Below are 230,686 nucleotides of genomic sequence, written 5' to 3'. Positions count from 1 at the left end.
TTTGCTTATTGCTTTTTTTATATTTTTCTTATTTAAGAAGTTGGTTTTTTATTCAAAAAAAAGCAAATATGAACAAAATTCTGATTTAATTAAGGAGCTTGTTTTTTACGAGATAGATGTCAAAAATTCAATAAGAATTATAAATATATTAGACAATGTTTACATATTTTTAGTTTCTAGCAATTCTTTTATTTTGCTTAAAGAAGTTAAATCTGAAGAAGAGCTAGAAGATTTAAAATTTAGGCTTAGCAAAACTAATAATTCTACTAAGAAAGATTCTTTTAAATCAATCTTTAAGAAAATGTTGCTCAAAAAAGAAGAGATTCCTTTTTCTGGGAATGATTATATTAAACTTGAGAAGAAAATTGAGACTTCGCTTAAGGATAAACAAGATAGATTAAAAAAATTTTAGAGGGTTTATTTTGAGAAAGTGTTTTAATTTTTTTTTATTTTTTAGTGTAACAAGTTTGTCTTTTGCTCAAACAAAATCTTTGCAAGCTACTAAAGGTCTTAGTTTCCCGTTTTTAAATTTTGAAAATATTGGCAATTCAGAGATAGCTTTTTCTTTACAACTTTTGATTCTGTTAACCATTATTACTCTTTCTCCAGCATTTTTAGTTTTAATGACTTCGTTTTTGCGAATATCCATAGTTTTGGATTTTATTAGGCGTGCCTTATCTCTTCAACAATCTCCTCCTACTCAGATAGTAATGGGATTAGCTTTATTTTTAACTATTTTTACTATGTGGCCAACTTTTAATGTTATATATAAGCAAGCTTATTTGCCCTTTAAAGAGTCAAAAATAAATTTTGATGAATTTTATAATAAAGGAATTGCTCCTCTTAGAATTTTTATGTACAAACAGATGTCTGATGGGCGTCATGAAGAGATTAGATTATTTATGAGTATTAGCAGTTATGATCGACCAAAAAATTTTAGCGAAGTGCCAACGCACGTATTAATTGCGGCTTTTATTTTGCACGAGCTTAAAGTGGCTTTTAAGATGGGAATTTTAATATTTTTACCTTTTATAGTTTTAGACATCATTGTTGCTTCTGTTTTAATGGCTATGGGTATGATAATGTTACCCCCTGTAATGATATCTTTGCCTTTTAAGTTGATTCTTTTTGTAATGGTAGATGGCTGGACTTTAATTACTAGTGGTCTTATTAAAAGTTTTATGTAAGGGGATGTAATGACTGCAGGACACATTCTTTATTTAATTAGAATTTCTATTGAAAACATTATTATTTTATCAGCTCCGATGTTGATTATAGCTCTTATAGTTGGTCTTTTGATTTCAATTTTTCAAGCCATTACTTCAATTCAAGATCAAACTTTAAGTTTTATTCCAAAAATTATTGTTATACTTTTAACTATTGTGATTTTTGGTCCTTGGATTTTGAATAAGCTTATGCAGTTTACTTATATGATTTTTAATCAATTGCAAAGTGTTTAATTTATGACTTAAAATGCATTATTTGGATGAAATTTTGAATTTGAATTTTTTAGTTTTAAAATCTTTTACAATTTTACCAGTGTTGGTTAGAATTTTTATGTTTTTAAAATTTTCTCCATTTTTTTCAACAATAAAAATTGGATATTTTAATTTTTTCTTTTCCTTAATTCTTTCTATAATTGTTGTTGAAAAGATTAAAATTATTTATCCTTTAGACAATATGTTTTCTTTTTCTCTGATTTTATTAGGGGAGGCTATTTTGGGTCTTATTCAGGCATTTTTTGTTAGTATAATTTTCAATGTTTTTCATTTAGTTGGATTTTTCTTTTCTAATCAAATTGGGCTTGCTTATGCAAATATTTTTGATGTTTTCTCAGAAGAAGATAGCATGATTATTTCGCAAATTTTTGCTTATTTATTTTTACTTTTGTTCTTATCAAGCGATTTTTTACTTCGTTTTTTTGTGATTGGTATATATGATTCTGTTTTGAATATTAGGGTTGAACATTTGGTTAATATTAGAAATTCAGAATTTATCAAGCTTTTGCTTATGTCTTTTGGATTTCTTTTTGAAAAAGCTTTATTAATTTCGTTTCCAATATTGGCGTTGCTTTTACTTTTTTATCTGGTATTAGGAATACTCTCAAAATCATCACCCCAGATTAATTTATTAATAATTAGCTTTTCAACTTCGCTATTTTTAGGGTTGTTAATTTTATATATTGGATTTTCAAGTTTAGCAATATCTTCAAAAAAAGTGATTGAACTTTCCTTAGATTCTCTTGCCGGTTTTTTAAAATTGTTTTCTAGAGTTTTAAAATAATGATAAAAGATGAGCTTTTAATTAAAAGTTGGTACATTCCTCTTGATTTTTTTTCTGCAGATGATGAGGGAAGAACCGAATTACCTACTGATCAGAAAAAGCAAAAAGCAAGAGAAGAAGGGCAGGTATTAAAGTCCACTGAAATTAATACTGCTGTTAGTCTTTTGTTATTATTGTCATTGTTTTTTTTTATGCTTTCTTATTTTGCTTTAGATTTAGTAGCTGTTTTTAAAGAGCAGGTTAGCAAGCTTCCTGAAGTTATGAGTATTAGTGTTTATGCTATGGGTTTTGCATATATTAGATCCGTTATGGGGTATGTCGTTTTATTTTTTATTGCATCCTTAGCTGTTAATTTTTTTGTTAATATTATTCAAGTAGGCTTTTTTATTACTTTTAAATCTTTGGAGCCAAGGTGGGATAAAATTAGTTTTAATTTTTCCAGATGGGCAAAAAATTCTTTTTTTTCATCAGGAGCTTTTTTCAATTTGTTTAAAAGTTTGTTAAAAGTTGTTATAATATGCTTGATATATTATTTTATTATAGAAAACAATATAGGCAAAATTTCTAAGCTTTCAGAGTATACTCTCCAGTCTGGGATTTCTATTGTGTTGGTGCTTGCCTATAAGATGTGTTTTTTCTCAGCGATGTTTTTGGCAATTGTCGGAGTGTTTGATTATTTGTTTCAAAGGTCTCAGTATATCGAGAGCCTTAAAATGACAAAAGAAGAGGTAAAGCAGGAAAGAAAGGAAATGGAAGGTGATCCTTTACTTCGATCTAGAATAAAAGAGAGAATGAGGGTTGTTTTAAACACTAATTTAAGAGTAGCCATTCCTCAAGCAGATGTGGTAATTACAAATCCAGAACATTTTGCAGTTGCTATTAAGTGGGATAGCGAAACGATGTTAGCTCCAAAGGTACTTGCAAAAGGCCAAGATGAAATAGCTCTTACAATTAAAAAAATTGCAAGAGAAAATAATATTCCTTTAATGGAAAATAAGCTGCTTGCAAGAGCGCTTTATGCTAATGTTAATGTTAACGAAGAGATTCCAAGAGAATATTGGGAGGTTGTTTCAAAAATTCTTGTGAGAGTATATTCTATTACTAAAAAGTTTAATTAGAGGTTCTATTTTTGGATGCTACAAAAAATTCTATATTAGGATATTTAGGACTTAATAATAAGTCTGATTTAATAATTTCGATTGGTTTAATATTTATTGTTGCTGGATTTATCTTACCCCTTCCAGCGGTTATTTTAGATGTTTTGATTACGATTAATTTAGTAATAAGTCTTTTAATTATTTTAATTGTTCTTTATTCTAAGAGATCTCTAGATTTTTCTGTTTTTCCCACCTTATTGCTTGTGATGACTATTTTTGGTCTTGTTCTTAATATTTCTTCTACGAGATTAATTTTAACTAAAGGTATAAATTTTGATGGGCAAATGATAAGAACATTTGGTACATTTGTTGTAGGTAGTTCTGGAATTCAAGGACTTGTTGTTGGATTTATAATATTTATAATAATTATTGCTGTTCAATTTATTGTAATTACCAAGGGAGCGACAAGGGTAGCTGAAGTTGCAGCTCGATTTGCTCTTGATGCGCTTCCCGGAAAGCAAATGGCTATTGATTCTGCTTATAGCTCTGGAAATTTGACAGAAGAAGAGGCTACAAGGCAAAAAAACGATTTACAATCTGAAGTCAATTTTTATGGCGCAATGGATGGAGCTTCTAAATTTGTATCAGGAAACGTTAAGGTTGGATTTTTAATAACTCTTATAAATATTCTTGGTGGTTTATTGGTAGGAATAACTTTACAAGGTCTTAACTTTAATGAAGCTCTTAATAATTATGTTTCATTAACAGTTGGCGATGGTCTTGTGTCTCAATTGCCGGCGCTTTTAATTTCAACGGCTACAGGCTTGATTGTTACCAGGTCAATTTCAAAAAATAGTTTTGGTGGCGAGATTTTTGAGCAATTCACAAATCATTTAGGAATTTATTGGATTGTTTCTGGGTTTTTGTTTTTTTTAGCTTTTCTTCCTGGATTTCCAACCTTAATTCTTATTTTTTTAAGTTTGCTGATTGCATTTTTAGCTTATTCTCTTTCAGGAATGAGGCGTAAAGAAGAAATTGCTGAAAAAATAAAACTAGAAGAAGAGCAAGCAGCAATTTATTCAGATAAAGATGTTGCGCCTGTTGTTCCTCTTGATCCATTGGCTCTTGAGATTGGGTATAATCTTGTTCCAATAGTTGATGATACAAAAACCTCTGAACTACTCGATCGCATTGTTAAGATAAGGCGCGAGATTGCATTTGAATTTGGAATAGTTGTTCCTAAGATTAGGATAGTTGACAATATGCGACTTCAGCCCAATGCTTATTCTTTCAAACTAAGAGGAGTTGAAGTTGGGCGGGGCGAGATTAAACTTGGTAAATTTTTAGTGATAAATGTTGGAATTGATTCTGGAATAGATGGGGATCTTGTTAAAGATCCTTCATTTGGACTTCCTTCTCTTTGGGTAAATGATGATGGGCGAGAAACCGCTGAAAAATTGGGATATACTGTTGTAGATCCCCCCTCGATTATTGCTACCCATATGACAGAGCTTATTAAAAGACATTCTTACGAAATTTTGACTCGCCAAGATGTTCAAAATACTCTTGATGTTTTTAAAAAAGATTATGGAGCTATTGTTGAAGAGGTTCTTAAGAATTTTTCAGTTGGCGAGATTCAAAGGGTTTTACAGGGACTTTTAAAAGAGCAGGTTTCAATTCGAAATTTGGTTACAATTTTTGAAACAATTGCAGATTTTACAAGTATCACTAAGGATATATTTTTCTTAATTGAAAAATGTAGACAATCAGTTGGAAGGCAAATAACTAGCGGGTATTTAGACTTAAATTCTGAGCTTAATGTAATAACTTTAAACCCTAGTTTTGAACAAATAATAATTGATTCTCGTGTAGAATCTAATCATGATCTTATAAGTTCAATTGATCCTAATTTAAAAGCTAAATTTATTTATGAACTTTTCAAAATTGTAAACGAGGTTCAAGCAGAAGGATTTTATCCAGTTGTTCTCTCAAGCGAATCGTCAAGACCTATAATAAAGGTGATAACAAGCAGGGAGATTCCAGAGCTTGTTGTTATGTCTGTTTTAGAGGTTCCCCAAAATATTAAAGTTAATGTTCTTAAAACAGTAGAGGTTGAAGAGTAGGATTATGGTTCAGTATTTTACAGAGAAAGGTCCAACTTATAATGAAGTTATAGAAATAATTAAGAAAAAATATGGTAAGAATGCTAGGGTTATGACCTATAAAACTATTCCTCATGGAGGGATTTTAGGTTTATTTAGCAAAGATTGGGTTGAAGTTTCAGGTTATGTTAGGTATGACATTGGTAATCAACAGATTAATGTTGAAGATGAAAAGCGGAAGATTCTTCAAAGCATTAAAAGAGAAGAAAATTCTTCAATTGAAGATGTTTTAAAAGAAGTTAAATCTCTTAAAACAGAACTTGCTAATAAAAAAGAAAATATTAATCATCCAACAATTACAAAAATTGAAGATATTTTAAGAGAAAATGATTTTTCTGAAAACTATATTAAAGACATTAATGAATTTATTAAGAGAGAATTCAGCTTGTCAGATCTTGATGATTATGAGAGAGTTAGAGAGGACGTTGTTTTATATATTGCAAAAACAATTAAATGTTCTGGATCTATTATCGATGATCTTAAAAAAAGGGTTTTTATTTTAGTTGGTCCAACAGGTGTTGGAAAAACTACCACAATTGCAAAACTTGCAGCAATTTATGGTATTAATGGAGAATCTAAGAGTTTGAATATTAAGATTATTACTATTGATAATTATCGTATTGGGGCTAAAAAACAAATTCAAACGTATGGTGATATTATGGGGATTCCAGTTAGAGCAATTGAGTCTTTTAAGGATTTAAAAGATGAAATTACCGATTCAAAGGATTTTGATCTTATACTTGTTGATACAATTGGTAAAAGTCCTAAAGATTTTATGAAGCTTGCTGAGATGAAAGAGCTTCTTAATGCTTGTGGAAGAGATGCTGAATTTCATTTGGCTGTGAGCTCTACTACAAAAACATCAGATGTTAAAGAAATATTTCATCAATTCTCTCCTTTTAATTATAAAACTGTGATTTTTACCAAAGTGGATGAAACCACTTGTGTTGGAAATTTGATAAGTTTGATTTATGAAACTAAGAAAGTAGTTTCTTATGTTACAGATGGGCAAATTGTTCCTCATAATATTAGCGTTGCAGAACCACTTACTTTTATTAGAAGAATAAATGGTTACAGAATAAGCGATGATGCAGAGTTTATTAAGAAGATAAAAAGTAAATCTTATTATTAAGGAAAGTTATAATGGAAGATCAAGCTCAAAGTTTAAGAGATATGATGAGATTAAATGGTAAATTTAATTTCTCAGTTGATGAGAAAGTTCAAAACAGTAAAACAAGATTTATTGCTGTTAGTAGCGGTAAAGGCGGTGTTGGAAAAAGCAATATTGCAATTGGACTTGCTCTTAAATATTCTGAGCTTGGCAAAAAGGTATTAATACTTGATGCTGACATTGGAATGGCCAATGTTAATATTTTACTTGGAGTTATTCCTAAGTATAGTATATATCATATGATTGCTCAAAGTCGTGACATTAGAGAAGTTATAACAAAGACAGAGTACAATATTGATCTTTTAGCTGGCGCTTCTGGTACGATGGAGCTTTTAGATCTTTCTGATGTTGATGTTAATAAATTTATAAAAGAATTATTAAAAATATATGAATATGATATAGTTGTAATAGACACTAGTGCTGGGATTTCAAGGCAAGTTATTTCATTTTTGCTTTCTAGTGACGATGTTGTTATTGTTACTACTCCAGAGCCCACTTCTATTACCGATGCTTATGGAATAATAAAGGTTTTGTCTTATAAAATGGAAAATTTAAAAAATTTAAGACTTATTGTCAATAGAGTATCCAATGTTAGCGAGGCTAAGGGAGTTGCCAAAAAGGTTATAGATATTTCAGGACAATTTTTAAATTTAAATATTGATTATTTGGGGTATATTTACGAGGATCAAAACATTAGAAGTTCTGTTTTCAAGCAAAAGCCTTTTGTTTTAGTAAACCCAAACAGTAAAGCTAGTTATTGTCTTGATTCTATTGTTGCCACTCTTGAGGAGGTTTCTCTAGATGGTAGAAAAAGAAGGGGTGTTATAGGCTTTATATTAAGATTTTTTGGTGTGGAATAGGGCGGCATTATGTTTGTAAATAGGGAATTAAAGTATATTTTATTGGCTAGTGTTTCAGCATTTTTTATTTCAGTAGTTTTGGGTTTATTTTGTAGCTTGCCATTTTTTACAATCCTGGTGAGATCTTTTTTTCAGTTTGCATTTTTTTTTGTTATTGGACTTTTAATTGAGTTTATCTATAAAAAATATTTATCGAATCTTTTTTATACAGAATTGTCTAATGATATGGAAAATAAATCTCAAGATGATAAGAGGGTTTATAATAATTTTAACGAAAATCTTGATTTTCAAAATAAAAATTCTTTTTATGAGAACTCCCAAAATAACAGTAGTAGTATGGATTTTATAGAAGAGGTCAAAAAGTATAAATTTGAGATTGAAGACATGAGCGAGAATAGTGGTAACATTAAAAAAATGTCATTTATTGAAGATAATGATCCAAAAGTTGTTGCAGATGCTATTAAAACTTTAATGAGCAAGAAGGAATGAATATGGATGACAGGGCTATAAATTTTTCTGAACTTTGTGATAAGATGCGATCTTATTTAGAAAGAGAAAGTTATGTTGATTTGATGGAAATAGAAGCAGATACTCTTGAAGAAGCTTTAAATAATGCTTCTTTAGAGCTTTCAGTGCCTTATAAAGAATTAGACTATGAGATTTTATTAAAAGGTAGCAATGGTATATTAGGATATGGAAGAAAAAAATGGAAAATAGTTGCCTATAGGAATTCTTCTAGCAAGCCGAAAGTCTCTTTTGATTCGAAAAATGATTTAGGAGAAGAAAAAACGATTTCATCTGATGGTGAATTTTTTATAAGAAAATCTTCTAAAGGCGTATTTCTAAAGGTGATATCATCCAAGGGACAAGGAGTTCCTATTAAGTATCAAGATGTTCTTTCTAAATTAGAATTACATGGCAATATTGAAAAGTTCAATAAAGACATTGTAAAAGGTATAGTTGAGAATGCTAGTGGATATTATGAAAAAATTGCTGATTTTGAATCAGACCCTTCTGAAAATGTCACTATGATGGTTCAAATATCAGAAAATTCAATGTCAGTTACTATTGAATTTACCGCGCCTGGAATTAATGGTGCTGAAATTTTTGCACAAGATATTTTTAATATTCTTAAAAAATATGGAGTAATAGATATTGCAATACTTAAGGATAAAGTGGCAAAATTTGTGGATTATCCTGTATATGGTGAGCCTATTGAACTTGCAAGGGGTCTAGAGCCAGTAAAGGGCAGGGATTCTTATATTGATTTTATTGTTGATGAAAACAATAGATTTGGTGAATATGAAGTTTCAAGCATAGGATTTAGGAATGTTATTGAAGGTGAGGAGTTGGCTAGAATTATCCCTTTTGGGAAAGGTGTAGATGGTTATACCGTTTTTGGTAAAGTGTTAAAATCAGAGAGCGGACAGGACATTAATTTTATTTTAGGTGAAAATACTTTTAGAGATGGTTATAAAATTCGTGCAAAATGCAATGGGTATATGTCTGTTTCAGATGGTGTGATATCTGTTCATAATATTTATTTAGTAAAGGGTGATGTTGGACCTGCTACTGGAGATATAGTAAATAATGGAATGGTTCTTGTTCAAGGTAGTGTTTTAGATGGATACAATATTATGGCTAAAAGTGGAATAGAAGTGAAAGGATTAGTAGGTCGGTGCAACTTAAAAACAGATGGGTCTATTATTTTCCATAGCGGTGTGAATGGTAAGGGTGATTCTAAGATTTATGCACGGGGCAATATTAGGGCTAAGTTTTTAGAAAATGTTACTTTAAATTGTGGTGGGGAAGTTGAGGTTTTAAGAGGCATTGTAAATTCTTCAGTTTTTTCTAAAAAGAGAGTTCTTTGCGTCGGTAAAAAATCAAAAATAGTTGGGTCTAATGTTTATGCTAAAGAAGAGGTTAGAGCTTATTCTATAGGCTCTGATAGAAGTTGTGAAACTTGCATTGATGTTGGCTATGATCCTGAAATTAAAAATTTACTAACTAGGTTTACTAGCCATCTTGAAAAGATTGAAAAGCGATTAGAGGTTTTAACCAAAGATATTGTTGCTTTAAAAAAGAGCATTGTGCTCATTACAGATAAGTCAGAGAAATCCTTAAAGATTGATAATTACAATGAATTTGTTAATGAGAGCAAAATTCTTAGAATGGAAATAAAAATGATAGAGGCTAAGCGAATTGATTTGCAAAATGAGCTTGAAAATACTAAGATAGAGGGGAAAGTTTCTGTTGAAAATATAGCTTGCTCAGGTGTTAAGCTTTATATTAAGAATGCTTTTTATGAGCTTTCAAAAGATTACAGCAATGTTACTTTTGTGGAAGATGATAATTATATTAAAGTTATGACCTATATTCCTTTTAAGTCTAGGTGAATGGTCTTTAATATAAGGATTTGAATATGGATACATTTGAAGTTTTTAAAATGTCTGTTGTTAGTTCTTTTAAGGCTAATCAACTTTTAAGCGAAGATAAAAAGCGCAAAAGATTACAAATTAATCAAAATGCTAGATTTAAATTTTTAAGAGATTATCATACTGATTCTGAGGTTAGTAATGTATGTTCAGTTAGTAAAGTTGAGGATAATTTTTTGCTTTCATTTCCAGTTAAAAAAAACAAGAATGAAGAGCAGGTAATGCTTGGTTTATATTCTGGTAAATTTGAAGATCCTAAAATTGGTAAAAATGTTAATATTAAGAGATAAAATTTTTTAGGACTTTTATATGTTTATTGTTTTTTATCTTATTTTAATTATATTTATTTTTATATATTTTCATGTGTATATTAATTTGAAAATAAAATCTAATATCATACTTAAGAAGTTTAAAAGTGAAGTGGATAAAACAATTGTTGAAATTAATCAAGCTACTGATAGAAATATAAATATTATTGAAATAAAAATTGAAAGTTTAAATAGAATTATTAAAGAGGTTGATGAGCGAATTGAAATTCTTGATCAGAGATTATTAGGGTTTAACAGCAGTTCTATTCCTGGGAGTAGTTCTTCTAATTTTGGATCTAAGAATGATGGAATTTATAAAAGCAATTTGGATTATTCTATGCCTACTATTGAAAAGAATATAATAAAAGAAAGTTATAATGTTCGCAATCAGATTATTTTACTTCATGAACAAGGTATGTCTTTTGAAGCTATTGCTAAAAAGTTCAAGTTAGATCTAGGTGAGGTTGAGTTAATTATTTCAATACATAGGGGAGGCATTCATGAAAAAATGGATAGGTATTGATCTTGGAACCACAAATACTGTAGCATCATATTTTGATGTTAGTTCTAAGATAATATTAAATGAAAGGGGTGAGCGAATGACCCCTTCTATTGTTTCTTTCTTAGATAAGGATGTTCTTGTTGGAAGTTCTGCTAAAAATCAAATATTAGTTAATCCTCAAAAAACATTCTATAATTTTAAGATCAATATAGGTTCTAATACTTTTTATAAAGTAGACGGTGAATTTTATAGAGCAGAATATATTTCAGCACATTTGCTTTCTAGTGTTAAAAAGAATGCTGAAAAATTTTTAGATGAAGAGATTGAAAATGCTGTAATAACAGTTCCTGCATATTTTTCTGAGATTCAAAGGAGAGGTGTTGTTGAAGCTGCAAATGTTGCTGGTTTGAATTGCAAAGCTATACTTAATGAACCAACTGCAGCTGCTATTGCTTATGCTTTTGAAAGACAGATTGATGGAATTTTTCTTATTTATGATCTTGGAGGCGGGACTTTTGATGTAACTCTTATGGAAAAACAAGGCGATACTTATACTGTTCTTTCAGTTAGAGGACAAAGCCGACTTGGGGGTAATGATTTTAATAAAGTCATCGAAAGTCATATTTTAAATAGCTTTAAAAATGAATATCCTGATTTTAATTTAGAAGATATTTTTCTTCTTGAACAGCTAAGAGAACGAATTGAAGAGGGTAAAAAAAATTTATCTGTTATGGAAGAGGTTGACATTGCTTTGCTTTTCATTGATGGCAATCATTTAAATTATAAACTTAAAAGGAATGAATTTAATTTAATGATAAGAGAATATGTTGATAAAACTATTCAATTGTCTATGGAATGTATTGCTGATTCTGGAGTTGATATTAATAGTGTTTCGAAGATCATACTTTCTGGCGGTTCAACAAGAATTCCTCTGATTCAAAAAGTTTTAAAGGAATCCTTTCCTTCTGTTTCGATTTTAGATGCCTTAAATCAAGATGAAGTTGTAGCTATTGGTGCGGGTATTCATGCTTTTAGCCTTTCTAGAAATGCTTCTGTTATTAAGTTTAAAGATGTGACTCCTTATTCTCTTGGGCTTGAGATAAGGGATAATGAATTTTTTACTTTAATAGAGAGAAATACTCCATTGCCGATTTCTAGGAGTAAGCTATTTACAACCACCAATGATTATCAAGATGAAATTGAGATACATATACTTCAAGGCGAATATAAAAAAGCTTCTTTGAATTACTCTATAGGTAGGTTTTCCTTTGGCAATATTCAAAAAGCTTTAAAAGGAATTCCTAAAATAGAGGTACTCTTTACTTTAAATGAAAGTGGTATTCTGAGTGTTAATGCTAAAGATTTGGAGACAAATTCTTCTAATTTTATTGAAATAAAAATTACAAGCTCATCTGAGGATGTAGCAAAAGAAAGCCTTTCAAATACTTTTACAAGCATTATTGATTAAGGGTTTAAGGGGATACTTTTTTTAAAAGTAATAAATTATTTTCCCCAATATGTTGTCAATTTTTATGAATCCGTAATCTCTTGAGTCTAATGAAGTCTTTTTATTTTCTCCTATAACTAAATAGTGATTATCAGGAATTTTTTCAGTATTTTTTTTTAAAATGTTTTCATCTATTTTAAAGTTTAAGGAATTTATGCATATTTTATTTTTTTCTATTTGTTTAAATTTTTCTCCTGGAATTGCAAAAATTTTTTTGATAGCAATTTTGTTAGTTATGGGGTCTTTAATGAGTACCATTTCATTTTTTTTAGGGTTTTTCCATAATAAAAGGTATTTTTGGTGATTTTGGATTCTAAGTCCATATGCAAATTTATGACTTACAATCCAATTTTTTTCAAATATTGTTGGGATCATTGATTCTCCTTTTACTATATAAAATGACAAGAACAACTTTACTAAGCTTATTAAAAATAAAGAAGCGGCTAAAATTGATGCTAATTCGCACTTGTAAGCTTTAAATATTCTCATAACTTTTAAACTATGCTTGCATTAAAATGCAATTTTTTATTGTATAATGAAATAGCATATTATGATTATACCAAAAAAAAAACAAAGGGTAGGAAAACGTAAAAAAAATTTTTTATTCAATAGTAAAAAAAATGTTAATTTTGAATTAAAAGATTTTGCCAATATTAGAAATATTGGCAAAAGAAAAAAAAAAGTTTTTAAATTTGAAAATTTTTTTAAAAAAGTTTCTTTTTTTTTCCATAAGCTTAAAATACAAAATATTAATCATTATGAATATAAATATTATTATCAGAGCTTGAGAGGGAAAGTTTTTGACATTTTTAGCGTAAAATTTGATTATAAGCTTGCATTTAAGCTTAATGCAATAATCTTTATTTTTATATTAATATTTTATATTAATATTTTTTCTTACTACGGCTCATATATTTTTTTAAATAGACTTACCTTTCCCAAGGATTATTTTATTGATACATTTTTATATTATGGTGATCAAGATATAGCTCAAATTAGCAGTTATTTACTTGAATCTAATGTTTCTGCAAATACTCCTGAATTTAAAAAAAATTTTGTATTAAAGGTATTTGAACATAAAATTAAGCCTGGAGAAACGCTTTCTCATATTGCAGCTAGATATCAAATAACTAGTGAAACTTTAATTTCTTTTAATGAAATTAAAGATGTAAGAAGTATTAAGCCAAATTCAGTTATTAAAGTTCCTAATATGAAAGGAATTGTTTATGTTGTTAAAAAAAATGACTCTATTTCGTCTATAGCTAGTGCTTATAATGTTCCCAAGGTGGATATTTTAGATTCTAATAATCTTGATAATGAAGTTTTGTTTTTAGGACAAAAATTGTTTATTCCTGGAGGAAGATTGCCCAAAGATTTTTTAAAAGAGGTATTAGGAGAAACTTTTATTTATCCCGTACAAGGCGTTATTACTTCAGGGTATGGTTATCGACCAGATCCGTTTACAAGAGTTATTAGTTTTCACAATGGAATAGATATTGCAAATTTAGCCAATACTCCTATTAAAGCCTCAAGAGAAGGCATTGTAGTAACTGTTGGATTTAATGCGGGAGGGTATGGGAAATATGTTGTTATTTCTCATAGTAATGGATTTCAAACTTTATATGCGCATTTGAATTCTTTTGCTGTTAAAGTTGGGGAAAAGGTTTCAAGGGGAGCGGTAATAGGCTATATGGGAAGTACTGGCTATAGTACAGGCAATCACTTGCATTTTACCATTTTTAAAAATGGTAAAACTGAAAATCCCATGAAATATTTAAGGTAAGTTTTTCATGTGTATTTGGATATGTTAATTTTTTTAAGTATTTGAGTTAGTTTTTTGCCTTCTACTAGATCAATAAGCCTTCCTTCAATCATTTGTTTAGCTTTTAAAGAGAATTTTGATGGAGCAATGCATAGTCCTTTTATTTTATTTTCTTTTATTTTTGAAATGAAATCTTTTAAGAATAATTCACCAAAAGTATCTTGTTCAGTTCTTACAAAGCGTACTATTAAATTTTCTTCCCATTGATTGTTAGCTAAGTGAAAGTTCATATCAATAAATTGCGATGTTATTTCGTTTATTTTAGAATCTCTTATTTGAAATTTATTTAAATATAGTTTTAAAATAATTTCATTTGCTATTTTTACAAAATTTTCTTTTGAACTGCGCAAATATATTCTTAGTGCTATGTTTTCATTTAATCTTTTACTAAATTCTAATTTTTCTTTAATTTTTTTGTAATTTGGATCAATATCTTCAACCTTGGTAAAAGCTTCTGTAGCTTTTTGATAATTTTCAACAGAGATTTGGAGTTCTCCAAGATTATAAAATAATTCAAGGAAAATTTTTTTAGGCAAGTCAGGTTTTACTTTTATTATTTCTTTAATATTTTGTTCTAATTTTTCTAAGTCTTTATTTTTTGAATGAATCTCAGATGTAATTAATAAAGCCTCATAAATCATTCCGTCTTTTTGTTTTATTTTGTTTGCAATCTCTAGTGCTAGATGATCTTGATTCATTTTTGACAAAGACTTAGCATATGCTAAAAGAGCGTCAGTGTCACCTTGTATGTGTTTTTTTATATTATTAAATATTCCAATAGCTTTTCTATAGCTTTCTAGTTTAAATAAAGTTATTCCTATGTGTTTTAGGATGTCTTTATTATTTTTATTAAATTTGTATACTTTTGTAAGATAGTATAGAGCTTCTTTGTACATTTCGTTTTTTAAGAATGCTATACCAAGATAATAATTTGCATCCTCATCTGTCTTTTTAATAAGGTAAGCTTTTTTTAAAAATTCTAAGGCTTCTCTGTTAAAATTTCTTTTAAGATTATAAAACCCATAGCTTAAAAAAGCTTTAAATGTATTTATTTCTTGGCTTATTGGGTTGTCCTCTATTAATTGGCATAATTTTTTTGCATATTTTATACCATTCTCATAGTCTTCATTTTTATAGTAGTAATTATTTAAAATTTCAAGGGCACCTATTTCGTTTGGATTTGTTTTTAATAGAGAAATTGCTCTTTCTATCAATTTTCGTGTTCTCTCGCCATCTTTTTTGATTTTTCCTTTAGTTTTGTCTATTGTAAGCTTTAATGCTATTTTAAAAAATAAAAATACTAAAATAAACACTATCAATGAAGAAATTACTATAAATAGCGACAACACTCGTATTGCTCCTAAACTCAAAATATCTCATTAATTTGCATTATCATATCTACTTTTAATAAAAGTTATTTACTTAAAATAAAAGTAATTTGTAAGTTGAACATCACATTATTTATATTATATTATAGTTATAATAATAATGATAACTATAATTATTATATAAGCTTGGTTTCAATAAAATAAAGCAAAGAGGTTGTAATTTTTGAAAGGGTTTTTAGCAATAAAATTATCCAATAATGAGTATTATTCGGTTTTAAGTTTAGATGATAGTTCTGTTAAGAGAATAATATTAGGCAAGATTGCAGGCGATACTAGTATTAAGTTGAATTTTTATGTTAGTGAATATGAAGATTTTTCAGATCCTTTTTTATTAGGTTCTTTTTTCTTGGATAATTTAAAAAAAGAAAGCTTGGGTGTAAATGTTTATTTTAAAGTTATAGATGACATACTCTATGTATATAGTGAATCTGATGGGATTCAAGATAAATCGAAGTTTGATTTAAGTCTTTTAGATTTTAACCGAACAACTTTTAAAAGATCTAATGGGGGTAGTCTTTTAAATGATTTTAAAAGCGGAATTGGTAATGATTTGTCTGTTGAAAATTTGGGTTCTGAGTTTGATTTGAATTTTGAAGAAGGAGATAATTTTGTCAAAAAAGATGTTTCTGATTCGAATACGCTCGCTATTAATTCTTTAGATCTTAAAATCGGAGAAGATCAAAAAATTGAGTCAAACGATTTAGATGAGTCAGATTTTGAAGGTTTTGATGATAATAATGAGAACTATTTTGATTCTAAAGAGCTTAGTTTGGAAAATAAAGAAGTTGAATATATTGATGAGGAGTCTTTAAATCTTGATGATAATTTTAGGTTTCAAAAATTAGAAGAATCTTCTTCAGAAGAAGATTTGCATGATTTAAGTGTTGAAGACATTATTGCAGATATTGACAAAGATTTAATAGATACTTCAGATGAAGACGTTGAGCTAGATCTTAGAGAAGATTTTGAGAATGATGCTGTGAAAAATAATTTTAAATTAAATTCAAGTGAGGGAATAGTTCATTCTCCTATGCTGTATTTGAGTCTTATTTCTCTTTTTCTTTTAATATTTTTTTCTTTGTTTTTAGTTTTTTCAAAAATTTTAAAGCCTAGAGATTTTGTCTCATATTACTTTGAATTTGGCAAAAAGAGAATTGAAAGATATGGAAAAGCTCAAGATGTTTAATAGAAATTCTTTTGTATTTCAGAATTTTATTTTTCTTTTTTTATTTTTAAGTTTATTTTCTTGCTTTGTAAAAAAGGAAATTTCAAGTAGTAATTTTATTAAGATGCATTCAAAAGAGTTTGATTTAAATAATTTGAATTGGTTATGGAATTTTGATTATTCAAAAAAAAATTTTGACAAGTATTTCAATATAGATCCAAGTTCTTATATATATATTGCTTATTTGTTTAAAAAAATAGGATTTGAAGAGAAGTTTGTAGAATATATGAAAAAGGCTATAGCTAATGGGGATAATATTGCATCCCAGTTTGCTGGAATTAAACTTATTGAATATTTTAATTCAATAAAAGATTATTTTTCTTCTGAATTGATTGGAGAGAAACTTTATAAAAAATACGAAAATAATAAATTCATTATACTGGGATATTTCAAAAGTCTTTATTGGCAAAAGAAAAACGATAAGGCACTTAGTCTTTTAAATAAGCTTGATAAGATGAAATTTTCTAATTATCAGGAAAATGAAAACATTTTATTAAAAGCAGCTCTTTATCTTAATCTTTCTAATGTAAGTGAGTCAAAAATTTATTTTAATAAACTTTTTGAGAACTTGCCTGCAAATTATTTGCATGTAAGAGCTTATGATTACTTTATTATTGAAAATAAGTCTAAGTACTTTGGTGCAAATTTTTTAAATCTTGTTAAGTTTAAGTATGAAGTGGCAAATGGCAATTTTAATAGTGCAGTAAATATATTAAATAAAAATGGTTTAAATAATTATTATGATAATATCATTGTTTTAGGAGATGTTTATAAGGCTTTTATTAATTCTGGCAAAATTTCAGATGCTTTAACATTTTTTAGTAAAATAAGGAGCAAATATAAGAATTATTATTTAGGTATTTTAAATCTTAGGCTAAAAAATAATTTGGGGCTTCTTCTTTTAAAAGAATCTCTTGAAGGTTTGAATTTTAATAATGAGATTAACAGGCTTGCTTTGCTTAATACGGCTTTTAGTAATTTAATTTTTACTAAAAATGCAAGAGATTATTTTGCTGAAAGTGTAGCCGAGTTTTATACTGAGGGCGATAAAAAAAATTCTACTTTTATTAAGATTTTAGAAGAGTATATTTTAGAATCAATTCAGCTTGAAGAGTATTGTAACCTTTACAAGCTTTATTCTAATGCTCAAAAAGTTATTTCTGATTCTGTTTTGTCTAAGCTTGCCTTTATTAATGCAAGGCTTATATATCATAAATTAATTAAACCTAATGTAAGCGGAGAATATAAGATTCTTTTGCATTCTGCTGTTAATTATGATAAATGGTCATATTCTTCATTTATGAGTAGATACTTATTAGATCAAAATATTGATGAATTTTTTACAAGTGGACATGATGTTAAATATGAGCAATCTGATTATGAGATTTTTTTGGAGGGGTTTTTAAAATTTAATCTTTGTCATTATGTTAGGGAGTTTATTTCTGAGGATTTTAGAAATGGATACAAATTTTCACTCGATTTTTATCGAAGAGTATACGATGAACTTTTAAAGAGTGAAAATTATTATGATGCAACTCTTGTGATTAATTATCTTGTAAATCAAGATGAATCTGCTTTAATGGAAAATGACTATAAAAGGCTTTATCCATATTTGTATGGATCTTTGGTAGAATATTGGGCTAAAAGGCGTGGGCTTGAAGCCAGTATTGTATTTTCTTTAATAAAAGCGGAGAGTAGTTTTGAGAAAAATGCTGTTTCAAAACCCGGCGCTGTTGGTCTTATGCAGGTTATGCCGTCAACAGCAAATGATATTTCTAAAGAACTTAAATATTTTGATTATGATTTAAAGATTCCAAAAGATAATATAATAATTGGGACATATTATTTAAAAAAAAGAATATCTACAACCGGCAGCCTTTATAAGGCTCTTGCATCTTACAATGGGGGTATTGGTAATGTTAGAAAGTGGGAAAAAAGTTATGGACATTTATCAAAAGAGCTTTTTATTGAGGCAATTCCTTTTAGTCAGACTAGAAATTATATTAAAAAAATATTAGTTTATTCGGTGTTTTATGATGCTTTGTATGAAAAGAAGGGAATAGATTCAGTAATAGTTAAAATTATGGGCGAATTTCCTAAAAATTAGTATTGGAACAGTTAATGATAAATATTTTAAGAGCAATCATTTTAGGTATTGTTCAAGGCATTGCAGAGTTTTTACCAATATCTAGCTCGGGACATTTATTGCTTTTTAGGCATTTTATGCATTTAAAGCTCCCAATAATATTTGATATTTATTTACACCTTGCAACAGTTTTAGTAATTATTATTTACTATCGTCAAAGGATTTTAGAGCTTTTTTTAACTTTTATTAGATTTTCTTTAAGAAAAACTGATAAATCTGATTTAACAAATTTAAAATTAATATTGCTATTATTAATAATAACTATTGTTACCGGAGTTGTTGGAACTTTTATTTCAAAATACGAGAGAATGCTTACATTACCTTTTATTTTAATTAATTTTATTATAACAGGGATTTTAATCTTGATGCTGGAATTTAATTTTTTCAAAATTGATTTTAAAGGCAATATTTTGTTAGTAGGAATTTTTATGGGGCTAATGCAAGGTTTAGGTGCGCTTCCAGGAATATCTCGTTCTGGAGTTACAATATTTTCTGCGGTAGCTATTGGATTTAATAGAAAAAGTGCATTTGAAATTTCATTTTTGTCTTTAATCCCAATAGTTTTTGGAGCGATTTTGCTAAAACATAAAGAATTTTATGATATTTTTATGGTTTTAAATTTTTTTGAAATAAACTTAGGAGCATTGGTTGCCTTTGTTGTTGGCATTTTTTCAATAAATTTATTTTTTAAAATGCTTAATAACAAAAAACTATATTGTTTTTCAATATATTTGTTTGTACTTTCAATTACAGTTTGTTATTTTTTATAGAATATGAAAGATTTTTACCAGTATTTTCAATTTTTGTTTTTTTTTATGCTTTCGGTTATTTCTTTTTCTCTTTTTGTAGCATTGACCCCTTTGAATAATATATTTATATTTTTTGCTTTCAATTTAATAGGACAAATACTTCTTAATGTTTTTTCATTCTTGTCATTTTATTTAGTAATTTATCCACTTGTTAATTGGTACGCTTATAAAAAACATATTTTTACTAAAAGGTTTATATTTAATTGGAATTATACCGTAATATTGTTTTTTACTTTAATATTTTTAATAAAAATTAATTCTAATGTTGAAAAATCTTATCTTATTAAGATTTTTCTTATTAATTTTGGTACGATACTTGGAAATTTTTTTATTTTTATTCTTTTGATTTTAGAATTTGTTGTTTGGATTTACTTGAATTTTGTTTTTTTCAAAAATGTTAATTTTATTTTAGATACTTTTAAATTTTTAGAGTTTAAGATCAAAATTTTGTTTGAAAATATATTAAGTTATTTCCCCTTTTCAAATTCATTAGATGTAAAAAAAGATATTAAAGTTTATGGGGATTGTGTAGAGGATTTAAAAGATTCTCAAGTTCTTGATGAGAAAAAGAATATTATTAATGATGAGGAATATCAAGCTTTATGGTCATTTAGTGCTTTTTTAAGAAATAATAAAAAACCTTCTGATGTTAATTTAGATAAAACTGTTTTTGAAAGCTCAGATTCCGAAGAAGCAAGTTTTGAAAATGAAGAGACTTTAAATGATAATGCTTTAAATGCAGATAAAATTGATGAGTCTTGTGAGTATAAATATTTTGATAATCTTGAAGATAATAAGCTAATTATTAGTGGAAAGGTTAAGGCTAGTGAAATAAGGACTAAAGGTATAATTAGTCAGGTTGCAATTCCTCATGTTTATAATGAAAATGTAGTTTTGAATAAAAAAAGTGATTCTTATGTTATTGATATTTCAGTTTTTGACCAGAAAGAAATTAAAAATGATGTAGAAGATATTGAATATGATAAAGAAATTCAAAAGCAATCAATTATTCTCCAGGAGACATTAAAAGAGTTTAATATTAATGCTAAATTAATTGATATTATTAAAGGCCCTGTTGTGACAATGTATGCTATTCGTCCAGATAAGGGAATTAAGCTTTCTAAGATTACTTCTATTTCTGATAATATTGCTTTAAGGCTTGCAGCTATTAGGGTTAGGATTATTGCTCCAATTCCCGGCAGAGAAGCTGTAGGAATTGAAATTCCTAATAAAAGACGTGAGTTTATTTTAATTTCAGAGATAATAGACAGCAAGGAATTCAGAGGTGATTTTAAAATTCCTTTTGCTCTTGGAAAGGAGATTAGTGGTGAAAATATTGTTTTTGACCTTGTTAATTCTCCACATCTATTAATAGCTGGTGCAACTGGGGCAGGTAAATCAGTTTGTGTGAATTCTTTAATTGCTTCAATTATTTTTTCAAAATCTCCAGATGATGTGAAATTAATTATGATAGATCCCAAAATAGTTGAGCTTAAGCTTTTCAATGATATTCCTCATTTATTAACTCCAGTTATTACAGATGTAAAAAGAGCTTTAGAAGCTCTTAGATGGTGTCTTGATGAAATGGAGAGAAGGTATGTGCTTCTTGATAATTTATTGGTAAGAGATATTTCTTCTTATAATAAAAAAATAAAAGATGATAATTTGAACTTAATGACCTTGCCATATCTTGTAATAATTATTGATGAATTTGCAGATCTTATTCTTTCTGCAAGAAAAGATTTGGAAAATTTAATTTCTAGGCTTGCTGCAATGGCTAGAGCTGTTGGAATTCATTTGGTTCTTGCGACCCAAAGACCCTCAGTTGACGTTATTACTGGGGTAATAAAAGCCAATTTTCCTTCAAGGATTTCTTTTATGGTAGCCAGCTCTATGGATTCAAGAATAATTCTTGGATCTTCTGGCGCTGAAAAGCTTTTAGGAAAGGGAGATATGCTTTATATTAGCTCTTTAAATCCTTTTCCTCAAAGAATTCAAGGTGGATTTTTAAAGGAAAAAGAAGTTTACAGGCTTGTTGAAGAGGTTAAAAAATTCGGTTTTCCAAATTATATTGATGATGAAATATTTATTGATAGTACAAAAGAGCCAGATTTAGTTGCTCTTGGACCTTCTGATGAGCCAATGTTTGATGAAGCTCTTGAGATTGTTAAAGCCACAAAAAAGGCATCGGCATCTTATCTTCAAAGAAGGTTAAAGATAGGCTACAATAGGGCAGCTAGAATTATTGAAATTATGGAAGATATGGGGTATGTAGGCCCTGTTAATGGATCAAAACCAAGAGAGGTATTAATTTAATTTAAAAGTAAAGAGATATCCATTTGAACATCTCTTGCTATCTATCTACTATTAGTTTTTTGTTTTAATTTTCTTACTTTTTTTGCTTGTTTTCTTTTAAAAGCTTTTTCCTTTTTTACTCGTATTGTGGATGGTTTTTCATAATATTCTCTTCTTTTCCATTCGCGAATAATTGCCTCTTTTTCAATCATTCTTTTAAAACGTTTTAATGCTTTTTCAAGATTTTCATTTTTGTCCACAGTGACTGTTACCAAAAAATTACCTCCTTTTACTCTATTCTTTTAATATTATTGATTATTTTATTTTTGTCAATAAGCATGCCATTTAAAAGAAAATCCGGGTTTATTGCTATGCCATTCATTCTTACTTCGAAATGTAAATGAGGCCCTGTTGAGAGGCCTGTATTTCCAGTATGTCCAATACATTCACCAGCATTAACTATTTTATTTTCACTTATTCCTAATTTTGAAAGGTGAAGATAAATTGTAAATATACCCGGCAGATGTTGTATTATAAGGGTATTGCCCGTTAGTTCTCTATTTTGCGCAAATACAACTTTTCCTTTCCCAGCAGCAAAAATTGGAGTATTTTCCCTTTTAAATGGTGCATAATCAATTCCATTGTGCATTGTATAATTTGAAATTTTTTTGTTACCTTGCATATAAAGCCTTAAATCTCCATATTGACTTGTTATGATGTATTGATCTTTTATTGGTTTAACTAAAGCGTCGTAGTGGTATATTGTTGTGTCTCCAATATTTCCAATAATATTCCATAATACCAAAGCTTGTTCTTGTTGTTTTATTGATTTTTTTTGGGTAATAAGTCTGGCTTTTTCTTTGTTAAAACTAATTTTTGTTCTTTTGAAGTTAAATTTTTTTATTTCTATTTCTTTGACATAGCTTTTATTTCGGAATTCTATTTTAATTTTTCTTTTTCCTTCTTTTATCATTGGTGTAATTCCTATAAATGCTATGTAGTAAGTTTTGCTTCCTACTGTAAATTTGAATGGAGAAGAACTTATTATTGGAGTTTTATTTATGCTTAAAAGTGACAACTTTTTAAAGTTATTATTACTTGCAAAGTATATGTAATCCCCTTGAAATGCCTCTTTTTTATATTGGACTTTAGGAATAGTATTTGTTATTTCTGAATTTATATTTTCTATTCCCAGAATTAAAAATATAAGTAATGTTTTTTGTATTTTATACATTGGCTTGAGCACTCTTTTTTATGTCTATGATTTTTAAAATTTTTTCTCTCGGGCAGTAGAAATCTTCAGCAACTGTAAAAATGATGTCTAAATATTGATCTTCTTTTATCTTTAATTCTTCTATTTTTTTTGTTCCGTTAAAAAAAATAGCTTTATAGTAATCTTTTTGTGATTTAATGCGCATATTTATATGTTTTGAGCTATGATTTTTGTCAATTATTTTTAGTTCTTCAAGGTAAACATTTTCCATCATTAATATTGGCTCTCTAAATTCATATCCATAAGGTTCAAGTATTTCTATTGTTTTAAAAAGAGAATCTTTTGTTAAATTCTTTGGAAGAATAGCATCTATTAATATTGATTCGTTTTTATCAGTATTTTCATATTCAACTTTTGTAGTTGCACGTTCTAATTCTTTAATAAAGTCTTCGAGTAAATTTTCATGCAATGTAAATCCAGCGGCAGCTTTATGTCCCCCTGAATTTATTACTAAATGAGAAGGTACTATTGATATTAGTTCTTTTGAATTGATTTTATTGTTTGACCTAATTGATCCTTTAATAATATTATCTTGCTTTGTTAAAAAAATAGCAACTTTTTGGTAGTAAGCAGAAAGTCTGGTTGCAATTCTGGAACTTATTCCTTTTGGGGTATTTTTATCATAGCAAACTATGAATTTATCGTTTTTTAAAATAATATTTTTATTATGCGAATTCCAAGCTTTTTCTTCTTTATATTTTCTTAGCTCGTTGATTTTTTTTATTTCTTGGAATTTATTTTCTATTTGGTTAATGTTGTTAGTTAGTAAAAAATTTATTGCAATATCTGCTTTTTCAAGTCTGCCTGTTGAGTTTAGTATTGGTGCAATTTTATATGCGATATCTATTGAAGTTATATTTGTTTTTGTTAATATGTTTGCATCTTTTAATAAATAATTAATAGACATTCTTTCTCTTAGTGCAATTTCTTTAAGACCTGCTTTTAGGATTATTCTGTTTTCATTAATAATAGGCATATTGTCTGCAATTGTTCCTATTGCAACAAAGCTAAGTTTTTTTAAACATTTTTGGAGTAAATTTTTGTTACTTTCGAAAAGTATATTGTAAAATATGTAGTAAAGTTTGTCTTTAATCTCGACTTTTTTATATTTAAAATATTTAGTTACTTGGATTATGTCTTTTAATGTTTTTTTTCTAAAATTTGGGTATTTTTTTATAAAATTTTCACTAATATCAATTGTGTTTATATTTATACTTCTTCCAAAGTATTTATTAAATAATTGCTCCTGATCTTCTTTGTTAAAGATTACTATGTATTTGTTTTGTACAAATTTTTCTAGTTTGTTTAAGTTAATTAAAGGGTCATTCTTATTATTTAATCTTAGATATTGTTTTAAAATATAGTTATTTATTTCTATTGCATGAATAATAATTTCATCTTTTGTTTTTTCTAAAAATAAAAATACAAGGTTTTTAGAATAAAGATCCGTAAAGGACATGCTAAGAGCAAGACAAGCTTTAAAACTAACACAACATCCTGCTATTTCTTTGAATGGATATTTGTCCTCTTTTAGATGAGGATTTATAACTATGCTTTCAGTTTTAAAATCTTCACTTGGAAGATGGTGGTCTGTGATTATTATTTCTATTCCTTTTGAATTTGCATAATCTATTTCTTCAATACTAGAGATGCCATTATCAACGGTTATTATTAAAGATATTTTTTGTTTTATGCTTTCGTTGATTAATTCGTTTGAAAGTCCATAAAATTCTCCATTTGAAGGTATTTTATAACTCACATTAAGTCCAAAATCTTTAAGAGTTTCATACATTATTATTGTTGCTGTAATTCCATCAGCATCTTTATCTCCAAATATTAATATGTTTTCATTTTCTTTGATTGCTTTATTAATTCTTTTTATAAATTTATCTATATTCTTTAATAAGAATGGGTTGTGTAATAAATTTACGCTGTCTTCAAGGAAAAACATGAAATCTTCTTCTTTGATTTCTCGTTTTATAAGCAAAGTCGCTTCAAAAAGATTGATATTATATTTCTTAGCAATGTGAGTTAATTCTTGGTTTTGTATATTAGTTTCTTTTTGTTTCCAAATTTTCATTTGTTTCTCTAGGATTGATTTTTTAATCGATTTTTCAAGGCTTCTTCTTTACTAGCTTTACCATAGATTAATTAATTTTAACTAATAGACATTGTGTTTGTTATTGAATGGAACAGTTTTAGTGGATTATAATTTTCACTATAATTCAAATTCATGTTCATAATTTTAACTTTACAAGTTCTCATTTCATTATTTTATAATAAAAAAAAATATTATTAAATGAATTTCCATAAAATATTTGTTTTGTTATAATTAGCCTAGGAGATTTCGAATTTTATGGATGAATTTAAAAAAGCTAAGTCAGGGGATAAAAAGAAGGAAAAAATTGTAGCTGGTATTTTGCCCCATTCTAATAAACCCGCAAGAGTGCCTTTAATAGCGGTTCCTTCCCATCCAGTTTTTCCAGGGATGTTTATTCCGATTGTTATAATTTCTGATTCTGATATGAAAGCAATCGATTATGCCATGAAAGGTAATGGAATCATTGCTTTGTTTGTTTTGAATGATAAATTTTTAGAAAAAAACAATAATAATGATCAACATAAATTAATTATTGATTATAGTAAAGATATTTATTCTGTTGGAGTTACTGGGAAGATAATAAAAAAAATTAATCTTCCAGATGGTGGTTATAACATATTTGTTTCAACTTTTGATAGGATTAAATTTGTTAAAGTTGTTCTTAACGACAAGTTTCCTATAATTGAGATTGACTATTTAAAGCAAATTCCAGTTAGAAAAGACGATATTCAATCAAAGGCAGTTTACAGTAGTATTTTGCTTAGAACTAAAGAGATATTCTCCCATAGAAAAATGCCAGAAGTTCAATTAAATATGGTTAATATTGAAGATAAAGGGAAATTATGTGATATTGTGGCTAGTACTATTTCATCTTCAAAAAGTGATCATCAAATAGTTCTTGAAACTTTAAGTGTAAAAGATAGGCTTAAAAAAGTTTTAGAGCTAATTTATGAAGAGCTTAATTTAATTGAAATTCAAAATAAAATTGCTAAAGGTATTCAGGAGAGATTAGAGAAGCAACAAAAAGAGTTCTTTTTAAAAGAGCAGCTTAAAGCTATTAAAGCTGAACTTGGCATAGGTGATAAAAAAAACAGTGATTTAGAAAAGCTTAAAACTAAGCTAAAGGCTTTAGATTTAAAAGGAGAGTCTTTGGAGGTAGTTGAAAAAGAGTTGGAAAAATTTTCACTTCTTGAAACAAGTTCGCCTGAATATATTGTTATTAGAAATTATCTTGAACTTATTACTGAGCTTCCTTGGCGAGATTTGAAAATTAACTTTGATAAATTAGATTTGCAAAAATCTAAAAAAATTTTAGATAAAACTCATTATGGGATGACCGAAGTTAAGGATAGAATTATTGAATATATTTCAATTCTTAAGTTAAGAAAGACCCAAAAAGGGGCTATTATTCTTTTGGTTGGACCCCCTGGTGTTGGTAAAACTTCTATTGGGGCAGCTATTGCAAAGGTTTTGCGAACCAAGTTTTTTAGATTTTCTGTTGGTGGAATGCGCGATGAATCAGAGATTAAGGGGCACAGAAGAACTTATGTTGGTGCTTTGCCTGGCAAAATTATTCAAGGATTAAGAATTACTAAGACAAATTCTCCTGTTTTTTTAATTGATGAGGTGGATAAAATTTCTGCTTCAAATTATGGGGATCCTTTTTCAGTTCTTCTTGAAGTTTTAGATCCCGAACAGAATGTTAAATTTAGAGATCATTATCTTGACCTTCCTTTTGATATTTCAAATGTATTTTTTATTTTAACCGCTAATTCTGTTGAAACAATACCAAGACCTTTGTTAAATAGAATGGAGGTTATTGAAATTTCTGGATATGTTGATAACGAAAAAATAGAGATTGCAAGAAAGTATTTAATTCCTAAAGTTTTAAGTGAAAATGGAGTTGATAAAGATTCTTTAAAATTTCAAAGTTCAGCTCTTGTTCAAATTGCTCAAGAGTATGCAAGAGATAATGGAGTGAGAAATTTTGAAAAATATTTGAACAAAATTGTACGAAAGGTTGCAAGAAAGCTTGTTGAAAACACTGAGGTTAAATCCTATCAAATTTCTAATGACAATCTAGAAGAATATGTTGGTGTACCTGTTTTCAGAAAGGAAAGTATGCCAAATGCTATGTATTCTGGGATGGTAATGGGTCTTGCTTGGACAAATTATGGAGGTTCGACCTTAATGATTGAAACTGTAAAGACGGAGTCCAAGGTGGGTGGGATTAAATTAACAGGCAGGCTTGGGGATATTATGAAGGAATCCGCTAATATTGCTTATACTTATGTTAATAGTATTAAAGAAGATTTAAATATTAGCAAATCTTTTTTTGAAAAAAATATTATCCATCTACATATTCCAGAAGGAGCTACCCCAAAAGATGGGCCTTCTGCAGGAATTACAATAGCTAGTGCTTTTATTTCTCTTGCTCTTAATAAGGTTGTGAGACCTCATTTGGCTATGACAGGAGAACTTTCTCTTACTGGAAATGTGATGATGATAGGGGGGCTTAGAGAAAAAATAATTGCAGCAAAGCGTAGCGGCGTGGAGCACATCATTATGCCTCAAGCAAATAGGGTCGACTTAGAAGAGATTCCTATTAACATTAAGAGTGGTATTAATTTTTATCTTGTAGATAATATGCGCGAGGTCATTAAATTATTGTTTTAATTTTTTTAAATTGCTATTTGAGGTTAGTTTTACTCTAGGTTTAAATAAATAAGTTAATAATGGAAGAAGAGTTAGTGATGCAAGAGATGTCGTTAGCATTGTAAAAGCAATTATTGCTCCAAGAGTTGATATTATTTTATAGGATGAAAATGTTAAGGTTAAAAATCCTATTCCTACAGAAATAGAATTTGCAAAGATTCCATTAAATACGCTGGGTATTGATTCAAGTAGTGCATTTTTGTAGATTTGACTTTTTCGGTATTTTAAAATAAACGTATTGAAAAAATGAATTGAATAATCTACTCCGACTCCCATGCTTACAGACGCAATTGTTGCTGTTGCAGGGTTTAAGGTTATTCCAAATAATCTCATTACGGCAAAGTTTAAAAACACGGACCATGCCACTGGGATTGCAATAATTATTCCGGTTTTTATAGATTTAAAGAAAAACATAAGCAACAGTGTTATTGATCCAAGAGTTGTTATAATGTTCGTAACCTGTTCTTTTACCATTGTTTTAGCTATTAGCACCTTATCATATACTCCTGAGAAATGATATTTATTATTTCTCATATGTTCATTAATTGTTTTAATAGCATATTTTTCAAATTTTTTTATTCCTTCGGTTGAGTTGTCTTCAATTCTTACCATGATAGATATTAATGACCAATTATCATTAATGTACATTTTTTTATTGTCTTTAGCCCAATCGCTTTTATCTACTAAATTTATTAGTTTGTTTAGTATGGTTTTATTTTCAGGCAGTTTGTACTCTAGTGGGGATTCTTTTTTAATTTTGAAATTTGTAAATTTTAAAATTCCATTAATAGAGCTGGATTGAGTTTTTGCAGAAAATGCATCAAGTTTATCTGTAATCAAATCTAAGATTTGCATTGCTTTAGCATTTTTAAATTCACCAGGATTGCCTTCAAGCTCTATTTTGAAAATCGATATTCCGCCCATTTCTTTTTGCATTAGGTTTAATGTTTTTTTTACACTTGTGCTTTCTTTAAAGTAATCTTTTTCATCAAAATTGATTTCTATTTTTAAAAGACCCGCAATCGAAATTCCCAGTATGATGACTACTATTATAGAGGATGTATATTTTCTTTTTAATATAGACTTTGTTATTTGTGTATTTATTTTGGCAAGCTTTTCAAGGAAAAATATTTTATGTGGTTTATTTTCTTTTTGTTTCGCAAGAGACTTTTTTTTTGCAAATGGGATTAATGTTATTATTCCGGGTAAAACGGTTAATGAGATTGCCATTGAGATAATTACTCCAATTGACATGAAAATACCCATTGTTTTGTAAGCATTAATTGAAGAGGTTGTAAGAGATAAGAATCCAAATGCAGTTGTAAGAGATGTTAGTAGGATGGGTGTTTTAAGCTTTTTAATTGTTGTTTTTATTGATTCTTTTGAAAGCTGTTCTTTTTTTATTAATTTAAATATTCCATTTATTATGTGCACAGCATTAGCGCATCCGATTGAAATAAGTAAAACAATCATTGAAGTTTCTGGCACTGTAATGGGGGATTGTACAAGCCCTTTAATTCCAAAAGTCCAAATCAATGATAATAATGCAATAAAAATGGGAATTAATGCACCAATTAGATTTTTTATAATAAGATAAAGTGAAATTATTACCACAAAAGTAGCAAGAGGGCCTAAGATTTTGAAGTCTTCGACCATGTAGTTTAAAATTTTTTCTCTTACTATTAAATCTCCTGTAAGATACAATTTTAGATCTTTTGTTTCATATTTTTTAATTGTTTTTTCCATCGCATCAAGTTCAGTTTTTAAATTTCTACTGAAATTAATTTTGTCACTCTCTGATGGAATTATTATAAAGTATATTAAATTTTCTGAGTTGCCTAAGAATGTATTTTTTACAAATGGAGTTGACTTTATTTTATTTTTTATTTCTTCTATGTCTTTATCCGTGTAGATTTCTTTTTTAAATTGTGGAAAATAAGAAAATATGCTTGTTACGGCATTTGGAGATACTTCCAAAATTTTGGTTATTTCATTGATTACACTGTTTATTGTTTCAAAATTTTTCTTATTGAAAATATTTTTTTTATCTTGAAATATTACTATTGTAGATAAAAGTGAATTGCTTTTATCAATGTCTATCAAGCTTTCAGTTTCTTTAGTTTTGGGGATAAGTTTTAAGATGTTCGCATCAAATTTAAGATTTTTTAAAAAAAATCCTAAAAAAGTAGTAATTAATATAAATATTGTGAATATAATTCCTTTATATTTAATGCTTAGACTTGCAAAGTCCATATAATGCCTCTTCTTTACTTTATCACTATGTTGACAAGTTTGTTTTTAATTGCAATTATTTTGACAATTTTTCTATTTAATAAGTTTGATTTTATTTTGCTATTTTTCATTGCTATTTCTTTTAGCTCTTTTTCATCTATTTCTTTGTTTAGTAATATTTTATCTTTTATTTTTCCATTTATTTGCAAGACAATTTCTTTTCTGTTTTTAATAATAAGATTTTCATCGAATTTTGGCCATTTTGAATTTTTGAATAAACTGGGTGTTTCTCCAAGATATTCCCACAGTTCTTCGGCTAAATGGGGTGCATACGGGGATAAAATAATGACAAATGGTTTAAATATATCCAAATAATTTTTTTCATACTTTAGAAGCTCATTGACAAATATCATCATGGCAGAGATTGCTGTGTTGAAGTTTAGTTTTTCTGTGTCTTCTGTGACCTTTTTTATTACTTTATGTAGTTGAGATATTATTTCTTTTGGAGGATTGTCTTTTGATAGTTCTTTTTCTCTCAAATTCCAAATTTTGTTTAAAAATCGAAAAACACCAATAATGCCTTTAGTGTTCCAAGGTTTAGAATCTGTTAGTGGCCCCATAAACATTTCATAAATTCTTATTGAATCTGCTCCAAATTCTTTAATAATATCGTCCGGATTTATTACGTTCTTTAAAGATTTTGACATTTTGGCAATTACTTGGGTTACTTCTTTATTATCTTTTTTGTCAAAAAATTTATTATCTTTTTCTATAACCTGGTCATTAGGTATTAAAATCCCAGTTTCTTTTTGATAAGAAAATGCGGTTATTATGCCTTGATTTATAAGTTTTTTAAAAGGTTCTTTGGTATTTACATATCCTAGATCATAAAGAACCTTGTGCCAAAACCTTGAGTAAAGTAGGTGTAATACTGTATGTTCAGCCCCACCTATATATAGATCAACCGGCATCCAATATTCAATTTTTTTTTTATTTGCAAACTCTTTTGGGTTTTTAGGGTCAAGGTATCTCAAATAATACCAACAAGAACCTGCCCATTGAGGCATTGTGTTTGTTTCTCTTGTAAAGCCTGTATCTTTTACGTTTACCCAATCTTTAATCCTTGATAAAGGGGATTCTCCCATTTTAGAGGGCTTATAGTTTGCAATTTCTGGAAGCTTTAAGGGAAGGTCATTTTTTTCTAAAGGTATTGCATTTCCAAGCTTATCAAACAAAATGGGTATAGGTTCTCCCCAGTATCTTTGTCTTGAAAAAATCCAATCTCTAAGCTTGTAGGTAACTTTTTCTTCCCCTTTTTTATTTTTAGTAAGCCATTCTATTACCTTATCTTTTACTTCAGAATTTTTAAGATTATTAAACCCATTAGGAGAATTTATTGAAATTCCATCATTAATAAATGCTTTTTCTAATACTTCATTTTCCCCCGATTTTGATATTACGGGCAAAATTCTTAATTTATACTTTTTAGCAAATTGAAAGTCTCTCTCATCATGTGCTGGAACACCCATTACAGCTCCAGTGCCATAAGTTCCTAATACGTAGCTTCCAACCCAAATTGGAATTTTTTCATTTGTTATTGGATGAAGTGCATAAGATCCTGTAAAAACTCCCGATTTATCTTTTTCAAGAGAGGTTCTCTTAAGATCACTTTTGAGTTCTTCTTGTCTTACATATTTTAAGACATTTTTTTTGAAGTTGTTTTTTGTTATTTTTTCTATTAGTTTGTTTTCTGGTGCGATTACTAAATATGTGATACCAAAGATTGTGTCTGGCCTTGTTGTAAAGATCTTGATTTTATCATTGTATCCTTCAATTTCAAAGTCGATTTCAACCCCTGTTGATTTGCCAATCCAATTTCGTTGCATTTCTTTTACAGATTCAGGCCATTCTAATTCTTCAAGGTCGTTTAACAATCTCTCAGCATATTTTGTAATTTTTAAAACCCATTGTCTTAAATATTTTTTTTCGACGTTGTAAAATCCCCTCTCAGATTTTGGTCCATTTGGAGTTTGAATAATCTCTTCATTTGATAATACTGTTCCAAGTTCAGAACAGTACCATACAGGCATTTCTTTTTCATAAGCTAGGCCTTTTTTATATAATTGCAGGAAAATCCACTGTGTCCATTTATAGTAATTTTCGTCATGTGTTCTAATTTCTCGATCCCAATCATAGGCGAATCCCAAAGCTTTTATTTGTTTTTTAAACTTATTAATATTTTCTTCTGTACTTTTTTTAGGATGAGTTCCTGTTTGTATTGCATAATTTTCAGCAGGAAGTCCAAAGCTATCAAATCCTATTGGGTGAAGTACGTGAAATCCATTCAAAAGCTTGTATCTTCCAAATATGTCAGTAGCTGTGTATCCTTCTGGATGGCCAACATGAAGTCCGTTAGCAGAAGGATAGGGGAACATGTCAAGTATATATAATCTTTTTTCTTTGGGAATGCTTGGATCTTCTGTTACTTTGTACGTTTTGTTATTATCCCAAAATTCTTGCCATTTTTTTTCAATTTTTATGAATTCGTATTTAGACATTTGTCCTCTTAAAAATTAATCTGTAATTTATTCTCCAGCATTCCTCTAGAGTGCATTTTAGTTAATTTTATTTAACAAGCTACTAACAATTTAATGCTGTGAACTGGACTTGAACCAGCATGGGCTTACCGCCCACTAGCCCCTCAAGCTAGCGTGTCTACCACTTTCACCACCACAGCGCTATTAACCATTATATTTTTTATTTTAAATTTTTGTCAACTTTTTTATTTTTCTTAATTACGCATATTATTATTGCTGTTGATATTATGGCAATAAATATTGCAAAGATAATTACTTTTATTTTTGCAAATATTATTTCAAATGATTGTCCTAGTTTAAAGCTGAGAGTAAAATAAACCAGTATTGAGAGTAAAGTTGCAAAAAAGTCAGAAACAATAAATAGATTGGATTTCATATTTCCCATTCCCGCTGATATAAATATTGCGTTTCTAACTCCAAAGGGTATAAACCTTCCTATAAATAAAGTTAATACCCCATATTGACCATAGTAGTAATTTATTTTGTCAAGCAGGTTATTGTCTTTTTTATTTTTAAACAATTTATTTCCCATTAATTTCCCAATGTAAAAAGATATTATGTCTCCAAGATAGGCTCCCCAAAAAATTCCTAAAAATATTAATACAGTATATCCATTTTTTCGACTAGATAGAATTCCACCCATTAATACTATTGCATCTTCAGAAATAGGAATATTAAGCCCTGCTAAGATTAACAAAGAAAAAAATACTATTGGAGAATAAGCTATGTTTGAATCAATAGATTCTATTATTGTGTTTATATACATTGTTATCATTTATTTCTTGTTTTATAGGTTAAATATATGCTTGCTAAAGTTAAATATACAAAGTAAAGGATAAGAACTATTTTTGCTATTTTTAACGCTGTTGTAGATAATTTTGAAAATATTGATACAACAAATATTAGGCAGCTTATTATTGTTATTGGTATGGTAATTTTCCTTAATTCTTTAGTTTTTGACGGGTAAATAAATTTTATCGGGATGAAGCTTATAATAATGCATATTGATATCATAATAAGATTTGTTATTTGCTCTATTTTAAAGATTATGTTTGATATTACAAAGAGATTCCATAGAGAAGGAAATCCTCTAAAGTAGTTATCACTTGTTTTTGCATCTGTTCTTGAGAATTGGTATGCTGATGAGAGTAAAATCCCAATGCAAATGGCGACTTTATATTTTTCTGAAATGAATTCTCCTAAATAAAAAAATATAACGGGTATGAAGGTATAGTTTATGTAGTCTGTAATGTTATCAAGTAGAGCACCATCAATTTCAGGTATTAACTCTTTGACCTTAAGCTTTCTTGCCATAGTTCCATCAATTCCATCTATTATAAGTCCTATTACTATTAACTTTAAAAGAAGAGAATAATCACCATTTACAATTGAAATTATTGAGTAAAGTCCTACAATCAAACCAGATGCTGTAAAAATATGTACAAGCCAAGCTAAAATCAAATTGATATTTTTCACAGTAAATCTCCTTTTATTGGAATATTTGCTTTATCTCTTCAAGCCTACATTTGAAAATGTTAATAGTGTTTTTTATTGTTGCTTTTTTTGTTAAATCTACTCCAGTAATATTTAAGGAATCTAATGGATATTTAGAACCACCTGTTTTTAAAAATTTTATATAATTTACTACTGCATCTTTTTTATTCTCTTTAATGTCTTTGTATATTGATAGAGCAGCTGCAATGCCTGTAGCATACTGATATACGTAAAAGGGTGAATAAAAGTGGGGAATCCTAAGGCATTCAAGGGGGCTTAATTTATCAAATTTTAGACTAGGTCCGAAGTATTTTTTTAGCAAATTCATATAAGTTTCTGTTAGTGTTTCTTTTACTAGAGGCTCTTCATTGCTAATCATTTCATGAATGATGTACTCAAATTCAGCAAACATTGTTTGTCGAAAAAATGTTGAAATCATGTCGTCAATTTGTGTGAGTTTTATATATTTTATTTTTTTAATATCGGTTTCGTTTTTAAGTAAATATTCTGCTAATATTTGTTCGTTAATTATTGATGCTATTTCTGCTTCAAAAATTGAATAATTATAATGCGGGAATGGATTGTTTTTTATACTAAAGTAAGAGTGCATTGAATGTCCTGCTTCGTGCGCAAGCGTAAACATATCTCTTATTGATTCGTCTTTGTAATTAAGAAGTATATAAGGCTTTCCATTATATGATCCAGCGCTAAAAGCTCCTGATCTTTTCCCAGTATTTTCATATTTATCAACCCATCTTTCTTTTAAAAGGCCATTTCTTAAGATTTCTGTATATTCATTTCCCAATATCTTTAAAGATTTTAATATTTTCTCACAAGATTCTTCAAACGAATTTTTAAATGTTATTCCTTTTGTTAATGGTACGTAAACATCGTAATGATGTAGATATTCTTGGTTTAAAACTTTTTTTCTAAAATCATAATAGTCATGAAGCGCAGATAAATTTTCGTTGACAGTTTCAATTAAATTTGTATAAACTTTTTTGTTAATATTATTTGAAAAGAGTTGCATTGAAAAAGTATTTTGGAACTTTCTTGTCTTTGCAATGAAGTGATTTTTTTTAAGGTCTGAAATAATAAGATTTGCAAGTGTATTTTCATTGTTTTTGTATTTTTGATAAAATTTCAAAAAAGCTTCTTTTCTTATTTTTTGATCTTCGTTTTGTAAAAACAGTGTGTAGGTGGAATTGGTTAAAGGGTGTCCATTAATTTCTCCAAATTCCATATCAGCATTTGTTAATGCTGAGAATATCTTTTGATAAGATGAGTAAAGAGGGGTGTAATTGGCAAGTATTTCTTCTTCTTGTTCGCTTAAAATATGATTTTTTTCTCTTAGTATTTTTTCAATTGCAATTTTTTTATCCTTAAGCTCAGGTTCATTGATCCAAGTTTGAATTTTTTTTGCATCTTCTTTTAGTATTTTGGGTATGAAGAACGAGGTGGTATTAGATACTTTTGTAGTTAAATTAAGGGACATAGAATATATTTTATTTGAATCCTTATTGGTTACATCGGTCTCTAATTGAAGCATTGCATAGTAAGAGGTCTTCTCTAGATCTTCCATAATTTCATAGTATTTGTTTAAAGAAACTTTAAACAAATCAAAATTTAATTCCAATTTTTCATATTTTTTAAATTCTTTGATTTTAATTTCAATAGCATTGATTGCCTTTTTATATTCTTCTTCACTTGCAAACAGAAAAGATAAATCCCATTTATCATTCTCATTGATTTCATTTCTATTTATCATTAAACTTCCTCCTTCCTTTTTCCATTGTTTTTAGAAATAAATAATACATTGAAATTGTATAAACGTTGTGTTTTTATTTTACAATAAAGTCTAAACTTTATATATAAAAAGCCTTTAAGTTCAACTTTTGAATAAAGATTTTAATAAAAATTTTTTAAATTTTAAAAATGCTATTCCTCGATGGGATATTTTATTTTTTTCTTCAAGTGTTAGGTCGCTAAGCTTTTTATTATTCTTAGTTAAAAATATTGAATCATAACCAAATCCATGGTTTTTATCATTATTTAAACTTAAGGCAATTTTTCCCTTAATAATTCCTTCAAAATTTGATATTTGGCTATTTTTTGATATATAGCTTATGTTGCATATAAAATATGCTTGTCTATTTTTTTCATTTTTCATTAAATCTAAAATAAGCTGATTTTTTTCATTGGTGTTTAATTTTTTACTTAGCTTGTAAGTATCATATCTTTTAGAGTAAATTCCAGGTTCCAAGTTTAGTGCATTAATGCACAATCCAGAATCTTCTCCAAAAACATTTTGATTTTTATTTAAAATTTCAAATAGTGCTTTTGCTTTAAGCAAAGAGTTCTCTTTAAATGTTTTTCCTGTTTCTTTTATGTTAAAATTTTTAGGGACTATTAATTTTAAGTTGGGTATATCTAATATATTTTTTACTTCATTTATTTTATTTTCATTTGTTGTTGCAAAAAATAGTGTTTTCATTTATATAATAATAAAGTATTTGCGAGTTTAATTGTATAATTATATTGGTTTTTAAGTATTATTCTCTTTAATTATGTGTATTTATTAAATATTTTTGTACCAGGTTTTTATCGAAAAATTTGGATTTTTGTCTAAAGTTTTAAAATAAATTTTTAATTTTTTTGTTTGAGCGTGGTAATTTTTGGTAAGGTTTGTTATGAAGAAAAGAATTAAATTTAAAATTATTTCAGGCTTTAAAGGAATTCTTAAGTTTTTTTTGGTTATTTATAATTCTTTATTTATAACCCTTAAAGTTATACATTCTTTTTTTAAGCAAAATATTAGTTTTATGATTATTCCCCATGTTAAGGGAAATGTAAAAAATATTAAAATTTCTTTTTTGACTTTATTTTTCTTTTCTACGTTTTTTTTAGGCGGGTTTATAGGATTTGTTTTGCTTGCTGTCAACTATGTCACTCTCTCTTCAATTGTGAAATCTACAGAGAAAAATTATTCTTTAGCAGAATCTGAGATTGAAGATTTTAGAAATACAGTTGTAGAAATCAATTCTGTTGCTAAAAACTTTTCCAAAATTTTAGATGAACTTAAAACCTCTTTGAAAATTAATTCTAATAATATTGATTTAAATAAAAATAAACAAGATGGAGATCTTTCCGATTTTATTGATTTGCAAATTTTAGAAGCTAATTCAATAAAAGAGCTTAGTGATCTTAAAAATATTAAAAGTAAAATAGAAAGTTCAATTCCCCCCCTTAAAAGTATAGTTAAGGTTTTGCACGCTCAGGATAAGCTTTTAAATGATATTCCTTCTCTTTGGCCTCTTGCGGGTGGATCTGGAATTATTACTTTGCATTTTGGCCCCGCTATTGAACCTTTTACTAGGCAATGGTATATTCACAAAGGCATAGATCTTGGGGGGGTTAGAATTGGAACTCCTATTGTTGCAACTGCTGATGGGGAGGTTGTTAGGGCAAGCTATCAATCAGCAGGCTATGGCAATTTTGTTCAAATTAAGCATAAGTATGGACTTACGACTCTTTATGCACATATGTCGCGTCTTAATACTTCTAAAGGGTCTTATGTTAAAAAGGGGCAAATAATTGGATTTATGGGGCAGACAGGCTATGCAACAGGTCCGCATGTTCATTATGAAGTTCGTGTAGGTTCTCAAGTTATTAATCCTGATATGTATTTAAATTTAGCAACAGGAGCTTCGAAATAGATGTTAAATTTTTTGACTGTTAAAAAAGAAAAAAAAGAATCATCTGTGTTTATTTTTGATGAAATAAAAACAATAGTGGGTGTTGGTGATTTTTTTAAAGGAGATTTGGTTTCAAATAATTTTATTCGACTTGATGGCGATTTTATGGGTACTATTAGTTCTACAAAAAGAGTAATTATTGGAGAGAGTGGAAGGGTTAAGTCTAGTATTGATGCTAATGAGCTTGTTATTTCTGGAATGGTTGTGGGCAATATTTATGCTAAAAGCAAGATTAAAATATTTGCGTCAGGGTGTGTTATTGGCAATATTTCTTGCAAGTCAATTGAGGTTGAAGAAGGCGCTATTATTGATGGATATATGGATATTGGTGCTGAGTATCTTAGAGCTCCCGAAAGAAATACATTTTTTTATACTGGTTCTTATAAAGTTAATGAAGATCTTTTAATTGAAATCAATAAGGAGTATCAAGAAGAAAAAAAATCTTCTCAACCTTTAGAAGATGAAGATAATAAATATTTTTCAAGTGTTATGAGCAAAATAGATGAAAGTAAATAATTTGATTGCCAGGGCATTAAATCTTAATTCAAAAGATTGCAAAAAAGGTGGCAAAAAAGTATCTTTTGATAAGAGCAATGCTTTTTCTTCGGTATTTCAGATTGAAAGTGTTAAAGAGGATCAGAATTTTATTTTACTTGAAAATGGCGAATTTAATCTTGATTTGATTAAGAATATGTTAGATGGAATTAACGAGATTGGTGAGAGACTTTTGAGTGAGCCTTCTAGGCAAAATGTAATTTTTTACAAAAAAGTTATTTCAGAATTTATATCTATGATTATATCATCTTCTGTTTGTTTGAAAGAACAAAAAGGGGGTAGCTTAGGAGATCCTAAGCGTCCCAAGTATAGAATTATTAAGATTATTAACGACAAGTTGGATAGACTTGCCTATTCTGTTTTACAAAATCAAATGATCCAGATTAAACTTTTAGATAGCATTGAAGAGATTCAAGGTTTGCTTGTGAATTTGCTAATGTGAATTAGATTTAAAACATTGTAAATTAAAAAGGGATTGTTTGACAATCCCTTTGTTTAATGGTTAAAATTAATTTAATTTTTAATTAAATATTTTTTACTTATTTCTAAAAAGTCTTTTATTTGTTCATTTTTCCACTCTTCAGATTTATTTAATTTTTTCATCATTATTTCAGCAACTTTTGGAGCAGCTTCAATTGTGGCTTGAGGATTTAAGGGCAACGATCTTGTTCTTCTTGCTAGAACATCGTCAATAGTTTTGGCTTGCTCAAATTCAATTGAAAAAGTTATTTGAGCTTCATTTAAATCCAAGTTTTCGTGTATCTTTTTATCAAACCCTTCCATATTTTTTAGAATTTCAAAGTCACTACCATAAGCTTTAAAAGGTTCAGGAATTTTTATTACCTCTTCTTTTTTAAGGTAGCCATGTAGCTTTAAATCTTCTGTAGTTGGTGGGTAATTTGGTATTAAATTTTTTTCTATGGCCTTGAGCAAGGTTTTTTCTGCCATTTTTCTATATGTAGTATATTTTCCCCCTGCTATTGTAATAAGATTTGAATCCGAAATAAATATTTTTTCATTTCTTGAAATTTTTGAAGTGTTTCTTTCAGCTTTTGGATCCATTATTAATGGCCTTATTCCAGTATATACGCTTTTTATATCTGATTTTTCTATTTTAATATTTAAATAGTTGTTTAAATTATTTATTATAAAGTCAATCTCCTCATCAAATCTTTTAGGTTCTTCTTCTATCTCTTGTATTGGAATGTCGGTGCTTCCACAAACAACCCCATCATACCAAGGAACAGCAAATAAAATTCTATTATCACTAGTTTTGGGTATTAATATTGCATGATTTGGAGGGAATTTGTCTTTTTTGATTACTAAATGGCTACCTTGGGAAGGCTTGATAATGTTTAAAGATTTTTCATCATCTAGTCTTCTTATTTCATCTGAAAATATTCCTGTTGCGTTTATTATACATTTGCTTTTTAATGAAATTTGTTCTTTTGATAATTTATTTTGTATTGAAATTCCTGAAAGTTTTCCATTTTCCTTATTAAATTTTTTAAGCTCTGTGTAGTTAAGGGCAATGCCCCCTTTTTCGGTGAAGGTTCTTAATAATGTTATTGCCATTCTAGCATCATCGAATGAATCATCATAATATAAGACAGAGCATTTAAGGCCTTCTGTTTTAATATTAGGGGCTTTTTCAATGGTAGATTTTTTTGATAGTAATTTAGTTTTGTATTTAGTAGATTTTTCTTTACCCATGAGATTGTGGTAATAAGTTAATCCAAAATAATAATAGGGTATTTCTAAAATATTATAAATAGGAGTAATAAATGCACATTCGTTAATTAAATGGGGTGCATTTTTTTCAAGAACGGCTTTTTCGTGTAAAGCTTCTTTAACCAAAGAAATATTCCATTGAGCTAAATATCTTACCCCACCGTGAATTAATTTACTTGATCTAGAGGAAGTTCCTTTTGCGTAATCAAATTTTTCTATAAGTATTGCTTTATATCCCCTTGTGATTGCATCTACTGCGATTCCAAGACCTGTTGCGCCTCCCCCAATGATTATAAGATCAAATTCTTGATTTTCCAAATCTTTTAATTTTGTTTCTTTGTTATTATTCATGAAATTTAAATATTCCTCCATTTTAGTTAATTTCTCTTCTTTTTTAATCAAATGCTAGATTTGAGAAATTCGCAAAGACCATTTGTTTTAATTTTATTGAATAGCGTTATAAACCAATTGCATTAGTAAACTTTTTAATTTTTTGTGATTTTTATTTAATATTTTATTAAACATTTTTTGTATTTTCTTCAATGAATTGTGCCCTTTTTGCAAAGTATAGATAGGGTATTTCTTAGATCCGTATATGTATAGCGGATATAGATGAAAAAATTTAATTAATAGTTGTTCGTATAATCGATTTATTTGCCTACCATACATTTTTATTATATGTTGTTTTAGTTTTGAAAAATCAAATAAATTATTCATAATTTTGTCTCCAATATATTTTTGTTATAATTTTCAAAGTCTTGTTTTGAAAATTTATATACTATGAGAATTATGTATCCAGGATTTTGATCTTTTAATTGCTCTATTCCAATTCTCAAGAAGTTTTTCTTTTTGATTTTTTGGCATTGAAGGTTCAAATATCTTATCTACTTGCCAAAGACTTATTATTTCTTCAGCGCTTTGCCAATAACCTGATGCAAGTCCTGCAAGATAAGCAGCCCCAAGAGCGGTTGTTTCTGTTATTTTTGGTCTTACAACTTTACATCCTAAAAGATCAGCTTGAAATTGCATTAATAGATCGTTTTGACTTGCTCCCCCGTCTACTCTTAATTCTTGAATTTCAAAATTTGGAATAGATTTTTTTATAGTATCTAGTATATCAAAACTTTGAAATGCGATGCTCTCAAGAGCGGCTCTTGCAATGTGAGCTTTTGTTGATCCCCTTGTTATTCCAATGATTGTTCCTCTTGCATAAGAATCCCAATGAGGTGCACCAAGTCCAACAAATGCTGGTACAAAATAAACTCCCCCATTATCTGAGACAGAGTTTGCTAATAGTTCTGCGTCCGAGCTTTTTCTAAAAAATTCAAGACCATCTCTTAGCCACTGGATTACGGCTCCACCAATAAAAACACTTCCTTCAAGAACATAAGTTACAGTTTTTTTTCTTCCCCATGCAATTGAAGTTAAAAGCTTACTATCATAGTTAATAATCGGTTCTTTACCTATATTTACTGTTAAAAAGCAACCAGTTCCATATGTGTTTTTAGCCATGCCTTTTTTAAGGCATGCTTGTCCAAATGTTGCTGCAAATTGATCTCCGGAAATTCCTGCAATAGGAATTTCTGATCCAAATAGCGATTTGTCTGTTTTGCCATATATTGTAGAACTTTCTTTAAGTTCGGGCAAAATTGCTTTTGGAATATTTAATATTTTTAAAAGTTCATCATCCCATTCTAATGTTTTAATATTTAACAATAATGTTCTTGAAGCATTAGAGTAATCAGTCGCATGTACTTTTTTTTGAGTCAGATTCCACAATAGCCATGTATCTATTGTTCCAAAGCATAATTCACCATTTTCAGCTTTTTGTCTTGCCCCCTCTACATTATCCAAGATCCACATTATTTTTGTTCCACTAAAATAAGAATCTAGCACTAAGCCTGTTTTTTCTAAAATGATTTTATCTTTTCCTTCTTTCGTTAATTGGTCACAAATTTTTGAAGTTCTTCTGTCTTGCCATACTATTGCGTTATAAATAGGTTTTCCTGTATTTTTTTCCCATATAACCGTAGTTTCTCTTTGATTAGTTATTCCAATAGCATCAACTTCATTTGGTAAAATTCTTGAATTTGCAAGAGCTTCTATTATAACCCCAAGTTGGGATCCCCATATTTCGGCAGGATCATGCTCTACCCAGCTTGGTTGTGGATAAATTTGAGTAAATTCTTTTTGAGCAAGCCCTTTTATGTTTGCATTTTTATCAAATACTATTGCTCTTGAGCTAGTAGTACCCTGATCAATAGATAAAATATATTTCATAATTCTTCCTTTTTATTTTAACAAAGATAAACATCTTTTAACCTTTGTTGTTTTTTAGTGTAAATTCATAAATTGAAGCGCCCAAAATTGCTCCAATTATTGGGCCAATTATTGGTACAATAAATACACTTAGGTTGTTAAAGCCATGATTTTTAAATCCAGCAAATAAGAGTAAAATTCTTGCTCCCAGATCTCTTGCAGGGTTAATAGCATAGCCATTCATTCCCCCAAAACTTATTCCTATTGCCAAAACCACTGCTCCTGTAATGAATGGGAGGAATGGATTGTCGTTGTGTTTTTTTACAAAATCTCCAATAACAGAAATTAAAAACATTAGCAAAAAGGTTCCAAAAACTTGATCAATAAATCCAGGCAAAAATCCAGGAACAGCAGGGAAAGTTGCTAATATGCCTTGAGTATTTTCTAGAACAGGATCTATTTCTATCCATTTAGGATAAAATACGACTAGTGTCATTAATGCTCCTGTAAATGCTCCTAATATTTGTGCTAGAATGTAGTGTAAAAGTTTTGAAGCGGGAAATTTTCCAATACTTACTAATCCTATGCTAACAGCTGGGTTGAGGTGTGCTCCACTAATTCTTGCTGATGTATAAATACCAAATGTTACACCCATTCCCCATCCAAATACTATATTTGTATATCCCCCTTTGATTATTTCACCCGCTATTTCAGGGCTTGAGGGAAACAATACTGTCATTGCAACAGACCCAGTTCCTAAAGCTAATAGGATAAATGTTCCCAAAAATTCCGATATAAATTCTTGAAATTTTGTATAATTCATGTTTTATCTCCTTATTTTTATAATAATTTTATTTTTTTAAAAAAGTTTTAATTTTTGATTTTTAAATTCAAATATATTAAATTTTTCAATCGAATATTAGCGTGTTTTTACAAAATGGTTAGTATTTTTATACTTTAGTCTCTTTATTTCAAAAAAATCAATATTTTTAATTATATCTTTGTAATATTTATATTTAATATATTATTTTTAATTAAGATTAATGTCAATAATTTAAAAATTTTAATTATTAAATTATTGATTTCTTTTCCAAAATTTGTTTAAGGATTTTTTATTTTATATTAAAATTTTTACATTAGATTTTTTGTTTAATTAAGATTTTATGTTTTAGTAATTCTTTTTTTAGCTTATATGTTAAGTATTTAAGTTATTTTTGGAGGTAGACTTGGTGATTGTAATAGAGGGTTTAATTGGGGTAGGAAAAACTACGCTTGGAAATATTTTAGCAGAGGAATTGAAAGTTCCTTTTTACAGTGAACTGAATAATGATTTTACTTTGGCTGTATTAGATAAATTTTATAGGGATAAATCCAGATGGGCATTCCCAGTTCAAATTAATTTTCTTAATGAGAGATTTAAGCTAATAAAAGGCGTATTTAGAACAAAAGGAGGCATACTTGACAGATCTATTTATGGTGACTGTGTGTTTGCGTCTCTTTTAAATTGTGATGGTCATATCTCCGATGAGGAATATAAAATATATATTGATCTTCTTGATAATATGCTTGAACATTCTCAAAAACCAAGTTTGCTTATTTATTTGGATTGCAGTATTGATGAGGTTGAGCGCAGAATTAAAAATAGAAATAGAAGCTTTGAAATGAATATTCCTAGAGATTATCTTGAGGGTCTTAATAGAAAATATTTGAAGTGGTATGATGAATACAGCTTGTCTTCAAAGATAAAATTTTCTTACGATGATATAAATATTTTTAACGAAGAAGATAAGAATAAAGTGATTTCTTTAATTAGAGATAAACTTGTATTATAATTACTTGTAGTAGATTGACATTCTTTTGTTTTATTTTAAAAGTTGAGTGTTAATGGAGGTTCTTATGAGAAGATTGTTTCTTCTGTGTTTTTTATGTTCTTTTGTTTTTTTGAATTTGTTTGCTCAAGATAGTTCTTCTTATGTTGATAAGCAAAAAGAGCTTGCTATTTTGTATTATGAGGTTGGTCAAAGGTATATAAATGTTGGTAAAATTAAAAAGGGAAAGCTTTTCCAATCAAGAGCTTTAAAGATTTATCCAGATTTGAAAAAGGGGGTTGATATTAAGCTTGCAGTTAAGGAGCTTGATACTAAGATTAAGGATGACAATTCTAAGGTTGTTATGCTTGAGGATGTTAAGCTTGAGGAGATACCTGGAATAGTGCACGAAAAAATAGAAATCAATGATTTTACAAATGCTCCTAAAATAGAATATATTGCTCAAAGAGAGAGAAGCAAAAATCAAGATAAAATTATTAAGTTCCAATTTGGAAAGTTTGCAAGAGCTTTAATTTCTCAGAACTTTGATTTATTTGCCTCTGTTATTGCAGATAAAGTGAATGTTATGGGCCAATTTGAATCAAAAGATGATTTTATATCGGCTGTGTCAAGGGCTTCGTCTAAGGTTGATGCAGATGAGTTAGAATATTTATCAGTTGATGATTATTACGATTTAAAATCTTTGAAAATTTCAAAATCCAACGATAATTCCTTTTCTGTTAATGTGAATACCAAAAAAAATGATGTTACTAAAAATTTTCCATTTTGGAAAGAATATCAGACTTTAGTTTTTACTAAAGAGAATAATAATAATTGGTTTTTGTCTTCCATAAAGTAAAATTTTAGTGTTGTAATTAAAAACATTATCATTAGTAGATTTATAAACGAGTCTCCAATTTTTTCATAAATAGTTGTAAATGTTGGGGACAGTTTTACAGTTGACAATAAGTAGCCTTTTTTAAAAGTTTCTAGTTTTTCAATGACTTCTCCGTATTCATTGATGGTTGCAGTAATTCCTGAGTTTGTAGCTCTAATGGTTTTGATTCCATTTTCAATACTTCTAAATTTAGCTACAACAAAGTGTTGCCATTCTGCTGAATTTGTTTTTGACCAAGAGTCGTTTGAAAAATTTAACAATGTGTTAGCGCCTTGGATTTTATAAAACCTTGAAAGTTCTGGAAATGCATCATCATAACATATTAAAGGAGCGAATTTAAATTTTTTCAATTTCAATATTTCAATTTTATTTCCTTCAATTTGTCCCAAAATTCTAAAATTTTTTAAAAAAAATTTTCTTACAAATTCATATTCATAAAATGGAATTTTTTCTGCAAAAGGGACTAAGAATATTTTAGAGTATATGTTTGCAATATTAAGATTTGGTTCTATCATGTAAATAGAATTTTGCTGAATCCCTATAGTTTTATCGACATTTGAGGGAGCTCCGATTGCAAATGGGATTTTTCGTTCTTTTATAAAATTTCTCAACTCATTATGTAGGTCATAGTTTTTAAAGTACTGGTCTTCTTTGCTAAAAGGATAGGTTAGTACTCCTTCGCTCCAAATTACAAATTCTATTTTAGGATTCTCTTTTAAGGCTTGTTCTGTTATTGCAATAGAATCCATTATTCCTTTTTTGTCATTTCCAGGCAACCATGGGTCAGTGTTAAGCTGAATAGCTGCAATGTTTAGACTATCTATTTCTTTTGCAAATAAGCTTTTTAATTCTGTTTTTTTAAGCATTCCATAAATAAAAGATGTTGTTACCAGTAATATTGAAAATATTGTGTTTAGTAAATTTGTTTTGTTTTTATTGATTAAAAAGTCTGCAATTCCTGAGTTTAAAAAGTAGACTACAAATGATACAAAAAATACACCAAAAATGTCTGCCACTTGAATTAAATCGTTGAAGTTGTTTATGGTGAAAGCTGCAAGCCCCCAGGGATATGCTAAAAATCCAATTGATCTTGAGTAATCATAAAATGTAAAAAGCATTGTTATTGTCATTGCCTTATTTTTAAAGCTTTTCAAAGAGTAATAAAGAAAATAACCCAAAGTTAATGAATATGGGATGTATCCTATTATTACTCCTAGGAATGTAATCCATCCAAATGCATGAAAAAAACCAAGCCAAAAATTTTGCAAGCTATTAGCTATTATGAAATAAAATACTGTTAATCCTATTACTGTTTTTTTTTCTTCTAGCCTTCTTAAGGCTATAAAAAGTGGCACATAAGCAACAAACCCCAGGATTGAATATCCGGTTTCTTTAATTTCATTTGGAATTGCAAGTGTTGTAAGAATTCCTGAAAATGCGGCTAGGCAAAAGCATTTAGTTTTCATTTTTCCTCTTTTTTACTATTATTATTAGTGACATAATGATGTAATATATTTAACATTATCATTAATAATTTTATATGATAGCATTAAATTTTTTGTAGTATTTTTTGGAAAATTTATGCTTATAATAGGTCTTTAAAAAAGAGTAAAGGAAGTTATGTTGATTTTTGGTTTTATTGGCTTGTTTTTTTTAAGTCTTTTTAGTTTACATGCTCAAGGAATAGTTACCAATAAAGATGCTCAAGAAGAGTTTAAATGGGCTCTTAATTCCTATAATAATGGAATTTATGATGATGCTCTTTTGTCTTTTAAAAAAATTTTAAGCTTTGATCCTAATAACCTTGATTATCATTTTTGGACTGGCAATGTTTATTATAGGCTGGGATATGTCGAAGAAGCTTTAATGGAATGGAGAAATTTAAAAGATCAAGGGTATAAGGTGCCCTATCTGAGACATTTGATTTCTACTATTGAGCAAAGGAGAGGTGTTTTTTCAAATTATGAACTTAATTTAAAAAAACTTGTAAAAGTTGTTTCTCTTGATAATTCTATTTATAAAAGGCCACATGGGTATCAAATTACATCTTTGAGGGCTGATAAGTATGGCGGATATTATGCTGCTAACTTTTTAGGTAATGAAATATTGTATTTTGATGTTAATAATAATGTTAATGCTTTAGTTAAAGATGGATTTAGTTATTTAAAATCACCTTACGATGTTATTGAAGCTAATAATTTGCTTTATGTTACTCTTTATTCAAGTGACGAAATTGGTGTTTACGATAAAGCTCTTGGAGTTAAAAAGAAATCTATTGGGAAAAAAGGCACAAAAGACGGTGAATTACTTGCTCCTCAGTATATGACTATTGATAAGAGAAACTATATTTATGTAAGCGAATGGGGAAATAAAAGGGTAAGTAAATTTGGACTTGAGGGTGATTTTATTCTGCACTTTGGTTATAGAACTTTAGGTTACAAGGGGCTTTTAGGTCCCACTGGTATTACTTATTTGAATGAAAATATTTATGTTGCAGATTCTCTAAGAAATACTATTGAAGTTTTTGATACTAGTGGTAATCATTTGTATTCAGTTTTTACTTCTATTGAAGAAATAGAAGGGCTTAGTAGTGATTCTGCTGGCAACAATGTTATAATATCTTCGAAATATGGTGTTTATAAGTACAATATTGCTAAAAAAACAATTACAAAAATTTTAAAAGCAGATAAAGTTAATTCTAAAATTTCTTCATCTATTTTAGATGCTAATAATCAAATGATTGTTTCAGATTTTAATAATGCTAAGGTTTCAGTTTACAAAACCGATTCAAGTCTTTATGATAGTTTAAATGTTGATGTTAGAAGAATAGTTAGGCCTGGAGGGTCTAAAATTTATGTTGAGGTTAATGTTAGCAGTAAGAGTGGTTTGCCGGTTGTTGGGCTTAAAAGTGAAAATTTTTCAATTGCAAATGAAAATTATTACATTGTCAATCCCAGGGTAGCTTACAATGTAAATGCTTCAAAAGACATTAATATAGCACTTGTTTTTGATAAATCTTCTTATATGAAAAATTATGATCTAGATCAAATTGTAGGTCTAAATGCTTTAATAGAATCTTCAAAAAATAAAAATTTTAGCTTTATAAATGCAACAAGTGTTCCCATTATAGATAATATTGAAAGTTTGAAAAATAGCATTAAAAATACAAGTTCTCTTGGTCCTTATAGCACAGATACTGTAAAAACAGATGTTAGTTTAAAGTTAGCAGGTTCTGGGCTTATGTCAAAAAGCTCAAGAAGAGCAGTAGTTTATTTTAGTGGTGGTGTTTTAAATCGTAAAGCTTTTGAAAAGTATTCTTTAGATACAATAGTAAGTTATTATAAAAATAATGATATAAGGTTTTACTTAATATTATTTGGCAACGATCCTGTTAATAGCAAGCTTCAGTATTTAGTTAATGAAACAGGTGGTGCTATAATTCCTTTTTCATCTTATGAAGGAGTATCTAAAGTTTATGATTTAATTTTAGAACAAAAAACAGGTACTTATTTGTTAGAATATTATTATCCAGGCCCTCAAGAGCCTAATAAGTATTTTAATTTATCTGTTGAAGCAAATGTAAATCAACAAACAGGAAGAGGAGAGTTTGCATATTTTATTAATTAGATTGCTTTTTGATTTTATTAGGGGGGGGATAGGCTATGAGACTTAATGCAGGAATTGTGGGGCTTCCCAATGTGGGTAAATCTACTTTATTTTCATCTTTGACATCATCTAAGGTTGAGATTGCTAATTATCCTTTTTGTACTATTGAGCCAAATATAGGAATAGTAGAGATTCCTGATGAAAGGCTTTTAAAAATTGCAAAGTGTATTGTTTCACAGAAAATTATTCCTGCTGTTATGGAATTTGTAGATATTGCCGGCCTTGTCAAAGGAGCATCATCAGGCGAAGGGCTTGGTAATAAATTTTTAGCTAATATTCGCGAAGTTTCTCTTATTGTTCATGTTGTAAGATGTTTTGAAGAAAAAGAGGTTATTCATATTAATGATGATATTAATCCTGAGAAAGATATAACCACAATTAATGTTGAACTTTGTTTATCAGATCTTGAAACTGTTCAAAAAAGTATTCAAAAACAAGAAAAAAATGTTAAAAGCGCTGATAAAAAAATTAGTAAATCTTCTAAAGCAATTGTTTTAATGTTAAAAAGACTTGAAGATCATTTAAGCAATATGAATCCTGTTATTGAGTTTGAATTTGATGATTTTGAATACATCTTTATTAGATCGTTAAATCTTTTGACTTTTAAAAAAGTTTTGTATGTTTGCAATGTTGATGAAAATTCACTTAGTGGTAATAAATATACAGATATTGTAAAAAATATTGCCTTGAAAGAAGGGAATGATTTTTTAATCTTATGTGCCAAAATTGAAGCTGAGCTTTCTGAAATAAAGGATGTGTCTTATAAAAATGAAATGTTAAAATTATTTGGAATTAATGATAGTGGCCTTATCAATTTAATTAAAAAAGCCTATTATACTTTGGGGCTTAGAACTTATTTTACAGCAGGTTTGCAAGAAGTTAGAGCCTGGACATTTAAACAGGGTATGAAGGCCCCAAAAGCTGCCGGAATAATTCATAGTGATTTTGAGAGGGGTTTTATTAAAGCAGAAGTTTATTCTTGTGAGGATTTGTTTGAATTTCAAAGTGTTCAAAAACTAAAAGAGAAAGGACTCATTAGAATTGAAGGTAAAGAATATTTGGTAAGAGATGGAGATGTGATTTTTTTTAAATTTAATGTTTAGATTTATTTTATATTATGGGTAATTTATTTTTCAACAATATAAATCTAGCTTGTTTGTTTATTTTTAATATTGTAATTTGCTTGCTTTATTTGGTTTTACATGATACAAGTTTTTTTTACTTTGTTCTAGCACTTCTTTTTGTAAATTTTTTTATAATTCTTTTTTATTTAAGATATTTTTGCTCCATTTCTTTTAAGGGATCTGGAATTTATTATAAGGGCATTTTTTTAAGTTATAATTTTAATTTTGATGACATTATTTCGTTTGAAAAAAGATTATCAGACAATGTTTTGATTTTGAAATTAAAAAATAAAAAAAAAATTAAGATTTGTTTTTTAATAGGCAATGGTTTGAGTGAATTGTTCAAAGAGCTTAGATTTAAAAGAAAAGATTTGTTTGTCTCAAAATTAGAAGATTTTCCAATAAGATATTATTTGTCTTATTCCTATCTTTTTATGTTTTTAGCTCGTATTATGATTAGTTTATTTGTTTATTATATTTCGTTAAGCAATATATTTATTTTTTTATTTATTTGCTTTATTGATATTAAAGTTTTGTTAGGTGACTTTTTAGTTATTAGTAATGTAGTGTTGTTTTACGAATTTAGAAAAGATTCTATTTATGAAAGGAAAATCTTTAAAAGTAAAATTTATTTTTATGAATTTTTTGAAAAAATTTTTATTGCCAGAGAATTTGAATTTAATAATAAAAATTATTTATGCTTTTCTTATAAAGGAGATCATCCAACAAAAAAAGTATATATTTTGAATAAAAAAATTTCTTATTCTATGCAAAAGGTTTTTGAGTATATTAATCAGAACTATTATGCTGAATTAATTTAAGCTTTGATTGACTATATTTAAATTAGTTGATATATTAAAGTTATTGTTTAATAATATTAAGGAGTATCACTTGAGAAAAAATGCATCTGCATTGAAGCGCTCTCGGCAAAATTTAAAAAGAAAGATTAGAAATATAAGTGTAAAAAGTGAATTAAAAACAATAGAAAAGCGCTGTATCAACATGATTAAAGCGGGCAAGAAAGACGAAGCTATTGAATTTTTTAAGTTTGTTGCAAAAAAACTAGATACTGCTGCTAGAAAGCGAATAATTCATAAAAATAAAGCTGCTAGAAAAAAATCTCGTTTAAATGTTTTGCTTTTAAAGTAAGGAAATTAGTTTATGTCTTTTTCAAGAAGACCAAAGGTTACCAAGTCAGATATTGTTGATCAAATATCTTTGAGCATTAGAAATGATGATATAAAATTAGAAAAAAAATACATAAGGATTGTAATAGATGCTTTTTTTAAAGAGCTTAAAAGCAATCTTTGTTCGAATAATGTTATTGAGTTTAGATCTTTTGGTACATTTGAGGTTAGAAAAAGAAAGGGGCGTTTAAATGCTCGCAATCCTCAAACAGGAGAATATGTTAAGGTTTTAGATCATCATGTTGCTTATTTCCGTCCAGGCAAAGAGTTAAAAGAGAGAGTGTGGGGTATTAAAGGTTAAATGCCGGTTAATATGGTAGATTCTTATAAATGGGATTGTAAGCTGGATTCTAGTTTAACTTTTAGAGGAAAATTAAAATTTGAAGGAACTTTGTATCTTGATTCTTCTTTTGAGGGTGAAATATCTTCGACAGAGGGTGTGCTTTTTATTGGTAAGAACAGTAAAGTTATTACCAATGTTGTAATTTGTGATACATTAATAGTAGAAGGAATTTTGAAGGGCAATGTAAATGCTGCTAGTAAAGTTTATTTAAACAGCGGTTGTAAAATATATGGGGATGTAAAGACAAAAAAAATATTTATTAATGATAATATAATTTTTGATGGTAAGTGTGAAATGATAAAGTCTAATGAGATTGTAGATTTATTTTCTTTCACCGTTTCACAAATAAAAGATACTTTGCAATAAGATAAGATATGTGTTTTTTATTAATTAATAATAAGTAGATTTTTATAAAATCCTTTCTCAAAAATTTAATTCGTAGAGGAAATTATGGATAAAAAGAATGGTGAATTTGCTTTAGAAAGCAGCGAAATAAGGCGGTTGGATGTTTCTAAAGAGCTTAAGATTGAAGACAATTTGAAAAAAAAAGTGATTAAAGTTGTTGCTAAAAAGGATTCTGCGTCTAGTATGGCAAAATCTTTAGATTTATTAAGTAGCGCAAAGGATTCAAATGGCTTAGTATTTTCTGAATTTGATTATGATATTCCTGTTTCAGGTTTAGAAAATAACATTAAAACTTTAGAACAAAGTAATATCATCAAGTTTTTTAATGACAAAGATTATGTAGAGATTGAAAAACTTTATGATAAGCCAATTACAGAGGTTAGAAAAATTGTTGAAGGTCTTGGGACCAATCATACTATTGCTGTAACAATGAAAAAAACCGAATTAATATTTTTATTGGTAAAAATATTAAGTGAGAATAATATTAATGTTTTATTTACAGGTGTGCTTGACGTGCTTAGTGATGGTTATGGGTTTTTAAGAACCGCATCAAATTCTTATCTTTCAGGAGGCAATGATGTTTACGTTTCTCCTTCTCAGATTAGACTTTTTAATTTAAGAACAGGCGATATTTTACATGGTCAAATTAGATCGCCTAGAGATGGTGAGAGATTTTTTGCCATGGTTAAAATTAAATATATTAATAATCAAGATCCTACTTTTGCTCAAAACAGAATACCTTTTGATAATTTAACCCCGCTTTATCCCAACATTAAATTGGATCTTGAATATGAAAATTGCAATATTTCTACAAGGCTTATTAATCTTTTTTCACCTATAGGTAAGGGGCAAAGAGCTTTGATAGTTTCCCCTCCAAAAGCGGGAAAGACTACTTTACTTCAAAAAATAGCTAACGCAATAACTACTAATTATTCAGACGTTATTTTGATGATATTACTTATTGATGAGAGACCAGAAGAAGTTACAGATATGATTCGTAGTGTTAAAGGCGAGGTTATTGCATCTAATTTTGATGAGCAGGCTAGTAGACATGTTCAGGTAGCAGAGATGGTTATTGAAAAGGCAAAAAGGCTTGTTGAAAATAAAAAAGATGTTGTCATTTTGCTTGATTCTATCACAAGACTTGCAAGGGCATATAACCAAACTATGCCAACTTCTGGTAAAATTTTATCGGGCGGGGTAGATTCTAATGCTCTTCATAAGCCAAAGAGGTTTTTTGGATCTGCTAGAAATATTGAAGAAGGTGGAAGCTTGACTATTATAGCTACCGCTTTAGTTGATACTGGCAGCAAAATGGATGAAGTTATTTTTGAAGAATTTAAAAGTACTGGTAATATGGAATTAATTCTTGATAGAAGTTTAGCAGACAGAAGACTTTTCCCCGCTATTAATATTAAAAAGTCAGGTACCAGGAAAGAGGAGTTATTGCTCAGTGAGGAGGAGCGTTCTAAGATTTTACTTATTAGAAGAATACTGGGAGGCGTTGATGATTATGAGGGAGTTGAGGTTCTGATAGAAAAGATGAAAAAAAGCAAAAATAATGAGATCTTTTTAAAGACAATGAGCAATGGTAATTAAATAAATTGACATTATTTTTAATGTCAATTAAACTTTAGTGAAGGTTAAGAGGAAGGTTTTATGAGAAGAGGTATACATCCTAAAAATAATTTAGTGGTATTTAAAGACGGATCAAATGGAGCTATGTTTTTAACCAGATCTACTTTGAATTCAAAAGAAACTATTAAATATATTGATGGAAAGGAATATCCATTGATTACTGTGGAGATTACAAGCAAATCACATCCTTTTTATACTGGTCAACAAAAGTTTGTTGATTCAGCCGGGAGAATTGATAAATTTAATAAAAGGTATAAAAAATCCTAAAAGTTGGTTTTTTATATGAAATTTTGAGAGAAAGAATATTAATAAATTTTTTTTACGTTAAATTCTTTTCCTATTAATTTTTCCAGATTGTTTTTTTCTTTTTCGTATGTTTGGTTATTTACTAAAGATGTAATGCTATTTTGTTGTCTTATTTGTGTTAGAATCTTTCCAGATATTTCTTTAATATCTGGAGGTGTAATTGTAAAGTAGGCATTTCGAATAGATTGTCTTAAACTATCGCTAATATTTAATATTTTCCTTCTATAGCTTTGTAAAGCCTCTGCAGCTTTAGTTTTTACATAGATATTGGTTCCTATTAATCCTATTAAATAGGTATAAATCTCTTCATTTGTCATTTTATTATTAGCCAATTCTTCTAAAGAGTTTTCGAAAGCTTGGTACGTTTTAATGAAATTGGGGTCTCTGTAGGATGCAAAAGAAAAAATTCCGTTAGCGATTGATGCGCTTGCTCCGTATGCACCGCCTATTACCCTTATTTTTTCCCAAAAAATTCCACTTCTTAATATATGCTCTAAAAAACTTGCTTTTGGATAATTTTCATCGTTGATTTTGTAGCTAGGAAAACATATGGCATTGAAAGCCACTTTTGATTGGATAATTATTATTTCTTTTAATGTTTTGTTGTTTGTCTCAATATTGAGTAATCCATCGTAATAATTATTCTCTTTTAAGCTTTCTTTTAGATTAAACAATTCATTTTCCAAGTTTTTAAGAATGTCATCAGTGTTCCCCATTATTAGTACAGATAGATTGTTTTTCAAAATTATTTTATTTTTTAAATTGTCCAATTTATTTGCGATTTCTTTTAAAGACTCTTTATCGGTTTTTACTTTTTGCCAAAATTCTCTACCCGTTATTCCATTTTGTAATTCTTTTAAATACCCATTTAATTTTAGCTTTGATTTTGATCTTAATATTGCCAAAAGATGTCCTTTGGGGATTAATAAGGATTTAAAATCGTTTTTTAAGCTTAGCGTTATTTCTTTTAATCTCTCATAATCATGAAAGTTAATATTAATTAAAATTTCTTTAATCAGTTCAAATGATTCTTTAACTTTATGGTTAAAAGATTTAAAGCTAATATTAAACGAATTTAAAATGTTTCCATTAATATCCTCGTCGTAGCTTTCAGATATATTTATTTGTCCTAAAGTATTTTGGATTTTATTGTTAATATCTATGTAAGAATGGTTTTTTGTAGATAAATCTTGGAGAGCTCTTTTGAATAAAGATAGGTATATATAATCTTCTTTTTCTAAAAAATTTAGTTTAAAAAATAGATTTACATTAAAAATATTATTATTTTTAAATTTAAAAGAATGTAAATTCAGTTCTTTTATTTCATTAAGATCAAAACTTTTTTCTATTTGTTTTGGCAAATCTTCTATTTTTAGTAAAGGAAGTTTTGCTATATCTGCTTTAGAGTCTTTTTTATTTTGGTATTTTTTAAATTGATTATAGTCTTTTTTAAATTGTAGAAATTCTTCTGGATTTTGTTTAATTTCAATTTCTTTGGTCATTAATTTTTTTTCAATTTCTTCTTCCATTTCTTTTTCTGTATCATGTGATGGAATAAAGCTTATTAATGTATAATGATTGTTAAATATTAGATATTTTTCGATTAAATTTTCAAAGTAATAAATTCCTTTTTTTAATTTATTTGTAATTTCATTTACATAGTAGCTTGTTTGTAATGTTTTGATTGGATGCATGCCATTTAGCCATCCTTTGAAACTTTTTATCATTAGAGCAATGGGGAAATTTTGTCCTTTTTCTTCCTTTAAAGCGAATTCGTAGCCAAAAAGGATTCCTTTTATTAGCTCTTTTGGGATCTTATTTTTTACTAAATTTTTAAGTTCACTAAAAATTAAATTTTTAAATTCTTTTTCTTTTTTTTCAACAACATTTTGAAGTCCAAATGAAAAAACGGATTCTTTTAAATCTGTATTGATTCCGCTAATGTGAGCTATATCTTCGCCAATCCCGCTTTTTAAGATATTGATTATAAATGAACAAGAATCATTTAAGAGTATTTCTGAGAGAATTTCAAGACCAATACTGTCTTCAATATTGTTAATTTCTGTGCAAAGCCAATTTATTGTGTATACCCCAAGAGTATTATCGTTTTCTTTAGGAATTTTGTATATTAACTTTTTCCCTTTTTCCCATCTTTTAACTTTTTCTATATCAATATTAACATTGCTTTTTTCTTTTTTATAAGGTCTTATTATATATTTTTCAATGAAATTTAGATTTTTTTCAGTCTGAATGTTGCCACATAAAAATATTTTACAGTTTTCAAGTGTATAATATTTTTTATAAAAATCTAAAAAACTCTCATAGGTGAGATCAATAATATTTGTTGGGATTCCACCTGAATCATATTTATATGTTCCCTCTTCAAAAAGAGAGCTAATTGCTATTTCGTTGATTAGAGAATTTTTATTTGAGTAGTTACCCTTCATTTCATTAAATACAATTCCAGATACTTTAAAATCTTTTGGATTTATATTGTATCCTTCTTGCATAAATGACTCTTTTTTAAGTAATGGATGAAATATGGAATCGGCATAGATATTAAATAAATTAAAATAGTCTTTTTCAATTGTAGATGCTGCTGGGTAGATGGTTTTGTCTGGGAATGTCATTGCATTTAAAAATGTATTTAGACTTCCCTTTAATAGATAAAGAAATGGATCTTTTATTTTATACTTGTTAGAACCACAAAAGATTGTATGTTCTAAAACATGTGCAACTCCAGTATTGTTTGAAGGTATTGTCTTGAAAGCTATGCAAAATGCATGTTCTTTAAAAGAATCACTTTTTAATTGAAATACTTCAAGTCCGCTGGAGTGTTTAAAATAAGATCCTTCTGCATCATATTCTTCTAAATAAGTTTTTGAAATTAGTTTGAAAATTTTTTTCTTTTTCATTTATGGCTTTAATCCTTATTTTACAAATTGTGCTATTTCACTTTCATTAAATTCAAATATGTTTTGGAGCTCTTCTGTATCGTCTAGTTTAAATGTGTATTCAGGGAATTTAATAATAATTTTTTTGTTTTCAAAGTAAATTATTGCTTGCTGTAAATCGAATAATAATTCGTTAGGTAAAATTTTTTCTTTAATTTTTTTTATAAAAAATGGGAATGCTTCATCTGTTTTAATTATGTCGTCAATATTATGAATATAATTTCCTTTATCTTGAATGTAATAGCTTCTATAATTTGTAATAGGACTATCATGGATTTTTTGAGTTGCAATAACTATTATTGTATAAGTATTGTATCCATGGTAAATTTCATAGTCTATTTTTAAGCTGAATTTTTTATCCTCAGGTTTAAGCTCTTTGCTAACAATGTCAAGTCTTTCTACAATTTGGCTTACATATTCATTAAGCTCAGTATTCAATTCTTCAAGATTTCCTTTTTCTTTTCCTTCAATTATTAATTTAGGTATTCTAATATTGTATTCATAAAATTTTGATTCTTCTTTTGAACTTATTGAAGTTATTATTAAAGAATTCATTTTGTTGCTATTTGATCTAATATCTTTAAAATTTATTTTGGTTAATTTTTTTGTACATCCGTTAAAAATCATTAATGTAGATATTAACACAAAAGTTAATTTTATTTTTATTGGATTTAGCATGCGATTGTTTCTCCCTGCAATATTTATTCTAATCCTACTATAAGATATTATATAATAACCTTGATATGAATTAATATTATTTGTAATTTTGTTTAAAAATTTTACTTAAGACATATCTTAGGAGATAGGATGCTTGATTTGAAATTTATTAAAGATAATCTTGATCTTGTTAAGAAAAGTATTAAAGCAAGAGGTCTTGTTTTAGATATTGATAAGTTAATTTATCTTGACGATAAGAGAAAAAAAATAATTACCAAAATTGGTGAGATTAATGCAAAAAGAAATGAAAATTCCTTCAAAATGCGAGAGAATCTTGATAAGGGGTTGAAAAACTCTTTAATAGAAACTGGAAAGATTTTAAAAAAACAGCTTTTTAATCTAGAAGAAGAGCTTGAAAGAATATCTTTTGATTTTGATCTTGAAAATAAACGAGTACCCAATATTTTGTCGCCTGATGTGCCCATTGGTAATAGCGAGGAAGATAATTTTGAGATAAAAAAAGTAGGGGTTGTTACAAAGTTTAACTTTAAGCCAAAAGATCATTTAGAGCTTGGCAGAGATTTGGATCTTCTAGATTTTGACAGAGCGCGTGAGGTTAGCGGTAGTAAATTTTATTATCTTAAAAACGAAGCAGTTTTTTTAGAAATTGCTCTGATTAATTTCTCTTTAAATAAGTTAAGAGAAAAAGGTTTTGATGTTTTTATTACCCCTGATGTTGCAAGAGAGTTTATAGTTGATGGGATTGGTTTTAATCCTCGTGGCGACGAAAGCAATATTTACAAGATTGAAAGTACAGATAAATATCTTGTAGGTACTTCTGAAATTACTCTTGGTGGTTACTATTATAATAAAATAATAGATCTCACTTTGCCAATAAGAATGGCAGGATTTTCACATTGTTTTCGAAAAGAAGCTGGAGCTTATGGACAGCTTTCAAAGGGTCTTTATAGGGTTCATCAGTTTAGCAAGGTGGAGATGTTTTGTTTTTGTAAAGCAGAAGAATCTCAGGTTATTCATGACGAATTTTTGAGCATTCAAGAGCAAATTTTTACTGAGCTTGAGATTCCTTATAGGGTTTTAAATGTTTGCTCTTTTGATCTTGGCTCTCCAGCTTATAAAAAATATGATATTGAGGCATGGATGCCTGGAAGAGATGATGAGGGTAGCTATGGAGAGGTTACTTCAACGTCAAATTGTACAGATTATCAGTCAAGAAGGCTTAAGATTAGATATAAAGATCAAGATGGGCAAAATAAATTTGTACACATGGTAAATGGAACAGCAATAGCTACAACTAGAGTTATTATTTCTATACTTGAAAACTTTCAGGATGAAAGGGGCGGAGTTAGAATTCCAAAAAGTTTAGTTAAGTATACGGGTTTTGATTATATTCCTTTTAAGAATTAGAATTTAGTATTTTTTCTGGCAATGTTTCTATAGCTTTTAGCAATATTTCATGTTTTCTCAAGTTTTTTGGAAATGGTGCTGTTAAGTTTTGTCTAAATTTTTTAGCTCCTTCTTTGGAAAAGGTTATTCCCATAAGATGTTTAAATAATATATTTATTGACAAGCAATTTTCGCATTCTTTAATATATTCTACCATTTGCATCAATATGTCTTTTCTTGTGGGAATTTTATCAGTTTCGTTTAGAAATTCTCTTGAGGCGTTTGCAATAAAGTATGGATTTTCAAACGCACTTCTTCCAATCATGACAGAATCAACAACAGATAAGTGTTTTTTAATTTGTTCTGAGTTACTGATTCCTCCGTTTGTCTCAATAAACAAATTTTTATTTTCTTTTTTTAGATTATATACAAATTCATGTCTTAATTTAGGGATATTTCTATTATTTTTAGGAGAAAATCCTTTTAATATTGCAACCCTTGCATGTATAATAAAATTTTTGATACCAAAATCTGAAATTATTTTGACAAATCTTTTTAGCTCAGAGTAACTTTCATTTCTGTAATCACTAGATAAAAGCCTTATACCCAGTCTATGTTTGATTGAAATAGGCTTATTTGTATTTTCTTTCATTGTTTTTAAAATTTCACCTACTTGATTGGCATTGCTCATTAGACAAGCTCCACAATTTGCATTTTGGATTTTTAGAGATGGACATCCAACGTTAAGGTTATATTCATCAAAATTGAAGTGTTTTTCAAGAATTTGAATGGCTTTAAGAGCATCATTTTTAGAGTTTGTTGCTATTTGAATTGCAATTGGAGATTCTAGGGGAGTTTGCTTTACAATTTTTTTTACATCTCCCATAATTATTGACTTTGCAGAAATCATTGGGGTGTATAATGCAACTTTTTTTGATAAAAGTCGTATTAAATATCTGAAATGCTCATCTGTAATGTTTACCATTGGGGCTATTGATATTTTTCGATTCATTAACATTACATAATATGTTAGAATAAATGAGCTAATTTAACAATCATTTGTTCTTATATTTAGGAGGAATTGTTATTTGGTTGGGATAAAAGATTTATTTTTTTTTACTACTTTTGCTATCATTGTCAATGATAATTTCTTATAGAATAAAAAACATTAGCACTAAGAATGGTAATTCTTAGTGAATTTAAGAGTATAGGCGGAATAGAAATCCTTTTAATATTTTTGATTTGGAATTTACAATATGATTTTAATAGTGATACGGCTAATGGCAGCATTAACATGAATAATTTAAATTTATATAAGACTAAAATTGCATAAAAAATTGCATAAGATTGAAAACTTTTTTTATTAAATATGGATTTGATGAAGATCATATAAAATAGGATTTATGAATTTAATTAAATATGGATTTGATGAAGATCATATAAAATAGGATTTATGAATTTAATGAGTGGCGTTATAAAAATGCTTCATAGATACATCGTGTATATTTCTTTGATTGTCAATACAATTGATTTTGAGAAAATGAAAGCAGTAGGGAAAAATATTGTTATTAAGCTTTATAATCAACAGTTGTTAATTAGTAATAATGTAGGCTTAAGATATTTTTTTGATAAAATTAATGATATAAAGTCCGAAATGTTAAAAATTAAAAATGCAAATCAAGAATACTTTAAATTTTTTTCAGTTGATATAAGCCTTGACAACCAAAAGCTTTATTCTCAAAAAATTATGAAGAATTGTTGCAACTATTTTTTATTATTTAGATTAATATGTATTAAGGAAAATTAAATGGAGTTTTTATATTCTGATGAAGAGAATTATTTAAAAAATAAATTTTTTGATTTTTTTGATATGAATATAGATAAAGATAAATATACAAGCATTGGAATTTGTGGTGGTCGAAGCATAGTTACTTTTTTAAGTGTTTTTCTTAAACAAAATTTTTCTTTTAAAAGATCACATTTTTTTTTAGTTGATGAACGGTGTGTTCCATTAAATAACAAAAATAGTAATTATAATCTTTTAAATAAAAATTTTTTTTCCAAAATGGTTGATAAAAATTTAATAAGCATTTCCAAATTTCATGCTTTTATTTATAACGAAATAGATGAAACCACAGCTATTCATGACTATAATGTTGAATTTAATTCAAGGTTTAATATTTTTGATTTTATTTTAGTTTCTGCTGGTGAAGATGGCCACATTGCATCGCTTTTCCCTTCAAGAAAACTGTTGTTTTCAGATGTAGAAGGTTATCAGTATGAGTACAATTCTCCCAAATTTCCTAGTAAAAGAATAAGTTTAACGCCAAAATCTTTATTTAATGCAAAAGCCATTGTTTTGTTATTTATGGGTGTTGATAAAAAGCGAGCTTTAGAAAATTTTTTAGGTTTTAATAGTTCTATCAATGAATGTCCAGCTAGACTTCTTAAAGAGCATCCCAATTTATTGGTTCTTACAAACATTAAAAGAGATGAAGGTTATGCAGGATCCTAGGCTTTCTAAATATAAAAATACTAAAAATTTAAGCAAAAAAACTGTTGAAGAAATTGATACTTTGAGTTTAAATAAAAACTTTTCTGATTCAGAAATTCAAGGTTCTATGCTTAGATCTTGGATAAGTCTTATTAAGGGTAATAAAAACAAAGCATCTGTTGAGTCTAAATCCAATAATATTAATGATTTAAAGCCAGGATTTATTCGCAAAGAGAGTAAGGTTACAAAGATTGCAAAATATTTTTTGGCTATTGGGCTTGAAAAATCTGCAAAGATTATGTCTGAGCTTGATGATTCGGATATAATCTTAATTACCAGAGAAATTTCAAAGATTAGTTATATTTCTCCAGAAGAAAAAGATCATATTATTAAAGAATTTGAAGAGTTGCTAAGAAATGAAAAAAGATATGTTAAGGTTGATGATAACTTTGCTTATGAATTATTGAATAAAACGTTAGGAAAATCTAAAGCAAAATCAATTTATAAAAAAGTTACTGGTAATGATATTTTTATTCCTTTTGATTATTTATCTCAAATCGAACATGAACAACTTTGGGCATTAATTAAAGATGAGAATATTAAAACGCTTGTCATATTATATAATTATTTAAATAAAGATCAAAAAAAGTATGTTTTTTCAATGCTAGAAGAAGAAGATAGAAGAGAATTTATAAAAGATCTTGCCAGACCAAGGCAATTGAGTATGGAGACAATAGAGGCAATTTCAAATAAACTTAAGGATAGATTTAGGATGCAGGGGACTCTTAAGACAGATAAACTTGATGGATCTAAAATACTTGTTGATATTTTAAGCTATATGGATTCTAATGAAGAGAAAAATTTGCTTAATAAAATTAATATGAAGGATTTAAATCCTGTTGTGGACAGTGAAATTCGAGAAAAAATATTTGATATCAATGTAATATTGAGAATAATGGATAATGACTTGCATAATATTTTAAGAGAGTTTACAGATAAAGAGATTGCAATTATTATTAAAGATAAAACTGATGAGGTTAGAGATAAAATGCTTTCAAATGTTTCAAAAAGGCGTAAAGAAATTATTTTAGATGAAGAAGCTTTTTTGGGGAAAATAAGTAAAAAAAATTTAAAAGCCATGACACTATTTTTTATTAATTATATTAAAAATTTAACTTTAAAAGGCGATTTAGTAATATATAGAAAAAATGAGGAATTTATTTAATGACACTTGATAAGTTGCGTAAAAAATATATTGATTTTTTTAAATCAAAAAAACATTTTGAAATAATGGGTAAATCATTGGTTCCTGAAAATGATCCTACAGTTCTTTTTAATACAGCTGGCATGCAGCCCCTTATTCCTTATCTTCTTGGAGAAGCACATCCGTCAGGAGACATGCTTGTTAATGTGCAAAAATGTTTAAGAACAGGAGACATTGGTGAGGTTGGAGATTTAAGTCATTTAACTTTTTTTGAAATGCTTGGAAATTGGTCTCTTGGAGCTTATTTTAAAGAATATTCTGTAAAATGTAGTTTTGAATTTTTAACTTCTTCTGATTATTTAAATATTCCAAAAGATAGTCTTTATGTGAGTGTCTTTGAAGGCGATCAAGAAATTCCTCGTGATACAGAGACGGCTAGGGTTTGGGAAAGTTTGGGCATTCCCAAAGATAGAATATATTATCTTTCTAGAGAGCATAATTTTTGGGGGCCTGTTGGATCTAAAGGGCCTTGTGGACCAGATACTGAAATATATGTAGATACTGGAAAGGTTAAGTGCTCTTTTGATTGTAATATTACGTGTTCTTGTGGCAAGTATTTTGAAATTTGGAATAATGTTTTTATGCAATACAATAAAGATGAAAATGGTAATTACATAGAATTGGATCGAAAATGTGTCGATACGGGAATGGGGCTTGAGAGAACAATTGCTTTTATGCAGGGTAAATCTTCAGTTTATGAGACAGATGCATTTATACCCATAATAAAGAGAATAGAATTTATTTCTGGTAAAGTTTATGGACAAAAAGAAGACGATGATAGATACATTAGAATAATTTCCGATCATGTTAAAGCTGCTTGCTTTATTCTTGCTGATAGTTCTGTTGTTTTTCCCTCCAATTTGGGTCAAGGGTATGTTCTAAGAAGACTAATAAGGCGATCGGTTAGATATGCAAAGAAGCTTGGAATAAAATCCCATTTTTTAGCTGATCTTGTTGATTCTGTAGAGACTATTTATAAATCTTTTTATAATGAGTTAACAGAAAAGAAAAATTTTATCAAAAAGGAATTGAGCACAGAAGAAGAAAAGTTTTTTAAAACTTTATTTCAAGGTGAGCAAGAATTTATTAAAATAATACGAAATTTACCCTCTAAGACTATTCCTGGTGATATTGCTTTTAAACTTTATGATACTTATGGCTTTCCATATGAGTTAACAGAAGAGCTTGCTTTTGAATGTGGCTTTAATATTGATAAGCTGGGTTTTGATGAATATTTTAAAAAGCATCAAAAGATTTCAAAGAAAGGGGGTGACAAAGTTTTTAAAGGAGGGCTTGCTGATTATACTTATGAGACCACCAAGCTGCATACAGCAACTCACTTGCTTCATAAGGCACTTCAATTAGTACTAGGTGATCATGTTAGGCAAAAAGGAAGTAATATTACTGCTGAGCGATTAAGGTTTGATTTTGTTCATTCTAAAAAGATGACAGATGATGAGATAAAAAAAGTTGAAGAGATTGTTAATTTACAGATAAAGAATTCTTTATCTGTAAAAAAATCTATAATGGAATTAAGTGAGGCTCAAGAAAAAGGAGCTATGGCTCTTTTTGGAGAAAAATATGATAATTTGGTTAGTGTTTACGAGATAGATGGATTTTCACTTGAAGTTTGTGGAGGCCCCCATGTTGAGAATACCAATGAACTTGGTACTTTTAAAATACAAAAAGAACAATCCTCATCTTCGGGCGTAAGAAGAATAAAAGCTATTTTGGTTGATGAGTAAATTTTTTTATTATTTATTGATTTTATTTTAATAGGAGGTTTTATGACAAAATCAATTTTGGATTATTTATTGACTTTACATCCTGTATTATTAGGCCTTTTAGGCTCTACTTTTACTTGGTTTACCACAGCTTTTGGAGCAGCAGCGGTTTTTTTCTTTAGAAAGGTAGATAATAAAATAATGGACGCTATGCTTGGTTTCTCAGCAGGTATTATGATAGCGGCTAGTTTTTTTTCACTTATTCAGCCTGCTATAGAAAGAGCTGAGGAGCTTGGATACATTACTTGGGTACCGGCTGTTTTTGGATTTCTTGTTGGAGCATTTTTTATATATATTGTAGATGTATTTGTTCCAGATCTTGATAAACTTACTTTTATTGATGAAGATTTAACTAAACACGGAAAAAAAGATTTTTTACTCTTTACCGCTGTTACTTTACACAATTTCCCAGAAGGATTAGCTGTTGGAGTTGCTTTTGGAGCCTTGGCGTCTAATCCAGATATTCAAACTTTAGTTGGAGCTATGCTTCTTACGCTTGGTATTGGCATTCAAAATATTCCTGAAGGAGCGGCTATTTCTTTACCCTTAAGAAGAGGTGATGTTGCTTTGGCAAAATGCTTTAATTATGGCCAAATGTCAGGATTAGTAGAAATTGTAGGTGGTCTTATGGGGGCTTATGCAGTTTATTCTTTTACTCGAATTTTACCTTTTGCTTTAGCTTTCTCAGCAGGAGCTATGATTTATGTGTCCATTGAACAATTAATACCTGAAGCTAAGAGAAAAGACATTGATAATAAAGTGCCAAGTATATTTGGTGTTATTGGTTTTACATTAATGATGTTTCTTGATGTTTCATTAGGTTAAAGTTAGCCAAATTTTCCACTGATATATTCTTCAGTTTTAGGATTTTTAGGATTAAAGAATAGTTCATCAGTTGGGCTTTCTTCTTCAATGCATCCATTAAGGAAAAATGCGGTTCTATCAGATATTCTTCCGGCTTGTTGCATGTTATGAGTCACGATAATTATTGTGTAACTTTCTTTTAAGTTTATTATTAGTTCTTCAATTTTGCCTGTTGATATTGGGTCGAGTGCAGAGGTAGGTTCATCCATTAGTATTACATTTGGTTCTATTGCAAGAGTTCTTGCAATGCAGAGTCTTTGTTGTTGCCCTCCTGACAAACTTAAGGCATTTGTATTAAGTTTGTCTTTGACTTCGTCCCAGAGTGCAGATTTTTTTAGTGATTGTTCTACTATTTCATCTAGTTTTTTTTTGTCTTTTGTTCCGTGAATTTTTGGGCCATAGCTTATATTGTCGTAGATAGACATTAAAAATGGGTTAGGAGTTTGGAACACCATTCCTATTTTTCTTCTAAGTTCTAGGATATCAAAATTATTTGAATAAATGTTTTTCCCTTCATATATTACATTGCCTTCTATTTTAATGCCTTCTACAAGGTCATTCATTCTGTTGAGAGTTCTTAAGAATGTTGATTTGCCGCAGCCAGATGGACCTATTAAAGCAGTAATACTATTTTTTAGTATTTTAATATTTATTTCGTTTAAAGCCTTAAATTCTGTATAAAATAGATTTAGGTTTTCTGTTTTTATTATAATCTCATTTTTAGGGTTATCTTTTTCTTTTACCACTTATTTAATCCTATATAGTTTGTTTATTAAAAATTTAGATGTTAAATTTATTATGAGTACCATTATTACAAGTATTGAAGCTGTTCCAAATCCTTTGTCTAGGTGTCCTTCTTGAAATAACATTAATAGGTGTACAGTTAATGTTCTTGATGGTTCATTTAAATTTGTTGCAAGCCCCAAGTTTGTTCCCATTGTAAAAAGCAATACAGCCGTTTCTCCTAAAGCTCTTCCTATTGCAAGAACTATTCCTGTTAGTATCCCAGGAATAGCTGTTGGAACCATAATTTTAATTATAGTTTCTGTTTTGTTTGCTCCCAAGGCGAATGATGCATACTTGTATGATTTTGGTATTGTTTTAAATGTTTCTTCGGTTGTTTTAACAATCATTGGTAATATCATTAGGGAGCTTGTTATTGCTCCTGAGAGTATTCCCATTCCAAAAATTGGCACAAAAAATATCAGTCCGAAAAGTCCAAAAATTATTGCAGGAATTGAAGATAGGATGTCAACACTCATAGATAGTATTTTGTAAAATATCTTGTTAGAAGTATATTCGGCAAGCATTATGCCAGTTCCTATTCCAATGCATATTGAAATAGCGGTTGTTAATAATATTACATAAAAAGTATTTAAGATTAAGTAAGAAATTCCACCATATGCACCAGAATCTCTTGGAATAGATAATATGAAATTTAAATTTAAAGGACTACTTTTATCAAAGTAATGCATTTTGATAAAGGGGGCTTTAGTACTTTGAAAATAATGCCAGGGTACAATTGCTAGTGCCCCTTCTGTTTGTTCTATAGTTTGTATTATTTTTTCTTCTTGATCAAGATATTTTATTATTTTTAATTTAATATCCTTTGATATTAAATTAATCCATTTTTCTTTACCTTTAATAAGTTTTTCAACCTCATCAACACCTAGTGTATTGATTATTTCATTTTCATTTTTTGTTAAAGTTTTTTTACTTATTAAGATAGACATAGTTTTTATTTTTAAAGCTTTAATATTGGGATATAACTTAAAATCTAGGGATTCGAATTCTTCTTTTGCTAAATAACTTATAGAGCCTATTGTGCTGTTTATGGTTTGAAGTATTTTTTTAGTAGATGGTTCGATTTTTACGTATCTTTTATTAAATATATTGTTTTTGATTAGTGTTCTTAGAATAGCTTTGCTAGATATGCTATCAAGTGAATTGGCAATAGGTATAATATCAATTCCTTGATCTGAAATGCTTCCCCAGTGTGAAATTTTATTATTATATATGTTGTAAATGTCTTCTATTGAGATTTTATTTATATTGATATTTTTATTAACAATAAAAGCAATTTGCATTTCTTTGTTTTCTTCTGTTTTGAATGGTACAAAGTGTTGAGCTTTGCTTAAAAATAAAGTTTGTTTTTTTTTAAAATAAAACAAAGAGTTATACAATATATATGCGATGATAAAAATCAATAGAGCTGTTAAAAAATATGCAATAGAATTGATTATAAAGAAATAAAACTTGTTGATTAGTTTGTTTATTTGAGTTTTGGTCACTTTTTCTTTAACCCTTTATTTGAAGATAGTATAAAATTTTTGAGTAAATTTGTAATTATTGAAAATAGCAACAATACTAGAGCTGTAGAAAAGAGAGCTTCTCTGTGGGTGCCTGAAGCGTATCCCATGTCCATAGCAATATTTACTGTTAGTGTTCTAATAGGAGAAAACATATTTTTTATAAAAAGAGGAGAGCCTCCTCCAACCATTAATACTGCCACTGTTTCCCCAATAGCTCTTCCTATTGCCAATATTGTTCCTGCTAAAATGCCTCGACTAGCTGATGGTATTATTATTTTATATATTGTTTGCCAGTCTGTTGCTGCTAATGCAAGAGATGCAAATTTATATGATTTAGGAACAGCTTTAAGTGATGAATAGCAAACGCTAATTATTGTGGGAACTATCATTATGCTTAATATGAGTGATGAGCTTATTAAATTGTATCCCAAATTGTCTTCTCTTTGAAAAATGTTTTTTATTAAAGCAGCAATAAATGTGCTTCCAAAAAATCCGTAAACTACACTAGGGATTCCCGCCAAAAGCTCTATTATTGTTTGTAAAAATTGTTGATAAAATCCTTTTGCTTTTTCAAGTAAATATATTGCAAATCCTAATCCAATTGGTAAAGCTATTAAAATAGAAAAAAGTGTAGTTAAAAAGGAGTTAATAATGAATGATAAGATACCATAAGATTTTTGTAGATTATTAGTAGGATCCCAATTTGTGCTAAATAAAAAGTTTAAAATTTTAATTTTGTTATTAATAAATGGTGTTATTCCGGTTTTTAATATAAATGCACCTAAAAACATTATTGATAGGGAGCTTATTATTGCGGATATAAGAATAAAAGATTTGAAAATAATTCCAATTATCTTTCTTTTTGTCTTTAAGCTTAGATGCATTTTTTAAAAGAATCCCTTAAAGCTCATTTCAATGCTCAATTGTATTACTTGACTTAATATTAAGTCAAGTAATATTTTATTTAATTTAATTATGTTTTTATCCCTAAAAAGCCTTGTTCTTCAACGATATCTTGTCCGTTTGAGCTTGTCATAAAATCAATAAATTGAGTTACGCTTTTATCTTCGTATTTACTATTTGTAACTATTGTTAAATTTCTTTTAATGGTATATTTATTGCTATTTATTGTTTCTTTTGTAGGATATGTGCTGTTTACAGAAAGTATATTTAAACCCTTTTCTATTGAATTTTTTGCGTATCCAAGACCTATATATCCTATTGAGTGTGGAGTAAGGCTTGTTTTTTCAATTACCTCTCCATTAGATTTTACTACTATTCCGTCTTGTCTAAATTGAGATTCTTCATGAGTTTTAAAAATTTTATTAAGAAGTAAATCTTTTATAGAAGAATAAGAACCAGAAGAGGAGTCTCGATTAATAAAGTTGATTTTAGCATCAGGGCCTCCCACTTGTTTCCAATTTTGAATTTTACCATTTAGTATTTTAGCTAGATTTTCTTCTGTAATATTTGTAATTTTTATTTCAGGGCTTGTTATGAAAATTATAGCATCATAAGCAAATACAGTTTCTTTTGCTCCTTGTTCAATTTCTTCTTTTGTTAAATCTCTTGATGATATAGCTATTTTATATATTTTGTTAAATAGCCCGTTTATGCCAACACTACTTCCTTGTGCATCGTATGTTACTTTAGTATTATTGTTTATCTTACTATATTTTAAAATCATTTCATCTAGTATTGGACTTACAGTTGTAGATCCCCCAATTGATACAATTTTTTCATTGTCTTGATTTTTACAGTTGTATAACAAACTTGTTGATAGCATAAAAATTAAGATAATAATTTTTTTCATCAAGTAAACTCCTTCGTTTAAGTATATAATAGCATTACTTTAAAATAAGTCAATTATAAATTAGCTTTATTGATCAAGTTATAATTGGGGAATAATAGTAAATATTTTAATTTTTTGGTATAAATTACTACTAGATTTGTATATTAAGTTTTGCGAGGTATTTAAATGGCGGTAGTTAAATCTAGTGAGATTGAAAAAGGTTCTTTTTTGCTTATCAAAGGGACCCCTCATATTGTTCTTGAAAGAGAATTTTCAAAAACAGGTAGAGGAGGGGCAATAGTAAGATTAAAACTTAAGAACTTAAAAAACAAATTTGTCATTAGAGAAACTTTAAAAGGGGCAGATACTGCAGAAGCAATTGAAATTTACGAGGTTAGCGCCCAGTATTTATACAAAGATAAAGACGTTTTGGTTTTTATGGATTTAGAAACTTATGATCAGGTTAGTTTAGACTTAAAGGAAAGTGCCAATTTTCAAGATAAGGTTCCTTTTTTGCAGGAGTCAGAAATCTATTCTCTTATAATGTTTGATAATGTGGTTATTGATATTAAGTTGGCTCCAAAGATTGCTTTTGAAGTTGTAGAGGTTGAAGCAGCTGTTAAAGGTGATACTGTAACAAATGCAATGAAAAATATTACTCTTAATACGGGGCTTGTAGTTAAAGCTCCGCTTTTTATTAACGTTGGAGATAAAGTTTTAGTTAATTCTGAAACTAAAGAGTATGCAGAGCGGGTTAAAAGTTAAATTAATATTGGTTTTTTGTTATATTGTTTGTTCTTGCGAAATAAATTATCCTGAGATAAAAGAACTTGATTATAAGGTAAATTATTATTTTACTGAGAATCGTTTAGACTATTTTATGAGTTTTGATTTTGCAATTAAGGTTTTAAATTCAAAGGATGTTTTTAAATTGTCAATAGAGAATAAGGACACTAGTGAGTTTATTCAAGTGGTTAATGATAAGTATAGATCTTTTTTTATAGATTCTATTCTTGGCAAGGATATTTTATATTGTAGGGATTTGAGATTTAATTTTTTTGATGAAACTTTTTCTGATTTTACTTCATGTGTTCGTCTTTTTGATAAGGGTATGAGAGTTTACAATAGAGAGCTTGTTATTTCTTTAGGTATGTCAAAGTATGATTTAGATGACGTTCATAATTATGTATATAAGTCTAAGGATATGGCAATGTTAAATAAGTTAAGCAATTCTAAAGTATTTTTTGTTAAAACTTTTAAAGACAAATTATATCCTATTTCTTCAGTTGCTAGGATTGATTCAATAGATAACTTAGAGGTTGATAAAACATTGGATAATTACATAAGTTTTTATTATGTTGAAAAAAATTCAAATCTTTTTTTTAAGGTTAATTAAAAAAAAGATTTGAATTGGGCCCACCAGGACTTGAACCTGGGACCTACCGATTATGAGTCGGGTGCTCTAACCAACTGAGCTATGGGCCCTCCTTAGCTTTAATTTATTATATTTATTTTTTATTCATTGTCAAGTTCATTTTGAATAACTTCTATTTTAGAAGTTAATGCATCTAATTTGTTATTAATTTTGTCTTTTTCTTTTGTTAGGATTTGCATTTTTTGTTGAATGGTTTTTATTTCTTCCTGTTTTGTTATTTTTGTTAAATCATTACTTAAGTTTAATATTTTTTGGTTTGTTTTTTCGATTGTTTGGATTGCTGCGCTGATTGTATTGGTTTTAGTTGTGATTTTATCTTTTTTTGTGGTTTCAATAAATTCTTCAGCAATTTTTTTTAAAATATTTTCTTTGGTTTTTACAATAACATTGATTTTGTTTTTTATTAGATTCTTTTTGTATATTTTTTCTTTTTTGCTTTTATATATTATTTGTTTTATTTCTTCTTTTATGCTTTTTATATTTGTTTTGATTTCATTTATTGTTTTAAATTCTTTAATAATTATATTGTTTAATTTTTTATTTAATGAAAATTCATTTATTATGCTTTCAAAGTTTTCAGAAAGGTAATATTTTGTTAATATTTTTTTTTCAAATTCTTTTGATATTTTACATACATTTACCATATTTATAATATTGTTTATTGCTGAGTTGACTTTAAGTATTATTTTTTGTAAAGGATTTTTTGTTTTATAATCACTTGCTAATTCTATTTTTTTATATTTTTCAAGTTTTAATTTAGAAAAATTCATGTTGTATTTTGATATTAATTCTAGATTTTGAGGATAAATTTCAATTATTGCTTTAGCAATTTCTTTAAGTTTTTTTTTGTATGATTTACTAACAGATTTATGTTCTGTTTTAAGAATATAAATTTTTTTGTTTAAATTTTTTAATATGTTTTCATTTTCTTCTGATTTGCTTAAATTGCTTTTCATTTGGTACAATTCTTTTTCTGCTAATTTTAGATTAGGATAGTGGTTTAAATTTTTTAATTCTACTATATTATTATTTTTTAATATTTTTCCAAGTTCAATTAAACTTTTTTCTTTTTCTATCTTTAATAAGCTGATTTCGGATTTGATTTTCTTTATCATGGGAACTCTGATTTCATTTTATGCTCTGTCAACTTTTTTTTCAAGCTCAAATTTAGATATTTTGTAATAAATTTTTCGTCCATGAGGACAGTGTTTTATTTCTAGTTTGAAAAATTCATTTATTAAAAATTTGCTAAATTCAAGGCTTAATATGTCATTTGTTTTAACAGCTTTTCTACAGGCAATAGTTGCATATAAATCAGATTCAAGAGAATTTATTGTTCTACTTTTTCTTGATTGAAAAAAGTGAATAAGAGTATTTTCATATTGATTGCAAATATTAGGAATAGATTCAAGTTGATATTTTTTAGGGCCTATTTTAGAGATTATAATGTCCATTTTTTTGTATTCCTCGATTTCACTATCTATAATTTCTTCTATGTTTTTATCAATTATTGTGAATTCAATTGGTATTAGAAGTTTTTGAATAGTTTTTTTTGAATTTCTAAGTTTTTCATATATTATTTTTTCATGAACTGCGTGTTGGTCTATGAAGTAAATTTCATTTATTTTTTCAACGATCAAAAATTCAGAAAATATTTGCCCTATGTAGTTAAATTTTATTTCTTCTTTTTCATCTTTGTTTATTGGTTCTTCAAATTCTAAAAAGTTGTCAGAGAAAATGTTTGTAATATTTTCCTTAAATGATGGTCTGTTTTGTATAATTGAATTATATTTTTTAAGGCCAATATCGTTTTGTATTATGTTTTTGTTTAGTTCGTTTACATTATTTTCTGTTTCTAAATTTTTATTTTGGGGTATGTAATATGTGCTAGTTTTATTAAAGTTTTCTGGTTGGTTTATCATTTCTATTAAATTATCATCATTTGTTAATTGTCTTTTTATTATTATGTCGTTGTAGCTGTTTGTGTCTTTATCGAAAAAATTATTAATGTTATCAGAAATTAGCTTAAATAAAAATGGAAGATTGAAAAATCTTACTTCTTTTTTTTGAGGATGGACATTAAAGTCAATATATTCAGGGTTTATTTCTAAAAATAAATAGCATATTGGGAAGTTGCCAGGAGAAAGTATCCTACTGTGCCCATTAGTTATTGCTTCTAAGAGATCTTTTTGATCGATAGGTCTTCTGTTTACAAATGTTTTAATATGTCTTTTGCTTTTTTTAGAAAAATTAGCTGGTGCTAAAAATATTTCTGTTTTTATATTTTCATGTTCTTTTTTTAAGACCTTAAATTTATTATTTTCTATTACACTTCCATATACATTTTGCACTCTATCAATTAACGATTCTTTAAAGTAAATTTTTCTTAGTTTTTGATTTAAATTAATTTCGAAATTGATTTCGGGATGGGTTATTATTTTTTCTTCTAAAACTTTGAGACACATTTTTGTTTCAATGGGTTCTTGCTTTAAAAATCTTTTTCTTGCTGGAAAGTTGTGAAATATTTTTGTAACATCTACTATTGTTCCGTTTATTGCGGGTTGTTTTTTAAAGCATTTTTCAATTCCATTTTCTATTTCTATTTGATAGCTTTCATTTTTAGTTGTTGAGCTTGTTATTGAAATGTTAGAGCAAATTGCAATACTGGAGAGAGCCTCGCCTCTAAATCCTAGAGTTTCTATTTTTCTTAAATCTTCTTCTGAGGATATTTTTGAAGTGGTGTGTGGTAAATAGCAGATTTTTAAGTCCTCTTTACTTATTCCGCTTCCATTATCTATTATTAAGATTTTGTGAATTCCTCCTTCTTCAAGAAAGACCTCAATTTTAGTAGCCCCAGAATCTATTGAATTGTCTAGTAATTCTCTTAATATTGAACATGGCCTGTCTATTGATTCTCCCGCTGCTATTTTTTGAACCAAGTATTTATCTAAGAATCTTATTTTATTCATTACAATTTATATTCCTATTATTTTTTTAATATTTTCATTTTTTTTGTAATTTGGAAATTTTTTGACAAGCTCTCTTAATGTTTGATCATTATTATTCTCATTATATTCTATTATTCCTAGCGCATGTAATGCTTCTGGATTGTTTGGCTTTAATTTTGTATATTCCTTTAGAAGGTCTTTAGCTCTTGTGTTGTCATTGATTTCAATTAGAGTGGTTGCAAGATTGTATTTTGCTTCAATATCGGAATTGCTTATTGCTTTTTCAAAAATTTCAATTGCTTTTTGATAATTTTTTTGTTTTTTATAAAGTATTCCAAGATTGTTTAAAGCTAATTTATTATTTTTGTTTATTATCTTTTCAAGAGTTGAGATTGCTTGAGTTTTATTTCCCGATTTTTCGTATGCTTTTGCTAGATTTATGTAGGCTGAAATATTTTCAGGGTTTTTTTCAATTACTAAGCTGTAGAGCGATATGGCATTTTGGTAATTTTCGTTTTTAAGATTTATAGATGCTTTTAAATATAAATATTCACTTTTTTCTGGATTTAAATTGATGGCCTTGTTTATTATTTCAAGAGATTCTTTAAGTTTATTGTTTTCAAATTTTGCTATTGATAGGTTATAAATAGCAATTTCGTTGGGGGTTTTTGTATTATCATAAAAAAAACCCAAATATTCTTCACTTTTTTTGAAGTTACCCAAGTTGTTTGACACTATTCCGGCTTTTAATGCATAATTTAACTTTTTGTTGAGATTGTAGGCATTTTTAAAACTTTCAAATGCTTGCTGCATATTGCCATTTTTTTCTTCAGCTATTCCTTTTTGGTAGTAGGCAGTGTCATAATTTTTATCAATTTGTATTGCTTTCTCAAAAGATTCTATTGCTTTTTTGTTTTTATTTAACACCATTAAAGCTATTCCTTTGTTATTATGTGCTTTTTTATGTTTTGGATTGAGCCTTATTGTTTGATCAAATGACGCTATTGAATGTTCATACTTTTTAAGCTTGAATCTAATGATTCCAAGTTTATAGTAATCTTCTTGGGTGTTTGTGAGCTTAGTAATTTTTTCATATACATTTTCTGCTTTTAGTAAATCTCCATTGTTTTCATAAGCTTGAGCTAAAGTTTTAGAGGCATAGCTGTCATTAGGATTTATTGTTAAGAATTCGTTTAGATCCTTAATGGCTTGTTGACGAGTTTTTGGATTTTCAAGATCAGTGGGCTTTATTGAATAAACCTTAGATTTAAGATTTTCCAATTGTTGAATTTTATTAGCTTGGGCTAAAGTGTTAGAGGCATAGCTGTCATTAGGATTTATTGTTAAGAATTCGTTTAGATTCTTAATGGCTTGTTGACGAGTTTTTGGATTTTCAAGATCAGTGGGCTTTATTGAATAAACCTTAGATTTAAGATTTTCCAATTGTTGAATTTTATTAGCTTGGGCTAAAGTGTTAGAGGCATAGCTGTCATTAGGATTTATTGTTAAGAATTCGTTTAGATCTTTAATGGCTTGTTGACGGGTTTTTGGATTTTCAAGATCAGTAGGCTTTATTGAATAAACCTTAGATTTAAGATTTTCCAATTGTTGAATTTTATTAGCTTGGGTTAAAGTGTTAGAGGCATAGCTGTCATTAGGATTTATTGTTAAGAATTCGTTTAGATCCTTAATGGCTTGTTGACGAGTTTTTGGATTTTCAAGATCAGTGGGCTTTATTGAATAAACCTTAGATTTAAGATTTTCCAATTGTTGAATTTTATTAGCTTGGGCTAAAGTGTTAGAGGCATAGCTGTCATTAGGATTTATTGTTAAGAATTCGTTTAGATCTTTAATGGCTTGTTGACGGGTTTTTGGATTTTCAAGATCAGTAGGCTTTATTGAATAAACCCTAGATTTAAGATTTTCCAATTGTTGAATTTTATTGTCTTCTTTATTTAATTGGAAAATGTCTTTTTTGTAGGGATCTTTTGGTATATTAATTAAATTTGGTTCAATATCTTTTTTTATTAAGGTTAATAGTAAATGGGAAGCTTCTTTATTTTTTAAACTTTCAATCAACCCATTTACTTTTTGAAATTTGTTGCTTAACCCTTTTTTAATTAATTCTTTTAATCTGTTTTTCCCAAGTGTGATTTTACCGGTATTAATATTGTCTAATATTTCATAAAGCTCTTTTTTTATTAAATAGCTATATGGCCTATGAATTTTCCCCATTATTGTTTGAGTTTGACTGGATAGAGAAAAATCGTCTTCTTTTTTAGAATTTGGGGGAGGAGTAGCATTATCATTGTTTGAATATTTAATATTTGCTGGGGGTTTTAAAATATTTTCTGCATTTTTTTCTTTGGAAAAATTTGTGATTTGCTTATCATTTCCTATTTTTTGAGTGTCATTTAAATAATTTTCACTATTTGATTTTTCACTTATTTTTTTTTTTAGTTTTTCCAAATTAAATAAATTTTTTTCATCATTAACGTTTAATTTGGGATTTGAAGATTGTACTGCTTGATTTTCTTCTTTTGATATTGTATTTGGGTTTATTTTTTTTGGGATTTTGCTTTTTTTAAATTCAGATATGTCTTCATCTTCAATGCCAACGTCATCGTTTCTGTCGGAGTAATTTTCTGTTATTGCGCTGTCTTTAATGTATCTATTATTAAATGCGATATCAAAATTTTCGTTTGCATTTGTTTTTGAATTGTCTTGACCTTTAATCTTGTCTAAGATTTTATTTGCAGAATCTCTTTGTAAGTCGTTTGATTCAAAAGGACTGCTGTTTGCAATTTCTGCTAGTGTATTTGCAAGCATTGTAATGTCTTCATTTTGTGGGTATTTGTCTTGCAGAAGTTTTGCAACAGAGTATGCTTTTTTATAGTTTCGATCTATTACACTATTTTTAACTTCGTTTAGCATTATTTCTCGATTTTTGTCATTTAACTTGCTTTGATATATATAGTAACCAAAGCCCCCAAATGATAAGATAAGTAAGAAAATTAAAAGCAATAATACTGAAAAATTTGTATGTTTTTTATTCATCTATGTATAACTCCTCTTGCCAATTAAGTTTTTCTAGCTCAATTAAAGAATTTGTTTCTAGATTGTCTTTAAAACCATCTTTAAGTATTTGATTTTTATCTTCTTTAGCATATACAATATGCTCAGTTCGTCCCTTTAAACTTTTGTCAATTTTTTCAAGATTAATTTTTTCATTTCTTAAATAGCTTATTATAAGCAAAATGCTGTCTTTTTTTTCTGTTTTTGATCTAAGGGTAATAAATTGTGAGTAGTCGTGGATAGCCATAGTATATGAGTCCCAAGCCTTTTGATATTCTTTTTCTTTAGATGTTATTTTGCCCTGTTGAACATAAGCATTAGCTCTATTTAGCAGCGCGCTGTCATAATTGGGCTTGCTTTTAATAGAATTAGAATAATATTTTATTGCTAAGGGATAGTAACCCTCTCCTCTGTTAAACATTATGTTACCTAATTCATAATATAGTATGTAATCGATTTCACCGCCTACTGCAATTCCATCGAGTAAGGCTCCTTCTGCTTCTGTTAGTTGGTTATTTTCTCTATATGCTATTGATAAAAAATAGTAGCCGAGCTGTACTTTTGGATATTTTTTAATAGCATCGCTTAGTGTTTCGATTGCTTGAATGTAATTTTTATTTTTCATTTCTTCTTTGCCGATTCTAATTAGCCTTTGAGAATATGCTAATTTTGAATTAAATATTAAAATTAAAAATAAAATAAAAAATTTACAATTTTTACTTAATAATAATAAATAAATTCTCATTTTTTCCCATTTTATTTAATTTAGATTATATGCCTTTAGCTTTCATAAGCTCTTTTTTAAAATTTATTTTTTGCTTCAATTTTGTTTTGAAAAAAAGAAATAAATTCCAATAAACTACTTTTTTCATTAGATTTTATCTTTCTATTGTTTTTTAATTCTACCAGATTCTCACAATATATTAAATAGCATATTGCAGGTAATAATTTTTTCTCGTTTTCATCTTCCAGCTTTTCAATAAGATTAAATTTTATATTCTTTAGAAGAATTTTTAAAATTCTTGATCTTGTTTTTAGTGATTTTATTAAAAGATATGATCTTTGGTAATCTAGTTGGTTGGGATTTATTTTTTGCATTTTTATTATTTTTTTAGGTATTGTAATTTTATTTTCGTCAAGGTAAAGTAGCATATCTGATATAAATTTGAAATGCTTATTTTCAATATTAGGATAAAAAGATAGAAAATATATAAATATTTGATTTTGTATTTCAAAGGTTTTAGTTTTAAAAAATTCTTTCATTTGCTGACAAAAAATTTTTTTATTCTTATTGTCAGCATAAATATAAAATGAAATCCACCCATAAGTTTCTATATTTTGAGAGGTTTTTTCTATATAGTTCATAATGCTTTGTATGAATGCATTTTTAATGTATTTTTCTTTAAATATGGTTGAGCTTTCATAGGGGTTGAAATTTGTTTTATCAAAAGATGTAAAAAAATCCTCTGTTTGAAATTTCGCGCTTATAATTTCTTTAATTTTTTCTTTTATGTTGATTAATTTGTGTTTTTCAATGTATTCAAGCGCATTTATGAAAGATTCCCAATTATTTGATATTTTGTCCTTGAAAAACCAAGTTAAATATTTTTTTGTTATTGTTTTTTCAACTATATATAAATAACATTTTAATGTGTTTTGAAAATCCTTTGGAGTGTATTGTGTAAAATCACTGAAAAAATAATTAAAGTTAATATTTTTGCTTGAACCTTTATAAAAAATTTCATTAAGACTTAAAGTTTTTATTGCACGTAAGTAGTTTAAAATTTCATTGTATTTTAGCGCTAAAATTTCTTCTTCTAAGTATTTGTAATGTTTTATCAAAATTTTAATAAAAATGTTTTTACTCAAACACCCAACCGGCCAATATGTAAGTATTAGCATTCTTTTTAGTTTTATTAGCCTGTTTTCTTTATTAATTAAGCTTGATTTAAAAACTTTTTGATTTTCCGATTGATTTTTTAAATTTTTATTTAATATATTTAATATTTTGATTTTATTTTTGTTTCTTACAGCTATTAGAATGTCTACTGTTTGCTCTAAGTTATTAATGTTAATGTTGCTGGAAAAATTTAATATAATTTGCTTGTAAATATCTTTTTTTTCTTGAGAATAATAAGGGTTATTTTGTATTTCAATTAGTTTTAAAAAGTTGTTGGATTTTAGTTTATATGTTATTCCTAATTTTTTGGTGTTGAAATTAGCTTCTTTGCTTATTTGAGCGAAATTTTTACTTTTTACTATTTCTAATATCCATTTTTTAATTATTTCATTTTGAGTTTTTTTGTAGTAGTATTCCTCTAGTGAAGTGTTTAATCTATTTTGTTCTTTTTCATAATCATTGCTAATTTTTATAAGCTCGAGTATTTCGGGTTTTTCTAATTTATAAAGTTGGGAAGAAATATTGTATTTTAAGACTTTTTCTTCTATATGTTTGATTATGTACTTTTTTAATGTAGCAAGGGAATTATAAAATTCTGGATCCTTTTTAATCGTTTTCATGTATTCCTTTTTTTATAATTTCTATTAAATTTTTATCTTTTTTTGCAAAATTTATTATTGCTTCTAAATATCCTTCAAGAGTTCCTGTGTCAATTCTTTTGCCCGTAATATTTTTATATAATACTTTTTTTTGATTCATCAACTTTTTTAAAGCATAAATGTGATAGTATTCACCTTTTTGATGTATTTTAAATCCTTTTTCTAAATGTTCAAAAAACTCATAATTGTATAAAAATCTTCCAATAGATGCTTTATTGCTAGGCTCACTTCCAATTTTTGGTTTTTCAACAATGTTTTTTACATGGAGCTCATCTTTGTAGAGATCTATTACTCCGTATCTGTTTATATTTTCTGGATTTTCAATGATAGATATTATATTTTTTCCAGTTTTTTCATGAAGTTTGATCAATTGTAAGCTTAATGGTGGATTTCCAATGTGAATATCATCGGGGTAAGCCACAATTACAGGCTCTCTATTTATCCAAGGTTTTGCATAAAGCAGTGCATTTCCTGTGCCTAGCATTTCTTTTTGCCTTATGAAGCTTATGTTAATTTTTTTATTTTTAATCTTTTCTAATTCATTTTTTTTATTTTCTTTTAAAAAAATATTTTCAAGTTCAATTTCTCTGTCAAAATAATCTTCAAGAACTTTTTTCCGTCTTGAGCTTATTAATAAAATGTCTTTTATTCCTGAATCTATAAATTCTTGGATAATATAATCTATAGCTGGTTTGTTTAAAATCGGTAACATTTCTTTTGGAATTGTTTTTGTTATTGGTAAAAATCTTGTTCCATACCCAGCTGCTAGAATGATGCCTTTCATACTTTTCTCTCTTGAGATAAGATTATAGCAAAAATTTAATTTTATATATTCAATGTTTTTTAAAATTATTTTAAAATTTTTACTTATGTATGTAAGTTCGGGTAAATATAAAGGTAGAAAAATTTTATTTCCCAAGACTGGCGCTGTTCGCCCTGTGATGTCTCTTGTTAGAGAAGCTTTTTTTTCTATTATATTCAAGGATATTATTAACTCAAAATTTTTGGATGTTTTTGCGGGGACCGGTATAATGTCTGTTGAAGCTCTTAGTAGGGGAGCAAGTCTTGCACATCTTGTTGAATGTAATAAAAAAACTAAGATTACATTAGTAAAAAATTTTAGTTTTGTTGGGGAATTTTATAAATTCTTTTTTCAAAGAGCAGAGGATTTTTTGGGCAAAAAAGATCTTTTCTATGATTTTATTTATCTTGATCCCCCTTTTAATTATAAAAATAAGATTAATTTACTTGAGATTATTTTAAAAGGTAAAATTTTGAATGATAAAGTTAATATCATTATGCATTGTCCTTTTAGTGAAGATTTGAACATAGATACATCAAAGTTTTCAGTTTATAATTTAAAAAGGTATGGGGGATCAAAACTTATTTTTTTGAGAATACTGTAGGATTTGGTTTTCTTTCATAGTTAAAGAGAATGAGCCGAATTTCATTTTTATTTAATTCTGGAATGTTGTTTTGTATTACAAAATCGCCCACATTTTTTAGTGGATTTTTTTTGTAATTTCCATCTGTATCTTTTATTAAAATTTCCTTGTTTTCAAAATCCATTATTATTTCTTCTAGCTTGTAAGTCTGGTCTTTTTTGTTCATTATAGATAAATTTGGGACAATGCTCATTTTGTATTCAATAATAGCGGCTTGAAAAAGATTTTCATGATTGTTTTTTTTATTTATACTTACTATTTGGCCATAATCAAAAGGCGCAAGTATTGTTAAAAAATTTTCTAGCATCTTAATGTCAAATTTTTTGTTTTTTGTTTGCTCGTTTGGTTCTTTTTTGCTCCAATAGTATTGTCCGCTATTTTCCATTAAGAATTTAACAGCCTCTAAAGGGTTGGCGCTTTCTTTTATTATTATTGGATTTACCAATTCATCGTAAGTATCTATTATACAAAAAATTCTAACAAGTTCATGAATAAATTTATTGATTTTTAATTGTGGATATCCAGTAGCATCAAGGTAGTCTTTTTGTCCATTGATTATCATTTTCGTAATAGCTGAAATGTCTTCTCTTATTCTAAACAAATTCTTAGCAATGTTAATATTTTTTTCCAAGTATTCTATTTTTAATTTGTGTTGTTCTTTTGAATTTTTATTTTTAAGGCTTATTTTATTTCCTATATCTTCTAATATTGTTATATGCATCAATCCTATTGAGTGTAGCAATGATCCAAGAGCGGCTTGTAGTATCATGTCTTCTGCGTAAAAAAATTCCGTAAATTCGGTATATTCAGTTTTATCAAGAAAAAATTTAATAGTTGAACGAGGTGCATTTTGCAAAGATCTTATTTTGTTCAAATTTGCAATTGTAATTAGAAAATAGATTGTTGTGTCGACTGAATGTAGGAGTATTGAATCGCCTTCTGTTTTGATTTTTCCTTTAAAAAATTCGTAATCTCTTCTAGCAGAATATAAATATAATTTTTTTAAAGTTTTTTTATCTTTAAGGTTTTCTTTTGTTCTAAGCTTTTGAATATCAAAATAATGATATATTTCTAATAAAATTTTTTGCAAAGATATTATTTTATGCCTTGGAAGTATTTTAAAGCTTCCTTCCAATATTTCTTTCCAATAAATTTGATTGGGTTCAGGCTCCATTAATGTATTTATTTTCATGAGTGGTTTTTTCCCCTTGGTAAAAAATATTGGGTCGTCTTCTTTAAAGGGTTTATATACGTCTCTTAGATTATCTATTAGCTTTTCTCTTAAGTAGTTAAGCTCATCATTTAAAATTTCTTCATTTATTTTTTTTATCAGGTTCTCATATGACTCATCTTCTTCTTTTTTAAGTACAGGAATGTAAGGGGTATTGCCTTTAGAAAGTATTTTAATAATTTTTTCATTTACTCTTGTGCCAAGTTTTGATAAATTTCCTATTCTTGCAAAAATTACATCTTGTTCATTTAGATCTTTTATTTGCTTTATTTCTTTAAGTATCACTTTGAGATCCTTTTAATCTTTAAATAAATGTCGCCGAGGAGAATCGAACTCCTGACACAAGGATTTTCAGTCCTATGCTCTACCAACTGAGCTACAGCGACGACTGTATTTCAATTAAGATGCTGCCGAGGAGAATCGAACTCCTGACACAAGGATTTTCAGTCCTATGCTCTACCAACTGAGCTACAGCAGCGTTTTTATTTATAATACCTTAATTTTTTCATAAGTATATATGTTTGTCAACTCTTTTTAAATTTTAGCTTTTGAATTTAATTCTAAAAAAATAATTTATAGTAACAGTACCTTGGGATTTGTATTTTACAAATTTTTAATTTCTCTTGTGAAGATATTTAAAGAAGTCCATATCCGTTGAGAAAATTTTTCTTTTATCCTTTAATACTGCTTTATAGCTTTCTAATGCTTGCCAAAATTTGTAAAATTCAATATTCTTGCCATATGTGTTTGAATAAATTTTTGCGGCTTCTCGGTCTCCTTCAGCTTTGATTTTTGCAGCAGTGGCTTTTGCTTCGCTTAATAGGCTCAACTTTTCTTTCTCTATGCTTCCAAGAATTTCTGTTTTTTCAGCTAATCCTATGCTTCTTTGTTCTTCTGCTATTTGTTGTCTTTCTGAAATCATTCTGTTGTTTACAGAATCAATAAGGCTTGGATCATAAGTAACTTTTCTTATTAATACGTCTACAATTTCAATTCCAATATCTTTGGTATTGTTGTTTGCTATACGAATTATTTCTTTTTCGATTATTTTCCGCCCTTTTGTTATTTTATAAATACTGTTAATTTTTGTTTCTTGCGGAGTAAGTACTCCATTAGACAAACGTTGAATTGGGTCGTTTGAGCTTCTTATAATTTCAAGCAAAGGATATTTTGCGATAACTCCTCTAACAGCAGGTTCAATTGCCGCATCAATTCTGACGTAAGCTCTATTCATTGTTTTTATTGTTGTATAAAATTTATTTATGTCTGCAATTTTCCATCTAGCTGTTGTATCAATCCATATTAATTGCTTTTCTTCTCCGCCTGTTGGAATTCTTTGAGGTTCTCCATCCCATCTAAGAATGATTTTGGGAAATATTTGTACACTTTCAATTAATGGAATTTTATATTTAAGCCCAGCTAAACTTTCAGTTCTTTGAATTTTTCCAAGTCGAGTGGTTATTGAAATTTCATTTTCTTTTAAAATATAAATTGGTTGGAAAATAGACAAAATAGCCAAGCAAACTATTATTGTAAAAGTTATAATTTTTATAGTAGATAATAAAATATTTATTATAAATTTCATTTATTTTACCTCTTTAAATGGTAGAAAATTTTTTAAGTTTTTGTCAATTAATTCAATATTATCTTTGTTTTCAAGTATTTCTTTCATAGTTTCATTGTAAAGTCTTTCTTTTGTAATATCAGGATTTTTTAAATAAGCGTCTAGTATGGCATTAAAAATTTCTGTGTCTGCTAATGCATTATTTATTCTGCTTTCTTTGTATCCTCTGGCTTCTTCAATAATCTTTAATGCTTCCCCTTTAATTTTGGGAACTATTTGATTAAATTCTTTTTTCCCTTCGTTTATGTATTTATTTTTGTCTTGAATGGCAATGTTTACATCTTCAAAAGCCTCGTAAACTTTTCCTTTTGGGGGTAGGGCATTTCTAATTTGTACTTGCACTACATCAATGCCTAAATTATAATTATCTATTATTTCATTCATAGAAGATTTCACACCTTCTGTAACTCCTACTCTGTTATCGTTTATTATTTCAAAAATAGTATTGTCTCCAATTAATCTATTCATTGATGACTTTGCAATATCTTTAATTGTTGTCTCGGGGTCTTCCACTTTAAATTTAAATGAGTACGGATCTCTTATTTTGTATTGCACTAACCATTCAATATTTATGATATTTAAATCTCCTGTGATAATCATACTTTCATCGCTTGCATTATCATTTTCTCTAATATCATTTGGAGATATTATAAATCCAAATTTAATTTCTTGGACTATTTTTACGGGCACTATAAATTTTTCTTCAATTAATGGAATTTTAACATGTATTCCTGAATCAAGAGTTCTGTTAAGTTTTCCAAGACGAAGTACAATTGCTTCTTCTGATGGCCCGACTATAAATATATTTGCAATAATTATTATTAATATTAGTATTAAAGTAATAATAATTATTAAATATTCGTAAGTTTTATTAAAAATTTGTCTTATGTTAAACATTTGATTCTCCTCCATTTTTATTTTATAATCGAATTTATCGTTACTTTTTAGACTTGATAAAAGTTATTGTTTTTATTTTATTATTCTGAATTTCTTTAATAAAATATTCTCCATCAGTTGTTGTTACGGTTTCGTTTTTTTGTGGTATTTTATCAAGTAGATCTGTTAAGTATCCCCCGATTGTATTTGTATACTCTTTATGTTTAATAGATATTCCAATTATCTCTTCAATCTCGTCAAAAGTAGTTTCTCCAAGTATTGAGTAAGTATTGTTGTTGATTTGTGTAATCAGAGGTTTTTCCTCTTTAATGTCGTATTCGTCAGATATCGCTCCAAAAATTTTTTCTACTATGTCTTCTATTGTAAGTATTCCTGAAAAACCGCCATACTCGTCAATTACGATTGCCATTATTTTTTGCTTTTTTCTCATAATATCTAATATGTCTTTTATTTTTTTGTTTTGTTGTACAAATACGGCGGGTTTAATAAATTGAGAAACGCTTTTATTCATATCTTTTTTATTTATCTCTATGAGGTCTTTAGCTATTAAAATTCCAATTATCTGTTCTCTGCTTTGTCTTTTGTATATAGGAATTCTAGAGTATCCTTCCTCTTTGATCAATTTAATTACATCTTTTAGCTTTGATGAGCTTGAGAGTGAGAAAACTTCTGTTCTGTGAGTCATGATCTCAGAAGCTCTTACCAGATCGATATCTAACATTTTTTGCATAAATATTCTAGAATCGTTTTTTAAAATTCCTAAATTTCCCGCTAAAGAGAGCATATTTTTTATGCTCTCTTTAGTCATTTTATAGCTTGTTTTAATTTTAAAGAGATTTAATATTTTTTTTATTATTTTATTTATTATATATATTAGTGGAGTAAATATAAAAATCAATGTTTTTAAAAAAAATGAAGTGGATAGAGCAATGACTTCATTATTTAAAATTGCAATTTGTTTTGGAAGTATTTCTGCAAAAATTAGAACGATTATTGTTATTAGGCCTGTTGATATTGCAAGTGTGCTGTTTCCGTATTTTTCAAGTACAAACTTTGTTGTAAGTGTACTTGCAATTATATTTGATATATTGTTGCCGATAAGAATAGTAGTGATTAATTTTGAAGGAGATTGAACCAAGTTGTACACTGATATTCCAGATTTCCCCTTTTTTCTTATATCTTGTATCTGAAGTATACTTAAGGAAGTGTAAGCTGTTTCAGATGCTGAGAAAATAGCAGATAATATTATAAATAGTAGTATCACAGTTAATTCTAACATATGTATTATTTTAATTTATCTTCAACAAAAATGCTTTAATTTATTATATTCTTAAGCAACAAAAATATTTTTGACTTGACTTTAAAAGGCGCTGACCGGAATCGAACCGGCGAATCAAAGTTTTGCAGACTTCTCCCTTAGCCACTTGGGTACAGCGCCTTGTAACATTGATTAGTTTATTAAAAAAATAGAAAATTGTAAATATAACTTCTATTGAAGCATAATTTTCAAATTTCTTAGCTATTTTTATTAGTTTTATGTAAAATTTTAATATATGAATAAAAAACTTAATGACGTTTTATTAAAATTGGATCAAGATTTAATAAAATATATAAAAGGCTCTCTTGATTTAGAAATATCAGGAGTTACTTACAGTTCCAAATTAGTTTTGCCCGGGTTTGTATTTTTTGCTCTTCCAGGAATCCATTTTGATGGACATGATTTTATTGAAACCGCAATTCAAAAGGGTAGCAATGTTATTGTATATTCGCGAGATTTGGATTTTTACAATCCCAATGTTACTTATATTAAGGTAGATAGCTTTAGCATAAGAAAATTTATGTCTAATTTTTCAAATATTTTTTACGATGAGCCTTCAAAAAAATTAAAAGTTATTGGAGTCACTGGCACTGATGGTAAAAGTTCTGTTTGTTATTATATCTACCTGCTTTTAAAAAGCAAAGGCGTTAAAGTTGGTTTTGTATCGACGGTATTTTTTGATGATGGGAGTGGAAGTTTGATTAAAAATCCTTACAGACAGTCAACTCCTGAATCTACAGAAATACATTCATTTTTAAGCAATATGGTTAAAAATGGGGCTCAATATGCAATTCTTGAATCTACTTCTCATGGGCTTGACCTTGAAACAGCAAGACTTATTGATGTTAATTATTTTGCTGTTGTTTTTACTAATATTGGACATGAGCATCTTGAATTTCATGGTACAATTCAAAATTATTTGAATGTAAAGCTAAGCCTTTTCCAATCTGTGAGTGATGATGCTGGTTTCGGAGTTGTTAATCTTGATGACTTTTATTCTTCTGACTTTAAGAATGCTGTTAAAAAATCTTTTACTTATAGTTTAAAAAGCAATCAAGCAGATTTTTTTGTCAGCTTTATTGATGAGAAAACAGATTCTACCAGTTTTGAATTTTATCACAAAGGAGTTAAATACATTGCTAATGTTAGTCTGTTGGGGAGTTTTAATGTTGAAAATGTAATGGCTGCTCTTATTTTAGTTTCCAAAATTTTAAATAGTGATATTCAAGACATTGTTGAGAAGCTTATTTACATTAAAAGTCTTGATGGGCGTATGGATAATATTAATTTAGGGCAAAATTTTTCTGTAATCATTGATTATGCTCATACCCCTGGTGCTTTTTCTAAACTTTTTCCTATTTTTAAAAGATTTGCTAAAAATAGATTGATTTCTGTTTTTGGTTCTGCAGGAGAAAGAGATGTTGCAAAAAGATTTTTCCAAGGGCAAATTTCAGATATTTATTCTGATTTAATCGTACTTTGTGATGAAGATCCAAGAGGCGAGAATAGTATGTGTATAATTAAAGATATTGCAAAAGGAATTGTAAATAAAGTTGTAAATCAGAATTTGTTTTTTATTCCTGATAGAAAGCAAGCTATTGAAAAAGCAATAGGTTTTGCAAGGGCAGGAGACCTAGTTGTAGTTTTAGGAAAAGGACATGAAAGTTCAATAATTTATAAAAATACAGAAGCTTTTTGGAATGAACAAGAGGTGGTTCAAAATGCTATTTTAGGTTTAAAAAAAATCAGAAAAGGAGAAGTGATGTGAAAAAAAATCTTATGTTAATATTTGGCGGTGTTTCTTTTGAACATGAAATTTCTTGCAAATCCGCTTATAGCATTTATTTAGCCCTTTTAGATTTAAATAAATATAATATTTATCCTGTTTATATTGATAAGTGCACAGGTATTTGGTACTTATTAGATTCTGTTTCTGATCCTCCAAAGCCCATTAGTGTAGATGTTTTGCCCATTGTCAGCCTATTACCAGGACTTGGAATTTTTTCAAATAACAAAAATCTTGAGATTGATGTTGTTTTTCCTGTTGTTCATGGAAGAACCGGTGAGGATGGTGCTATTCAAGGGGTTTTAAAAGTTATGGACATTCCCTGTGTTGGTGTTGGCATTATAGGTAGTGCTATTGCTAGCAATAAGTATTTTTGCAAACTTTTGCTTAAAAGCTTTAATATCCCTTTAGTTCCTTTTATTGGATTTAGACAGTATGATTATTTTTTAGATAAAGAGGAAGTAAAAAGAAATGTAAAGGAGGTTTTAGGCTATCCTGTTATTGTTAAGCCTGCAGTACTAGGGTCTTCGATTGGGATAAATGTAGCTTACACTGAAAATCAGATTGAACCTTTTATTGAGAAAGCTTTAAATTATGATCTTACCATTGTAATAGAGAAATTTATTGAAGCTAGAGAGATAGAATGTTCTATTATTGGGAATGAAAAGATGAAAATATTTTCTCCTGGGGAAGTTATTGTGCAAGATTTTATATTTTATGATTATGATGCTAAATATTCTGTTATTCCCGGGAATTCTATTGTCTTTAATATTCCTGCACATCTTGAGACAAATCAGTTGTTAAGTATTAAGGAACATGCCTTTTTTGTTTATAAGAATTTAGAACTCAGAGGTATGGCAAGAATTGATTTTTTTGTTGAAAAAAAAACAGGAACAATTTATCTTAATGAAATAAACACTATTCCAGGATTTACCGATATATCTATGTTTGCTAAAATGTGTAGTCATGACGGTCTTCAGTTTAAAGACTTAGTGGACAGTTTGATTGATTATGCTTTTCAAAGTTTCATTAATAGGAAAAAAAGGATTAATTTTGAAGATTAATTTAATTTTAAAGTTTTTAGATTTTCAATCTCTTTATCATTTTTGAGCTTGAAGTATTCGAGATGTTTATATTTTTCTGCTTTGGGCAATATTCCTGAATATTTTATCTTGTAAGAATAATTTATTTTTATATTTTTTTCTTCTTTATTATTGGCTTTATTGTAGATTTTAATTTCATTTTTTTTAACATGTAGATTTGCAAATGCTTCATATTCTATGTCATCTTGAGATTTAAGAGTAAATGCAATTGTTGTTTTTTTAGAGCTAATGTTTTTAAGTGAAAAAATAATATTATTAGACAATATTTTATAAGGAGTATTGCTTTGGTAAATTATTAGTTTAGATGCATTTTTAAAATGCAGCTCGATTTGATTTGCAATTTTTTGAGTAACCAAATCGATGCTATAAACAGCTCTTTCTGCTATATCTGTTTTTTTAAAATCAATATTCATTAGCTCATCATCAGCTTTAATGCTAGTTTTTAATGTTTTTTTATTTGCTTGTAAAGTTAGGTTAAATTCATTTGAAATTATTTGGATAGGATTTTTATTGTCCTTTATATATTCAATTTTTATTTTATTTATTTTTTCTGGAAAGCTGGCTATTTGTTCTATTCGTATTATATGCCCTTTTTTATCGATATTTTTAGATATTATGATTGTGGTTACTAAAAAAAAAGTTATAAGGCCAAGTTTTTCGACTTTCTTTAAATTTTGTTTAATTTTTGATAGCTTGGATTTTAAATGCTCTGAGATATTAATAAATATGGTAGAAAAAAGACAAATTGAGATTAGATAGCTTAATGTAAGTGTATTTGTGATTGATGTAGTATTTTGTATTAATGTTATTAACATAAAATTGATTATCCAAATAATTATTACTAATATTTTTTGAATAATAGTATTTTTATTTGGTTTTATTAATAGCAAAATGCTTTTTATGATAATTATTAAGATAAATTCTACTTTAATAAACATTAATATTATTAGTTCAATAACGGAGGTTGATATTGCCAGATATTTAAGTTGTCTGTAATTTAAGTATATTGTGAAATTATATGTAAAAAGAGACAAAAGATTATGTATGAGCAAAGTTGTAAAAAAAATTATTAGATATTTTGGATTTGTTATACTGTAAATTGCTGTGTTTTCATTACTTACAAATATTTTATTTGTAAGTAATAAGGATAGATACGTGCTTAAAAAAAAAGTAAAAAACAATCTTACTAATTTGTAGTAATTATTTTTTACTTTCTTCATGACCAATCCAGCTTCTTTGAATTTTCTAATAAATACAATGATAATCAAGTTATAACAAATGTAAATTAACGCTATTAAAGCAATTTCATTAATTATTATTTTTTTAAAGGGCGTATCAATTACAATGTAGTGTATTTCATTAGTATTTTTACTTTTGTACTGGTTGGTTAATGCTTCTTCGATTGATTTGTAAATTTCAAAAATAGTATTTTTATTTTGAGCTAATATAGGATTTAAATTGTTATTTATTATTAAAAAGGGGATAGATTCTTCCCAGTATAAATTATATAAATTGTTTAATTTTTTTTCAGTTATTTTTGTTGTATTAAAATCAAGTTTATTTTTTTCAAAGGTTTTTATAATAGCTTTTAAAAATCCCAAATTTGTTTTTGAATTTGTTATTAAAGATTCATTTTCTAGGTAAAGTTTATTTTTTATTTTATTTTCGTTTAGCATTAAGTATATTGTATTTGTATTTTTTCCTAAATAATTGTTGCTAAGTAAAATTCTGCTGCTAATTATTGTGTTTTGTTCTAAAGAATCATCTTCAACAAAAAAAAAATTTATACTCTTTTCAGGGTTAGTATTTTTAAGTTTGTTCAAAAGTTCAATAGCAATCCCAATTGCTAAATTATTTTTTAAATTATTTAGTATTTTAATTGGAATGATTATATTATAAATAGCTGAGCTTTTTCCTTTGATTTTAGAATGTATTATTTTTTGAGAATACCCAATAAAGCCAATTTCTTGTAAAGAATATTCCATATATTTAATTTCATTTGTATTGAAATATTTTTTTATATAATTAAAAGTGTTTATTATTTTTTCTTGTTTTTTGCTTGGTTGATTAATTTTTTCAATGTGCATTTTTATGTTCTTTTCAGTTGTTATGTTTGCAATTTTATTGTTTGAATTAGGTATATTTTTTCCCATTTTATTTGGCACAATAGGGGCGCTTGTCAAAGCAATTAATAACAATGATAATAATATTTTAATTGTCATAATTTTTAATGTCTTCTTCTACTTGCATTATTTGTAAGATATTTGAGTTTTCTTTTAAAGCAGAAATAATTTTTTCTATATTTTTAGCATTTGACGAGACTATTATATTTGTTATTCCATGCCCATTTCCACAGTCTTCTATTTTTTCACTAATAAGTCTTACGTCATTGATTGTGAAAATGTTTTCAAGATAGCTAAATATCCCCTTCAATTCTTTTAAAAGCAAAATAATGTGATGTACTTTTCTAGTTGGTGTTGCCTCCCACTCAACTTCAATCAATTGATTTTTTTTATAGTACTTAAGTTTTTGACAATTTTCATTGTGCACTATTATTTCGTCTTTATGTATTATTCCAATAATATCTTCACCTGTTGTAGGATTGCATTCAGAGTCTATTGCAATTCTTTTTATTTTAGTTTTAGTATAGGCTTTGAATAAACTAAAAAGCCTTCTTTGTTCTTTGTTTGCTCCAACAAGATACGCAATAATATTGTTGTCTACAAAAATTGTATTGTCATTTTTGTTAAGCCACGATCTAATTTTTGATCGGGCTTTTTTTGTTCTTACACTATTTAGCCATATTACATCTGGTTTTGAGTCTTTTGATGTGAATATTTCTACAATTTGTTCGTTTTTAAGCGGTTTTGTGATTGAACTTATTTTTCCATTTATTTTTGCATAAAGAGCTTGGTCTCCAATATCTGTGTGTATTATGTATGCAAAATCAATTGAATTTGATCCAAAAGGAAGCTCTACTACTTCTCCTTCTGGGGTGTAGACATATATGAATGTATTTAACAACTCTTTGTGGATATCATTCATTGAATATTGACTTTTGTTAGCCGATTCTTGTTGCCATTTTTTTATTCGGTTTATAAATGAAAGATCATCAGCTTTAAGTGCAATTTGTTCTTTATATATCCAATGGGCTGCAACCCCATAATTAGCAATTCTATCCATTTCTTCTGTTCTAATTTGTATTTCAATAAGCTGATTGTCCTCAGGTATTCTTACGGTGGTGTGTAGTGATTGATATTTATTTTCTTTTGGACTTGCAATATAATCTTTAAGTCTTCCTGGAATTGGTTTCCATACTCTGTGAACAATTTCTAATATCTCATAACATTCTTTTTGTTTTTTACAAATTATTCTTATTCCTAGAGTATCAAAAATTTGAGTAAGCTTATTTGTTCTTGTTTGCATTTTTCTAAATATTGAATAAAAGTGCTTTGATCTTACTGTAATTTCTGCTTCAATTCCGCTTTTTTGAAGTTCTTTTTCTATTGATAATTTACCTTTGTATAGTTTTTTTTCTCTTTCTATTTTTGTTTCAGATAAAAAATTTTTTATCTCTTTATAATCTTTAGGATAAAGATGCTTAAACGAAAGATCTTCGAGATATGTTTTAAGAGATGAGATTCCAAGGCGCTCTGCTATTGGAACATAAGTTGAAAGGCAGTCTTTTGCAATCCTATCTTGCCTGTTTTTGGGTAAATAAGAGAGAGTTGTCATATTATGTAGTTTGTCTGCCAGTTTTATTATTATTATTCTAATGTCGTGTGTCATTGCAAAAAACATTTTTGAAATAGTATTAGCTTCTTTTATGCTTCTTGTTTTATTGTGTAAATCATGAATTTTGGTTACACCATCTATTAAGCTTAAGATTTCTTCATCAAATTCTTTTACTATTTCTTCTTTTTCGATATTTGTATCTTCAAGTACGTCATGGAGCAATCCAGCAATAGTTGCTTTAAAATCTAGTTGAAATTTGGCAAGAAATAATGAAACCATTATTGGATGAATAATATAGGGCTCTCCGCTTTCTCTGTATTGGCCATGGTGGAGCTGTTCTGCTATTTCTAGAGCTTTGAATATGCTTTTCTGTTCAAATTCATCTTTATAAGTATTCTCAACAGTTTTTTTGAAAATATTTTTAGCTTTTTCAAGATCATTTATTTTTATTAAGTGCGCAATTTCATATGCTTGTATCATATTCTTGTTCCAATACCAGCGCTCTTGCTCTTTTTTCAAGATCATAAATGGTTTTTAAATGTTTAAATCCCTTTTTGATTGCAAAGTCTTTTAAACTTTTTATTTGCCAAGGAGCCGATTCTATTATTATAAGTCCATTTGGATTAAGTTTTTCTTTTGATTGGCTTAATATTTTTCTAGAAATATTAAGGCCATCTTTTCCAAATCCTAAAAGAGCTTTTGCGGGTTCTTTTTTTATTTTATTTTTTATTTCTAATTCTTCTTTGTTTAAATAAGGAGGATTTGTAATTATTATATCAAACCTTTCCTTTATACAGCTTAGCAAATTAGAGCGGATTATTTCTACAAATTTTTCAAGTTTGAGCTTTTTTGTATTTTTTGCCGCCATTTTTAAAGCTTTTATTGAAATATCTGAGAGTATTACTTTTTTTTTCATGTAATAGGCAATAGAAAGCCCTATACATCCGCTGCCACAGCATAAGTCTAATATTTTTTTAAAGTCATTTTGTTGAATTTGAATTAAGGCTTCTTCTACTAAACATTCTGTATCAAATCTTGGAATTAAGACATGTTTGTTTAGGTTAAATTCAATGCCCATGAATTCTTTTTTTTGTAGTATGTAGTGAATAGGAGTTCCTTTTTTTATTTTATCTATTTGATTTAAAAAAAGTTTTTCTTCTCTTTTTGTTAACCTTTTTTTTGTATTTGCAATTATTAACTCTTTTCTGGTTTTTAAAATTAATTCAAGGATTAGTAGTGCTTCTATTGTATCTAAATTTTTATTTTTAGCATAATTTATAACTTCGTTTACATTCATTATTGTGTATTGTTGCTTTTTAATGTTTGTTCTTGAAGTTCTATAATCAAGGGATCAAGAAGCGGATCAAGTTCTCCTTGCATAAATTCTTCTAATTTATAAAGAGTTATGTTTGCTCTGTGATCTGTTATTCTATTTTGAGGGAAATTATATGTTCTAATTCTTTCAGATCTATCCCCTGAACCCACTTGTTGTTTTCTATTGCTTGATCTTTGCTCTTGTTTTTTAGAATCTTCAAATTCATAAAGCCTTGCTCTTAATATTTTCATTGCTTGGTCTTTGTTTTTATGTTGGCTTCTTTCATTTTGGCACTGCACAACAATCCCTGTTGGCAGGTGTGTTATTCTGACTGCAGAATCGGTTGTATTAACATGTTGTCCACCAGCTCCAGATGATCTGTAAACATCAATTCTTAAATCTTTTTCATTAATGTCAATTTCAGTTTCTTCAATGTTAGGTAGCACTGCTACTGTAGCAGCCGAGGTTTGAAGTCTTCCGTTAGACTCTGTTATAGGAATTCTTTGTACTCTGTGGACACCACTTTCATATTTTAATTTTTTAAATACATCTTTTCCTTTAATTTCAAAGATTATTTCTTTAAATCCCCCAAGTTCTGTTTCATTAAAGTTTATGATTTCTGTTTTCCATTTTTTTTTCTCTGAATATTTTATATACATGGTATAAAGATTGTTTGCAAAAAGGGCAGCTTCTTCTCCTCCTGTCCCAGCTCTAATTTCGATTATTATATTTTTGCTATCATTTTCATCTTGAGGTAAAAGTAATATTTTTATTTGATGTTCAAGATCTTCCCTTTTTTTGTCCAGATCAATTAGCTCTTGTTTTATTAGTTCTTTCATTTCTTGGTGCTCTTCTTTTTCTAAGATGTTTTTGTTATCATTGATTTGACTTAGTATTTTTTCGTATTCAATTTTTTTAGTATTTATTTTTTCTAAATATGTATATTCTTTTATTATTTTTGAATATTTTTTTTGATTTTTAATTAGATTTGTATCTTGCAATTTTTCTTCTATCGACTTAATCTTACTTGTCGCTGAATTTAATTTTTCTAAAAGCATTACGATTTCTCCTGAAAGATAGTAATAGTTTATATTAATTTTAGATTTTTTTGTTAGGCTTTTTAGTAAGTTTTGTGTTAAAATTCTATTTTTATGTTTTATTTTAACATTCTTTTTAAAAAACTGCTTTTATTTAACAAATAGAATAATCTTGAGCAAAAAAATCAATTATATTTTTTTATGTTTTTTTATATAATGAATGTTATTAAGTTGGATATTAAAGTTAGATTAGGTTTTGTTATATTTGTATATAAATTGAGCTTTGCGTATTCTTATTTGTGGTATGTTCAAGATAGTTAAAAGTTATATCTTTGATAAACCGATTTAAAAGGGGTATTTATGTTGAATGAAAAAATTTTGGATGTTTTAGAGAATCTCTCAAGCATTCCTGATGGTCAACTTCTTGATGTCACCGAAAAATCAAAAAGAGGATATCAGTTGATCAAAGAAGAAAGACTTTCTGAAGCAGAAAGCTTGTTTTCTGATATCCTTGAAAAGGATAATGAGAATAATTATGCTCTTGTTGGGCTTGGAGATATTGAAAGGAAGAAGAATAATTACAATAAAGCAATAGTTTATTATCAAAGATGTCTTGCAAAGCACCCAAACAATAATTATGCTCTTTTTGGGCTTGGAGATTGTTACAGAAGTTTGGATGATTATAAAAAAGCCACAGACATATGGGAAGAGTATTTAAAATATGATCCTGAGAATATAACGGTTTTAACAAGAGTTGCTTCATCTTACAGGAAACTAAAAAATTTTCAAAAGTCTAAGCAAACGTATCTTAAGGTAATGGAATTAATCCCTGAAAATGATTATGCGCTTGTAGGGATTGGTCATTTATATTACGACTTTAAAGAATATAAAGAGGCTTTAAAGTATTGGCTTAGAATATATGAGCTAAATCAATCCAAAGTTGATGTTAGGGTATTGACTTCAATTGGTAATTGTTATCGGAAGCTAAGGGAATTTACTAGAGGAATTTATTTTTTTAAAAAGGCTTTAGAAATATCCCCTAACAATTTTTATGCTCTTTTTGGGCTTGCTGATTGTTATAGGGGAAATAAAGAATATAAAGAGGCTTTAAAATATTGGCTTGATATTATTGAAAAAGATCCAAAAAATAATTTGGTTCTTACAAGGGTAGGAGATGCTTATCGCTATTTGAATGATTATGAAAATTCTCAGATTTATTATAAAAAAGCTCTTGATGTTGATTTTGATATGTTTGCTATACTTGGACTTGCTCTTATTCAAAAAGAACAAGGTAAATATAACGAAGCATTAATAGCTATTAAAAGTTTAATTAAAAATAATCCTAAAAATTCAGTATTATATGTTAGTGCTGCTGAATGTTATGAAGCATTAGGGCAGATTGAAAGTGCTGTTGATATTTTATCAAGTTTTTTGCATCTTGGTATGAAAAATATTGTTGTTATTGACTACCTTGCGGCTCTTAGGAAAAAAATGGAATGATGGAACGTTTACTTGAAACTGAAAAATCTATTTTTTTTGATAAATTAATAGACACACATGTTCATTTTTACGAATTAAAGAAAAGATCTTTAGATGTTAATTATATTATTAATGAATGTTTTAAAAACGGCTTTTCTTATTTTCTTGATGTTGGTTTACATCCTAGTGATTTTAATGATAGAAAAAATCTTTTAAGCTGTTATTCTAATGTGTTTTTAACAGCAGGTATTCATCCTTTAAATTTAGGTGATAATTTTAAAGATGATATTAAACATCTTGAAAAAATTTTGATTAGCGAAAATGTTGTTGCCATTGGTGAGATGGGTCTTGATTATTTGAAGGCAGATAACAAGGGATTTCAAATTAAAGCTTTTGAAGAGCAATTGTATTTGGCTGGTAGATATAAAAAGCCAGTTATTTTACATATAAGAGACGCCTATGATGATGCTTATAATATTGTAAGGTCTTTAAATTTTTTAAATAGGGGTATATTACATTGTTATTCAGGAACTTATGAGCATGCTAAAAAATTTATTGATTTAGGATTCAAAGTTTCTTTTTCAGGAAATATAACTTTTAAAAATGCAGAACCTTTAAGGATTGTTGTTAGCAAGTTAAATGCTAATGATATTTTAATAGAAACGGACAGTCCTTTTTTAGCTCCAGTGCCATTAAGAGGTAAAGTAAATTCGCCCTTGTTTTTAGGATATGTATGTCTTGAGATTGCAAGGATTAAAAATTGCTCTGTTAATGATATTGCTATTGCTGTATTTAATAGTTTTAAAGATATTTTATTGTTGCATTAAATTGTTTATTTATAGCTACTTTTTTACATGTTTTATTATTATTTGCAAATTTAATCATTTTTATTGTTTATAAATGTTAAACTCGTATTGAAAATTTTTTTCAACGCCTTTTACTATTTCTATTAAATCAGATTCTTTAAGGGTGATTACATATTTTAGCTTAATAATTTTTAAGTCTTTTCTTGTATTACCAATTAATACAAATTTTATATTTTTCAAAAAAGGCGAATTCGACATCTTTTTTAAAACAATAATATTATCTCTTAAAGAGAATAATATTATTGTTTTAATTTGGGGAGTAATAAATGTTTTTACATAGGATATGTTTTGGTCGTTTATTAGGATGATATTAATATTTTTTTCTTTACCCTTTTTTTCCAAGTATTCAAGGTCTTCATTATTCAGAGATTTGTCTCTAAATAGTAATGTTTTTTGGAGATCTATTGATTTTCCATCAAGCAGGAAATCAATAGATTTTTTTAAAGAAAATTTTATTTTTGATAGATGAAAAATTTTATCTTTTAGTATTTCGTTATTTAGTATTTCGTTATTTGATTTATGGGTTAATAGTATTTTTTTTATTGTTTTAAGTTTGTCTTTTACAATTTCTAAATTTTTGTCATTTATAAATAGTATTTTATTTTTTATAAATGGAGTTTTTTGAATTTCAAAAAAATATTCGGTTGCATCCGAGAAAATTATTGCATAATTAAATTGATTTTCAACAACGGAAGATTCTTTGCACCCTTGTGTTAAGATTGCTAAGAGCGCTATTATAACGAGTTTTTTTGGGGGAGATATACTATTTTTTAGCATACTTATTATTAATTGCTATAAATATTAAAGCTGATGTAAATATTATGAAGGCATAGAGGCTCATATTGGTTAGAATTAATGTTTTTAAGGTTGTAATAAATAATCCTAAAAATAAAATAGGAGAAAGAATAATTTTGTATGCTTTTGCTGAATATTTTTGGCCTTTTTCAATTTTCTTTTCAAAGATTATGGATGAAACTATTAGTTCTATTGCATTAAGTATTGGTAATTCAATATATTCATAGATTCCAAAAATTTTGCTATTTAGGATTGCTATTTCTAGGTTTTTAGAAAATATTAGTCCGAATGTAAAATATATAAGAATTGTTGAGTTTTTTTTAAATGAAGAATTTTCATTTAGGGTGAAAAAAAACATAAATATTAATAGGGGGAATATGTAGTAGTATAAATGCTCTTTTATAAATATTGTAATTCCTAGGCTTATTCTTGATGCGTAGTTTAAATCAAATGATCTGTATAAAATAAATTCTTGAGTTAAATAAAGAAAAGAAAAAATTGTTATTGCAAAAAATATTGCTAAAACATGGGCTTGAGTATTTTTTGTTTTACTTTCTTTTAGCTGAGTATTCATATATATTGTTAATATTAGCGGTAGACTAGTTAATAAAAATAAACTCATTGTAAGTATAATTCTACTTTTAAATATTTTTTAAATCAATGTTTTTTAAATCAATCGATTGACCAAATCTTAGAATTTACTTTTTAGTGAATGTATATTAAAATTAATTATTAATTAATTAATTAATTAATTAAGGAGTACATATTTTTTAGATGATAAATAGAAATGCCAATAGAGATAGGGATAGATCCAGATCAAATGACAAGGAATTGAAAATTAATTATAGAATTAAGGCTCGTGAGGTAAGAGTTATTTTCGAAAATGGAACACAAGAGGTTTTGTTAATTGAAGATGCCATTAAAAAGGCAAAAGAAGCTGGGCTTGATTTGGTTGAAGTTTCTCCTAATGTATCTCCCCCGGTTTGCAAGATTATTGACTATGGGAAATATAAATTTCATCAAGAAAAGCGTCAAAAAGAACAAAAAAAGAATCAAAAGGTAATTAAGCTTAAAGAAGTCAGAATGCAGCCTAAGATAGATACTCATGACCTTGATTTTAAATCAAAAAACATTTTAAGTTTTCTCAAAGATGGTAATAAGGTTAAAGTTACAATAAGATTTAGAGGTCGTGAACTTGCTCATACATATTTAGGATATGGTATTTTAAATAGTATTCTTGAAAAAGTAGGTGATATGAATTATGTTTTGGAGTCTGCGGCTAAAATGGAAGGCAAGACAATGTTTTTGATTGTAGCGCCGAAGTTTAAAAAATAAATATTAAATTAAAGGGGGTAAAATGGCAAACAAAATGAAAACGCGTAAAAGTGCAAAAAAAAGATATTCTTTTACTGTAAGTGGCAAAGTTAAGTATAAAAAACAAAATTTAAGGCATATTTTGACAAAAAAATCTTCTAAACGTAAGAGAAATTTAAGGAAATTGGGCAATCTTTCTTGTTTTGAAGTTAAAAGAATTAAAACTTTATTACCTTATGGTTAAAATAATTTTGGGAGATAGATATGGCTAGGGCTAAAAACGGCACAGTTCACGTTGCAAGGCGTAAGCGAATTTTAAAAAAGACAAAAGGGTTTTGGGGGACAAAAAAGAGTAATTATAAAAAAGCTAAGGATACTCTGAGAAAGGGCATGATGTATGCTACAAGAGATAGAAAGGCTAGAAAAAGAGATTTTAGACGCTTATGGATTTCAAGAATTTCTGCCGCTTTAAGTGGTACTGGGGTTAGTTATTCAAGATTTATTGAGGGTTTATTAAAGTCTAATATAAAAATTAATAGAAAAATTTTGTCTAATTTGGCGATTGAAGATGCTGAAGCTTTTAAAAAAATTGTTTTAGAAATAAGAAGATGAAAAATCAAAGCTCCTGGAGGGTTTAATTTTAAGAATTAGAGTTATTTTTTTGCGACATCTCATCAAATTTAGGAATTTGAGGATTTTTAGTCAATGATTAGTTAAAAGCAATTCAGAGGTTAAGAATAAAAATTCCGCCTTGAAAAATAGCGCTAAATAAAAGTATTCTTATGTTGGCTTTTTGGGAGTTTACTTTATTTTAAGGATTATTATTGTGCAGCTTATTTCTCTTAGTAATATTGAAAAGCAAGAGAGTTTTATTTATTACAGAAATGTATATTTTGCCGATGTTGTTTATAAGTATAACGACACCCTAGAGATCAAAAAAGTAAAGTTTGTAATTGAAGCTACGCCCTTAGGAGAAAAGCATGTCACTATTGATTTTATAGATCTTTTGAATTATCCTGTTTTAAAGTTAATGGTTGCAATTAAAAGACGTGTAATTGATTTGGATTTTAAAGGTAAGCTTCCTTGATTTTAGAATTTAAATCAGAAAAAAAAATGATAAATTTTTCTAAATCCTTTTTTTATCCTTTGCCAATTGGTAAAGTATTTGTTTTAAATGGTGATATGGGTTCTGGAAAAACTAGTTTTTTAAAGGGACTTGCCCTTAATCTTGGAATTTCTTATTTTACAAGTCCAACTTATAATATTGTTAATGTTTATGATTTTATAGATTTTAAGTTTTATCATATTGATTTATATAGGGTGTTTTCCTTGGAAGAATTTGAACTTATTGGAGGATTGGAAATACTTTTGGATCTTAACTCAATTATTGCTATCGAATGGCCACAAATTGCTTTAAGTGTTCTTCCAAAAGACAGATTATTTTTTTTAACTTTTAAAATAGTCGGTTCAGGTAGGGTTATAGAATTTGATGATTAATACGCTTGCATTTGAATTTTCATATAAAGCATTAATAGTTTATTGCAAAATTAACAATAAGGATTTTTCATTATTTGAACTTAAATCAAATTTTAATTTTAGTATTCCAAAAATTTTCAATGATTTTGTAACTAAAAATAATATTGATCTTAATCAAATCAAATTAATTATAAATTCCTATGGACCCGGTTCTTTTACTGGGCTTAGAATTAGTTTAAGCTTTGTCAAAGGTCTTGCTTTGGGCCTTTCTATTCCTTTTGTCAATATTTCTACATTAGATGTTTTTGCAAATTTAGCTAAAAACAGTTCCAGTGTAATTGTGTTAACTTTTACTGCTGGTAAATATTTTCTTGGGCATTATAAAAATTGTGAATTGATGGGAAAGATTTTGTGTTTTTCTAAGGAAGATTTGTTTGAGTATCTAAATCAGATTGATCCAGATTCAGTGCTTATTGGGAATAATCTGGAGAATGCTTTTGAGGAATTCAATTATAAATTTAAAATCATTGAAAATTTAAGTTCGTTTGGGAGAATTTTAACAGAACTTGGAATAGCTAAATACTTAAAAAATAGCAAAAGTGATGATATTTTATCGGGACCGCTTTATATAAGGCAAAGTGATGCAGAGGTTAATTTTCATTCTTAAAATAATGATTAAATAGACTTTTAATTTTGCTTATGTTGTGCCCGCCTTTTAGTATTGATTTTTTATTTTCTTCGATAATAAATTCATAAATTTCAGATCTAAATATTTTAATGTTTTCAGGAGCCTTGATTGCTATTTTAACAGTATCTTTTTTTATTTCTAATATTAAAACTTCAATATTAGAGTTTATTTTAATACTTTCATTTACTTTTCTTGATAATACTAGCATTTTTATTCCTTGAAAACTTTATGGCGTAGTGAATATTTTTCATTTGTGCATATAGCTTGTTTTCCGATTAATTTTTTTTTGTTGATTATGATTGGTGCTTTTAGGTTAGCTGTAATGTCTTTATAATTATTAACATGCATATTGATTATACATAGTATAATTTTTTCATTTTCTGTTTTTACTTTAATGTCCAACCAATCTTTTTTCTTGATATTTGGTAAGTATTCACTTAAAAAATTAAAAGGAGATGTCACTAAAAAACTTACGTCTTTATTAATGGATTGCATAATAGAAAAAGGCTTATATTTAGAGTCCTTTATTATAAATTTTTTAATGTTTTCAAATCCAAGTATTCCTTCAGGAAAATCAAACTCTATGCTTTTTTCATTTATCATTTTACTTTATAAAATCTAATAATGTTGTTTGCATTATTTTAGCAGAGATTCCTAAAGATACTTGATAAGCTAAGCTTGCCATATTTAAATTAGTTATTGCTTTTGTTACATCAATATCGGTGTATTGGACCATATCTTCTTTCATGTCTGCAGTCTCTTTACTTATTCTTTCGTAGCTTCTGTCAAGTCTATTTTCTTTTGCTCCAAGATCCGCAATGGATATAAACAGTCTTTTTAGGCTTCCATCAATTTCTGCTAGGCTTCTGCTTCCAATAAGCTCTTCTTTATTATTGTAAAGTGTGTCTCTAAGATCAATAAGCGCATCGAAAATAGATCTACTTCTAACTTCTGTACTGCTAGAAAGGTTATAAGGAGGTAGTTTAGTATCATTGTTTTTAGTAAGTATTCCAAGCGTTTGTAAAACATTTGATTCTTTTGCTTCTGTTATCCAAATTTGGTGTGGAGTTGTAGTTTTAATAGACAATGAGTTTAAAACGGGATCAATGCTTGCTTCAACAGGTGCTGAGGATTCATTGATTTTTGCAACAATATCAAGAGCAGTATCTCCTATTGTTAATCCTATTTCAATATTGTCAATATAAATTTTTGTATTTTCTTTTACGGCAAATCCATTAGTGTTTATTGATGAGATAATATTTTGGTTTTGCAAGAAAAATATTTTATTTCCAGGGTAATTATTTGACATATGTACTTCATTATATACTTCTGTTTTCTTTTCAGCTTGATTGCCGTTGTATTCTACTTTAATTATTTGCGGGCCTTCACCATCTTTGCTTATTTTGCTTATTTTGTTCTCTCTAGTTACTTTAAATGCTTCGCTATCAATTTTGGTTCCTGAAAATATACTGTATCCATCAGGTCCTTTAGCGTTTGCTATTGCAATGGCATCTTCGAGTAGGGCATTTACTTCTTTTGATATCATTTTTTTGTCATCTGCCTCGTAAGTTCCGCTTGCTCCTTGAATGGCAATTTCTTTAGCTCGTGTTAAAATATTTGCAAGAGATTGTAAGTATCCCTCTGCATATCTAAGGTTGCTTTTAGAAGTGCCAATATTTTTTATGTATACGTTTAGCTTAAATATGTCGCTATCTAGTCTTATTGCGTGAGTAACGCCTGTTGGATCGTTTCTTAGTTTTACAATTCTTTTGCCGCCTTTGTATAAGTTTTCTAAAAGTCTTGTAATCTTAGATTCTTGTTCTGCTGCAGAGGTTTTTAAATTTTCATATGTTAATGGATGGCTTACTCTATTTATCATGCTTATACTCCCATTTTATTTATTACTGTGTCTATTAGTTCAGTAGAAACAGCAATAAATTTACTTGCTGCAATAAATGCTTGTTGAAATTCAATCATGTTTGCAAGTTCTTCATCTTTATTTACCCCAGAAATAGACATTCTTAGATCTGTTAAATCTTTTAATATTTGAGATTGGCTTTCTTTTGTAATTTCCGATATTTGTCCTTTTATTGCTATGTTTGATGCTGTATTTGCAAAGTAATCATTTAGTGTTAAATTTTTGCCAATCATAATCTGAGTATTTCCAAAAGAGGAGATTCTCAGCGCTGCTTGGTTATCCCCAATAGATATTTCATTTGTTGGATTTTTGATTCCCGCTGCTATTTTTGAAGGATCTGAGTCTATTGTGTCTGCAACTTTTATCCATGCTGCAGGATTTTTTAGAGGTGAGATTGAATAAGTAGATTTAGGTGTTAATTTGTCTGTTGTGTCAATATTCTTATAATCATAAGCTCCCTCAGGCCCAGATGCATTTAATATTCCTGTATATTTTGTTAGAAATAATCCAGAATCTTCTATATGTTTGATTCTAAATGTTATGTTCTCATTTTCTTGTTCTTTGACCGCTTTGATTTCAAGCTTACCTTCTGAGTTAATTCTTGCTGTAACTTGTGCATTGGAATTGTTTATTCTATTTAGTACATCTCGAACTGTATCTGGAGCATTGTAAGGTATTTCTATAATCTCATTACCATTGGTAGCTTCAAATTTAAGAATTCCATAAAATCCCAATTTCTCTTCTGGGAATACTTCGTTTGTGCTATTAATTTTGAAGATATGAACGGAATCAAATTGGCCATTTCCGTTAGTATCATACCTACCACGATCATCAGTTAATTTTAATTCTTGAGAAAAAAAGCTTCTTCCGCTTTTTTTGTCCATTCCATGCCCTGTTTCATGTATTTCATTAACAAGCTCTACAATGTTGGCAGCCAAATTATTCAGTTCATCAATTTCATTTTTAATCTCTTTATCTCTTATGTTAAGCAAAGATCCCAGCTTTCCCGTTTTAAGGTAAACTTTATCATTATTTGCCCATAAAATGTTCCATCTAGTTCTAGTAGGTCCGTTTGTAGCTTCTAGTTTGAATTCATTAGCAATTGAACCTTGTACAATGTGCCTTCCTTCTGAGTGAATTAAAAATTCATTGGGATCCTGTTTATTTTCAATTGATATACTCATTAAATTGCCTAATTTTTCAACCATTAAGTCCCTTGCATCCATTAAATCATTTGGATTGTCTTTCATTGCTTGAGATTTTGCAATTTGTTTATTAAGATTTGCAATGTTTTTAATATAATTATTTGCCTCATCTGTTGTAATTTTTATTTCATCGTTTGCCATTACGTAAATTCTTTCAAGAGAATGGAATCTACTTCTCATTACTTCGCAAAAAGATTTACCTCTTTCTAGAATTATCTTTCTTTCTGCTAAACCTTGTGGTTGATTTGCTAGATCTTGCCAACTTTCCCAAAAATCATTTAATCTTTTTCTTATTGATTGATCTTCAGGTTCATTATAAACATCTTCTAGCATTGATATAAACTTATCTTGCGAAGTCCAGTATCCTAGTAGGTGTGATTCTTCAATGATCCTTGTGTTAAGTAGCTCGTCTTTTACTCTGTCTATAGATTGCACTACAATTCCTTGACCTAATTGCCCTTGTTTTTTAGCTCTGTTTATTTGTGGAGCATAAAGAGGAATTTCGGCTTTCATTGTTACTCTTTGTCTTGAATATCCAGGCTTTGTAGCATTGGATAAATTGTGCCCAACTGTATTCATTGCATCTTTATTTGCAAATAAGCTTCTTTTGCCAATTTCTATTCCTGAGAATGTTGAATCCACTCTAAACTCCTTTAAAGTTTTTTATTTATTAAAATGGAAGCTTCGTTTGAGCGTCCAATTTTTGGCCCGTAAGGGTTTTTGTAAGTTACATTTTCTACACTTTCTTGGATATCTTGAAATATTATTGCTAACATGTCAAGAGATGTGTTTACATAGTTTTGTATTATGCAGTTTAAATTTTTGATATTTAGTATTCCAATTTTCAATTTGTGTATATAGTCGTATATTTCTTTTTTATGAATTGTAGTTAATTTTTCTACAGCTTCGTAAGTTGATTTAAAGTTTTCATTTTTGGTAAATTTTTTCCAAATTTCGTCTCTTTTGCTTTCAATTTTTTTAAAACTTTCAAGTGATATTTTTGTTTCGTTTACGATCTCTTTAAGTTCTATTTCATTTTTATTGTCGATATTTTCTTTTATTTTTAAGTATGACTTATATACTTCTTCTACTAAGAGAAGTTCTTTTTTCAAGACATCTCTTAGTTCAATTTCAAGTTTTGCTTTCATTTTTATAAAATTAATTATAAGCCATTATAAATATATTTACAAATCAACTTTGTTTTTTTATTGTGTTATAATACATTAAGGTATGAGTAAGTTTTTTGAAAAAGATGATGACATTGTAGCTCTTGCAACTCCCCTTTTAAGTAGTGCCTTATGTGTGATACGTAGCAGTGGATCTTTTTCTATTTCTAAATTTTCTAAAATCTTTTCAAATCATGCAGCTCTTAATTCAGCATCTGGGAATACGATTCATTATGGTTATATATTAGATAATGAGAACAATTGCAAGGTAGACGAAGTTATTGTGTGTTTGTATCGAGCACCAAAGAGCTTTACGGGGCAAGATTCTATTGAAGTTATAGCTCATGGTTCTGTGATTGGAATTAAAAAGATTATAGATTTGTTTTTAAAAAGTGGGTTTAGGATGGCTGAGCCTGGTGAATTTACTTTACGCGCATTTCTTGCTAAAAAAATTGATCTTACAAGAGCAGAAGCAATTAATGAGATTGTTTTTGCCAAGACTAATAAAACTTATTCTCTTGCAGTTAATAAACTTTCTGGAGCTTTATTTGTTAAAATAGATGCAATAAAAAAATGTATTTTAAATTTTCTCTCGGCTATTAGTGTTTATCTTGATTATGAGGTTGATGATTACGAGATTAACATCCCTTTTGACTTAATTTTAAATAGCAAGGCTGAGCTTGAAAAATTAATTAATTCTTATAGAGTTTATGAAAAAATTGATTGTGGTGTTACCTTGGTTTTAGCAGGTTCTGTTAATGCTGGCAAGTCTTCGTTATTTAATTTGTTTCTCAAAAAAGATAGATCAATTGTCTCTTCAGATCCTGGTACTACAAGAGATTATATTGAAGCAAGTTTTGAGCTTGATGGTATTTTATTTAATCTTTTTGATACAGCGGGTCTTAGAGATGCTGATAATTTTGTTGAGAGATTAGGAATTGAAAAAAGTAATTCTTTAATAAAGGAAGCATCTTTAGTAATTTATGTTATTGATGTTAGTTCAGATTTAACAAGAGATGATTTTTTATTTATTGATTCAAACAAATCTAATATTAAAGTATTATTTGTTTTAAATAAGATAGATTTAAAGATAAATAAATCTACTGAGGAATTTGTTCGTTCGAGCGTGTTAAATTCTTCAAATTTAATAATGATTAGTACTAAAAATTTAGAAGGAATAGATATTCTCTATGACAAAATAAAGGAATTAATTTCTTATGAGAGAGTAGAGCTTGGTGTTGATGATGTAATAATATCGTCAAGACGGCAGATGCAACTTTTAGAGAAAGCTTATGCTTTAATTTTAGATTTATTGAGTAAAATTGAGCGTCAAGTGAGTTATGATATGTTAGCATTTGATGCTTATGAAGTTGTCAACTGTTTGGGTGAAATAACAGGAGAAATTAGTAGTGAAGATGTTCTTGACAATATGTTTAAGAATTTTTGTTTGGGGAAATAAATATGGATTTTGACGCAATTATTATTGGAGGAGGTCATGCGGGAATTGAAGCTGCGCTTGCTCTTTCAAGATTGAATTTTAAAACTTTAATGATTACTCAAAATTTAGATACAATCGGAAAGCTTTCTTGCAATCCCGCTATTGGTGGGCTTGCTAAGGGTAATATGGTTAGAGAAATCGATGCTCTTGGCGGAGAAATGGGTCGTATTATTGATTTTAGTATGATTCAGTTTAGAGTTTTAAACAAAAGTCGTGGTCCTGCAGTTCAAGCTCCACGCGCCCAAGCTGATAAATTAATGTACCAAACCAAGGCTAAAGAAACTTTAGAGCGTCAAGATAATCTTGATCTTTTCCAAGATACAGTTGTTGATTTTCTTCTTAATTCTATGAGAAATGAAATTGAAGGTGTTGTTACAGAGAGGGGTAATAAGTTTAAATCAAGAGTGGTTGTGCTTACAACAGGGACGTTTCTTCGAGGTAAAATATTTATTGGTGAGTATAGAGCTGATATGGGTAGGCTTGCTGAATTTTCTGCTTATGGGCTTGACAAAACTTTGCTTGGCCTTGGATTTGAAATGGGTAGGCTTAAAACAGGCACTCCAGCTAGAATTCATAAAAAAAGTGTGGATTTTTCAAAGACTGAGGTTCAATTTGGAGATTCAGACATCATACCTTTCTCTTTTTCAAATGGCAAGTTAGATAAATCTCAGCTCTCATGTTATGTAACTTATACTAATAAAAGAACTCACGAAATAATTAGTGAAAATATGCATTTATCACCTCTTTATTCTGGCGAGATTGTGGGTAATGGTCCAAGATATTGTCCTTCTATTGAGGATAAGATAGTAAAATTTAAAGATAAAGACAGACATCAAATTTTTATTGAGCCTGAAGGGTTTAATACGGAAGAAATGTATCTTAATGGCCTTAGTTCTTCTTTGCCTGAGAATATTCAACAAAAATTGATTAATAGCATTGAAGGTCTTGAGCATGCTATTATTACAAGGCCTGGTTATGCTGTTGAGTATGACTATATAAATCCAATTGAACTTTATCCAAATCTTGAGAGTAAAAGAGTTAAGGGGCTTTTTATAGCAGGTCAGACCAATGGCTCTTCAGGATATGAAGAAGCAGCAGCTCAAGGTTTAATGGCTGGAATTAATGCAGCTCTTAGACTTCAAAATAAAGAGCCAATGGTTTTAACAAGAACTAGTTCTTATATTGGAGTTCTTATTGATGATCTTGTTACTAAAGGTACTAAAGAGCCTTACAGAATGTTTACTTCTAGAGCTGAGCACAGACTTAATTTAAGGCACGATACTAGTGATAAGCGCTTGATTAAGATTGGATATGATCTTGGACTTGTTGATGAGGAGAGATATTCAAAGTATCTTTTTAAGAAAAGGAGAGTTGAAGAGATAAAAGAGCTTTTAAAGCAAAGGCGTCTTAGCTTAAAAGATGTTGTTGATGAACAATTAAAAAAACATGTTAGTAAAGATTTTTACCATATTTTAAAAGATCCTTCTATTAGTTTAGATAATTTGATAAAGATTGATCCAAGTTTAAGTGATTCAAAAGTAATTTTAGAGCAAGTTGAATTAGATATTAAATATGAAGGTTATATTAATAGGCAAAAAGATTTGATTAAAAAACTTCATAATCTTGAGCTTGTTAAGCTTCCATTGGATTTTAATTACGAGATTATTGAGGGTCTCTCAAGAGAAGCTAGAGAAAAATTTTCTAAGGTTCAACCAGCTACTCTTGCTCAAGCAAGTCGAATTCCTGGAATAAGAAATACGGATATTACTGTTTTGTTTATATATTTTTCAAATCCTAAAAATAAGGTAGTTTTAAATTTTTCTTTATGATAAGTAATATTAAATTTGCCTTATTAGAACATAATTTGCAATTTGCTTATAAGGATCTTCAGAAAATAAATTTATATATAAAGAGAATTTTACTTTTAAATACTAGATTTAATTTAATTTCAAAGAGCAATAGTAACTTCAATTCTATTCTTAATCTACATGTTATAGATTCTCTTTTAGGATTGCCCACTATTAAAGCGATTAATCCTTCTGAAATTCTTGATATTGGAAGTGGTGCTGGATTTCCAGGTATTATTTTGGCTATTTTTGATACTTCTAGAAAGTATTATCTTTTAGAGAGAAGTAAAAAAAAGTCTACTTTTTTGAAAATGATAAAATTAGAACTTGATTTAGAAAATGTAAAAATTTTAGAATATGAGATTGAAAGAGAAAAAAAGAAGTATGAATTTATTACAATTCGAGCTTTTAGAAGCATGAATGAATATGCGATAGTTTTAAAGAATCTTTTAAAGAATGGGGGCTTAATTATGGCATATAAAGGTAAATTTGATAAAATTAACCTTGAAGTCAATCAAATTAAAGACTTATTTAGTAAAATAGAAGTAAAATCTTTAAATTCAAAATTAAGCTTAGACAGAAATTTGGTTTTGCTTTACAGATAAACAGATAATATTATTATCTGTTTAGGTTCAATCTATATTTTAGAGTGATTTTGACTAGGAGTATTATGAAAAGTAGTTTTCAAATAGATTCAGAAGTAGAAAATGCATTACATTTGATAAATAAATTTAGAAGAGAGGTTGCAAGTAGGGTTCTTGGTCAAAAGGAGATGATTGATGCTATTTTAATGGGGCTTTTAACAGAAGGGCATGTTTTGCTTGAAGGGGTTCCAGGTCTTGCCAAGACTCTTGCAATTCAAACTGTATCTGATGTTCTTGATCTTGAGTTTAAGCGTATACAGTTTACCCCAGATCTTTTGCCATCCGATCTTACGGGTAATATGGTTTATAAAAGTGCTACAGGGACTTTTAAAGTTAGAAAAGGCCCAGTATTTTCAAATGTTATTTTAGCAGATGAAATTAATAGGGCTCCTGCAAAAGTTCAGTCTGCTCTTCTTGAGGCTATGGGAGAAAGACAAGTAACTCTTGGGGATGAAACTCATAGACTTCCAGATCCGTTTTTTGTTCTTGCTACTCAAAATCCAATAGAACAAGAAGGGACTTATAATTTGCCAGAATCTCAACTTGATAGATTTCTATTAAAAGTTAATGTTAATTATCCATCAGTGCAAGATGAAGTAAGGCTTTTGAAAATATTCTCAGTAGATGGGCGTCTTGAAAATATTAAAGTTGCAAAGGTTATGAATGCTTATTCGTTGGCTGACATTAAGAGAACGGTCGGCAGGGTAAAAGTTGATGACAAAATAATGCTTTATATTGTTACTTTAATTTCGGCATCTCGCGAGAGAGATAAAAAAACTTATCCGTTTGCTAAATATATTGAATTTGGTGCATCTCCCAGGGCTTCTCTTAGTTTATTAAAGTGTGCTCGTGTTAATGCTCTTTATGAGGGGCGAATATTTGTTTTACCAGAAGATGTTAAAGCTGTGGCTTACAGTGTATTAAGGCACAGAATTACTCCATCTTATGAGGCAGAAGTAGAGGAAATGAGTATTGACGATATTATTAGAATGCTTCTTTCTGCTGTAGCTCTTCCTTAGGAAATAATTTTTAAATGATGCAAGATAATGAGTTAAATAGTAGTACTAAAACCAGGATAAAATCTTTAAAGTTCTTTTCAAGGAAAATGCTTTCTGAGCTTAATTTTGGTGGCTATCGTTCAATTTTTAAAGGACTTGGTCTTGAGTTTCATGAATTTAGGCCTTATGAGGATTCTGATGATGCTAGATTTATTGATTGGAATGTGAGCTCAAAAGCCGATAGTATTTTTTCAAAGGTTTTCAAAGAAGACAGAGGAATAAATCTTCATCTTCTAGTTGATAATTCTCTTTCTATGAGCTTAGGAGATAAAGTAAATAAAAAGGATGTTCAGGATTTGTTGGTTTCTATTTTTGCACATATGGCATTTTTTAATAATGATAAAATAGGTGTTACTTTTTTTTCAAGCGGAACAGACAAGTTTATACCTTCTAGCAAAGGCCATTCACACTTGGGATTGATTTTAAGTGAAACAATCAATAGAAATCTTAAGCCGGGTAGCAGCCTAGCTTATATTTTTAAAAATACAGCAGAATATTATAAAAAAAGATCTTTAGTTATAATTATTTCTGATTTTAAGGCGAATGCTTATTTTAAATCTTTAAATGTTTTGAGTAAGAGACATAATGTTGTTGCTATAAGAATTTCAGATTTTTTTGATGAAAATTTTCCTAAAATTGGAACTTTGATTTGCGAGGACATTGAAACTGGAGAAAATTTTTTAGTTTCAGGGTTTAGCAAGTTAACATTAAGTGGTTATAAAAACTATTGGACACTTGATAAAATAAAATGGAAAAAAGAGTGTATTAAAAAAAATATTAGTTTTATTGAAATTGATACTAAAGAAGATGTTTTTAAGAAACTTAAAATTCTTCTTAAAAAGGGATAATAGATTTTGAAGAAAATTATTTCAAATCTTTTTCTTTTTTTAACTTTATTTTTACATTCTTATGAAATAAAGAATGAAATATTTATGCCAACTCGTTATTATGTGGGTGATTCTGTTGATTTTAAAGTTTCATTAATTTTAAATGATGATGAAGAGTTTTTTCCTATTGATTTTAAAGAGATTAAAGATGAATTTGTTGAAGTAAATTCAATTAGCTTTAATGATGTAACAAATGAAATAATAGTTAATTTTGTTTCTTTTTATATTGGAAGTAGTTCTCTTCCTTCTCTTTATATTGGGGATGTAATTAGCAATGGTAAGAAAAAAAAGGTTGTTTTAGAGAATATAAAAATCAATACAGATAAACTAGTATCTAATAATTCTGATTTTAAAATTAAAAATATAGAAGGCGTTTTATTTATTCCTGGAACAAGTGCTTATTTGTTTTTATTCATTTTTGTGTTGTTTTTGATTCCTTATTTGATTATTAAGCTTTTAAAGCTTTTAAATAGGCTTTTAATTTACTTGATAGTTAAGCATGGACTTAGAAAGCCTTATAAAGTATTGCAGAAACAGTTTGTTATTTTATCTAAATATGTTAAAGAAGGTGGAGATCAGAGTACATTTTATAATTTAATAAATTCTTCTTTAAGAGTTTATTTGTCTAAAAAAACAGGTTTTGATTTTAATGCGATTACTACAACAGAAATTTCTGTAATTTTGCAAGATCTTAAGGTTCCTTACGAGATTCGTTCAACTTTTATTAATACTTTAAGGCTTTCTGATTTTAGTAAATTTAGTGGCGTTGATTTAGTATTTGATAGTTTGTCGTTTGTTTTAGATGATTTAAGAACTGCAGCATCGAATTTTGAAGAATTTAATAGAGGTTCTAATGCTAACATTTAATGAGCCCTTGTATTTATTTTTATTAGTAATTTTTCCTTTAATAATTTATTTTAATCATTTTTTTAAAAATAGAGGGGGTAAGATAAAGTTTCCAATATCACTTTATGGTAATTTTAATTCTTTAAAGCTTAAGGATTATAAATTAAATTTGATGTATTTTTTTACTTATTCTTTTTTGTATTTAGCCGCAATGGCTATGGTGTTTGCTTTAGCAGGTCCTTCGGTTTCAAAAAAAAAGATGATACACCTTAGCGCTGGTGCTGACATTGTCATTGTTCTTGACATATCACCTAGTATGGGAGCTGTTGAGTTTTCTTCTAAGAATAGACTTGAGTTTTCAAAAGAATTGATTAAACGTTTTGTTTCTCAACGCGAAAATGATAATATTGGCTTGGTAGCTTTTGCAAAAGATGCTTCAATAGTAGTGCCTATAACAACGGATAGGGATTTTTTTAATAAAAAGCTAGATGATATTTATATTATGGATCTTGGCAATGGATCTGCTTTAGGATTGGGTATTTCTATTGCGTTGTCTCATTTAAAGCATTCTGAAGCCTTCAAAAGATCGATAGTGGTTTTAACAGATGGGGTTGTCAATTCAGATGAGATTTATAAAGATCAAGTGATTAACCTTGCTCAAGGTTTAAATATTAAGATTTATTCTATTGGTATTGGAAGTTCTGAAGAATTTAGTGTTGAGTTTAAATTAAGATCTGGAAAATTTTATCAAGGAAGTCTTAAAGAGGTTTATGATCCTAGTATGCTTGTTGAGATTTCAAATAAAACGGGAGGTCTTTTTTATTCGGTTAATGATGATTTTTCTTTTCAATTTGCAATTCAAGATTTTTCAAAAAAAGAAAGTTTAGAGAGAAAGATTAAAATAGCCGTGGACAATAAAGATATTTATAAAGAATTTTTAGTTTTAGCGTTTTGTTTATTGCTTATTTATTTTATTTTTTCAAAAATTTTCTTAAAAGAGATACTATGAGTATAAATAATTATAGTGCTTTATACTTTTTTTTAATTTTAATGTGGATTTTTTTTATATGTGTGTTTGATTTTAAACGAAATATTCCGTTTTTTAAAACCTTAAGCTTTATGTATAGAGACAATTCTTATATGCAAAATTACTACATTAAAAAAGTTCTCATGACAATGTTTTTTATTTTTAGCTTAATTTTTTTAATTTTATCTATATTGGATATTTCTTGGGGACAAAGAGCTGTTGAGGACGAAAGGAGTAAATTGAGAATTTCTTTTATTTTTGATATTTCTCGTAGTATGTTAAGTATAGATGAAGGTAAAATTATTAATAGACTTGAGAGTGCTAAAAATATGATTAGTTTAATTTTAAGTAATTTTGAGAATGCAGAATATTCTCTTACTATTTTTAAAGGCAAGTCTTTATTGGTTTTGCCTTTTTCTAAGGATAAGGCCAGTTTAAACAAGATGTTAAATTATATAGAGCCCGATTTAATAAGTTCTCCTGGAAGTTTTTTAGGAGATGCTGTTTTTAGTGTAATTTCTAATATACAGGATGATTCTTATTATAATTTTTTAGTTATTTTAACAGATGGTGATGATTGGGGAGAAAGTAATTATTATAGGTTTTCTAAATTTGTCAATAATTTAAAGTTGGAAAGTTTTATAGTTGGAATTGGGGGGAGTAATCCGGTTTTATTTGATCAAAACTCAGTTATTAAAGATAAAAATGGGAATACTGTTAAAACTGTAATAAATGAAGGAAATTTACTTCTTCTTACCTCTTCTCTTAAAGGATCATATTATAACTTATATTTAAAAGGGATCAACTTTGTTGTCGATGATATAAGAAATGGTATAATAAGAAAAACATCAAATGATATTATACTCGTTGATGTATCAAGGTATAAAATTTTTTTAGTTATTTCGTTGTTGTTTATTTTTATGTATTTATTTGTCAGGATTATAAAGTGGGACGAAACTTTTTAGCAGTTTTATATGCTTACTTTTTGTGTTTAGGTTTTTTGTCTTGTTCGAATGTTAAGTCTATGTCTTTAATGGCTATTGGGAATTACGAATATGTTAGAGGAAATTATCAAAATGCAATTTCAAATTATTATAATCTTGTAGAGGATAAAAAATATTCTGCTTGGGGATATTACAATCTTGGTATTGTATACTATTCTTTAGGCGAATATGAAAGTTCTCTTAGGATATTATCTTATGCAAAGAAGACTAATGATATTTTTTTAAATTTTAATGTCAATTATAACGAGGGGATAATATACTATAATCAAGGGCTTTATCATAAGGCCGAGATGGCTTTTAAGGAGGCTTTAAAAATTGATCCTAGTAGTTATAATGCTAAGTATAATCTTGAACTTACAATAATAAAAAAACGAACAGTGCGTGATAGTTTTAATTCTTTAAGTGTAGAAAAAAGTAAAAATTTCGTTGAAAGTAATGAAAATTTTTTAAGGTATATTGAAAATCTTGAGAGGGTTGTATGGTTGAGAAAAATAGACGAGAGCCTAGTTGTTTCAAAAGAAGATTGGTAATATTTTTTATTTATTTTTTTTCAATCGCAAGACTTTATTCACTTACGGGTATTGATTTTATTACTAATATTAAAGTTTTAAAGGGTGACAAATTTATTCAGATTGTAAAGCTTAACAATCCTTTACAAGATATTGATATAAGTTTGCTAAAAGTTGAAATAAATAAAGAAGTTAAATCCAATTCTAATGTTTTATCAATATCCAGGATAACTGATAATAATAACCTTTCTTTTGTTGAGATTAAAGTTGAATATCTTTTTGAGAGTCTAGGATTTATTAAGATTCCACCATTAAAAGTAATTTATAAAGGTGATTTTTATTTATCCTCAGAGGTTGAAGTTAGCGTGCTAAGAGCTGATGAAATAAATTCTTTTGGGTTGCCAGTTGATTTATATTGGGATTTTGATAAAAAAGAGGTTTATGAATATCAAAGTATTGGGCTTGTTTTGCGTTCAAATTGGTTTTCAGATAGTAATTCTAATGAAATGTCTGGATTTTTGCCTGCTATTAAGGATGCAATGATTGAAAAGATGCCTATATTTGGAGATATTAAATATAGAACTTTTCATAATAAAGAAATTCTAGATGTACCTTTTTATAACTTTGTACTAACTCCTCTTAAGGGTTCAAAAAGCGTTTTGATTCCCAGTTTTTCTTTTAATATTGATTCTGGCCTTGTTAGGGAGACCCCTGAGCTTTTATTAAAAGTTAAACCGATTCCCAAAGAGGTTAAATCTTTAGCGGTGGGAACTTTTAGAATTGATTATGAGACTCCGACTTATTCAGCAATTGAGCAAGATATATTTACTATTTTAATAAAGATTACAGGTCAGGGGAATTTCCCACATTTTTACTTTCCAGAGATTGAGACTTATAATTCTAAAATTCTTAATAAAAAGAAAAATTATAATTTTAAGCCTACTAAAAGCGGGTATAAGGGCAGTATTTCTCAAATTTATACAGTTAAGCCTGGTACTGAAGGCAGTGTATTTCTGAATATTGGCGATTTTAATTATTTAAATCCCGATAATGGGACAGTTTATACTCTTAAAGGAAAAAAATTGAAGTACGAATACTCGGGGGAGTTTAATAGCGTAAACAAAATTCAAAATAATGTAGATTCTGATGTTAAGCTGTTATCTTATTCTGATATTTTGAATTACAAAAATAAAACTTTTTTATTTTTTGTTCCATACTATTATTTACTTTTGATTCCAGGATTTTTATTATCTTTAGCCATTTTGATTAACTATAAAAAATTTTTTGCAGCATCAAGTTTTGGATTGGCTATTTTAATATTGGCTGCGGGCATTAGTTTAAATGCCGTAGATGATGGTTTATTGTCAGAAAGAAATATAAATGATATGATTGAAAACTATAATACTAAAAATTATGATGCTTCACTTATCAAGATTGATAATATTCTTAAAAAATATCCAAATTATTCAGGGCTTTGGCTAAATAGAGCTCTTGTTTTAAGTAAAATGGATAGAGATTTTGATGCTATTTATTCAGCTTATAAAGCATTTTTGGCTTCTCCAAATAATGACGCCCCCTATAAGGTTATTGATTTGATTGAAACTAAAAATGGAATTACGGATAATGTTCGTAACAATAGTTTTATCTTTTCTAATATTTTTTTTATTATTAGCTTATTTTTAATAAATTTTTTAGTCGTATCTATTTCTTATAGATTTTGGGCAAAAAATTTAAAAAAAATAATTATATTTTTACTTTTTTCTGCGGTTTGTTTTACTATATTTGAAACATACTATTTTTATTCTGAGCAACAATCTGAGGTAGGAATAATTAAAGGTGATTTAGTTTCTCTTTATAAAGTTCCTGACAATTTTTCAAGAAGTTGGAGATTTTTAAAAGGAAATGCTAGTGTTTATATCCTTGACAGCAAAGACAATTTTGTTCTTATTGAAACAAGCTACGGACTTCAAGGCTGGATTCATAAAAATTTTATTGTGTCATTAAAAGATGATTTAATTTAAAAATAAATATTTACAACGATTTTAATCTTTTTAAAGGGTTTAATTTTATTTTTCCCTGTATACTATTCTACCTTTTGTAAGATCATAAGGGGAAAGTTCAACTTTTACTTTATCGCCGGGAACTATTTTTATGAAATGTTTTCGCATCTTGCCAGATAGATGGGCAAGTACAATGTGTTTGTTTTTAAGTTCTACTCTAAACATGGTATTTGGAAGGGATTCTTTTACAACTCCTTCAGTTTCAATAGCTTCTTCTTTAATATTCAAGACAACCTCCGTATTTTCTCTAATAGGATAAATTTTACATGATTAAACATATCATTTCAATTGTTCTTTTTAAGAATAAAAGCATTATTGTTTGTTTACATTATAAGAAATTGTGTATATAATTACACGAAGTTTTTTAAAAATGTAATTTATAGGGAGGTATCATGCAAAAAGCTAGTTCTGAGCATGAATTTATTGAAGAGATAAAGAAATTTCTTTCAGCAGAAAAAAGAGAGATATTAGATTCTATTAAGTCTGTAGAAAATAGCAAAAAGGAAATAATCAATAATGATATGTATCCAAAGGATGTTGTTGATATTGCTTTTGATAATATGGATGGAAATAATCTTGAAGCATTAGGCTTTATTGAAAAGAGAAAGTTGAATTTAATAAATCAAGCTCTTTATAGAATTTCTCAAAATTCTTATGGTAAGTGCTTGGCTTGTGAAAAAGAAATTGCTAGGGAGAGACTTTTGGCAATTCCTTATGCTTTTTTATGTATTAGTTGTCAGACAAAAAAAGAAAAAAAGAGCAGAAGATGAGGCATTTTAAGTTAGTTATTTAATATTGTAATTTCTACGCGTCTATTTTTAGCCTTTAATGGGGATGATTTAGGATATTTTGGTTTTTGAGATCCCCATCCTTTAAATAGTATTTGGTCTTTATTTTTTACCTTCATTTTTATTAAATAATTTCCAATTGCACGAGCTCTTTTTTCAGAGAGTTCGTGCATCTCTTCTTCCAATCCAAATTGCTCAGTATGTCCTTCTATTAGTATGTTATTTTTTTTAAATTTTTCAAGAAGTTTAGCTATAAGGTCAAGTTTTTTGTATTCTTTTTGTAGTATTTGGAATGAGTCAGGATAAAATTCAATATCTAAGCTTAAATTAATGCCTTTATTATTTTTTTCAACACTAATAGTTTTTATTTTTTTTTCTTGTATGTAATTTTCAACTTCAGTTTCAATGAAATTATCATCTGGAAGCTCAATTGAAACTACTCTGCCAAAAGAGTTTCCAATCATTTTAAAATGTTGGTTATTGTTTTGCTTTATTTCAAATGTATATTCATCATTGTATTTATACGTATTGCCAATTTCATTGTCAAAATAAATTTTTTGGGTTACTTTTTGATAAAAAGATATGTTTTTTATATTGTATTGTGATTCATAATCCGAAAGGATTATGTGGTAATTTTTTCCGTTTTGCTCTTCTTTGCCTTTATATTCATAGTTAACATTAAATTTTACAATAAAATCTTTTATACTTTTGTCTATTTTTGAAGCTTCTATGTATTCTTCTGCAGGATATGTCCATTTTTTATTTATTTTAATAGGTGTTTTTGGAAATCTTGGTATGCCTCTAACAGAGGGTCTTTTTTGATTTGCTCCTATTATATATTCTCCTTGCTTATTTATGCTGAAAATTTCTTCAAACTCTTCATTTAATAGGTAAGGATCATTAATATTTTCTCTTTTTAAGATTCTAAAGAAAGCTTTAATGTTTGCAAATTTTTCTTTTATGTTTGTTATTTCGCTTGAAATTTGAATATTGGTTGTATAATTTGAATTATAATGTCCATTTAAATATATTTTTTGATTATCTATACCTTCTAGTCTAAACTTTGCGCCTTTAATATATTTAAATTCAAAGATTTCAGAAGACAAAGCTATACTTTGAACTAAAAATAATAGCAACAATATCATGGTTGCTTTGGTATTCATTAATAAATTTTATCATAAAAGTATTTAATTTTTAAATTTGTCTTCAAATTACTATTTGATATTTTGTTATAATCTGATATTGATTATAATTTATAGCACAGTGGGTAATTTTTTAAATTATTAATTAATAGGGGTTTTGTATGAAATATAGAAAAACAAGATTTAATTTAAATTTAAAAAGAAAAAGTGGTGTTTTGCTTAACATAAGTTCTTTGCCATCTAAATATGGTATTGGAGATTTGGGTAAAGGTGCTTATAAATTTATAGATTTTTTGTTTGCATCTTCACAGAGTTATTGGCAAATGTTTTCTTATTCTCCTGTTGATTTTACAAGATCTCCTCCCTATCCAATTTTTTCGGCTTTTGCTGGCAATGTTTATTATATTGATTTAGAAGCTATTGGCAAATTTATAGATTCAGATTTGAATCTATTAAAGGAAAATGAAACCAGGTACTTTGATTTAAAAAAAATAAGTTTTAAAGATAAATTCCTTAAAGAAGCTGCTTTAAATTTTATTAATAGAGCTTCGGTTAATGAGGTTAAAAGCTTTGAAAAGTTTAAAAAAAAGTCTTCTTATTGGCTTTTGGATTTTGCAAGTTTTGTTGCATTTAAAGAATATTTTTTTAAAGAATCAAAGGATGCTTTTAACGTTCTTTTTGATAGAGGAATTCTTAAAAGAAATGAAAAAGATTTATTTAAATTAAGAAATATCCTCTCAAAAGAGATTAAAGTTCAAGAGGTATTGCAGTATTTCTTTTTTTCACAGTTTCAAGCTTTAAAGCGTTATGCAAATGACAAGGGAATTGAGTTAGTTATGAACGTGCCTCTTTTTATAGATTATGATTCTGCTGATGTTTGGGCACATCAAAAATATTTTAAGTTGAGATTTGATGCAAGCAAAGATAAGGTCGCAGGAATTTCTCCAGATTATTTTTTAGAACAAGAGCAAGCTTGGGATAGCCCAGCTTATAGCTGGAATGTTTTGAAAAAATTTAAGTATGAATGGTGGGCAAAAAGGATTGAGATTTTAAGAAAGTATGTAGATGTAATTAAAATTGATCATTTCAGAGGTTTTGTTTCTACTTGGGAAGTTAGTGTGGATGAGGCTTATGCTTTTAATGGGTTGTGGGTAAAGTCACCAGGACGAGATTTTTTTAATTTTATTTTAAATGAAATTAAAGATTTAAAAATTTGGGTTGAAGATTTTCAAAACGATCTTGAAGATGTTTCAAGGTTAAAAGATTTTTTTAATTTTCCAGGAATGAGAATAATGAATCTTGCTTTTGATTTTGATTCAGGTAATCAGAATCTTCCTCATAATCATATTAAAAATTGTATAGTTTACACAGGAGTTGGTGATAATGGTACAATACGAGAATTTATTAACTCTTTAGACAATTTACATAAAAAGTATATTTTTGATTATTTAAATACAAATGAAGATTTTGTTGTTTGGGATATGATAAGAAGTGCTATGAGCAGTGTTTCTGATAATGTAATAGTTCCAATGCAAGATTATATTAATTTAGAAGATGAATTTAGGGCAAGTATTCCAAAAAGTACTTTAGATAATTGGATTTTTAGATTATTAGAAAGTGATTTAGATGATACTTTGAGTAAAAATATAGGTTTTATTACAAGGCTTTATGGTAGGGCGTAAGATTTTTAAGAAGAAGAGGAAATTTGCTATAATGTTTTGATATTTTTGAATTTAATTGAGATTCAATGTGTCAAATAAAAATCATTGTTATTTAATATTTTTTGATTTGCAAGTATTATTTATTAATGTATATGAAGCTTTTTATCTATTGGGCATTTATTTTCTTCTTTTTTGTTTTTAAAGTTTTTAGTATATATTCATTAACTGATGAAGATTTTTTTAAAAAATATAATTTATTTTTTGTTCATAAAGGATTTTTGAGTAAAAGTGTTAATGGAAAAATAACCAAAGTTCAAGTTAGCGGGATAGATTCCAGGTGGATTTACCCTTTTGATAAGCTTGTTCCCAGTCGAATTACCTCTATTTATGAAGATGTTTATTCTTCAAGTTCATTTTTGACCACAAGTGATAATCTTTACGTTTCTTATGATTATTCAAAAAATTTTAGAAAATTAGTTGGAATTAATAAATTTAACAGTAGTGCGTATATTACATCAAGCGCCTTTTCTCAAGGAGAGTATAAGCGTATTGCTATTGGAACTGCGATTCACGGCATTTATCTGAGTGTTAATGGAGCTGTTAGTTTTAAAAATTTAAATCGTTTAATGCCACAGATTTATCTAGGTACTGGGTATTACGACATTATTAGTGCTATTGAATTTTCAAAAGAAGATATAAATAATTTATATTTTTCTTCTGGGGTTTATGGAGATATTTTTTTAATTAGTCAAGAGAGTGGATTTATTAAAAAAATTTCTTTTCCTTTTAAAAAGCAAATAATACGTATTTTAGATTTATCTAACAAGAATGTAGAAAAAATTTTAGTTAAAACATATGACAATCATTTTTATTCTTATATTAATGGGAAATGGGTATTTATTGGAAAATTATCTTTGCAAGATCAGGATTTTGTTGAAAAATCACAAAGGATGCAGCTTGCTAAAAATAAAGGGTCTATTTATTTAACAGCATATACATTGCGTAATAACAAGGCAGTTGATGAAAGATTTAAATTTATTAAAGATTTAGGCATGAATGCTGTTGTAATTGATTTTAAAGATGATAATGGCAATTTAACTTATTCTAGTAAGCTTTCTTTGCCCAATAAGTTGAGATCTATTAAAAACTTGATTGATGTTTCTTATATTCTTAAAAAAGCTAGAGAACTTGGAATTTATGTTATTGCTAGATGTGTTGTATTTAAAGATGCAAAATTGTATCATTATAATAATTTTAAACATGCTCTTTGGAACAAAAGGGTTAATAAGCCCTGGGCTCATTTTATTAAAAAAGTTGATTCTGGAGGTCTTGTTAAATATTCGCAAGTAGAGCATTGGGTAGATATTTTTTCTCCTGCTACTTGGGAGTATAATATTTCTATTGCAAAAGAAATACAATCTTTTGGAGTTGATGAGATACAGTTTGATTATATTAGATTCCCATCAGATGGCCCTGTATCTCTTGCAGGTTCAAGAATGAATAAGTATGAGATGAGGCCTGTTGATGCTCTTGAATCTTTTTTGATTATGGCAAGAGCGCAGCTTTATATTCCTATTTCTGTTGATATTTATGGATACAACGGCTGGTTTCCTACTAATAGTATTGGTCAAAATATTGCAATGTTATCAGATTATGTTGATGTTATATCTCCTATGTTTTATCCCTCACATTATACTGATGATTTTTTGTCAAGCAATTCTTATTATACAAAAAGAGCTTATAAGATTTATAAAGAGGGAAGCGATAGAGCATTTATGTTCTCTTTGGATAGGGTTGTCATTAGGCCTTATGTTCAAGCTTTTTTGTTAGGGAAAGAAAGGGTTGTGGATGACGAGATTTATTTAAAATATTTAAAGTTTCAGCTTAAAGGAGTCAAAGAGTCATTTGGTAGTGGTTTTAGCCTTTGGAATGCATCTAATGTGTATTATATGGTTAAAAGCAGCTTAAAAGAGTATTTAGATTCTTTTTAATTTTTATTTCTTACAAAGGAGATTTATTTGGAACATTTAATTCAATTTTTTTATGTAGGATTTGGTATTTTTTTATTATATCTTGGCGGTAATTTACTTTTAAAAAGTTCAGTTAGCATTGCTACTTATTTGAAAGTTCCAACACTTTTAATAGGAGTTACAATAGTATCTTTTTCAACAAGCGCCCCAGAGCTTTTTACAAGTCTATTGGCAGCTTTTAAGGGTAAAAATGAAATTGTTGTTTCTAATGTTATTGGTAGCAATATTATTAATATGTTGCTTGCGCTACCTTTAGCGGGATTCTTTTTAAGAATTAAGGCGGATTTTAAAAGACTTAAGCTTTCTTTTATGTTTCTGTTTTTATTAATGTTTCTTCTTTTACTGCTTTCATTTGATTTTAGATCTTACTCTTTTTTTACAGCACCTTATAATCGTTTTAGCTCATTGAGCATCTTAATTTTGTTTTTATCCTATCTGCTATTCTTTTACAAAGAAGAAAAAGCGCATTTTAGATTAGAAAATTCTTCTCAAGAAGGTGTAAGTAATTTAAATCAGAGTTTAAATTTCATATTTTTTAATGTGTTAAGCTTTTTTATTAGCATGTATTTTCTTTATTTGGGATCGAAATTATTGGTAGATGGGGCTCTTTATATTGCCAATAATGTTTTTAATGTTAGTGAAAAGTTGATTGGAATTATAGTTGTGGCTTTTGGGACAAGTGTTCCTGAGCTTGTTGTATCTCTTTTTGCAATAATCAGAAAAGAATCAGACATTGCATTTGGGAATATTATTGGTAGCAATATTTTTAATATTGGCTTTATTTTAGCTAGTAGTAGTTTTTTAAGACCCATTTTGTTGCAAGATATTTATATTTTAGATTTTAGTATAATGGTGTTTATAACCTTAGTTTTATTTTTAGTGGTTAAATTTAAAGGGGTTTTTAGCAGGGGCATCTCTTTAATTTTTTTGCTTTTATATATTTTGTATAATTTAATGTTATTTAACTTTTATTGATTATGTAATTTTAATTTTAGATTGTTAATATATTTTTAATGTAATATGTTTTATTATTTTAATGTAATATAAGGGACAATATGAAAAAATTACCAGAAATTTTTTATATGAGTAGCAAAGAAGTAGATATTTTGATTTCTCAGCTAGGAATATCTTCTGATGCCCAAAAATTAATTTTGAAAACCATTTTATCTTATAAAAAGGATGCTATAGATTATGCTTCTTTTATAGAAGAGCATTCTGTAAGAATACGGGGTTTAAAAGGGGAGCTTGATTTTTTATTTCGCAAACTTTATGAAGTTAAAAGAGGAATAGTCACTAATAAAATAGCAACGGATGGAGAATTTTTACCAGATAGCATAATTTTAACTGATGAGGCCAGTTATGATTTTTATTATTATTCTATTGACGATTTATTTTTAAAAACTTATATAGGAATAGATCTTTTTAGTTCTTTGCTTACTGTTAAAAATATAGAATCTAGCTTGTTGGTTTTTCAGAATGAATTTATAGCTATTACAGATTCAAATATTAACTACAAATTTTTTGAAACAAAATCACAACTCAAAGAAATATTGGTTTGGAAATCATTGATAATTCCATCGAGCAGGGCTTTATACTTTATTGAGTTTGTTAAAAAAATATTTTTTAATATTGCTTCTAATAATATTGTAAAAGATGTTTTCGTTAGAGTAAAAGGATTAAAGCTTGGTGATTATGAGAGAGCCTTAGAAGAGGGTAAGAATATGATTGGAACTGTTTTCAAGATTCTCTCCGGCATCCTTGAAATTAAGGATGAAGTTTTTGGCAAGAAAGGAATCACTTTTTCAAAAAATTATTTTGTTTTTTTAGATTTCCTTAATCTTTTTATTAAAAATGAAAAAGATTTAGAAGAGCTTAAGGCTATAGAAGCTATTAAAATTGATGAATCTTTAAAAGCAATTGAAAAAACTTTGGAGTTTAAAAAAGGTGCAATTGATACAGAAGAGTTTTCTAGTATTCTAAAAGTTTATTCAGAGGGTCTAAACGATCCTGAAAATTTTTTATTAGTTGCTAATATGTACTTTTTTGAATCTAAAATTCAGGATATTTTGCCAAAAATATTTCAAGTAAAAGAAAATTTTTATTTGTACAAACCTTTTGCATATGAGCTTTTTTTAGAAGAATACGAAAAGGTTTTGCAATTTCTCAATAGTGAGTTGAGGACTAGTATATTTAAAATTCTTAGTTTTGGGGATGATCCTTCTTCTATTTTTACAGAAGAAGGTTTAGAAGAAGTTATCAATAGATTGGTGTCCTCTAGGTATATTATGAATGAGTATTGTTTAAAAAATAAAGTTAAATTTCTTGACCTTATTGTTTCTCATTATAGAAGAATTTATAAAACACAAAGTGTTCAAGTTCATCTTAAAGATTTGATTAAAGTTGAAGCGGCAAAATATTTTAAGAATAGTAATGAACTATTGCCTTTATATAAAATATATAAACTTGATTTGTATTCGCTTTTGAATGCTGCTTATAAAGATTTAAGCTTGTTTAAAAGAATTCTTTTATTTTTGACAGGCAAGCATCAAAGCTATAAAGAGGCTTTGTCTAGATTGGATTTTAGAGCTGGCTTGAATAAAAGTGGGGGCGGTCTTTTTGATTCAAACGAAAGAGTTAAAAGACAATTGGAAAAAATTAGAAAACAAAGAGAGGAAATAAAAGCCCAAGTTAGAAAATCTTTTCCTAAAAAGGGGACAACATCTAAGCAATCGGTAAATAAGAACTACACAAAACAAGAGCAAGATGAAGCATGGGTCAAATTTAGTGATAGGATACAAAAAAAATAGCATTATAAGTGAGTGGATTTATTTGTTAAAATAAATCCCTCGGCTTTCTTGCTGTATTTTTTGAAGTTTGACATTCTGCATAATGCCTTATTTTTCCATTTTCAAATTTTGATTTCATTACAATTTTTCCTCCCCAGCGGCTTATTAGTTCTTTTGAACCTACTCTTTGAGCGTTTTTAGAAATTTTTGCCATTTTAGCTCCTTTTGACAGATTTATTGTATAATAAAATCTATCAAAATAAGGTTGATTTATCAAGGAATTTATTCATGCTATTTATAATATTTTTTATGAGCGCTTCTCTTTTTTCAAAAGAAGTTTACTATAGGTTTGCAGATTATTCTGTTAATTACAACATAGTAGGTAAATATGAGATTACAAAAGAAGAGTCTGAGGAAGAGTATGGATATAAATTTACTTATGATCGCAATAATAATCTTATTTTGGTTGATTATATTGGTAAGCTTAGTATTTTAATACCTTCTTTTTTTAGTGCAAGTCAAATTAAAATAGAAAGAACCAAGCATAGTGAAAGGCGCATATTTCTAAATAGGGGACTTGCATTTAAAAATAATAATGGCGTTTACATTGAATATATAGAGTATATGAATGATGGTAGGATTAAAAATATTTTTAATTACAATAGATCTAATGAAATGGTTAGAGATAAATATAATGTTTCTTATTATCATTTTTTATACGATAATGAGAGAGATTTTAGTGTTTACAGATTTAATGAATCAGGGATTCAAATTAAAGATGTAAATAATGTATATTTTACAAAGATTAGCTATGATCATTCTAAATTTGTTAAAACGGTTTTGTATTACGATGAGAATGGTTATATTGTAAGATCAAAAAATGGTACTTGTGGATTTAGATTAACCTATGATGCTAATAATAATCTTATTAAAGAGGAATATCTTGATAAATCAGCTCATATTGTTTCAAATCCATTTTCTGTAGCTACTAAAATATATCATTATGATGTTGATGGAAAAGTTATTGAGATTTTAAATTATGATATTAATAATAATTTGACTCCTGATGAAAATAATGTAGCAATTTATCGTTATGAATATTATTTTAAAGAGAAAGATTGTCATTACAAAGAATATAGCTATGACAATAATAATAATTTAACAATCGGTCAAAATGGTTATGCTATGAAAAAGACCATTTTTTATATTCAAAATAATGAAAAAAGAATAATAAACTATAGTAATAAAATCAATAAAAACTATAATAGAGATATTCCGACTGTTTATGAGGAAAAGTATGAAATAGTGGATGATTTTAAAGGGATTGCTATTTATAGTTATAAATATGATGACAAGTTTTATTTAATAGAAAATATTTTTTTTGATAAAAATTTTAATTTGATAGCTGATGCTAAAGGTGTGATGATTTACAGATATTCTTACGACAAAGAGGGATTTTTAATTGCTCAAGAACATTTTGGTGGAGATTTTGTTAATCCAATAGACGATTTTGAAGGAGTTTCAAAGTATAAATTTAGTTATGATTCTAATGGCAATATGATTTCAAAGAAAAATTATTCCAAGGATGGAGTTTTGGTTGCTGATTGTAATTTTGTTTTTGAATATTTATATGAATATGATAAACAAAATAGGCTTATTTCTCAAAAAAATTTTGGCAGCTTAGGACAATTGCAGGACGATATTCATGGAGTTAGTGTTTATAAATATGAATACAATAAATTTGGGAAAATATCAAAACAGTCCAATCATGGTCCAGATTTAAGATTAAGAGATGATGTTGGAGGATTTTCAATTTATAAGTGGATTTACGATGCTAGAGGTAATTTAATAGATTTTCAAAAATTTGATTCTTTGGGTAATTTAATCTAAGTATTTTCTCTTTTCATATTTTCCTATATTACATAGTAATTCATAATGACTTCTTTTAGAAAATTCACTCATTTTATCTATACTTAATTTTTCTGATACAATTTCTACTTTTGAACCCGTTTTAATCTTTAAGTCTTTAGGAATTTCTATTATTGTTATATTCATACAAACCCTTCCCCTTATTTTACATTTTTTATTTTTTATTAAAAAATAAAAATTGTTATTTATATTTTGAGGTATTCCATCAAAATATCCAATTGGAATAATTCCTATTTTCATATCTTCTTTGGCTTGAAATGTGCCTGAATATGAAATTTTTTCACCCTTTTTTACATTTTTGATAAATATTACTTTTGAGAATAAATTTAATACAGGTTTAAAATTTAGGGTAGTTTTTTTGTTTTTTAGGGGGGAATAGTAACCGTAAAGAATAAGGCCCGGTCTTACCATATTAAATTGTGGGCTTAGTTTGTAGTTCATAATGTGTCCCGAATTAGAAATATGGACAAATTTTGGATTTATATTTTTTTGTTTAAGTGTTTCTAAAAAAGATAAGAATTGTTCTATTTGTTTTTGTGTGGTTTTAAAGTTTTCTATTGTTGGAAGATGTGAGCAGACCCCTTCTAGTTCTAGAAATTTTGAACTTTGAATATATGTGGCTATTTCAAGGGCATTATCTATTTTTATTCCATATCTATTCATTCCAATATCAATTTTTAAGTGGACTTTTATTTTTTTTTTTTGTAATGCACATTCTTTTTCTATTAAAAATAGATATTCAAAATCAGCAACAAATGGTAATAAATCGAGTTTAATCAAATTTTTAATTTCTTTTTTATCTACTTTAATGTACATCAATATTTTTATATTTTTATCAATCTTTTTAAGTGTTTTAGCATCTTCAATATTAGAAAGTCCAAAGTAATTTATTTTTTTTGCTTTAAAAAATTTAAAAATATTTATAAGTCCGTGACCATATGCGTCGCCTTTTAAGGTGGCTACTATTTCTTTTTCACCAATTTTTTTTTTAATTAAATTTAAGTTATGCTCTAAATTATTTAAATTTATTATTATTGTTTTATTACTGCCCATTGTTTTATTATCATATATTTAGCTCTTTTAGAGAAGTAAGAATCTTTTTTTTATTAATTTGTGATTTATTCTATAATGGGTATTGGGAATTTTTTTAATTTGTTGCCTTTAAAATGTAATCTCAAATTTTTTTGGAAATCATTATATATTTTAGGGTTAATTCTAATTTCATATCTTTTAGTTTCTTTATTTATATTATTTTCTACTGTTATTGCTGCTAAAATATAATGCCATTTGTTATTCTTGTAATATTCCGCAATCGTTTTTGAAAGAGATTCGGTTTTTAATGTGCCAAATGAATAAGCGTCTTTTGAAAGCTCTTTTTTTGATTGCTGCTTTCCACTAGTGAGGCTGCTTAGATTATTAATAAAATTTCCTTTATCTGGACTTAAAAATTCTAATTTTGTGATTTTGTATTTCTCAGAAGCTTCGTTTGATAGGTCAAACGAAATAATAGCAGAAGATCCAATTTTTGAAAATACATTTATAAATGAATAGCTGATTTCAGCAAGTTCTTTTATTGGTTCTCCATGCAAATCTACTAATTTTATGTAAGGCTGGGTAACGGCAATATCAACAGATGCAAGTAAAAAGCTTTGCTTTAGTTTTTTAATTTTTGTTTTTATATTTTCTTTTACAATATAATTGTTATCTTCGAAGATATTAATTTCGTTTTTAGAGAAAATATTTTCAGCTAAAGAAAGAATTATTACAGTTAAAATAAATTTTTTAAGGCTCATAAAATATTTCCTTTTATTTATATTTATTATAAATCTTCAAATAGATCTCCGTTTTTGTCTTTTAAAATAGAATTTTCTTTTAGTATTTCTTTTAAAAATTCAATAACTAATTTTGAATTAAGAGAAATTTTATAAATTTTAGATTCTTGAGCAAGTTTGTTTTTGACGGTTAAATTTGCAAGCATATAATTCCAATGACCATTTTGATATGTTGTCTTAAAAGCATCTTTAAGTTCCTTACTCATTAATATTCCAAATGGGTATGCAGTAATATATCCTTTTTCTTGTGAATTTTCAACAACTAAAAAAGGATTTTTAAGCTTTAAGTTAGAACCAGCTGTTATAAATTTAATATCTTCAATTTCATATTCTTTATCTCCATTGTTAGTTGTTTCAAAAAGTATCAATAGGGATGCTAGGCTACTATATTTATCGTCTATTTTTATAGGGGATAGTATATAAGAGTACCCAAATTTGTTTTTAAATTCTGGTATTGCTTTTCCATATTCATCTAGGATTGCCATTGTTTTTGTTTTTATCCAATTTACGTTGTGATTGCTATTTATGATTGGCAATTTTTTATTCAAAATTTTTCCTGATATTAAATGTAATTTTCCATCGTTTAAAGGCAAATTTTCGTCGTCTATTTCTTCGGTATTGCTGTCTTGTTGTGCAGATTGTGCTTTTTTTAAAAAAGGTAAATTTTCATCGCTTATTGGTTTTCCAATATCTCCGTCTTGTTGTACAGATTGCGGTTTTGTAAAAAAAGCGCAAGCTAACATTAACATAGGTATCGTCATTAATTTTAAATGTTTAAATGCTCTAAACATTATATCTTCTTCCTTTGTACCATTTATGGTTTTTATTGAGTGGTAATTAAAATCATGCAACGCTAAACCCTAATAGTATAGAATACTTATGTCAAAGTCAAGTTATGTTTTAGCAGTTTTATTTTTAATTCTTACAATAAAGGTATTTCTGCTGCTAAGAAATGAATTATTCCTATAATGATTGATATAATTCCAATTAACTGCTGATTATTCTCAAGTATTGATTGGAATTTTCCATATTTGTTATTATTTTGAATCTCTGTAGGTAGCTTTTGTTTTAAAAACAAGATAAATCCAATTAAAAACAAACTTATAGCTGGAATCAAATTTCCAATTATTGGTAATTTGTAAGGCTTAATTATTTCAAAAGCACTAGTTATTAAAAATAATAATCCAAAAATGCTTTTTACCTTTTTGTTATCGTTTATTAAATTTACAAAATCTTCAAAAATTTTAAAAAATTTTATTTTTTCTATTAACATTGGGAATGCAAGTATGATTCCCCCTAAGATGTTAAACAAAACAGACATAAAGTATATTTGCATCATATTTTATCCTCTAGGTTTTATTCTTTTGTTATAAAAAATATTATTATTATCACTGCTCTTTAGTATTATACTTAATAAGCTTTCATTTTGATAGATTATATTGGCATATGATGTAAAGTTTTTGCTGCTTATATAAAGCAGATTACTTTCTATCAATCTATTATCCAGATAAATATCTAGCTTAGCTTTTCCTAGGTTAGAGATTTTTTTTGTTTTTATGTTTATTTTTAGCAATAATTTGTTTTTTTCTTGTTTATAGCTTATTATCATTTTGATATTGTTTTTATTGTTTTTGTGATTTTGAATCTTTGGAATTAGTAAAATTTTAAAAAATAAAAGAATTATAACAAAGATTGTTCCAATAATGATATGTTTTTTCAATTTTTTTTGGTATTCAATTTCTAGTTGTTGATTGTAGTTAATCTTTTTCATTATTTTTACAAATTTAACCTTTTTATAATTATTATTTTAATAATGTATTTAAATTCCACCAGTAAACACTAACACCAGTTTTTCCGCCGTAAAGTATGCTAAGTATTCCGTCTTTAGATAGGCTCTCAGAGAGGAATGTTAAATTGGGGGGCTCAATTAAGGCTATTTGTTCTTTAATTGAGCCTTTGTTGTCTAATTTCCATATTAAATTGTTAGATAAATTTTTCATGTTCGTAGATGCTATTATTTTATCTTTTTGTATTTTTATAATGTTGATAAAGCTTTCTTGTTTATCATCTAATAAGTTTTTAGGAAGAGCAATTTTACTTATTACTTCAAATTCTTTGTTTTTTTTTAAACTCATTTTATAGATATATTGATCTTTAATTTTAATTCCAAGGTCGTTTATATTTTCATTGTCTCCAATGTTTTCATAGTAAGTGGTTTTTATATAAAGAATTTTTTTGTTAACTTTAAAAAAAACCTTGTCTATTGAAATGTTGTATTTTTTCTTTTGGTTGTCTACTATTTTTAATAGGTTTTTATTGACGTAAATTTTATAAAGTGGAGAAAATTCTTTATTATAAGAATATATTATATAGCCTTCGCTATATATTGATATTATTGCAATGTTGCCATTCTCATCAACGTTAACATCGTAAATTTGTGGAAATGGTGTGCCGTTTAAACCTTCTTGCCCTAAAATTTCTACAGTCGAGTTTTTATTTAATATTAGTATTCTCATAAAGTATGCAATATTTTCTTTTTGATTGAATGTTGATTTTTTATTATTTAGTTTATCTGCAACAATAATGTAATTTTTTAGTGGATATATTGCTTGAATCCCTTCAAAATCTATTTTTTTTATTTTTAAATCGGGATTTGTTTTAAATATTCCATTTTGATAAGTTTGTATTAGTTTTCCATATGAGTTAAAAATCATTAATTTATTTGTTTTTATTTCTGCAATGTACACCAGTCCATTATACGTTTTGATATCAAATTTTGAATTTGTAAATTTGTTATCTAAGGGCATTATTGCACCAGGAAGTGTTCCAAATGGTATTTTAAATTGTTCTTCTCCTAGTTCATTTAAAGTTTTAGTATTACATGATATAATTGCAAAAAGCAAGCTTAATATAGAAGCTTTATAGTGTTTTTTCATATTTTTATATTATCATTTAAAATGAAAAATGACTTTAAGTCAATTATTTAGGAGAATTAATACCTAGCATGTTAAAAGCGGTACTTGAGGCAACTATTGGCTCAAAAAGTAAAAGAGATTTAAAAGATTATCTTCCAACTTTAAGAAATATTAATAAGCTTGAGCGTTGGGCATTATCGTTAGCAGATGAAGATTTTTCAAAAGAGACACAAAAGTTTAAAGATGAATTAAAATCGGGCAATTCTTTAGAAGGTGTTTTAGAGCGAGCTTTTACTTTATCTAGAGAAGCTGCTAGAAGGCGTCTTAAAGAAAGGCCTTATGATGTGCAAATCATTGCGGGTCTTGCTCTACATAAAGGTAAAATAATAGAGATGAAAACAGGAGAAGGAAAAACCCTCTCGTCAGTTCAAGCAGCTTATTTGAATAGTTTGACAGAGGATGGGGTTATTATTGTTACTGTTAATGACTATCTTGCGGAGCGTGATTCTAATTGGATGAAGCCAGTTTTTGATCTTTTAGGTGTTAGTGTAGGGGTTGTTTTATCTAATATGGATTATGAGTTAAGAAAAGCTCAATATGCCAAAGATATTACTTATGTTACAAATAATGAACTTGGATTTGACTACTTAAGAGATAATATGCGTTATGACTTGAATGAAAAATCTTTAAGAAAATTCAATTATTGTATTATTGATGAGATCGATTCTATTTTGATTGATGAGGCAAGAACCCCCTTGATTATTTCAGGGCCTACTGAGGGCAATACAAATGCTTATCTTGAAGTTAATTCTCTTGTCTCTTTTTTAAAAGAATGTTCCAAGGATTCTAAAACAGGTGATTATCCTTTAGAAATAGATGATCTTGATGGTGATTATACTGTTGATGAAAAAGCCAAAAGAATTTCTTTTACTGCCAAAGGGCTTAATAATCTTGAACAGCTTTTAGTTTCTAAAGGCATTATTAATGGATCTATGTATACCGATTCAAATTTTAATTATGTTCATTATATGACTCAAGCCTTGAAAGCGCATTTGCTTTTTTTAAAAAATAGAGAATATATTGTTGGCGATTCTGGAGTTGAAATTGTAGATGAATTTACTGGTCGAGTTTTAATAGGACGAAGATATTCTGATGGACTTCATCAAGCTATTGAGGCTAAAGAAGGAGTTAGAGTTGCTAATGAAAATAAGACCATGGCAACCATTACTTTTCAAAATTTATTTAGAATGTTTGATAAAATTTCTGGTATGACAGGTACAGCTGATACAGAGGCTAAGGAATTTCATAAAATATATAATCTTGATGTAGTTGTGGTTCCAACAAATAGATTGTTGGCGAGAATAGATGAGGATGATACTATTTATTATACCGAAGAATTTAAGTTTAATGCGATTACAGATGAGGTTTATAAGACTTACAAGAAAGGGCAGCCAGTTTTAGTTGGGACTGTTTCTATTGAAAAATCTGAGATTTTATCAGCTATGTTTAAAAATAGAGGGATTAAGCATGAAGTTCTTAATGCAAAAAATCATTCTAGAGAAGCATTTATTATTGCTGAAGCTGGAGCAAAGCATGCAGTTACAATAGCAACAAATATGGCTGGTCGTGGTACAGATATTAAACTTGGGGGCAATATTGAACACAGGGTTAGAAAAAAAATTGGAACTAATGTAAGCCTTGAAGAATTTCAAGAGGCTGTTAAAAATGAAAGAGAAAATTACTTAAAAGACTATAATGAAGTTAAAAGTCTTGGTGGGCTTTATGTTATTGGTAGCGAACGTCACGAATCAAGGCGAATAGATAATCAGCTTCGTGGGCGTAGCGGAAGACAAGGTGATCCTGGGCGTTCAAGATTTTATGTGTCGCTTGAGGACGATTTAATGCGCCTTTTTGCCGGAGACAACCTAAGATCATTAATGGGTAAGCTTGGAATGGCAACAGGAGAGCCTATTACACATTCTCTTTTAACCAAATCTTTGATTAATGCCCAAAAAAGAGTAGAAGACAGGAATTTTGAGATTAGAAAGCATTTGTTAGAGTATGATGATGTTATTACAAAGCAGAGAGATTTTATTTATGCTCAGAGAAATTCTATTCTTGAAGATGCAGCTATTAAGGATCGTATTCTTATTGCTTTAGAAGAATATCTTAGTTTTTTGATTGAGGGAACAAAAAGTAACACAGTTTCAAATGTTTTTTTAAATGAAGTAAATTTAATTTTTGCCTATATGCTTGAGAGTCTTGGTTCTATTGAAAACATTAATTCTCTTGATTTAAAGGCTAAGTTAATGCAAATAGCAAAGACAAATTTAGATGAGAAGGAAAATTCGATAGGTAAGGATCTTTTTAATGGATTTTTAAGGTATGAATATTTAAAAAATATTGATTTTAAATTTCAAGAGCATCTTGCAAATTTAGACTCTTTAAGAGAAGCTGTTTATCTAAGGTCTTATGCTAATAAGAATCCAATTACGGAGTACAAAGAAGAGGGGTTTTTAATATTTAGCGAACTTATTAAAGATATTAAAGTTTCTACTATAAGGCGGGTTCTTCAGTTAAAATTAGATAGTAATTCTTCTGATTTTAGGTCATTAAAGAAGTCTAAAAATGTTAATTCAATTCATAAAGAACTTTCAGGAATTTTTATTAATGAGAATAAAAGCATTTCTAATGTTCAAGTGGTTAGAAGTTCTCCTAAAATAGGCAGAAATGAGCCTTGTTATTGTGGAAGTGGGAAGAAATATAAAAATTGTCATGGCAAAAGTTAGAATAGGAGGTTTTTATGTTTAAACTACCAGAACTTGGTTACAATTATGATGCTGTTGAGCCTTATATTGATGCTAAAACTATGGAAATTCATCATAGTAAGCATCATAATGGTTTTGTGATGAATTTGAATTCTATTTTTGAAAAAATGGGAAAAAGTCATTTAAAAGATGTGTCAAGCATATTAAAAAATATTCAGGATTTTCCAGATGAATTTCAAACTTTAATAAGAAATAATGCTGGGGGTTATTCAAACCATACTTTATATTTTAGAACTTTAAAACCAGGGAACAAGAGCAATCTTTTGGAAAATTTTAAAAATGATGTCAATATAGCTTTTGGAAGCCTAGATGTTCTTAAAGCTAACTTAAAAGATACTGCAATGAAAGTTTTTGGAAGTGGTTGGGCATGGTTAGTATTGTGTCCTGATAGTAAGCTTAAAGTCATTTCAATGCCTAATCAGGATAGCCCTTTAATGAAGTCTTATAAACCAATTTTAGGCATTGACGTTTGGGAGCATGCCTATTATCTTAAATATCAAAATAGAAGAATTGAATATGTTGATGCATTTTTAAAGGCTTTAAATTGGGAAGAAGTTTCAAAAATTTACAATGAAGCTAATAATTAGCTTTTATTTTATAAAGATAAAAATTTTTAATTTTAAAGCTAGTATTTTATTCTAAAATGTTAAGTAATTTATCTTAAATCATTATTGAAGTTTTCTCTTTCTATGTCGTTAAAGTATTCTACTGTTCCAACTTTTAATTCATAAGTTGCATTTTTGTCAGATACTATGATTGCATTTTTATGTAATTGAAGTGCACTAATTGTCCACATATGATTAACGCCTTTTTCAATAGCATGCTTTAATGCTCTTGCTTTATTGTGTCCGTTTACTATTATTAAAATTTCTTGTGAATCCATAATTGTTCCAACCCCAACAGTTAGAGCGCTTTTGGGAACTTTGTTCGGATTGCCTTCAAAAAATCTTGAATTAGCAATGATTGTATTTTGAGTTAAAGTTTTGATTCTTGTTCTTGATGTTAAGGAAGAGCCTGGTTCGTTAAAAGCAATGTGACCATCAGGGCCTATTCCACCTACAAAAAGCATTATTCCCCCAAAAGATTTGATTTTTTTTTCATATTCCTCACATTCTTTTTTAAGATTTAAAGCATTTCCATTTAGTATATTTATGTTTTCTTTTTTAATATCAATGTGAGAAAAAAAATTTTTCCACATAAATGAATGGTAGCTTTCAGGATGGCTTTTTTCAATTCCTATGTATTCATCCATGTTAAAAGTTATGACATTTTGAAATGAAATTTGTTTATTTTTATTTAATTTAATTAAATTCTTGTACATGCCGATTGGAGAGCTTCCTGTTGGAAGTCCAAGGATAAATGGCTTTTCTTTTGTTGGAGAAAATTCTTTAATTTTTTGTGCTACGTGATTGGCTGCCCACTTTGATATGTCTTCGTACGTAGGTCTGATTATTAATCTCATTGCAATCTCCTTAAAATGGGTTAAAGTTAAAGATTGTTAAAAATTATTCTAGATTCTATCATTGTTAACTTTAGATTAAAATCTTTATCCAAGACATTTATGTTTGCATCATATCCATGGCATATTAACCCCTTTTTATCAATATTAAGAATTCTTGTTGGATTGTAGGAACTTGCTTGAACGGCATCGCTTAAACTGTAGCCGAATTCTACTAAATTCCTAAGTCCTTGTATCATTGTAAGTGTTGATCCAGCTATGGTGTTACTTTTTACGCTATGGAATAATCCATCTTCTGCAATATAAACTTCATCTCCGTTTGCAATTAATTTTCCAGAAGTTTGAAAATTTGGAGTAAGTCCGTCAGTTACAAGGACTATTTTACTTATATCTTTAAGCTTTCTTAGCATTAAGACTAATTTTGGGTGTATATGATGACCATCTGCAATAATTTCACAAGAAACATCGCCATGTATTAATACTGCCCCAATTGCATTTGGATTTCTGTGGTCAAGTTTTGACATTGCGTTGAAAAAATGGGTTGTGTGAAGTATTCCGACTTGAAATCCTTCTATCATATTTTCATATTTTGCGTTTGTGTGTCCTGCTTGAAGGTTTATATTGTTTTCAAGGCAAAACATTGCAAGTTCTCTCATTCCTTTAAGTTCAGGGGCAACGGTCATTGTGCTTATATTTGTTTTTTTTTTACCGTTTGAGCCTGTAAATACCCCACCAGCCGCATCTATTAGTTTTTTCATAACTTCAATGCTAGGCTCGTGAAGATAGGAGACAGGGTGTGCTCCTCTTTTTTCAGGGGAGAAAAATGGCCCTTCAAGATGAAGTCCTAAAATTTTAGCTCCCTTTTCTTTACCAATTGCTGCTGTGCAAGCTTTTATTGTTTGAATCATTTCATCTATTGGTCTTGGATAAAGAGTTGGTAAAAATCCTACTACGCCGTATTGTGCTAAATACTCTGACATTTTAAGTATTGATTCTGTCGAACACTTGTCTGTCCCATGACCGTGAAATCCATGAATATGGCTGTCGTAAAGTCCAGGAGTTATATAATTGCCTTTTGTGTCAATCATTTGGTATTCTTTGAGATCCATTTTTTTAAGCCTATCAGATGTTACAATATCAAAAATTTTGTTGTTCTTAATTAGGACTGCTGAATTATCTAGTTTGTCGTTTCCAGTTAAAACGGATTTTGAATTAAATAAGCAAAAACTTGGCATTTTTATGCTCCTTTTAATTTATTTTACTATAAAAATTTATCTTTTTTAAAGTTTTTGCGTATTTATATTTTTTTATTTTAAAGCGTTTGGATGTTTAAAAGTTTATGTTTTAAAATTTATTATATTTTATTTTCAATTTTATTAATGATATAATACACTTTGGAGGGCGTTATTATGGCATCAGGATTTTTTGTTCCTGGACTTGAGAGTAAATATAATACTAAAGAAATTCGTGAGTCCATGCTTAAGCCCGATAAAGCTAAAATTGATTCTTCTTTTAAGAAACTTGAATCTTTAGAGCAAGAGAAAAGTGCTTGGCAGTTAATTAATAGAAAAATTTCTACTTTAAATTCTCTTGCAAAAGAAATTACGTCATTTAACAGTCCTTTTAATTTAATGTCAGGAAATTCTAGTAATAGTGAAATTTTGACTTTATCTACTCGATATGGATCTAAGAATGAGACTCACAAATTAATTGTTGATCAAATAGCATCAGCTGATGTGTTTTTGTCTTCAAGCTTTGATCCTAAAAAGGTTACAATTCCAGAAGGAGATTATATATTTTTAGTCGGGAAAAAAGAAATTAATGTAAAAAGTAATGGAAATATCGATTTACTTGTTAGAGATATTAATAACAAAGGAAAGGGGTTTTTATCTGCAAAAATAGTAAAAAGTGATAAAAATGGGAATAGTCGTTTTATCTTGCAATCTTTAAAGGAAGGCAAAGAAAATAAACTTGTTATCAAGGGAGAAGGATTGTCTTTTGCCAAGCAAATTGGCATTTTAAGTGAATTGAAGACCAATTTTAATCCTATCCTTTCAGATATTGTTTTAAATCAATCTAGTAACAATAATAGCCTTGCTTTTGAAAATAAAAATCTTGTTTTAAATCCGCTTTCAGAGGTGTCTATTGAAATTCCTGAAGATATTAAAATTACATCTAGGAGTAAAATTAAATTTGAAATTAAGTATTTTGATACAGGCTTAGAAGAGTCTGATAACAAAATTATTTTTAATCCCGGAGAAGCTACATTTAAGGATGCAAAAGTTGACAGTGAAGATAGTGTAGTTGATCTTGGATCTGATTTAAAAATTCCTTTAGAAAAAAAATATATTCAAATGAATATGGTTAAAATATCTAGCAAGGAGGGATCTTTAGAGCTTCCTTTAATAAATATTTCAAATAACTTTGAAGAAGTTGAAGTTGATATTGGATCTCTTTCTAATTTAGAAGAAATAAATATTGAAAATAAGGCAAATAATAAAGTAATTGTTATTACTAATGTCGAAGTTTTTGATCCAAAAAATAGAGATGGTCATTTGCCAATAAATGCTAAAAGTTTTGCTGAGAATGCAAAAATTAATTTTGATGGAGTAGATGTTGAAAGAGATTCAAATGTTATTAACGATTTAGTTCCAAATGTGACATTAAGTTTAAAAAAAGCTTCAAGTGATATTGTTGAGGCTAAAATTGAACCCGATTATGAGGGGATTAAGAGAGTTCTTTTAGATTTTATTGGTGCTTATAATGAGGTTCTGGCTGAGATTAACATTGTAAGTTCTAATGAAGATCAGCTTGGTAATCAAAAGTCTACTATAGTTGAAGAGTTGACTTACCTTAGCGAGTCTCAAAAAGAAGAGGCTTATAAAAATTTAGGCATTCTAAGGTCTGAATTTTTATTGAAAAATCTTAAATCCAGGCTAGAATCAATAATTTTTAAGCCTTATGTTACTAGTGATCCTAATTTTTCAATAATTAATCAGATGGGGGTGTTTACCAACTCCATTTCTTCTTCTGGAGGACTTTCTAGATATTTAAGGATTGATGAGAAAAAGTTTGATGAATCAATTCGCAACAACATTGATAATGTTAGAGAACTTTTTTTATTTGATTTTAATGGCGATAGAGTATATGATAATGGGATTGCCAAAATGCTAGGAGATTGTTTGTTGCCTCTTGTGACTTCTGGAGGAGTTATTTATAATAAAATAAAAAATTACGACTTGAAAATTGCTAATCAAAAAAATAAGGTTGAAGATTATAAAAAGAAGTATGATGATAGAGAGAGGAAAATAGAAGGCGAGTTGAATACTTTGGATTTTACAGTTAAGCGCATGAAAGATCAGGAAAATACATTAAAGGCTTTTGATTTTAATCAAAGAAATAGATAATAACAATTTATTTTTAATGCTTTGCTACCTACGTTTCTTTTTTTTAAATTTTTGTGCTATTCTTTTTAACAGGTAAAAGGATTTGCCAAAAATAAATAATTAAATTTTATCATGGAGGAATGATATATGATTATAAATCATAATACATCAGCTATTAATGCTTCAAGAAATAATGGCATTAATGCTGCTAATCTTAGCAAGACTCAAGAGAAGCTTTCTAGTGGTTACAGAATTAATAGAGCTTCTGATGATGCTGCTGGTATGGGAGTTTCTGGTAAGATTAATGCTCAAATAAGAGGCTTATCACAAGCTTCTAGAAACACTTCTAAGGCTATTAATTTTATTCAGACAACAGAAGGGAATTTAAATGAAGTAGAAAAAGTTTTAGTAAGAATGAAAGAATTAGCAGTTCAATCAGGTAACGGTACATATTCAGACGCAGACAGGGGTTCTATACAAATTGAAATAGAGCAACTTACAGACGAGATTAATAGAATTGCTGATCAAGCTCAATATAACCAAATGCACATGTTGTCAAACAAATCTTCTTCTCAAAATGTAAGAACAGCTGAAGAGCTTGGAATGCAACCTGCAAAAATTAATACACCAGCATCACTTTCAGGGTCTCAGGCTTCTTGGACCTTAAGAGTTCATGTGGGAGCAAATCAAGATGAAGCTATTGCTGTAAATATTTATGCAGCTAATGTTGCAAATCTATTTTCTGGCGAGGGAGCTCAATCTGCTCAGGCTGCACCTGTTCAAGAAGGTGTTCAACAAGAAGGAGCTCAACAGCCAGCACCTGCTACAGCGCCTTCTCAAGGTGGAGTTAATTCTCCTGTTAATGTTACAACTACAGTTGACGCTAATACATCTCTTGCTAAAATAGAAAATGCTATTAGAATGATAAGTGATCAAAGAGCAAATTTGGGTGCTTTCCAAAATAGGCTTGAATCTATAAAGGATAGCACTGAGTATGCTATTGAAAATTTAAAAGCATCTTATGCGCAAATAAAAGATGCTACAATGACCGATGAGGTTGTAGCAGCTACAACTAATAGTATTTTAACACAATCTGCAATGGCAATGATTGCACAGGCTAATCAAGTTCCCCAATATGTTTTGTCACTGCTTAGATAAAATTTTAAATCAATTAGTGCGAATTATTAACAAAAGATCCTTTAAGAGGATCTTTTGTTTTTTTATTTAGGATCGGCAAAAATTTAATAATTTTAGTATAATTTATAATAATGTGTTATTAAGTATAATGCAGGCTTATTGAGGAGTTTGCCTTGAGTAGGGTTACTGTTAAAATTAGGGATTGTTATAAAGCGTTTTCTTATTATGTTGACAAAAAACAGATAAGTCAAGCTATAAAAGATTATGAAGATGGTAAAGATAGAATGCAAATTTACAAAGAATCTTCTATCTTTATTGCAAATGCCAATATTAATCTTGATGTTTATGAAAATGAAATTTTAGTTATTATGGGTATGTCAGGTTGTGGTAAGTCTACTTTAGTTAGATGCTTAAATGGTATTTACAAGATAGATTCGGGATCTATTTTAGTAAATAACATGGAAATGAATGCTATAAATCGCAAAGATCTTTCTAATTTAAGAAAAGATAAATTTGCAATGGTTTTTCAAAACTTTGGACTTTTCCCCCATATGAATGTATTGAGAAACGTTACTTATGGACTTGAAGTCAAGCATATCCCTAGGAAAGTTAGAGAAGAACGTGCTATTGAGGTATTAAATCTTGTAGGACTTGAAGATTCAAAATATAAGTATATTGATGAACTTTCTGGAGGGATGAAGCAAAGGGTTGGAATAGCAAGAGCATTGGTAGTTAATCCAGATATTCTTTTAATGGATGAAGCTTTTTCGGCGCTTGATCCATTAATTAAAGGAGAAATGCAGGAAGAACTTTTAAGATTAGTAGCTAAGCTTAAAAAAACAGTTGTGTTTATTACTCACGATTTAATTGAGGCTTTTAAATTGGGACATAGAATTGCTTTTATGAAAGATGGAAATATTATCCAAGTTGGCAAACCTTTGGAAATTTTAGCCAATCCTAGTACGGATTTTATATCTCATTTTATTAAAAATTTGCCTGTTTTAAATATTTTAAAAATAAAAGATATTATAAGAGATGATTTTGATTTAAACTCTAGTAGTGATGATGGCTTAAATGTTGTTATTAAATATCAAGGTGAAAATTTTAGTTTATACGATAAAGTGCTTAATAAAAGATATGATAATCTTGTATCTTTAAATTTAGAGTTAGATGATGAGATAAAAAAAATTGTTGAATATTTGAATAAGCAAGACTATCTAATAATAAAAGAAAGAGGAGCTATTGTCGGATATATTAATTTAAATGAAATTTCCGACTTATTGTCAAGATAGGAATTTATGAATAAAGATTTTTTTATATCAAAAATAGATAATTTTTTTGATTTTTTAGTTGATAATTTTTCAATTTCTGATGGAATAGGTTTTTCTAAAAGTATAATTTTTTTATATGAAAATTTGAAAAATTTATTTCTTTTTGTTAATCCCATTATTTTTATTTTAATTGTATGCTTTCTAAGTTTTATTTTCTTAAAAAAGAGATTGGTATTTTTGATTTTGCCTGGGTTCTTTTTTATTTTGTATTTTAATCTTTGGGAAGCTTCAATGGATACAATAGCTATTATATTTGTTTCTGTATTTGTTTCTGTTATTTTGGGAATTCCTATAGGTATTTTTGGAGGATATTTTCCAAAATTTTATGTTTTTTTAAAACCCATTTTAGATTTAATGCAAGCTATGCCCCCGTTTATTTACTTGATTCCCGCTATTCCTTTTTTTGGAATGGGTACAGCTTCAGCTATTTTTGCTACAATAGTTTTTGCTATGCCTCCTGTTATTAGATATACAAGGTTAGGAATTGTTCAAGTTTCAGATGAAGTAATAGAAGCGGCCAAGTCTTTTGGCAGTAGTAATTTGCGCATTCTTTTACAGGTTCAGCTTCCTCTTTCTCTTCAGAGTATAATTGAAGGCATTAACCAGTCAATAATGATGGCGATATCTATGATAGTGATTGCTGCAATGGTTGGATCGTCTGGTTTGGGCAGAACTGTGATTTATTCTATAGAAAGATTAAATTTTGGTGAAGGGTTAATATCTGGATTAGCAGTTGTTATTATAGCTATTATTTTAGATAGGATTATGCAGTCTATCTTTATTAAATTTAGCTATTTGAATACGGACCATTATGGAGGAAAGAGAGAAAATAAATTTAAAAGATTTTTGGAAATGTATAATAAATAAATGGAAGGTATTTTATGAATTTTATGTATAAATTATTAATTAGATTTTGTATTTTTCTTATTTTTTTATCTTGCGATGAGAAAAAGAGTTTAAATAATTTGAAATCGGTAAAAATTGCATATGTGAATTGGGGTGGAGAAACAGCAGCTACAAATGTATTAAAAGTTGTTTTTGAGAAAATAGGTTACAATGCAGAAATATTTTCAGTTACTACATCCGTAATGTATCAATACTTGGCATCTGGCAAAGTAGATGGTACTGTATCTTCTTGGCTTCCCACAGCTGATAAATTTTATTACGAAAAATTGAAAGCAAAATTTGTTGATCTTGGCGCAAATTATGAAGGAACTATTCAGGGGTTTGTGGTGCCAAGCTATGTTCCAATTTCTAGTATTAGTGAGCTTAAAGGCAAAGGGTCTAAGTTTAAGAATAAGATGATTGGCATAGATGCTGGCGCCGGGACTCAGATTGTCACAGAACAAGCGCTAGATCATTATGGATTAAGTAAAGAGTATGAGCTAGTTCCTTCAAGTGAGAGTGTTATGCTTGCAAGTTTAGATTCTTCAATAAAGAGAAACGAATGGGTTTTGGTTCCTTTGTGGAAGCCCCATTGGGCTTTTTCTAGGTACGATATTAAATTGCTTGATGATCCTGATTTAATTATGGGAGGGATTGAGAGTGTGCACACTCTTGTTAGGCTTGGTCTTGAAAATGATGATCTTGATGCATATTATGTTTTTGATCATTTTTATTGGAATGATGATTTAATATTGCCTTTGATGGATAGAAATGATAAAGAGCCAGGTAAAGAGTATCGCAATGCAGTCGAATTTGTTGAAAAGAATAAAGAAATTGTAAAGATGTGGGTTCCAGAAAAATATAAGACCTTATTTGATTAATCTTTTTTGAAATTCTTTTAAAGATGTTGAGATGGGATTGCATTTAGGAATAAAATCGCATCCCCCTTTAAATAATGCATTACATCTTATTATTCTTAATGTCATTAATGTTAAGGCCGTTGGAAGATTGTATTTTTTAAGGCATTCAATTGAATATTTTGAGCAAGTAGGGTTGTATATACATTGCAGTCCAAATACTTTAGAAAAAGTGTTTTGGTAAATTTTTATTAAAAAAATAATAATATAATTTAATATAAAGAAAATTTTGAGAATGTTCATATTTAGAATTGTATTATAATATAATGATTAATCAAGTGAATTAAAAATATTAATTAAGGTTAATAATTTTTATTAAGGGGGCTTTGAATTAAAAAAATTTTTTTAATTTTTATGACTGTCTCTTTTTCTTTTGCTGAAATTATTCAAATATCACCAAAACAAGCTGTAAATATGGCTTTAAGAAGTAGCTTAGATTCGGAAAATGCTAGGTACAAGGAAAACATAAAAAAACTTTATAAAAATAATGCATGGAATGTTTTTGTTCCAAATGTTAACCTTAGCTCTACGTTTAGTAGAAATCCTTCTGTTTCGAGTGAGCTTGAGAGAGATTATTGGGGCTTGGGGTTTGGAGTCTCTGTTAGTCTTTCTTTGTCGCCTTCTGTTTTAAAGAAGATTGAACTTATTATGTTGGAGTATGATAATGCAAAAATAGAAAGGGAGAGTGCTATTCGTAATATTAAGTTAAATGTTCTTAAGTCTTACAATCAATTAATAGCTTTAAAGAGTATTTTAAAGGTTTTTGAAAGCCAGATACAAAATAGTAAACTTAAATTTGAACAAGCTAGAATTGCTTATAATAATGGACTAATATCAGAAATAGATTTCCTTGATGCGCAGCTTAAGTATAAAAAGTCTCAACCAGATTTAGATGGTCAGATTATTAATTTTGAAAAATCAAAAGAAATTTTCAAATTATTAATAGGATTAGATCCTGATCAAGATTTTGAGATTATTGGAGAATTGCCAGATGAGACAATAGATTTTTCTTTATTTAATGAAGTGTTAAATTTTAATGAATCATTAGAGATTAAGAAATTAAATATGCGCTTAAAAATGACAGAGCAGCTTATTAGTTCGATTTGGCTAGATACTTTTTTACCAAGTCTTTTGCTCTCATTTTCTTACTCCCCTTATAGATCATTTCATGAAAATTCTAAAGGTTTTTCAAGTGGGTTTTCAGCGTCTTTTAGCTTAAATTATGGTTTAACCGAAATATTTCCATTTTCAAAGAGTTTTACAAAAATACAAGATAACAACTATCAACTAAAAATATTGCAAAACAATATTGAGGATAAAATTAGAAATTTAAAATCTAGCATTGTGCAAAAAAGAAAAGATATTAGAAGATATAAATCGATTCTTGATGCTTCTAAAATTAATGTAGAATTAGCTAATAAAAATTATCAAATGGCATTTAATGCTTTTAATTCCGGGATCATAGATCTTTCCAAGCTAAATGATATTGAATTTGTTTATAAACAGAGCGATTTAAAGCTTGTTGAAGATAAATTGAATTATTCTAATTCTATACTTGAATATAAGGATTTAATAAATTCATTAGATTAAGAGGTATTTTTATGAATTTGATTTTTAATATTAATTTATATTTTAAAAAATATTTATTAGTCTTAGTCGTCTTAGTTGGATGTGTGGGCAATAACAAGTTAGATGAAAATATTAATGAAGGAAAAGAAAGTCCTTATAGATTTCCAGTAATTGCCATAAAAGTTAAAAAGGGAATCCTGAGTGATTATTTATCTTTAAATGGAGATATAGATACAAAAGTTAAGGCAGATATTTTCCCAGATACTACAGGTAAAATAACTTCCTTGAAAATAAAGCTTGGAGCTTATGTTCAAAAGGGACAAATAGTTGCAACTCTTGATCCTTCAAAGCCTGGTTCTGTATATTTGAAAAATCCAGTAAGAGCGCCAATCTCAGGATATATTTTAAATATTAGAAAAAGAATTGGTGAGACAGTCAATCCTCAGTCTAGCATAGCAGTAGTAGGAAGAATGGATACAAAGCAAATTTTAACTTATGTGTCTGAGAAATATATTTCAAATGTTAAGGTTGGAAATGATGCTATTGTTGAGGTTAGAGCTTATCCTAATGAAAAGTTTAAAGCTAAAGTTTCAGAGATATCTCCTGTTTTAGATTCTAAAAGTCGTACTATCGAAGTATATCTTACACCTATTGGTAATAATTTAGATAAACTGATTATTGGTATGTTTTCTAAAATCAAACTTATTACTAAACGCTTTAAAGATGTAATTAAGATTCCAAGAGGGGCTATTGTTGAGAGAGAGGGTAAAAAGTTTGTATTTAAGCTTGATTTAGAGGGCAAAATTGTTCAAATGCTACCTGTTACAGTACTTTTTGAAATAGATGACATTGTGGCTCTTTCGGGAGAGGTTCAGGAGAATGATCTAGTTGTAGTAGAAGGCATGTCTACTCTTTCTAATGGAACTCCAATAAATTTGGTGGATACAAAAGAGAGTCTTTCAGCTGAAAGCAATATTTAATTTATTGGGAGATGTTTTATGTTGGTAAAGAGAATCGTTGGCAAACCAATAACAATGTTGATTTTATTTTCATTGTTAATGATGATAAGTTTATATACCTTTTCAAGATTAAAGGTAGACCTTTTGCCTGGAATTGATATCCCTCAAATAAGTATTTATACTGTTTATCCCGGTGCTTCTCCTAAGGAAGTCGAAGAGAGTGTTTCTAGAGTTCTTGAGAGTGGTTTGAGTTCTGTAAAAAATTTGAAAAATATATATAGTACTTCTTCTAAAGAAAGTAGCACTGTTTCACTTGAATTTTATCATGGGACCGATTTAGATTTGGTTTTAAATGAAATTCGAGATGCTCTTGAATTGGTAAAATCTTCATTGCCTAGTAAGTCGCAGACTCCCAGAATTTTTAGATACAATCTTAAAAATATTCCTGTAATGAAAATTCTTATTAATTCTGTAAGGCCAGTTTCTGAGCTTAAAAGATATGCCGATGAGATTATTAAACCCGGACTTGAAAGGCTTGATGGAGTTGCAATTGTTAATGTTAATGGTGGAAGTAAAAAACGTGTTTTAATTGAAGTTTCTCAAAATAGATTAGAGTCTTATGGGCTTTCTTTATCAAGAATATCTTCGATTATAGCATCTCAAAATTTGGAACTTTCAGCTGGGAATATATTGGAGAACAACTTAGAATATTTAGTTCAAGTATCTGGAAAATTTAAATCGATTGAAGAGATAGGCAATGTGGTTATAGCTTATAAGATGCCCGATATTTCTTCTGGCATAAATTCATCTGTTATTGAGATAAAACTTAAAGATATTGCTAATATTAAAACCGATTTTGAAGATTTGTTAGAATATGTTGAATATAATGGCTTGCCTTCAATCTCTTTATCGGTTCAAAAGCGTAGTGATGCCAATTCTATTGCAGTTTCTAATGTTATTAAGAGCGAAATAGAAAAATTGAAATTATCTATGCCTAAAGATATAAGATTAGAAATTGTTTCTGATAGTACCGATTTTATTAAAGCGTCCATTTCAACGGTTGTAGATTCAGCCTACTTTGGAGCTATGCTTGCAATATTTGTGATTTTTTTCTTTTTAAGAAGCTTTAGGGCTACAATAATCATTGCAATTTCTATTCCAATAGCAATTGTTTTGACCTTTTGTTTAATGTATTTTGTAAATGTTTCTCTTAATATTATGAGTCTTGCAGGTCTTGCGCTTGGGATTGGAATGGTTGTTGACTGTTCAATTGTTGTAATAGACAATATATACAAATATAGGCAAAAAGGAGCAAAGCTTATTTCATCTTCTATCCTAGGAGCCCAAGAAATGATGCTGCCTATTACATCTTCAACTCTTACTTCTATTTGCGTTTTTGGTCCATTTCTTATTTTTAAATCAGAACTTGGGATATATGGATATTTTTTTAAAGACTTTTCATTTACGATTGTTATTTCTTTAGGGGTTTCTCTTTTAGTTGCGATTTTTTTAGTTCCTGTTTTATCAAGTCATTATGTTGGTTTATACACGAGCTTTCAAAAAAATATTAAGGGTGCTTTTATTAGGAAAATTGATGCCTTTTTTTCTAGTATTTATTATTTTTTAGAATTTTTTTATATCAATTTATTAAATATAGTTTTAAATCACAAATTGATTTTTGGATTAATTGTTTTTTCTAGTTTTATTGGTAGCTTGTTTTTAGGATCATTGCTAGATGTGACAACTTTTAGCAGAGGGAAAGAGAATTCCATTATTATTAATTTAAATTTTCCTCATAAAACTAATTTAGAATATGCAAAATTTTATTCTAATAAATTTTTAGAAATTGTAAAAAGCGAGGCTAAAGGATATAAAAGCATTATTTCTACCTTGAGCGCTGACAGAATAACTTTCAATATATTGTTTCCTCTTAAAGAAGAAGTAAAAGATAATTTGATTGAAAGTATAGATTATGATGCTATTAAATATAAAATTATGAATCGCATTGGGAATCTTTATCCTGAATATAATATTGAGCCTTCTGGTGGCAATGCTTTAGGTGGCGAAGATTCTATTAAAATTAAAATTTCAGGGAATGATTTTGAATATATAAAAGATTATGGAAAAGTTTTAGTTTCTATGTTAAGAAAGGAAATTCCTGAACTTGTAAATCCAAGACTTAATATAAATGATTTTCAACTTCAAATTAGCGTTGAGATAGACAGAGCGTTAGCTTATAATTATGGCGTTGATATGAATACCATTTTAAATGAATTGAAGGCCAATATTAATGGTGTTATTGCTGGACAATATGTAGAGAATGGGCTTAATTATGATATTGTTCTTAAGCTTGATAGAATGGATGTTAAAAATTTAAAAGACTTAGAAAAAATATTTATTACAAATTCATCTGGAATTAAAATTCCTTTTTCATCAATAGCTACTTTTGAAAAAACTAATAAAGCCGAAGCCATTTATAGAGAAAATCAAGCTTTAACTATTTATCTTAGTGCATCTATTTCTCCAAATAGTAATTTAACTCAAGTAACCGCAAAAGTCATAGATTTTATTAACAATAAGGTGCCTCATAAAGAGGGCATAGTGCTTAAGGTTGAAGGAGAGTATAATGAATTTTCAAATATTATGGATCAGTTTAAAATAATTATTATGATGGCCATTATTGTTGTCTTTGGTATTATGGCTTCTCAATTTGAATCTTTTTTAAAACCCTTTATTATTATTTTTACAATTCCTTTGACGGCAATAGGAGTTGTACTCATACATTTTCTTGTAGGAGAAAAACTTTCTATTTTTGCCGCAATTGGAATGCTTATGCTTGTTGGTGTTGTGGTAAATACTGGAATTGTTCTTGTAGATTATACTGGTTTATTGATTAAGAGGGGGTTTGGTCTAAGAGAAGCAATTATTGAGTCTTGTCGTTCAAGGTTTAGACCAATTTTAATGTCTTCTTTAACTTCAATAATAGGGCTTATTCCGATGGCATTTTCTAGTGGGAGTGGGAATGAACTTTTAAAGCCAATTGCATTCACTTTTATTGGCGGAATGACAGCAAGTACATTTCTTACTCTGCTTTTTATTCCCCTGCTTTTTGATATTTTTTCTAATATTGTTTCAAGTATTAAATCTAGGTTAAAAAGAGTGGTTCTTAGTGGAGATGTTGAAAAATCATTCAAAATTAATAATTCAACTAAAAGTAGTTATGATAATTTATTTGAAGAAGATGGAGATTAATATGACTAAATTTTATAGATATAGGATTGAAATAATTTCCAATTTATCTTTAGAGCTCGATATTTTTGAATGTATAGGAAAAATAGAGCGAGAGTTTGGGGAGCCTATATATTATTCTAAGATAGAAAATGTTTATGGAAAAGGCAAGAAGGGGGAAAAGCATGGTAACGGTGTTTGGCCTGAAGAAAATTTTATTCTGATTATTTATACTTCCAACCAATCTATTGTTAATAAATTAAAGGACATTGTAGATAATTTGAATCGTTCTTACCCTACAGAGGGAGTTAATTTTTTTATTTTGAGAAATTAATGCTTGGGAGTAGGATTTTGATTGCTGCTTTGGGTAATAAATTTTTGAATAATAAGAATTATGTTTTAAAATTAGGGTTTAAAATATACCTTAAAGAAGGTTGATATTCGTTGCTAAGTTTTCAAAACTTTCACTCAATAAAATATTTTAAAAGAAACTTAGACTGTTACAGTCAGGCGATTAAATTTATGTTAATGGTCTTGCGGAGATTTTATTTTAAATGAATAAATATTTATTACAAAAAAACTATATTCCTTTTTTAAAAGAAATATAAGGATCCTTCTTAGAAAAGGTGATTGATTATTTTAAAGGTAATAAAATGGATCTTAATAATGTTGTTTTTATACTTGTGAAAGTAATTTGATGATGTTTGATGTTTTATATATTTTGAGAAAAATATTACTTGCTAAAATATTAAAACGGAAATTTATTTTTAGCTTTTAAGCTATTTTTTAAACTTAGTTTTGATTTTTTAGGTTTTTATTCTTATTAGCTTTTTGTGTATTTTTTATAATAGTGGGAAAGCTTTATAAAAATTTTTTATGAATTTATGGTTAATAATGATATAATAAACCATATTAATTTTGTTAAAAGGAGGATTATATGTCAATAGCAAAGGCATTCTTTGAAGTGGCTGATCAACAAAAGGACAAAATTGCTCAAATATATAAAATTTGCAATGGATATGCCCGCGTTACTTATGGCGACTTAAAAAACAATGTTTTAAAGCTTGCTTCCTTTTTAAAGTCAATCAATGTTAAGTATCAAGATAAAATATTTATTTGCTCTGAGAATAGGTCCGAGTGGTCTGTTATAGATTTTGCAATTTTATCTTTGGGTGCTGTTGATGTTCCAAAAGGCTCTGATATTACTCTTTTTGAAGCTGAAATTATTTTTAACTCTATTCTTCCAGGTGTAGTTATTTTAGAAAATTTAAGTCTTCTTGATATGTTTGTTCAAATTCAATTTACAATAAAGCCAATATTTATTATCATTGAAAATTTGAGCAAAGAAGATAGGCTAAAGTATAGTGATTTTGAAATTCATACTTATAGCGATTGTATTTTATTGGGAGATAGTTTAAGAAAAGATATAGAAATTATTGAGATTGCAAGTAAAGTTGATTCTAATGATATGGCAACAATAATATATACTTCTGGAACAACGGGCCATCCAAAGGGGGTTATGCTCAGTCATGCTAACCTTCTTTATCAGGTTTCTAGTTTTAGTTTAATGGTTGATACACAAGTGGGACAAATATTTATGTGTATTTTGCCAATTTGGCATTCCTTTCAAAGATCTTTTTCTTACAATATTTTTCTCAAGGGTATGGTTTGTTTATTTTCTACCATTGTTCCAAGGGCAATGCTTGATGACATTAGAAATATTAATCCCCATTATATTGCAGCTGTTCCTAGGCTTTGGATTGCAATAAGACAAAATATTTACAAAGAAGTTTCCAAAAGGTCGTTTATTTCTAGAATAATTTTTCATTTTTTTATAAAATTAGCTTTTCTTAGCGATATTTGCTATAGGATGGTAATGGGACTTTATCCGGACAATGGGTTTAATTTATTTTTCCCTATAAAGAAAATTTTAGGAATATTTGGGTTAATCTGCATATTTCCTTTTAAAGCTTTGGGAAATATTTTGATTTTTAATAAAATAAATAAAATTTTAGGCAATAATTTTGTTGTTGGAATTACTGGTGGTGGGAGTATGCCTTTGTCTGTTGTTAGATTTTTTAATTCAATTGGTATTGAATTAGCTAATGCTTATGGATTGACAGAAACTTCGCCAGGAGTAGCTTCTAATAAGCATAAAAAAGTGATCATTGGTACTTGTGGGAAAATTTTACCCGGAACTGTTGCTGAGATTAGAGATTCTGATGGGAATAAGCTTAAAAAACCCGGAAAAGGAATTTTATTTGTAAAAGGGCCTCAAGTAATGCTTGGATATTACAAGGACAGAGTAGCAACTTATAAGATTATTGGTTCTGATGGGTTTTTAAATACAGGTGATATTGTAAAATTGTCTAAAGACAATGTTGTTCAAATTATTGGTCGAGAAAAAGATACAATTGTTTTGAATAATGGAGAGAATGTTGAGCCTGCTCCAATTGAGATTAAGCTTGAAGAATCAATCTTAATAGAAAAAGCGGTTGTTGTAGGGCAGGATCAAAAATTTTTAGGCGCTCTTATTCTCCCAAATTTTGAAGAAATAAATAAATATTTAGAAAGTGTTGGGCAAAAGATTTTTGATGCTAATAATAGGCGTCAAATTATTTCAAATAATATTGTTCTTAAGGCTATAAATGATGAAATAAAAAAATTAATCAATAGAGCTAATGGATTTAAGCCTTTTGAACAGATATTGAAGTTTGCTCTTTTAGAAAAGCCATTTGAAGTTGGTAAGGAAATATCGATTAAAATGGATATTAAGCGAAGTTATATTTTAAATTTTTATAAAAATGAAATTAAAAATTTATTTGCCTGATTATTTTAAATACAGTTCAAGCTTTACTATATCTTCTAATTTTGTATTGGGGGGTATGTTTTGCTTATAAACAAATCCTTTGCCATTTATTTTTATTTTTATATTGCTTTTATAGTGTTTTAGCATGTCTATTGCTTCTCTTTTAGAAAGGTTGATAAAATTTGGCAAGTATGCTTTGTTTTTATAATTGGTAGCTATTTTAGGTATTTTGATTTTTGATGGTATTTTGATTTTGTTATATGTGCTTGTATTTTGTTGGTATTCAATAAATTCTATTATTTCTTTTGCCATTGGGGCTGCTATTCTTGTTCCATATATTATTTTTTTTGGGTATCTGTATACAATATAAATAATGTATTTTGGTTGTTCTGTAGGATATATTGCCAAGATAGAAGATGTATAGTCTTCTTCTGAGTATTTGCCGGTTTTTCTATCAATAGCTTGAGATGTTCCGCTTTTTGCAGAAATGTCAAGATTTTTAATTTTAAGATTAGGAATTCCACCTTTATTTACAACTTCTCTCATCATTTTTAAAACTTTTTGTGCTGAATTCTTAGATATTACTCTTTTTATTTCTTCTTTATCAAATTCTTTAATATTTTCTCCTTTATCGTTACTTATTTTTTTTATTATTCTGGGTTTTAACATTATTCCATTGTTGCTTAGTATGCTTGCAGCTTGTAATATTTGAACTGCTGACACCCCTATTTCTTGTCCAAATCCAATTGTAGCTTTACTTCGTCCTGACCATTTTAAATAATGATTTAGAAGACCTTTTGTCTCTCCAGGAAATGGAAATCCAACTTTTTTCCCAAATCCAAAATCTAAGAGTTTTTTATAAAAGTATTCATTGCTAACTTTCTCAGTAATATAAGCTATTCCTACATTTGATGAATAGATTAAAATCTCTGTAGAATCGATATATTTATAGGGAGGATTTAAGGTTTTGATTGTAATTTTCTCTCCTGATGGAAATTGTTTTTGATATATTCCATTGTCTAAAAATTTTTCTCCCAAATTTAATTTTCCACTTTCTAAAATTATTGCAACTGTAAAAATTTTATTAATGCTTCCAGGCTCATAGGCTAGCGATGAAGAAAGGTTTTTTCGTATTTCTTCAGGATATTCAGAATAAAAGTTCGCATCATATTGGGGGAATTGAACCATAGAGAGTATTTCTCCATTTTGGGAGTTCATTACTAAAGCAATCAAACTTTCAGGATTATTTTCTTTAAAGTATTTTTTAGCGATTTTGCTAACACCCTGTTGTATATTCATGTCTATTGTTAAGTAGATGTTATTTGTTTCTAATTCTTCGTTTAAAAATTGTTGTCTGGTTTTATCTTTTCCCAATATGCTGTTTAGAGAAAATTCAATGCCCTCAAGGCCAAGATTATCTGTTCCTACAAAGCCAGTAATATTGCTTGTGATATGTCTAAAAGGGTAAATTCTTGTGTAATCAGGATATAAAGCAATGTTTGAGAGTCTGCCTTCAGCTTGAATTCTTTTAATCAAATCCGATTCTTCTCTTTTTATTTTTCTTTTTATATATAAAAATTCTTTATTTGAAGAAAGCTTTTCCTTTAGAATTTTTGAATCAATTTGGAGTATTGCACCAAGAGTTTCAGATGTGCTGACAATGTTTTCTATTTTTTGAGGATTTGTTCCGATTGAGTATGACTTTGAAGAGAATGCTATTGGTTTTCCATTTCTATCGTAAATTGTTCCTCTTTTGACAATATCATTTGATTTTAAAGGTGTTGTGTTGTTTGGGCTGTTATTAAAGACCATTAGTATGAAGTATTTGTAAATAGTTAGCAAAGTTATTCCTAAAAATATTGTTAATACCATCTTTATTCGATACTTATTATTAAGTATTTTTTTGGTCATGAATTTTGGACCTCTTAAATTATTTTATGACTATGTGAAATAAAAAATTATTCATTTTTTTTGTATCTACATTATTATATGTTATTATATTCTGAAAAAGTAGATTACTATATATCAGAGGGTATAATATAATGGATATTAAAACTTTAAAAGGCTTTAAAGATTATTTGCCTAAGGATTCTTTGATTCGAATTCATATTGTTAGGCAGATATTTAGTATTCTTAATTCTTATAATTTTGACTTAATAGATACTCCAGTTCTTGAATATTCAGAGATGCTTTTAAAAAAGAGTGGGGATGAGACCGAAAAGCAAATTTATAGGTTTAAAGATAATGGAGGCAGAGATGTTTCCATGCGATTTGATTTGACTGTTCCTTTTGCCAGATTTGTTGCTACAAATATTTCTGATTTGAAATTTCCTTTCAGACGCTCTCAATTTGGAAAAGTTTTTAGAGGAGAAAATTCTCAAAAGGGTAGATACAGAGAATTTATGCAATTCGACTTTGATATAGTTGGGGAGGATAGTTTTAGAGGTGATGCCGAGATTCTTTCTGTTGTGTATTATGGACTTGAAGAGATTTTTTTGAATTTTATAGAAGGTATTAATAAAAAATTTATTATCCATTATTCTCATCTTGGTATATTAAATTCTTTTTTTGAAAAGTTAGGAATTAAAGAGAAATCCCTTTTTATTTTAAGGAATATTGATAAAATAGATAAAATAGGAATTGAGAAGGTTGAAGAGGCTTTGCTTCTTGAGGTCGAAAAAGAAGCAGTAGATTCAATCTTAAGTTTAGTGAGCTTGCAAGGCTCTTTTAAAGACAAAATACAAGCCTTAAAAGGTATTTTGGGCGATAATGAGTCTGTTAAGAGAGTAGAAGCCGTTTATCAGCATCTTAGTTTATTGAAAATTCAGGATTCTTTTAACTTAAATCTTAAAATATCTCGTGGGCTTGATTATTATACAGGAATTGTTTTTGAAGCTGAAGTGTTTGGTAGTAATATGGGTAGTGTTTGTAGTGGGGGAAGATATGACAATTTGGTTTCTTCGTTCTCAGGCTCTATTCAAAAAATTTCAGGAGTTGGGGGATCTTTTGGTGTTGACAGAATAAAGGATATAATTGATCTTGAAAAGTTTAGTTATATTAAAATATTTGTCACTAAAGCTAGATCTAAGGTTTTAATTGTAAACCTAGATAGTGCTTTGCAAAATTATTATTATGAACTTGCTACTAGGTTTAGAAATCACGATTATTCTAAGGTTAAAAATATTTCTTGTGAAGTCTATTTGAAAAATAAAAATGGTAAAAATATTAAAGAACAAATAGCGTATGCTTTAAGCAAAGAGATAAGATTTTTAATTTTTGTTGGTCAAGAAGAATACAAAGAAAATAAAATGAAAGTAAGAGATTTGACAAAAAAGGAGGAGTTGCTGCTTTCTTTTGAAGAATCAATAAATCTTATTAAATGCAATGAAAAGTTACTGTGCACCCCTTTTTAATCTTAAACATTGATTATTCTAAAAAGTTTTGGCACAGATATTAAGGTTGATTTGCATTTTTATCTATTTTCCTAATTGTGATTGCATTTAGGGTAAGTTTTTTATTTTTATATTCTATTTGTCCAAGTATTTCAACACTGTCTTTAAAATCAATATCAATATCAAAGGTTGTTTTTGCTGGAATAATTCCAGAGAGTACATTTTTGTTGTATCCAACATAAAAGTCAAACTGTATTATATTGTCTTTTTTTTCAATATTATTTACTACTCCTTCCCATTTTACATATACGTTTGAATAGATGAATGGATCTTTTTTAATATCTTTTAAGTTTAGATGTTCATTAAAGCTAATAAAATCTGGCCTTGAAATAAAACTTGCAAGATTTTTGGCTTTTAGCTTTATGGATTCTGATGCGTTTGAATTTAATATTTTATTTATCTCTACTCTTGCAAAATTATCTTTTCCTGTTTTTAAATAAATTTTGATTTTTTCGAAAGAATTTTTAATTTCGTCGTTGGTTAGTATTAATATAAATTGGCCTTCTTCATTTTTTATTTTTTCTTTGTTGTTTATTTTAATGTTGTCAATATAAGCAGCAATGTTGTTTAAATTTTTGTTTATTTCTGCTTTTCGATTTGTGTATATTGTTATTTTTTGTTCATAAAAAATAAAATAGATTATTAACATTAAAATAAATACAATTGTCCCAATAGTCATTATTATGACTAACTTTGTTAAATTTTTATCAGGCATTGCTTTAATTATTGGAAATAATTTCTCATATAAGTTGCTATTTTTAAAAAAAACAGATCCTTTGATAGGATTTTTTCTAATAATTTCAAGAGACAGCTCCGATCGATCTACTTCTTGATTTTCTTCTATCATTTTAAGCCATATCTGAATAGCTTTTTCTTCTTTACCCTGACTTACTAAAAGTATAGCAATAGCTTGCTTTATATTTGATTCGCCAGGATTTAAGGTATAAGCTTTTTTAAGATATGTTTGAGCATTGCCAAGGTTTCCAATGCGAAGATAAGACATTCCTAAGACATAGTGATATAAATAGTAATTTTTGTAGAAAAAAATTTCTTTTTCTAGGAGCTTTATTGCTTGTGAATATTTTTTTGAATTATAGTAATAAATAGCCTTATTAATAATTTTATTAGGTTCCATATAGCTATAATTTGACTCCACAATTTTCTTTTTAATATTATAATATAAGATTTTGTTTTAAAAGAATAATAAATAGAATATTGTTATTTTGCCTTAATTTCTTGTTTGACTAAAAATTGATAAATGATATAATTATATAAAGTTTAATGGGGGGTTTTGTATATTTTTAAAATGGTGGGGATGTGTCATCAGATAGAATCGCCGAATTGATTAAAGAAATTTATTTGGATTTTAGAAAAGGCAATTTCAAGGAAGCTTTATTAAAATCTGAAGAAGCCCATTCTCTTGATTTTGATAATATTGAAATTTTAACAGCTTTAAAAAGCGCTGTGTATTGGAATGGTCAAGTTGAAAGCCTTGATAGAATAGGGCAGGATTATGAAAAGGCAGAATTTTTAATAAGAGAGTGGAATAATTTTGCAGGACGATATTTGAAAAAGATGGGTTGTAATTTTTTGCAAGGTCGTAATTCTATAAAATATTTTGTTTTTCAGACTTGTCTTTATATATATAAAAATATATATAAACTTCATCCAGAGAATTTGGATCTTTTAATAAAAATTGCTAAGTCTTATAAAGGTATGGGGAATTACGAGAGAGCAATTAATGTCTTTTTGCAAATATTAGGAGAGGCTAAGGAAAATTCAGATGTTGTTGCAGAGCTTGCTGATTCTTATGCGTTGGTTGATGAAATTAAAGAGGCTAAGGTCTTATTCAGAGAGGCTTTTTTTATTAATCCTCAAAAGATAGATATATATTCTCTTGAGTCTGATATGATTTTAAGATTAATAGATCTTATTAGATCTGACAAAAACATTTCAGATGATCTTATAAAAGAATGGATTCCTGTTTATGGCTCTCTTAATGGTGTTTTTAACGTTAAAAGAGAATTAAGACCTATAGAGCTTGGACAGCTGAAGCAGTCTGTTTACAGTTTGCGTAATGAGCTTAAAGAAAAGTCTTATAGATCAATAAATGAAAGCATATTGCTTCCAAGGCTTATTAATAAGTATTTTTGGCTTATTGATCATTATGTAAGGATAAAAGAGGATAGAGCACGTATTGATGAGATTTTGTTATACATAAAAGAAATAGACTTGGGAATTTATCAACAGTATGTAAATTAGTTGCTTGATGCTAAAAATCGATGTTAGGAGAGTTTGATGTCTAATGTTACCATAGAAAAATTAGATAGTATTTTGCAAGAAGATAAGTGGACAAGAATAGTTGTTAATAATTATTCTCTTGCCAAAATAAAAGAATTGGATGATTTGATAGATAATATAATTGATGAGGGTTTAACAGAGGATGTGCTTGATATTTGCGGCAGGCATTTAAAAGATGTTAAAAAAAGCATAGCAGGTCTTTATATTTCTGGAATGCTTATATATAGTAGGCGGCCTTTAAATGATATGAATTTACTTGCTGTTATTGATTTATTCTCTCAAAACTTAAAATGGACCCTTGTTGAACATATTTGCAATGAAATGCTTTTTATTTCTGAGAATAAGCATGCTCTTTATACTCTTGCAAAAATATATGCCCAAAACAATGAAAATGATAAGCTTCCAGGTATTTGGACTAGAATTGTTGAAGCAGATATTGATGATACTGTGTTTGTAAGACAGCTTGCTACTTATTACGAAACTATTGATTTGCAAAAATCAATTTTTTATTTTAGAAAGGCTATTTATCGCTTTATTGATAAAAAACAAATGTCAGGAATAAGGGAAGTATGGGCAAAACTTATTCATTATGTTTCAGATGATTTTGATTCTTTTTTGCTTATTTTACAAAAAATTGAAAAAGATCTTGGATTTAAAAAGGCTATAGTTCTTTATGAAGATTTGTTTGATCATTATTCTTTGACCGATAATATTGATGAGACAATAGAAATTCTAAAAGGTATTTTAAAACTTGACAATAAAAATCATAAAGCAAGAGAAAATTTAGTTAAATTTTTAAGAGAAAGATATAAAGATGTAAAGGATATTGAGAATTATCTTACAAAGTCTGATATTGAAAACTTAGATAAAAATTTTATTGATGTATATTCAGATTTTGAAAAATATTTGTTTTTTGCAAAGGGGAATTTTGTTTATCATCAGACTTGGTCTGTTGGAATAGTAAAGGATGTAAATGATCATGGCATTACGGTTGATTTTATTGCTAAAAGAGGCCATTTTATTGGCTTTGATATGGCAATGTCGGCTCTTTCTCCTCTTAGTAGAGAGGATATTAGAGTATTAAAGGCTGTAACGCCCAAAGAAGAACTTGCAGATAGAGTAAAAAAAGATATTGAGTGGGCTATAAAAGTTATTATAAAAAGTTATAAAGCTATTGATTTAAAGGGAATAAAAAAAGAGTTAGTACCAAGTTTGATGACTCAAAGTTCATGGAATTCTTGGAGTTTGAAAGCAAAGCAAATCTTAAAGGATAATCCCCATTTTGTCATAGACTCTGGTAAGCTTGATTATTATATATATAATGAGAGATCTTCCAATTTGAATGAAAAAATGTATGATAAATTTAAAATTGAGAAAGATTTTTATAAAAGATATGAGATATTTATAAACTATTGCAATGTTAAAGGAGTTGTTAAAGATTTACATATTGAAGAAGAGATGCTCAACTATTTTTTAATTTATGTTAACAATTTTACAAAGGTTGATCATCATGTTATAAGTTCTTACGTTATTCTTAAATCTTTAGATAATTTTTCTGAAGAATTGTCATCAAAAGTTAATATAGAAAAAGATGTTAATTTAGAATCTCTTTTAAAGGAGTACTCAAAAGGAATAGTAGATCTTTTTGATTCAATTTTGAATGCAGAAATTAAAAAAGAATTGGTTGTTTTAATTAAAAGAGAACTTAGCAATTGGATTTTATACTATAAGGAGCTTTTTCCCCATTCTGTTAATAAGAAATTGATTGAATCTCTTTATAAAGAAGATCCCAAGGAAGTGGAAAAATTATTTAATTATGTTATAAAAAATTATAAGGTCTATAAAGATGCTTATATTTGGATTTTAAAGCACTGTAAAACCTACTCTATTGAACTGAGTTATTCAGATTCAGATCTTTTAGCCAATTTGATTAAAATTTTAACAGATAGTGTTATTAAAATTAATAATAAAAATAATTCTGTTGCAAGTAAAAGAATTTATAAAATGGTAATGAATCTTTTAGTTAAAGATGGATATCTTAAGTCGGTTTTAGAGTGCATGAGAGATGAAGAGCTTGCAAAGAGAGTCTATATGACTTGTTTTTATGTAAAAGATTTTCCTCCCAAAGATCTTTTAGAGATAAAATCTATAATAAGACAATTATTTGATTCGGTTGAATTTGAAGATGAAAAGATGCAACTTACAGGTGAGAGAATGGAAGTTGGATTTTTAACTATATTAAGCTCTTTAAATAAAAAGCAAAAAGAGCTTAAACATTTAAAGGAAGTTGAAATTCCAGAAAATTCAAAAGAAATTGGGAAAGCTCGTGAGCTTGGTGATTTAAAAGAAAATGCTGAATATCATTCTGCTAGGGAAAAACAACAGTTTTTGACCAAAAGATTAAATTCCTTAATGTTGGAAATAGAGAATGCAAAGGTTGTAGATACTAAAGATCTTCAAAGTTCTGTTGTTGGTTTTGGGACTAAGGTTGTCATTTTAAATGAAGTTACGGGTAAAGATGAATCTTATTTGATACTTGGACCTTGGGAATCAAACCCTGATGAAGGCATTATTTCATATAAATCACCTTTTGGAGAAAATTTGCTTAATTCTAAGGAGGGAGATAGTCTTAATTTTATTATAAATAATACTAATTTTAAATATTTTGTAAAGAAAATAGAACCCATAAAATTTAGTTAGGAAAAATTTAAGAATGTCAAAGTTAAAGGAAAAAAGAGAAAAAGTTGTTGTTAGTATGGAAAGAGCGAGCAAAGAGGAAGCTGTTGAGCTTGCAAGAGTTCAAATAGAAAAAACTTTTGGAAAAGGAAGTCTTATTAAGATGGGAGAATCTCCTGTCGGAAAGGGTGTAAAGAGCATGTCAAGCGGGTCTATTATATTAGATGAAGCTCTTGGCATTGGTGGGTATCCCAGAGGTCGAATAATAGAAATCTTTGGACCTGAATCGTCTGGCAAGACTACTTTGACTCTTCATGCAATTGCTGAGGTGCAAAAAGAAGGAGGCATAGCTGCTTTTATTGATGCTGAGCATGCTCTTGATCCTGTTTATGCAAAAGCTTTAGGAGTTAATGTTGCGGAACTTTGGCTTAGTCAACCTGATACCGGAGAGCAAGCTCTTGAGATCGCTGAGCATTTAATCAGAAGTGGTGGCATTGATTTGATTGTAGTTGATTCTGTGGCAGCTTTAACTCCTAAATTAGAGATAGATGGAGAAATGGGAGATTCTCAGATTGGTCTTCAAGCTAGACTAATGAGCAAAGCTCTTAGAAAGATTACGGGGATACTTTCTAAGTCTAATACTTGTATTATGTTTATTAATCAAATAAGAATGAGAATTGGTATTATGTTTGGCAATCCCGAGACCACTGCTGGCGGGAATGCTTTGAAGTTTTATGCATCTCTTAGGCTTGAGGTTCGAAAAATTGAACAAGTAACTAGATCGGGCTCAAGTGGTGATGTTATTGGTAATAAGATTAGAGTTAAGGTTGTGAAGAACAAGGTTGCTCCACCCTTTCGTAAAGTAGAATTGGTAATTTATTTTGGAAAAGGTATTTCCAGAGAAGCCGGTATTTTAGATGTTGCTATTAAGTATAATTTAATACAAAAAACAGGTTCTTGGTATTCATTGGGAGATAGTAAGTTAGGTCAGGGAAGAGAGACTGTTATTGAATATCTTAGTAAAGAAGTAGAACTTGCAAATGATTTGGATAAGAAGCTTAGAAAAATAATTTTTAATAATTTTGATCAAGAGGATGTTAATTTTATTGAATTTAAGGAAGATGAATGTGAATAGTGGAGAAAGCTTAAGTGTCAGAATTAGGTAGTTACTCTATCAGGCTTGATAATTTTACAGGAGGAATAGAGCTTTTTTTTGAATATGTCAGTATGAATAGGCACATTTTAAGAACTTTGAATTTAAATCAAATAATTGAAGAATTTATAGTTGTTTCAAGTGACCTTGATATAAGTATTAAGGGATTGATCGATTTTTTTTATTTTGCTAATAATTTGTTTTATTGGAAAACTCAAATTTTATTTCCATTGAGGCTTGAATACAAAGATAAAACAGATCGCAAAGTTGTGGAAAGGCTACTAGGATATAGCAAGAATAGAGAAAATGATAAATTTCAATTAAATCAAATAAAGAATTTTAAATTCTATGATCCAAAAATGATTGAAGATCTTATTTTTAGCAGTGGTGTTAATTTTATTAAAAGCATTAACACTATTACTAAAAATAACAATAGAAAGAAAAATTTAAAGAGTAAGTCTGGTATATTGAAGAAAAAAGCTGTTAATAAAGATTCTTTGTGTAATAAAAAATCCGAAGTTATTTGTAATAAGTACGAATTGAAAATTTTTGAGAAAAAGATGAAAATTATTTCTATCCTGAATAAGGAGAATAGCATAACTTTTGATTCTCTTCTAGATTTTAATGCCGATAATTATTCTTTTGAGAGATTTTCTTATTTTTTGGTATCTCTTGAGTGCAAGATGCTTAATATTGTAAATTTAGGATATCTGAATGATAAATTAGTATTATATCGAGGTTGTAAAATTAATGATTGCACTTAAGCACCCCAGAGTTCACGTGTTTTTAGCTGAAAAGGGAGTAGGGTCAAGAAGATTTTGCGAAGAATTGATAAAAAAGAAGCTTGTAAGAGTTAATGGGTCTATTGCTAAGCTTGGGGATAAGGTGGCTTTAGGGGACAGAGTAATTTATAAGAAACAGATTTATGTTTTTAAAGATTTTCAAAGTAATAACAGAATTTATCTAGCTCTTAACAAGCCTAGAAATTATTTATGTTCCAATTTTGATATTAATGGAAGAAAGTTAGCAATATCTTTGGTTCAGCCGCTATTTAAAGAGCGTGTATTTTCAATTGGTAGGCTTGATTTTAAAAGTTCTGGACTTTTATTATTTACTAATGATGGGAAATTTGCAAATGATATTATTCATCCAAGGCAAAAAGTTGAAAGAGAATATGTTATTGAATCAAAAAGAGATATTGATGAAAATTTGCTTATTTCTTTTAAATCGGGCATAAAGGTAAAAGAGGAGTTTTTTAAATTAAAATCTTATGAAATTTTAAATAAAAATTCTGCTAGATTGATTTTAGACGAAGGAAAAAATAGAGAAATAAGAAAAGTGTTTTTAAGTAAAAATGTTTTTTTAAAAAAAATTCATAGAATTAGAATTGGTAATATTAATTTGGATAGCTTAAAGGAAGGTCAAGTAAAAATTATTCCTTTGATTAAGATAAATAGGTTGAAATCTAGGCTGGAGAAGGCAAATGATAATAGCAATTGATGGCCCTTCAGCATCGGGAAAAAGTTCAATTGCAAGAGAGCTTGGTGTAAAACTGGGTTATAAATTTATTAGTTCTGGGTATCTTTATAGGATAATAACTTTAATTGCCCAAAGATCTCTTATGAGTAGTTGCAATTTTATTAGCGAGAATAGACTTTTAAATTTAATTTTTGAGAATGATATAAGTTTTAATGATTCTGGCTTTTTGCTTAATGGAGAGAATGTTGAAAGTCAAATTTTAAACGATAAGATTGATTTTCAAGTTTCTTTTTATTCTTCTTATGTTGGAGTAAGAGACATTGTGAATAAAAAATTAAGAGAAGTTGTTAAATTTAGCGATGATAATTATATAATAGAAGGTAGAGATATTACTACTATTGTTTTTCCAGAATCTGAATTCAAAATATATCTTGATGCTTCTATTAAAGTACGAGCTTTGAGGCGATATAAGCAAAGAAATGGGAATGATACTTTAGAAGAATTAGAGCGTGCTCTTAAAATAAGAGATGATGTTGACAAAAGAAAACAATATGGTAAGTTAAAATTATCAAAAGGGGTTTTTTACCTTGATACAAGCTATAAAGGATTAGACGATGTATGTAATATTATAATAGAAAAGTTTAATTTGAAAAAAGTAAGAGAGAGGTGAGAATGGAAAATCAAAAAGATTTACAAGAAAATTATTTGAAAGTGCTTGAAAGAGTAGAGCTTGGAAGTCGTGTTTCTGGTACGATTGTTAATATTATGAAGGATTATGTTTTAGTAGATATTGGTTATAAATCCGAAGGCTTTATCAAGATTGAAGAATTTGAAAATGTTCCCAAAATTGGTGATAAACTTGAAGCAATTGTTGTAAGAATAGGTGGAGAATTAGGGCTGATTTTAAGCGTTGAAAAGCTTGATTCTTTAAATTTTCAAGACAAAGTATATGAATATATTCAAAATAAAAAAGGAATTAAAGGGAAAGTGTTGGCCGAGCTTCCAAATGGCTATAAGATTCAAATTAATGAAAATGTTTCTGGCTTTATGCCTTTTTATTTAAGCGCTAAATCTAAGGATGAGAAATTAAAAAGGGGATCTATTGTTGAATTTTATATTCTTGAAGCAAGCGAAGTAGACGGTTTAAAACTTATTCTTGATAGGCGCACTTTAGAAAGAGAAAAAGATCTTGCTAAGAGAATAGAGCTAGTAAGTTCTTACAATGAAGAAGATGTGGTTGATGGTGTGGTTGATCGTATTACAGAATATGGTGCTATTGTAAAAATTAAAAATTTTGTTACAGGAATTTTGCATAAAAGAAATATTGCCTTTAGTCAGGTTGAAAATATTGAAGATTTTGTTAGAGTTGGCGATAAATTAAAGTTGAAAATCATTAAGATAAATCCGCAAACAGGCAAAATGGAATTATCCCTTAAGGCTTTAAAAGCAAATCCTTGGGATTCTGTAGATATTAAATATAAAATTGATAGCATTGTAAAAGGGAAAGTTGTAAAAATTTTGCCCTTTGGAGCTGTTATAGAGCTTGACAGTGAATTGTCGGGGTTTTTACATATAAGTAATTTTTCTTGGATAAGGGTAATAAAGAGTCCTCAAGAATTAATAAAGCTTGGTCAGATGGTAGAAGTTAAGATTTTAGAGATAGACAAAGAAAATCAAAAAATATCGCTAGGTATTAAACAGATTAATGAGAATCCTTGGGAGAAATTAACTGAAAAATATCCTATTGGAAGGGTTATTCAAGGAGTTGTTACTAATATCACAAAAACAGGTGCTTTTGTAAACATTGAAGAAGGCATAGATGCTTATGTGAGTAAGTTTGACATTTCTTGGCTTGAAGAGGTTGATCCTGAAAAATATTTCAAGATAGGCGATTTAGTGAATGGGAAAGTGCTAGAGGTTGATAAACGAAAGAGAAATGTTAGATTAGGAATTAAGCAGTTAGAAGAGAGTCCTTGGGAAGATTTTTCTAAAAGTTATAAAAAAGGTGATGCTATTGAGGTCGAGATTGTAGAGAAAAAGTCAAAAGGCTTTCAAGTAAGAGTTTATAATAAAATAATGGGATTTATTAGCAAAATTCAATTAGGAGATACAAAGGAATCTAGTTTAGAGACTTTTGAAAAATTAAACATTGGAGATAAGCTTAAGGTGGTAATAACAAGTATTGATTCTAAAGACAAATCGGTGCTACTCTCTTATAGGGAGTATGAAAATCAAAGATCAAGAGAAGAAATTTCTTCTTATTTATTTAAGGGTAATGATGAGGAATCTTATAAGCCATTTGAAAATTTACTAAAGAGGGATGAATAATGGCTAAAAATAATCTTTTAGTTTTCTTTATTGCTGTTATTTTTGTGTTTGCATCTGTTATTGTTGTTTTTTATAATTCTTTAAGTAAAGATTATGTAAAGAGTGGTGGAGAAATAGTAGAAAATCTTGAAAAGGATTTAAATGATTATTTAAAAGAAAATGATATTAAAGAGAGAGAAAAAATATCTATTAGGATAAAGGAGCTTATTTTAAGGGAAAAAGAAATTTCATCTTGCTTTATTTCAAGGTTTTATTTAGCTAGAGCTGTTTATTTGCAAAGTCAAGCGCAGTATGATGCGGCTATTAAGGATTTAGATATTGTTATTAAGGCAAAAGGTATTGAAAGCGAAATTGCTTTTATTAGTAAGGCTGCAGTTTATGAAAAAATGGGATTAAAAGAAGATGCTTTATTGGTTTATGAGAATCTTATTAAAAGTACTAGTTTAGATTTTTTAAAAGTAAGAGCCCTTTTGAGTAAAGCAATATTAATTGAGGAAAAAGATAAAGATCTTGCTGTTAAAATATATGAAGAGATTGTTAAGTTTCCATATGAAAATAATTTATATATAAATATAGCAAATAATAAAATTTTAGAACTTAAGCAAAATTAATTTGTATTTTTTGGGGGAGGTTTTATAATTTTTTTTATCTTATATTTTGTATTTTGTCTAGGAGTTTTTGGGTGTGGCCTTGACAATATTTTAATACTTCCTTCTCCAGAAAAGATTGACAATCGAATTTCAAGAGATTCTGTAGCGTTTTTTTTGCCAGCAGGTTATTTTTCTAATCAAGCAGCTGAAAAATTAAGAGGTTTTGATATATATTATAAGTTTTATCCAGAAGGTGCCAATTATCACATAAGCAGTTTCCGAAAAAGCGTGGAAAAAGATTTTGAAGCTTTAAGGGGTGTTTTTAACAATGTTGGTGAATTTAATAATAGAGGGTTTTATAAAATAAATTTGAGCGCTACTGTTTATTCAGGCAAGCCTGTTTTTAAATTAAATAAAGAATGGGTTGATAACAAATTGCCTTTATATTTTGAAATAAATTTTGGAGAATTAAGAAAAAATTTTCCCGGCGAAGCTTTTATTGTTGTAAAAAATGGAAATACTTCTTCGTCTCCTGTTATTCTTGAAAAGAAAAATATATATAGGTCCTATATTGAGAAAGGAGAATACATAGGTTTTTCAAAATCTATTAAAAAGTCCAATCTTTTAGACAAAGAAAAAAGACCAATTGATCTAAAGCATATAAATGACAATTTTTTTACAAAAGATATTGCCCCTAAATATAATTTGGCAATTTTTGTTATGGGTGTGGGCAGTATTGTTGACGATGCCTATAGTGTACTTATTAATCTTGGAGATTTGTCGGGATTTAGTTTATCTGACTAGTTGGTTTTAAGGAGAGTATGATAGTATTTTTTTATCATTTAATTTTGACAAACATTATTATTTCTTTTTTGGTAAGCTTTTTTGTTATGTTTTTGAATATATTAAATTTTAAGTTCTTAGTAGTTTATTTTATAAGTTTTTTAGGTGGCATTTTATTTTTGTTTTTTATTCCTTTTTTCTATTCTGATTATTACGAAAGGCGAATAGATCTTATTCTTTATTTATTTCCCATTTTGGGTTCAGTTATTTTCATAGGTTTGATTAAATTCTCTGAAAGAAATAAGAATGATTTATAAAAGAATAATTTTAAAAAGCTTTAGGTATCAGGTTAGCTTTTAATATTTTTTATTAACGCAATTTGTTAATAATTTTATTAAAGAGATGGTATTTATTTTTAATGTAGTGGACGTAGTGGACTTATTAATTAGATTGTTTTATTATATTCTTATAAAAGAAAGAATAATTTCCGCTATGTTTTGTCATAGTGAGTAAAAGAGAAGGACAATAGGAGGTTGATTTGGCAATTATTACGATGAAGAGCTTATTGGAGGCCGGGGTTCATTTTGGCCATCAGGTAAAAAGGCTTGATCCTAGGATGAAAAGATTTATTTTCTCTGAGAGAAATGAAATACATATTTTAGATCTTCAAAAAACTTTACAGGGTATTAAAGATTCTTATGAGCTTGTTCAAAGAGTGATAAAAGATGGTAAAAAGGTTCTTTTTGTTGGAACTAAAAAGCAAGCTAGCGAGATAATTGAACAAGAAGCAAGAAGAAGTGATATGCCGTATGTTAACAATAGATGGCTCGGGGGTATGCTTTCTAATTTTAATACGATTAGAAAATCTGTTCAAAAATTAAAAAAGCTAGAAAAGATGGAAGTTGATGGAACTTTTGATATGATAAGTAAGAAAGAGATTTCACAGCTTAATCGTGAAAAATTTAAATTGGCAAAAAATTTAACAGGTATTAAAGACATGGAAACATTTCCCGGTGCTATTTTTATTATTGATCCTAAGCGAGAGCAAATAGCTATTAATGAGGCTAGAAAATTAAAAATTCCTATTATTTCTGTAGTTGATACAAATTGTAACCCTGATGTTATTGATTGCCCAATCCCTGGTAATGATGATGCGATTCGTTCTGTTGCCTTGTTTACCAAAATAATATCTGATGCTATTTTAGAAAGCGATAAAGAGGTTGGTATTCAAATAATTGAAAATTTAAATGAAGAAGATTTGATGAAAGAAATTGAAATTAAAAATGATAAAAGTGATTCTATTGAAGAAGGAGTGAGTGATTTATGAGCATTATTAGTCCTCAAGATATAAAAAAGCTTCGGGAAGAAACTAATGCTGGTTTTGGAGATTGTAAAAAAGCTTTGTCTGCTGCTGGTGGAGACTTTGAATTGGCTAAAAAAAAACTTAGGGAAATGGGGATTGCATCTGCTGATAAAAGACTTGACCGAGATGCAAAAGAAGGTAGAGTATTCTCATATTCAAACAATATTCATGCCGGTCTTTTGCTGGTTTCTTGTGAAACAGATTTTGTTGCTTTAAATCATAGTTTTGTTGATTTAGGTAATTCTTTAATTAAGGAATTGGTAGAAAACGGAAGAAATTCTTTAACTATTTCTCAAGAATTAGAGCTTAAAAATTTAGCAGCTACTATAAAAGAAAATATTCAGATTAAAAAAATTTTTATTACCGAGATTCAAGCTAATGAATTTGTAAAAATTTATTTGCATGGTGAACAATCTAAGATAGGTGTTTTAGTTAAATTAAAAGTGGATGATTTTTCTAAAACTGAAGATAAAATGTTGCAAAATTTTGCTATGGATTTAGCTTTACATGTGGCCGCATTTGCTCCTATTTATTTGAAAAGTGATAATGTTTGTCCAAATTATATTAAAGAGCAAGAAGAGATATTTTCCAAACAATTAGAATTTAGTGGTAAGTCAGAAAGCATAATTAAAGGTATAGTTGCGGGGAAGATAAAAAAACATCTTGCTGAAATTTCTCTTCTTGAGCAAAGTTTTGTAAAAAATGATAAAATCACTGTCAGGGAAATGTTAGAAGAGATTTCAAAAGCAATTTTAAGCAAGATAGAAATAGTTGAGTTTAAGTATTTAAGAGTAGGGTAGATGGTATACTGCTTTTTATCAGCAAGGAGGAGTTTATATGGAAGATTATAAGGCTTTTCTAGATGAAAAGATGAGCAAAGTTCTTTTATCACTTGATAGTGAATATAAAACATTAAGAACAGGTAGAATTAGTAGTAATATTTTTGATAAAATTTTTATTCAATACCATGGTCAAAGAACCCCTATAACACAAGTGTCAAACATTAGAATTCCTGAAGCAAGGCTTGTTGTTATTCAACCTTGGGATAAGACCATCTTGAATAAGATAGAACAAGCCATACTTAATTCTGATCTTTCTATGAATCCTTCAAGTGATGGCTCTGTTATTAGAATTAAGGTTCCAGTTTTAACTAGTGAAAGGCGGCAAGATATCGTGAAGCATGCTAAAAAAATAGCAGAGGAGCATAAAATTTCAACTAGAAATATACGGCAGGATTTAAATAATAAGGTTAAAAAGCAAGAAAAAGAATCGGAAATCACAGAGGACAGTTTAAAAAGAATTTTAGACGATATTCAAAAATCCACAGATATTTATATTAAAAAGATAGATTCAATTTTAGAATCTAAAATTCAAGAAATAATGGAAGTTTAAAACCATGAATAAAAGTTCTCTTCCAAGTCATGTTGGAATTATCATGGATGGTAATAGAAGGTGGGCTTTAAGCAAGGGATTATCTTCTTTAGAAGGTTATAAAGAGGGTCTTAAAAGGGCAAAAGAAATAGTTAAGCATTCTTTAAAGGTAGGTATCAAATATTTATCCTTTTATGTATTTTCTACTGAGAATTGGAAAAGGGATGATTGTGAAATAGAAGAATTAATGTTTTTAATTTCTCATTATTTGAGAGCTGAATTTAATTTTTATAAAAAAAATGGAATAAAAATAATAGTTTCAGGAGATATTGAATCTTTAAGTAAAGAAGTAAGAAGTTCTATAAAAGATTCTATTAGCTTTTCTAAAAATTTTAACAACCTTATTTTAAATTTAGCAATCAATTATGGGGGTCGTAATGAAATACTTCTAGCTATTAGAAAATTTGTTTCAAGTAATTTTAATTTAGAGTTTTTAAATGAGAATACTTTTTCCAATTTTTTATACAATCCAGAGTTGCCCGATCTTGATCTTTTAATACGTACAGGTGGAAATATTAGAATAAGTAATTTTTTCTTATGGAGGATTGCTTATTCTGAATTAGTTTTTTCAAATGTTTTGTGGCCTGAATATTATGATAATAGGTATAGTAGGGATTTGGAATGTTTTCAATTTAGAAGAAGAAATTTTGGGAGATGATTTATTGAGTAAGGTTAAGAGATTCGCGTTTTTTGCAAGGTTGGGAACATTTCTATTTTTTGTTCCTTTGATTTTATTTTTAATATTTTTAGATTTTAAAAATTATTTATTTCTCAATATTTTAATTTTTATATTTAGTGGTTTTGCGGCAAAAGAAGTTAATAATTTATTAAAATTTAAATCTTCAGGCCTTTCGGGTATATTATCTTTTTTTTTAGGTTTTATTCCTCCAATTTTAACTTACATTCATTTTAATGTTTTTTATTTAGGTATGAATGTGACATATTACTTGGTTGTAGCATTAGTTTTTAGTAATTGGATTGTTAATTTAGTGTTTATTAAAGAGCATGAGATTGGAAACTTTTTATCTCAAGCAACGTCAATACTTTTTATACTTATATATCCTGGGGTATTAATGTCTTTTATAGTTTCTATTACAACTTTACCCAAGGCTCCGTTTTTAATGTTAATACTTTTTGCTATGGTAAGTGGAAACGATACTTTTGCATATCTTTTTGGTTATTTTTTAGGGAAAAACAGCTATCGTCCTACTATTATTAGTCCAAATAAAACATTAATGGGGTTTTTCGGGGGTATTTTGTTTTCTGTGTTTACTGCTATATTTGCAGTAATTTTTAGATTAATAAATTTGAGCTATGGAGAAGCTATTATTTTTGGCATTTTAATCGGAGTTTTTACTATTATTGGTGATTTGTTTGAATCTGGATTAAAACGAAGTGCTGGAGTAAAAGATTCTGGAAAAATCATTCCTGGTAGAGGTGGAGCTCTTGACTCGATTGATTCTTTTCTTTTGACAGGTCCAATATTTTATTTATATTTATCTTAGTAATTTTTGGAGGTAATTTTTATGTATATTCTTTTTAGTGTACTGGCTCTTAGTTTTATAATATTTATTCACGAGCTAGGACACTTTTTATTTGCCAAGCTTTTTAAAGTTAAGGTTGAGGTTTTTTCTGTAGGTATAGGTCCTAGCATATTAAAGTTTAAAATTAATAGTACTGAGTATAGACTTTCTCCAATCCTTCTAGGAGGATATTGTAAACTTAAAGGATTTGATCACTTGGAAAAGGAGCTTAAGGCAAATAAGGAATTAGAAGCAGATAAAGATTCTTTGTTTGGAATTTCACATTTTAAAAAAATTTTAATATATTTTGCAGGCCCTTTATTTAATTTGATTTTTTCATTTATTGTTTTTATTTTTATAAGTATGATGGGTATTATATATTTTGATTATTCTTCAAAGGTTAGTATTTTAAATAAAAATTCTTTTTTAAAAGATAAATTTAGAGATGGCGATGTTATATTAAAGGTTAATAATAAAAAAATTGAATATTTTTCTGATTTGAGAAATATTATTCCTCAAAAAAAATCCACAGTTACATTTAATATTTTAAGGGAAAAAGAAAATATTACTTTTGAAGAGGCTATTAGTTTGCAAGATTTTTTAAAAGAAATTGGCCCTTGGATTGATCTTGTGGTATCAGATGTAGTTTTAAATTCGCCTGCTAAGATTGCTGGAATTAGATCGGGTGACAAAATAATTAGCATTAATAATATTCTTTTGGAAAATAAAAGAGATTTAGATGATTTTCTTAAGAATTTAAATTCAGATATTGCAGAAATTAAGCTTGCTAGAAATGGAGAAATTTTTTCTTCAAAATTAGTATTTCAGGATAAAAAGAAAATGATTGGCGTATATTTTTCACCGCCTTTAAAAAGAATAATTAAAGTGGAAAATGTTTCAAGTGCCGTTAAAGAGTCTTTTTTTAAAGTTGTAAATGCTTTGCAAGATATTTTGCATTCTATTTTTTTATTGATAACAAATTTTTTAAATACTTCTAAGAGTGTATCAGGGCCTGTTGGAATTATAGGTATTCTCTCTTCATCTTATTCTTTGGGACTATTGTATTGGATTAATAGCATTTCTGTTTTAAGCTTAATTCTTGCTGGTATGAATTTGTTTTTTATTGTAATACCTGTTTTTGACGGAGGACAAATTTTTATTAGCTTTATTGAACTTTTGCGTGGAAAAAGATTTAAGGCTAAAACTATTTATTCTTTTTATAGCTTTGGTATTTTCTTAGCGCTATTTCTTTTTGGATTAGGACTTTTTAACGATCTAAAAGGCTTTTTGCATATATTAAATTAAAAATTAGAAATGTATTTTAGCATAAGCCAAAAGTGAGATACTGATGCGATTATTATTAATATATGAAATACATCATGCATTTTCATGTTAATTGTCGGATTGAATTTTTTACTTAATATGTACACTATTCCGCCTATTGTATATACGATTCCACCAAAAACTAGCCAAAAAAAGCCTTTTCCGCTAAGAGCTTTGTAAATGGGGTTAATTTTAAAAAGGATGATCCATCCCATAATTATAAATATAAGCCCATTAAACCAGCCAGGACTATTTGTAAATATTGCTTTGAAAATGATCCCGATTATAGCTAGGCTCCACACTATACATAAGATTATTAGTCCTGATTTGTTTGGTATAAGGATTGCACATGCAGGAGTATATGTTCCTGCTATTAGAATAAATATTGAAATGTGATCAAATTTCCTAAAGACTTTTTTTATCTTACTTCCTTTTGGAAATATGTGGTAAAGGGTACTCATTGCATATAATAGAGTCATTGAAAATCCGTAAATAAAAAATACAAGTATATGCAAATCTTTTTTCTTAAGAGCAGATATAGTAATAAGAATTGTTGTTCCAATTATAGACAAAATAATTCCAAAAAGATGCGATATAGAACTAAAGAGTTCATTTTTTGGTATTTCACTTGTATTAACATCGCTTAATGAGTACTTTTTAAGTTTGTTTTTTGTAAGCATAACTTTGCCCCCATTTGATCATTTATTTATAAAAAATATAAAATATATAATACATTACTTTAATTGTAAGTTTTTCTCAAGATTAAATTAAATCTTACTTGATTTATCTAATCTTATGGTTTATTTTGTTTTATAAAGTAAGGTGTTTTTTTGTAAAAAAAGCTTTATAATAAATAGTGTTTGTTTAAATTAGCATTGGAGAGGCTGAACATGATTAATTTTATTAAAATAATTAACTTTTCAAGTTTGCAAAAATTTTCTAAAGCACTAAGAGTGCCTATTTCTATTTTACCAGTTGCATGTTTATTGATTGGTATTGGATCTGTATTTTCAAATCCTTCTAATTTTGTTTATTTTGATAAATTCTTTTTTCAAGATGTTTTAGGTTTAATGAAAGCCATAGGCAATGCTATTCTTCTCAATATGCCTTTAATTTTTTCTATTGGAATTTCTATTGGAGTTGCAAGAATGGGACAGGGAACAGCTGCCTTAGGTGGGCTTATTGGTTATTTAACATTTAATATTGCTGAAAATTATTTTATTAAAACTTTCTCAGGACTTGTTGAAGCAGAGGCGATGTCTTCTGTGGGTCGTATAAATTTTCTTGGTGTTCAAACTTTAAATACAGGAATTGCAGGTTCTTTAGCGGTGGGGCTTTTGGTTGGCTATTTGCATAACAAATTTTATAATATGAAGTTGCCAAAGCCTTTTATTTTTTTTTCAGAGTGCCATTTTGTGCCTATAGTAATAATTTTACCTTTTTGTATTATTTTGGCAATATTTTTTTGTTTAGCTTGGTCAAGCGTTGATAAGTTAATTGCATCTTTAGGCATGTTTGTTTTTAGATTTGAATATTTTGGTAGTTTTCTTTATGGATTTTTAAATAGGCTTTTATTGCCTTTGGGATTGCATTCTATTTTATCTTTTCCTTTTGATTTTACTTCTTTAGGAGGAGTGGAGACAATTAATGGTAATATTTTTAGAGGTCTTAAGAATATATTTCATGCCCAGTTATTAGATCCATCACTTGTTAAATTTTCATCAGGTTTTGCTAAGATTAGTAGTGGATTTTATCTCTCTATTATGTTTGGACTGCCTGGAGCAGCATTAGGAGTTTATAAGGGTATTGTTCATGAGGATAAAAGCAAGGTTTCAGCTCTTCTTTTTTCTGGGGCTTTGACGGCTTTTTTGACTGGAATAACTGAACCTTTGGAATTTTTATTTATCTTTACAGCACCTTTGCTTTATTTTGTTCACACCATTTATTCAGGATTTGCATTATTGCTTGCTAATTTTTTTGATGTTACAATTGGCAATACTTTTTCTACCGGGTTTTTGGATTTTTTTATGTTTGGAATACTTCAAGGGAATTCTAAAACAAATTGGATTAGTGTAGTACCTTTAGGAGCAGTCTTTTTTGTTCTTTATTATTTTACTTTTAGTTGGCTTTATAGATATTTTGATTTTCAGATATTTGTTGTAGACGATCCATTTTTTGAAGGTCAAGAAGGCAAGCTAGAGAGTCTTGGGATTGCCCATCTTTTAATTCAAGGTCTTGGTGGATTCGATAATATTAAAAAGCTTAATGTTTGCTCTACAAGATTACATGTAGATGTTGTTAATACTGAGCTTGTTGATAATGATTTACTTAAAGAGGCTGGAGTTCTTAAGATAGGACTTGTTAATGGCAAAGTGCAGCTCTTTTATGGATCTAATGTATATTATATTAAAAAGGCTATTGACACCTATTCTCCAAGAAGTCTTTTTGAAGCTAGTGTTATGATTGCAGTTGATAATGTAAAAAAAGGTTTTAAGACTTATATTGAAATGAAAGAAGACAAAAAACTTGAAAAACAGGGTAAGTCGGGGAAAACTTATAAGCTTAGCGAATCAGAAGAAGATTGAAAGTTGAGATTATGTTTTAGTTAGCGTTTTTATGTTATAAATAAAATTTTTATTGTTGAAAAAAATCAATCTCTTTTATATACTAATTAAGTAGCCTTTGTTGCATATTTTGTAACACGATAGACCATAAGGAGTTTTAGTAATGATTAAAAGATATGAGGCGTGTTTTTTGTTTAAAAGTGAAGAAATTGAGTATAAAGGTTCTTTAGAAGAGGTTAAAAAATCTTTAGAGTTGTTTGGTGCAACTGATATTGTTAACAATTTTATTGGGGAGAGAGCCTTGGAATATCCTATCAAAAAGCAAGCTAGAGGTCGTTATGAAATAATAGAATTTAGTATGGAAGGTAGTAATTTAAAAGAACTTGAATCAAGGTTTAAGTTAATTAAAAACTTGCTTAGATATATGATTTTGGTTAAAGTAGTTAGAAAGATCAATACTAAAAAAATTAAAAGAAGAAATTTTAGAGAATTTAAAGACAGTATTGATAAAGACGGTTTTAAAGGTAGCTCTAAAATCGAAACACCAAGAGGGCCTGAAAGCACAGAGATTCAGGAAAGATAAGAGGATTTTGATGGCCGATATTAATTCATTAGTATTATCTGGTAGACTTACAAGAGATTCTGAGCTTTCTTATACAGATAGTGGTATGGCTATTCTTAGATTTTCTTTAGCTAATAATAGAAGAATGAAAAAAAATGATGAATGGATTGATTATCCACAATATTTTGATTGTGTTATTTTCTCAAAAAGAGCTGAAAGTCTCAATGAGTATCTGAAAAAGGGCAAGCAAGTTGTGGTAAGTGGATCTCTTAAATATGAAAGCTGGCAAGATAGGAATACAGGTGATAAGAAAAGTAAAGTGAATATATTTGTGGACAATTTGCAAATGTTTGGTTCAAGTTCTAATACTTTCCAAATGCAAGATTCAGATATTAATGGCTTGACAAGCCATAAAAGAGAAGATGCAATTAAGGATATTGATGCTGTTGATGATAAATTTAGCGAAGATATACCTTTTTAATGGAGTTTAAATTTATGTATAAAGATAGAGATGTAAATCAAAGAGACTCAAGATTTGAAAATCAGCAGGATGGCTTTAAAAAAAATTCAAATTTCAGATTTTTTAAGAGAAAGTCATGTAAATTTTGTGATTCTGGCAAACATCCTGATTATAAAGATTTTGATTTTCTTAAAAAGTTTATTACCGAGCAAGGTAAAATTTTACCTAAAAGAATTACGGGAACTTCTGCTAAGCATCAAAGGCGTTTGGCATTAGAAATTAAACGGGCAAGATATATGGCTTTGTTGCCTTTTGTAAAAAGATAGTTATTTTAGGGGTAATTATGAAAGTGATTTTAAGGGAAGATTTTATTAATCTCGGAAGAGAAGGGGATACCGTAGAAGTAAAAGATGGATTTGCAAGAAATTATTTGCTGCCCAAAGGTTTTGCGGTTTTTTCAAATAAACATAATATTGAGATTTTTAATCAAAAAAGAAGGTCAATATTAAAAAAGCAAGAAACAAAAAAACAGATTGCCAATGATTTGAAATCTAAGCTTGATCTTGTTAAATTAGAGTTTTTTATGAAATCCAATGATTCTGGAAAATTATTTCATAGCGTTAACAGTTTGAATATTGCTGATGAACTTTTTAAACTTGGTTTTGATATAGAGAGAAAAAAAATAGATATACATCATGGAACTTTAAAAACTTTTGGAACTTATGATGTGACAATTAAGCTTTATGAGGACATTAGTTCTATTATTAAAGTAGAGATAAAAAAAGAAGAAAAGCAAGAGGATAAAAAGTCTTTAAATAAAAATTTAAATAAAGTAAATGAGTAAACTAAGAGATGGAGTGTAGTTCGTGGCTTTAGCAGCTTTTTCAAATTCTGCACTTCTTTTTAATGATGGTGCAGAAAAAGCGGTAATTTCTAGTATATTTTATAATTCGGATAAGTTAGAGCAAATTGCTTTTCATGTAAGAGCTGATGATTTTTACAATGAAACTCACAAGTTGATTTTCAAAGCAATGGTTTCGCTTTATGAAAAAAGGGAAAATATTGATCCTATTACTGTTTTTGAAGAAGTATCTAAACATGTTTCAAAAACACAGCTTTTGATTAAAAAAGATTTAATCAATTTGCCGGACTATTTAGATTCACTGTCAGTTTATTTACCAACAGATAGAACTATAAATGTTTATGCAAAAATTGTAAAAGAACAGAGTGTTCGTAGAAGCATTTTAAATGTTTCTAAAGAACTTAATGATTATATAAATGATTCTACAAAAACTATTAATGAGGTTGTTGAAGAATCTCAGCAAAAGATTCTCTCAATTGAGTTAGATTATTCTAGTAAAAACCTCTATCATGCTAAAATTATTGCAGAACGTGTTCATAATGAGATATATGAACGTAGTATGAAGAAAAAGGAAGCAAATTTTGGCATTCCAAGTGGCTTTAGAAAAGTCGACTCTCTTATAGGGGGGTTTAGAAACAGTGATTTTATTATAGTTGGTGCTCGTCCTAGTATTGGTAAAACAGCATTTGCTTTAAATATTGCTTCTGCTATAGCTTTGAGAAAAGAAGGAAAGAAAAAAGTAGGGTTTTTTTCTCTTGAAATGACAGCGGATGCTTTAATAAAAAGAATAATATCGTCTCAATCTTGTATTGATAGCTTTAAGGTTCAAAATAGCATTTTATCTGGTCAAGAAATAAAGTTATTGAATGATATCGTAAATGAGATTAGTGATTCTGAGCTTTATATTGAAGATACTCCCAATATTAGTTTGCTAACTTTAGCAACTCAAGCTAGAAAGCTTAAGCGATTTTATGGCATAGATATAATATTTGTTGATTATATCAGTCTAATTTCTTTTGAAACAAAAAATCTTCCAAGGCACGAACAAGTTGCATCGATTAGCAAATCCCTTAAAGAGCTTGCTAGAGAGCTTGAAATTCCAATTATTGCATTATCTCAGCTTACAAGAGATACAGAAGGACGTGAACCCAATCTTGCTAGCCTAAGAGAATCAGGAGCATTAGAGCAAGACGCTGATATTGTAATTTTACTTCATAGGGATAAAGATTTTAAATTTGAGTCTTCTGCTGAGATGGAACCAATAGAAACTAAGGTTATTATAGCAAAACATAGAAATGGTCCTACAGGTAGGGCAGATATATTATTTTTACCGCACATTACCAAGTTTGTTAACAAAGATCATCATTATTAATTTAATATCCTTATTTAATGACTATTCCAATTCCTAAATAATTAAAGTTGATAGAATGTTTTTCTACTTTTTTTTCATCTATGTTATAAGCTAGAGGTACATAGCTGGCCTTTGAATATATTTTGAAAATATATTCAGTGTTGCGATATTTTAGCATTTTAAACAAAAGTCCCAATTCATTTTCAATTCCAACTTGAAGAATGTTTTTTATTCTTATTGGTCTGAAGATGCTTTTAATATTTTTGTTATTTTGATTATAGGCAAAAAATAATCCCGAAATGATGTAAGGATTGAATGTTTTTTGGGGTAAAAATTCATACATTATGCCTGATGATAATCGATTTGTAAAGCTATTATTTTCATTGTAATTGGTATAGTAATTTGTTGATATTGAGAAGTAATAGTTTATGTTTTCATTTATTTTGTAGAATATTAAATTTCTTACTTTAAGTGGGATCATAATATCAAATCCAAAATAAAAATTATTGCTTATAATATTAAATTCATTTTTCGGTTCTGATATTTTTATGCATTCTTCAGGTGTAATGATTATTCCAAATCCCCCAACGCTTAAGAAATTTTCTTTGCTTGAAAAATTTTTAATGTTTAAATTATTTGTTATGAAAAAATTGTTAGAGTAAAGTCGATAATTTATTCCAATTCCTGTTTCTGCTTCTTGTGTTTTTGAATATGTTTTAAGGCTTTTGATTTGATTTTGAGTTTGGGCGTAAAGTTTTATATTAAATCCAATATTTTCATTTTTCAAGGTGATTCCAATGCTGTTTTTGATAAAATAATCTGCAAAATAAGATAAATCTATATAATTTTCTAAATTTAAAAAATTCATGTAAGAGTAATTTAGAGCAAAGCTTAAAAATCCTCTGTAATTGTAGTTATCGTAGCTTTTTATACCCGGAATTGGACGTTTTTGATTTAAAATGAGATGAATTATGCTTTGTATTAAGTATCCCCCCCAGTCTCCAAATAATAAGTTTTTAATTCCAATGCCAAAGTCTATTTCTCCAAAATTTTTTCCATTAATTAGCAATACTATTGGAAAGTAATACATGAAACCTATCTCAATTAAGTCTGTTCTACTAATTAAAGATTTTGGTGAGTCTTCATAGCCTCTAAAAGTTAACATGTGTGCTTCTAAATTTATTATAAAATTGTATTTTGAAGTATAGGTAAAAATTAGAGATCCACTTCTCAAATCATCAAAAAAATCGCTTAATGAAAATCCAAATCCATCATTTAGTATTTCAAAATAGTATTTGTCAATACTTTCATTTTTGAATTGGATTGCATAATTGTAAGAATAAGCTTTTAGAGTAGAAATTATTAATATTATGAAAAATATTTTTTTAAAGTTCATTTTAAAATTATAGCATTTTAGCTTATTTATTAATTAATTCAGGTTAAATAGTTTATTTTTATTAAATAAACTTAGTTTTATAGTGGGCTATTTGTATTGTATAATTCAATGGAGTTGCTAAGACTTTAGGAGTAGTTTTGATGAAAAAGGTAGCTATTATTGATGGACTTAGAACGCCCAATACCAAGTTTGGAGGTTCTTTTAGGGGTTTGGATATTATTGATGAATCTTCAAAAGTTGTTAAAGCTTTACTTAAAAGAAATAAGTTGTGTGAAGTGGATGAGGTTATTATTGGAAACGTAATATCTTCAGGACTTGGTCAAAATATTGCAAGGCAAATTGCTTTGAAATCTAGTTTAGGTGACACTGTTCCCGCATTTAGTGTTAATAAAGTTTGCGGTTCTGGTCTTAAGGCTTTAGAGCTTGCATTTAATTCTATTGTTCTTGGAAATAATGATATTGTTTTAGCCGGAGGGGTAGAAGATCTAACTAATGCTCCTTATCTATTGCCCAGAAAGATTAGATTTGAAGGTCTTAAATTTGGTAATTTTGGACTTGAAGATTCAATCCAAAAAGATGCTTTGATAGATCCTCTAAATTTTATTTCCATGGGACTTACAGCAGAAAATCTTTCAGAAAAATATAAGATAACAAGAGAGATGCAAGATGAATTTGCATTTAATTCTCATTTAAAGGCGTTAAAAGCAAGAGAACTTGGATATTTTGAAAATGAAATTTATCCTTTGATTCTTTTTGATAAGAAGGCTAATTCTAGTAGGGTTGTCTCAAGTGATGAGGAAATAAGAGATAATTTAACTTTAAATAAGCTGGCATCTCTTAATCCTGTTTTTAAAGAATCAGGCACAATAACCGCTGGAAATTCTTCTAGTTTAAATGATGGGGCTTGTTTTTTAATTTTAGCAAGTGAGGAGAGAGTAAAAAGCTTAGGGATAAAACCATTAGCTTATATTGGGGGATTTAAAAGCGTGGGGCTTGATCCGCTTTATATGGGTTTTGGAGCTTATGCAGCTATTGAAGGCATTATTAGTAAATTAAGTTTAAACCCTAGAGAAATAGATTTTATTGAGGTTAATGAGGCGTTTGCTGCTCAAGCATTAAGCATTGAAAAGGCTTTGTTAAAAAAATACAATATAACTAGCGATATTATTAATGTAAATGGTGGTGCTATTGCTTTGGGACATCCATTTGCAGTTAGTGGTTCAAGAATTTTATTAACACTTTCTCGTACTATGAAAATGAAGAATAAAACAAAAGGAATAGCATCTATTTGTGTTGGCGGTGGACAGGGAATTTCTAGTTTTTTGTATAGATGAAAATATTTTATTAACTAGATTTAAATGTAAAATTTTGTTAAATTAGTGGGTAAGCGATTCTTTAATAAGAGGTTATGTTATGAAGAGTTTTTTATTTTTGGTAATATTGGGAACTGTGGGGATTAACTCTTTTGCTCAAAATACTCCTGTTGCTATTATTAATTTATATAAAAATGAAATTATTACTAAGACCAGTTTTGATTCTAAGGTTAATATATTTAAAAAGACCCAAGGCCGAGACTTAACTGATGCTGAGAAAAAGCAAGTTTTGCAAGTTTTAATAGCAGATGTTCTTTTTAGTCAAGAGGCTTCAAAACAAGGAATTAAAATTTCAGATGATGAGGTTATGCAAACAATTAGAACTCAATTTGGGCTTGTAAATCTTACTGATGAGCAAATCAAGCAGATGATAGAAAAACAAGGTACAAATTGGAGCGATCTTTTGTCTTCAATGAAAAGATCTTTATCTTCTCAAAGACTTGTCTTAAAACAAGCTCAACCTAAGTTTTCTGAAGTTAAAACTCCTAGTGAGAAAGAAATTGTTGAGTATTATGAGGCTAATAAAACTAAATTTGTAAATCCTGATATTTCAAGAGTTAGTCATGTATTTTTTTCTACTAAGGATAAAAAAAGATCAGATGTTTTAGATCAAGCAAAAAATATTTTAAGCCAAATAAGGTCAAAAAAAATTACCTTTGAAGAAGCTGTAAGAAAGTATTCAAATGATGAGTCTTCTAAAGCTAAAAATGGAGATCTTGGATTTTTGTCAAGGGATGATCAAAACGCTAAAAATCTTCTTGGAGCTGATTTTATAAAAGAGGTTTTTAATTTTAATAAGGGTGATATATCTGCGCCTATTGCTTCAAAGGAAGGGTTTCATATTGTTAAAGTTACAGAAAAATATGCCCAGAGATTTTTAGGCTTAAATGATAAAGTATCTCCTACTACAGATTTGATTGTCAAAGATGCAATAAGAAATAATATGGTTAATATTCAACAACAGCAAATTGTTGTTCAAGTGCAGCAAGATGTGTATGGTAAGCTTAACAAGTCTGCAAATATACAAATTTTGGACTCTAGTCTAAAATAAAGCATATTTTTATTTGTATAATTTTGGTATGGATTTAATGCATGAAGTTAGAATTTTGGCTTTTCAAAAGATTTATAGTATTGACATTAATCAAAGCGCAATGGACGATATTTTTGATATTTTTAATATTGAGGATAAAGGATTAGATATAGAAAATGAATCTATTAAGTCATTTTATTCTTCTTTAGTAACTGGTACTTTTAATAATTTGGAACATATTGACAGCTTGATTAGAGATATTTCCTGGAATTGGTCCTTAGATCGAATAGACAAGGTTGATCTTGCAATACTTAGAATGGGTGTTTATTCTTTGAAGTTCCAAAATTTTAGAAATTCAAAGCGCGCTGTAATTGATGAGTTGATTTTGATTGCCAAGAAATATGGTAGTAAAAACTCTTACAAATTTATAAATGGCATACTTGATGCTTTGCTTAAAAATATGGAGAATTGTATTGAAAAAAAATAAAACTTTAGTGTTCATTTTATTATTCTTATTATCGGTTTTTTCAGGAGGTTTTTATTTCTATTTCAATTTCAATCCCAATATTTTATATTTTTTAAAGGGTGAGAAAGATTTTAGCAAGCTTATTATGGGAATTGATTTTTATATCGATAAAAATCAATTTTCTGATGCAAAAAAAGCAATACGATTTTCATCATATTATGCTAATACTGAATTTAAATGGCTAGCTCTTATCAAAAGAGCTAAGGTTTGGGCTTTAAATACAGGCGACTACCATCTTATGGGAGATATTGTAAATCTTAGTGTTAAAGTTTTGCCAGGTAATTTGAAACTAAGAGCTTTAGAGGTTTATTCTAAGCTTAAAATTGGGTCTTTAAAAGATGCTTATAGAATTGCAAATCAATATCTTTTAAATAGCGAAGAGTATCAAAGTCTTTATGATGAAGTTTTTATAAAAAATTTAAGTTCAGATAATAATGTTTTAGATTTTAATAAATTTATTAATAAAATTTATAGAGAAAAGGATCCTCGTGTTTTTGAAGAGATAGGTTTAAATCTTAAAAATAATGCATTTTTAGTAAATGCAATGCTTTTGCATATAGAGAAAAAAAATATAGATGCTGCTAAGAGCATACTTTTTAAAATTAAAGAAGACAAAAATTTTTTAAAAGAGCTTGCGTATATTTCATACAATCTTAATGATTTAGATTTTACAATTTCCAATCTTAAGTTGCTTAAAAATGAAAATGACCCCACTTTACTTTTTTTGCTTGCCGATGCTTATTTTAAAAAAGGAGATATCAAGAGTGCTAAGAATGAGTATTTAAAGCTTTATACAAAATTTCCCGATTATAATGTTCTTGTTTATTTAAATCTTGCACTTATAGCTAATAATGAGAATGATTTTAAAAGAGCAATTTCTTATTTAAATAAAGCTAATGAGCTGTTTAAAGACAATAAAATAATAAATTATTATTTAGCAAACATATACTTTAAAATTAAAAATTATTTTAAAGCTAATGAAATTATAACTAATTACAAGGAAGATCCCTTATTTTTTAAAATTTATTTTGCGTTAAATTATGCAAATTCTGAGTATGAGGCAAAAAAGTCTTATTTGTGGCGATTATTTTACAAGACAGAGTACAATCCTATTATTGCTCAAGTTTTGGCTTGGAATTTGTTGATTTATTCAGATTTAAAGGATTTAGATTTATTTTTTAAAATTTATAATTTTTCTGAAAATAGACAAGATTGGTATAATTTTTATAAATTTTATTATTATTTTCTTAAAAAAGATTTTGCTGGCTCAAAAAGAGTAATTTTTGATAATAAATCTCAAAAATATATGTTTGGAATTTATTATAATCTTGGAGTTTTGAGCTTTTCTAAGAAAGATTATAAAGAAGCAGAAAGATATTTTAATAAAGGAATATCTTTATTGCCTAGTAGTTTTTATGATAAAGATGCTAGCACTCATTATGAGCGTGAGCTTGTATCAAAAATCTACTTAAAACAAGGAATTAATTATCTTTATTTGGGGAAAATGGAAAAAGGCAAAGAGTCTATTTTGGCTTCTTATTCTTTTTACAAAACTGATGAAGGAAGGCTTTATAAAAATATGATAGATACACTTAGAGAAAGGAAGTTAAATTTTGACTAAACTAAGATTAAAGTCCAAAGATGAAATTAAAAAAATAAAAGCTTCAGCGAATTTGTTAGCGCTTACTTTGTTAGAAGTAGAAAAAAATATTGCTCCTGGTATTAGCACCAAGGAACTTGATTTGATAGCCTATGATTTTATTATTAAAAATAAAGCTAAGCCCGCTTTTAAAGGATATCATGGGTTTAAGGGTACTATTTGTGCTTCTGTTAATGAAGAGGTTATTCATGGTATTCCTGGGAAAAGAAAACTAGCTGGTGGGGATATTATCAGTATTGATTGTGGGGTTATTCTTGATGGATTTTATAGTGATATGGCAAAAACTTTTAAAGTAGGAAGTGTAGACCCTAGTATCGATAAACTTTTAGAAGTTACAAATGCTTCTCTTTACAAAGGTATTGCTGAGATGAAAGTGGGAAATAGAATTTTAAATATATCAAAAGCAATAGAAGAGCATATAAAACCATTTGGTTTTGGAATAGTTAGGGAATATACGGGGCATGGTGTTGGATTCCAACTTCACGAAGAACCAAGTGTTCCAAATTATTATGCTCCTTTTTTTAAAAATATTAGAATTCAAGAAGGTATGGTTTTAGCTATTGAGCCTATGGTAAACTTAAAAGGGCATAAGATTTCAATAAAAAGTGATGGTTGGACTGTTTTTGCATCTGATCTTAGTTATTCTGCGCACTTTGAACATACTGTTGCTGTTGTTGACGGATTGCCTTTAATTTTAAGTGAAGTTTAAATTTTAAATTAATCAAATATTAAATATTTTATTTATAAAATAAAGTAATTATGTGGAGGTTGTAAAAGTGGAAAAAAAGTTTTTTTCTGGATTTATTCTAAGTTTTTTGGCCTTAGGTATTGGATTTTTTATTGGAATGCATTATCTAGATTATAATAAAAGTAATATTGTTTTTGCAGAAGAAAAGGACAATACAGTACAAGCCTTACAAGATTCTTTTAGAGAAGTTTCTAAAAAAATTTTACCATCGTCTGTAGAAGTTCATGCAACAGGGGTAATTAAGAAGAGTTTTCCTATTCCATTTTTCTTTTTCGATATGCCAGAATTTGATTCTGAGAGAAAAAGCAATTGGGCAGGGTCTGGAGTAATAATTGGTAGAGATTCTCAAAAAAAATCATTATTTTATGTGGTTACAAATAGTCACGTAGTAGATAAGGCAACTGAGCTTGAGGTTGTATCTTATGATAAAAAAAAGCATAAGGCTAAGTTAATTGGCAAAGATGAAAAAAAGGATATTGCTCTTATTAGCTTTGAAAGCAATGACGCAACTATTAAAGTAGCTGATCTTGGCGATAGCGATAAGCTTGAAATAGGTGATTGGGTTATGGCCGTGGGGAGTCCTTTTCAATTTAGTTTTACAGTTACAGCAGGTATTGTAAGTGGATTACAACGCTCTGCAAATCCTAATTTGCAATCAAGAAATTTATTTATTCAAACTGATGCTGCAATCAACAGAGGTAATTCAGGTGGCCCTCTTGTAAATATAAAAGGCGAAGTTATTGGGATTAATGCTTGGATAGCTTCAACTTCTGGTGGAAATATTGGGTTAGGTTTTGCAATTCCTGTTAACAATATTAAAAGTACTGTAGATTTTTTCCTTAAAGGTAAAAAAATTGAATCAGCATGGCTTGGAATTTCTTTTTACCCGCTAAGGACAAGAGATTCTGAAGTGCTAAAAAGCTTAGGGGTTGAGGGCAATGATGTTTCAGCAGCAATTATTGCTTCTCTTTATCCAGGTTCACCCGCTGTTAAGTCAGGGCTTAGAGCAGGAGACATTATTGCGAAGGTTAATGAGGTTCCCATGAGCGTTTTTCAAGACGTTACATCATATATTAGTGATTTTTATGCTGGTGAGAAAGTAAATGTAGAAATTTTAAGAGGTAATGTCAAAAAAAATATTGAGATTATTCTTGCTGTTAGACCTAAGGAAAAAGAACTTGCTTCTTTAAAAATGTTTCCAGGTTTTGTTGTATATCCATTAGTTGAGGATATTAAAGCTCAGCTTAATTTAAGAAATTGGATTAAAGGTGTTGTTGTTGACCATATCGATAAAAATTTAGCATCAAATATTAAGATGAAATCAGGAGATGTAATTCTTTCTGTAAATTCAAAAAGTGTTTCTAATTTAAGAGAATTTTATGATGCTCTTAAGATTGGTAAAAATACTTATAAAATTTTAAGAGGCAATGATTCTTTTAATGTTTCTTTTTAGTGAATTTTAGTTTTGGGTTAAGAGTTTATCTTAACCCTTTTTTGGTTTGCGTATAATTTGTTAAACTTCGTTTTAGATGGTGATATTTTTATTTTGAGTATCTATTTATAAGGTATTTTTACAGGCAGAATATTTTGATTAAACAAAATTTATTATTATTAAGAAGGAATAAGTTTAAATTATGAAAAAATATATTTCTTATGAAGAGATAAGAATTAATGGGTTTAAGCTTGCTTATAAAATTTATAAAGATGGATTTATTCCAGATATTATGTATGTCTCTTTGAGAGGGGGAGCCTATCTTGGTAATATTATTAGTGAATTTTTTAAATTTGTAAAAGTAGATAAACCCCTTTTATATGCCGCTGTTGTTGCTAGATCTTATGATATTTTTAATGAGCAAAAAAAGATAATGATAGATGGTTGGACTTATGATCCAAAATATTTAAGGGCAGGCGATAAAGTTTTATTTGTTGATGATATTTTTGATACGGGCCGTACTATTGTTTATTTAAGAGGTGAGGTTTTAAAAAAAGGTATAGAGAATAAAAATGTTAAAATAGCAGTTTACGATTATAAGGATCATGGATTTGTAGATTATATTCCTGATTATTATGTTAATAAATATTCTAGCCAAGAAGAATTAAATACTTGGATTCATTATGGAAATCATGAACTGACTGGATTGAATGAAAGTGAATATTTAAATAGTTTTGAATATATAGATGATGAGCTTAATGAGATTTTAAAATTTTTAGCAAAAAATAAATCTTAATTATTGTCTTCTATATATTCTATTAAAGAATATCCTTTTGTTTTTAACATTTTAATTATTATTCCTAAATTATCTTTTAATATTGGGCCGATTAAGACATGAGTTTTTTTGGTTCTAACTGGAAATTCATTAGTATTTTTAATTACTTCAAAGTTATCATTTTTATAGCTAGGGTAGACCTTAATATAATGATTTGTTGTGGAATTTCCAACATTTGCGGTGTTTTGATTGATGTTATTGCTTAAATTCCTGTTAGGATAATTAATTTTTTTTGATTTTTGTATGTATATATTGGAATTTATATTTTTTTTGCTGTTTTCATCTTTTTTTAAAATCGATTCTTTTCTAATTTTTTTGAGATTTGAGTTTGAATCGTAAGTCTTAATTTTTTTTTTTATTTTTGTTTCTATGTTTGAAAATAATTCTAATTTATTGTTTAATTTTTCATCTTTTACTGGAAATAATCTTAATACAAAAAGAAAGAGTAGCATTAATTTGTAGAGTTTTTTTAATCTCATTTCTTTGTTTCCTTTTTTTGATTAAAAATAAAGATTTTTAGGAGTCCTTGGGAATGGTATTGAATCTCTTATATTAGATACTCCCGTTGAGTATTGCACTAATCTTTCAAGTCCAAGCCCGAAACCAGAATGAGGAGTGGAGCCAAATCTTCTTAGATCAAGATACCAGTTTAGATGCTCAATGTTTAGATTTAATTCTTTTATTCTATTTTCTAATTTCTGTAAGTCATCTTCTCTTTCGCTTCCTCCTATAATCTCTCCAATTCTTGGAACAAGTATATCCATTCCTTTGACGGTTTTGTTATCTTTGTTTATTTTCATGTAAAATGCTTTAAAATTTTTTGGGTAATCAATAACCACTACTGGCTTTTTAAAAGTCTTTTCTGTTAAGAATCTCTCGTGATCTGTTTGCAAATCTATTCCCCAGTAAGGTTTTATTTCGAAATTTTTTCTTGAGCTTTCAAGAATTTCAATTGCTTTAGTATAGGTAATAACTTCAAAATTTGAGTTTATTACGTTTTCTAATTTTTTGATTAAACCTTTTTCGATGTAATTTTCTAAAAAATCCATATCTTGTGAGCATTCATTTAAAATTGAACTTAAAAGATATTTTAAGAGGTCTTCTGCTAGAGTAATGTTGTCGTTAAGTTTGTAAAAAGCCATTTCTGGTTCTATCATCCAGAATTCTGAAGCGTGGCGTGTAGTATTAGAATTTTCTGCTCGAAATGTTGGACCGAATGTGTATATTTTAGATAAAGCCATTGCATATGCTTCACCGTGCAATTGACCAGTAACAGATAGAAAAGCTTCTTTTCCAAAAAAATCATCTTTAAAATCAATATTACTAAGTGTATTGGTTGGTTTGTTGAATTTTAATGTGGAAACTCTAAATAGTTCCCCAGCGCCTTCTCCATCATTCGATGTAATTATTGGTGTATTAATATAGAAAAATCCATTTTTTTGGAAATATTCATGAATCTTGTATGAAATTTTATTTCTTACTCTAGCAATAGCTCCAAATGTGTTGGTTCTTATTCTTAAATGAGGTATTTCTCTTAAAAATTCAAAGGTATGTCTTTTTTTTTGCAGTGGGTAAGTTTTCGAATCTGTTTCTCCGATTACATTGAAACTATATGTTTTTATTTCATAATTTTGTCCTTTTGCAGGACTTTCCACTAATAGACCTGTTAACGATATGCTTGCTCCTGTTGTTAATTTTTTTAGATCTTTTTCAGCAAATTGACTTTCTTCTTCGTTTATTACAGCTTGAATTCCTTTAAGCGTTGAACCGTCATTAATTTCTATAAATCCAATCTTGCCATTACTTCTTTTGGTTCTAATCCAACCGTTTACTGTAACATTGCTGTTTAAAATTGGATTTTCTAAAATATTTTTAATGCTTGAAAACATTTTATTTATCACCTTAAAATTTATTAATATTGCTAAATCAATTTTATTATAGCTTAAAACCTTTTTTAAAAAAACATTCAAAACATTTTTTATTATTTTAATTCTTGAAATTAACTTGGTTAATATTTATACTATGATTTTTAGGAGTGATTATTATTTTGTAATGAAAAATTTCAAAGAAGTAATAATTGTTTTTGATTCAGGAGTAGGAGGGCTTTCTTATTTTAAGTATATTAAAAGTAAAATCAAGGGATGCCAATATGTTTATGTTGCCGATAATAAAAATTTTCCTTATGGAGAGAAGAGCCCAGAATATCTTTTAGAAGCAGTTTTGTGTTTAATTGAGAAATTTAAAAGAATCTATAATATTGGTGCATTAATTTTGGCTTGCAACACAATTTCTGTTAGTGTTTACAATAAATTAGATTTGGTTTTTCCAGTAGTCTATACTTTGCCAGAGATAAGTTCAGCTTCAGAGCTTGCTTTAAAAAGAGTTCTTTTGATTGCAACAAATACTACTCTTGAAAGCAAATTTGTTAAAGATCAAGTAAATATGCATTATGATTTGATTGTAAAATCTGCCGGAGAGCTTGTTAATTTTGTTGAATATGGAGAGAAGTTTAAAAAAGATGCTCGTAGCTGTTTAGAAGCTTTAAAATTTGAAGTTGCAAACACCGGTAGAGAAATTGTTTTTCTTGGATGCACGCATTATTTGCATATTAAGTCAATGATAGAAGATTTTTTAAAAATTCCTGTTTATGAGAATCGTGAATTAGTGGTACAAAATCTTATTAGGATAATGAATTTATCCGAACGTAAACGAAGCTATTATGAAAATGATATTCATTTTGTAGATGAATTTTATTTGACTAGAAACGAAAATTTGACTTTTTATCAAAATTTTTGCAAAAAATATAATCTCCACTTTAAAGGAACGATAGTTTGAATTATCTTAAATTTGAAGTTATTTGGGGAGTTAATAATATATATTCTATTTTAGAGCTTGGCAGTAAATTAATTTATGAGGGAATTTTTAAGGGCAAGGTATTAGAAACAGGTTGTAAGGAGTATAGCCCTTTAGTTCCAGGAGATGTAGTCTTGGGATATATTTATAGTTCTCGTAAGGTGTATATTGATAGGCGAATAAATAGAAAAAATATTCTTTGGCGCTATAACAGAAAAGCAGATCTCAGGCAGACAATTGTTTCTAATGTTGATAATGTTTTGATTGTAAATTCTGCTAACTTTCCTGAGATGAAAAATTTTTTTATTGACAGGGTTCTTGTTGTTGCAGAAGAGCAAAATATTGTTCCTGTTATTGTGATTAATAAAATTGATAAAGGAATAAGCCGGAAGGTTGAAGAATTTTCTGAAATTTATAAAAATCTAGGATACAAGGTTTTAAAAACTTCTGTTAAAACTTTTGAGGGCATCGAAGAAGTAAAAGAGATTTTGAGAAATTCAAGAACTTCTTTTATTGGTCAGTCTGGTGTTGGAAAATCTTCATTAATAAATTTGATTGATTCAAGAGCTTCTCAATCAGTAAATGAAATCTCACATAGGTATTCTAGAGGAAAACATACCACTGTTTATTCAATATCATTTCATTCTGAGAGCGGGATAATAGTTGATACTCCCGGAATAAAAGAGTTTGGAATTGAAACATTACCTTTTGAGAATCTTAAGTATTATTTTAAAGAGTTTGAAAATCTTGCTAGTTTTTGTAAATATAAATCCTGTTTACATGTTAGCGAACCTTGTTGTTTTGTTACAAGCTCTTTAGGTAATGGTATTTCCAAGCTTAGGTATGAAAGTTATTTAAAGATTTTATCAGAGCTTAAAAATTATAAAAATTATGCAAGATAAATATTTAAAAAATATTGATTTTTATGAAATTTTATCTTTAGTATCTAAGTATGTTTCTAGTCCAGACACTGTTAATTTACTAAATAATCAAGAAATATTAAAAACAAGAGAAAGTTTAGAGAAAATGTTTTCTTTTGTGAATCTCATTAAAATGCTTTTTGAGAGTTGTAAAGGATATCCAAACTCTTTTATAAATAGCTTAAAATATCCCATTTCATTATTAACAAAAGAAAATTCAAGAGTTTCTATTGAAAATTTGAAAGATATTATAGAGTTTTTAGATGAGGTTTTGCGAATAAATTTATTTTTACATAAAAATATCGATATCAAGCATTTTAATGTGCGGATTTTATTCGATTTATTATTTTTAAGTCCAGAGCTAAGAAATTTGCTTAGTGAATTAAAAGAATATATAGATGTTGATGCTCTTGAATTAAAAAGTGGTGTTGTAAAAGAATATGATTCGATTGAATTTGAGATTAAAAATTTGAATAGACGAGTTGAAAAACAGATAAAAAGAATAATTAGCTTGAATTTAGAATATTTGGCTTCTAATTTTGTTTATTATAAATCTAATAAATATACTCTTGCTCTTAAGTCTAATTTTAAAGGTAAAGTCAAGGGTAATGTTATTTCTGTTTCGTCATCAGGTGGAACATTTTATATTGAACCAAATGATATTGTAAATGATAACAATAGATTAAATTTTTTAAATTTAGAAAAAAAAAGAATAATTTTAAAAATTTTGCAGAACCTTTCTGATAAGGTTCATAGTAACATTGTTCTTTTAGATAATCTTTATAATAATTTTTTGTATTATGATTCTTTAAAGGCACGAGCGATTTATGGAATCAAAACTAAAGGGGTATTTCCTGAGATTTCAAATGCATTGAATATTTTTGATGCACACCATCCTTTGTTAAAGGATTCAAAGGCAATAACTTTTACTCCTGCTGAAAATCGTGTTGTAATTATTACCGGTCCTAATGCTGGTGGAAAAACGGTAACTTTAAAGACAATTGGACTGCTTAGTGCAATGTTCCAATTTGGGATCCCTATTCTTGTTAGTGAGGCTAGCACTTTTAAAATTTTTGATAACATTTTCATTGATATTGGTGATGAGCAGTCAATTTCTAATTCCCTTTCGACTTTTTCAAGCCATATGAGCAATATTTCTTATATTTTAAAACATAGTACAAAAAATAGTCTTGTAATATTTGATGAATTTTGCTCAGGAACAGACATTGATCAAGGACAGGCGCTTGCTATTTCAATTCTTGAATATCTAATTAATATTAATTCTTATGTTTTAATATCAACTCATTATAACGCTCTTAAATATTTTGCATATACTAATGAGGGGGTTATTAATGCTTCTATGCGTATGGATTTAGAGACAATGCAACCCAATTATAATTTAGTTTTTTCCATTCCTGGTGAAAGTTATGCGTTTAATGTTGCTAGTAGAGTTTTGATTGACAGTAGTATAATAATGCGTGCTAATGAGATTTATTTATCTCAAAAAACAGAAGTTAATAAAATTTTAGAAAGATTAATAGAAAAAGAGAAAGATTTGATTTTAATTAAAGAAAGCATGAATAAGAAATTAATCCAAATAGAATTACAAGAAAAAGAAGTGGAAAATATTTATCAAGATCTTTTATTAAAAGAAAAAAATATTGAGACAGAGCTTTTAAATGAGCAGAATGAATTTTTAAAAAATTCAAGAAAAGCTTTAGAAAATTTAGTTAGAGAAATAAAAGAAGGCAATGTTAATATTGCAAAAAATAAAGCTTTTATATCAGATTTAGAAAAAAATATAGACTTAAAGTTAAATAAAGTAAATTCTATTAACAATAAGGGAAATATATCAACAGATTTTAAAATAGGAGACGTGGTTAGAATAGTTAATTCTAATGCAAAAGGAAAAATAGTTGGGATTTCTAAAAAGAAGGTTACTGTTAATGTAGGTGCTTTTAATATTAGTGTTTCTAGTTCAGAGATATCTTTGGAAAACTTTATAGAGCAAAAAAAAGAAGGCAGTAAAAATTTTAGCTTTTCAATTGATTATAATAAGGAGAACTCGGTAAGTTTTACTATTGATATTAGAGGTATGAGGTCTGTTGATGCTCTAGACTTTTTGAATAAGAAAATAGATAATATTATATTAAATGGCATTAATAAATTTGAGATCATCCATGGAAAAGGGGAGGGTTATCTTATGAGGGAAGTTCATAATCTGTTAAAAGAGTTTAAGTTTGTTAAAAAATATTATTTTGCTCATCCCAGTGATGGAGGGGCTGGAAAAACTATAGTTGAGATTTAATTTAAGTGAATATAGCAAAATTTGATGAATTTGAAAATATATTGTTCCACATTTGTCTTGATGTTGATTTTGTGCTTGAAGATGAATTTGGAAATTCTTATGATATTCATCCCAATAGACCTTTTAGGGGCAAGGCTGCAAACGGTCTTTTGGATGGTCTTTTTAGCGTTACAACAACCTTTACATCAGGCTATGGATCTAGGTTTGGAAGAGGTTATTTGATTATTATTGAGATATTGACTTTAAATTTTGTTGATGGTGAGTTTTGGGATAAGATAAATAGAAGAGGTATTGAAATCTTCAGAGAAGAGCTTAAAAATAAATTTCCAAGCAAAAATCTTGAGATAGTGCTTGATGGCAATGTTTATAAAATTATTGGGCCATTTTTTTAATGGTTGTATTATTTCTAATAATTGAGAGTTAATATCTTCTTTAAAGAAGTATTTTTGTACTAATTTTAGTATGTCTTATTAATATTATAATGTTTTTAATATTAATAATTATTGTATACTTTTTAAAGTTTTATTTGCTAGTAAGCGTTGATTTGTTATTAAGTTGTTATTTTTATGTTTACGATATATAAGGAGTTTTAATGCAATTTGAAGTAAAGGATCTGATAAATAAAATTAAAAAAGATGGACTTGAAGAGGCTGAGAGGGTGTCTAACAATATTATTTCTAAAGCTAAAAAAGAAGCAAAAGAAATAGTTTCTAGAGCAGAAGAATCTGCTAGAGTATTAAAGGTAAAATTAGAAAAAGAAGTTGATGATTATAAACGTCATGCCCTTGAAGCTTCTCGTCAAGCAATCAGAGATTTAATTATTGGCGTTGAAAAGAATCTTAAATCTCTTTTTGAAAATACTTTAAAAGATAATGTGGCAGAAGTTTTTAGTGATAATAATTTCTTAGCAGAGCTTATAATTAAAATAACGGATTATTGGATTAAAGAAGAAAAATTAGTTGTTCAATTAAATGAATCTGATTTTTCTAACTTAGAGCAGATATTAAGATTAAAACTTGAAAATAAGCTTAAAGAAGGGATAGAGATTAAGCCTTTCAAAGGTATAAGCAAAGGTTTTAAGATTCAAAAGAAGAACGTTGGTTTGCAGTATGATTTTTCAGTGGAAACTATTGCAGACATTCTTTTTGATTATCTTAATCCAAGATTTAAGGAAGTTATAAAGGTGATCTAGGAGACTTTTGTGTTAAATTCATATTATTATGTTTTATCTTCTTTGCCTTTTATTGATTTAAAATCTTTAAAAAATTATAGTGTTTCAGATTTTTTAAATAATGTCGAAATTTCTTTAAGCAAAAAGGACTTTAATTTTTTAAAAGATTTGTTAGAATTTAAGGTAGATAGGGGTAAATCAAGAGTTGTTGATCTTTTTCTTGATTTTGAAGATACAATAAGGTATACACTTGCAGTTTTAAGAGCAGAAAAATTGGGATTGCCTAGGGATTTTTATTTGGAATCTGCTTATTTTTCTAGTTATTATTTAAATGTTTTGAGAAATATTTGTTTAAAAGAAAATTCTTTCGAAATAGAGTTAAGTTTTGACCTTCTTAAGTGGCAATTTTTGAATGATCTTGAGGTTGGATATGAATTTGATTTTGAGAAAGTAATAATTTACTTTTTAAAGCTAAGGTTATTTTTAAAACATAATTCATTTAAAGAAGAATTGGGTATTCAAAATTTTGACAATATTTGTCAAAATTTAATTGATAAAAGTAATGAAAAGGTTTAGAAAGGGAATTTTAATGAAGACAAAAGGAAAAGTTGTTGGAGTGAATGGAAATTTAGTTACTATTGAGGTAGAAGGTTCAGTTTCTATGAATGAAGTTTTATTTGTAAAAACAGGTGGTAGAAATTTAAAAGCGGAAGTGATTCGTGTTAGAGGCAATGAAGTTGATGCGCAAGTTTTTGAATTGACAAAAGGGATATCTGTTGGTGATGTGGTTGAATTTACAGATAGGCTTTTAACGGTTGAGTTGGGACCAGGTCTTTTAACTCAAGTATACGATGGGCTTCAAAATCCTTTACCTGATCTGGCTATTCAATGTGGGTTTTTTTTAGAAAGGGGAGTGTATTTAAGGCCTTTGAATAAAGATAAAAAATGGAGTTTTAAAAAAACCTCCAAAGTTGGGGACAGCGTTATTGCAGGAGATTTTTTAGGCTTTGTAATTGAAGGAACTGTTCACCACCAAATAATGATTCCATTTTATAAAAGAGATTCTTATAAAATTGTGGAGATTGCAAATGATGGTGACTATTCGATTGATGAGCAAATCGCTGTAATTGAAGATGATTCTGGCATGAGAGATAGTATTACAATGTCTTTTCATTGGCCTGTTAAAATTCCTATCACTAATTATAAGGAACGACTTATTCCTAGCGAGCCTATGTTGACCCAAACTAGAATTATAGATACATTTTTTCCAGTTGCTAAAGGAGGAACTTTTTGTATCCCAGGTCCTTTTGGAGCTGGAAAAACCGTTCTTCAGCAGGTTACAAGTAGGAATGCTGATGTTGATATAGTGATTATTGCAGCTTGTGGTGAACGAGCGGGAGAGGTGGTAGAAACTCTTAAGGAGTTTCCCGAGTTGATAGATCCAAAAACAGGTAAATCTTTAATGGATAGAACTTGCATTGTTTGTAATACATCTTCAATGCCAGTTGCAGCTAGAGAGGCTTCCGTTTATACTGCTATTACTATTGGGGAGTATTATAGGCAGATGGGCCTTGATATTCTTCTTTTGGCAGATTCAACTTCAAGATGGGCTCAAGCTATGAGAGAAATGTCTGGCCGTCTTGAAGAAATTCCTGGTGAGGAAGCTTTTCCAGCTTATCTTGAGTCTGTTATTGCTTCTTTTTATGAAAGGGCAGGCATTGTAGTCCTTAATAATGGTGATATTGGATCTGTAACAGTTGGTGGTTCTGTAAGCCCCGCTGGTGGTAATTTTGAAGAACCAGTTACTCAAGCAACTTTAAAGGTTGTAGGAGCATTCCACGGACTTACAAGAGAAAGGTCTGATGCTAGAAAATTTCCAGCTATTAGCCCTCTTGAATCTTGGAGTAAATATAAAGGTGTTATTGATTCTAAAAAGACAGAATATGCAAGATCTTTTTTAGTAAAAGGTAACGAAATTAATCAAATGATGAAAGTTGTTGGGGAAGAGGGCATAAGTAATGAGGATTTTTTAATTTATTTGAAGTCTGAACTTCTTGATTCATGCTATTTACAACAAAATTCATTTGATTCTGTTGATGCTGCTGTTAGTTCAGAGCGTCAAAATTATATGTTTGATATACTTTATAATATTCTTAAAACTAACTTTGAGTTTTCCGATAAGCTTCAAGCAAGAGATTTTATAAATGAATTAAGGCAAAATCTTTTAGACATGAATCTTTCTTATTTTAAAGATTATAAGTTTAATAAATTGGAGCACACTTTAAGTGAATTGGTAAATTTAAAAAAGGCAATTTAAGGGGTTTGGAGAAATATATATATGAAAAGAGTCTATAGTAAAATAGAGTCTATAGCAGGCAATGTGATAACTGTTACAGCTCAAGGTATTAAGTACGGTGAGCTTGCTATTGTGAAAGCAAAAGATACAAGCTCTCTAGCCGAAGTAATTAAACTTGATCGAGAAAAAGTTTCTCTTCAAGTTTATGGTGGTACAAGAGGCGTGTCCACATCAGATGAGATAAAGTTTTTAGGGCATTCAATGCAAGTTTCATTTTCTGACAATTTATTGGGCAGAATTTTTGATGGTTCTGGAAATCCTAGGGATGGAGGGCCTTCTCTTGATGATAATTTAATTGAAATTGAGGGACCTTCTGCAAATCCTGCAAAACGTATTGTTCCTAGAAATATGATAAGGACAGGTCTCCCAATGATAGATGTTTTTAACACTCTTGTTGAATCTCAAAAATTACCAATTTTTTCTGTTTCTGGTGAGCCTTATAATGAGCTTCTTGTTAGAATCGCACTTCAAGCAGAGGTTGATTTGATAATTCTTGGTGGAATGGGACTAAAGCACGATGATTATTTGACTTTTAAAGATTCTTTAGAAAAAGGAGGTGCTTTAAGTAGAACAATTTTTTTTGTTCATACCGCCAATGATTCTGTTGTTGAATCTTTAACTGTTCCTGATATTTCGCTTTCTGTTGCTGAAAAGTTTGCCCTTAAGGGTAAAAAAGTTTTAGTGCTTCTTACAGATATGACAAATTTTGCTGATGCTATGAAAGAAATATCTATTACAATGGAACAAGTGCCTTCTAACAGAGGTTATCCTGGAGATTTATATTCTCAGCTTGCATATCGTTATGAGAAAGCCATTGATTTTGAAGGTGCAGGATCGATTACGATACTGGCGGTTACAACTATGCCGGGGGATGATGTTACTCATCCTGTTCCTGATAATACTGGGTATATTACAGAGGGTCAGTATTATTTAAAAGGTGGTAGAATAGAACCTTTTGGATCGCTTTCAAGACTTAAACAAATGGTAAATGGTAAGACTAGAGACGATCACAGAACTATAATGGATACGATGATTAAACTTTATGCATCCTCAAAGGAGTCTGTAGAAAAGAAGGCTATGGGATTTAATATGACTAAGTGGGATGAAAAATTGCTAAAGTATAGCAACATGTTTGAAAGTAAGATGATGGATTTAACTGTTAATATTCCCTTAGAAGAGGCTTTAGATTTAGGTTGGGATATTCTTGCCAGCTGTTTTAGCCCAAAAGAAACGGGTATAAAAACGGATCTTGTTGAAAAATATTGGCCCAAAAAAGAGACCTGTTGATTATGTCTAAAATTAAATTAACTAAAAATGATCTTAAAGGGCAAAAAGATAAACTTAAGATGTTTAAGAGATATTTGCCTACCTTACAGCTTAAGAAACAACAGCTTTATATGGAAATTGTTAAAATTGAAGATTCTTACAGAATTAAAAATATTGAGCAACAAAAACTTAAAGGCAGTATTTCTAATTGGATTTCTCTTTTTAGCGAAAAATTTCCTTTTGAGAGTTGGATTCAAGTAAAAACAGTGATCAAGAAGTCTTTAAATATTGCAGGAGTTGCAATTCCTATATTCGATTCTATTGAATATGAAGATATAAAGCACGATTTACTTTTTACTCCTTATTGGGTAGATAAGGGGATTGAAATTCTTAAAATTGTGATTAAAATTGATATAGAGCTTAAAATCTTGAAAAAACAGATTGATTTGCTTTTAAAAGAGTTTCGAATAACGTCTCAGAGAGTTAATTTATTTGAGAAAGTTATGATACCAACAGCTAAGACTAATATAAAAAAAATTAATATATATCTTGGAGACCAGCAAACTGCGGCTGTTGTAAGAGGTAAAATCGCTAAGTCTAATTTGATTGATAAAAAAATAGGAACAAGCTTATGATTGTAAAAATGAAAAAAGTTTTACTTTTGACTTTATCAAAATATAAAAAAGAATCATTAGAGATTTTAAGAGATTTTGGAGCAGTTCATATTAACTCTTACAATAAAAATTCAGATGCTTTAAAAAAAAGCATTGATAATAGGCGAATTTTAATACAAGCTTTTTCTTTACTTAAAGAAGATGGAGGGGTTAAGGCCTTAAAATCTTCTAATGGAAATTTTTTAGATATTGCAAAAAGTATAGTCAATTTAGGTAATGAAATTAAAGAATTTCAAGATATTAAACGATCTTTATTGCATGAAAAGAATTTGATTTCTGTTTGGGGAAATTTTTCTTTAGAGTATATTGACAAATTAAAAGAATCTAAAATTTATATTCAATTTTTTAAAATCCAAAAAAGTGAATATAAAAATTTATTAAGAGATCCCAATGTTAATGTGCTTTTGATTAAAAATATAAAAAACACTTCTTATTTTGTGAGTGTTGGTGAGTTTGAACAAAAAATTGAAATTGCTGATGAGTTTGAGTTTAATTTTGATCTTAATTATATTAATAATAAATTAAAAGTTGTTGATGAGATTTTAGATCAAAAATTAACCCAAATTTCTCTTTTTAATAAATATATTGATATTTTAAGAGATGAGATAAAAAATTATGATCAAATCGTAGAGTTTGAGCAAGTTTTAGCTGATATGCAAACTGATTTTGAGGATTTTTCGTATATTACGGGATTTGTTCCAGCTGAAAGTCAAGAATCTCTTAAAAGCTCAGTTTTAAAAGCAGGTTTTGTAGTACAATTTGCAGATCCTGAAGAAAATGATATTATTCCAACCTATATAAAAAGAAAAGGAATTGCCAATTTAGCTTCACCTATTTTTAATATTTTAGAGACAATTCCTGGATATAGAGAAAGGGATATAAGTTTTATTTTTATGTTATTTTTCTTTGTGTTTTTTGGCATGATAATAGGCGATGCGGCTTATGGAGTGATATTTTTTTTAATAGGAATTTTGTTTAGTTTAAGCTTTATTCTTAAAGGTAAGCCTTTGACTCCAGTTCACGGATTAATATTTTACCTTAGTATGTCATCGATAATTTATGGTTCTATGACTGGTACTTGGTTTGGCAGTCCTTTAATTCTTGAAATGTTTCCTATTTTAAATTCATTTAAGGTTAGTTATTTAACAGAGAAAAATAGTGTACAAAATATTATCTTTATCTGCTTTTCAATAGGAGTGCTTCAAATTTCATTGGCTCATGCTTGGAATTTTTTAATACAAGTAAAAGAAAAACCCTACATTCATTCAATTGCACAGATTGGTTGGCTTATAGGTATAGCTGGCCTTTATTATCTTGTTTTGAATTTAATACTTAGTCAATCTAGATTTCCTATGTATAATGCTGTTTATAACATAATATATTTTGGTGTTGCGCTTGTATTTATCTTTGGCAAACAAGATGGTTCTAATTTTTTTAAGTGTATATTGAAAAGTTTTGGAGGCATTATAGAACAGTTTTTAACCACTGTGTCAGGGTTTGCAGATATAATATCTTATATTAGACTTTTTGCAGTGGGACTTGCAGGACTTTCAATCTCAGCAAGTTTTAATGCTATGTCAATACCTTTGTTAAAATCTTCTAACATTGGTCTAATAGCAGCTGGGATTATTGTTATACTTTTTGGGCATGTTTTAAATATAATGTTATCGTTACTTTCAGTAATTGTTCATGGAGTAAGGCTTAATATGCTTGAATTTTCAAACCATTTAGGGCAAGAATGGAGTGGATATGCTTATAAGCCTTTTAGAAAAATAAAAAATAAATAAAAAGGAGTAATTATGGATATAGGTTTAATAGGAGTTAATTCAGCTTTGACAATCTCAGCAATAGGTTCTGCGTTGGGAATGGGAGCAGCAGGTAGTGCTGCTATTGGGGCATGGAAAAGGTGTTATATGCAAGGAAAGCCGGCGCCATTTTTATTGATTGTTTTTGTCTCAGCACCATTGACCCAAATAATATATGGATATATTTTAATGAACACTTTATATGAAGTGATGACGCAGGCAAATCCATGGTTGTTACTTGGAGCTGGTCTTGGCGGTGGGTTTGCGATTGCTGTTTCTGGATTTGCTCAAGGTAAAGCGGCAGCAGGCGCTTGTGATGCTTTTTCTGAGACTGGGAAAGGATTTGCTACATACCTATTGGTTTTGGGATTAATAGAATCGGTTGCTCTTTTTGTAATGGTATTTTTGATGATATTTAAGTTTGTTTAATTTTGGCTTATTGTTTCTTTTGATATTAAATTTTCTCGTAATTTATGAGTTAATTTAATATATTTATTATTATGAGAAAATTGGTTTTATTGTTTTTTGCTTTGTCTTTTGGTATTTCTTTGAATTCTTCAAGTAATAAAAATTTTCCGTATTGGATTTTACTTGAAAAAGGTAGACAGTTGCTTTATTCAAAATCTGAATTTAGTAAGTCTAATCTTACACATGCTATTAATTATTTGCAGGAAGCTTTGCTTAGAAAAGGTGTTTATCCTGAGGCTAGTTATTATTTGTCAGTAGCTTATGGTATGTCTGGCAATGCTGTTCTTGAAAAATTAAACCTTTACAAGTCTTTTGAAGATAAAGATTATTTACTAGATGAATCTTTTGAAAAAAAAATACTTTTTTCTTTAGCCAAAATGGCCGAACTTGAGAATAATTATGTTGATACAATTGATTATTTAAATAATATATTAAATAAATTTTCAACCAAAAAAGATTATTATAGTTATCATTATTATTCTCAAGGCGAGAATAGTGCGCCAAATAAATTTAATATTTCATTTTATATGACTTCTTATTTAAAACAAGTAAGAGGAGCCTTTGGTATTGATTTTACTTTCAATCTTTACAGATTTAAGAACTACAATGTTGTTGATACTCATCAATTATTGTCAAAAGTTTATTTGCGGCTAAGGGCTTATGAACTTTCAATTACTCATGGACTTGTAGCTGCAGTAGGGATTTTAACAAGAATGTATGATTATGTTTGTTATTATGAACCTGTGTATCAGTTTAGAAATTTAAGGTCTTTTGTTCAAAAAATTAATGAGTATAAAGCAATAAAAAATGCTTTTGAATCTACAGATTTTTGGGAAATAGTTTATAATGTTGCTGTTGCTACTTATGCATATTCTAATGGTAATTATAAGTTTAGAGCAATAGATACTTGGAAGTTAATAGTGGATCTTGCACCAAGATTTTCTCCTTATATTGCTAAATCAAGAAGTCAAATTAAAAATTCTGTATTTAAAAAAAAGATAATTTTTTAAGTCTTGATTTGTATTCGGGGGGAGTAAGTATTAGTATTCGTAAGAAAAATTTTTGCATTATTGCACACATTGATCATGGTAAATCAACATTAGCTGATCGATTTATTCAAAAGGCTAAAATAATATCTGATCGCGATTTTAAAAGCCAAATGCTTGACAATATGGAGATTGAGCGAGAAAGAGGAATTACAATAAAAAGTCAAGCAGTAACAATTACTTATAAAAATAATGATGGTGATTTTTATGAGTTAAATTTTGTAGATACTCCAGGCCATGTTGATTTTTCTTATGAAGTATCAAGAGCAATTTCATCTTGTGAGGGTGCTCTTTTATTAATTGATGCAAGTCAGGGAATACAAGCGCAGACAGTTTCTAATTTTTATATGGCTTTTGAACATGATTTAAAAATTATTCCTGTTATTAATAAGATAGATCTTCCAAATGCTAATATTGATTTTGTAAAAAAGCAAATAAAAAATGATTTAGGACTAAATGAAGAAATTGCTATTTTAATTTCTGCTAAGAATGGAATAGGAATTGATGATTTGCTTGAAGCTATTTGTAAGTATGTGCCATCTCCTAGAGGAAGTACTAAAGATCCATTAAGGGCATTAATTTTTGATTCACATTATGATTCTTATAGGGGAGTTGTTGTTCACTTTAGGATTTTCGAAGGACAAATAAAAACAGGCGATAAGATTAGGTTAATGCATACTAATAGTGAGTATTTAATTGAGGAGATTGGAGTTTTTAAAATATTACTTGAAAGAAAAGACGGGTTAGAAGCAGGAGATGTTGGGTATTTTATTGCAGGAATAAAAAATATATCAGATGTGAAGATTGGAGATACAGTAACTCTTTGTGATTGTCCTGCATTATCTCCCCTTGAGGGATTTAAAGAGATTAAGCCTGTAGTATTTTCTTCGGTGTATCCTATTGATGCTAATCAATATGATGATCTTTTAAAGGCAATGGATCGATTAAAGCTTAATGATGCATCGTTAACATTTGAAAAAGATTCATCATCGGCTCTTGGACATGGTTTTAAGTGTGGGTTTCTTGGTCTTTTGCATTTAGAGGTTATTCAAGAACGCATTGAACGTGAATTTGATTTAAATGTGATATTGACTTCTCCTTCTGTTAGGTACAAAATAATTCCTAAAAAGGGAGAATCTTATTTTATTGAAAGTCCTGAACAATTCCCTGGAAATGAAGCTATTGAAAGTATTCTTGAGCCTTATATTAGAGCTAATATTATTGTTCCTACAGAATTTTTAGGAAATATTATGAGCGTGTGTTTGTTGAAAAGGGGAGTGCAGACAAGCTTAATTTATCTTGATACTAAGCGTGTTGAACTTATTTATAAAATGCCTCTTTCTGAAATCCTTTTTGATTTTTACGATAAGATTAAATCCGTGAGTCGTGGATATGCTTCTTTTGATTATGATCTTTTAGATTATGAATATACAGATTTAGTAAGATTAGATATATTAGTCAATGGGGATAGGGTTGATGCACTTTCTCAATTGGTTTTTAAAGATAGTGCAAGAGCTAAGGCTATTGGGATTTGTAAAAAGTTGAAAGATGAAATAGCAAGGCAACAATTTAAAATAGCTATTCAAGGTGCTATTGGATCTAACATTATTGCTCGAGAGACAATCTCTCCTGTTAGAAAAGATGTTACTGCTAAGTGTTATGGTGGTGATATTACTCGTAAGCGAAAACTTTTGGAAAAACAGAAAGAAGGTAAAAAGCGAATGAAGATGGTAGGAAATGTTGAGATTCCACAAAGTGTTTTTCTTGCAGTTTTGAAATCCAATGATAATTAGATATGTTTTCAATTTCAAAGGATATTTGATTGGCAAAGCCCTTGGAAATGCGATAAAATATTTTTATCATTACTTATTTAAAATTATTTGTATGTAATTTAATTTATTTATATGGAGTACTTTATGCTTAAGTCTAATAAAGTTGTTCTTATTGGAGCTGGTGGTGTTGGTTCAAGCTTTGCTTATGCTTTGACAATAGATAACTCGCTTGTACATGAACTTATAATTATTGATGTTAATGAAAATAAAGCAAAAGGTGAGGTTATGGACCTTAATCATGGCCAGATGTTTTTAAAGAAAAATATTAATGTATTGTATGGAACTTACAAAGATTGTTTTAACGCAGATATTGTTGTAATTACAGCAGGACTTAATCAAAAACCTGGTGAAACAAGGCTTGATTTGGTTGATAAAAATTCTAAAATCTTTAAAGATATTGTAACTAATGTTGTATCTAGTGGATTTAATGGTATTTTTGTCATTGCAAGTAATCCTGTAGACATTATGACTTATGTTACAATGAAATATTCTAAATTTCCTATTCATAAGGTTATTGGCACTGGTACTATTCTTGATACTTCAAGGCTTAGATATTTTTTAAGTGATCGTTTTAATGTAAACACTCAAAATATACATTCTTATATTATGGGTGAGCATGGTGATAGTTCTTTTGTTACTTGGGATGAAACAAAAATAGCAATGAAGCCTTTATCAGAATACCTTTCTGAAGGCAAAATAACTGAGTTGGAGCTTGATGAAATTCATAAAAAGGTTATTAATGCTGCTTATGAGGTGATTAAGCTCAAAGGTGCAACCTATTATGCTATTGGACTTGGAATTAAGAATATTGTAAATGCAATAATTGGAGATCAGAATATTATTCTGCCAATATCTTCTTATATTAATGGTCAATATGGCGGGGTAATTAAGGATATTTATATTGGAGCACCTGCCATAGTTTGTAAAGAAGGAGTTAAAGAAGTTCTAAACTTTAAAATAAGCCCCAAAGAGCTTGAGAGGTTTAATAGTTCTGCTAATCAGCTTAAAAGCTATATTGAAAAAATAGAATTTTAGTTTTGAGACCCCAATATTTTAGGGGTTTTTATTTTTCAAGCATATTTTCTCCGTTTTTTCTGTGTTCAATTGCTTCAAGTAAGGCTTCTCTTGAAATGTTTTTTTCTTCCTTTAAATCGGAGATTGTTCTTGCAATTTTTAGTATTGAATGCGTTGCTCTTGAAGATATGTTTAGTTTATTTAGGATGTAAATCAAATCATTTTTTAAGATTGCACTCAATTCGCAAAATTTTTCAATGTGATCGGAATTAAGATCGGAATTTTTATTTATGTTTGCAAGATTTTCGTATCTTATATTTTGAATGTTTCTTGCTTTTATTATTCTTTGCTTTATTTCGCTTGAACTTTCGCTTGTTTCGCTGAGTAATTTTTCATTATTAATTGCCCTTGTTGGAACCCTAATATCAATTCTATCAAGCATTGCAGCTCCAAGTTTTTTCCAATAATTTGAAATTTCTTGTTGTGAGCAAAAACAATCTATATTTTTTTTGCCAAGATTCCCGCAAGGGCAAAGATTCATTGCAAGCATTAGTTGGAAATTGGCGGGGTATTTGAATAATTTAGAACTTGCTCTTGAGATTGAAATTGCTTTATCTTCAATAGGTTCACGTAAAGATTGTAAGATAGATTTTTTAAATTCTAAAGCCTCATCTAGAAATAATATGCCGTTGTGGGCAAGAGATGCTTCTCCGGGTAAAGGATTAGGGCCCCCCCCAATTATTCCTTCTTTACTAGCAGTATGGTGAGGATTTCTAAAGGGTCTTTGTTTTATTATCTTACTGTCTATTAATTTTCCCGATATTGACCATATTCTATTTGTTTCTATAAGTTCTTTGTTTGTAAGTGGAGGAAGAATAGATTGAGCGCACTTAATACTAAGTGTTTTTCCGCTTCCAGGTGGACCAAATAACATGATGTTATGTCCACCAGCAATTGCTATTTCAATTGCTCTTTTTGCTCTTTGCTGTCCTTTTATATTTTTAAAGTCATATTCTACAATACAATCTTGTTCAATTGTTTTTTGTGCTTTAATATTTGTCCTTGGGGGAAGAATATTGCCGTTTAATTGTTCTACTATTTTTATAGTTTCTTTTAAATCTTTAACTCCCCAAATATTTAGCCCATCTATTAGGCAAGCTTCTTCTAAATTTTCAAAGGGAACTATTGCAAATTTTATTCCTTTCTCTTTGGCAAGAGCAATGGCTGGTAAGACCGCTTTTATTGATCTTATTTTACCATCTAATTGTAATTCTCCCAATATTAAGATTTCTAAATTTTTATTATTTTTGTTTTCCTGGATTTTAATGATGCTACTAGCTATCGAAAGGTCAAAAGCTGTTCCAAGTTTTTTAATTCCAGCCGGTGCAAGATTTATTAATATTCTATCTTTAGGAAAATGAAAATTTGAATTCTTAATAGCCGACTTTACCCTTTCTCTTGATTCTTTAATTTCGTTTCCAGCAAGCCCCACAATATCGATTCCTGAAGTTCCTTTTTTAAGGTCTATTTCAATCTCAATTAGTTCTCCTTCATATCCAATTGATGAGTGTGAATAGATTTTCATCTAATAGTTTCCCCCCTTAAAGGCTTATAATTTTCCAAACTATCTTTTAATGATTTATATGGCAGTAAAAAGCAGTCTTTTCTATTTGTATTTGTAAATGCGTTAAAAATTTTTAAACTTGTGTCAATTTCGTCTAGATCGACAAAATCAGTGTTTATTACTTTTTGCACTAAGTTTAGGATTTCGGATTTTGATTTATTATCGCACAATTTGTTTAATGCGTTGGCGCTTGCAAGTAAAATCATGCACCCAGATGCATGATGTTTTAAATTAAATTTTCCGTTATTTTCTTTTGTTATTTGAAATAAGATTTGATCTCCACATTTAGATCGGTGTTTGAAATTTTGGTTTGTTTCTATTTTATGTATTATGTAAGTATTTAATTTACTTAGATCTATTAATTTTCTTTTAGTTTTTTCAGTGAGCATAATTTAATTTTATTTTCTTTGAATTATTAAATCAATAATAAAAGATATTATGAATATTTTTAAAACTTTTTATTTAAAAATAAAGTTGAAATTGTTTTGAGATTTTTAAAGATTGAAATAATGCTTATTAATCCTTAAATTAAGTTAATTAAAAATCTTTATTTTTAATTAACTTAATTATGATATTTTTTTCTAAATTTTTATGAAAGCTCTTTTATTACTTTTTTTAACCCCAATATGAAACTATCAATTTCTTCTTGTGTGTTGTAAAAATAAAAGCTAATTCTTAAAAGATGGTTTTTATTTAAATTTTCTGGAAAAAATGCTACATAAGAACAAGCTTTTCCAGCTCTAGTTGCTATTCCCATTGTATCTAGATAGGTTTCAATATCGTGTGAGTGAATATTTTTTACTGTAAATGATATTATTGAATTTCTTTTAAGATTTGTATTTAATAAAAATTCAACCTCATCAAGCTCTTGTAATTTTTTTATTCCATATTCTATTAATTGATGATCATGTTCTAAAATAAAATCCATAGAAATATTATTGATATATTTTATTGCCTCTTTAAGTCCAATAATTCCTGCAATATTTGGAGTTCCTGATTCAAATTTATTGGGAGCATCAAGTGATTTAAATTTAATTTTTTTATTTTCTATGAATATTTCTTCTACAGTATTTCCTCCTAATTTTGAGCTATGAAGTTTTTCGGCCATATTATTTGAAATGTATAAAATTCCTATTCCTGTTGGAGCAAGCATTTTGTGTCCAGAAAATACCAAAAAATCACATCCAATTTTTTTAACATCTATTTTTATATGAGGTGCTGTTTGTGCAGCATCTATAAAAAGACTTATATTATATTTTTTTGCTATTTTCCCAATAGATTCCAAATCATTAACAGTTCCTAAGGTATTATTTATTCCTGAAATGCTAATGAGTTTTGTTTTTTCTGTAATAAGTTTTTCAATTTCTTCAGGGGTAATAATTCCCATTTCATTGAATTTAGCAAATTTAATTGTTAAATTAGCTAAATTTGCAAGATTTGCCCATGGCAGCAAATTACTATTATGCTCAAGAGTTGTAAGAATAATTTCATCTTTTTTTTTAAAGTATTTTGAGTACAAAAATGAGCTTGCAATGGTATTAATTCCATCTGTAGTTCCAGAAGTAAATATTATATTTTTTGTAGATTCTGCATTAATGAAATTTTTTACAAGTTCTCTTGTTTTTTCTATTTTTATGCTAGATTGAATTGCAAATTTGTGACCACTTCTGTGTACATTTGCGTTGCAATTTTCATAATATTCAATACTAGAATAAATTACTTTTTTAGGCTTTTGAGAGGTTGCCGCATTGTCAAAATAAATTATTTGCTTATTGTCAAACTGTTTATTTAAAATAGGAAAATCTTTTCTTAAAAACTTGACTTTTTCTGCATTGCTTTTTATTTGTTTGAAATCCATAATTTCTTACAAGTTCCTTTGTTTTGATTTTTAGTTTTTAATTATTATAGCATTATTTTTTATTTCATAAAAAAAGTTTAAAATGATTATTAATTAATAATCATTTTTGTTAAATTGAAATTTATTTTTTTGTATAAATTTTGTTTATTGGCTATGTTTTTTGATTATGATATACTCGTTTATATGAAAGAAGTAATTTATAGGTTTGAAAAAGCCGAAGATTATAAGTTAGTTCCTGTTAATAATATTTATGGGAATGTAACTAATACGGGAGAGATTTTTTGTGATCTTGTTTTCGAGTCTGCAGAGATTTCCGAAGAGATTGCTTACACAAAAACTAAAGAAGGTGTTTTAGAAGAGGCTTCAAAAGAATTAAAAAGTGGAGAAGAGAGCAAAATAGTATTAATTAACTCTTTTATAGGAATTTCTATTACAAAGACTACTGCTAGAAATATTGCTTATTGGCTTTTAAAAAAAGTTGATGAATTAGAAGATAATGAATAGTAAAACATCTGAAGATAGAATTAGGCTTATTGGCTTTTAAAAAAAAGTTGATGAATTAGAAGATAATGAATAGTAAAACATCTGAAGATAGAATTAGGATTTATTTATCAAAACTTAGGAAGTATAAAAATAAAATTTTAAGCAAAAAGAGTATTAAAAATATTATTGAAATATCAGATATTTCTGATAATGATATTGAAAATATGGGATTTTATTTTAGAAGATCTTATTCGAGAGCCAAAAGATTTGTTGATATGGGTAAGATAGATGTTGCTTTTAGAGAGCTTGAATCTGTCTATTTTTATTCCCTTCACGATAAATCAATCTTTAGTTTATTTTTTTTTCTTTTTAAAGAGATTGTTGATAAGGTAAATACTAAAGAATCCAAGAAAAAAATGATTCATGTAAGTTTACAAGCAAAAGAATTCGGAATAAGAAATGATTTAGATTTAATTGGCTATTATGAGTCTAAAAAATCTAAGAGTAGAATGTTAATATTGGCTTTAAGTTCTATTTTGATATTTTTTATTTCTTTGATTACTTACAGATCTTTTCAGAGTTTTATTGGTGTAAATGGAAATGGTAAAACGGTTTTAAAAGAAAAATTTACTCCTATTTTAATATCGAAAGGTCTTCCTCCTATTACTATGGCTACGGATTTGGTAGTTGAAACTGTTAATCTTATTTCAAACTCCAAAGATTTCTATTACATAGAAATAGAAGATGCTAAGGTTTTAGTATTTGAAGATGCGCATTTGTATCAGCTTAAAGCGGGAGTTGTTTCAACAACGCACCCTGTTAAAAAGATTTCCTACAGAGTTACAGTTTACGACGATCTTGGCAAATCTGTGTTTAATCAGGTTTTTGAAAAAGAAAGTGATTTTTATGCAAAATGGGGTAAAAATGTTTATATTCCAATTGATGTTATATCAAGTATACCAAGAGCTATTGATGTTAATCCTAAAAAAATAGTATTAGATATTATTGAAGTTGATTTTTTTAAGAATGTTGATGATAAAATTGGTGTAAGCCTTGATGCAGATTCCTTTATATTGAAATTTAAATATATTGGAAATTATTTTAAAAAGTCTTTTGGGATTTGTAGGGCAAATACTGTGATAGAAGTTTTCAATTCTTCAAAAGATGTCATTAAAAATTTGGAGATTGAAATTGATTATATTGATAAGGAAGGTAGAATCATTAGGTCTTTGAGACGCAAATTAATTTCTTCTGCCAATTCTTTTTTAAAATCTAAATCTAAACAGAGTTTCACAATTAGTACTATTTTTCCAAATGAGATTTATCCCACAATTGAAAAGGATTTTTCATCTATTAAAATTTATAATGTGATGATTAGGTAGGCTTTAAGCTATCTCAAGATTTCTTTTTCTTTTAGATTTGAGATAATGTTAAGCGGAATTAGTGTAGTTAAAATGTTTATTAACATATATAATCCAAGAATTGTTAAGTTAAAGCTTAAGCTTAAATTTATTTGAAATTCAGATACGTAATAATCTGAGTTTAATATTTCGGAATTTTCTTCTCCAAATATTTTTAAAAAAAAGTTTAAAACATTATCAACAAAGTTTATTAAATAAGATATTTTAAGCGTTAAATAATTTCCAATTATTATTCCAATTCCACAAAAGGTGGTACTTAATGTGCTCGATATCAGAAGAAATATTATTTTTATGTTTAAATTATTCATTCCAATTGATTTTAGTATTGCAATTTTCTTTTTGTTTTCAAAAATAAGCATTGAAAGGGATGAAGATATATTAATGCTTGCAAATATTATAATTAGAGCCATAATGAATATTAAAAGTTTTTTACTTATATCTAGATTATTATATTTATTTAAGTAAAGTTCATAGAATGTTTTTATTTGGAATTCTTGAAATTCAGTTTCTAAATTCTGTTTTAAGAGTTCATTGTTTTTTATGGAATTGAAATTTGTTTTAAGCCCAATTATGCTTTTTGAAAACTTTTTTGACATTAGATTTTCATTTTCAAAAGAAATTAATACCAAATTATTGTCAATATCTTTTAGCCCAGTTTCAATTATTCCTGAGATATTAAACTTTTTTATTCTGGGTATTATTTTATTGTTTTTTGTATTTGGAATTACAATGTCAATTTTTTCATTGAGATTTAGATTAAGCTTATTTTTTATTTGGTTTGAAATTAGGATAGAATCCTTTTTTAAATTTTTAGTACCTTTTATCAATTTTATTGATTTGTTTCCCAATATAAATTTATTTTCTATTGCTCTTATTAATACGCCTTGTTTTTTATTATTTCCAATAATTCCATAAGTTCGTTTTTCAAAAAAATAATTCAAATTTTTGTAATTATATTTTTTTTTAAATGAGCTTAATCTGTCTTTTAGAGAATTAGTTTTATTTGTGTCGTTGTATTCTATTTGCGTAGAAAATCCCTCACTTTCAATGTATTTGTTAATAGTAGAAGTCATAATATTGCTAGACATATAGTAAACAATAATTAATGGAATCATTACTAAACTTAATGATATTCCAGAACCTATTAAAGCTATTTTATTTGTTGAATTTTTAAAAATTAAATATGCAATTTTTGTAATTTCTGTTACTTTTAAAAGTATCATAGTTTTTTTAATGTCTTATCCTTGAATTCATATTTTGAATCTGCTTTATTTGCAAATTGAGGGTTATGACTAACTAGTATTAAGGTTTTTTTAAAATTTTTAGCTGTATTGATAAGTAGATTTTCAACAGTTTTAGCTGTGCTTAGGTCTAAATTTCCCGTAGGTTCATCACATAAGATGATATTAGGTTCATTGATTAACGCTCTAGCAATAGCAACTCTTTGTGATTCGCCTCCTGAGAGTTCTGAAGGGTAATGCTTTGCTCTGTCTTCTATTTTTAATATTTTCATTAGATCTAGAGCTTTTTTATTTATTGTTTCTTTTGTTTCTTGGCCCGAGATGATTTTGGGTAAAATTATATTTTCAATTACATTAAACTCATTTATTAAATTATAATTTTGGAATACTAAGCCTATTTGTCTGTTTTTATATAAACTTAATGTTTTTTCATTTGCATTTTTTAAGAATATTTCGCAAGATATTATCTCTCCAGAATCCATTTTATCAATTCCTGAAATCATATTAAAAAGAGTTGATTTCCCGCAACCACTTTTTCCTTGAATTGAAATAAATTCACCCTTTTTTACAGTTAAGTTTAAATTTTCTATTACTTGAATTTTTGTTTTATTTTTTTTGTATGCTTTGCAAAGATTTTTTATAATTAATATATTTCCCATTTTATGATCCATTTATAGTTTCAATGTTTTTTTGACTTTCAATTTTTTTTGTTGCTTTTACACTTGAATATATTGTAGAAAAGCATGCAAAACAGAAAGTAAATACTAAATCGTTTAAAAATAATTTAGGAGTAATTGTGTTTTTTACTATTTGTATTTTAATGTTATCTATTTCAAAGGCAAATATTTGATTTAAAAAATTTATTGAAGTGTTTACCAGATTGTCAATTATTTTTAAAATTTCATTTATATTTAAGGAAATTAAAATTCCCAGTATCAAGCCAAGAAGTCCCCCCGTAGTGCAAATTATTATTGAGTGAGTAAAAAAAATTTGCTTTAATTTTTTTATTCTAAGTCCCATGGCCAATAGTATTAAAATAGCTTTATTTTTGTTTATTGTTATTCTTTTTTGTAGATAATATGTATTAACTGCGATAACAATGAAAATGCTTGCTAAAATGATTAACATTGTATTTCGTTCTATTTTCAAAGCTTTATAGAATTCTTTATTATATTCATTCCAAGTTTTTACTTTAATTTTTGGATTAATAGCTTTGATCTTTTCAATTAATTTGTTACTTGGATTTAAATTTTTTGTTTTTACTTGGTAATTAATACTAAAATTATTTAAAATTTTGTTTTTAATGAAATAGTCTATATTCATAAAAATTAAAGTTTCGTTTGTTTTTGCATAATTACTTTTAAAAATTGATTTTATTTTAAAAAACTTTATGTCATTTTCTAATGATATTAAGTTTTTTATTTCATCGGCAATTATCAATCCCAGGAGGTCATTTTCGAATAAGTTGAAATTGTAGGAGAGTACATTTCCAATAATAATTTCATTATCCTTAAGATCAAGTTCGGCTTTTTCAAGTCCTGTAAATGAAATGAAATTTTGATCTTTTTTGAGATCTTTAATATCAACGGCAATAATATTTAAAATAGTTGGATAATAATAATTTTGAATTCCAATGCCTTGAGTTTCATATATTTTATTTATATGCTTTATTCCTTTAATATTTTTAATTTTTTTGATTTCTTCTTGGGTAAGTTCATTTTCTATTTTTAAATTTCCACTTTCGATATTTGTAATGCTAAGGAAAAAATCGTTTTGAAAACCATTCATGATTGATATTGTTAGGATAATTATTATTTCACCTAAGGCAATGCTTAATATTATTACAATTGTGAGGGCCAAACTATTTTTTTCTTCTAGTATTAATCTTTTAAGCAAAAAATTTCTTATATCCATTTAATTTCCTATTGGTTCTTCTTCGGTGACTTTTCCATCCTTGTGTTTTATTTTAAGAGCGGGGCTTTGATTATAGTATATTTCTTCTTCATATTCATTATCATTGTAGTATTTGGTTTTTAGATAAATTATATCGTTTTCATAAATTTTTTTGCTTTTTAATTGATTGTCTTGGTTATATTCGTATTCAATTTTAGTATTGGTGTATTGGTCTTTATCCTTTTCTTTAGTATTTTGAAGAATCATCATATCAGATGAGTTGTATTGAAAATCATTTATTTTTATAAGTTCATTATTTTTGTATGTTTCTTCTTTTACTAGGTTGTTTCCTTGATAGGTAGATATGATTTTTGTATTTTCTTCTTCAAAGGTGTTTACTGTTTTTTGTTCATCTAGATATTGGTTTTTTTCTTTGGATTTTATTTTATTATTAACAATTATTGTACTGTTTAAATTTCTTTTTTTATCATCATATTTTATTACTTTTGTTGTTGATTTTTTGATGTCAAAATATGTGGATTTTATGTCGCCATTAATTCCATAGTTCCAAATTTGAAAATTTGATCCTGTTATTTTTAGCAACTTGCCATTTTCGTCCCTAGAGTAATATATTAATTTTGGTTTTTGGTTTATTGTTTTTAAATTTTTGGATATTAAGTTCCCATTTTCATAAAAGTAATTTACTGTTTCAAGAATTTTTCCTTTGTTGTCATATTCAATTTCTTGTATTTTGTTATTTAAATTGTCGTAAATTTCTTCTTTTCTTTTTGTATCTTTTGTATCATAATATGTGATTTTTCTTGTATTTTCTATGATTTGAATTGTTTTGTATTTTATTAAATTAGTTTCTTTATATAAGTAGAGTTTTTCAGTTTCATCAATAAAATAGTACTCAATGTAAAACCCAGTTTTTGGTTTTTCGTTTAATTTTTGGTATTTGTTGAAAAATGCATCAGATGCAAAATAGCTTTTTGCATGAATAATTTGTGGTATAAATAGAAGAAGTATTAATTGTTTTTTTTTCATAGCAATTTATTAAGATATTCATTAATATCAAATTCTTTAATGTCTTTTAGTTTTTCTCCAAATGTAGTAAAGTATATGGGTTTTTTAAGAGTTTTTGAAATATTAATTATTGCACCCGCTCTTGAAGATGAATCAAGTTTGGTGATTATTATTCCGTCTATCTCTATTGCTTTATTAAAAATTTCTGCTTGGCTATTTGTATTTTTTCCAATAGTAGAATCTATTACAAGTATTTTTTGATAATTGATGTTAGTGTTTTTTATTTGCTTTAATATTACATTGTTTATTTTTTGAAGCTCTTTTATTAAATTTTCTTTATTTTGTAATCTTCCGGCTGTGTCAATAATTAAGGCATCGTAATTTTTAAGCTTAGCGCTTGAAATACTGTCAAATATCACAGCTGATGGATCGCTTCCTTGATTTTGAGATATTACTCTGATTCCGATTTGTTCGCCATAAATCTTCATTTGTTCAATTGCAGCTGCTCTGAATGTATCAGCAGCTGATATTAATATATTTTTGCCTTCATTTTTTAATTTATTTGCAAGTTTTGCTATGCTTGATGTTTTGCCAATTCCATTTATGCCAACTATTAATAAAATGTTTAATTTGTTATTTTCTAGAGCAAATGTTTTTGTGTTAACATAATTACTCAAAAGTTCTTTTAATTCTTCAATAATAGTTTTTTCGTTTTTATTTTTTTCTTGTCTTAATTTATTGATTATTTCTATTACAATTTCATTATTAATGTCTGATTCTAATAGAATGTCTTTTAAGTTTTCAATAACATTTTCTTGTTGTTTGTTTTTAAATAAATTTTTTATTTTTTCTAAAATGCCCAAAAGCTTGGTCTCCTGTTTTATTGTTAATTGTTAAATCTATTCTCCTAGATTTGCTTCTTTAATATATTCTACTAAATGAGTTATTAATGCAATAAAGCTACCAATGGTTAAAGTTATGCCTGCTCCAAATAAAAATGTTGCAGTCATTTGTTCTGCTTTTGCCATATAAACATCCTCAGCTGTTAATTTTTTATTGATAAAGTGATTGCCAGTTATTTTATAAAGTACTTCTGCATTGTTAAGTAATGTTCCTGCAAAAATGCTTCCTATTGTACTTAATGTAAAAACAGCCAGATTAACATAAAATTTATCTCTTGCGTTGCTCAGTCTATTTTTACTAGTTTTTATCATTTCTATTTCTACTTGATTTTCTTTTTTATTTATCAACTTGAATCTATCTTTATATCCTTCAGATTTAAGTAAGATGATATCTTGATTTTCTGGTTTTTCAATTTCAATTGGAGTTTCTCCCATAAATATGCCCTTTTTAAAAACTTTAGATTTTACGGTGCTTGTAATTTCTACTTTTTCAGAGATTGTTCTTTTTAAGTCAATATTTAATATTATTGAATCTGCATTTTTTATCTTTCTTTTAATAAAATAGTTTTCGAAATTTGTACTTGTGATTTGTATTTCAATTTCTTTGTTTGGGATTTTGGAAATGTCAAAAATATTATCGTAATAGATTCCTTTTGAAACAAATTTTTCATTTATATAGATCTTTGCATCTGGGTTGTTTCTAACGTTAATATTGATTTTTAGAAATTCTCTACCCAATATTTCTTTTAAACTATGTTTTATTATTTCATTTGCAATTTCATTAACAGAAGATGAGGTTTTAAATACTGCTTTTTTAGTTTCAATTTTTTCAGGAGTGATGTTGCTAATTTCTAGCAAATAATAATTTTCTATTTTTTTTAGATCAATATAGTTAATAAAAAATAATTCTTCTCTTATGAAAAATTCTTTATTTAAATTTGAAATGTTTGTTTGTTCTTCGATTTTTTTATATTTTACTTTTAGTTTTTTTAAATTGTTAAAATATTCTTCAAATTTTTTTTTGTTGTTGTTAATATTTAGAATAGCTTTTTTAAGCTCATCAATTTTGGCTTTGGTGTTATGTTTTTCTTTTGCGTTTATTATGTTTTGAAGTTTTTTTTTATCCATTTCTTTTTTTAATTTGCTAATTTCAAGTTCTGTTTTTATTATATCTTGATTTATATAAATATCTTCAATGATATTCTTGTCATCATTTTTTATGATATGTTCTGTTATTTGTTCGTAAATTTTATTTAATTGTTTTTCAATTCCTTTTTTAAGGTCAATATTTTCCTTTTTTGTATTAATGATATAGGAAAAGTTGTACTCGATATTGCCTTGAGAGTGTATTTTATATATCGCAGATATTAGCAATGGTATTACTAGTGTTAACTTAGACTTTTCCATTTTAAATACTCTTCTATGAAATTGTCTATATTGCCGTCCATAACCGAAGCGGTGTTTGAATTTTCAAATTTTGTTCTGTGATCTTTTACCAAATTGTAAGGTTGAAATACGTAAGATCTTATTTGGTTGCCCCAAGAAATTTCTTTTTTTGCGTCTTGCTTGGATTTATTTTTTTCATCTTCTTTATTTTTATAGTATTCGTAAAGTCTTGATTTTAAAACTTTCATTGCCATATCTTTGTTTTTGTGTTGACTTCGATCGCTTTGAGATTGAGTTACTATTCCTGTTTCAATGTGAGTTATTCTTACAGCAGAAGATGTTTTGTTAACGTGTTGTCCTCCGGCTCCCGACGCTCTGTATGTATCAATTCTTATATCTTCTGGTTTTATTATTATTTCTATTTTTTCATCAATAACAGGGTCAACAAATACTGATGCAAAAGATGTATGTCTTTTTTTAGCAGCATCAAATGGAGAAATTCTTATAAGGCGATGTATTCCGACTTCACTTTTTAAAAGCCCATAAGCATAAGCACCTTTGATTTCTATTGTAACAGATTTGATTCCACCTTCTGCTTCGAGTAAATCAACAAGTTCTGTTTTGTATTTTTTTCTCTCAGCATATCTTGAGTACATTCTGTAAAGCATTGAAACCCAGTCACATGCTTCAGTACCCCCAGCACCAGAATGAATAGTTAAAAAAGCATCGTTTGCGTCAATCTCTTTTTTAAAGTAAGAAATTGTTAGTAAATCTTTGTACTGTTTTTCAAGTACATTAAATTCAATTTCTAAGCTGTTAGTATCTTTTTCATTTTCAATAATTTCGCACAGATCGCTTAAGTCTTTGATTTTTTTGATTAGTTCTTCCCAAGGATCAATTTTGCTTTTTAAGATACTTTGGGCCTTAATAACTTCTTGGGCTCTTTTGGGATCATTCCAAAAATTTCTCTGGTTTATTTCTTTTTCGTATTTTTCGATTTTAGCTTGAATTTCTTTTTTGTCAAAGCTTCCTCCAGATGTCTTCGGCTTGTTTAAACAGTGTATTTATTTTTTCTTTCATTTTTATTTCTCGCTATTATTGATTGTATATTAATATAATTATATTTGGAATTAAAGATATAATAAACATTATAAAAAAATATATTGGTTCGTTTTCCAATATATTTTTTTTAGGGTTTTTATCAAAATTTTTTTTTATTGATATTATTGACATTAAAGCTATTAATATGCCAAGTGCAGATAGAATAATTATTTCTAATCCTTCAAAAAATCCGTTGTTCTTATCAAGTGCAAAAAATGTTATTGCAATTAAGCTGCTATTTGAAAGCATGAAATCATTTGAATAATTTGATTTTTTATTGTAAACAATAAAAATATCATTTAATGCTTTAAAGAATAATATCAACATGTAAATTAACATTACATAAAAAATTGGCATTAAGAACAATAAATTGTTCTTTGTAAATAGGTTATAAAAATAAAATGATGTTGAATATATTAATAAAGAGGTAATTGTTATTATGATGTATTTTTTTATTAAGATCGCATTATTTTTTATTTTTATATCCTCAAATCCAACAAAGTGTATTAAAGTTAAATTATTAATAATCAAATATGTAATCAAATCACTAGTCATAATTTTATTATATCCTTTTCATTCTCAAGAGAGGTTTTGAGTGCTTTTTCTTTGTTTGTTTTCAAAAAATGTATCATTTTTTTAATTTTGAAGGTTAAACTATATTTTTTTATTAAGTTTGAGCTTGCTTGTAAGATAAAAATAGATATTATGATTGATAAAGTTTCAAAAGGAATATAGCTTAATGTTAAAAAGTATATAAATGCTAATACTAATCCATAGAGTATTTGCTCAAATTTGAAGTGAGGTGTTATTTGCACTTCTGTTGCCATTGTAAATATTAATAGCATTGGTATTGGGGAGATAAGCAATGTTAACATATCTGAGCTGATGTGGCTTAGCATTCCTATATTGTTTGTTATGTATGAAATTGTCATCAAACTTATGTAAAATGACAATGGTATTAATTTGTTAATTATATATTTACCAACTATTAATACGAGTCCAAAATAAAGCAAAATTGGAGATATTTTTTTTTCATTATTCACCCCCAAAAGACTTTCAATATGAAATCTTGTGATAATTATATTGAAAACGGAAAAAATGTTTTTATTTACAAAATTTTCAATTGCATCGATTTTTTTGTTTTCATATCTTGTGAAGGTATTCAAACTTTTTAAATTTTTTATGTTTGGATTTGTGTTAATTATTTTATTCCAGGTTGGAATTATTGGCGGTGAGTTTTTAAGCTCTTCTTGATAGGTTTGCTTTAAACTTATTGGAAAATTTAATACAAAAAACATAAAAGAAATTAATATAGGATTTGTTAAAAATGATGATAGTCTGAAAAAGTAAAAGAATACTAAAAAAGTAAATAATAAGGAAGTTATTTTTAGTGTAATTTCTAAATTTAAAGGCAATATAATACTTATAATTAAGGCATTGTAAACAAAAAAAGACAAACATTTATAATTAATTTTTAGCATTATTGGTATGTAGATTGCCACGCTAATAAATATTAGCAGTAAAGTGTCTGTCATGAATTTTGTGTTATTTATAAAAGAAAATATTAGACTAGGCAATAATGATAGTATGATAGTAAAGTATATATCTTTTAAATTGTTTTCAGTGTATATTATCTCATTTATTAGATTTTCATTTAGAATCTTGCCTTTAATTTCTTTTTGAACCTTATGTATTTCTTCTTCTATTTCTTTTTCTGTATATTTAAATATTTTTAATTTACCGGTATTATTTATTTTTTCATTTTTCAAATATGAAAAAATAATATTTTCCATTTGTAATGGCGAAAAACTCGAGATAAACAATGCTCTAATTTTGTCATATATTGATTTTTTCTTTAATATGGTGAGGCTATAAATATCTCTTGTTATTGGTATGTTTAATGTTTCAATTTTTATTTTGTTGGCTGGATTGTTTAAGAAAATTTCATATTTTTTTGTATCAATTTTTTCATTTATTATTTGGCTGAAAGAAGTTCCAATTTTTACTTTGAGTATTCTACTTTTTATTTTTTTATTTCCATTTATAGCTACAAATTTTTCTTTATAAGGATTGTTGCTTTTTATAACAAGATTTGTATTATATAGATCTTCAATGTTTGCTAATAAAATATTGTTGTGTGGGTTTATATCATCTTTTGTATTTTTGCTATTGTATAAAAAGCGCATTATCATTTCATGATTTGTATAAGGATATGCATTTTCCAAAGATTTAATTTTTATTTTTCTGTTTTTAAAAATGTTCAATTTTTCGAATTCTTTTTTTAGCTTGTCTTTATTTGATATTATTGTTATTTCTTTGAATTTAAATATTTTGTCTATTATTTGGAATCCTGAAAGAATTTCTTCTAATTTTTCTGCCATTAGTGCTTCTGAAATATTTGTAAACTCATCTTTTCCGTTTGTTAATAAAATCATTTTGTCTATTTTTTTACATTTATTTATGAATTGAAATAAAGAATTTTCGTTGAACCAAGGAATTCCTAGTTGAATTAATTTTGCCAAAGTTTTTTCTCTTGAGATTTCATCTTCAATTGTGTTTTTTTCGGTTTTTATTTTTCCTTGAAATTTGATTAATGCTGATTTTAATTTTTTTCCATCTGGAAAGGTGGCTGTGTATATTTTTTCTACTATTCCAGATATTGGAGAGTAGGTGTATAGTTCTATGTTTGAATTTTTTGATAGAATTTGATTTTCTTCTATTTTTTGTTTTTCAATTATATATATTATAGATTTTGAATTTTCTGTTTCAAGGGGTATTAGGGCGTACTCAGGTATTTGAATCTCGTCAATGCTTACCTCGTATTTATTAAATTTTTTAAGAATTGTTTTTACTTTTTCTAAGTCTAGCATTAGCTGTTTATCCTTGAATATATTTTTTTATAGGTTTTTTCATTTATGTTTAAAAGAATTGTAAATCTTATTGCTTTAAATAAGAATAGCAATAAGAAGAAAGGCAAAGAGAGCAAGAATAGTATTTTGTTATTTTTTTTATCTATGTCGATATTATTTTTTTTTTCTTTATATATTAAGATTGGGGTTTTATTTTTTAAAAATAGGCTTGCAAGCTCTTTGTTAAGAGCTTCATCAATAAATGATTTGTCTAATTTGTAAACAGTTTTAGGATTAATCTTTATCTTGTCAGTTTTTATTTCAAAGTAATTTTCTTTTATATTTTTAGGAATTTTTCCATATTTAGCTGTAATGTTGTATTTTAGTTCGTTTTGATAAAGAATGTGCGATAGGTATCCTATAATATTGGGGATATCTTTGTTATATCCTAGCATTATATAAATATTATTAGGATTTAAATAATCAAAATAATTTAATTTTTTACTGTAAAGGTAGTTGATGTTTTTATAAGAATTTAGCATGTAGCTTGAATAAGCGAATGGCATTAATGAGAGCGTAAATAGTAGTAAATGTATTGCTATTTTTAATTTTAAAGTTTTTTTTTCTTCTTTTCTTTTCTCTTTAATTTCGATTGGGAATAAGAATGTATCTTTAAAATTGCTTTCTGTTTTGATCCAGCTAAAAATTAGGAAAATGCAAAGGGTTGTTGTTGCAACAAAGGCAATAAAAGTGGGATCAATATTTGTAGTAAAAAAGGTTATGATTGTAATGAAATATAGAGTTGTGAATATAAAGAAAAATAATAAGTGTTTTATTTTTGTTATTAGTGTTAAAAAATTGATTTCTTTTAAATATATTTTATTATATTTTTTGTTAAAATTATTGATTATTGAAAATAACAAATAAAAGAGAATTGTAAATGGATAAAAATATATTATTTCTTTGCTTATTATAAAAGTAAGGGATGAGATTAATAGAAAAATTAAAGTAAATATAGAGTTTGCTGGGTCTAAAAAAATTAATAAAATTGCTATGATTAGAAATATTATGCTTGAAATAAAATTAATTTTTGTTTTGTAGTCAAGAGAATGCATTTCAACATTAATGTTGAGTTCTTTTTTTAGTTTTTTTAAATTTATAGCTTTGAATCTGTTTTCAACATAAAGAAGTTTTTTATTTTCTATGTTGAAAAGATTGGGGAGTTTTTTTAAAAATATATTTTTCCTTAGGTCAAGATTGTTAAGTTTATTTGTTTCATTTATTGTGATTTTTTTATTTTCGGGAAAATCTAAAATGTCGATTTTTGTTGTGTATTCTGAGATTGTTTTGTATCCTAGTGAACTTATATACTCATGGGCAGTTTTTAGCTCGGTCTCATTTGTAAAGTATAAGGGCCTGTAATCTCCAAATTGAGCTACATCGCAGGAATTGATAAGTGGCATTATTGCAATTAAACATAAAAAACTTAAAAAGCGCACCATTTATTTTTCCCTATGCTTATAAATAGCACACAATATATGCAGAGACTATTCCTATTATTATGCCTGTTAGAACCTCTTTTTTTTTATGTCCTTTGACTACTTTTATTTTTGTTGTGTCAATTTTTATTTCTTTTTTTAATTTTTCTGATAGTGCATTCAAATATTCTGCCTGAACCCCAGACATATATCTTACTCCGAAAGAATCCCTTATTGTAATAAGGGCAAAAGCAAGAGCTATTATAAAATTTGTACCTATCCCTTCAGTTATTGCAATTGAGGTTGAAAGAGCAGTGACTGTTGATGAATGGCTGCTTGGCATGCCACCTGTTTCTAGGAAAATTTTTTTTAAAAGATGTGCTGGAGTTAGTTTTAACTTTCTTGTTTTTACGGTTTGGATACCATATTTAATTACTTGAGCAGAAATTCCTGATACAAGACAAGATAAAAAAAGATCATTGGTAAGCAATGCCTCTATCATTATTGAACCTCCTTTTTATATTGCGAATTTTCCAGCTTTTATTATCATGTATTCTTTTCCATTTTTGTCTACACCAATGACATTTAAGTCATCGCTTCCAATCATTAAATCTGTATGTATTAACGAGACGTTGCATCCATAAGTTAGTTTGTCTGTGTCGGTTTTCAAATCTTTTTCATTACTCAAACAAGATGGATATGCAGCTCCCAGAGCTATGTGGCAACTTGCATTTTCATCGTATAATGTGCTGTAAAAAATAAGATTGCTTTGATAAATAGGGGAGCTATTGTCAACCAGTGCTACTTCTCCTATATATTTTGCTTGAATATCGGTTTCGATGTGCGATTTTAATATTTCTTTTTGCTTCTCATCATTACAGCCAAAGTCAACAACTTTTCCATTTTCAAATTTTAACCATATTCCATATATTAATGTTCCAAGCACCATGACAGGGCGGGTGGCATACACAATTCCTTTTGTTTTTTTATAGTTTGGAGTTGTAAATACTTCTTCTGTTGGCATATTTGCATTGAATTCTATTTCTGTTCCTTTGACTTTTTCGCTTCCGCCTGTCCATAGGGAAGTTTCAAGTAGATATACCTCTAGGTTTGTTTTTTCAGTTTTAAAAATTACCTTTTCTAGGTTGAGGGTATTTAATATTTTGCATCTTTTGTGAAGTTTTTCTCCATGGGATTCCCATTCTTTTATTGGATTTTCTCTATCAAGTAGCAATATTTCCTTTTGTATTTTGAAAAATTCTTCTAAGGTTTTATTTTCTTCTTTTTTATTTAAAACTTTGGAAGCCCATTTTGGGCCTGGCGAACAAACAACACACCAAGCTATTTCATTGCTCATTATTGCTTGAGATAAGGTTTTGCTTGCTAGATTTAAAGCTTTTTGATAAATTGACATTTTTTGACCAATTTTATCTTTTAAGTCTTCAAAATTTTCTGTATCATCAACGTTTATTCTTGCCCATTTATCTTGAACCATTTCTTCTAAAAAGCTTTTTTCTGAATTTGGAATAAATTCTAAGCTTTGCTCTTGTGAGAATTTTAATCTTGATTTTAAAATGTCAGTGTCTTTAATATTTAGCTTGACATACTTAGCCCCATGTTCATAAGCTTTTTTTGCTAATATTTTCAAAAAATTGTAATTTTCGATTGAACCCTGAATTAAAACACATTGATTTTTTTGTAAATTAATTCCCTTTAAAATTATAAGTTCTGCATATTTTATTAAATCTTTCTCCATTTATTCCTCCTGAATAGGGCTTTCTAAAATGTTCTCATTAATGTAATTTGCAACAGCTTCTTCATCATTTGTTCCTATTACTTCTAAGTAAGGCAGCATTTCTTTTAATCTATAATTTGCATTTCCCATTAGTAATCCCTTTTTTACATTTTCTAGCATATCAGTATCATTAAATCCATCGCCAAAAGCCACGGTTTCGCTTAAATCAATATTTATAGTTTTAAGAACTTCTTTTAATGCATTTCCTTTTGAGACTTTATGATCTACAATTTCTAGTGAGTTTGGAGTAGAAAGATACGCATTTATTTCTCCTTTGTATTTATCTAAAATCATTGCCTCATATTCTATTAGGCTTTCTTCTTTACCGGCTAATATTATTTTTGCAACATTTTCAAAATTTTCAAGTTCACTAAAGTCTTTAATTTCTTGGATTTTATTGGCTGGACTGACTATTTCATGTCTGAAAAAATCGGATTCTTTTCTAGATTTTTGGCATTGATCGATTGCAATTTTAGTCTTCATGTCAATATTTAATTGGTCGTCGTATTGATCTGCTTTATGTAAAAAATGAGGTATATGACTAAATTTATTATCTCTTAATTTTAAAATCTTTTTTACTACTTTAGGAGATAAATTATGACTTTTTATTAATTTCCATTCTTGATTGTAAACTTTTGCTCCGTTTAATGTAATGAAAAATGAAACTTGCAATCGATCTATTTTTTTTGTAATTTGGATGATTTCATTCTTGCTTCTTCCTGTTGCTATTATGAATTTCTTTTTTTCTTTTGTTAATTTTTTAATTACAAGTTCTGTAAAGGCTCCTATATAGCTTTTTGATAGCAAAAGAGTTCCATCAAGATCAGAAGCAACCGCTTTAATATTTTTCATATTTTATCCTTTAGGAGTTAGTTTCAAGCTAAATTATATCATATATCAAATAAAAATTTTTTTTAAATTGATAATTATTTGGTATACTGGTATTAATGAGGTTATATAAAGGGGATTGATTTTGGATATTAATAAAAGATTGGCTTTACTTAGAGATCATATGAGGGAAAATGGAGTTGATGCTTATTTGGTATCAGGTTATGATCCTCATTTTAGTGAATATTCTCATGAAAGGTATAGTACTCGTAAGTTTATTACAGGCTTTTCTGGTAGCTTTGGCACAGTAATAGTAACATTATCCAAGGCTGTTCTTTTCACGGATGGCAGATATTTTTTACAAGCTGATCAAGAACTTAAGGGGAGTGAAGTTGCATTAATAAAGCTTGGAATAAAAGGATATCCTGATGTTTTTACGTATATAAATTTAAATCTTCAAGGATTAAAGCTTGGAATTTACTCTGATGAGATTACTATAAAGTTTTATAAAGAGTTGTGTGAAAAATGCAAAAATACACATATCAAGATTTTAAATCAAGATTTAATTGATTTAATTTGGGAATTTAGGCCTCAGCTTGAGTTTGGAAATATAGTTGAATTGATTGATGCTGAGAAGAATAATAAAAGAGCTGAAAAAATTAAATCTATTTATTTAACCTTAGAGAAGAATTTAGCAGATTTTTATGTTATTACTGCTCTTGATGAGATTGCCTGGATCTTGAATTTAAGAGGATCAGACGTTAAAAAGTCAGCATTATTTTATTCGTTTCTTTTAATATCTAGGAATAAAGGTCGAAAAAATGTTCTTTTTATTGATACAAGAAAACTTGATTCAAGCGTTAAAGAAGCACTTGAAATGGAAAATTTTGAAATAGAGCCTTACGATAATTTTTATTGTTTTCTGGGGCAAATAAAACATGAAGGTAAATTTTTTGTTTCATTTTATACCAATGCTAGGGTTTTAAAAGTTCTTGGTGAGAAGAATATCATTTTTGGAGAGAGTATTATAGGTGATTTTAAGGCAGTAAAAACCGATTATGAACTTCTTAAAATTAAAGAAGCGCATGTTATTGATGCTATTGGCTTGATTAAATTTTTATGTAAATTCAAAAGTTTAAGCAAGGATGAACTGGCTAAATTAGATGAAATAGATATTGCTGATATGCTTTTGCATTTTAGGAAATTGAATAAAGATTTTTTTGATTCTAGTTTTGACTCAATAGTTGGTTTTAGGGAAAATGGAGCTCTTCCGCATTATAAGCCCAAAAGAGGTAAAAAAATAAATACAAAGGGTCTTCTTTTGATTGATTCTGGGGGTTCATATTTTGGACTTGGAACTACAGACGTTACAAGAGTTTTTTTAATAGGTGATGCTTCTAGTGAAGAAAGGTATGACTATACTTTGGTTATTAAGGCCTTCATTAGCCTTGCTTCTTTAAAATTTCCATATGGATCTTCGGGAGCTTTTCTTGATGGAATTTGTAGATTGCCTCTTTTAAAGAATGAATTGAATTTTATTCATGGTACTGGGCATGGTGTTGGGTTTTTTCTTAATGTTCATGAACTTCCAGTTTCGATTAGTCCTAATTCTAGATATCCTTTTAAAGGATCTGAAGTGGTTTCAATTGAGCCCGGTCTTTATCGAACATCTAGTCATGGGATAAGGATTGAAAATTTAGTTTTTGTAAAGCAAGCTTTTGCAAATGACTTTGGAGCTTTTTTGGAGTTTGAGAATTTAACCCTTGTTCCTTTTGAAAAAGAATTAATAGCAAAAGAAATGCTCTCAGAAGATGAGTTAAATTATATTAATAATTATCATGAATTTGTATTTTCAGCTTTAAAAGAGCATTTTGATAGTGAAAAGGAGTTAGAATTTTTAGCAAAGCTGACAAGTAAAATATGAGATTTATAATTGTATTTTTAATGATTTTAAATCAAGGATTTTTAGATCTGTTTTCTTTGTCTGAAGATATTATTTTTGAGAGTTCTTATGAGATTGCAATTAAAAAAGCTCAAAAATTAAATAAAAATGTTTTAATTTTGGTTGGTAAAGATATTAAAGAAAATCTAATAAAAGCTTTTTTAAATTCTTTTAGAGATGATGAAATTATTCACACAATAACTAAGAAAAATGTTTTTTTGGTTATCGATAAGGATAATGAAATTTTTAATAAAATTAATCTGCAAAAAAGTCCAACTATTTTTTTTGTTGATTCTAAGAATGAACAAATAAGGGCGGCTTATGTGGGAACTGTTTTAAATAGTATTCAATTTGATAAAGATTTTTTAAACTATGTTATGGGGACTATAAAATCAACAAGTGCTTTAAAAAAGAAAAAAAGTTATGAAATTAACACTATTGATGAGGGGACCTTTTTTTATAAAACATTAAAAGGAGATTGGCGATTGAAGCTTAATGGTAAAGACAGGAAGCTTGTTCTTTTTGATACAGATCTTAAAGAATTTCTAGTTTTTAAAGATATTGATGAAAACAAGCTTTATGCTATTCCCAAGTCTAGAATTGGTAATATTTATTTTTCATTATTGGGAAATGAGGAGTGGAAGCTTTTTGGAAAAATAAAATAAGTCTTTTTTTGTTTGAAAGGGGAATGAAATTTTTATGGAAATGGTATTTTATCCTAATGATTTGCTTCGCGTTAAGACAAAACAAATTGCTAATATTGATAGCAAGATTAGAGATTATGCAAAAAAGATGATAAAATTAATGGATATTAGTGGTGGAGTTGGACTTGCTGCTCCCCAGGTAGGCCTTGATTTGTCACTTTTTGTAGTTAGAGAGAATAAAATGGCAAGGCCCTTGGTTTTTATTAATCCTTTAATCACAGAGACTTCTTATGAGCTTAGCTCTTACAAAGAAGGATGTTTAAGTATTCCGGGAGTTTATTATGATTTAATGAGGCCTAAAGCTATTGTGATAAGTTTTTATGACGAGAATGGAAAATCTTTTACTATAGAAAATTCCGATTTTTTGGCAAGAATTATTCAACATGAAATGGACCATTTAAATGGAATTCTTTTTATTGATTATTACGAAGAAAAAATAAAAAATAAATTGTTAAAACCTTATATGAGGGAAAGAGGGCTTAAGGCGAAATGAAAATATTTTTTGCAAGTTCTTCTTCTATTGCCTTAGAAGTTTTTAAAGAGATTGTAAAGCATTATGAGGTGGTGGGAGTTTTGACCTTGCCTGATAAGCCTAAAGGCAGGGGTCAAAAGTTAAGTCAAAATGTAATAAAGGTGCAAGCTATTGCTAAAAATATTAAAGTTTTTGACCCCTTGATTCTTGATGACAATATTTTAAATTCAATTAGAGATTTGAATCCAGATTTAATGTTAGTTTTTTCTTATGGCAAGATATTTAAAAAAGAATTTTTAGATATTTTCCCAAAGGGGTGTATTAATGTTCATCCTTCTCTTTTGCCCAAATATAGAGGTGTTTCTCCGATTCAATCTGCAATTTTAAATGGTGATTGTGTTAGCGGTATTACTATTCAGAGTATGGCCTTGGAAATGGATAGTGGCAATATTTTAGTGCAAAGAAATTTTAAAATAAGATCTTGCGATACAAGTTATGATATTTCAAATCTTGTATCTAGCCTTAGTCCCGCTCTTGTTTTAGAGGCTTTGGAAAAAATTAGTAAGGGATTTTTGGGAATTCCTCAAAAAGCAAGTGAAGCCACTTTTTGTTCTTTTTTTAAAAAAGAATCGGGATTTATAGACTTTAATTTAAGTGCATTTGAGATTAAAAACAGAATTAATGCATGCAATCCTTGGCCACTTGTAAGGGCTAGTCTTGATTATAGCGACATTATTTTTCATCGTGCTGATTTTTTGAAAATAGATTTATATAAAGAAAAAAAAATAGGAGAAATTGTTGATTTTGATTCTAAAAGAGGATTATTTGTTAATACTGGGAAGGGGATTCTTTTACTTTTAGAAGTCCAAAGGCCTGGAAGAAGGGTTTTGGATTTTAAGTCTTTTTATAATGGGAGTAGACAACTAATAGGACAAGTGTTTTCTTCAATAGGGGGAATATATTAGTTTAAATAATAATGACAATTTGGAAAATAAATTTTCTAATAAAGAAGAATTGTTTAAAAATAAATTAGATTTGACTCAGAGTTGCAAAAATTGTAATAACGAAATATTAATTTTGCCAAAAGCTACAATCAGAGCATTGCTTTTAGTTATTTTTGGATCTTTAATTATTTCTTTTGCAATTTTTTTTATGGTTTTAGAAAATAAGGAGATTGTAGTTGTCCCAAATCTTTATTCTCTTACCCTTGAAGATGCTATTATTGAATTACAGAGAAAAGAATTAATTCCCCACATTGAGTTTAAATTTTCTTCAAGTGCTCTTGACAAAGGAAAAGTGATAGAGCAGGGGCCAAAACCAGGAACCGTTTTAAGACATAACAATAAGGTTATAATTTTTATTAGCAAAGGGGCTATAATAAACAGAGTTGATAGTTTTATTGGCAAAAACATTGACGATGTTTTAATTAATTTAAAGGCTAATTCTTTTAGCAATTCTAAATTACTTTACCACATTGTTAAACCTCTTGAGGTTGAGAGTGAATTGCCAAAAGGAATAATAATTCGCCAAAATCCATCACCAGGTAGTCAAATATCAAGTTTAACAGATCTCCAATTTTTAATTAGCAAGGGTAAAGATCGTTTGGGCAAACATGTTAAAAATTATATTGGGATTTATTATAAAGATGCGATTGCCTCTCTTTTAAATGATGGGATTAGTTTTGACATTAATTTGGTAAATACGGGCGATTTTGGAAATATTGTTTTTCAGTCTATTCCGCCTGAAACTAAAATAAAT

The 230,686-nt window shown here is 28.0% G+C and carries 207 protein-coding genes, 5 tRNA genes and 2 pseudogenes (2 of these 214 only partly in view); 131 read left to right on the top strand and 83 right to left on the bottom strand.

Features of this window, described 5'->3' with window-relative positions:
• The 13 genes in view from QIA31_RS01900 to QIA31_RS01840 are tightly spaced (at most 34 nt apart) and all read left to right on the top strand, a layout consistent with a single transcriptional unit that may run on beyond the window.
• Positions 1 to 412, top strand: partial view of a flagella biosynthesis regulatory protein FliZ gene (locus QIA31_RS01900; protein ID WP_301385547.1) — the 3' portion only. The gene continues 215 nt to the left of window position 1, outside the view; only the last 412 of its 627 coding nucleotides appear in the window; the start codon falls outside the window, past its left edge; it ends in the stop codon at positions 410 to 412.
• A 10-nt stretch (positions 413 to 422) separates the two neighbouring features.
• Positions 423 to 1,187, top strand: coding sequence for a flagellar type III secretion system pore protein FliP (gene fliP / locus QIA31_RS01895; protein ID WP_151073454.1), 765 nt, complete (start codon positions 423 to 425; stop codon positions 1,185 to 1,187).
• Between the two features lie 9 nt (positions 1,188 to 1,196).
• Positions 1,197 to 1,460 carry a flagellar biosynthesis protein FliQ gene (gene fliQ / locus QIA31_RS01890; RefSeq protein WP_301385546.1) on the top strand — a complete coding sequence of 88 codons (264 nt, stop codon included), beginning with the start codon at positions 1,197 to 1,199 and terminating at the stop codon, positions 1,458 to 1,460.
• 34 nt (positions 1,461 to 1,494) lie between these two features.
• Positions 1,495 to 2,283 carry a flagellar biosynthetic protein FliR gene (gene fliR, locus QIA31_RS01885; protein ID WP_151059943.1) on the top strand — a complete coding sequence of 263 codons (789 nt, stop codon included), beginning with the start codon at positions 1,495 to 1,497 and terminating at the stop codon, positions 2,281 to 2,283.
• Entirely contained in the window at positions 2,283 to 3,401 is a 1,119-nt protein-coding gene (gene flhB / locus QIA31_RS01880; protein WP_301394030.1) for a flagellar biosynthesis protein FlhB, read from the top strand. Before fliR ends, flhB begins: the two co-directional genes overlap by 1 nt.
• A gap of 11 nt (positions 3,402 to 3,412) precedes the next feature.
• Positions 3,413 to 5,503, top strand: coding sequence for a flagellar biosynthesis protein FlhA (gene flhA, locus QIA31_RS01875; RefSeq protein ID WP_301394029.1), 2,091 nt, complete (start codon positions 3,413 to 3,415; stop codon positions 5,501 to 5,503).
• Between the two features lie 4 nt (positions 5,504 to 5,507).
• Positions 5,508 to 6,674 (top strand): flagellar biosynthesis protein FlhF, encoded by a 1,167-nt coding sequence (gene flhF, locus QIA31_RS01870; protein WP_151059940.1) that lies wholly within the window; start codon positions 5,508 to 5,510, stop codon positions 6,672 to 6,674.
• 11 nt (positions 6,675 to 6,685) lie between these two features.
• Positions 6,686 to 7,573, top strand: a complete 888-nt coding sequence (locus QIA31_RS01865; RefSeq protein WP_151059939.1) for a MinD/ParA family protein — start codon at positions 6,686 to 6,688, stop codon at positions 7,571 to 7,573.
• A gap of 9 nt (positions 7,574 to 7,582) precedes the next feature.
• Complete coding sequence (locus QIA31_RS01860) at positions 7,583 to 8,062, top strand: hypothetical protein (RefSeq protein WP_301394028.1); 480 nt, start codon at positions 7,583 to 7,585, stop codon at positions 8,060 to 8,062.
• A 2-nt stretch (positions 8,063 to 8,064) separates the two neighbouring features.
• Positions 8,065 to 9,969 (top strand): FapA family protein, encoded by a 1,905-nt coding sequence (locus QIA31_RS01855; protein WP_301394027.1) that lies wholly within the window; start codon positions 8,065 to 8,067, stop codon positions 9,967 to 9,969.
• Between the two features lie 26 nt (positions 9,970 to 9,995).
• Positions 9,996 to 10,298 (top strand): hypothetical protein, encoded by a 303-nt coding sequence (locus QIA31_RS01850; protein WP_151059936.1) that lies wholly within the window; start codon positions 9,996 to 9,998, stop codon positions 10,296 to 10,298.
• A 19-nt stretch (positions 10,299 to 10,317) separates the two neighbouring features.
• The gene (locus QIA31_RS01845; RefSeq protein WP_301385540.1) at positions 10,318 to 10,839 is read left to right on the top strand and encodes a DUF6115 domain-containing protein; all 522 of its coding nucleotides are present in this window, start codon (positions 10,318 to 10,320) and stop codon (positions 10,837 to 10,839) included.
• Complete coding sequence (locus tag QIA31_RS01840; protein ID WP_301394026.1) at positions 10,817 to 12,286, top strand: Hsp70 family protein; 1,470 nt, start codon at positions 10,817 to 10,819, stop codon at positions 12,284 to 12,286. Before QIA31_RS01845 ends, QIA31_RS01840 begins: the two co-directional genes overlap by 23 nt.
• A gap of 21 nt (positions 12,287 to 12,307) precedes the next feature.
• On the opposite strand, the gene lepB is transcribed toward QIA31_RS01840, so the two are convergent.
• Positions 12,308 to 12,814 (bottom strand): signal peptidase I, encoded by a 507-nt coding sequence (lepB, locus tag QIA31_RS01835; RefSeq protein WP_301394025.1) that lies wholly within the window; start codon positions 12,812 to 12,814, stop codon positions 12,308 to 12,310.
• Between the two features lie 61 nt (positions 12,815 to 12,875).
• Between lepB and QIA31_RS01830 the strand changes: the two genes are divergently transcribed.
• Positions 12,876 to 14,108 carry a peptidoglycan DD-metalloendopeptidase family protein gene (locus tag QIA31_RS01830; RefSeq protein WP_301394024.1) on the top strand — a complete coding sequence of 411 codons (1,233 nt, stop codon included), beginning with the start codon at positions 12,876 to 12,878 and terminating at the stop codon, positions 14,106 to 14,108.
• A gap of 5 nt (positions 14,109 to 14,113) precedes the next feature.
• On the opposite strand, the gene QIA31_RS01825 is transcribed toward QIA31_RS01830, so the two are convergent.
• Entirely contained in the window at positions 14,114 to 15,496 is a 1,383-nt protein-coding gene (locus tag QIA31_RS01825) for a tetratricopeptide repeat protein (RefSeq protein WP_172964363.1), read from the bottom strand.
• Between the two features lie 202 nt (positions 15,497 to 15,698).
• Between QIA31_RS01825 and QIA31_RS01820 the strand changes: the two genes are divergently transcribed.
• Genes QIA31_RS01820 through QIA31_RS01805 form a run of 4 tightly spaced genes read left to right on the top strand, consistent with a single transcriptional unit; the run spans position 15,699 to position 22,031 of the window.
• Positions 15,699 to 16,721, top strand: a complete 1,023-nt coding sequence (locus tag QIA31_RS01820) for a hypothetical protein (RefSeq protein WP_301394023.1) — start codon at positions 15,699 to 15,701, stop codon at positions 16,719 to 16,721.
• Positions 16,714 to 18,867, top strand: coding sequence for a flagellar assembly lytic transglycosylase (locus QIA31_RS01815; protein ID WP_301394463.1), 2,154 nt, complete (start codon positions 16,714 to 16,716; stop codon positions 18,865 to 18,867). Before QIA31_RS01820 ends, QIA31_RS01815 begins: the two co-directional genes overlap by 8 nt.
• 14 nt (positions 18,868 to 18,881) lie before the next feature.
• Entirely contained in the window at positions 18,882 to 19,676 is a 795-nt protein-coding gene (locus tag QIA31_RS01810) for an undecaprenyl-diphosphate phosphatase (protein WP_301394022.1), read from the top strand.
• 3 nt (positions 19,677 to 19,679) lie between these two features.
• Positions 19,680 to 22,031, top strand: a complete 2,352-nt coding sequence (locus QIA31_RS01805) for a DNA translocase FtsK (protein WP_301394021.1) — start codon at positions 19,680 to 19,682, stop codon at positions 22,029 to 22,031.
• Positions 22,032 to 22,072: 41 nt separating this feature from the next.
• On the opposite strand, the gene rpsU is transcribed toward QIA31_RS01805, so the two are convergent.
• Genes rpsU through recJ form a run of 3 tightly spaced genes read right to left on the bottom strand, consistent with a single transcriptional unit; the run spans position 22,073 to position 25,363 of the window.
• A complete protein-coding gene (rpsU, locus tag QIA31_RS01800) occupies positions 22,073 to 22,285 on the bottom strand; it encodes a 30S ribosomal protein S21 (protein WP_151059928.1) in 213 nt (70 codons plus the stop codon).
• Between the two features lie 14 nt (positions 22,286 to 22,299).
• Positions 22,300 to 23,244 carry a M23 family metallopeptidase gene (locus tag QIA31_RS01795; RefSeq protein WP_301394020.1) on the bottom strand — a complete coding sequence of 315 codons (945 nt, stop codon included), beginning with the start codon at positions 23,242 to 23,244 and terminating at the stop codon, positions 22,300 to 22,302.
• Positions 23,237 to 25,363, bottom strand: a complete 2,127-nt coding sequence (recJ, locus tag QIA31_RS01790) for a single-stranded-DNA-specific exonuclease RecJ (RefSeq protein ID WP_301394019.1) — start codon at positions 25,361 to 25,363, stop codon at positions 23,237 to 23,239. The genes QIA31_RS01795 and recJ overlap by 8 nt, the downstream gene beginning before the upstream one ends.
• A gap of 276 nt (positions 25,364 to 25,639) precedes the next feature.
• Between recJ and lon the strand changes: the two genes are divergently transcribed.
• On the top strand, positions 25,640 to 28,060 hold the full coding sequence (lon, locus tag QIA31_RS01785) for an endopeptidase La (RefSeq protein ID WP_301394018.1): 2,421 nt from the start codon (positions 25,640 to 25,642) through the stop codon (positions 28,058 to 28,060).
• On the opposite strand, the gene QIA31_RS01780 is transcribed toward lon, so the two are convergent.
• The 7 genes from QIA31_RS01780 to rdgB form a co-directional block, all read right to left on the bottom strand.
• On the bottom strand, positions 28,049 to 30,352 hold the full coding sequence (locus QIA31_RS01780; RefSeq protein WP_301394017.1) for an efflux RND transporter permease subunit: 2,304 nt from the start codon (positions 30,350 to 30,352) through the stop codon (positions 28,049 to 28,051). The two genes, lon and QIA31_RS01780, sit on opposite strands and share 12 nt — an antisense overlap.
• A gap of 14 nt (positions 30,353 to 30,366) precedes the next feature.
• Positions 30,367 to 32,889: a leucine--tRNA ligase gene (leuS, locus tag QIA31_RS01775; RefSeq protein WP_301394016.1), complete on the bottom strand. Its 2,523-nt coding sequence runs from the start codon at positions 32,887 to 32,889 to the stop codon at positions 30,367 to 30,369.
• A gap of 94 nt (positions 32,890 to 32,983) precedes the next feature.
• Positions 32,984 to 33,068: transfer RNA gene (locus QIA31_RS01770), tRNA-Leu, on the bottom strand.
• A gap of 20 nt (positions 33,069 to 33,088) precedes the next feature.
• Positions 33,089 to 33,703, bottom strand: a complete 615-nt coding sequence (locus QIA31_RS01765; RefSeq protein WP_151059922.1) for a DedA family protein — start codon at positions 33,701 to 33,703, stop codon at positions 33,089 to 33,091.
• Positions 33,700 to 34,404: a phosphatidylcholine synthase gene (pcsA, locus tag QIA31_RS01760; protein ID WP_301385527.1), complete on the bottom strand. Its 705-nt coding sequence runs from the start codon at positions 34,402 to 34,404 to the stop codon at positions 33,700 to 33,702. Before pcsA ends, QIA31_RS01765 begins: the two co-directional genes overlap by 4 nt.
• Before the next feature lie 13 nt (positions 34,405 to 34,417).
• Complete coding sequence (gene pepF / locus QIA31_RS01755) at positions 34,418 to 36,190, bottom strand: oligoendopeptidase F (protein WP_301394015.1); 1,773 nt, start codon at positions 36,188 to 36,190, stop codon at positions 34,418 to 34,420.
• Positions 36,191 to 36,310: 120 nt separating this feature from the next.
• Complete coding sequence (gene rdgB, locus QIA31_RS01750; protein ID WP_301385525.1) at positions 36,311 to 36,916, bottom strand: RdgB/HAM1 family non-canonical purine NTP pyrophosphatase; 606 nt, start codon at positions 36,914 to 36,916, stop codon at positions 36,311 to 36,313.
• Positions 36,917 to 37,112: 196 nt separating this feature from the next.
• Here rdgB and QIA31_RS01745 point away from each other — a divergent pair, with 196 nt between their 5' ends.
• The 3 genes from QIA31_RS01745 to QIA31_RS01735 are packed head-to-tail and all read left to right on the top strand — an operon-like array spanning position 37,113 to position 39,174.
• Positions 37,113 to 38,138: a M23 family metallopeptidase gene (locus QIA31_RS01745; RefSeq protein ID WP_301394014.1), complete on the top strand. Its 1,026-nt coding sequence runs from the start codon at positions 37,113 to 37,115 to the stop codon at positions 38,136 to 38,138.
• Positions 38,139 to 38,693 carry a bactofilin family protein gene (locus QIA31_RS01740; protein WP_301385524.1) on the top strand — a complete coding sequence of 185 codons (555 nt, stop codon included), beginning with the start codon at positions 38,139 to 38,141 and terminating at the stop codon, positions 38,691 to 38,693.
• Complete coding sequence (locus QIA31_RS01735; RefSeq protein WP_301394013.1) at positions 38,680 to 39,174, top strand: YaaR family protein; 495 nt, start codon at positions 38,680 to 38,682, stop codon at positions 39,172 to 39,174. Before QIA31_RS01740 ends, QIA31_RS01735 begins: the two co-directional genes overlap by 14 nt.
• A 71-nt stretch (positions 39,175 to 39,245) precedes the next feature.
• Here the strand turns inward: QIA31_RS01735 and QIA31_RS01730 are convergent, their stop codons facing one another.
• The 4 genes from QIA31_RS01730 to QIA31_RS01715 form a co-directional block, all read right to left on the bottom strand.
• Positions 39,246 to 40,835: a glycerol-3-phosphate dehydrogenase/oxidase gene (locus QIA31_RS01730; RefSeq protein ID WP_301394461.1), complete on the bottom strand. Its 1,590-nt coding sequence runs from the start codon at positions 40,833 to 40,835 to the stop codon at positions 39,246 to 39,248.
• A 72-nt stretch (positions 40,836 to 40,907) separates the two neighbouring features.
• Entirely contained in the window at positions 40,908 to 41,180 is a 273-nt protein-coding gene (locus QIA31_RS01725) for a hypothetical protein (protein ID WP_418905277.1), read from the bottom strand.
• Between the two features lie 54 nt (positions 41,181 to 41,234).
• A complete protein-coding gene (gene glpK, locus QIA31_RS01720; protein WP_301394012.1) occupies positions 41,235 to 42,743 on the bottom strand; it encodes a glycerol kinase GlpK in 1,509 nt (502 codons plus the stop codon).
• Positions 42,744 to 42,780: 37 nt separating this feature from the next.
• The gene (locus QIA31_RS01715; protein WP_301394011.1) at positions 42,781 to 43,545 is read right to left on the bottom strand and encodes an MIP/aquaporin family protein; all 765 of its coding nucleotides are present in this window, start codon (positions 43,543 to 43,545) and stop codon (positions 42,781 to 42,783) included.
• 406 nt (positions 43,546 to 43,951) lie between these two features.
• Here QIA31_RS01715 and QIA31_RS01710 point away from each other — a divergent pair, with 406 nt between their 5' ends.
• Positions 43,952 to 44,554 carry a deoxynucleoside kinase gene (locus tag QIA31_RS01710; protein ID WP_301394010.1) on the top strand — a complete coding sequence of 201 codons (603 nt, stop codon included), beginning with the start codon at positions 43,952 to 43,954 and terminating at the stop codon, positions 44,552 to 44,554.
• Positions 44,555 to 44,618: 64 nt separating this feature from the next.
• Positions 44,619 to 45,389: a hypothetical protein gene (locus tag QIA31_RS01705; protein WP_301394009.1), complete on the top strand. Its 771-nt coding sequence runs from the start codon at positions 44,619 to 44,621 to the stop codon at positions 45,387 to 45,389.
• On the opposite strand, the gene lnt is transcribed toward QIA31_RS01705, so the two are convergent.
• Positions 45,329 to 46,894: an apolipoprotein N-acyltransferase gene (lnt, locus tag QIA31_RS01700; protein WP_301394008.1), complete on the bottom strand. Its 1,566-nt coding sequence runs from the start codon at positions 46,892 to 46,894 to the stop codon at positions 45,329 to 45,331. The two genes, QIA31_RS01705 and lnt, sit on opposite strands and share 61 nt — an antisense overlap.
• A gap of 154 nt (positions 46,895 to 47,048) precedes the next feature.
• On the opposite strand from lnt, the gene QIA31_RS01695 reads away from it, so the two are divergent.
• The 8 genes from QIA31_RS01695 to QIA31_RS01660 all read left to right on the top strand — a co-directional run bounded on the left by QIA31_RS01695 (position 47,049) and on the right by QIA31_RS01660 (position 54,058).
• Positions 47,049 to 49,055, top strand: coding sequence for a hypothetical protein (locus QIA31_RS01695; protein WP_301394007.1), 2,007 nt, complete (start codon positions 47,049 to 47,051; stop codon positions 49,053 to 49,055).
• 35 nt (positions 49,056 to 49,090) lie between these two features.
• Positions 49,091 to 50,197 carry a redox-regulated ATPase YchF gene (ychF, locus tag QIA31_RS01690; RefSeq protein ID WP_301394006.1) on the top strand — a complete coding sequence of 369 codons (1,107 nt, stop codon included), beginning with the start codon at positions 49,091 to 49,093 and terminating at the stop codon, positions 50,195 to 50,197.
• Positions 50,198 to 50,211: 14 nt separating this feature from the next.
• The gene (locus QIA31_RS01685) at positions 50,212 to 51,039 is read left to right on the top strand and encodes a hypothetical protein (protein WP_301385516.1); all 828 of its coding nucleotides are present in this window, start codon (positions 50,212 to 50,214) and stop codon (positions 51,037 to 51,039) included.
• Between the two features lie 70 nt (positions 51,040 to 51,109).
• Positions 51,110 to 51,367 carry a 30S ribosomal protein S20 gene (rpsT, locus tag QIA31_RS01680; RefSeq protein ID WP_301385515.1) on the top strand — a complete coding sequence of 86 codons (258 nt, stop codon included), beginning with the start codon at positions 51,110 to 51,112 and terminating at the stop codon, positions 51,365 to 51,367.
• A 12-nt stretch (positions 51,368 to 51,379) separates the two neighbouring features.
• Positions 51,380 to 51,706, top strand: a complete 327-nt coding sequence (locus QIA31_RS01675; RefSeq protein ID WP_301394004.1) for an HU family DNA-binding protein — start codon at positions 51,380 to 51,382, stop codon at positions 51,704 to 51,706.
• Positions 51,707 to 52,114: a bactofilin family protein gene (locus QIA31_RS01670; RefSeq protein ID WP_301394002.1), complete on the top strand. Its 408-nt coding sequence runs from the start codon at positions 51,707 to 51,709 to the stop codon at positions 52,112 to 52,114.
• An 84-nt stretch (positions 52,115 to 52,198) separates the two neighbouring features.
• Positions 52,199 to 53,752, top strand: a complete 1,554-nt coding sequence (rho, locus tag QIA31_RS01665; protein WP_301394001.1) for a transcription termination factor Rho — start codon at positions 52,199 to 52,201, stop codon at positions 53,750 to 53,752.
• A 60-nt stretch (positions 53,753 to 53,812) separates the two neighbouring features.
• The gene (locus QIA31_RS01660) at positions 53,813 to 54,058 is read left to right on the top strand and encodes a type B 50S ribosomal protein L31 (protein ID WP_301393999.1); all 246 of its coding nucleotides are present in this window, start codon (positions 53,813 to 53,815) and stop codon (positions 54,056 to 54,058) included.
• A gap of 38 nt (positions 54,059 to 54,096) precedes the next feature.
• Here QIA31_RS01660 and QIA31_RS01655 read toward each other — a convergent pair whose 3' ends face one another.
• Entirely contained in the window at positions 54,097 to 57,012 is a 2,916-nt protein-coding gene (locus tag QIA31_RS01655) for an insulinase family protein (protein ID WP_301393997.1), read from the bottom strand.
• 15 nt (positions 57,013 to 57,027) lie between these two features.
• Positions 57,028 to 57,729: a hypothetical protein gene (locus QIA31_RS01650; RefSeq protein ID WP_301393995.1), complete on the bottom strand. Its 702-nt coding sequence runs from the start codon at positions 57,727 to 57,729 to the stop codon at positions 57,028 to 57,030.
• A gap of 129 nt (positions 57,730 to 57,858) precedes the next feature.
• Between QIA31_RS01650 and serS the strand changes: the two genes are divergently transcribed.
• Positions 57,859 to 59,136, top strand: a complete 1,278-nt coding sequence (gene serS / locus QIA31_RS01645) for a serine--tRNA ligase (RefSeq protein WP_301393993.1) — start codon at positions 57,859 to 57,861, stop codon at positions 59,134 to 59,136.
• Here serS and dusA read toward each other — a convergent pair.
• The gene (dusA, locus tag QIA31_RS01640) at positions 59,126 to 60,133 is read right to left on the bottom strand and encodes a tRNA dihydrouridine(20/20a) synthase DusA (RefSeq protein ID WP_301393991.1); all 1,008 of its coding nucleotides are present in this window, start codon (positions 60,131 to 60,133) and stop codon (positions 59,126 to 59,128) included. The two genes, serS and dusA, sit on opposite strands and share 11 nt — an antisense overlap.
• A gap of 162 nt (positions 60,134 to 60,295) precedes the next feature.
• Here dusA and QIA31_RS01635 point away from each other — a divergent pair, with 162 nt between their 5' ends.
• The 6 genes from QIA31_RS01635 to QIA31_RS01610 all read left to right on the top strand — a co-directional run bounded on the left by QIA31_RS01635 (position 60,296) and on the right by QIA31_RS01610 (position 65,482).
• Positions 60,296 to 60,448 carry a hypothetical protein gene (locus QIA31_RS01635; RefSeq protein ID WP_301393989.1) on the top strand — a complete coding sequence of 51 codons (153 nt, stop codon included), beginning with the start codon at positions 60,296 to 60,298 and terminating at the stop codon, positions 60,446 to 60,448.
• A gap of 120 nt (positions 60,449 to 60,568) precedes the next feature.
• Positions 60,569 to 60,922, top strand: a complete 354-nt coding sequence (locus QIA31_RS01630; RefSeq protein ID WP_301393987.1) for an SIMPL domain-containing protein — start codon at positions 60,569 to 60,571, stop codon at positions 60,920 to 60,922.
• Positions 60,923 to 61,630, top strand: coding sequence for a 6-phosphogluconolactonase (locus QIA31_RS01625; RefSeq protein WP_301393985.1), 708 nt, complete (start codon positions 60,923 to 60,925; stop codon positions 61,628 to 61,630).
• On the top strand, positions 61,617 to 62,834 hold the full coding sequence (locus QIA31_RS01620) for a flagellar motor switch protein FliG (protein WP_301394460.1): 1,218 nt from the start codon (positions 61,617 to 61,619) through the stop codon (positions 62,832 to 62,834). Before QIA31_RS01625 ends, QIA31_RS01620 begins: the two co-directional genes overlap by 14 nt.
• Positions 62,834 to 64,618, top strand: coding sequence for an alanine--tRNA ligase (locus tag QIA31_RS01615; protein WP_301393984.1), 1,785 nt, complete (start codon positions 62,834 to 62,836; stop codon positions 64,616 to 64,618). The genes QIA31_RS01620 and QIA31_RS01615 overlap by 1 nt, the downstream gene beginning before the upstream one ends.
• Before the next feature lie 42 nt (positions 64,619 to 64,660).
• Complete coding sequence (locus QIA31_RS01610; protein ID WP_151059894.1) at positions 64,661 to 65,482, top strand: ZIP family metal transporter; 822 nt, start codon at positions 64,661 to 64,663, stop codon at positions 65,480 to 65,482.
• A 2-nt stretch (positions 65,483 to 65,484) separates the two neighbouring features.
• Here the strand turns inward: QIA31_RS01610 and pstB are convergent, their stop codons facing one another.
• The 4 genes from pstB to QIA31_RS01590 all read right to left on the bottom strand — a co-directional run bounded on the left by pstB (position 65,485) and on the right by QIA31_RS01590 (position 69,646).
• The gene (gene pstB, locus QIA31_RS01605) at positions 65,485 to 66,267 is read right to left on the bottom strand and encodes a phosphate ABC transporter ATP-binding protein PstB (protein WP_151059893.1); all 783 of its coding nucleotides are present in this window, start codon (positions 66,265 to 66,267) and stop codon (positions 65,485 to 65,487) included.
• Complete coding sequence (gene pstA, locus QIA31_RS01600) at positions 66,268 to 67,704, bottom strand: phosphate ABC transporter permease PstA (protein ID WP_301394459.1); 1,437 nt, start codon at positions 67,702 to 67,704, stop codon at positions 66,268 to 66,270.
• A 104-nt stretch (positions 67,705 to 67,808) separates the two neighbouring features.
• The gene (pstC, locus tag QIA31_RS01595; RefSeq protein ID WP_301385505.1) at positions 67,809 to 68,717 is read right to left on the bottom strand and encodes a phosphate ABC transporter permease subunit PstC; all 909 of its coding nucleotides are present in this window, start codon (positions 68,715 to 68,717) and stop codon (positions 67,809 to 67,811) included.
• An 89-nt stretch (positions 68,718 to 68,806) separates the two neighbouring features.
• Positions 68,807 to 69,646 (bottom strand): PstS family phosphate ABC transporter substrate-binding protein, encoded by an 840-nt coding sequence (locus QIA31_RS01590; protein ID WP_301385504.1) that lies wholly within the window; start codon positions 69,644 to 69,646, stop codon positions 68,807 to 68,809.
• A 165-nt stretch (positions 69,647 to 69,811) separates the two neighbouring features.
• Here QIA31_RS01590 and efp point away from each other — a divergent pair, with 165 nt between their 5' ends.
• Complete coding sequence (efp, locus tag QIA31_RS01585) at positions 69,812 to 70,390, top strand: elongation factor P (RefSeq protein ID WP_151059890.1); 579 nt, start codon at positions 69,812 to 69,814, stop codon at positions 70,388 to 70,390.
• Complete coding sequence (locus QIA31_RS01580) at positions 70,368 to 71,021, top strand: hypothetical protein (protein ID WP_301385503.1); 654 nt, start codon at positions 70,368 to 70,370, stop codon at positions 71,019 to 71,021. The genes efp and QIA31_RS01580 overlap by 23 nt, the downstream gene beginning before the upstream one ends.
• A gap of 15 nt (positions 71,022 to 71,036) precedes the next feature.
• Here the strand turns inward: QIA31_RS01580 and QIA31_RS01575 are convergent.
• From QIA31_RS01575 to QIA31_RS01545, 7 genes and pseudogenes are all read right to left on the bottom strand, one after another.
• Positions 71,037 to 71,110 (bottom strand) — tRNA-Ile (locus QIA31_RS01575).
• 30 nt (positions 71,111 to 71,140) lie between these two features.
• Positions 71,141 to 72,175 (bottom strand): hypothetical protein, encoded by a 1,035-nt coding sequence (locus QIA31_RS01570; protein ID WP_301385502.1) that lies wholly within the window; start codon positions 72,173 to 72,175, stop codon positions 71,141 to 71,143.
• Between the two features lie 18 nt (positions 72,176 to 72,193).
• The gene (gene mutL, locus QIA31_RS01565; RefSeq protein ID WP_301393980.1) at positions 72,194 to 74,029 is read right to left on the bottom strand and encodes a DNA mismatch repair endonuclease MutL; all 1,836 of its coding nucleotides are present in this window, start codon (positions 74,027 to 74,029) and stop codon (positions 72,194 to 72,196) included.
• Between the two features lie 6 nt (positions 74,030 to 74,035).
• Positions 74,036 to 77,065: a tetratricopeptide repeat protein gene (locus tag QIA31_RS01560; RefSeq protein WP_301393978.1), complete on the bottom strand. Its 3,030-nt coding sequence runs from the start codon at positions 77,063 to 77,065 to the stop codon at positions 74,036 to 74,038.
• Entirely contained in the window at positions 77,058 to 77,828 is a 771-nt protein-coding gene (locus QIA31_RS01555) for a tetratricopeptide repeat protein (protein ID WP_301385499.1), read from the bottom strand. Before QIA31_RS01555 ends, QIA31_RS01560 begins: the two co-directional genes overlap by 8 nt.
• Positions 77,829 to 77,853: 25 nt before the next feature.
• Positions 77,854 to 79,603 (bottom strand): annotated as a pseudogene (locus tag QIA31_RS01550) (BB_0208 family protein).
• Positions 79,590 to 80,426 (bottom strand): UTP--glucose-1-phosphate uridylyltransferase, encoded by an 837-nt coding sequence (locus QIA31_RS01545; RefSeq protein WP_301393976.1) that lies wholly within the window; start codon positions 80,424 to 80,426, stop codon positions 79,590 to 79,592. The pseudogene QIA31_RS01550 and the gene QIA31_RS01545 overlap by 14 nt, the downstream one beginning before the upstream one ends.
• 52 nt (positions 80,427 to 80,478) lie before the next feature.
• Here QIA31_RS01545 and rsmD point away from each other — a divergent pair, with 52 nt between their 5' ends.
• A complete protein-coding gene (rsmD, locus tag QIA31_RS01540; RefSeq protein ID WP_151060510.1) occupies positions 80,479 to 81,048 on the top strand; it encodes a 16S rRNA (guanine(966)-N(2))-methyltransferase RsmD in 570 nt (189 codons plus the stop codon).
• Here rsmD and QIA31_RS01535 read toward each other — a convergent pair.
• From QIA31_RS01535 to QIA31_RS01505, 7 genes are all read right to left on the bottom strand, one after another.
• On the bottom strand, positions 81,026 to 82,603 hold the full coding sequence (locus tag QIA31_RS01535; RefSeq protein WP_301393974.1) for an HD domain-containing phosphohydrolase: 1,578 nt from the start codon (positions 82,601 to 82,603) through the stop codon (positions 81,026 to 81,028). The two genes, rsmD and QIA31_RS01535, sit on opposite strands and share 23 nt — an antisense overlap.
• Before the next feature lie 28 nt (positions 82,604 to 82,631).
• Positions 82,632 to 82,704, bottom strand: a tRNA-Phe gene (locus tag QIA31_RS01530).
• 19 nt (positions 82,705 to 82,723) lie between these two features.
• A tRNA-Phe gene (locus QIA31_RS01525) sits at positions 82,724 to 82,796 on the bottom strand.
• Between the two features lie 135 nt (positions 82,797 to 82,931).
• Positions 82,932 to 83,903, bottom strand: coding sequence for a protease modulator HflC (gene hflC / locus QIA31_RS01520; RefSeq protein WP_301393972.1), 972 nt, complete (start codon positions 83,901 to 83,903; stop codon positions 82,932 to 82,934).
• Entirely contained in the window at positions 83,904 to 84,839 is a 936-nt protein-coding gene (hflK, locus tag QIA31_RS01515) for an FtsH protease activity modulator HflK (protein WP_301393970.1), read from the bottom strand.
• 40 nt (positions 84,840 to 84,879) lie between these two features.
• Positions 84,880 to 86,118 (bottom strand): hemolysin family protein, encoded by a 1,239-nt coding sequence (locus QIA31_RS01510; protein ID WP_301393968.1) that lies wholly within the window; start codon positions 86,116 to 86,118, stop codon positions 84,880 to 84,882.
• Between the two features lie 86 nt (positions 86,119 to 86,204).
• Positions 86,205 to 86,277, bottom strand: a tRNA-Cys gene (locus tag QIA31_RS01505).
• 115 nt (positions 86,278 to 86,392) lie between these two features.
• Between QIA31_RS01505 and QIA31_RS01500 the strand changes: the two genes are divergently transcribed.
• Both QIA31_RS01500 and QIA31_RS01495 read left to right on the top strand, forming a co-directional pair.
• Positions 86,393 to 87,925, top strand: coding sequence for a UDP-N-acetylmuramoyl-L-alanyl-D-glutamate--2,6-diaminopimelate ligase (locus tag QIA31_RS01500; protein ID WP_301393966.1), 1,533 nt, complete (start codon positions 86,393 to 86,395; stop codon positions 87,923 to 87,925).
• On the top strand, positions 87,922 to 89,007 hold the full coding sequence (locus QIA31_RS01495) for a D-alanine--D-alanine ligase (RefSeq protein ID WP_301393964.1): 1,086 nt from the start codon (positions 87,922 to 87,924) through the stop codon (positions 89,005 to 89,007). Before QIA31_RS01500 ends, QIA31_RS01495 begins: the two co-directional genes overlap by 4 nt.
• Here the strand turns inward: QIA31_RS01495 and QIA31_RS01490 are convergent.
• From QIA31_RS01490 to prfA, 4 genes are read right to left on the bottom strand one after another with little or no spacing between them, the layout of a single operon-like run.
• The gene (locus QIA31_RS01490) at positions 89,004 to 91,268 is read right to left on the bottom strand and encodes a ligand-binding sensor domain-containing protein (protein WP_301393963.1); all 2,265 of its coding nucleotides are present in this window, start codon (positions 91,266 to 91,268) and stop codon (positions 89,004 to 89,006) included. The two genes, QIA31_RS01495 and QIA31_RS01490, sit on opposite strands and share 4 nt — an antisense overlap.
• Positions 91,258 to 93,261 carry a guanosine-3',5'-bis(diphosphate) 3'-pyrophosphohydrolase gene (spoT, locus tag QIA31_RS01485; protein WP_151060518.1) on the bottom strand — a complete coding sequence of 668 codons (2,004 nt, stop codon included), beginning with the start codon at positions 93,259 to 93,261 and terminating at the stop codon, positions 91,258 to 91,260. The genes QIA31_RS01490 and spoT overlap by 11 nt, the downstream gene beginning before the upstream one ends.
• Positions 93,245 to 94,078: a peptide chain release factor N(5)-glutamine methyltransferase gene (gene prmC, locus QIA31_RS01480; RefSeq protein ID WP_301393961.1), complete on the bottom strand. Its 834-nt coding sequence runs from the start codon at positions 94,076 to 94,078 to the stop codon at positions 93,245 to 93,247. Before prmC ends, spoT begins: the two co-directional genes overlap by 17 nt.
• The gene (prfA, locus tag QIA31_RS01475) at positions 94,078 to 95,154 is read right to left on the bottom strand and encodes a peptide chain release factor 1 (RefSeq protein ID WP_301393959.1); all 1,077 of its coding nucleotides are present in this window, start codon (positions 95,152 to 95,154) and stop codon (positions 94,078 to 94,080) included. Before prfA ends, prmC begins: the two co-directional genes overlap by 1 nt.
• A gap of 339 nt (positions 95,155 to 95,493) precedes the next feature.
• Here prfA and QIA31_RS01470 point away from each other — a divergent pair, with 339 nt between their 5' ends.
• Together QIA31_RS01470 and QIA31_RS01465 are read left to right on the top strand one after the other, a co-directional pair.
• The gene (locus QIA31_RS01470; protein ID WP_301393957.1) at positions 95,494 to 96,633 is read left to right on the top strand and encodes a tetratricopeptide repeat protein; all 1,140 of its coding nucleotides are present in this window, start codon (positions 95,494 to 95,496) and stop codon (positions 96,631 to 96,633) included.
• Positions 96,630 to 97,439 carry a TatD family hydrolase gene (locus tag QIA31_RS01465; RefSeq protein WP_301393955.1) on the top strand — a complete coding sequence of 270 codons (810 nt, stop codon included), beginning with the start codon at positions 96,630 to 96,632 and terminating at the stop codon, positions 97,437 to 97,439. Before QIA31_RS01470 ends, QIA31_RS01465 begins: the two co-directional genes overlap by 4 nt.
• Positions 97,440 to 97,499: 60 nt before the next feature.
• Here the strand turns inward: QIA31_RS01465 and QIA31_RS01460 are convergent, their stop codons facing one another.
• The gene (locus QIA31_RS01460) at positions 97,500 to 98,240 is read right to left on the bottom strand and encodes a hypothetical protein (protein ID WP_301394457.1); all 741 of its coding nucleotides are present in this window, start codon (positions 98,238 to 98,240) and stop codon (positions 97,500 to 97,502) included.
• 1 nt (position 98,241) lies between these two features.
• The gene (locus tag QIA31_RS01455) at positions 98,242 to 98,895 is read right to left on the bottom strand and encodes a hypothetical protein (protein WP_301393953.1); all 654 of its coding nucleotides are present in this window, start codon (positions 98,893 to 98,895) and stop codon (positions 98,242 to 98,244) included.
• A 152-nt stretch (positions 98,896 to 99,047) separates the two neighbouring features.
• Between QIA31_RS01455 and infC the strand changes: the two genes are divergently transcribed.
• The 6 genes from infC (at position 99,048) to tsaB (ending at position 101,730) form a co-directional block, all read left to right on the top strand.
• Positions 99,048 to 99,608 carry a translation initiation factor IF-3 gene (infC, locus tag QIA31_RS01450; RefSeq protein ID WP_301393951.1) on the top strand — a complete coding sequence of 187 codons (561 nt, stop codon included), beginning with the start codon at positions 99,048 to 99,050 and terminating at the stop codon, positions 99,606 to 99,608.
• Between the two features lie 22 nt (positions 99,609 to 99,630).
• Complete coding sequence (gene rpmI / locus QIA31_RS01445) at positions 99,631 to 99,831, top strand: 50S ribosomal protein L35 (RefSeq protein WP_151060524.1); 201 nt, start codon at positions 99,631 to 99,633, stop codon at positions 99,829 to 99,831.
• Positions 99,832 to 99,851: 20 nt separating this feature from the next.
• A complete protein-coding gene (gene rplT / locus QIA31_RS01440; RefSeq protein WP_151060525.1) occupies positions 99,852 to 100,199 on the top strand; it encodes a 50S ribosomal protein L20 in 348 nt (115 codons plus the stop codon).
• 214 nt (positions 100,200 to 100,413) lie between these two features.
• Positions 100,414 to 100,674, top strand: coding sequence for a hypothetical protein (locus QIA31_RS01435; RefSeq protein ID WP_301393949.1), 261 nt, complete (start codon positions 100,414 to 100,416; stop codon positions 100,672 to 100,674).
• Positions 100,671 to 101,084 (top strand): tRNA (adenosine(37)-N6)-threonylcarbamoyltransferase complex ATPase subunit type 1 TsaE, encoded by a 414-nt coding sequence (gene tsaE, locus QIA31_RS01430; RefSeq protein WP_301393947.1) that lies wholly within the window; start codon positions 100,671 to 100,673, stop codon positions 101,082 to 101,084. The genes QIA31_RS01435 and tsaE overlap by 4 nt, the downstream gene beginning before the upstream one ends.
• The gene (tsaB, locus tag QIA31_RS01425) at positions 101,077 to 101,730 is read left to right on the top strand and encodes a tRNA (adenosine(37)-N6)-threonylcarbamoyltransferase complex dimerization subunit type 1 TsaB (protein ID WP_301393944.1); all 654 of its coding nucleotides are present in this window, start codon (positions 101,077 to 101,079) and stop codon (positions 101,728 to 101,730) included. Before tsaE ends, tsaB begins: the two co-directional genes overlap by 8 nt.
• Here the strand turns inward: tsaB and csrA are convergent.
• From csrA to QIA31_RS01400, 5 genes are read right to left on the bottom strand one after another with little or no spacing between them, the layout of a single operon-like run.
• Positions 101,714 to 101,959, bottom strand: coding sequence for a carbon storage regulator CsrA (gene csrA, locus QIA31_RS01420; RefSeq protein WP_151060529.1), 246 nt, complete (start codon positions 101,957 to 101,959; stop codon positions 101,714 to 101,716). The genes tsaB and csrA overlap by 17 nt on opposite strands.
• 2 nt (positions 101,960 to 101,961) lie before the next feature.
• Complete coding sequence (gene fliW, locus QIA31_RS01415; RefSeq protein WP_301393942.1) at positions 101,962 to 102,354, bottom strand: flagellar assembly protein FliW; 393 nt, start codon at positions 102,352 to 102,354, stop codon at positions 101,962 to 101,964.
• A gap of 1 nt (position 102,355) precedes the next feature.
• Positions 102,356 to 103,630, bottom strand: coding sequence for a flagellar hook-associated protein 3 (locus tag QIA31_RS01410; RefSeq protein WP_151060531.1), 1,275 nt, complete (start codon positions 103,628 to 103,630; stop codon positions 102,356 to 102,358).
• A gap of 2 nt (positions 103,631 to 103,632) precedes the next feature.
• Positions 103,633 to 105,516, bottom strand: a complete 1,884-nt coding sequence (flgK, locus tag QIA31_RS01405) for a flagellar hook-associated protein FlgK (protein WP_301393938.1) — start codon at positions 105,514 to 105,516, stop codon at positions 103,633 to 103,635.
• 11 nt (positions 105,517 to 105,527) lie between these two features.
• Entirely contained in the window at positions 105,528 to 106,022 is a 495-nt protein-coding gene (locus QIA31_RS01400) for a flagellar protein FlbF (protein ID WP_301393936.1), read from the bottom strand.
• 82 nt (positions 106,023 to 106,104) lie between these two features.
• Here QIA31_RS01400 and mnmE point away from each other — a divergent pair, with 82 nt between their 5' ends.
• The 10 genes from mnmE to QIA31_RS01350 all read left to right on the top strand — a co-directional run bounded on the left by mnmE (position 106,105) and on the right by QIA31_RS01350 (position 117,381).
• On the top strand, positions 106,105 to 107,499 hold the full coding sequence (gene mnmE / locus QIA31_RS01395) for a tRNA uridine-5-carboxymethylaminomethyl(34) synthesis GTPase MnmE (RefSeq protein ID WP_301393933.1): 1,395 nt from the start codon (positions 106,105 to 106,107) through the stop codon (positions 107,497 to 107,499).
• Positions 107,500 to 107,501: 2 nt separating this feature from the next.
• Entirely contained in the window at positions 107,502 to 109,367 is a 1,866-nt protein-coding gene (mnmG, locus tag QIA31_RS01390; RefSeq protein WP_301385480.1) for a tRNA uridine-5-carboxymethylaminomethyl(34) synthesis enzyme MnmG, read from the top strand.
• Positions 109,364 to 109,990 carry a 16S rRNA (guanine(527)-N(7))-methyltransferase RsmG gene (gene rsmG / locus QIA31_RS01385; RefSeq protein ID WP_301385479.1) on the top strand — a complete coding sequence of 209 codons (627 nt, stop codon included), beginning with the start codon at positions 109,364 to 109,366 and terminating at the stop codon, positions 109,988 to 109,990. Before mnmG ends, rsmG begins: the two co-directional genes overlap by 4 nt.
• Before the next feature lie 65 nt (positions 109,991 to 110,055).
• Entirely contained in the window at positions 110,056 to 111,048 is a 993-nt protein-coding gene (locus QIA31_RS01380) for an AAA family ATPase (protein WP_151060537.1), read from the top strand.
• Positions 111,049 to 111,062: 14 nt separating this feature from the next.
• Entirely contained in the window at positions 111,063 to 111,935 is an 873-nt protein-coding gene (locus QIA31_RS01375) for a DUF58 domain-containing protein (RefSeq protein WP_301393931.1), read from the top strand.
• A gap of 6 nt (positions 111,936 to 111,941) precedes the next feature.
• A complete protein-coding gene (locus QIA31_RS01370; protein ID WP_301393930.1) occupies positions 111,942 to 112,841 on the top strand; it encodes a hypothetical protein in 900 nt (299 codons plus the stop codon).
• A complete protein-coding gene (locus tag QIA31_RS01365; RefSeq protein WP_301385476.1) occupies positions 112,828 to 113,829 on the top strand; it encodes a vWA domain-containing protein in 1,002 nt (333 codons plus the stop codon). Before QIA31_RS01370 ends, QIA31_RS01365 begins: the two co-directional genes overlap by 14 nt.
• A complete protein-coding gene (locus QIA31_RS01360; RefSeq protein ID WP_301393928.1) occupies positions 113,826 to 114,812 on the top strand; it encodes a vWA domain-containing protein in 987 nt (328 codons plus the stop codon). Before QIA31_RS01365 ends, QIA31_RS01360 begins: the two co-directional genes overlap by 4 nt.
• Positions 114,794 to 115,381 carry a tetratricopeptide repeat protein gene (locus QIA31_RS01355; protein ID WP_151073746.1) on the top strand — a complete coding sequence of 196 codons (588 nt, stop codon included), beginning with the start codon at positions 114,794 to 114,796 and terminating at the stop codon, positions 115,379 to 115,381. Before QIA31_RS01360 ends, QIA31_RS01355 begins: the two co-directional genes overlap by 19 nt.
• Positions 115,375 to 117,381, top strand: a complete 2,007-nt coding sequence (locus QIA31_RS01350) for an SH3 domain-containing protein (protein WP_301394456.1) — start codon at positions 115,375 to 115,377, stop codon at positions 117,379 to 117,381. The genes QIA31_RS01355 and QIA31_RS01350 overlap by 7 nt, the downstream gene beginning before the upstream one ends.
• Positions 117,382 to 117,426: 45 nt before the next feature.
• On the opposite strand, the gene infA is transcribed toward QIA31_RS01350, so the two are convergent.
• The gene (infA, locus tag QIA31_RS01345; protein WP_006433515.1) at positions 117,427 to 117,648 is read right to left on the bottom strand and encodes a translation initiation factor IF-1; all 222 of its coding nucleotides are present in this window, start codon (positions 117,646 to 117,648) and stop codon (positions 117,427 to 117,429) included.
• Between the two features lie 164 nt (positions 117,649 to 117,812).
• Between infA and QIA31_RS01340 the strand changes: the two genes are divergently transcribed.
• Positions 117,813 to 118,190 carry a TraR/DksA family transcriptional regulator gene (locus QIA31_RS01340; protein ID WP_301393925.1) on the top strand — a complete coding sequence of 126 codons (378 nt, stop codon included), beginning with the start codon at positions 117,813 to 117,815 and terminating at the stop codon, positions 118,188 to 118,190.
• Positions 118,191 to 118,201: 11 nt separating this feature from the next.
• Here QIA31_RS01340 and QIA31_RS01335 read toward each other — a convergent pair whose 3' ends face one another.
• Positions 118,202 to 119,371, bottom strand: a complete 1,170-nt coding sequence (locus tag QIA31_RS01335; protein ID WP_301393923.1) for an OmpA family protein — start codon at positions 119,369 to 119,371, stop codon at positions 118,202 to 118,204.
• Between the two features lie 140 nt (positions 119,372 to 119,511).
• Here QIA31_RS01335 and malQ point away from each other — a divergent pair, with 140 nt between their 5' ends.
• The 4 genes from malQ (at position 119,512) to QIA31_RS01315 (ending at position 125,848) form a co-directional block, all read left to right on the top strand.
• Entirely contained in the window at positions 119,512 to 121,032 is a 1,521-nt protein-coding gene (gene malQ / locus QIA31_RS01330; protein WP_301393921.1) for a 4-alpha-glucanotransferase, read from the top strand.
• Between the two features lie 125 nt (positions 121,033 to 121,157).
• The gene (locus QIA31_RS01325; protein WP_301393919.1) at positions 121,158 to 123,002 is read left to right on the top strand and encodes a putative glycoside hydrolase; all 1,845 of its coding nucleotides are present in this window, start codon (positions 121,158 to 121,160) and stop codon (positions 123,000 to 123,002) included.
• Positions 123,003 to 123,029: 27 nt separating this feature from the next.
• Entirely contained in the window at positions 123,030 to 124,016 is a 987-nt protein-coding gene (locus QIA31_RS01320) for a calcium/sodium antiporter (RefSeq protein ID WP_301385470.1), read from the top strand.
• Between the two features lie 80 nt (positions 124,017 to 124,096).
• Positions 124,097 to 125,848 carry a hypothetical protein gene (locus QIA31_RS01315; RefSeq protein ID WP_301393915.1) on the top strand — a complete coding sequence of 584 codons (1,752 nt, stop codon included), beginning with the start codon at positions 124,097 to 124,099 and terminating at the stop codon, positions 125,846 to 125,848.
• A gap of 25 nt (positions 125,849 to 125,873) precedes the next feature.
• Here QIA31_RS01315 and QIA31_RS01310 read toward each other — a convergent pair whose 3' ends face one another.
• Positions 125,874 to 126,041: a hypothetical protein gene (locus tag QIA31_RS01310; protein ID WP_004791995.1), complete on the bottom strand. Its 168-nt coding sequence runs from the start codon at positions 126,039 to 126,041 to the stop codon at positions 125,874 to 125,876.
• A 74-nt stretch (positions 126,042 to 126,115) separates the two neighbouring features.
• Between QIA31_RS01310 and QIA31_RS01305 the strand changes: the two genes are divergently transcribed.
• Complete coding sequence (locus QIA31_RS01305; RefSeq protein ID WP_301385467.1) at positions 126,116 to 127,717, top strand: hypothetical protein; 1,602 nt, start codon at positions 126,116 to 126,118, stop codon at positions 127,715 to 127,717.
• Here QIA31_RS01305 and alr read toward each other — a convergent pair.
• The 6 genes from alr to QIA31_RS01275 all read right to left on the bottom strand — a co-directional run bounded on the left by alr (position 127,709) and on the right by QIA31_RS01275 (position 132,524).
• Positions 127,709 to 128,827, bottom strand: coding sequence for an alanine racemase (gene alr, locus QIA31_RS01300; protein ID WP_301394455.1), 1,119 nt, complete (start codon positions 128,825 to 128,827; stop codon positions 127,709 to 127,711). The two genes, QIA31_RS01305 and alr, sit on opposite strands and share 9 nt — an antisense overlap.
• Before the next feature lie 47 nt (positions 128,828 to 128,874).
• A complete protein-coding gene (locus QIA31_RS01295; protein ID WP_301393911.1) occupies positions 128,875 to 129,549 on the bottom strand; it encodes a BB0158 famile outer surface lipoprotein in 675 nt (224 codons plus the stop codon).
• 26 nt (positions 129,550 to 129,575) lie between these two features.
• A complete protein-coding gene (locus tag QIA31_RS01290) occupies positions 129,576 to 130,382 on the bottom strand; it encodes a S2/P23 family protein (RefSeq protein ID WP_301394454.1) in 807 nt (268 codons plus the stop codon).
• Positions 130,383 to 130,510: 128 nt separating this feature from the next.
• Positions 130,511 to 130,927, bottom strand: a complete 417-nt coding sequence (locus QIA31_RS01285; RefSeq protein ID WP_172964708.1) for a hypothetical protein — start codon at positions 130,925 to 130,927, stop codon at positions 130,511 to 130,513.
• 3 nt (positions 130,928 to 130,930) lie between these two features.
• Positions 130,931 to 131,359 (bottom strand): hypothetical protein, encoded by a 429-nt coding sequence (locus tag QIA31_RS01280; RefSeq protein ID WP_301385465.1) that lies wholly within the window; start codon positions 131,357 to 131,359, stop codon positions 130,931 to 130,933.
• A 31-nt stretch (positions 131,360 to 131,390) separates the two neighbouring features.
• Entirely contained in the window at positions 131,391 to 132,524 is a 1,134-nt protein-coding gene (locus QIA31_RS01275) for an LIC_12708 family protein (RefSeq protein WP_301393908.1), read from the bottom strand.
• A gap of 68 nt (positions 132,525 to 132,592) precedes the next feature.
• Here QIA31_RS01275 and secA point away from each other — a divergent pair, with 68 nt between their 5' ends.
• Positions 132,593 to 135,292 (top strand): preprotein translocase subunit SecA, encoded by a 2,700-nt coding sequence (gene secA / locus QIA31_RS01270; RefSeq protein ID WP_301393906.1) that lies wholly within the window; start codon positions 132,593 to 132,595, stop codon positions 135,290 to 135,292.
• A 14-nt stretch (positions 135,293 to 135,306) separates the two neighbouring features.
• On the top strand, positions 135,307 to 135,918 hold the full coding sequence (locus tag QIA31_RS01265; RefSeq protein ID WP_301393904.1) for a superoxide dismutase: 612 nt from the start codon (positions 135,307 to 135,309) through the stop codon (positions 135,916 to 135,918).
• A gap of 68 nt (positions 135,919 to 135,986) precedes the next feature.
• On the opposite strand, the gene nagB is transcribed toward QIA31_RS01265, so the two are convergent.
• Complete coding sequence (gene nagB / locus QIA31_RS01260) at positions 135,987 to 136,793, bottom strand: glucosamine-6-phosphate deaminase (protein WP_301393901.1); 807 nt, start codon at positions 136,791 to 136,793, stop codon at positions 135,987 to 135,989.
• Positions 136,794 to 136,819: 26 nt separating this feature from the next.
• Positions 136,820 to 138,025, bottom strand: a complete 1,206-nt coding sequence (gene nagA / locus QIA31_RS01255; RefSeq protein WP_301393899.1) for an N-acetylglucosamine-6-phosphate deacetylase — start codon at positions 138,023 to 138,025, stop codon at positions 136,820 to 136,822.
• Between the two features lie 174 nt (positions 138,026 to 138,199).
• Between nagA and fliD the strand changes: the two genes are divergently transcribed.
• The 5 genes from fliD to QIA31_RS01230 all read left to right on the top strand — a co-directional run bounded on the left by fliD (position 138,200) and on the right by QIA31_RS01230 (position 144,410).
• The gene (gene fliD / locus QIA31_RS01250; protein ID WP_301393897.1) at positions 138,200 to 140,197 is read left to right on the top strand and encodes a flagellar filament capping protein FliD; all 1,998 of its coding nucleotides are present in this window, start codon (positions 138,200 to 138,202) and stop codon (positions 140,195 to 140,197) included.
• A 126-nt stretch (positions 140,198 to 140,323) separates the two neighbouring features.
• Positions 140,324 to 141,334, top strand: a complete 1,011-nt coding sequence (flaB, locus tag QIA31_RS01245; protein WP_151060559.1) for a flagellin FlaB — start codon at positions 140,324 to 140,326, stop codon at positions 141,332 to 141,334.
• Positions 141,335 to 141,486: 152 nt separating this feature from the next.
• Positions 141,487 to 142,605, top strand: a complete 1,119-nt coding sequence (locus QIA31_RS01240; RefSeq protein WP_301393895.1) for an ATP-binding cassette domain-containing protein — start codon at positions 141,487 to 141,489, stop codon at positions 142,603 to 142,605.
• A gap of 6 nt (positions 142,606 to 142,611) precedes the next feature.
• Positions 142,612 to 143,511 carry an ABC transporter permease gene (locus QIA31_RS01235; RefSeq protein ID WP_301385453.1) on the top strand — a complete coding sequence of 300 codons (900 nt, stop codon included), beginning with the start codon at positions 142,612 to 142,614 and terminating at the stop codon, positions 143,509 to 143,511.
• A 23-nt stretch (positions 143,512 to 143,534) separates the two neighbouring features.
• Positions 143,535 to 144,410 carry a glycine betaine ABC transporter substrate-binding protein gene (locus tag QIA31_RS01230; RefSeq protein WP_301394453.1) on the top strand — a complete coding sequence of 292 codons (876 nt, stop codon included), beginning with the start codon at positions 143,535 to 143,537 and terminating at the stop codon, positions 144,408 to 144,410.
• On the opposite strand, the gene yidD is transcribed toward QIA31_RS01230, so the two are convergent.
• Positions 144,399 to 144,689: a membrane protein insertion efficiency factor YidD gene (yidD, locus tag QIA31_RS01225; protein WP_151060562.1), complete on the bottom strand. Its 291-nt coding sequence runs from the start codon at positions 144,687 to 144,689 to the stop codon at positions 144,399 to 144,401. The two genes, QIA31_RS01230 and yidD, sit on opposite strands and share 12 nt — an antisense overlap.
• A 111-nt stretch (positions 144,690 to 144,800) precedes the next feature.
• On the opposite strand from yidD, the gene QIA31_RS01220 reads away from it, so the two are divergent.
• The 5 genes from QIA31_RS01220 (at position 144,801) to QIA31_RS01200 (ending at position 153,032) form a co-directional block, all read left to right on the top strand.
• The gene (locus QIA31_RS01220) at positions 144,801 to 146,036 is read left to right on the top strand and encodes a TolC family protein (protein WP_301385448.1); all 1,236 of its coding nucleotides are present in this window, start codon (positions 144,801 to 144,803) and stop codon (positions 146,034 to 146,036) included.
• An 11-nt stretch (positions 146,037 to 146,047) separates the two neighbouring features.
• Positions 146,048 to 146,995: an efflux RND transporter periplasmic adaptor subunit gene (locus QIA31_RS01215; RefSeq protein WP_301393893.1), complete on the top strand. Its 948-nt coding sequence runs from the start codon at positions 146,048 to 146,050 to the stop codon at positions 146,993 to 146,995.
• A gap of 18 nt (positions 146,996 to 147,013) precedes the next feature.
• Entirely contained in the window at positions 147,014 to 150,226 is a 3,213-nt protein-coding gene (locus QIA31_RS01210; protein ID WP_301393892.1) for an efflux RND transporter permease subunit, read from the top strand.
• Between the two features lies 1 nt (position 150,227).
• On the top strand, positions 150,228 to 150,536 hold the full coding sequence (locus QIA31_RS01205) for a PG0541 family transporter-associated protein (RefSeq protein ID WP_151060566.1): 309 nt from the start codon (positions 150,228 to 150,230) through the stop codon (positions 150,534 to 150,536).
• Positions 150,537 to 151,139: 603 nt separating this feature from the next.
• Positions 151,140 to 153,032: an AMP-binding protein gene (locus tag QIA31_RS01200; protein ID WP_301393889.1), complete on the top strand. Its 1,893-nt coding sequence runs from the start codon at positions 151,140 to 151,142 to the stop codon at positions 153,030 to 153,032.
• Here QIA31_RS01200 and QIA31_RS01195 read toward each other — a convergent pair whose 3' ends face one another.
• On the bottom strand, positions 153,033 to 154,922 hold the full coding sequence (locus QIA31_RS01195) for a penicillin-binding protein (protein WP_301393887.1): 1,890 nt from the start codon (positions 154,920 to 154,922) through the stop codon (positions 153,033 to 153,035).
• Between the two features lie 131 nt (positions 154,923 to 155,053).
• Here QIA31_RS01195 and hisS point away from each other — a divergent pair, with 131 nt between their 5' ends.
• The gene (hisS, locus tag QIA31_RS01190) at positions 155,054 to 156,424 is read left to right on the top strand and encodes a histidine--tRNA ligase (protein ID WP_301393884.1); all 1,371 of its coding nucleotides are present in this window, start codon (positions 155,054 to 155,056) and stop codon (positions 156,422 to 156,424) included.
• A gap of 40 nt (positions 156,425 to 156,464) precedes the next feature.
• Here the strand turns inward: hisS and QIA31_RS01185 are convergent, their stop codons facing one another.
• Positions 156,465 to 157,598 (bottom strand): tetratricopeptide repeat protein, encoded by a 1,134-nt coding sequence (locus QIA31_RS01185; RefSeq protein WP_301393881.1) that lies wholly within the window; start codon positions 157,596 to 157,598, stop codon positions 156,465 to 156,467.
• Between the two features lie 182 nt (positions 157,599 to 157,780).
• Between QIA31_RS01185 and QIA31_RS01180 the strand changes: the two genes are divergently transcribed.
• The 16 genes from QIA31_RS01180 (at position 157,781) to rseP (ending at position 173,395) form a co-directional block, all read left to right on the top strand.
• Positions 157,781 to 158,725 carry a tetratricopeptide repeat protein gene (locus QIA31_RS01180; RefSeq protein WP_151060571.1) on the top strand — a complete coding sequence of 315 codons (945 nt, stop codon included), beginning with the start codon at positions 157,781 to 157,783 and terminating at the stop codon, positions 158,723 to 158,725.
• A 36-nt stretch (positions 158,726 to 158,761) separates the two neighbouring features.
• Positions 158,762 to 161,464: a transcription elongation factor GreA gene (gene greA, locus QIA31_RS01175; RefSeq protein WP_301393878.1), complete on the top strand. Its 2,703-nt coding sequence runs from the start codon at positions 158,762 to 158,764 to the stop codon at positions 161,462 to 161,464.
• Between the two features lie 13 nt (positions 161,465 to 161,477).
• Complete coding sequence (recA, locus tag QIA31_RS01170; protein ID WP_301393875.1) at positions 161,478 to 162,575, top strand: recombinase RecA; 1,098 nt, start codon at positions 161,478 to 161,480, stop codon at positions 162,573 to 162,575.
• A 14-nt stretch (positions 162,576 to 162,589) separates the two neighbouring features.
• Positions 162,590 to 163,357, top strand: coding sequence for a hypothetical protein (locus QIA31_RS01165; protein ID WP_301393871.1), 768 nt, complete (start codon positions 162,590 to 162,592; stop codon positions 163,355 to 163,357).
• Positions 163,344 to 164,093, top strand: coding sequence for a pseudouridine synthase (locus tag QIA31_RS01160; RefSeq protein WP_301393869.1), 750 nt, complete (start codon positions 163,344 to 163,346; stop codon positions 164,091 to 164,093). The genes QIA31_RS01165 and QIA31_RS01160 overlap by 14 nt, the downstream gene beginning before the upstream one ends.
• Entirely contained in the window at positions 164,077 to 164,742 is a 666-nt protein-coding gene (cmk, locus tag QIA31_RS01155; RefSeq protein WP_301393867.1) for a (d)CMP kinase, read from the top strand. The genes QIA31_RS01160 and cmk overlap by 17 nt, the downstream gene beginning before the upstream one ends.
• Positions 164,743 to 164,744: 2 nt before the next feature.
• A complete protein-coding gene (locus QIA31_RS01150) occupies positions 164,745 to 166,400 on the top strand; it encodes a 30S ribosomal protein S1 (protein WP_301393865.1) in 1,656 nt (551 codons plus the stop codon).
• Positions 166,400 to 167,011 (top strand): tetratricopeptide repeat protein, encoded by a 612-nt coding sequence (locus QIA31_RS01145; protein ID WP_301393862.1) that lies wholly within the window; start codon positions 166,400 to 166,402, stop codon positions 167,009 to 167,011. Before QIA31_RS01150 ends, QIA31_RS01145 begins: the two co-directional genes overlap by 1 nt.
• Positions 167,012 to 167,098: 87 nt before the next feature.
• Entirely contained in the window at positions 167,099 to 167,794 is a 696-nt protein-coding gene (locus QIA31_RS01140; protein ID WP_301394452.1) for a hypothetical protein, read from the top strand.
• 17 nt (positions 167,795 to 167,811) lie between these two features.
• Positions 167,812 to 168,090: a hypothetical protein gene (locus QIA31_RS01135; RefSeq protein WP_151060580.1), complete on the top strand. Its 279-nt coding sequence runs from the start codon at positions 167,812 to 167,814 to the stop codon at positions 168,088 to 168,090.
• 221 nt (positions 168,091 to 168,311) lie between these two features.
• Positions 168,312 to 169,100 (top strand): 30S ribosomal protein S2, encoded by a 789-nt coding sequence (gene rpsB, locus QIA31_RS01130; protein WP_151060581.1) that lies wholly within the window; start codon positions 168,312 to 168,314, stop codon positions 169,098 to 169,100.
• A complete protein-coding gene (gene tsf, locus QIA31_RS01125) occupies positions 169,097 to 169,936 on the top strand; it encodes a translation elongation factor Ts (protein WP_301393860.1) in 840 nt (279 codons plus the stop codon). Before rpsB ends, tsf begins: the two co-directional genes overlap by 4 nt.
• Before the next feature lie 37 nt (positions 169,937 to 169,973).
• Positions 169,974 to 170,528: a ribosome recycling factor gene (frr, locus tag QIA31_RS01120; protein ID WP_301385420.1), complete on the top strand. Its 555-nt coding sequence runs from the start codon at positions 169,974 to 169,976 to the stop codon at positions 170,526 to 170,528.
• A gap of 4 nt (positions 170,529 to 170,532) precedes the next feature.
• On the top strand, positions 170,533 to 171,225 hold the full coding sequence (gene uppS, locus QIA31_RS01115) for a polyprenyl diphosphate synthase (RefSeq protein ID WP_301393857.1): 693 nt from the start codon (positions 170,533 to 170,535) through the stop codon (positions 171,223 to 171,225).
• Positions 171,215 to 172,072, top strand: a complete 858-nt coding sequence (locus QIA31_RS01110) for a phosphatidate cytidylyltransferase (RefSeq protein WP_301386038.1) — start codon at positions 171,215 to 171,217, stop codon at positions 172,070 to 172,072. The genes uppS and QIA31_RS01110 overlap by 11 nt, the downstream gene beginning before the upstream one ends.
• Positions 172,073 to 172,093: 21 nt before the next feature.
• Positions 172,094 to 173,395, top strand: coding sequence for an RIP metalloprotease RseP (rseP, locus tag QIA31_RS01105; protein ID WP_301393854.1), 1,302 nt, complete (start codon positions 172,094 to 172,096; stop codon positions 173,393 to 173,395).
• Here rseP and trhA read toward each other — a convergent pair.
• The gene (trhA, locus tag QIA31_RS01100; RefSeq protein ID WP_301385415.1) at positions 173,392 to 174,093 is read right to left on the bottom strand and encodes a PAQR family membrane homeostasis protein TrhA; all 702 of its coding nucleotides are present in this window, start codon (positions 174,091 to 174,093) and stop codon (positions 173,392 to 173,394) included. The genes rseP and trhA overlap by 4 nt on opposite strands.
• A gap of 210 nt (positions 174,094 to 174,303) precedes the next feature.
• Here trhA and QIA31_RS01095 point away from each other — a divergent pair, with 210 nt between their 5' ends.
• The 6 genes from QIA31_RS01095 (at position 174,304) to dnaB (ending at position 179,233) form a co-directional block, all read left to right on the top strand.
• Positions 174,304 to 175,998 carry a PTS transporter subunit EIIC gene (locus QIA31_RS01095; protein WP_301393851.1) on the top strand — a complete coding sequence of 565 codons (1,695 nt, stop codon included), beginning with the start codon at positions 174,304 to 174,306 and terminating at the stop codon, positions 175,996 to 175,998.
• Between the two features lie 142 nt (positions 175,999 to 176,140).
• Entirely contained in the window at positions 176,141 to 176,560 is a 420-nt protein-coding gene (gene rpsF / locus QIA31_RS01090) for a 30S ribosomal protein S6 (RefSeq protein ID WP_301393848.1), read from the top strand.
• Between the two features lie 10 nt (positions 176,561 to 176,570).
• Positions 176,571 to 177,020, top strand: coding sequence for a single-stranded DNA-binding protein (locus QIA31_RS01085; RefSeq protein WP_301393846.1), 450 nt, complete (start codon positions 176,571 to 176,573; stop codon positions 177,018 to 177,020).
• 14 nt (positions 177,021 to 177,034) lie between these two features.
• Entirely contained in the window at positions 177,035 to 177,325 is a 291-nt protein-coding gene (gene rpsR, locus QIA31_RS01080) for a 30S ribosomal protein S18 (protein ID WP_301393843.1), read from the top strand.
• A 17-nt stretch (positions 177,326 to 177,342) separates the two neighbouring features.
• On the top strand, positions 177,343 to 177,843 hold the full coding sequence (gene rplI / locus QIA31_RS01075) for a 50S ribosomal protein L9 (protein WP_301393840.1): 501 nt from the start codon (positions 177,343 to 177,345) through the stop codon (positions 177,841 to 177,843).
• Positions 177,844 to 177,865: 22 nt separating this feature from the next.
• Entirely contained in the window at positions 177,866 to 179,233 is a 1,368-nt protein-coding gene (gene dnaB / locus QIA31_RS01070) for a replicative DNA helicase (RefSeq protein WP_151060592.1), read from the top strand.
• A 10-nt stretch (positions 179,234 to 179,243) separates the two neighbouring features.
• Here the strand turns inward: dnaB and QIA31_RS01065 are convergent, their stop codons facing one another.
• Positions 179,244 to 180,608, bottom strand: a complete 1,365-nt coding sequence (locus QIA31_RS01065; RefSeq protein WP_301393837.1) for a hypothetical protein — start codon at positions 180,606 to 180,608, stop codon at positions 179,244 to 179,246.
• Positions 180,609 to 180,748: 140 nt separating this feature from the next.
• Here QIA31_RS01065 and QIA31_RS01060 point away from each other — a divergent pair, with 140 nt between their 5' ends.
• The 7 genes from QIA31_RS01060 to QIA31_RS01030 all read left to right on the top strand — a co-directional run bounded on the left by QIA31_RS01060 (position 180,749) and on the right by QIA31_RS01030 (position 188,173).
• A complete protein-coding gene (locus QIA31_RS01060; protein ID WP_301393834.1) occupies positions 180,749 to 181,942 on the top strand; it encodes an acetyl-CoA C-acyltransferase in 1,194 nt (397 codons plus the stop codon).
• Between the two features lie 79 nt (positions 181,943 to 182,021).
• Positions 182,022 to 183,032, top strand: coding sequence for a peptidylprolyl isomerase (locus QIA31_RS01055; protein WP_301393830.1), 1,011 nt, complete (start codon positions 182,022 to 182,024; stop codon positions 183,030 to 183,032).
• A gap of 37 nt (positions 183,033 to 183,069) precedes the next feature.
• On the top strand, positions 183,070 to 183,498 hold the full coding sequence (gene nusB / locus QIA31_RS01050) for a transcription antitermination factor NusB (RefSeq protein WP_301394451.1): 429 nt from the start codon (positions 183,070 to 183,072) through the stop codon (positions 183,496 to 183,498).
• On the top strand, positions 183,485 to 185,158 hold the full coding sequence (locus tag QIA31_RS01045; RefSeq protein ID WP_301393828.1) for a tetratricopeptide repeat protein: 1,674 nt from the start codon (positions 183,485 to 183,487) through the stop codon (positions 185,156 to 185,158). The genes nusB and QIA31_RS01045 overlap by 14 nt, the downstream gene beginning before the upstream one ends.
• Positions 185,151 to 185,906, top strand: coding sequence for a type I methionyl aminopeptidase (gene map, locus QIA31_RS01040; protein WP_301393825.1), 756 nt, complete (start codon positions 185,151 to 185,153; stop codon positions 185,904 to 185,906). Before QIA31_RS01045 ends, map begins: the two co-directional genes overlap by 8 nt.
• 67 nt (positions 185,907 to 185,973) lie before the next feature.
• A complete protein-coding gene (htrA, locus tag QIA31_RS01035) occupies positions 185,974 to 187,398 on the top strand; it encodes a DegQ family serine endoprotease HtrA (RefSeq protein ID WP_301385399.1) in 1,425 nt (474 codons plus the stop codon).
• A 181-nt stretch (positions 187,399 to 187,579) separates the two neighbouring features.
• The gene (locus tag QIA31_RS01030) at positions 187,580 to 188,173 is read left to right on the top strand and encodes a phosphoribosyltransferase (protein WP_151060598.1); all 594 of its coding nucleotides are present in this window, start codon (positions 187,580 to 187,582) and stop codon (positions 188,171 to 188,173) included.
• On the opposite strand, the gene QIA31_RS01025 is transcribed toward QIA31_RS01030, so the two are convergent.
• Entirely contained in the window at positions 188,170 to 188,691 is a 522-nt protein-coding gene (locus QIA31_RS01025) for a hypothetical protein (RefSeq protein ID WP_301385397.1), read from the bottom strand. The two genes, QIA31_RS01030 and QIA31_RS01025, sit on opposite strands and share 4 nt — an antisense overlap.
• A gap of 21 nt (positions 188,692 to 188,712) precedes the next feature.
• Positions 188,713 to 190,101, bottom strand: a complete 1,389-nt coding sequence (asnS, locus tag QIA31_RS01020; protein ID WP_301394450.1) for an asparagine--tRNA ligase — start codon at positions 190,099 to 190,101, stop codon at positions 188,713 to 188,715.
• Between the two features lie 163 nt (positions 190,102 to 190,264).
• On the opposite strand from asnS, the gene murI reads away from it, so the two are divergent.
• The 14 genes from murI to QIA31_RS00950 all read left to right on the top strand — a co-directional run bounded on the left by murI (position 190,265) and on the right by QIA31_RS00950 (position 205,946).
• Positions 190,265 to 191,047 (top strand): glutamate racemase, encoded by a 783-nt coding sequence (murI, locus tag QIA31_RS01015; protein WP_301394449.1) that lies wholly within the window; start codon positions 190,265 to 190,267, stop codon positions 191,045 to 191,047.
• Positions 191,044 to 191,967, top strand: coding sequence for a ribosome small subunit-dependent GTPase A (rsgA, locus tag QIA31_RS01010; RefSeq protein WP_301393823.1), 924 nt, complete (start codon positions 191,044 to 191,046; stop codon positions 191,965 to 191,967). The genes murI and rsgA overlap by 4 nt, the downstream gene beginning before the upstream one ends.
• On the top strand, positions 191,957 to 194,293 hold the full coding sequence (locus QIA31_RS01005; RefSeq protein WP_301393820.1) for an endonuclease MutS2: 2,337 nt from the start codon (positions 191,957 to 191,959) through the stop codon (positions 194,291 to 194,293). The genes rsgA and QIA31_RS01005 overlap by 11 nt, the downstream gene beginning before the upstream one ends.
• A 5-nt stretch (positions 194,294 to 194,298) precedes the next feature.
• On the top strand, positions 194,299 to 194,685 hold the full coding sequence (locus QIA31_RS01000; RefSeq protein WP_151060604.1) for a hypothetical protein: 387 nt from the start codon (positions 194,299 to 194,301) through the stop codon (positions 194,683 to 194,685).
• Between the two features lie 200 nt (positions 194,686 to 194,885).
• Positions 194,886 to 195,485 carry a V-type ATP synthase subunit E gene (locus QIA31_RS00995; RefSeq protein ID WP_301393818.1) on the top strand — a complete coding sequence of 200 codons (600 nt, stop codon included), beginning with the start codon at positions 194,886 to 194,888 and terminating at the stop codon, positions 195,483 to 195,485.
• Between the two features lie 9 nt (positions 195,486 to 195,494).
• Entirely contained in the window at positions 195,495 to 196,040 is a 546-nt protein-coding gene (locus tag QIA31_RS00990; protein WP_301393816.1) for a hypothetical protein, read from the top strand.
• Positions 196,041 to 196,053: 13 nt separating this feature from the next.
• Positions 196,054 to 197,781: a V-type ATP synthase subunit A gene (locus tag QIA31_RS00985; protein WP_301393814.1), complete on the top strand. Its 1,728-nt coding sequence runs from the start codon at positions 196,054 to 196,056 to the stop codon at positions 197,779 to 197,781.
• A 21-nt stretch (positions 197,782 to 197,802) separates the two neighbouring features.
• Positions 197,803 to 199,107, top strand: a complete 1,305-nt coding sequence (locus QIA31_RS00980) for a V-type ATP synthase subunit B (protein WP_151060608.1) — start codon at positions 197,803 to 197,805, stop codon at positions 199,105 to 199,107.
• Positions 199,108 to 199,109: 2 nt separating this feature from the next.
• Positions 199,110 to 199,721 carry a V-type ATP synthase subunit D gene (locus QIA31_RS00975; RefSeq protein WP_301393811.1) on the top strand — a complete coding sequence of 204 codons (612 nt, stop codon included), beginning with the start codon at positions 199,110 to 199,112 and terminating at the stop codon, positions 199,719 to 199,721.
• The gene (locus QIA31_RS00970) at positions 199,718 to 201,547 is read left to right on the top strand and encodes a V-type ATP synthase subunit I (RefSeq protein ID WP_301393808.1); all 1,830 of its coding nucleotides are present in this window, start codon (positions 199,718 to 199,720) and stop codon (positions 201,545 to 201,547) included. Before QIA31_RS00975 ends, QIA31_RS00970 begins: the two co-directional genes overlap by 4 nt.
• A 12-nt stretch (positions 201,548 to 201,559) precedes the next feature.
• Positions 201,560 to 201,994, top strand: coding sequence for a V-type ATP synthase subunit K (locus QIA31_RS00965; RefSeq protein WP_151060611.1), 435 nt, complete (start codon positions 201,560 to 201,562; stop codon positions 201,992 to 201,994).
• A gap of 71 nt (positions 201,995 to 202,065) precedes the next feature.
• Positions 202,066 to 203,043, top strand: coding sequence for a hypothetical protein (locus tag QIA31_RS00960; RefSeq protein ID WP_301393806.1), 978 nt, complete (start codon positions 202,066 to 202,068; stop codon positions 203,041 to 203,043).
• Between the two features lie 8 nt (positions 203,044 to 203,051).
• Positions 203,052 to 204,872 (top strand): translation elongation factor 4, encoded by a 1,821-nt coding sequence (gene lepA, locus QIA31_RS00955; protein WP_301393804.1) that lies wholly within the window; start codon positions 203,052 to 203,054, stop codon positions 204,870 to 204,872.
• A gap of 123 nt (positions 204,873 to 204,995) precedes the next feature.
• Positions 204,996 to 205,946, top strand: a complete 951-nt coding sequence (locus QIA31_RS00950) for an L-lactate dehydrogenase (RefSeq protein WP_301393802.1) — start codon at positions 204,996 to 204,998, stop codon at positions 205,944 to 205,946.
• A gap of 28 nt (positions 205,947 to 205,974) precedes the next feature.
• Here QIA31_RS00950 and QIA31_RS00945 read toward each other — a convergent pair whose 3' ends face one another.
• From QIA31_RS00945 to QIA31_RS00935, 3 genes are all read right to left on the bottom strand, one after another.
• Positions 205,975 to 207,510, bottom strand: a complete 1,536-nt coding sequence (locus QIA31_RS00945; protein WP_301385379.1) for a YifB family Mg chelatase-like AAA ATPase — start codon at positions 207,508 to 207,510, stop codon at positions 205,975 to 205,977.
• Positions 207,507 to 207,938 carry an iron-sulfur cluster assembly scaffold protein gene (locus QIA31_RS00940; RefSeq protein ID WP_301385377.1) on the bottom strand — a complete coding sequence of 144 codons (432 nt, stop codon included), beginning with the start codon at positions 207,936 to 207,938 and terminating at the stop codon, positions 207,507 to 207,509. Before QIA31_RS00940 ends, QIA31_RS00945 begins: the two co-directional genes overlap by 4 nt.
• A 200-nt stretch (positions 207,939 to 208,138) precedes the next feature.
• Entirely contained in the window at positions 208,139 to 209,407 is a 1,269-nt protein-coding gene (locus QIA31_RS00935) for a cysteine desulfurase (protein ID WP_301393800.1), read from the bottom strand.
• 183 nt (positions 209,408 to 209,590) lie between these two features.
• Between QIA31_RS00935 and QIA31_RS00930 the strand changes: the two genes are divergently transcribed.
• Entirely contained in the window at positions 209,591 to 209,911 is a 321-nt protein-coding gene (locus tag QIA31_RS00930) for a hypothetical protein (protein WP_301393798.1), read from the top strand.
• A gap of 62 nt (positions 209,912 to 209,973) precedes the next feature.
• Entirely contained in the window at positions 209,974 to 211,272 is a 1,299-nt protein-coding gene (locus tag QIA31_RS00925; RefSeq protein WP_301394448.1) for a hypothetical protein, read from the top strand.
• A gap of 8 nt (positions 211,273 to 211,280) precedes the next feature.
• Here QIA31_RS00925 and QIA31_RS00920 read toward each other — a convergent pair whose 3' ends face one another.
• The 13 genes and pseudogenes from QIA31_RS00920 to QIA31_RS00860 form a co-directional block, all read right to left on the bottom strand.
• Positions 211,281 to 212,534 carry an ABC transporter permease gene (locus QIA31_RS00920; protein ID WP_301393795.1) on the bottom strand — a complete coding sequence of 418 codons (1,254 nt, stop codon included), beginning with the start codon at positions 212,532 to 212,534 and terminating at the stop codon, positions 211,281 to 211,283.
• Positions 212,531 to 213,211: an ABC transporter ATP-binding protein gene (locus tag QIA31_RS00915; RefSeq protein WP_301393793.1), complete on the bottom strand. Its 681-nt coding sequence runs from the start codon at positions 213,209 to 213,211 to the stop codon at positions 212,531 to 212,533. Before QIA31_RS00915 ends, QIA31_RS00920 begins: the two co-directional genes overlap by 4 nt.
• A 1-nt stretch (position 213,212) precedes the next feature.
• Positions 213,213 to 214,466, bottom strand: coding sequence for an ABC transporter permease (locus QIA31_RS00910; RefSeq protein WP_301385373.1), 1,254 nt, complete (start codon positions 214,464 to 214,466; stop codon positions 213,213 to 213,215).
• Positions 214,467 to 215,492: a hypothetical protein gene (locus QIA31_RS00905; protein WP_301385372.1), complete on the bottom strand. Its 1,026-nt coding sequence runs from the start codon at positions 215,490 to 215,492 to the stop codon at positions 214,467 to 214,469.
• Positions 215,489 to 216,334 (bottom strand): signal recognition particle-docking protein FtsY, encoded by an 846-nt coding sequence (gene ftsY / locus QIA31_RS00900; RefSeq protein ID WP_301385370.1) that lies wholly within the window; start codon positions 216,332 to 216,334, stop codon positions 215,489 to 215,491. The genes QIA31_RS00905 and ftsY overlap by 4 nt, the downstream gene beginning before the upstream one ends.
• A gap of 36 nt (positions 216,335 to 216,370) precedes the next feature.
• Complete coding sequence (locus tag QIA31_RS00895; protein WP_301385369.1) at positions 216,371 to 217,780, bottom strand: hypothetical protein; 1,410 nt, start codon at positions 217,778 to 217,780, stop codon at positions 216,371 to 216,373.
• Positions 217,762 to 218,839, bottom strand: a protein-coding gene (gene prfB, locus QIA31_RS00890; RefSeq protein WP_301385367.1) for a peptide chain release factor 2 whose coding sequence is annotated in 2 segments (ribosomal slippage) — positions 217,762 to 218,781 and positions 218,783 to 218,839 — 1,077 coding nt in all. Because the reading frame shifts where the segments join, the coding sequence is not laid out codon by codon here. The genes QIA31_RS00895 and prfB overlap by 19 nt, the downstream gene beginning before the upstream one ends.
• 15 nt (positions 218,840 to 218,854) lie before the next feature.
• Positions 218,855 to 219,415, bottom strand: coding sequence for a hypothetical protein (locus tag QIA31_RS00885; RefSeq protein ID WP_301393789.1), 561 nt, complete (start codon positions 219,413 to 219,415; stop codon positions 218,855 to 218,857).
• Positions 219,412 to 221,730, bottom strand: coding sequence for an RnfABCDGE type electron transport complex subunit D (locus QIA31_RS00880; protein ID WP_301393787.1), 2,319 nt, complete (start codon positions 221,728 to 221,730; stop codon positions 219,412 to 219,414). The genes QIA31_RS00885 and QIA31_RS00880 overlap by 4 nt, the downstream gene beginning before the upstream one ends.
• Before the next feature lie 7 nt (positions 221,731 to 221,737).
• Positions 221,738 to 223,211 (bottom strand): annotated as a pseudogene (locus QIA31_RS00875) (hypothetical protein).
• A gap of 16 nt (positions 223,212 to 223,227) precedes the next feature.
• A complete protein-coding gene (locus tag QIA31_RS00870; RefSeq protein WP_151060629.1) occupies positions 223,228 to 223,689 on the bottom strand; it encodes a divergent PAP2 family protein in 462 nt (153 codons plus the stop codon).
• A gap of 15 nt (positions 223,690 to 223,704) precedes the next feature.
• Positions 223,705 to 224,943, bottom strand: a complete 1,239-nt coding sequence (locus QIA31_RS00865; RefSeq protein WP_301393779.1) for an aminopeptidase — start codon at positions 224,941 to 224,943, stop codon at positions 223,705 to 223,707.
• On the bottom strand, positions 224,944 to 225,834 hold the full coding sequence (locus QIA31_RS00860; protein ID WP_301385356.1) for an HAD family hydrolase: 891 nt from the start codon (positions 225,832 to 225,834) through the stop codon (positions 224,944 to 224,946).
• A gap of 121 nt (positions 225,835 to 225,955) precedes the next feature.
• Here QIA31_RS00860 and QIA31_RS00855 point away from each other — a divergent pair, with 121 nt between their 5' ends.
• The 5 genes in view from QIA31_RS00855 to QIA31_RS00835 are tightly spaced (at most 49 nt apart) and all read left to right on the top strand, a layout consistent with a single transcriptional unit that may run on beyond the window.
• Positions 225,956 to 227,734 carry an aminopeptidase P family protein gene (locus QIA31_RS00855; protein WP_301393777.1) on the top strand — a complete coding sequence of 593 codons (1,779 nt, stop codon included), beginning with the start codon at positions 225,956 to 225,958 and terminating at the stop codon, positions 227,732 to 227,734.
• Positions 227,731 to 228,417: a hypothetical protein gene (locus QIA31_RS00850; protein ID WP_301393775.1), complete on the top strand. Its 687-nt coding sequence runs from the start codon at positions 227,731 to 227,733 to the stop codon at positions 228,415 to 228,417. Before QIA31_RS00855 ends, QIA31_RS00850 begins: the two co-directional genes overlap by 4 nt.
• A 34-nt stretch (positions 228,418 to 228,451) precedes the next feature.
• Positions 228,452 to 228,949, top strand: coding sequence for a peptide deformylase (def, locus tag QIA31_RS00845; RefSeq protein WP_301393773.1), 498 nt, complete (start codon positions 228,452 to 228,454; stop codon positions 228,947 to 228,949).
• A complete protein-coding gene (gene fmt, locus QIA31_RS00840; RefSeq protein WP_301393770.1) occupies positions 228,946 to 229,893 on the top strand; it encodes a methionyl-tRNA formyltransferase in 948 nt (315 codons plus the stop codon). The genes def and fmt overlap by 4 nt, the downstream gene beginning before the upstream one ends.
• Before the next feature lie 49 nt (positions 229,894 to 229,942).
• Positions 229,943 to 230,686, top strand: partial view of a PASTA domain-containing protein gene (locus QIA31_RS00835; RefSeq protein WP_301394447.1) — the 5' portion only. It continues 264 nt past the right edge of the window; 744 of the gene's 1,008 nt are visible here — the first part of the coding sequence; its start codon is at positions 229,943 to 229,945; the stop codon falls past the right edge of the window.

This window comes from [Borrelia] turdi (genome assembly GCF_030439285.2).
In the GTDB taxonomy this organism is placed as follows: Bacteria; Spirochaetota; Spirochaetia; order Borreliales; family Borreliaceae; genus Borreliella; species Borreliella turdi.
The sequence above is the reverse complement of the archived record's forward strand: the minus strand, read 5'-3'. Positions and strand labels throughout refer to the sequence as shown.

Coding starts and splice junctions, on each gene's coding strand:
- QIA31_RS01860 (WP_301394028.1), top strand. CDS start 7,583: ATGTTTGTAAATAGGGAATTAAAGTATATTTTATTGGCTAGTGTTTCA.
- QIA31_RS01670 (WP_301394002.1), top strand. CDS start 51,707: ATGCCGGTTAATATGGTAGATTCTTATAAATGGGATTGTAAGCTGGAT.
- QIA31_RS01855 (WP_301394027.1), top strand. CDS start 8,065: ATGGATGACAGGGCTATAAATTTTTCTGAACTTTGTGATAAGATGCGA.
- QIA31_RS00910 (WP_301385373.1), bottom strand. CDS start 214,466: ATGGATATAAGAAATTTTTTGCTTAAAAGATTAATACTAGAAGAAAAA.
- mnmE (WP_301393933.1), top strand. CDS start 106,105: ATGAGTAAGTTTTTTGAAAAAGATGATGACATTGTAGCTCTTGCAACT.
- QIA31_RS01830 (WP_301394024.1), top strand. CDS start 12,876: ATGATTATACCAAAAAAAAAACAAAGGGTAGGAAAACGTAAAAAAAAT.
- QIA31_RS00995 (WP_301393818.1), top strand. CDS start 194,886: ATGCAATTTGAAGTAAAGGATCTGATAAATAAAATTAAAAAAGATGGA.
- rdgB (WP_301385525.1), bottom strand. CDS start 36,916: ATGAAAACACTATTTTTTGCAACAACAAATGAAAATAAAATAAATGAA.
- lon (WP_301394018.1), top strand. CDS start 25,640: ATGGATGAATTTAAAAAAGCTAAGTCAGGGGATAAAAAGAAGGAAAAA.
- spoT (WP_151060518.1), bottom strand. CDS start 93,261: ATGATACAAGCATATGAAATTGCGCACTTAATAAAAATAAATGATCTT.
- QIA31_RS01235 (WP_301385453.1), top strand. CDS start 142,612: ATGAATAAAGATTTTTTTATATCAAAAATAGATAATTTTTTTGATTTT.
- lnt (WP_301394008.1), bottom strand. CDS start 46,894: ATGAAAACTAAATGCTTTTGCCTAGCCGCATTTTCAGGAATTCTTACA.
- glpK (WP_301394012.1), bottom strand. CDS start 42,743: ATGAAATATATTTTATCTATTGATCAGGGTACTACTAGCTCAAGAGCA.
- QIA31_RS01135 (WP_151060580.1), top strand. CDS start 167,812: ATGATAGTATTTTTTTATCATTTAATTTTGACAAACATTATTATTTCT.
- QIA31_RS00950 (WP_301393802.1), top strand. CDS start 204,996: ATGCTTAAGTCTAATAAAGTTGTTCTTATTGGAGCTGGTGGTGTTGGT.
- dusA (WP_301393991.1), bottom strand. CDS start 60,133: ATGTTAATGAATCGAAAAATATCAATAGCCCCAATGGTAAACATTACA.
- lepB (WP_301394025.1), bottom strand. CDS start 12,814: ATGAGAATATTTAAAGCTTACAAGTGCGAATTAGCATCAATTTTAGCC.
- asnS (WP_301394450.1), bottom strand. CDS start 190,101: ATGTTTTCAAGCATTAAAAATATTTTAGAAAATCCAATTTTAAACAGC.
- QIA31_RS00895 (WP_301385369.1), bottom strand. CDS start 217,780: ATGGAAAAGTCTAAGTTAACACTAGTAATACCATTGCTAATATCTGCG.
- QIA31_RS01795 (WP_301394020.1), bottom strand. CDS start 23,244: ATGTATAAAATACAAAAAACATTACTTATATTTTTAATTCTGGGAATA.
- QIA31_RS01085 (WP_301393846.1), top strand. CDS start 176,571: ATGGCCGATATTAATTCATTAGTATTATCTGGTAGACTTACAAGAGAT.
- QIA31_RS01025 (WP_301385397.1), bottom strand. CDS start 188,691: ATGAGATTAAAAAAACTCTACAAATTAATGCTACTCTTTCTTTTTGTA.
- trhA (WP_301385415.1), bottom strand. CDS start 174,093: ATGCTTACAAAAAACAAACTTAAAAAGTACTCATTAAGCGATGTTAAT.
- cmk (WP_301393867.1), top strand. CDS start 164,077: ATGATAATAGCAATTGATGGCCCTTCAGCATCGGGAAAAAGTTCAATT.
- QIA31_RS01570 (WP_301385502.1), bottom strand. CDS start 72,175: ATGATAAAGAAAATCAAATCCGAAATCAGCTTATTAAAGATAGAAAAA.
- rpmI (WP_151060524.1), top strand. CDS start 99,631: ATGGCAAACAAAATGAAAACGCGTAAAAGTGCAAAAAAAAGATATTCT.
- hisS (WP_301393884.1), top strand. CDS start 155,054: ATGGATATTAAAACTTTAAAAGGCTTTAAAGATTATTTGCCTAAGGAT.
- QIA31_RS01840 (WP_301394026.1), top strand. CDS start 10,817: ATGAAAAAATGGATAGGTATTGATCTTGGAACCACAAATACTGTAGCA.
- QIA31_RS01715 (WP_301394011.1), bottom strand. CDS start 43,545: ATGAATTATACAAAATTTCAAGAATTTATATCGGAATTTTTGGGAACA.
- hflC (WP_301393972.1), bottom strand. CDS start 83,903: ATGAAATTTATAATAAATATTTTATTATCTACTATAAAAATTATAACT.
- QIA31_RS01275 (WP_301393908.1), bottom strand. CDS start 132,524: ATGAAAAAACACTATAAAGCTTCTATATTAAGCTTGCTTTTTGCAATT.
- QIA31_RS01660 (WP_301393999.1), top strand. CDS start 53,813: ATGAGAAGAGGTATACATCCTAAAAATAATTTAGTGGTATTTAAAGAC.
- QIA31_RS00885 (WP_301393789.1), bottom strand. CDS start 219,415: ATGACTAGTGATTTGATTACATATTTGATTATTAATAATTTAACTTTA.
- QIA31_RS01055 (WP_301393830.1), top strand. CDS start 182,022: ATGAAGAGTTTTTTATTTTTGGTAATATTGGGAACTGTGGGGATTAAC.
- QIA31_RS00965 (WP_151060611.1), top strand. CDS start 201,560: ATGGATATAGGTTTAATAGGAGTTAATTCAGCTTTGACAATCTCAGCA.
- rpsR (WP_301393843.1), top strand. CDS start 177,035: ATGTATAAAGATAGAGATGTAAATCAAAGAGACTCAAGATTTGAAAAT.
- QIA31_RS01220 (WP_301385448.1), top strand. CDS start 144,801: ATGACTGTCTCTTTTTCTTTTGCTGAAATTATTCAAATATCACCAAAA.
- flaB (WP_151060559.1), top strand. CDS start 140,324: ATGATTATAAATCATAATACATCAGCTATTAATGCTTCAAGAAATAAT.
- hflK (WP_301393970.1), bottom strand. CDS start 84,839: ATGTTTAACATAAGACAAATTTTTAATAAAACTTACGAATATTTAATA.
- QIA31_RS01065 (WP_301393837.1), bottom strand. CDS start 180,608: ATGAACTTTAAAAAAATATTTTTCATAATATTAATAATTTCTACTCTA.
- QIA31_RS01490 (WP_301393963.1), bottom strand. CDS start 91,268: ATGACAATTAAAATATTATTATCATTGTTATTAATTGCTTTGACAAGC.
- QIA31_RS01745 (WP_301394014.1), top strand. CDS start 37,113: ATGAAGAAAAGAATTAAATTTAAAATTATTTCAGGCTTTAAAGGAATT.
- QIA31_RS01410 (WP_151060531.1), bottom strand. CDS start 103,630: ATGATAAATAGAGTAAGCCATCCATTAACATATGAAAATTTAAAAACC.
- QIA31_RS00940 (WP_301385377.1), bottom strand. CDS start 207,938: ATGCTCACTGAAAAAACTAAAAGAAAATTAATAGATCTAAGTAAATTA.
- QIA31_RS01280 (WP_301385465.1), bottom strand. CDS start 131,359: ATGAAAAAGATTAACTACAATCAACAACTAGAAATTGAATACCAAAAA.
- QIA31_RS00960 (WP_301393806.1), top strand. CDS start 202,066: ATGAGAAAATTGGTTTTATTGTTTTTTGCTTTGTCTTTTGGTATTTCT.
- serS (WP_301393993.1), top strand. CDS start 57,859: ATGCTTGATTTGAAATTTATTAAAGATAATCTTGATCTTGTTAAGAAA.
- QIA31_RS01650 (WP_301393995.1), bottom strand. CDS start 57,729: ATGCTAAATCCAATAAAAATAAAATTAACTTTTGTGTTAATATCTACA.
- QIA31_RS01310 (WP_004791995.1), bottom strand. CDS start 126,041: ATGGCAAAAATTTCTAAAAACGCTCAAAGAGTAGGTTCAAAAGAACTA.
- fliQ (WP_301385546.1), top strand. CDS start 1,197: ATGACTGCAGGACACATTCTTTATTTAATTAGAATTTCTATTGAAAAC.
- QIA31_RS01725 (WP_418905277.1), bottom strand. CDS start 41,180: ATGAATAATTTATTTGATTTTTCAAAACTAAAACAACATATAATAAAA.
- QIA31_RS01325 (WP_301393919.1), top strand. CDS start 121,158: ATGTATATGAAGCTTTTTATCTATTGGGCATTTATTTTCTTCTTTTTT.
- QIA31_RS01470 (WP_301393957.1), top strand. CDS start 95,494: ATGTTGAATGAAAAAATTTTGGATGTTTTAGAGAATCTCTCAAGCATT.
- QIA31_RS00935 (WP_301393800.1), bottom strand. CDS start 209,407: ATGGATTTCAAACAAATAAAAAGCAATGCAGAAAAAGTCAAGTTTTTA.
- tsaB (WP_301393944.1), top strand. CDS start 101,077: ATGATTAATACGCTTGCATTTGAATTTTCATATAAAGCATTAATAGTT.
- murI (WP_301394449.1), top strand. CDS start 190,265: ATGAAAAATTTCAAAGAAGTAATAATTGTTTTTGATTCAGGAGTAGGA.
- QIA31_RS01230 (WP_301394453.1), top strand. CDS start 143,535: ATGTATAAATTATTAATTAGATTTTGTATTTTTCTTATTTTTTTATCT.
- QIA31_RS01365 (WP_301385476.1), top strand. CDS start 112,828: ATGCTAACATTTAATGAGCCCTTGTATTTATTTTTATTAGTAATTTTT.
- mutL (WP_301393980.1), bottom strand. CDS start 74,029: ATGAATAAAATAAGATTCTTAGATAAATACTTGGTTCAAAAAATAGCA.
- QIA31_RS01610 (WP_151059894.1), top strand. CDS start 64,661: ATGACAAAATCAATTTTGGATTATTTATTGACTTTACATCCTGTATTA.
- QIA31_RS01150 (WP_301393865.1), top strand. CDS start 164,745: ATGGAAAATCAAAAAGATTTACAAGAAAATTATTTGAAAGTGCTTGAA.
- rho (WP_301394001.1), top strand. CDS start 52,199: ATGGATAAAAAGAATGGTGAATTTGCTTTAGAAAGCAGCGAAATAAGG.
- QIA31_RS01030 (WP_151060598.1), top strand. CDS start 187,580: ATGAAAAAATATATTTCTTATGAAGAGATAAGAATTAATGGGTTTAAG.
- QIA31_RS00980 (WP_151060608.1), top strand. CDS start 197,803: ATGAAAAGAGTCTATAGTAAAATAGAGTCTATAGCAGGCAATGTGATA.
- QIA31_RS00865 (WP_301393779.1), bottom strand. CDS start 224,943: ATGGAGAAAGATTTAATAAAATATGCAGAACTTATAATTTTAAAGGGA.
- QIA31_RS01285 (WP_172964708.1), bottom strand. CDS start 130,927: ATGATGCAAATATACTTTATGTCTGTTTTGTTTAACATCTTAGGGGGA.
- QIA31_RS01295 (WP_301393911.1), bottom strand. CDS start 129,549: ATGAGCCTTAAAAAATTTATTTTAACTGTAATAATTCTTTCTTTAGCT.
- prfA (WP_301393959.1), bottom strand. CDS start 95,154: ATGCTTTTAGAAAAATTAAATTCAGCGACAAGTAAGATTAAGTCGATA.
- QIA31_RS01685 (WP_301385516.1), top strand. CDS start 50,212: ATGGGTAATTTATTTTTCAACAATATAAATCTAGCTTGTTTGTTTATT.
- tsf (WP_301393860.1), top strand. CDS start 169,097: ATGAGCATTATTAGTCCTCAAGATATAAAAAAGCTTCGGGAAGAAACT.
- QIA31_RS01375 (WP_301393931.1), top strand. CDS start 111,063: ATGATGCAAGATAATGAGTTAAATAGTAGTACTAAAACCAGGATAAAA.
- QIA31_RS01315 (WP_301393915.1), top strand. CDS start 124,097: ATGAAAAAATTACCAGAAATTTTTTATATGAGTAGCAAAGAAGTAGAT.
- QIA31_RS01695 (WP_301394007.1), top strand. CDS start 47,049: ATGTTGATTTTTGGTTTTATTGGCTTGTTTTTTTTAAGTCTTTTTAGT.
- QIA31_RS01620 (WP_301394460.1), top strand. CDS start 61,617: ATGCAGGATCCTAGGCTTTCTAAATATAAAAATACTAAAAATTTAAGC.
- leuS (WP_301394016.1), bottom strand. CDS start 32,889: ATGTCTAAATACGAATTCATAAAAATTGAAAAAAAATGGCAAGAATTT.
- QIA31_RS01465 (WP_301393955.1), top strand. CDS start 96,630: ATGATGGAACGTTTACTTGAAACTGAAAAATCTATTTTTTTTGATAAA.
- recA (WP_301393875.1), top strand. CDS start 161,478: ATGTCAAAGTTAAAGGAAAAAAGAGAAAAAGTTGTTGTTAGTATGGAA.
- fliD (WP_301393897.1), top strand. CDS start 138,200: ATGGCATCAGGATTTTTTGTTCCTGGACTTGAGAGTAAATATAATACT.
- fmt (WP_301393770.1), top strand. CDS start 228,946: ATGAAAATATTTTTTGCAAGTTCTTCTTCTATTGCCTTAGAAGTTTTT.
- rsmD (WP_151060510.1), top strand. CDS start 80,479: ATGTTTTTTAAAATTATTTTAAAATTTTTACTTATGTATGTAAGTTCG.
- QIA31_RS01545 (WP_301393976.1), bottom strand. CDS start 80,426: ATGAAAGGCATCATTCTAGCAGCTGGGTATGGAACAAGATTTTTACCA.
- rplT (WP_151060525.1), top strand. CDS start 99,852: ATGGCTAGGGCTAAAAACGGCACAGTTCACGTTGCAAGGCGTAAGCGA.
- def (WP_301393773.1), top strand. CDS start 228,452: ATGGAAATGGTATTTTATCCTAATGATTTGCTTCGCGTTAAGACAAAA.
- QIA31_RS01340 (WP_301393925.1), top strand. CDS start 117,813: ATGCAAAAAGCTAGTTCTGAGCATGAATTTATTGAAGAGATAAAGAAA.
- QIA31_RS01305 (WP_301385467.1), top strand. CDS start 126,116: ATGCTATTTATAATATTTTTTATGAGCGCTTCTCTTTTTTCAAAAGAA.
- nagB (WP_301393901.1), bottom strand. CDS start 136,793: ATGAGATTAATAATCAGACCTACGTACGAAGACATATCAAAGTGGGCA.
- efp (WP_151059890.1), top strand. CDS start 69,812: ATGGCGGTAGTTAAATCTAGTGAGATTGAAAAAGGTTCTTTTTTGCTT.
- QIA31_RS01205 (WP_151060566.1), top strand. CDS start 150,228: ATGACTAAATTTTATAGATATAGGATTGAAATAATTTCCAATTTATCT.
- QIA31_RS01615 (WP_301393984.1), top strand. CDS start 62,834: ATGACACTTGATAAGTTGCGTAAAAAATATATTGATTTTTTTAAATCA.
- QIA31_RS01215 (WP_301393893.1), top strand. CDS start 146,048: ATGAATTTGATTTTTAATATTAATTTATATTTTAAAAAATATTTATTA.
- QIA31_RS01195 (WP_301393887.1), bottom strand. CDS start 154,922: ATGACCAAAAAAATACTTAATAATAAGTATCGAATAAAGATGGTATTA.
- QIA31_RS01865 (WP_151059939.1), top strand. CDS start 6,686: ATGGAAGATCAAGCTCAAAGTTTAAGAGATATGATGAGATTAAATGGT.
- QIA31_RS00985 (WP_301393814.1), top strand. CDS start 196,054: ATGAAGACAAAAGGAAAAGTTGTTGGAGTGAATGGAAATTTAGTTACT.
- QIA31_RS01780 (WP_301394017.1), bottom strand. CDS start 30,352: ATGGACTTTGCAAGTCTAAGCATTAAATATAAAGGAATTATATTCACA.
- QIA31_RS00915 (WP_301393793.1), bottom strand. CDS start 213,211: ATGGGAAATATATTAATTATAAAAAATCTTTGCAAAGCATACAAAAAA.
- uppS (WP_301393857.1), top strand. CDS start 170,533: ATGAATAAAAGTTCTCTTCCAAGTCATGTTGGAATTATCATGGATGGT.
- QIA31_RS01590 (WP_301385504.1), bottom strand. CDS start 69,646: ATGAAAAAAATTATTATCTTAATTTTTATGCTATCAACAAGTTTGTTA.
- QIA31_RS00920 (WP_301393795.1), bottom strand. CDS start 212,534: ATGATACTTTTAAAAGTAACAGAAATTACAAAAATTGCATATTTAATT.
- QIA31_RS01210 (WP_301393892.1), top strand. CDS start 147,014: ATGTTGGTAAAGAGAATCGTTGGCAAACCAATAACAATGTTGATTTTA.
- QIA31_RS01815 (WP_301394463.1), top strand. CDS start 16,714: ATGTTTAATAGAAATTCTTTTGTATTTCAGAATTTTATTTTTCTTTTT.
- QIA31_RS01380 (WP_151060537.1), top strand. CDS start 110,056: ATGAAAAGTAGTTTTCAAATAGATTCAGAAGTAGAAAATGCATTACAT.
- QIA31_RS01845 (WP_301385540.1), top strand. CDS start 10,318: ATGTTTATTGTTTTTTATCTTATTTTAATTATATTTATTTTTATATAT.
- QIA31_RS01185 (WP_301393881.1), bottom strand. CDS start 157,598: ATGGAACCTAATAAAATTATTAATAAGGCTATTTATTACTATAATTCA.
- QIA31_RS01510 (WP_301393968.1), bottom strand. CDS start 86,118: ATGTTAGAATTAACTGTGATACTACTATTTATAATATTATCTGCTATT.
- QIA31_RS01630 (WP_301393987.1), top strand. CDS start 60,569: ATGAATTTAATGAGTGGCGTTATAAAAATGCTTCATAGATACATCGTG.
- QIA31_RS00945 (WP_301385379.1), bottom strand. CDS start 207,510: ATGAAAATCTATTCACACTCATCAATTGGATATGAAGGAGAACTAATT.
- QIA31_RS01705 (WP_301394009.1), top strand. CDS start 44,619: ATGAGAAGATTGTTTCTTCTGTGTTTTTTATGTTCTTTTGTTTTTTTG.
- QIA31_RS00880 (WP_301393787.1), bottom strand. CDS start 221,730: ATGCTAGACTTAGAAAAAGTAAAAACAATTCTTAAAAAATTTAATAAA.
- nagA (WP_301393899.1), bottom strand. CDS start 138,025: ATGCCAAGTTTTTGCTTATTTAATTCAAAATCCGTTTTAACTGGAAAC.
- QIA31_RS01730 (WP_301394461.1), bottom strand. CDS start 40,835: ATGGAGGAATATTTAAATTTCATGAATAATAACAAAGAAACAAAATTA.
- QIA31_RS01455 (WP_301393953.1), bottom strand. CDS start 98,895: ATGAGTTTATTTTTATTAACTAGTCTACCGCTAATATTAACAATATAT.
- ychF (WP_301394006.1), top strand. CDS start 49,091: ATGAGACTTAATGCAGGAATTGTGGGGCTTCCCAATGTGGGTAAATCT.
- infC (WP_301393951.1), top strand. CDS start 99,048: ATGATAAATAGAAATGCCAATAGAGATAGGGATAGATCCAGATCAAAT.
- QIA31_RS01265 (WP_301393904.1), top strand. CDS start 135,307: ATGTTTAAACTACCAGAACTTGGTTACAATTATGATGCTGTTGAGCCT.
- QIA31_RS01145 (WP_301393862.1), top strand. CDS start 166,400: ATGGCTAAAAATAATCTTTTAGTTTTCTTTATTGCTGTTATTTTTGTG.
- QIA31_RS01560 (WP_301393978.1), bottom strand. CDS start 77,065: ATGAATAAAAAACATACAAATTTTTCAGTATTATTGCTTTTAATTTTC.
- yidD (WP_151060562.1), bottom strand. CDS start 144,689: ATGAACATTCTCAAAATTTTCTTTATATTAAATTATATTATTATTTTT.
- QIA31_RS00870 (WP_151060629.1), bottom strand. CDS start 223,689: ATGATAGAGGCATTGCTTACCAATGATCTTTTTTTATCTTGTCTTGTA.
- rseP (WP_301393854.1), top strand. CDS start 172,094: ATGTATATTCTTTTTAGTGTACTGGCTCTTAGTTTTATAATATTTATT.
- csrA (WP_151060529.1), bottom strand. CDS start 101,959: ATGCTAGTATTATCAAGAAAAGTAAATGAAAGTATTAAAATAAACTCT.
- QIA31_RS01635 (WP_301393989.1), top strand. CDS start 60,296: ATGGTAATTCTTAGTGAATTTAAGAGTATAGGCGGAATAGAAATCCTT.
- QIA31_RS01060 (WP_301393834.1), top strand. CDS start 180,749: ATGAAAAAGGTAGCTATTATTGATGGACTTAGAACGCCCAATACCAAG.
- frr (WP_301385420.1), top strand. CDS start 169,974: ATGGAAGATTATAAGGCTTTTCTAGATGAAAAGATGAGCAAAGTTCTT.
- QIA31_RS01765 (WP_151059922.1), bottom strand. CDS start 33,703: ATGATAACAATGTATATAAACACAATAATAGAATCTATTGATTCAAAC.
- QIA31_RS01805 (WP_301394021.1), top strand. CDS start 19,680: ATGAAAGATTTTTACCAGTATTTTCAATTTTTGTTTTTTTTTATGCTT.
- QIA31_RS00970 (WP_301393808.1), top strand. CDS start 199,718: ATGATTGTAAAAATGAAAAAAGTTTTACTTTTGACTTTATCAAAATAT.
- rplI (WP_301393840.1), top strand. CDS start 177,343: ATGAAAGTGATTTTAAGGGAAGATTTTATTAATCTCGGAAGAGAAGGG.
- QIA31_RS01850 (WP_151059936.1), top strand. CDS start 9,996: ATGGATACATTTGAAGTTTTTAAAATGTCTGTTGTTAGTTCTTTTAAG.
- QIA31_RS01735 (WP_301394013.1), top strand. CDS start 38,680: ATGAAAGTAAATAATTTGATTGCCAGGGCATTAAATCTTAATTCAAAA.
- QIA31_RS01160 (WP_301393869.1), top strand. CDS start 163,344: ATGATTGCACTTAAGCACCCCAGAGTTCACGTGTTTTTAGCTGAAAAG.
- rpsF (WP_301393848.1), top strand. CDS start 176,141: ATGATTAAAAGATATGAGGCGTGTTTTTTGTTTAAAAGTGAAGAAATT.
- QIA31_RS01360 (WP_301393928.1), top strand. CDS start 113,826: ATGAGTATAAATAATTATAGTGCTTTATACTTTTTTTTAATTTTAATG.
- rsmG (WP_301385479.1), top strand. CDS start 109,364: ATGATAAGTAATATTAAATTTGCCTTATTAGAACATAATTTGCAATTT.
- QIA31_RS01580 (WP_301385503.1), top strand. CDS start 70,368: ATGCAGAGCGGGTTAAAAGTTAAATTAATATTGGTTTTTTGTTATATT.
- QIA31_RS00860 (WP_301385356.1), bottom strand. CDS start 225,834: ATGAAAAATATTAAAGCGGTTGCTTCTGATCTTGATGGAACTCTTTTG.
- QIA31_RS01400 (WP_301393936.1), bottom strand. CDS start 106,022: ATGAAAGCAAAACTTGAAATTGAACTAAGAGATGTCTTGAAAAAAGAA.
- fliW (WP_301393942.1), bottom strand. CDS start 102,354: ATGATAAATGAAAAAAGCATAGAGTTTGATTTTCCTGAAGGAATACTT.
- malQ (WP_301393921.1), top strand. CDS start 119,512: ATGAAATATAGAAAAACAAGATTTAATTTAAATTTAAAAAGAAAAAGT.
- QIA31_RS00930 (WP_301393798.1), top strand. CDS start 209,591: ATGAAAGAAGTAATTTATAGGTTTGAAAAAGCCGAAGATTATAAGTTA.
- pepF (WP_301394015.1), bottom strand. CDS start 36,190: ATGATAAATAGAAATGAAATCAATGAGAATGATAAATGGGATTTATCT.
- QIA31_RS01675 (WP_301394004.1), top strand. CDS start 51,380: ATGTCTTTTTCAAGAAGACCAAAGGTTACCAAGTCAGATATTGTTGAT.
- QIA31_RS01555 (WP_301385499.1), bottom strand. CDS start 77,828: ATGAGAATTTATTTATTATTATTAAGTAAAAATTGTAAATTTTTTATT.
- QIA31_RS00975 (WP_301393811.1), top strand. CDS start 199,110: ATGTCTAAAATTAAATTAACTAAAAATGATCTTAAAGGGCAAAAAGAT.
- QIA31_RS01200 (WP_301393889.1), top strand. CDS start 151,140: ATGTCAATAGCAAAGGCATTCTTTGAAGTGGCTGATCAACAAAAGGAC.
- mnmG (WP_301385480.1), top strand. CDS start 107,502: ATGGATTTTGACGCAATTATTATTGGAGGAGGTCATGCGGGAATTGAA.
- pstC (WP_301385505.1), bottom strand. CDS start 68,717: ATGCATCTAAGCTTAAAGACAAAAAGAAAGATAATTGGAATTATTTTC.
- recJ (WP_301394019.1), bottom strand. CDS start 25,363: ATGAAAATTTGGAAACAAAAAGAAACTAATATACAAAACCAAGAATTA.
- flhB (WP_301394030.1), top strand. CDS start 2,283: ATGATAAAAGATGAGCTTTTAATTAAAAGTTGGTACATTCCTCTTGAT.
- greA (WP_301393878.1), top strand. CDS start 158,762: ATGTCTAATGTTACCATAGAAAAATTAGATAGTATTTTGCAAGAAGAT.
- QIA31_RS01095 (WP_301393851.1), top strand. CDS start 174,304: ATGATTAATTTTATTAAAATAATTAACTTTTCAAGTTTGCAAAAATTT.
- QIA31_RS01500 (WP_301393966.1), top strand. CDS start 86,393: ATGAATAAAAAACTTAATGACGTTTTATTAAAATTGGATCAAGATTTA.
- QIA31_RS01655 (WP_301393997.1), bottom strand. CDS start 57,012: ATGAAAAAGAAAAAAATTTTCAAACTAATTTCAAAAACTTATTTAGAA.
- QIA31_RS00905 (WP_301385372.1), bottom strand. CDS start 215,492: ATGAAAAAAAAACAATTAATACTTCTTCTATTTATACCACAAATTATT.
- flhF (WP_151059940.1), top strand. CDS start 5,508: ATGGTTCAGTATTTTACAGAGAAAGGTCCAACTTATAATGAAGTTATA.
- QIA31_RS01335 (WP_301393923.1), bottom strand. CDS start 119,371: ATGAATACCAAAGCAACCATGATATTGTTGCTATTATTTTTAGTTCAA.
- prmC (WP_301393961.1), bottom strand. CDS start 94,078: ATGAATGTAAACGAAGTTATAAATTATGCTAAAAATAAAAATTTAGAT.
- QIA31_RS01005 (WP_301393820.1), top strand. CDS start 191,957: ATGCAAGATAAATATTTAAAAAATATTGATTTTTATGAAATTTTATCT.
- QIA31_RS01810 (WP_301394022.1), top strand. CDS start 18,882: ATGATAAATATTTTAAGAGCAATCATTTTAGGTATTGTTCAAGGCATT.
- QIA31_RS00850 (WP_301393775.1), top strand. CDS start 227,731: ATGAGATTTATAATTGTATTTTTAATGATTTTAAATCAAGGATTTTTA.
- secA (WP_301393906.1), top strand. CDS start 132,593: ATGTTAAAAGCGGTACTTGAGGCAACTATTGGCTCAAAAAGTAAAAGA.
- nusB (WP_301394451.1), top strand. CDS start 183,070: ATGCATGAAGTTAGAATTTTGGCTTTTCAAAAGATTTATAGTATTGAC.
- QIA31_RS01625 (WP_301393985.1), top strand. CDS start 60,923: ATGGAGTTTTTATATTCTGATGAAGAGAATTATTTAAAAAATAAATTT.
- QIA31_RS01740 (WP_301385524.1), top strand. CDS start 38,139: ATGTTAAATTTTTTGACTGTTAAAAAAGAAAAAAAAGAATCATCTGTG.